The organism is Alcanivorax sp. S6407 (assembly GCF_023016115.1).
Lineage (GTDB): Bacteria > Pseudomonadota > Gammaproteobacteria > Pseudomonadales > Alcanivoracaceae > Alcanivorax.
Genome location: NZ_JALKBH010000002.1, coordinates 1 through 230,686, shown reverse-complemented (window position 1 = coordinate 230,686; position 230,686 = coordinate 1). Strand labels below are relative to the sequence as shown.

Genomic DNA, 230,686 nt, shown 5'->3' with positions numbered 1-230,686 from the left:
AAGCGGCGGGTCTGACCCCGGAATCCGGCTGCCGTATGGGCATTTGCTACAGCTGCACCTGTAAGAAGACCGCCGGCAAGGTGCGTGATCTGCGCACCGGCGAGATCAGCAGCGGCGATGAAGAAGACATTCAACTTTGCGTTAGCGTGCCGGTGGGCACGGTGACCCTCGATATTTAAAGGAAAGGAGTCAGCATCATGAGTATTTACAGCACCCTGACCCCCGAACAATTCGACGCCATCGGCCAGGAACTGGATGCAATCCGTAACCGCGAGATTGCCGATCTGGGCGAGAAGGACGAGAAGTACATCCGTAACCTGATCAAACGCCAGCGTCAGCTGGAAGTGGCCGGCCGTGGCCTGTTGTTTGCCGGCTTCCTGCCGCCGGCCTGGCTGGCTGGTGTGGCTTGTCTGTCAGCCGCCAAGATCCTGGACAACATGGAGATCGGCCACAACGTCATGCATGGCCAGTACGACTGGATGGGTGACAAGGAAATCAATTCCCGCAAGTTTGACTGGGATAACACCTGTACCAATACCGCGTGGAAGCATACTCACAACTTTGAGCATCACACCTTTACCAACGTGCTCGACAAGGACCACGACATTGGTTACGGCATCCTGCGCATGTCGGAGGATCAGGAGTGGGAGCCGCGCTTCATTCTGAACCCGATCCTGGCGGTGATTCTTTCCACTTTCTTCCAGCACTTCGTGGCCGTACAGAGCCTCAAGCTGGAGGATTACCTGATCTACAAGACCAAGACCAAGGAAGAGCTGAAGGCTGAGTTCAAGCCCACCTGGAAAAAGATGCGCAAGCAGCTGGTGAAAGATTACCTGCTGTTCCCGGCGCTGGCGGGTCCGTTCTTCCCGTTCGTGTTTGCCGGTAACGTGGCCGCCAACCTGGCGCGTAACCTGTGGTCTTCCCAGGTGATCTTCAATGGTCACTTCCCGGAAGAGGTGGAGCAGTTCCCCGAATCCGTTCTGGAAGATGAGAGCCGCGGCCACTGGTATGTGCGCCAGATGCTGGGTTCTGCCAACTTCGAAGGTGGCCGTCTGATGCATATCATGAGCGGTAATCTGAGCTTCCAGATTGAGCATCACCTGTTCCCGGATATTCCGGCGCACCGTTACGCCGCACTTTCGCCGGAAGTGAAAGCGATCTGCGAGAAGTACGGTCTGCCCTATAACACCGGCTCTTTCATGAAGCAGTCGCTGAGTGTCTGGAAGCGTATTTTCAAGATGGCCCTGCCTGGCAAAGCCAAGCCCAGCGACAAGGGACTGCGTGGCAAAGTGGTCGCTTTGATGGGTGAATCTCAGTCAGATTCACGTAAAGCCGCGTGACCCGATAGTCAGTGCCCTGAGCACCCGGTAGAGGCCGGTTAGCTGGTTCCGGCCCTGCCATCCTTATGCTACTCTCAGTCGATCTGAGAGTAGCTTTTTTTATGGGGAACAGGCGAACGCATGGCAGAAATGACGGATTCCGGTGTGCTGTTGCGCATGGCTTACAGGGCCATGGTAAACGCCGGTATTGATGCCGATGCCGTTTTGGCAGAAGTCGGTCTGGACAAATCCATTCTTCAGGTGCCGGATCTGCGCACCCCCCATGATGCCCAGGAGTGGTTCTGGCAGGCACTGGAAAAAGTGTCCGGCGATGAGCACATCGGTCTGCATCTGGGTGAGCACATTCCTGTCTATAAAGGCCAGGTGCTGGAGTACCTGTTCCTTTCCAGCCCGACCTTCGGTGAAGGTATCAAGCGGGCACTGGATTATCAGCGTTTGTTGTCAGATGCCGCCCAGGGTGAACTGTTCGAAGAAGGCGAGCGGGTGTTCCTCAAGCAGATGATCTGGAGCAAGCGCCTCAGCCATCTCAACGAATGCATGATGATGGGTATCATCAAGTTCTTTCGCTTTGTCACTGATGGTGCCTTCGAGCCGCTGGAAATTCATTTCGGCCACTCTCCCCATGCGGATCTGAACGAATATCAACGCCTGTTCGACTGCAGCGTGAAATTTGATATGCCCAGCGTGGGCATGTATTTCGACGCCAGCGTCATGAGCCTGCCTTCTGCGCATCACGAACCGGAGCTGCTGCAATTGCATGAGCAGCTGGCCAGCGAGCAGGTAGCGCGGCTGGAAAAACAGGATCTGGTGGCTCAGGTGAATCGTCTGATCGGCGAGCTGCTGGAATCCGGCCATGCCAATCTGGAAGAAGTGGCCGAACGACTGGGCATCAAGGCGCGCCAGTTGCGTACCCGTCTTGCCGACGCCGGCACCAACTTCAACCAGCTGGTGGCAGATTACCGTTGTCGCCTGGCCAAGCGCCTGCTGGCAGGCACCGACGAGTCCATCGACGAAATCGTTTATCTCACCGGGTTCTCTGAGCCGTCTACTTTCTACCGCGCATTCAAACGCTGGGTGGGCATGACCCCGATTGAGTACCGCAAGCTGAAGGCAGAAGAGGACGCTGCAGCCGGTTGACTCTGTTCCGGCTCGATAATTGCTAACGAAGAAAATCATAAGGGCGCGTTCAGCGCCTTTTTGCTGTCTGGAAGCAGACAGCATCACTGTCTGCCAATGGAGATTCGCTTGAAAGAGTTGATGCGAAAAATCTGCTATCCGATTCTCGCTTTGTTCGAGGGTGAGGATGATACGGTCTATGCTTACCGCCAGTCCTACCGCAAGATTCTTGCCGGGGTGGCCACCCTGTTCCTGATTCTGGCTGCCGGATCGCTGGCCATGACCCTGTCTTCAGGGTTGATGGGGGGATTGATCCCGGTGGTGTTCTTCGGCGGTGCCGGGCTGGTGTGCGTGATCGTTGCCTGGCTGGGCAGTGATCAGGCGGTGGCAAGGATCTGGAAGAATCGTTGAGCTACGAGCTACGCTCGATTTGATGATAAAACCCGGAAAAGCTCCCGGGGCATCGAGATTTCTGCGAAGCCGCTGTAGGAGCTTGCCTGCAAGCGATCCGAGCCTGAGCGAGGCATGGATACCAGAGACGCTGTTAGCACTTCAGGAACTTGATGTGCGAATCTGCGCTTGCTGTGGCTCCCACCTGCATGACTCGAGCCTGCTGATATGTCATCGCACTATGACATGTGCGTGTCCTCGCCGGACGGGCCCAAAGGGGGAACTGGCTCCCCCTCTGGACTCCCCGCCACCCCGACTCCGTTCGACCTGCTCCGCAGGCACACTCCGGTACTCAGGATCTGGCGGACGCAAAAAGGACTCGCTCCGCTCAGACAGGTTTTTTGCTCTACGCCGCCAGATCCTTCCGTTCCTCGACTCACTCTAACGGGGAAGATGCCGTGCTGATGGCATTGGCGTTCTTTTTCTCGCGCAAAGGTTTGAGATAGCTGTAGGAGCCTGCCTGCAGGCGATCCGAGCCCAAGCGAGGTAAGGATTGCAGAAACGCGTTTCGAATGGTTGGCTGTTCAACTCACACGGCGATTAGGCATTTCCGGGTTAGGCATGCTTGCAAAGAACAATCTCTCTTCGGTCGCCTCGCTGCACTCGGTTCGTCCCCTGGAAGGGACTCCTACAGCACGGATCTGACGTGGTTGCAGAAGAGGGTGGGCTGGCGATGCTAGCAAAGCGCCACTGCGGTTTTGCGTGTTGCGAGAAGCGTGCAGCCGCCGCGGATCAGCCACAAAAAAAGCCCCGCATTGCGGGGCTTTTTCGTATTGGCGGTGAGGGAGGGATTCGAACCCTCGATACGTTTCCGTATACACACTTTCCAGGCGTGCTCCTTCGGCCACTCGGACACCTCACCTTAAACTGTTTTCACTGCCGGGCAGTGATGGAGCAGGGCCTGTGGGCCGAATGCCTTGCTCACTATTGAGGGCGCGTAGAGTACCGGAGGGTGGGGGTGCTGGCAAGTGTTGTCGGGCCGGTTGTTCAGGGTTTGAGCAAATTAGCGCCTGGCCAGGTAGGCAGCAGTGAATTCACAGACCGTTTTGCCGTCATCGCCACATCCCACGGCGGTGATACGCAGGGAGGCCTTGCCACGTGCCTCCAGCCGTTGTTCGAATCGCTGGCGTTGTTCGGTGGTTACGGTAATACGCAGATCGCTGTCCAGTGGCAGGGTGTACTTGAGCTGGGTTTCCACCGCCACCACATCCGCCGGGAGGTCGCACTGATGAGCCAGCAGGGTGGTCAGGCTCCAGCCGGCCAGTGTCAGCAGGGCAGATTGACTGCCGGCAAAGAAGGTGCCCTTGTCATTATGATTGGGCCCCAGAGGGGCGCAGAGCACCAGGCGGTCGCCATCAAATTCCTCAAAGCGGAAATGCAGATGGCGGGTCAGGGGAATGGCATCACGAACCTGTTCGGCCAGGGTGTCCAGAGAGATCATGGCAGCTCACGGATAAAGTCAGCGGGGGATTCGTCTGGCAGGCTTTTCAGGCTGCTGGCCGGGGTGCCCAGGTACAGGTAGGCAATGACCTGATCCTTGGGCGCAAAGCCCAGCTTCTTCTTGGCCATATCCGAGTTGGCCATGGCACCGGTGCGCCACATGGCACCAATGCCCAGTTCATAGGCGGCCAGCATCATGTTCTGTACCGACGCACCCACTGCCAGCATCTGCTCCCAGGCGGGGATCTTGTGGTTTTCGGTGATCTCGGCCACGGCAACGATGATGGTGGGGGCACGCAGGGCCTTGTTGCGGGCAATCTCCCGGGTCCGTTTGTCGGCCTGGGGCTGCTCTTCCAGTAATTGGGCTTCCATGATGTCGCCAAGACGCTCTCGCTGATCACCGCTCAGCACAATAAAGCGCCAGGGGCGCAGCAGGCCATGATCCGGCGCGCGGATGGCGGCACGCAGCAGCATGTCCAGCTGGCTGTCGCTGGGGCCGGGTTCCTGCAGCCGGGGGCTGGAAACGCGGGTAGTGAGGGCGGTGATGGTGTCCATTCATGGCTCCTGTAACGAGGCGGCAATGGTAGCCTGAAACGCAAATCAGTCCCACCCAGCGCATTCAGAGGCAAAATTGATCACGCTGGTCAGGCCAGCCTTTTTTCTTAGATGGGAACGCGCTAAGCTTCGCAAAAACTCCGTGAAGCGGTTCACATGACCTCCACGCCTAAAAAGAAAGCTCGCCGTCCACAGATCGGACCCATGGAGCGGGCACGCCGTCAGGCCAACTACATTCGTCTGCTTGCCTTTCTGGTAGCGGTGATGATGTTGGTGGTGGGGCTCAAGCTGGGGCTTTATCCCGAGTTGTATCTGCTTGGGATAGCCGGTCTGCTGACGTACCCGTTGATGGCGCAGGGAATCCTTTTTGTTGGCCACCGGCGAGATGTGCCCGAGAAATTCGTCCATCAGGCCCTGATGCAAGTGGATGCGTTCATCATCGGCATGACCTGTGCGTTACTCCACTTCGCGCTGGTACCCTCTTTGGTGCTGTTGATCATCGTCCATGCCAATGCCGTGGCCAGCGGGGGGCTAAAGCCCTGGTTGCTGAACCTGCTGATGACCGCCATTGGTGCGGTTACATTGGGCATGATGCTGGGCTTTCCGTTCATTTCTCCCGAGCAACCGATACCGGCCGTCATGACGGTGGTTTCCCTGCTCGGTCTGGGGGTCTATGTGGGGGCCTCCTCGGCGTTTGCCCACTATCAGGCCCGTTACCTCAAGCAGGCCCAGGAACTGGTGCGGCGTCAGCAGCAGCAGGCGGTGGAATTGTCACGCAAGCTGGCCAAGTACCTGCCGCCGCAGATCTGGGGCTCTATGTTTTCCGGCAAGCGCGATGCCAAACTGGAAACCCGCCGAAAGCGCCTCACGGTGTTCTTTTCCGACATCAAGGGCTTTAGTGCGATCTCCGAGGAGCTGCCGCTGGAAACCCTGACCAGCATGCTCAATTCCTACCTCAGTGAAATGACCCGCATTGCCCTTCGTCATGGTGGCACCATCGACAAATTCATCGGCGATGCGGTGATGGTGTTCTTCGGTGACCCCAACAGCGAGGGGGCCATTGAGGATGCCTACCGCTGTGTCATGATGGGAATCGAGATGCAGGAGCAGATGAAGTTGCTGCGTCAGCGCTGGAAGCGAGAGGGCATCGACCACAAGCTGGAGATCCGTATCGGTATCAACACCGGCTATGTGACGGTGGGCAATTTCGGCACCGACTCTCGTATGGATTACACCATTCTGGGTACCGATGTGAATCTGGCCAGCCGACTGGAATCTGCCTGTCGTCCAGGCGGGGTGCTGATTTCGGAAGCCACCCAGGAGCTGGTCAAGGATCGTATCCAGTGCCGCAACATGGGCGACATTCAGGTAAAAGGCTTTAATCGTCCCATTCCGGTGTTCGAGGCCATGGGGGCGAAGAAAGATGCTGGTGCAAAGAACCGCTATGTTTCTGCCCAGACTGCGGGTTTCGGTATCCACCTGGATGTGGAACGGATCCGTAATTTCGACAAGAACACCATCCTCAAGACCTTGGCCCGTTCTGCCACGGAACTGAAAAAGGAAATTGCCGTGGCGGTGAACTACGAAGCCGAAGGCTTCAGCCTGCATGTGGACAGCAAGGCCATCAAAAAGCGCGAACGCGACCGCATCATCGACATGATGGGGCGTGCGGCGAAGCGGGTGCAGACGCAGGTGCGGGTTTGAAGGAGCTACAAGTTTCAAGCTGCAAGCTACAACGCGAGGAAATGCCTACCTTAACGAGAGATGCTGTTGCTCCGCGCTGAGAGTTATTCAGAGGCTCTTTAATGAAAAAGCCACGCCCATGGGCGTGGCTTTTTTGATTTTAGCTTGCGGCTTGCCGCTTTTTTAATTCAACGGATAACTTGTCCAGCCGTCGGTCCAGTTCTGCGCGCTGCCCGGGCGGATGGCGCCGAGGTAGTCTGCGGCTTCGTCCCAGAACTCCCCCTGGGGGATCGGGCTTGCACCGTTGCGGGCCGGGGAGCGGGCGCTGGGCGCGAAGTCCGGGTGTGACAGGCTGTAGGCATCGCGGGTGAGTAGCGGGTCTGTCCCGAACTGCGCGCTGATGGCGCTGCTCTGGAAGTAGCGTCTCTCGTCGAAGCCTCCATCATCATCGCTGTCCAGGTTTTCTGCATCGAAGAAAGTCAGGCCGCGGCTGCCCACTTTATGCACCATCATGCTGTTGAAAGTCAGTTGGCCATTGGTGATCCTTTCCACGGTCTCGCTGCCTTTGATATCAATGGTCTCACCGGAGAAGCCATCAATGATCACGTTATGGAAATGCCCGCCGGTGCCGACCTTCAGGGTCATGGCTCGGTGGTATTTTTCATGGCTGCGGGGGCTGATCAGGGTCAGGTTGTAGAGCGTCGGTTCTGATATGGGAGTGGCGTCCGGGTTGGCTTTCAGGTTGTCACCTTCAAACGCGTTATCGCCCAGGTTGGGGTGTTGCTGCGCCACCAGGAACTGAACATTGCCGCGCCAGCCCATATCCCAGTCCAGTGAGTCATCGCCGGCCCCGGTAATCACGATATGTTTCAGGTTGACGGTGCCACCAAACACTTCAATGCCATCATCCAGTGCGCGGTGAACCTGTACGTTGCGAACGATGGTATTGCTGCCACAGCCACCCAGGGTCAAGCCGTTAAGTTCATTATTGGCGTAGACCTCGAAGCCGGCATATTCAATACGGGTGTATTCCATTACTCCACAGGAGGATTCCGCATCGCGGCCGCCAAACTGGCCGCGGGTATCGCCGTGGGGAATGCCTTCAATTTGTGCGTTCGCCACATTTACCGGGGCACTGCCAAGCAGAACAACACCACCCCAGTCACCGGGAGTGCGGGTGCCTGGCGCCTGATTGCTGGTGAAGACAATAGGCGCATTTTGCTGGCCGCGGGCAAAAAGGGTGGCATCGCGGGTGATGACCAGTGCCGATCCTGGCCTGCCCTCAATGCGGGTGCCGGGCTCGATGGTCAGGCTGCTGTTGCCCTCCACATAGACGATACCATCGAGAATCCAGGTGGTATTGGCCGTCCAGGTGTGAGCGCCGGTCAGTGATCCCTGCACCACATGACGGCCAGCAAGCGCCTCATGAAGTGGTCTGTAGGCAAAGAAGCCAATCACGCCGAGCATCACCGCGGCCAGTGCCAACCAGGTGTAGGTGCCCCTGTGCTTGTGGCTCTTGCGCTGCGAAGTAACGTTCTGGTTCAGGGTTTCCGCGATGTCCGGATTGGTCAGCGGTGGGGTGGGCTTGCCAGCGCCGGGTTTCTTGTTGAGCAATACGCCGTCGCGGTTGGCCTGTTGCAGTTTCTGGCCCAGCGCCCGGATCTTGCGATTGTCACTCTGTGTGGCGCGCTTGATGATTTCTGCCCGGTAAACCGGGTCGTTGAGTAGCGTATTGAAATGAACAAAGCGCAGGCTGCTGTCATTTTCCTGATCAAAATTCTGTTTGAGTTGCCATAGCAACTCAACCAGTTGTGCACGCGGTGACGAAACTGCATCCACCATAAACCCCCCAATGGATTCGGCGAAAATTCGAAAAAACAAGAATGGGCGGGAGTATGAAAAAAAAGGATGACAGGAAGGTGACAAGTGGCACGCAACACGCAACACGCAACACGCAACACGCAACACGCAACACGCAACACGCAACACGCAACACGCAACACGCAACACGCAACACGCAACACGCAACACGCAACACGCAACACGCAATTGGATTAGGAAAACCCAAAAAGTTCCCGAGCTCCTGCATTTCTACGAAGCTGCTGTAGGAACGTAGCGCAGCGGAGTAACGCACGCAGTGCGGCCCCTAAGGGGTGAGCGAAGCGAATACGCAACTTGAGGTGCGAACCGAGCGACAGCGAGGAACTGAGATGCAGCTGGCACCTGTCTTCGTTGGAACCCGTAGGAGCCTGACTGCAGGCGATCCGAGCCTCGGAGAGGTGATTCGGTCACGCCGGCAACGACCTTGATGAAAGGTGCCGTTTGCTGCCAGGCAACGGCGGAGATCGCCTTCGGCGATTTCCGCCCTACACTTTATTCTGAGGCACGAAGATTACTGCCCCAGAATAAAGTCCGCGCCTTTTTCCGCAATCATCACTGTCGGGGCATTGGTGTTACCACCAACCAGTGTCGGCATGATGGACGCATCGATAACCCGAAGGCCTTCCAGACCGTGCACTCGCAGCTGGCTGTCCACCACGGCCATGTCGTCGTTGCCCATTTTGCAGGTGCCAACCGGGTGGTAAATGTTGTCGCATTTGCGGCGCAGGAAGTCGCGCAGCTCGTCGTCACTTTGCACGTCTTTACCCGGGAAAATTTCTTCGCCGCGCCATTGCGCGAGCGCATCCTGGCCCATGATGCGGCGCACTTCCTTGAGGCCGCGCAGCATGCCTTCCATGTCGTCAGGATGTTCCAGAAAGCGCGGATCAATCAGGGCCGGAGAGCGGGGATTGGCGTCGCGCAGGGTAATGTTGCCGCGGCTCTTGGGGCGCAGGATGCAGACGTGCCCGGAATATCCATGGCCCATGCTGAAGCCCAGGTTCAGGCCGTGGTTATCGAGACGGGCAGCAGTCAGGTGTAGCTGCAGATCGGGAATCGGCTCTTCCGGACGGGATTTGATAAAACCACCGGCCTCGGCCACGTTGGAAGTAAGTTGCCCGCTGCGACGGTAGAAGAAATCAAACACGCCTTTCAGGCCGGTAACCAGCAGGGATAGCGGATCCAGACTGAGAGTGTCACGTTGCAGACTCTTGTGTACCACCAACACATCCGGGTGATCCTGCAGGTTTTCACCCACGCCAGGCAGATCATGCACCAGCGGAATATTGTGTTCGGCCAGCTCGGCAGCCGGGCCCACGCCTGACAGTTTGAGTACCTGGGGGGAGTTGATGGAGCCGCCGGAAAGAATCACTTCACGGCTGGCTTTCAGGGTTCGGATCTGACCGTTATGTTCTACTTCCACGCCCACAGCGCGCTTGCCTTCAAACAACACACGGTTGGCCAGACAGCTGGTGAGAATGGTCAGGTTGGGACGGTCCATGACCGGATGAAGGTAGGCGCGGGAAACACCACAGCGCTCGCCATCTTTCTGGTTGACCTTGTACAGGCCGACACCTTCCTGAACATCGTTGTTGAAATCATCGGTTTGCGGGTGGCCTGCTTCCACGCCAGCCTTGATGAAGGCGTTGCTCACCGGGTGCGAGTAGCGCAGGTTGGCGATATTCAGCTTGCCACCGGTGCCGTGGAATTCGTTTTCCCCGTCTTCATAGTGCTCGGAGCGCTTGAACACCGGCAGAACCTCGTCATAACTCCACCCTTCATTGCCGAGCTCTGCCCAGTGATCGTAATCCCACTTGTGGCCGCGGGTGTAGCACATGGCATTGACCGCAGAAGAGCCACCCAGGGTCTTGCCCCGGGGGATATAGATCTGGCGGTTGTTGAGCGCTTTTTGCGGTACGGTGTAGTAACGCCAGTTGCGGGCGTTGGAGCGCATCATCAGGATGATGCCGGCAGGAATGCGGATAAACAGGCTGTTGTCCGCAGGCCCGGCTTCCAGCAGGCAGACCCGGTTATCCGGGTTTTCTGAAAGACGATTTGCCAGCACGCAGCCGGCAGATCCGGCACCGACGATGATGTAATCAAACTCCATGGGTTGTCCTCAACAAATATGAAAGGCGGAAAGCACAGGCTGGAAAGGTGTTGCCTGTTCCGCGTAAACAGTATGTCTATTTTAGGAAAAAAGCCGATGAAAACGAGGCTTGTGAGCGACCCGCTGGTCGAATGTTTACTGATCACTGTCGGGATGTCGTTGGCCTTCTGGCCGGTATCCGCGGTTTCACAGGTCCCCGAGGGTTGGCAGTCGGTGCGATTTGCAGGAGAAACGCAGTACCAATTCGACGCTGAGGCAGATTGCTGGCAGGCACACGCGTCGGGTAGTGCGTCTGGCTTGGTGTTAGAAGAAGAGGTGAATCTGGCGGCTTCTCCCTGGCTGCATTGGCAGTGGAAGGCGCCAGCGATGACTGACTGGCCGGCCGTGGATGAAAAGCGCAAAGAGGGTGATGACTTTCAGGCCCGGGTCTATGTGATCCGCAAAGGCTGGCTACCGTGGCAGACCCGGGCCATCAATTATGTCTGGTCCCGCCAATATCCCGCGGGCAGCCACTGGCCCAATCCGTTTGCAGGCCAGGCTCACATGGTGGTGGTGCAAGGCCCGGGGCCGGCACCGGGATGGCAAAGCTTTTCCCGGAATGTGCGTGAGGATTTTCGACGCTTCCACCAACTGGAGGTGGCGTCGGTGGATGCAGTGGCGATCATGACGGATGGAGATAACACCGGATCCAGTGTGTCTGCCTGCTACCGTTTACCTGCATTCCGCCCCCGGCCATAACTACCGGGTTGCGAGCACAGCGCTGCGCTGGTTATTATTTGAGCGTCTGTGGTTAGGCTGTCGAGGCAGGTTAACCACAGATTCCACAGCAAAGGCATGGCGATAGTGTTGTTTGGTTCGCAACGACCAGGCTCTCCCTTCCCAGACACCGTCTGCCGGCTTCCCTGTCTCCGCTTCTCCGTTTTTTCCGGTTCCGGCTGTCGCCGAACCGTCATCACTGCATGCTTACTATCGCTATCGACCCCATTTCTTCCAAATCTGTCTCGTTCGAAAAACAATGGCACTGGAGAGCTTGCCCATGAGTGAACGCATCCTGAGGCTGGACAAGGGGGGCACCCCGATTGAATGGCTGGACTGGCAGATGGCCGCCACACTGTATGCAAGGGGGCTGGTCACCTGGACGCTGGGTGAGGTGATTTATCGGCCCCGGGGGGGGATATGCCGGCATACCGGTGAGCGTTCCTCTCTGGAGTTGCATTCCATCATCGCCTGCGACGGGGTGATTCATGGTCACCGACGACAGGCCCCGCCACTGACCAACCGCGCGCTGTTTCGCCGCGACCAGCAACTCTGCCTTTATTGCGGTAAGCCGTTCCCGGAACGGGCCCTCACCCGTGACCACATTGTGCCCACCTCCCGTGGAGGGAGAGATATCTGGTCCAATGTGGTGTCGGCCTGCCGGCGCTGTAACCAGCGCAAGGGGAGTCGGCGGCTGGAGGCAATCGAGATGGAATTGTTGGCGCTGCCCTACGTGCCCAACATGGCGGAATATCTGGCTTTGATTAACAGTCACCGCATCCGCGGAGACCAGATGGATTTTCTGCGGCCCCAGTTTGGCAAGGAAAGTCGTCTTGCTCATGCTTTAGTATGAATTAGCCGATGATGTAACCTTATTTTTCATTTTGTTAGACAAATGTATGTCCCCCCTAAGGGATATTTCCTGTATAAAACGCGCACACGTCACAGGGATAATGTGAAGGGGCGCACGTTTGTACCGGTTGATGATACTTTTGGGCCTGACCTTTTTTGCTCTCTCCAGCAGGGGGGCGACAGCGCCTGATTCCGCTGCAGCTTTCTATTACGGGGATGCCATTCCCTGGGCAGAGCTGTCTTTGTACGACTACCCGGTGGTGGAACCCGGGCAGGCAGACAGCGTCCCCGCTGATTTTCGCGATCAATCCTTCTATGCCTATGTCAGCCTGGGTGAAGTGCTCGCCTCACGTGCCTACTTCTCCGCTATTCAGCCCGAGTGGCGATTGGGCAAAAACCCCAATTGGGGTTCCTTTATTCTCGACCAGTCTTCTCCGCAACTTCGTGCACTCTTCCTCGATGAGGTTTTCACCCCCCTCTGGGAGCAGGGCTATCGCGGTTTTTTCCTGGATACCCTGGACAGCTACCAGCTGGCGGTGACGGATGAGCCTGGCAGGCAGGCACAGCGTGCCGGGCTGGCGGCGCTGATCAATGCGGTGGGTGAGCGCTTTCCTGATGCCCGATTCATCTTCAACCGCGGCTTTGAACTGATGCCACTGATTACGGCGCAGGTTGACGCCATTGCCGCCGAATCCCTGTACCAGGGCTGGCAACCGGACAAGCAGACTTATCAGGCGATCCCCGAACCAGATCGTGCCTGGTTACTGGAAGCTTTCCGTCAAAGTCGGGAAACCTATGGGGTCGACAGCATCGCCATCGATTATGCGCCGCCTGCCGGCCGGGAGCAGGCGCGTAGTTTGGCTAAAAGTATTGCCGCACATGGCATCATCCCCTGGGTTACCAATCCGGCTATCGACAGCATGGGCGTGGGCATACGGGAAGTGGTGCCGCGCAAGGTACTGGTGATCCACGGAGGCAATGAAGAGCGTACCTGGGAATTGTCGGATGTGGTGCGCTACGGCTTGATGCCATTACAGTTTCAGGGGTTGGTGCCGGAAATTCTCGGTGTCGATGACCCTATGCCGTCCGGGGCGTTGCAGGGGCGGTACGCGGGCATCATGACCTGGCTGGAAACAGATGGCATCGCTTCTCCTGCCTTTGAGGACTGGCTGGTATCCCAGCGTGAAGCTGGAGTACCCATTGCCATGGTGGGGTATCCGGCGGTGGATCCACTGGGCCCCAATGGGGGGATCTTCGGCTTTCAGGGCCGCAACAACCCGCGCCAATTGCCCAGGGCGGTTACACAGCACCCTGATATGGGGTTTGAAGCGCCTTTGCCGGCCTTCATGCCAGTGGGGGAGCCGCTCTACAACACCCAGGTGACGACCCCCTGGCTGGAGCTGGTTTCCGGCACCCAGCACTACATGCCGGTGGCGATGACAGAGTGGGGGGGGTATGCCTTCAACCCCTATGTGATTCGTTCCACCCTGCCCACGGTTGAGGGCAAGGGTCTGGAGCGGTGGATGCTCAACCCGCTCACTTTTCTGCATGATGCCCTGCAATTGCCGGAGATGCCGATTCCTGATGTGACCACGGAAAACGGCAAGCGGTTGTTGTTCGCTCACATTGACGGGGATGGCTTCCCGAGTCTGGCCGAAGTGGAAGGCTATCAGGGGCAGCCGGATGCGCTGGTGTTGCTGGAAGAGGTACTGAAGAAATTCAAGGTGCCCACCACGGTGTCTATCATCGAGGCAGAGGTTTCGCCGCAGGGCCTGTATCCGAAAATGGCGCCGCGACTGGAGCACATTGCCCGGCAGATTTTCTCCCTGGCCCATGTGGAAGCAGCCACCCATACCTACTCGCACCCGTTCTTCTGGTACGACGCCGAAGAGTATCCCACCGAGCTGAATGGACCGGAGGGGCAGCTGCGCCTGCCTGTGCCGAATTACAGCATGACCTCGGAACGGGAAGTGGTCGGTTCAACCCGTTATATCGACGACAATCTTCTTCCGCCGGGCAAGAAAACCCGCATGGTGCTGTGGAGCGGAGATACCATTCCCAGCCCGGAAGCCCTGAAGCTGGCGCGTGAAAATGGCCTGCTTAACATGAATGGCAGTGACACCGTGATCACGAGAAGCTCGCCGACCTGGACTCTGATCAGAGGCATCGGGTTACCCAAGGGTGAGGAGTATCAGGTGTATGCGCCGAACCAGAATGAAAATATTTATACCAATGAGTGGAGTGGGCCTTTCTACGGTTTCAACCGGGTAATCGAGACCTTCGAATTGACCGAGACACCTCACCGGTTCAAACCGGTGGACGTCTACTACCACACCTACATCGCCAGCAAGAACGCCTCCCTGCAATCGTTGCTGGATGTCTATCGTTGGGTAGGAAAACAGGATCTGCATCCGGTTTTTGCGTCGGAATATGTACGCAAGGTGCTCGACTTCAACGACATGGTGATTGCCCGTGAAGGCGATCGCTGGCTGGTCCGTGGCGGCGGAGAGCTGCGCACCGTGCGCCTGCCGACGGCGCTGCCGCTGCCGGACATGACCAGCAGTGAAGGTGTGGCGGGTTACCACGAGGACAAGCCCGGTCGTTATCTTCATCTGGTCGGTGAGCAAGCCAGCTGGCAAGGCACTGCTTCGCCACAGGGCCCGTATCTGCAGCAGGCAAATGCCCGCCTGACAGCCTTTCAGAAACAGCCCGACGGGTTCCGTTTTTCCCTGCTCGGCTACGATGCTCTGTCATTCACCCTGGCCAACGTCAGCGGCTGCCAGCTGAAGCACAACGGCAGAGTGCTTTCCCCCACCCGTCGCAGTGGCGGCATCTATCACTACAGGAGTGCGCAGCATGGGCTCGAAGAGCTACGGCTTGAATGTTCGCACTGACCGCCTGAGTGTCGCCCGGTTGCCCGAACTTGCCATTTTGTTGACGGTGATTCTGGTGACCTTCTGGCTGGTGTTTCCGCGCAATCTTTCCGACATCCTGCGCAATTCCCATCTGGATGCGGTGAGCCTCAGCTACATGAAGGCATGGCTGCAAGCCAAACCAGATGACTATGAGCTGCGCTTGTTGCTGGCCAGGGAATTGATCGAACTGGGGGAATATGAGCAGGCTTCTTACCAGCTGGAGCTGATTCCGCGTGGCGAGCAATTTGGCTTCGAAACGGAAATTGCCTGGTTGACCTTGCGCCGTGACTTTATTCAGCTCATGGCGATCGAGCCGCCACAACGCCCGGGAACGGCTCTGTATCCACGGACCCGCGAAGGGCTGCAGGGGCTGGATATTAATGGTCTGAGTGCTGAAAGGGCGGATCAGGCTGCCGAAATGGCCATGGCCATGGGGCTGGTGGATCAGGCGGTACGTCTCTACCGCCAGTTGGCCGTCAATGGCCATGGCGCAGAGAAGCTGCACGCGCTTTCTGCCCGTCTGTTGCTGGGAGAGGGCCGCTACCTGGAAGCGGCGCAAGCTCACCTGGAGGCCATGGATGCCAGTGATGACTATGCGACCCGGCGCACGGCATTTCTCTCTGCACTGGAAGTGCTGCAAGCCGGAGAAAGGTATGAGGATGCGGTTCGTGTGATGCGCGAGCGTGACCAGGCCTTTTTGCAGGACAAGGATGTGTTGTACCGGTTAATGAATCTGTCGCTGGCCTGCGCCGATGTGTCCCAGGCACAACACTATGCCGTGTTGTTGCTCCGTCTTCCGGAGGACAACAATTGATGAAGTGGCGTGGAGTATTGTTTGCTGCCTTGCTGTTGAGTGGCCAGAGCCACGCGCAACAGCAGCCTGAGCCCTATGTGGAGTCGTACTATAACGACAGCTATCAGGTCTTTGTCGGCGCGGGCAACCTTGCCCGTGCCCGGCAGGTCATCGATAACGCCCTGTACTGGCGGCCGGGTGATGTGCGCTGGTGGGAACGGTTGGCCCAGGTAGCACGTTGGCAGGGAGATGCCCAGACGTCCCTGAAAGCCTGGCGCAAGGTGGCCGAACTGTCGGATTCCCGCCAGGCCTGGAATGAGGTCATGGCGTTGGCGCCGGCTGTCTACGATAACCGCTTGATGCTGGAGGCGTACCAGAAAACCCTCCGTGACAACCCGCGGGATGCGGCCTTGATTGAAAAAATTGCCCGGGAATATGAATTGCTGGGTCAGCCGGACGAAGGTGTGGCGTTTTTCCGGGACTGGAACCGTCGTTACCCAAGCCGACCAGCCCTCAGGCAGATGATGTTGCTTTCCCTGAATCAGGGGGCAGATCAGCAGGCGGCACAATACGCCCGAAACTACATGGATCGGTATGGCCCGCAGCACGACATGGCGCTGCATGCTTCACGGATACAATGGCTGCATGGTGATCGTGATGCCGCGCTGGATAACCTGTCAAAGGATGCGCAAGGGTTGGACTATTCCCCGCTGATCACCCGTCAGCTGGCAGTCATGGCCGCCGAGCAAGGGCGCTGGGATCTGGCCCAGGAAAACTATGAAAAGCTCATTGCCCATGACGATGACACCATTCCTGATCTCTACACCTATATCAATCTGATCCGTTACCGGGACCGGGATGAAATGGTGGCGTTGATGTCCCGGGCCTGGCGAAAGCTGGAGGATCCTGCTCTTGCGGTGGGGGTGCTGTATGCCCTGCAAGATCGAGGCGACAACATCGGCGTGCAGGTCTTTCTTGATCAGCTGAGTGGTGAGCAGCGGCAAACCCTGGAGCAATATCCGCCTTTCATGCAGTTCCAGGCCGCTTTCCAGCAACGTAACAACCGTCATAACGAAGCGCGCCGTTCGCTGCGTCAGGCACTTGTTCTGGCGCCGGATGATCGTGAATCGCGAATCAGCTGGCTGTGGCTGCATGTGGCAGCAGGCAACAAGGACATTCTGCGTCGCAGTCTGCGTGCCTGGGAAGATGAGGCTCGTCGCAGCAGTAGCTACTGGGAGGCCTATGCGGCGTCCTATTTGCTGCTGGGGGATACCGAGGCGGCGCTGCGTTACCAGAAAGCCATTTTGCAGCGCTCCCCCCGGGACTGGACCCGACAGTGGCAGTATGCACAGACCTTGATGGCAGCCGGGCGTACTGATGAGGCCTGGCCGGTATTGCGGCACCTGTGGGAAAACCAGCCGGAGCGAGTAGAGAAGGACCAGGCCAGCGAATACATCTACATGATCCAGGCGCTCAGCCAGTACTTCGAGAATGGCGATGCCTCATTGAATCGGGCCAACGCCGTTGCCAACGCTTCAGGCCAGCTGGACGACGCAGAAAAGGCTGAATGGCTGGCGCAATGGTCACAGCTGCAAACCAGCCAGGAGCTTGCGCTCGGTTGGTACCTGCGCAAGCTGCAGGCGAATGGTGAACTTCAGGGCGGAACGGCATTGGCGTATGCGTCCCTGGAATACGACATGGACGGTGTGGCACGCGCCCGTGATCGTTATGGTTTGAGTCTCTCCAGACAGGAAAAACTGGATGTGGAGTTGCAGCTCGATGAACCCGCCATGGCGGCTGCCACCTATGCCCTGTTGCAGCATCAGGCCCCCGAGTTGGCCGGCCGTTACAACGAGCAGGAGGAGCTGCTTTTACCGCTTTCGCGTTCCTCACAGCTGGATGCCGGAGTACAACGCATTGGCGCGCTGGATATCGAGGAATGGTTGTTCACCCAGTACCAGCCAGCAGGGCGCTTCAGCCAGTTCGCCGTGCAAGTGAATCAGCGGCGTTTCAGCAGCAATGATGAGACGCTGCTGATTATTGATGAAGAGGAAACCCGAATCGGTGCGTTCTGGAATTATCGCAGGGCCCGTTACCAGCACGAATTCTATGTGGGCCAGCGAACCCTGCTGGAAAACGAAGAAAGCATGGCTGCACTGGAGATGACGGCAGCGGTGCTCAGGGACTGGTCGTTGGGATTGCAGTATCAGTGGAGGATGCCGTCAGATGAATCGTCTCTGCTGATTCTGGGCGCATCCCGCACCGGGCATAAGCTAGCACTGGACTGGAACCCGACCCGCACCTGGCAGAATCGGGTGGATCTGGCGGATTACCAGTATCACGACCTCAATGATGAGGTGCTGGGTGACGGGCGCATAGTCAATATCGAGAGCAGCTGGCGCCCCTGGTTATCACGTTTCTCTCCGGGCATTCGCGTTATCCATACCCGCGCTGACTTTACCGAAGAGCGCCTCAGCATGGGCGATGTCAGACAGTTTATTCCTGTTGGGGAATCCGCCGCCGCCATTCCCCAGGATTACGACCAGACAGAGGTGATGTTGTTGCTGGGCTCGGCGGATATTCACATTCGTCCGCACCGGCTTCAGGCCTGGGCGGAGATTGGTTACAGCGAGAACAGCCTGTTTGAGGATGGCGTCAACGGGCGGCTGGGTATCGAAGGCCCATTGATCGGCCGTGATGCCTGGAAGTTGTTGCTGGAGCGGCAATTGAATACCGGTGGTAGTGATGAAGATAGCTACCGGGCGGCACTGGAATATCGAATTTACTATTAGGGAGCAATGTCATGAGAGTTCTCATCGCAGTGATGCTGATGATCGCAGTTGCGGGATGCACCCATGTCCGCAGCAGCAAGGGCGTCAATCTGTCAGGGGAGGGGACCTGGCTGGTTCTGCCGTTGGTTAATCGTACCGCGACTCCGCAAGCGGGCTTGCGGGCCTCGGCCATCGTCGAAGCAGTGCTGTATCGCCGTGGCGTGGCGCAGGTAGAAGTCTATCCGGAAACCGATAGCGCCGGCGTACTGTTTGAAGCCTCTTCCAGTGCCAGCCGCAACAAGATGGCACAGTGGGTCGCTACCCAGAATGCCCGTTACGTGGTGAGCGGGGTGGTGCATGAGTGGCGTTACAAGACTGGCGTGGATGGTGAGCCTGCCGTTGGCGTGATGCTGGAAATCCGTGAACTGCCTTCCGGTAAGGTCGTCTACAGCGGTACCGCCTCCCGAGCCGGTTGGGCGCGTGATTCGCTCAGTGAGATCGGTCAGAAAGTCATCGACAAACTCATCAAGCCGGTAGTGGACTGATGCTGGAACGGGTCGCCAACGGCAAACTGACGCAGTGGCTGTCCCCGTCCGTAAGGGTGGGCTGGTCCATGCTGGAGACAGTACTGCTGACGGCCGCAACTGTGGGCATCGGGCTGTGGTTACGCCCGGACGATCCCATGACGCTGACTGCCGAGTTCCACTGGATCATGCTGGTGCCATTGGTGATTGCCATGCGCTACGGCGGTCTGGTGGGCGTATGGGCCATGCTGTGTCTGATCGGTAGCTGGTTCCTGCTCAATACCTTTGGTGTGTATGGGCAGCAGCCGTTTCCGGAAGGCGCCATGCTGGGAGGCCTGATCTTCACTCTGGTCGCCGGGGAGTTTTCCGATCTCTGGCGGGTGCGGATGATGCGTGCCGACAGTGCTGCCAGTTATTCCCTCGAGCGGCTGCAAAACCTGACTCAGCGTTTTGTTCTGCTGCGTCTGTCCCATGACCGGCTGGAAGAAAATCTGCTGACCAAGCCCTATACGGTGCGTGATGCCCTGTTTCGGCTACGCACCCTGGCGCTGGAAGAAAGTAACGATGCCACCCTGCCTGGTGGGGACGATCTGCTTGGTATCCTGGCTGAATATTGCCAGTTGCAGCGGGCGGCGCTGTATCCCTGCCATGATGGCGTCATTAGTGATACCCCTGCGGCACTGCTGGGGGAGAACAAGCCTCTGGAAAAGAACAACGAGCTGCTGGCCCATGCCCTGGAGAATCAGTTGCTGGCCCATGTCCAGCAAGAGGGTGAAGAGAATTACCATGGTGCCTACATCGTTGCTGCACCGGTCTCCAACAGCGCCGGCAAGGTGATCGGCATGCTGGCAGTGGAACGCATGCCGTTCCTGTCGGTGAATTACGAAAACTTGCAGCTGCTGTCGGTACTGCTGAATTTCTATGCCGATGTGGTTTATGCCGGCAAGGATACCAGAGCGTTACTGGAGCAGTGGCCGGAACTCCCATTCCAGATGGCGCGGGAACTGGTAGCTCTGGGTCGTCTTCGTGAAGAAGGCAAGGTGGAAACGTCGCTGACCCTGTTTGTGGCAGACGACAGCGAACAGGCTGGCTTGATTCTGGATGCTCTGGCGCGGGGATTGCGCAGCCTGGATCTGGCCTGGTGGATATCGGATCGTACCCTGCTGATCATGATGCCCATGACCGGGGTGTCCGGCCTCGAAGGCTTTGTGTTGCGCACCGAGCAGTGGCTGCAGGATGAATTTGCTTTTATCAGCCTGCGCCAGGCCGGTGTTCAGTTCTTCTATCGTCACATGGATACCCGGCCCACCAATATCCAGCTTGTCGAGCTACTGGAGGCAGGCGGTGTCTAATTTCAAACTGCTCTTCATGGCTATCAGCTCGGAAATGGCTTCGCTGATGCTGTTACTGAGCGAAGACACCTCTGCCGGGCACTTCATCGCCTATCTGCTTGCCCATGGGCTGGCGTCGGCACTCATGTCCATAGTGGCGTGGCGTTTTCTGCCGCTGCGTTTCCGTACTCCGAAAATCCTGTCTTTGATGCTGATTTTCGGGTTTGCCTTTTTTATTCCCGCCATCGGGCTGTTCACTATTCTGGGTGGTGTGGTGGTGGGCGTCTGGTTGCCTGCCATCTTTCGTGAACGCCCCTTCCTGCTGGTGGACGCGCCATATTACACGCCGGTACAGGCTGCCACCGGCAGCACTTTCAGGCAGATTGATATTCAGAGCCTGTTGTCCAGTGATGACTCTCCGGATGCGCTGCGGATGCAGGGCATGCTGGTATTGAAGGACATGCCTGCCCGTGTCACCAGCAAGTTCCTGCGCGAATCTCTGGGCGATCGTTATGAAGACGTTCGTCTTTTGTCCTATGGCATCCTCGATCAGAAGGAAAAAGCCATCACCCGCGATATTGACCGCCTTTTGCAGTTGCTTGAGCGGGCAAAAAAGTCACGGCGTTACGGTCTCGCCCGTCGTCTTGCAGAGCTTTATTGGGAGCTGAATTATCAGGATCTGGTACGGGGTGATATCCGCACGCTTACCCTGGAGAAGGCCGCCTATTATGCCGATATGGCATTGATGGAATCACCGCAGGATGCGGGTTTGTGGGTGCTGCGAGGTCGTATCCAGCTGGCTCAGGGAAGTATCGGTGAAGCCCAGCAGTCGCTGGTGTTTTCCCGTCGTCTCGGACTGTCACCGAATCAGGTCAATCCGTGGCTGGCAGAGATTGCCATGGTGCGACGCCAGTTTCCGCTGGTGCGCCGCCTGATGAGTGAAATTTCCGATAACAGCCAGTTCACTCATCTCAATAAATCCGTTGAATACTGGAGAGGTAATGGGCTTTCCCACCGCTGACAAAGCTGACATCTGCCTGTTGCTCGAAGGCACCTTTCCGTTTGTCAGCGGCGGGGTGTCCAGTTGGGTCAACCAGATGATTCGGGGTTTTCCCGAATACACGTTTGCCTGCTGTTTCATCGGCAGCCGGCCGGAAGATTATGGCTCCATGAAATATGAGCTGCCGGACAATGTGGTGCATCTGGAAACCCACTATCTGCATAATCTGCAACGGGGCGCAGAAAAGCGGCCCATGAAGGGGGATGCCTGCGCCTATGAAAAGGTGGGCCAGTTTCATGAGCTGGTAAAAAGCGGCAAGCATCCGGAGCAGAAAGTGGCCATGCTCGAGGAAATTGTCAGCGAACTGGGTGATGGCAAGAAACTCTCGGAAGATTCCTTCATGCGTAGCCGTGCCAGCTGGGATTACATTTCCCGCTGCTATCGGGAACAGAGTCGCGATCCTTCTTTCGTGGATTACTTCTGGACCGTACGCATCATGCATTCCCCCATTTGGGCGTTGAATGACATTGCCGACAACCTGATTCCCGCCAAGGTCTATCACACCATTTCCACCGGTTATGCCGGTTTTCTTGGCGCCTTGCTCAAGCATCGCACCGGCAGGCCTCTGTTGCTGTCCGAGCACGGCATCTATACCAAGGAAAGAAAGATCGATCTGTTCCAGAGTGAGTGGATCAGGGATAACCGCGGGCTGGTGGAAAAGAACAACGCGGAGATGGCCTACTTTCGCGAGAAGTGGGTGAACTTTTTCACCGAGCTGGGCAAGCAGTGTTATCTGGCGTCCGATCAGATTGTGGCGCTTTATGAACGCAACCGTGAGCGACAGGTACTCGATGGGGCTCCTGCGGTAAGAACCTGCAATATCCCCAATGGCATTGATTTGCCCCGGCTGGAAAAAGTCCGTGAAGCGCGAGGCGATGAAGTGCCGAAGGTGGCCTGCCTGATTGGTCGGGTAGTACCGATCAAGGATGTGAAAACCTTCCTGCGCGCCATGCGTACCGTGGTCAATGATATCCCGGATGCCCAGGGCTGGATTGCCGGGCCAGAAGATGAAGATAGCGAATACGCGCAGGAATGCCGCGGTCTGGTGGCCAGTCTCGGGCTGGAAAAGAACGTCAAATTTCTGGGTTTCCAGAAGATTGATACCTTGCTGCCGAGGGTCGGTGTGCTGGTGCTCAGCTCCATCAGTGAAGCCTTGCCGCTGGTCATCCTGGAGGGCTTTGCCGCCGGTGTGCCCACGGTCTCCACTGATGTGGGGTCGTGTCGGCAGTTGATCGAGGGGCTGGGGCCTGAAGATGAAGCGCTGGGCAAGGCCGGAGAGATCGTCGGAATTGCGGATCCGGAGGGTCTGGGCAAGGCGGTTACCCGTCTGTTGACTGACAAGCCGGCATGGGTTGCCGCCCAGCAATCCGGCATCCGCCGGGTGGAGGCGCTGTACACCCAGGAATTGATGTTCTCCCGCTACCGCAAGTTGTACCGTCGTCTGATGGCCCGCAGTGGCGCGGTGGAGCAGGCCGCCCAGACACAGCAGGGAGGGCGTCGCTAATGGCAGGCATTGGCTTCGAACTACGCAAGCTGCTGCGCAAGGATACCCTGCTGGGTCTGATCCGTGCCTATACCTACGCCGGTGTGATCAGCTCCGGCCCCTGGGTGCTGTCGATTATTGGCATCCTGATTATCGGTATCTTCAGCCTGGGCACGGTGATTCCGGATGTGGCGGTGGCCCAGTTTCAGGTGTCCGTCACCTACCTGATTGCCACCAGCCTGGTGCTTACCGGCGGGCTGCAGCTGGCGTTCACGCGCTTCTGTGCGGACCGGGCATTTGAGAAACATGAAGAACTGATCCTGCCCAATTTCGGGGGCGTGACCCTGTTGCTGACCGCGGTGGCTGGTCTGTTGGGCCTGGCTGTGGTGATGTTCATGTTCCCGGCCGAAAGTATTCTGTTCCGGGCTTTGCTGGTGGCCTGCTTTGTGGTGTTGTGCAATATCTGGATCGCCACCATCTTTCTGTCAGGGATGAAGCAGTACAAGGCGATTCTGTGGCTGTATGGGCTGGGCTATTCCATTACCGTGCTTGCCGCCTATTGGCTGCGCTTCCTGAATCTGGAAGGGCTGTTGCTGGGTTTCCTGCTGGGGCAGGTGTCCCTGCTGACGGGCATGCTGGTCATGATCGTGCGCGGCTATCCGTCTACGCGGATCGTGTCCTTCGAATTGTTCAGCAGTAAATACCTGTTTGTGTCCCTGTTGTTTGTCGGTTTCTTCTACAACGCCGGAGTATGGGCGGACAAGGTCATGTTCTGGTACTTCTCCGGTACCGGCAGCGAAGTGATCGGTCCATTGCGCTCCTCGTTGATTTACGACATTCCCGTGTTTCTTTCCTATCTGTCACTGATTCCCGGCATGGCCGTATTTCTGGTGAGAATGGAAACGGACTTCGTGGAGTACTACAACAATTTCTATGGTGCCGTGCGTGGCGGGGGCTCTCTGTCCTATATCGAAGACATGCGCAACCAGATGGTGTTTGTGATCCGTCAGGGGATCTTCCAGATCCTCAAGATCCAGGCCATCGCCGCGCTGGTGATCATGGCCACCGGCGCCCAGATCTTTGCGGCTCTGGGAATTTCCGAACTCTACCTTCCCTTGCTGAAAGTGCAGCTGGTGGCGGCCACCCTGCAGGTGGTGTTCCTCGCTATCATCAACGTGTTCTGCTACCTGGATCAGCGGCGCATGCTGGTGTTGCTCTCAGGCCTGTTCCTGGTGCTCAACATCATCTTCACCGCCATCAGCCTGGATCTCGGCCCGCAATTCTTCGGCTATGGCTACATGGCTGCGCTGGCGGTGTGTGTGCTGGTGGGGCTGTGGCTGGTGAACCGCAAGATGAACGAACTGGAATACATCACGTTCATGTTGCAGTGACGCAACACGCAACACGCAACATGCAACACGCACCCAAGGCATGGTGTCCGTTGCTGAGGCTTTCGTTGTCCATTTGTGGGAGCGTGCTTGCAAGCGATTTGAGCTACGAGCGACGAGCTACGAGCTACGAGGAAAATCAAATGCCACCCCTGGATTGTACTCTGGTTTGTTTTTGATCTTCCTTGCAGTTCCCAGCTCGTAGCCCCAATCGCGGTGGAACCACCGCTCCCACAAAAGCCGGGGGAGCCCCATTGTGGGAGCTCTCTGTGCTCGTCAGGGTATGCTTGCAAGCGAATAGCCACCCCTTTCGTCTGCAAGCAGACTCCCACAACAAAACAGCTCCTGGACGACACCCCGGGTCTGGCTTTTGATCTTCCTTGTAGCTTGCAGCTCGCAGCACCAATCGCGGTGGAACCACCGCTCCTACAAAATAAGGGGGCTGCCAGGTTCCGGCCCACAGCATGCCCCTACCGGATGGTTCTTGCGTGGTGCATGTTGAGTGTTGCGTGAAGTAGCCACAGAGCGGCCAACGAGCGGCCCAAAAAAAACGGCGCCCAGTGGGCGCCGATAATAGTTTGGCTCGGGAGAGCTACACGGAGCGAACTCCGCAGTCGATGGATGGGACCTCATCGACCAAGTCATTATGTGGACAGGTGTTCGCATTCGCATTCGCCTTACAGACTTTTTGGCTGGCTCCTTAGGTCAATATTTGCACGACGTGCATTCAGGATTGGCCCGGCATCAGTCCACAGGGCCGCAAGCGCGATTGCCACAGCTTAACATGCTCTTTAAGTGACTGTTTTAGCTGGGATTCCAGGCCGTCAGGCCCGAAGTAATGAGCGTGCCAGCTCTTGAATGCCTCTGTTGCGGTTGGCTGAGCGGCCATCACCGCCAGGCTGTCCGCCAGTTTGCTACGTTGCCGCTGAGCCTCCGCCAGTGCCTTCTGTACCTTTGGTCCCCAGATATTGTCGAGCACATTGCGTAGTCGCTTTGCGCGAGTGCTGGCGCGGTTGCGGGGGCAGAGCACAGCAGGATCAACCGCAGCCAGCATCCGGTTTCCCCGTTCCAGGCTTTCCACTGCCTGTGCCTGGCGGCGTAAAAGCTGCCCCGCTGCCTGACTTCGAATCAGTTGCTCCAGGTGCAACTCCAGATCTACAGGCTGTTTCATTTTCCGGTTCTGTCCGTCAAACAAGGATGAGACCAGCATCTCCAGACCGGAAAGGGCACCCTGGCTGTCTCCGGCGGTAGCCGAGGGCGACAGGCTGAGAAAATGGCGCAGCTCCGGACCGGCGGCCAGTGCATTCCATCGTAGTCTGGGCAGGGTGGCCTGCTTGTTCTCGATAACCTGCTTTAGCACGCTGACCAGCTCGGGGTTATCCAGTGCACCGCTGGCCAGGCAGGTCTGCGCCTGTTCAATGAAGCGTTGTTCGTACTGCAGACGAAGGGACGCTGCCTGCAGTTTGCCCAACGCACTGTTGCGTTGACTGACCAGAGCCATCAGGTCGCAATGACGCAGCTCGATATAGTCGAGCAGATCAATGCGGTGCTCTGGTAACGAATGGCCAAGATCACGGTCGGAAGGATAGAGACGCAGTGGCAAGGGAGCTGGATCTGGTACCGGCAGGTCGGTGATACGAGACAACCGTTTCAGATAATCCTGCCAGCGGGCCGCATGAGGATCCGCGCCCAGTGACTGCCAGAGTAACAGCGCTGCCACTGTGCAGATCAGAAAAACCAGGCTCCACCAGACCCGTGGTTTCATGGCGATACCTCACGTTGCGCGACACTGGTTGGCCAGAGGCGCTTGGCTGGGGAAAGCCTTTCAGGGTACACGGAATTGCAGTACCGATGTGCTATGTTTGTCCGATTCATAGAACAAGGAAAGTCACTGATGCCAATGTCGTTCGCTACGGTTTTTCGCCTCCTGCTGATCACTCTCAGCCTGATGCTGGCGGCCTGTGATGACAAGCCGGATACAGATTCGCAGGCAGCCCATGACCAGCAAACAACAGAGTCGGTCACGACAACGTTAACGCAGCTGGACAACCGTTGGCAGCAGCATCTGGCATCCTCTCCCGCTGGCACCATCAGTGCCATGGCACCGATCACGGTGCGCTTCAGTCACCCCGTGTTTGAGCAACACAAGGTGGGCCAGCCGGTGTCAGGGGTGGTCAGTCTGAAGCCGGAGATCCCTCACCAGGCCGTGGCCGTTGCCGACGATCGTCTGGAAATACGGGCTGATAGCCCACTGAACGCAGGGCAGGCGTTGACTCTCAGCCTGTTTGCCCAGGGGCTGACCGGTGTGGATGACCAGATCCCGCCTGCCGTTTTCGAGCTTCAGGTCATGCGCCAGCAACTCAGTTTGACCGTTGAATCCCTGCTGCCAGCGGATGACGGCAACACCATGACGCTGTCTGGCAATCTGCAGACCCGTGATCTGGCCGGGCCGGAACAGGTCGAGCAGGCGCTCCGGGCCATGGGGCCCGGTGAACCGACCCTGAACTGGCAGCATGACGGTGCCGGCCTGCAGCACGGCTTCACTGTGACGGGCATCGCCCGGGGAGATAGCGAAGGCAAGCTCACGCTGGCCTGGAACGGCGCCCCGCTGGGGGTAGAAAACCAGGGTGAGCGCCATTATGCGGTCCCGGCCCGCGCTACCTTTGCGATCACCAATGTGCGCGCGGTGAATTACCCCGAGCCCCACCTGGAAGTGAATTTCTCCGAACCGCTGCAGGGTACCCAGAACCTCATGGGACTGGTGACCCTGGATCGTAATCTGAAACCGCGTACCGAAGTGGATGGCAGCCGGCTGCGCATCTATCCGGACGACAACAGCGAGGAAACGGTACGGCTGGTGATTGAGGGTGGCGTGCGCTCCGCCAAAGGCGTGCGGCTGAACAAGAAACTGGAACAGAGCATCACCCTGATGATGTCCCGGCCCGGAGTGCGCTTCGTGGGCGAGGGCACCATCCTGCCGGATGGCGATACCCTGAGCGTACCTTTCGAGGCGGCCGCCGCCGGTTCCGTCAAGGTTCAGGCCTTCCGGGTGTTTGATGACAACATGGGCATCTACCTGCAGGGCAGTGATCTGGACAAGGGCTACCAGGACAACCGCACTGGCCGTTATCTGTGGCAGAAGACTCTGGACCTGCCCGCCACGGGGGATGGCTGGCAACGCTACCATCTGGATCTTACCGAGCTGATGGCGCAACAACCCAACGGTCTGGTCATGCTGACCCTGACCCTGGATGGCGATGACATTCTTTACGATTGCCCCGCTGGTGCCCTGACCCGCAAGACCACGCTACCGGAAAACTATGAGGGCCCGGGGCAGGACTCCCCGGACGATCAGGTCAGCCGCTACTATGACGACGCCGGTTATCTGAGCTGGTACGAGCAGGATAATCCCTGCTCGGACAGCTATTACCGCTACAACGATCTGGCCTCCAGCACCCGTGCCTTTCTGGCGTCCAACATCGGCCTGATTGCCAAGCAGGGCGAGAATGATCGCCTACATGTGGTCGCTACCCAGCTGAACGACAATACGCCGGCGGCCGAGGTGGCCGTGAAAGTCTATAACTACCAGCAACAGCAGATCGGCATGGGCCTCACCGATGCCGAAGGCATGGTGCAGCTGAAACTGGACGGCACCCCGTTCTATCTCAAGGCCAGCAAGGATCGTGACACCGGCTTTCTCAAACTGGCTCGCAACCGGGCGCTGCCCACCAACCAGTTCAATACCGGTGGGGTGCGAGTGCGCGACGGCCTGAAGGGATTCTTCTATGGCGAACGGGATGTCTGGCGTCCCGGCGACGACATCTATCTGACGTTTATTCTGGAAGACGAAAACGACCAGATCCCGGAGGATCACCCGCTGACCCTGGACTGGTTCGACCCCCGCGGTAACAGGATTAACAGCTATACCCTGGAGGCCCCGCTCAACGGCTTCTATGCCTTCACGCTGAGTACGGAAGAGGATGCGCCCACCGGTAACTGGCGGGCCGTGGCCCGGCTGGGCCAGCGTTACTTTGATACCCCGGTGCGGGTGGAAGCGATCAAGCCCAACCGGCTGAAGATCGAGCTGACCCTGCCCGACAAGATCGCCGCCAACCAGGCCGAGCCGGTGGGGCTGTTCACCCAGTGGCTCAACGGCGCCACTGCCTCCACCCTCAAGGCCGATGTGAAAGTGCGCAGCCGGGCGGTGACTACCCGCTTCGACGGCCTGGACGCCTATGGCTTTGATGATGCCACCCGTGCCCTCGGCAGCGAGCCTTTTACCGCCTTCGAGGCCAGCGTGAACAGCGAGGGCAGGGCGGAGTTCCCGCTGACAGTGCCGGCCGAGCAGCCCCCGGGGATGATGCGCGCCACCCTTACAACCCGGGTGTTCGAAAACAGTGGTGACTACAGCACCCAGATTCGCAGTGTGCCGGTGTACCCCTATAACAACTGGGTCGGCATGCGCATTCCGCAAGGCAGTGGCTGGGGCGGCGCCCTGGCGCGCAATGAGCAGCATGGTATCGATCTGATCAGCGTGGACCGTGAGGGCCAACCCCAGGCCGGGCGTCCACTGATGCTGACGGTATATGAAATCGATTGGCGCTGGTGGTGGGACAGGGCCGGTGATGATCTCACCCATTTCATCAGTGATCCGCATACCAAGGTGATTCGCGAAGCGCAGCTCACCACCGATGCCCAGGGGCGCGGTCAATGGACCCTGAACGGGGAAGATTATGAGTGGGGGCGGCATCTGATTCGGGTCTGTGATCAGCAGAGCGAACACTGTGCCTCGCAAACCGTTTATCTGGGCTGGAGCTGGGATCAGGCATCCGGCAGTCAGGATGCGGCGACCCGTCTGAGCCTCGGCGCAGACCAGGACCGCTATCAGGTGGGTGACATCGCGCGCATCGAGCTGCCCGCTATCGTGGAAGGGCGCTTGCTGGTGAGCCTGGAAAACGGATCCGAAGTGCTACAGCAATACTGGCAGCCGGCCACCGGCGAAGCCCAGACCCTGGAGATTCCCGTCAGCGCCGATATGGCGCCCAACGTCTATGTACACGTGGCCCTGCTGCAACCCCATCAACGTAATAACGACCGGCCCATCCGTCTCTATGGCGTGGTGCCGCTGCTGGTGGAGGACCCGGCCACCCGGCTGGAGCCGGAAATCGATGCCCCGGCGAAGGTGAAGCCCGAGGAAACGTTTACCGTGGCGATACGTGAGAAACAGGGCAAGGCCATGGCCTACACCTTGGCGCTGGTGGACGAAGGCCTGCTCGGCCTGACCAATTTCCAGACCCCGAATCCTCACGATGCGTTCTATCAGCGCGAAGCGCTGGGCGTACTCACCTGGGATCTGTTCGATCTGGTAGCAGGCGCCTACGGCGCCGAGCTGGATCAGCTATTGGCGCTGGGGGGTTCTGACAGCGGCGATGATGGCCGTGACAAGCAACGCCGCCGGTTCCCGCCGGTGGTGGCGTTCCTCGGTCCATTCAGCCTTGAGGCCGGTGCTGCTGCCAGCCATGAAATTACCCTGCCGCCTTATATGGGACAGGTTCGGGCCATGGTGGTGGCGGGCGACAGTGGCGCCTATGGCAAGGCGGATACTGATATCACCGTGACCCAGCCGCTGACTCTGCTGAGCAGCTTGCCGCGGGTGCTTGGTCCGGGTGAAAGCGTGTCTCTGCCGGTCACCGTGTTCGTCACGGAAGACAGCATTAACAAGGTCGATTTGTCAGTGGAGGTGGACGACGCGCTATTCAGCGTGGACCAGGACACCACCAGCCTGACCTTCACCGGTCCCTCGGACCAGATTGCCATGCTGCGCCTCACGGCCAAACAGCAGACCGGGATCGGTGACATCACCGTGACCGCGAGGGCTGGCAAGCATAACGCCAGCGAGACGGTGCATCTGCCGGTGCGGGCCCCCAATCCGCCCACCACCCGAGATACCTTCAAGATGCTGCAGAAAGGCGAACTGTGGGCACTGGAAACCAACCCCCATGGCCTTCCAGGTACCAACAGCGCGTCGCTGGCGGTGAGCACCCTGCCGGCCATGGGGCTGGAGCGCCGTTTGCAGTATCTGCTGCGCTATCCCCATGGCTGTATCGAGCAGACCACCTCGGCGGCATTGCCGCAGTTGTATCTGTCCCAGCTGATGAATTTGAGTGAGCAACAGAAGCAGGATATCCAGACCCATATCGATGCGGCCATCACCCGACTGCAGCGCTTCCAGTTGTCCAGCGGTGGTTTCAGCTACTGGCCGGGACTGGCCGATGCCAATGACTGGGGTACCACCTATGCGGGTCACTTCCTGCTGGAAGCGCGGCGGCTGGGTTATGCGGTGCCGGCCTCGGTGCTGGATAACTGGGAAGCCTGGCAGATTCGACGCAGCCAGACCCTGGGCGAGCGCCCCTGGCAATGGAATGCGGAAGCCTACCGCCAGTACACCCTGGCGCTGGCAGGCAAGCCCCAGGTGGGCGCCATGAACCGCTTGCGTGAACGTCTGCAGATGGCGCAAAAGGATTACCGCGGCAGCAGCAGTTATCACAGTGGTCGCTGGTTGCTGGCCGCCGCCTATCAGCAGATGGGCCTGTCCGATGTGGCAGCCGAACTCACCACCCTGAGCAGCGACAATGTGCAGCAGGATGGCGCCAGCTACACCTATGGTTCAGCGCTTCGTGATCAGGCAATTCGACTGACCGTGAGCCAGGCCCAGGGTCGTGACCAGCAAGCCTGGGCGCTGGCCAAAGACATTGCCGAACAGCTGTCTGCGGATCACTGGTACAGCACCCAGACCACCGCCTGGTCACTGATGGCCATGGCCCGATATGCAGGCAGCCAGAGTGATGACAAGTCCTACGCCTATGCGGTGAAAGAAGGTGAGGGCGGTTGGCAGGATATCGCCGCCACCTCGCCGGTGACCCGTCAGCCGCTGGCCAGCGGTAAGCAGGCTCTCACCGTGCGCAACGACAGCGAGCGCAAACTGTTTGTCACGCTAAGCCAGACCGGCACACCCGCGCCGGGCAACGAGCAGGCCCTCAGTGAAGGGCTGTCGCTCAGCGTGCGCTTCCTGTCTGACGGCGCGCCGATCAACCCGGCCAGCCTCAAGCAGGGGCAGGATTTCACCGCCCTGGTCACGGTGCAGAATCTCACTGGCCGCACCCTGGAAGATGTGGCGCTGACCCAGATCCTGCCCTCCGGCTGGCAACTCACCAGCAGCCGATTGGATGGCAGTGCAGACAACAGTGAAGGTGTTACCTGGCAGGACCTGCGTGATGACCGGGTCATGCATTATTTCGATCTCAAGCCCGGTGCCAAAAACAGCCTGACCCTGCAGGTAGAGCTTAACGCCTCCTTTGCGGGCCGGTACTATCTGCCCGCCTGGAGCGTGGAAGCCATGTACGATGGCCGCTATCAGGCGCGTAGCAAAGGCCAATGGGTCGAGGTGAAAAGATAAGGACGCTGAATGCCTGATGCCGGATGCCGGACGAGAATCCAGCCCGTCCGGCGTCCGGCGTCGTGCAATCCTGTCATCCAGTCTCGCAACCCTTAATCACGAATTGAATCAAGGAAAAAGCAGCCATGATGAAATGGCGGTTGATCCTGTCCAGCACCGCTCTCGCGGTGGTGTTGTGCATGTGGTACTACACCTTCGTCTGGCAACAAGGCCAGCCACCGGAAGGTGGCGTGAAAGTAGTACAACAACGCAGCAGCGACGGGGTCGACTGGTACATTACCCTCCATGACACCGGGCAGACCCATTGGCAGGCCAACGGCAGCAACTTCGAGCTGACAATCGACAAGCTGGGCAATGATGGTTTTGCGGTGGACCTTGAATACCAGAGCGGCCAAGTGCGACGTCACGTTCAGCAGAAACTGCGACTGGAACCCGGCCTTAGCCTGATCGCCGCCTTCGGTGAAGATCAATACAGCGAAACGCCCAACCGGGTGCTGCTGGATCGGGTGGTGGGGGGAGAATAGTCACGAGCTACGAGCTACGAGCTACGAGCTACAAGCTACAAGCTACAAGCTACAAGCTACACCGATTGGATTAAGAAAGGCCGACAAGTTCCCGGGTTATCGGCATTTCTACGAAGCCGCTGTGGGAACGTAGCGAAGCGGAGTAACGCACGAAGTGAGGCCCGAAGGGTGAGCGAAGCGAATAACGAGCCTGCTCGCGATCCGAGCCTAAGCGAGGTAAGGATTCCAGAGGCTCTGTTCGAACTGCAGGAGCTCGAGGTGCGAACCTGCGGTGAAAGTGGCACTTGCCTGGAAGGCGAATGCTCGCCTGCAGTTTCATCGGACCGATAAAGGTGTTTGTCCTCGCCGCGACGTACCCTGACGAGCATAAAGGCCCAAAGGGGTGTAACGCGACACCCCTCTGGCATTCCGGCCATTCCCCGGTATGGGAATGGCGCTCCAGCGGGCAAAACATGTTTTGCAAACCCCGCTTACGCCCCCCTTGCCCCGACTCCGTTCGACTCGCTCCGCGGGCACACTCCGGTACTCACGATCTGGCGGACGCAAAAAAGACTCGCTCCGCTCAGACAGGTTTTTTGCTCTGCGCCGCCAGATCCTTCCGTTCCTCGATTCACTCTAACGGGGACGATGCCGCGCTGATGGCATTGGCATTCTTTTCTCGCGCAAACGTTCGAGATAGCTGTAGGAGCGGTCGTTCGACCGCGATCCGAGCCTCGGTGAGGTAGGGACTCCAGAGCCTCTTTTTGAGCCGTAGGAGCTTGCCTGCAAGCGATCCGAGCCTAAGCGAGGTAAGGAGTTTCGAGTTGCGAGAAGCGAGTTCAGAAAGTCATAACCCTGAATATCTTGCCTGGTTGTTTTTGATTTTCGAAACTCGCTTCTGGAATCCCTGCCTCGTCGAGGCTCGGATCGCGAGCAGGCTCGCAAGCTCCCACAGCAGGCTCGTGCGAGTCTTGTCGGATGCAAAAAGGCCCGCCCGGTAACCCGGGCGGGCCTTTTTGCATCAGGCGTCTGGCGCCTTTGTTGCTTACTTGTCAGAGCTTTAGAAAGAAATGCGAATCCCGGCACCCACCGCATCCAGCTTGGCATCGTTGTCAAAACGCAGGTATTCCGCGTAGACATACAGCTTGTCCATAATATCCACGGTGGCGCCGAGGCCGCCGAATGGATCAGAGGAGGAGTCGTCATCACTGAACGAGCCGTTCTTGATGTCCACATCGGTGCTGGCAAGACCAGCCTTGCCATAGAGGCCAACCGGGCCCAGTTCAAAACTGAGCAGCCCGGCCACTGTCAGTGCGCCGCCTTCAATGGTGGTGTTGTCGTCGGCTTCCAGCTCGCCGAAGTCATAATAGCCCACCTCGGCACCAATCAGTTCGATAGGACGCCAGCCAAGGAACAGGGCACCGGTGGTGCTGCTGTCGTCAAAATTCACGTTCTCGATGTTTTCGTCCACTGAGACATCATAGAGACCGGCGCCGATGTAGAACTCCGCGCTGGCCAGGGGGGCGAGGGCCAGCAGGCCGGCGCCAAGCAGAAGCGAGTAGCGTTGTTTCATTATTGTCTCTCCCTGAGTGATGATCCTGTACAGTAATACCCGATATGACGTTCCGGCGTAAGAGGAAAAGAATGGCAGTGAGACCGGGTTTGTATCTTCAACAGCAATGGCTCGAAGGGATGATCTTTGACCTCGATGGCACTCTGGTGGATTCCCGGCTGGATTTTTCCGCTATCCGCTCGGAGCTGGACTGCCCTGAAGGTATCGGGGTGCTGGAATTTATTGCCACGCTGCCGGTGCAGGAGCAGCCTGACGCCCACGCGGTGGTGCTTAGGCACGAACGGGCCGGGGCCGAACGGGCAGAGTGGATGCCGGGGGCACAGGCTTGTCTTCAGCGCTTGCGGGCAGCGGGTATCCCGGTGGCGATCCTGACCCGTAACGCCAGTGATATTGCAAAGCTGACACTCTCACGGCTGGGGGCAACGGTGGATTGTTTACTGGCTCGTGAAGATGCGCCACCCAAACCGGCGCCAGATGGATTGCTGCATATTGCCAGGCACTGGCAGCTGCCTGTTAAGCAACTGGCCTATGTGGGGGATTTCCGTTTCGACCTGGAAGCCGCGCACAATGCCGGCATGGCTGCGGTTTACTACGATCCGCAGGGCTCAGCCGAACACAGCCCGTTGGCTGACATCATCATTAACCATTTTGATGAGTTGCTGCCGGGGGACCGCTGAGGAGAGGCCTTAGCGCGGCCGGCGCAGCATGCCCCAGTGCATCACCGCACCACCGGGAAGATAGCCATGGTGAGCAATTTCAAAACCGAAGCGCAGATAGAGCGACACGTTTTCCGGATTGTGGGTATCCAGATACGCGGGTATGCCCTCACGATCAAGCTTTTCCAGGGTGGGTTTCAGAATCGCTGAGCCCAGCCCTTTTCCCTGCTTGTCCGGCTCCACCCCGAACGTACTCAGATAATAATGCGGTTCATTGATGATGGTGTTCTGCATGGCATGCATGTCTTCCAGTGCATTGAGCTGGCGCTGAATCGCCATTGGCCCCTGAACAAACAGCGCGGGAATCACGCCGAGTCGCAGTAAATCCATCTTCGAATGCTCAATGGCATCGGAAGGAAGCCACAGGGCGGCGCCATCCGTGCTGTTTCCATTACAGATAATGTCGCCGTTCAGTGCCGTATGCCGGAGCAAGAAGCGGAAAGAATGGAAGCACTGTTGTGGACGCCTGGCGTGGTTCGGGAAGAAATGGACAAAAAGCGGGTCGTCGTGAAATGCGCGACTCAGCATTCTGGCAAGCGTATCGGTCTGTGCATGGAACTGTGTAGTCATTAGTGAACTGATCCCGTTCTTTATGTGTAAACGACTCACACGCTGGCGGATATGCTGGTCTGCGGCAATTTGTATGCGCTGTCTTGCAATCCTATAGGGCTTAGTTGTCCTCTGCGACTAGTAGTCATGGATGTATACCTAAAACGGTAAAATTCAGGATGAATACATGGTGTATATGGCGAGTTTTGATGAGGAAATGAGTACGAAAACTATGGTATAAACGTCATGCCTTTAAGGAAAAGGCCAGGTTTTAATTTACGTAACAAAGAAAGGGATGAATATTATGTGGGGGAAATTTCTCTCCGGCGCTTTCGTAGCCGGGTCTCTTGCTCTGTCTGGGTGCGGCGGCGACAGTTCCGATAGCGTTCCACCTCAGAAGGCATCAGCAGATGCTTATTTTGTCGACAATGCAGTAACCGGACTGCGCTACCAGTGCAACAGTGGTAATTTCAAACTGACCGGCGAACAGGGGCTGCTGACCTGTAAAGTGGGGCAGACGGTTAGTTTCTATATTGGCGACATTCTTCTTGGCCAGACCAAAATGGCGGCAGGGGCGGGTTTTATCACTCCGCTGACACTGGCAACGATTGCCGATGTCATTGATGAAAACAAGATGGCCAACATTGCCCGTTTTCTGATTAGTCTCGATATGGACGGAAATCTGGACAACGGGATTCAGATCGATCCTGCAGTTCATATCGATACCGGCCTGATGCTTGATTTCAGCCAGGTTCCTGCAAGTTTTGCAACAGCGGCTGGACCGGTTCTCACGGCGTTGAGCCAGGCAGTGGACGGCTCCTTTGTTCTGGTGTCTGAAGGTGAGGCATTGGAGCATCTGGTAGTTGGCCTCTATGTGGCCAATGCCGGCTACTACGAAGGCTCAGTTAACCGCGGAGACGGAGGGCGTTCCAAGCTGGCATTCCTGGTTACCCGTGAGGGCGCGGCCTATGGTGTCAACCGCACGGTAGAGGGTATGTATGCGGCCTCAGCCTTCGATGAAGAGTCAAGTCAATTTGATGAATTCGGTTCCGGCGAATACTTCAAGGTAGATGGAAACACAGGGGCAACTTACTTCCTGGATGCTCAGGCTGGTGGCGGCAAAGTTACCGGTTCTGGCATGGAACCGTTCCCGACGTTTACGGCTAGCCGCAAGGTGGCCTTCGACCCACTCGCGCAGTTTGAACTTGTTGAAGATCTGGATCAGCTGGTTCCATTCGCGATTGATCTCACCGGCAACGAAGATTATTTCATCATCGATTATGATCCAGAAGGCTTGATGGTTGGTACCTTGTACTCCGCTTGGGGGGCCACGCCGCCATCGAACAATCCTGAGAATGAAGCTGTACCCTACGGCATTGTTGTAGCCGATATGGTGAGCGGGCAGGATGGTGTGATGCGCCTGATGGCGTTGTCTACCAACGGCTATGTGGTGGATATGAGCATTGATTTTAATGGCGAAGAGCCTGTTTTGAATGCCAAATGGAAGCATGTGTTTGAAAATCGAAATGGCGTAACTTCCACCTATGTTGCCAATTTCGAGTTCGGCGATGGTCCAGAGCCTGGTCCTGAGCCTGTGCCTCTTATGGCTACTGAAAAAACAAAAACGGTAGAGCCGGGACCGGGACGTCGAGGGTCAGGTTCGTCAGGAATGTTCAGATAAATGTCTGCACCATAAAAAAGGGCGCCTTTTTGGCGCCTTTTTTGTGCATCTAAACCCTGTGCTGTGAATAAGGCTTGGGTACCTTTGCGGTGAGGAGGCTGGCAAGAAGTGCCCGATGACTCTAAGGCCATGTGTCGGCAGATTACGTTCTACAGCACAATCCGGTTCCTGCCTGTCGCTTTTGCCTGGTACAGCTTTTCATCCGCGTTGCGCGTCATGGCATCCAGGGTGTCACCGTCGGCGCCCAGCTGGGCAATGCCGCCACTGACCGTCAGAGTGACGGGAGAACCATCCAGATCGACCGCAGCGCGGGCCAGCTTGTGACGGATCTTTTCGGCCACCAGCAGGGCCTGTTCTGCATCCGTATCCGGTAACAGCAAACAGAATTCCTCGCCGCCCATGCGTGCCACCAGATCGGTCTGGCGCACGGTGGCACGCATCAGGTTGGCAAAATATTGTAGCGCCTTGTCGCCGGCGGCGTGCCCCAGGGTGTCATTAATGCGTTTGAAGAAATCCAGATCCAGCAGTACCAGTGTCAGCGGGCTGGACTGGCGCTGATGGCGCAGCCGTTCAAGATCGAAACGGCTTTGCAGGTGGGCCCGATTGGGTAGCTGCGTGAGCGGATCGGAGTGGGCCTGGTGCGTGAGCCGCTGCTCGGATTGCTCCCGGGTAATTTCATAGACATGGGAAAAGGCCACCAGACACAGGGTCAGTACGGAAATATTGGCCAGCACGGCAGGCCGCATCATGGTCGGATCATCACCAAAGCGATGAAAGAAGATGGCAGCGGCAATGCCTATATAGAGCAGCGTCAGCCCCAGGCCTTTCACCCGTCCAAGCAGCAAGTGCGCAACCATGGGGATCAGAAAGATCCAGATGAACACATTGGCGGTGGATTGCGGCGAGTTCATCGCCACCATCATGATGGTGAAAAAGGGAAACAGATACGCCATGGCCCAGAATTCCAGCCGCTGGGTATCACGAACTACGAACAGCAGGATCATGGAGTAGGTCGCCATGATCAATTCAGCAATGGCAACCACGGAATTGTTCTGGCGGAAATTGATCCAGGCGAACAGCAGGCCGCTGAAAAAGGTAATGATAAGCAGGGCGTTCAAAAGGGCTTTGCGATAGGGGCGGGCCAGGTGCTGCTGGTAACCGGGGGGGCTGAACATTGTGATGACGGTTCCTGAATGCGATGTGATATCCCTGCGCCATTACTGCGCAATTTTTATGCTATCAGAGGCGGTGGGATTGGGACAGGGGAAGTCGCGAATACAGGAAGGTCGGGTAGGGTGAGGCTGCCAGAGTGGCAGCCTCTCAAGAGGGTTATCCGTTTCGAGATGGCTGGATGTTGCGGCGGGCGAGCAGAAGCAGGGCGAATAGCCAGATCCCGAGGCTGCCTCCACCTCCGCTGCTGACAGAGGCCGTGGCTGCACTGCCGTCCCCACTTGCGCTGCCAGCCCTTAGCCTGTGCATGTGGGTACCGTTGCTGTCTACCCCCACGGTGACTATTCCGGCAGAGGACACGCTCGCATGCTGGCCAAAATCTCCCCCCCTTTGTGGCTTTCCCGCCAGCAGCTGGAAGGTCTCCAGGTCCTCGCTGGCCAGGAATAGCGCCACACTCGAGCCGAACGAGTCCCCGATTCTGACTGAAAGCGACAGGAAATAGATGCCGTCCTGTTGACCAGCCAGGACCGGGTACCACTCAAAAATCTGATCTTCAAACGCTTCGGGTAACACCGACAGGGGAGCCCAGTTAACGCCGCCATCGTTGCTCACATAAGGGCCGTCCTTGACCAGCATGAGAATCCGTTCTCCTTCGGCAAAGAGCGCAAGGTTGTAGCCAGGTTGGCTCCCCGGGAGCAACTCGGTCCACGCCTGGCCGTCTTCGGAGCGGTAGAGATGAGTGGTAGGGGCAGGGCCATCCACGGTCTCCTCGCGCAGCAAGTACACGGCGTTTCCAGCGGTCTGCAACTGAAAGACATTGGCGCTGCTGCCTTCCGGCATGGCCAGCACCGGACTCCAGTTACCTTCGGCGACTTCGCTGCTGACCTGGCCATCACTGGCGGCGATCTGGGTGCCGTCAGGTAGTACCGCATAATGCTGTACGAAGGTGAGCCCGGTATCGGTGCCGGCACTCCAGGCCAGGGCATCGGCGGAGGTGTAGAGATTGCCGCCCAGGCTGGCGACATAGTCACCGGTGACCGGGTTCTCGTGCAGGTTGAGGCCGCCATCGCCGGTATCGATCACCTCGGACAGTTGCCATGCCTGGCCATCGGTGCTGACCTGGGCCTGTAGTCCGTTTTCAGTGAAGCCCAGTCCGACAAGGCGATCATTGCGGATGACGGGGGCCGAGCTCAGGAGATCAGGCTCTGCCGTGGTGAGCGTGCCGTCAGCAGTACGTAGATAGAAATGTCCGTCATCGTCATTGTAGAAAGCCAGTCCATCGTTGAAGGCATTTGGGCCTGCAGTAATGTCACCAAATTCAGGGCCGGCGCCACTGAGGTTGAGAGGCTCCCAGTAAAAGGGCGCCGTGCTGCCTGCCGTATTGACCTGATGGGCGGCAAAGCGCGTTAGCCCCGGGTTTTCGTCGCTGCCAGAGACAATGGTGAAGACCAGTGCGGAATCGTTTTGTCCGGCGAATTGCCAGGTGATTTCACCCTGGTCTCCAGGTTGATAATCGCGGTCGGGTTCGTCGTGGCAGTACCAGCTATATCCATCCCTTGGAAAGATGTCTTCCATATACGTGCTTCGACCGGCGTTCTGCCCCGGTGTGCTGGTAAACGACTCCGAAGAAAGGGTGCCTTTGACAGACGCCCCGGTGGGACCGCCCCATGCTGTGGGCGCATTGATGCAGGCATAGGCCACGCCGTCCACTGGGCCTTCGGTGTTGATGAAGCTGCGGCTGATGCTCAACGTACTGCCTGCAGAGTTGGTGATATTGAGTTCTGGTATATCCGATTTGCAGCCAAGCAGTGCAAGCGAGGTTGCACTGGCCAGGATGGCGCAGCGACGAAACATGGAATCCCCCCAAGGTATTCGCAAGTCAGGTAAGGTGTTTTGGCTGTTATACCGTTTTGAGTGCCGGGATTTATCCCGCAAAAGTACCAACTTCAGGCAGGAGATCTGTGATTGCCGGCCAAGCCCGATAAGATGGGTCTGAAACGGGGAAGGGGGGAGCCATGAAAAAGCTGATACGCGGACGCTTGTTGTCCGGGCACAACGCCGTGCCTGATCCAGAGGGGATCAGCGAGGTGGAGCGCCAGATATCACTGGAATCCATAGGCCAGTTAATGACGTTGGCCAAGGGCACCACTTTTCCCAAATTTGCGGTGGTCTTTCTGGCGGCAGCGGCCCATGTAGACCGGGCGCCGCTGTGGTTACTGATCGTCGGTGCCATGGTCATGCTGGTGGGGATCCTCTATCAGGAAACCCTGGCGCGGCGATTTCTGGCGGCGGACGTGGGTACCGGCGAGATTCTCGGCTGGGAACGTCGGTTGGTGTATAGCTGGCTTTATATGGGCCTGTGCTGGGGCATCGTCATTGCCGGCCTCTATCAGCGAGACGCGCCGGTGCAGCAAATTTTTCTGGTTACCATCGCGCTGGCGCTGGGCACCGGCAATATCATTCCCGCCCATTACTGTCTGCCACTGTTTCATGTGTACGCCGCACCCATCTTTATCAGTCTGGGCGGCAGTTTCATCTACCAGGCCGTCAGTCTGGATACGCCACTCTATGGGGTGCTGGCGGTGGTGATGGTGTGGGTCTACCTGGCAGGCACCGGCTTCGCCCGGATCCTCAATGATTCATTGCGGGATCAGATTCGCATGCGTCTGGAAAGCCATACCCTTTCCGAGGAGCTTGCCGACAAGCAGCGTGAATCCGAGCAGGCGACCTTGGCCATGTCTCGCTTTCTGGCGGCGGCCAGTCACGACTTACGCCAGCCGCTGCATGCCTTGTCCCTGTTTATCGACGTGCTTCGGGATGCCCGCAGTGATGAAGAAAGAGCCAAGCTGTTTCCCCGGGTGCAGCTGTCCCTGGAAGCCCTGCGAAAGTTATTTGATGCCCTTCTGGATGTGTCGCGGCTGGACGCCAACATCATCAAGCCGGATTACAGTCACTTCAATCTTCAGGAAACGCTGCAAGGTATCGCCGAAGAATTTCGCGATGAAGCAGAGAAAAAATCGCTCAGGCTTCGAGTCTGGGCGCCGCCGGTGATCGTGGTCAGCGACAGGCTGCTATTGGAACGCATTCTCCGTAACCTGATTGGCAATGCGGTGCGCTATACCGAGCAGGGTGGGGTGCTGGTGGGCTGCCGGATTCGCCACGAAAGCGTCAGGGTGCAGGTCTGGGACAGCGGTGTCGGCATTGCCGATGAGAGTATCGATGACATCTTCCGTGAGTTCCATCAGCTACATAATCCGCATCGTGATCGCAGCCAGGGGCTCGGCCTTGGGCTGGCACTGGTGCGCAGGCTGTGCGCCCTGATGCAACTTCCCCTGCAGGTGCGATCGGTGCCCGGTCGCGGTTCGCTGTTCGAGGTCAGTGTGCCCCGGGGCAACAGTGCGCTGGTGGAATCCAGTCTGGGTCGGCCAGCCAGCAATCACTGGGACTTGAAGGGCCGTCATGTGGTGGTGATCGATGATGAGGTGGAGATTCTCGATGCCATGCAGACGTTGCTGGAGAAGTGGGGTTGCATCATCACCGTGGCGGACAGTCTGACGGATGCCATCAGCGCCCTGGACGCGACTGATACTCCCCCGGAACTGATTCTGTCGGATCTGAGATTGCGGGATGGGGAAAGTGGTGTGGATGTCATCGATGCCCTGCGTGAACGCTATGGCGAACACCTCAATGGCATTTTGATTACCGGTGACACCGAGCCGGGCTTGCTCGACCGGGTAGCGGCGACCGGCTATGAAGTGATGCAGAAACCGGTCAGACCGGCGCAGTTGCGCACTACCATGCACAACGCATTACCGCGGGTTTGATCAGGCGCGATCAGGGCTCCAGCAATCCCTTGTGCATGGCGTTCTGGACACAGATGGTCCGGTTGTTGGCTGCCAGCAGCACAAACAGGGCGCTGACATGGGATTTCACCGTGTGCTCGGTAAGAAACAGGGTGTTGGCAATCTGCTTGTTGGAAAAACCTTGTGCCATCAGTTTGAGCACGTCGTACTGACGCCGGGTGATGCCACTTTCCTTCAGGGCCATATTGTGGGTGGCCGCATCCGGTGGCCGGCGAGTGCTCAGGCGATCAATCTGTTGTTCCACATGGGGCGGCAAGTAGATGTCACCCTCCAGTACCTGGGCCAACGCCTCCTGCATTTGCTGGCTGCTGTAGCTTTTCGGGATAAACCCCAGGGCGCCCAGATCCAGTGCCGCCTTGATCTTGCCCAGATCCTCCTCCCCGGAGACCACCACCACCGGCAGCCGAATGCGCCGGCTGTTCATGCTTTGCAGCAGTGCAAGACCGTCCATACCGGGCATGCACAGATCGATCAGGGCGAGATCCAGTTCGCCGGCATCCTCCAGGGCATCCAGCGCGGCTTCCACGCTATTCGCCTCGCGAACCTTGGTGTCCGCTTCCAGCCTTTCCAGGATATGGCGAATACCGTCCAGAAAAAGCTGATGATCATCTACCACAAGAATATGCATGCCCACCTCGTCCCCGCTTGCTGCAGATGATTAGATCATAAATTGAATAGGGCTGTTTCATACTAACGAGGGAGAAGGCAGGTATGGATTCCAGAACCTCTGTTTGAGCCGTAGGAGCTTGCCTGCAAGCGATCCGAGCCTTAGCGAGGTAAGGATCCCGGAAGCGAGTTTCGAGTCACGAGTTTCGAAAATCAGAAAACAAAAATCAGGTAACCGGTTTGAGGTTTTGCCTTTCGAAACTCGCTTCTCGAAACTCGAACCTATACCTGACCGAAGCTCGTAGCCCCGCTACTAACCCTTCCCTGCCAATCGCGTGCAGGCATACCCTGACGAGCACAGAGCGCTCCCACATTGGGGGAGGGCACCCCTGGTTCTGTGGGAGCGGTGGTTCCACCGCGATTAGTAGCTTCAAGCTGCAAGCGACAAGCTACAAGGAAGATCAAAAGCCAAATCCGTGGTGTCGTCCAGGGGGCGCCTATTTGTGGGAGTCTGCTTGCAGACGAAAGGGGGCGCAATTCGCTTGCAGGCAAGCTTCCTGCTGCGTGAAGCGTGCTGCGCCTCCCTGAACTATTGGCGCAGCCACACCTTTGCGGCCGTGGTGGACAGTGCTAGCGTCAGGCATCGTGAATTTTTGCTGGAGAGAGGCATGTCCCAGGAAGCTCGTACCGTGATGGTGACCGGTGCATCCGGTTATATCGCTGGCTGGATTATCAAGTATCTGCTGGAAGAAGGGCACACAGTCCATGGCACCGTTCGTGACCCGAACAAAACCGCCAGTGTGGCCCACCTGCACAAGCTGGCCGAGCAGGCTCCGGGAACCCTGAAGCTGTTCAAGGCCGATCTGCTGGATGCGGACAGCTTTGATGCCCCAATGCAGGGCTGTGACATCCTCATGCATACTGCCTCGCCCTTTGTGCTGGACGGCTTTACCGATGCCAACGAAGCGCTGGTGCGCCCGGCAGTGGAAGGCACCCGCAATGTGCTCAATGCCGCCAATCGCTGTGAGACTCTCAAGCGAGTGGTGCTGACCAGCAGTGTCGCGTCCGTGTATGGCGATGGCACTGACATGAAGGGTAAAAGCGCGTTCACCGAAGCTGACTGGAACACCACCAGCAGCGTGGACCATAACCCCTACCAGTTTTCCAAGGTGGCTGCCGAGCGGGAAGCCTGGAAGATTCATGATGCCCAGTCTTCCTGGGACATGGTCACCATCAACCCCGGTATGGTGTACGGCCCCTCGCTGACCAATGCCAGCAGCTCCGCCAGCATCGGCACCCTGCTGGACATGGGCCGAGGCAAGCTCAAGACCGGTGTGCCGGATCTGGTCTACGGTGCCGTGGATGTGCGCGATGTGGCCCGTGCCCACCTGCTGGCGGCCTTCAAGCCGGAAGCATCCGGGCGTTATATCCTGGTCAGCGAATCGGTCTCCATGCTGGATATTGCCGCTTTGCTGAGAGCGCAGTTCGGCAGCCAGTACCCGTTCCCGAAGATGAAAGTGCCCAAGCCGGTAGTCTGGCTGTTCGGCCCCATGATGGGCCCGGTCACCCGCAAGTTCATCAGCCGTAACATCGGTTACCCGGTGCGCTTTGATAACAGCCGCAGCAAGGCACTGGGCATCGAGTACCGCACCGTCGGTGAGACGCTCAAGGATCACTTCGAGCAGGTGCTGGAGGATGGCTTGGTGCGGCGCAGAACGGCCTGACAGGAACGGCTGCAAGCTACAAGCTACAAGCTACAAGGAAAGGCAAAGGCAAAGGCAAAGGCAAAAGCAAAGGCAAAAGCAGCTTCGAGCTTTTAGCTGTGAGCTGCGAGGAAGATCAAAAGCCAAACGGGTGTTGCAGGTGAAGGGTTGGTTCTCTGTAGGAGTCCATGCTTGCATGACGATCCAGCGCAGGCGCAAGCCTGATGGCTACAGGCAGACGGATTCGCTTCGCTCCCTTCCGGGTCGGCCTCCGGCCTGATCGCCTTGCGAGCAAGGCTCCTACGGTTTTGGCGATGGGAGTCTGCCTGCAGAAGAAGGGATTTCGTTTGCAGGCATATCCTGACGAGCACAGAGAGCTCCCACATATAGCCTGAGTCGGAGCGTTCCATGCCCAAAGTGGCCCGATGGCCCCTTGTGACGCCAATATTTAATCTGGTACGTTCGTGCACAAATAATCAGGCGAGGGAGCTGCAATGGATTATCGGGTGGGGTGGGCAAAACAGGAAATTGATATCGAGCCCTGTGGCTATGCCATGCACGGTTTCGGACAGCCGGGCCACCGTGCCACGGCGGTTCGCAATCCTCTCTTTGCTCGCAGTTTTGTCATCACTGATGAGGCACAAGACGAGTCGGGGTCCTTGCTTTACTGCTGTCTTGATCTGGGCTACATCACCCATGCCATGCGACAGGGTGTGGTGGCAGGGCTCCGCGAGCAGCTTGGCGAAGATCTCGACGAAAGCCGCCTGGTCTTGACCTGCACTCACACCCATTCCGGCCCCGGTGGCTGTGCCCATGAAGGGCTTTACAACCTGGTGACCCCGGGCTTTGTTCCGGCGCACCTTGAGGCGGTGGTGGAGGCCGCCTTGTCGTCGCTACTGGCGGCGCTACAATCGCGCCAGCCCACCCTCATCGAGTATCGCCAAAAGCCCGTTCCGGATCCCGTGCCGGTGGCCTGGAACCGCTCTCTGAAAGCCTACAACCGAAACCCGGATGTAGCGCCAAAAACACCTGACAAGACTCACCTGGCGCTGGACCGCACCATGCACCTGATCAGTTTTCATCGTGCGGGCAAGGTGGAGGCGCTGCTCTCCCTGTTCGGGGTGCATGCCACCTGCCTGGGCAGCCAACTGTCCAGTCATGATGGTGACAACAAGGGCTACGCGGCATTGCATGCGGAGTCCAGCCTGAAAGCGCTGGGCGCAGAGAATCCGGTGGCGATTTTTGCCCAGGGCACCGCGGGGGATGTGTCACCCCACTACCATGGCCCGGGGGATCGCAAGCGTCGGCGTAAACTTCGTGGCGAAGCCGAATATGCCTATGCCCGACAGAACGGCCAGCAACAGAGCGAGCATGCCTTTGCCATGCTCGACGAAACCGGCCAGCCCGTCACTGGCGAGCTGGATGGGGTGCTGACCTATGCAGACATGAGTGATCAGACCGTCGCTGCCGAATTTGCAGGAGGTCGGCAAGACGCCAGAACCAGTTCCCCCTGTCATGGGGTCGGTTTTTTCCTCGGCACCCCCATCGATGGTCCGGGCATGCCGGCACCACTGGGCTTCGCGGCAAGACAGCTGGCGCGGTCAGAGCGACGCAAGAAGCTCAAACCGGAAGCTGCGCAACACAGCGAGTATCGCAAGCTGTATGACAGCCAGGGGCCAAAAGACATACTGCTCAATGCGGGGCGCAAGACCGTATTGGGTTACACCCTGGGCCAGATTCCCCTGCCGGATCTGGCCGATCCTCTGGTCGCAGAGCTGAAGCGTCAGGCGAAGCTTGGGGCGCTAACGCAAAGCCCGATGGTGCCAACGGTTCTTCCCCTGCAGATCCTTCGTCTCGGCAACCTGCGCCTGGTCTGTGCGCCCGGGGAGTTCACCACGGTGGCCGGGCGGCGGCTGGTCAGTACGGTGGCGAAGTCGTTGTCCCTGAACGACGGGGAAACCTGCCTGATCAATACCTACTGCAACGATTACATGGGGTATGTGACCACTTACGAGGAGTATCAGGAGCAAGCCTATGAAGGCGGTCATACGGTGTATGGCCAGTGGACTCTGGGGGCGTTCCAGACCTGCTTTGTCTCGCTGGCCGAGGCATTGAAGGCACCCCGGGCGTTGCGCCGCTATGACACCCATACCATGCCGGTCACAGTGCCTGACAGTGAGCTGGCCCTGCGCAGCGGTTTGCCTCCACGGTCCTGAGAGACTGTGGGGAGGGCAGCAGCGCCGGATTTGATACAGGCACACAACGCTTTAGAATTCGTCATCAGTGCCAGTGACGCAGGGGGGCTTACAGATGTCACAGGAGGCTGGCGGCTTATCCATTGAAACAGTGAACAACCAAACCGACGTCAAAGACCTGGTGATGTCCATCATGCAGGGCGAGCAGGATTATGAACGTCTGCTGAACTGGCTGGAGCCCGCCACCCGTGCACAGAAGGGGCTGAGCGCGGATACGGCGTTAACGCTTGCGCTGCTGCTGGAAGACGTCGAGCAGCAGGCCGAGCTGAACGATCAACTGCGTGCTCTGGTGCAGGACGATGGTGCGCCGGCGATGGTGTTGTCCGAAACCGGGGTCATTCTGGCTCGCAATCCGGCCGCTGCCAGCCTGTTTGCGGTGACGGAGGGGGAAAGCGTACTGGGCATGGGCGTCAGGCGCGCCGAATTCGATGCCTTTCAGCAGCGCATTGTGAAACACGAAGGGCCGTCCCTGCTGCGCACCTTTCCCGATGTAAACCAGAGCATGCCGGTGATGTTTATCGGCTTCTATCAGGCCCAGCACCAGATCTTCCTGTTGCGGGCCATTGAGTGCCAGTGGTCCGAGTCCATCGATCACGCTCTCGAAGACATCTTTCAACTCACTGAAGCCGAACGCGCCATTCTCGCCTGCCTTGCCCAGGGGATGACCAGCGAGCAGATCAGCCAGCAGCGCAACAGCACCGTTGGCACCGTGCGTCAGCAGATCAAGACGGTACTGAACAAGCTGGGCGCGACCAGCCAGGTGCAGGCGGCAGCGTTGGCATCGGCCCTTGCCAGCCAGCCACAAACTTCCGCAGTAGAGCATGCACAACCCGCGCATCTTTCCTCGAATCCGCTGAATCTGGGGGAATCGGTCAGGGAGACCCGGCGCATTGGCTGGCGTCGCTTTGGCAAGCCCGGCGGCAGACCGGTGCTGTGCTTTCACGGCGCCTATTTCGGCGCGGGAGAGTTTGAGCAGGAACGGGACTGGGCGCGTCGTGAAGGTCTGGATGTACTGATCGTGGAGCGGCCCGGTTACGGTCGAACGCAACCACCGGGCAAGAAGGACGAACTGCTGCAAACACAGATCCAGGATTGCTTGGCCATCCTGGACCACCTTGGCTGGAACAAGGTCTCGTTGCTCAGCCACGACTTTGGGTTCGTGCCTGCGCTGGCCTTTGCTGACAAACGCCCGCAACAGGTCCAGGGCCTCTTTGCCGTGTCGCCGCCGGTCCCCTATGACAATCAGGACACGCTGGATCCTGTTCCCCGTAATCAGCGCATGTTTATCTGGTCTGCCCGGCATGCCTTCTGGATGATTCGCCTGTTGTTGCGGCTGGGGCAGGTGAAAGCACGCAAGTACGGTCCGGAAAAATGGATGGAGATGGTGTTCGAGGGCGCCCCCCACGAGCTGCCGTTTTTTGATACGGCCTCCGGCAAGAAGGTGTCTGTTGCCTCTTACGCGTTCAACCTCAACCAGCATTCAAAAGGGCATGAGCTGGATATGCTGCACACCGTAGCAACCGACTGGACCCCGTTGTTGCGCAGGATCAGCGTGCCGGTGCAGGCCGTTGCCGGTAGCTGCAACAGCACCTTTCCGCTGGCGCAGACGCAGCGGCTCACTGAGATGAATCCGGCATTAAGGCTGGATACCATCGAAGGGGCCGGGCTGACTCTGTGCCTGACTCACATTGATGACTACTTCGGGAAATGGATGTCGATGATGGAGGGAGAGGGTTGAAAAGGTGAACGGCGACCAGTGATAGATGAAAGCTGAGGCCCGGGCGCGGTGCTCACCACGCCGGGCCTGAGGCATCAGAACTGATAAACCAGGCCCAGTTCAAAGGCATCAATGGCGTCGGATTCCACCTCGAAAGGCACATCAATGAAGTACTCGAAGGTATCCGATTCGAACTCACGGTATTCCAGTCGGATGGCAAGATTGTCGTTCACAAAATACTGCCCCCCAAGACCCCAGCCAGTGTAATTGCCACTGTCAGTCTCCGTGGCACTCATGCCATTAATGGTGTTGGTGACTTCAAAGTCCATGTCGCCTTCCAGATACGCGAGGCGGGCAAACACCAGCAGGTTGTCACTGATCAGATAACCCGGCAGTACACTCAGGCCCAGCGTGCCATCGGTCTCTGTGGAAATTTCACCGTTCAGAAACGTGGCGGAGGATTCCCCGAGACCGTTCCGCCAGTCCAGTTCAGCGCCCAGGTAAAACTGGTTGATCGTCGTGCCGTAGCCGGCGAGCAGGGCAAAACTGGTCTGTGAGTCCGAGTCCAGGTCTTGCTTGATTGGAGTGCCAGGGATGCTCAAGGTGTGATCCGCGTTGACCGAACCCAGCGCGGCACCGGCATAGATCCCGGTGAAGTTATCGGCGTGGGCCAGAGGGGCGGCAAGCGTGGAGGCAAGAAGCGCGCAAAGTGTCGTTTTCTGCATTTCAATTCCCGTGTTGTTGCAGTGAAAAATGCTCAAGGAGCAGTAAGTTCGGTCGGGAATCATGCCTTCGGGGTAAGCCGGGGAGCATCTACCATCTGGTATATGCGCAGGGAAAAAACGCGGTTTTGACAGGGGGGAGGGCCAGAGCCCCGCCATTGCAGGCGAGGCTCATTGCATCACTTGGGCAGTGTCAGGGTTCCGTGGTGGGCTTCACCCACATAGAACGCCGGCTTGGTGCCCGGAAATGCCCAGAACGGGGTCATCTCCGAAGACGGGAACATGTTGGGGAAACGCGGATCGCGCTGTGAGGGCCCGGCAATGGTTTTTTCCTGCACCATGGAAATGTACTGGTCCACGGAATTCTCCAGGGTGTTGCCGTTGATGATCACTTCTGTGCCGAGGGTCTTCGCATACTCGGCCACGCCGCTGGCGGTGGACAGCTCCGGCGCATAGGCATCCACACTCACGCCATTCTCGCTGGTTACCCAAATGCCTTCATCGGTGTGAACCACAATAGAGTGATTGCCCTCAGTATGCCCGGGGGTATGCACCAGTGCTACGCCATCGCCCAGCATGATGGAACCATCAAACTTGATCACCTTGTCCTCGGGGATACCGGCGATGCCATTGGGGCAGTACCAGTCCGCCTGGTAGGGATTCAGGTCCAGGGTGGATTCCCATTCGCGCCAGTGCACCAGCAGCTTGGCATTGGGGAACACTGCCGGCTCCATGTTGGTACCGAGCCAGCGGCGTACATCCTGGGTGTGCAGGTGATCGTAGGTGATGTAATCGATGTCTTCCGGCTTGAGGCCAATAGCGGCGATGATCTCGGGCACCGTGCTCTGGCGCTTTACGATCAGGTTGGAAAGCACCTCCGGGTTCTTGTCCTGCAGACGACGGAAAAAAGGCGTTTCGCCACCGCGTTCATGATCGGACGGCGAGACCAGCATGGTCTTGGTGCCTTCCGGAGTGTCGAACTGCACCACGAACAAACGGTTCTGGATATGAAGGTATTCCACCCACTTCTCCCGGGAAAAGGCATTACGCAGACCGTAACGGGACGGGTAGGGGACACGCACCAGATCGAAGGAGCGGAAGTAGCGCGCCTTGGGACCGGCCAGCATGGCCTTGCGGAAATCGCCAGCGGCGGCGCGGGTATCTTCCACACGGGCCTGTTGGCCGTGGGCATCGCGGGAACCGTCGAAATCAGTGATCTGTTTGAAGGTGGACATTGTTGTTCTCCCTGGTGCGTCAAAACCTGTCTGTTGGCAATCGCGGTTAATCTGCCGCTGCCGTTTCATCATGCTGGTAGGTGAGTGCCGGATGCCAGTTACCGTTTGTTCAGGAAAGCGACCTCGGCGTGGGTGGCTCCTATCGCCAAAACTGCAGGAGCCTTGCTCGCAAGGCGATCAGGCCGAAGGCCGACCCGAAAAGGGAGCGATGCGAATCTGCCTGCCTGTATGGCGGTGAACAGCAGGCTTCGCCTGCGCTGGATCGTCATGCAAGCATGGACTCCTACAACAACCAAACCTGGACTACACACCGGTTTGGCCTTTGACGTTCCTTAGTATGGCGATCGCCCAGCCGACTCGCTTGACAGCCACTGCCAGCAAATTTAACACTTTACGCCAAGTCCCTTGTTCAGCTGATGGCCCATGCCGGTTTCCCTGTCACCACCACAAGCTGCTCCCCGCCGCCGCATACCGGCCAGCTTCGTGTTGGCGTTGTACGAGTATCTGGATCAACAGGGCGTCGACAGCGAGGGTCTGTTGCCATTGCCCCGGCCACGGGCGGACAGCCCTCTCAATGCGGATATCCCCATTGGCGACTGGCGTGAGTTGCTGGACTGTGCGGCAACCCATTTACAGGACCCGCTGCTCGGTCTGCACCTGGGCCAGACCCTGGGTCCACGCCATATCGGTGTACTGGGCTATGTAGTCATGGCATCGCAGAATCTGGGGGAGGCGTTGAATCGCCTGCATCGTTACCAGCGCCTGATCTATGACGTGACACCACTGGAAGTGCGCAGCAGCGGCATCAGTATTGAGCTGGTCTGGGATGCGGACCATGGCCGGCCCGGCCCGCTGGTGGATGAAACCGCGATTACCGTACTGGTGCATATCTGCCGACGATTGAGTGGCGTGAACCTCTCCCCGCTACAGGTCTCGTTTATCAATCCATGGCCGGATGACACGAGTGAGTACGAGCGTTATTTCGGCTGCCCGGTGCAATTCGATCAGCCGGAAACCATCATCAGCATGGACATGGGTCTTTTGCTGCAGCCACTGGATACGGCCGATCCGGCCATGCTCGCCATGCTGGAAGAGCAGGCCGACGCCTTGCTGGCGCAGCTGCCCAGTGCGTCGCCGCTGGTGGACGAGGTGCGCCGCCGTATCAGCCGTCTGTTACCAGAACACAATCCCGACATTGCCACGGTCTCGAAAAACATGGGCGTGTCGGTGCGTACCTTGCAGCGACAACTCTCCGAGGCCGGCACCAGTTTTCTCAAGGAGCTGGGCGCCGTGCGCCGGGAAATCGCCGAGCGTTATCTGCGCGAAACGCGCCTCGGGCTGGTCGACATCGCCTTGCTGGTCGGTTATTCCGAACACAGCGCCTTTACCCGAAGCTTTATCCGCTGGACTGGAATGACGCCACTGGAGTACCGGAACCAGAACAGCTGACAACACATACCACAGGGAAGTGAATCCACATGATCATGCGACTGGGTTTGATTGCCGGATCGATACTGGCGGCGGTATTGGCCGCCACGCTGCCAGACGATCCCGTAACCGGTGCCGGCCTGGCCTTGCTGGTGCTGATCGGCCTGCTGTGGCTCACCGAAGCATTGCCGCTTACCTTCACTGCCCTGATGGTGCCGGTGCTGGGTGTGGCGCTGGGATTATCCAACATCAACGCGGCCCTGGCCGGTTTCGCCCACCCGGTGGTGGCGCTGTTTCTGGGCGGATTTGCCCTGGCCGCGGCACTGGGTGAGCACGGCATCGACCGCTGGCTGGCCCAGAAACTGTTGCTGCTGGCGGGGGGCAGGGCCCTGCCGGCGGCATTGCTGTTGTCGCTGACTACCGCCTTGCTGTCCATGTGGATCAGCAACACCGCTACCACCGCCATGTTGTTGCCCATTGCGCTGGGCATGTCGGCTCCGCTGGCGCAGGAGCATCCCCGCTACCGTGTGTTCCTGCTGCTGGCGCTGGCCTGGTCGGCCAACATTGGCGGCATGGCCACGCTGGTGGGCAGCCCCCCCAATGCCATTGCCGCCGCCGCCCTGGACTGGACCTTCAACGAATGGCTGGCTGCCGGACTGCCGGTGTTTCTGGTCATGTTCCCCTTGGCCCTGCTGATTCTCTATGCGGTGTGCCGGCCGGAAACCAATCTGCCACGGGTAGATGTGCATGACCGGGTGCAATTTCCCGACAGCCTGGGGGCCAGAATGACCCTGGCGATCTTCCTGTTCACCGTGGCCCTGTGGGTGTTCGGTGCGCCACTGGCGGATCTCCTCTCCATCGAGAAAGGGTTCGATACCTGGGTGGCGGTACTGGCCATCGTGCTGCTGGGGATCACCGGCTGCGTGAGCTGGAAGGAAGTGGAGCAGCATGCCAACTGGGGCGTGCTGTTACTGTTCGGTGGTGGCATTACCCTGTCCACCCTGCTGCAGAGTTCCGGTGCCAGTGGATGGCTGGCTGATGGCATTAGTGGCCTGTTGCCGGAGGGGCAGACCTGGCTGGTCTACCTGATCCTTGGCACCTTCGTGATCTTTCTCACCGAAATGGCCAGCAACACCGCCAGTGCCGCCTTGCTGGTGCCGCTGCTGATGCCGGTAGGCGCCGCGGTGGGCGCGGACCCCATAGCCGTGGCCCTGTTGGTGGCCTTCGGTGCCAGCTGTGCCTTCATGCTGCCGGTGGCCACCCCGCCCAACGCCATGGTTTACGGCAGCGGTTTTGTGCCGCAGAAAACCATGATCCGCGCCGGGGTGGTGTTGAATCTAATCGCCGCCGTAGTGCTGGCGGTGCTGGTGCCCTGGCTGCAGTAATTCGCTGTAGAGTTGATACCGGTCAGGGAATGACGCTGGCATAGTGTTAGGGTCAGAGTGTGAAATCCAGGGAGGGTTTGTGAGCGCTTTTTTCCGTTATCTTGCCTTGCTGATGCTGCTGCCGTCGCTGGCCTTGGCCCGGGATGCGGATGCATTGATGCGCCATATTGATGGTCTCTGGCGAGGTAAAACCTCCCAGGCCACCATGACCATGACGGTGACCACCCGTCGTTATGAACGCGCCATGACCATGCAGGCCTGGTCCCGCGGCAAACACTATTCCCTGATCGTTATCGAGCAACCGGTGAAGGACAAGGGCGTGGCCACCCTCAAGGTGGAGCAGAACATTTGGAATTACCTGCCCAAGATCAATCGTGTCACCAAGGTACCTTCGAGCATGATGGCCGGCTCCTGGATGGGCAGCCATTTCACCAACGATGATCTGGTCAAGGAAAGCACCTTCGAAGACGATTACGACTCGCAGATCACCTTTGAAGGCGAGCGGGACGGGCAGGCCATCATCGAGATTACCTCCATTCCGAAACCTGATGCGGCAGTGGTGTGGGGCAAGGTGGTGATGACCATCGATCAACAGGTGCTGGCACCGTACCGCGCCTGGTATTACGACGAGGAAGGCACCCTGATTCGCACCCTGGTGTTTGACCAGTGGCAGCAGCAGGAAGACCGCACCATCCCCATGCGCCTCAGCCTGACCCCGCAAGACAAACCCGGTGAGTCCACCGTGATTACCTACCATGACATCGTCTTCGACATCCCGCTGGACACTGATTTCTTCTCCCTGAAAACCCTCAAGCGCGGCCGGATCACACCATGAGCCCGTCGTCAGTTCAGGATCTGTCCGGTTCGCGCCTGCGGATCTTCCTGTTCATGGCCTGGCGTAACCTGTGGCGCTATCCAGTGCGCTCCCTGCTCACCGTCTGCGCCCTGTCTGGCGGGCTGGCCATGGTGATCTTCAATGCCTCCCTGATGACCGGGATGACCCGGCAAATGGTGGTGTACGCCACGGAAGTGTCCACCGGCCACATTCAGGTGCACCGTCAGGCTTTTGCAGATGATCAGGATCTCTACGCAACCCTGCCCTGGCCCTGGCTGGAAGCCATCGAAGCGGATTTTCCCCAGTTGCATGTGGCGCCGCGGCTGTATGCCGCCGGGCTGGCCAGCACCACCGAGACGTCTACCGGTGTGATGATCCGTGCTGTGGATGCGGAGCGCGAGCGTGCAGTGACGCGGATGCTGGGGCAGGTTCGTCAGGGCGAGGTAGCGCTGGGCGTCATCGACGAGACCGAACAGGGCATTGCCCGCTATGGGGTGGCGGTGGGGGCGCAACTGGCCAGGAACATGCGCCTGGCCCCGGGCGATGAACTGGTGCTGGTCACCCAGGCCGCCGACGGCAGTATCGGTAATGCGCTCTTTGTAGTGACCGCGGTGCTCAACCCCATGGAGCTGAATTTTGATCGCATGGGCGTGGTCATGTCGCTTGAGGCCTACCGGCAACTCATGTTTCTGGAAGAGGGCTTCCACGAGCTGGCCATCCTGCTGGACGATCTGGACCAGCTGGAGGCCATCCAGATGGCACTGCAGGACAAGCTGGCGCTGCTGGAACAGCAGACACCGCTGGATGAATGGGGCGGGCCGGTACAGGTGCGTAACTGGAAAGAGCTCAACCCGGCGGTGTCGGAAATGCTGGCAGTGAGCAACAGCATGACCCTGATCATCGGCCTGATCATTGTCGCGTTGGCGTCGCTGGGCATGCTCAATACCATGCTGATGGCGGTCCATGAGCGCACCCGCGAGTTCGGTATCCTCATGGCCATTGGCATGAAAAAACACTGGCTGCTGGTGATGGTGCTGCTGGAAGCGCTATGCCTGTCGTTGTTGTCCGCCGTCATCGGTGCCTTGCTGGGCAGCTGGCTGGGCCTGCGCATGGAAGACACCGGCATCGATTTCAGCGACATGATGCCGGATGGCTATGACTGGGGCGGGATCATCTTCGAACCGGTGATGAAGGGCTGGCTGGAACCGTCCCATGTGCTCTACGCCAGTCTGATGATGATCGTGGTGGCCCTGCTGGCCTCGTTGATTCCCTCCTGGCGCAGCATTCGCCTGAAACCGGTGGAGGCCATGCGATGAGTGCTACGCCACGTCACGGGCACCTGCATCCGGCGCTGCTGATGCGCCTCACCTGGCGCAACCTCTGGCGCCATCCCAAACGCACTCTGATCACCCTGAGTTCCATCGGCATCGGCTTCGTGCTGGCGGTGTTCTTTATCGGCATCAACGATGGCTCGCACAACTCCATGATCCGCAATGCTATCAAGCTGGGTGAGGGCTATATCACCGTGCAGCCCGTGGGCTACCTGCAGGCCCCGGCCAACGACAAGTATCTGGCCGAGGGTGGCCGTTTGCGTGAGCAACTGCTGGCGCTGGAATTGCCCGGCCAGGTGGATGCCCGCATCGCCCTGCGGGTGCTGGTCAGTTCCCCCTACAACTCTGTGGGCGCGGGGCTGGAAGGCATGGCCGCCACCGATCAACGTGCGCAAATGCTCAAACCGTTCCTGATGGAAGGCGACTGGCTGGCGGCGGATGACGAGCGCGGCGTTATCATCGGCGAAGGCATGGCCCGCAAGCTCAAGGTGAAAGTGGGCGGCAAGATCGTGGTCATGGCCGGCAAGCGGGGCGGGGATTCCGAAGCCCAGCTGGGACGGGTGCGGGCCATCTTTGATTCCAGCATGGATGAGCTGGACAACTATCTGGTGATCAGCAACCTGGCACTGGCCCGTCATTTCCTGGTGGCCGAAGGCGCCGATCCTGCCAGTGAACCGCTGACCCGGCTGGCGGTGTCGCTCAACGATCCGGACAGCCTGAGTGAGTGGACCTCTCGCATCGACAGCAAACTGGGCAGCGCTTCCATCGCAGTGCTGGACTGGCAGCAGATGATGCCGCAACTGGTGCAGTTTGTGGTGCTCGACAGTGCCGGCGCCTATGTCTTTCTGGCAGTGATTCTGGTGCTGATCGTGTTCGGCATCGTCAATACCGTGCTGATGAGTGTTCTGGAGCGGACCCGGGAATTCGGCTTGCTACGGGCGCTGGGCCTGAGCCGCCTGCATCTGTTGCTGATGGTCTTCATGGAGGCCACCCTGCTCAGCGTGCTGGCCGTGGGCATCGGCTGGACGCTGGGCGGTCTGGTGCACCTGTGGTTCTCCCATCACGGCCTGGATCTCACCAGCATGCTCGGTGACAGCACCGCCGTGGCCGGCACCTTCATGGATCCGGTAGTGCGCACGGAGCTGTCTCAGGCGCGGGTACTGCAACTCACCCTGATCGTCTTCCTGACTACCCTGACCACGGGGATCTATCCGGCCATCAAGGCGGCAAGAGTGACTCCGGTGGCGGCATTGAGAACCTGACCATGGCAACGTTCAGCAGAAAAGGATGCACACCATGACGCTGGTACGACTGGAACATATCAGCAAGACCTTTCGCCAGGGCGATATCGAAGTGCATGCCCTTACCGACATCAATCTGCAGGTGGAAGAGGGGGAGTTCGCCGCGCTGGTCGGCCCATCCGGTTCTGGCAAGACCACCTTGCTGAACATCATTGGCGGGCTCGACAGCCCTACGGATGGCCGCGTGCATCTCAACGGTACCGATGTCACCGCCCTGAACGAATCCCAGCTGTCGGACTTCCGGTTGTTTCAGCTTGGCTTTGTGTTTCAGGCCTACAATCTGGTGCCGGTGCTCAGCGCGCTGGAAAACGTGGAGCTGATCATGGTGCTGCAGGGCAGGCCGGAATCGGAGCGGCGCGAGCGCGCCCGGCATTATCTGGATCTGGTGGGGCTGGGCAAGGTCATGGAGCGCAGGCCCTCGGCGCTCAGCGGTGGCCAGCAACAACGGGTTGCCGTGGCTCGCGCCCTGGCCAGCGGGCCGCGGCTGGTACTGGCCGATGAGCCCACCGCCAACCTGGATTCCGACAACGCCACCGCCTTGCTGGATATCATGCACAAGCTGTCCCACGAGGAAAAAACCACCTTCCTGTTTTCCACCCACGATCCCCGGGTCATGGAACGGGCCGAGCGCATCATTCAGCTCCGCGATGGCAAAATCGAGCACGACAAGGTCATCGCGGATGTGCAAGCGCAGTAACCGCGCACGGCGTACCCTGCTGACCAGCCTGCTGCTGGTCACGGTGCCTTGGGTACAGGCATCCCCGTTCAGTGCCCGGCTATCCCTTACCGGCACCACCGCCTACGCCCAGCCCGGGGATCTGGGTTATGTGGATGAAGATCAGCGTAGCCTCAGTGCCGATCAGCAAACCGCACGATTGATGGCCGATCCGGTGACCCGCTTCGGCGATTTTTCCGCCCACCTGCGGCTGGTGCGCCTGCACCGGGACAACTTCCCGCTCACCGAGCCCGGCGTCAGCCAGTTTCGCTGGCGGGACCTGTCCAGTGATTGGCTCAACGAAACGACGGGTAATCAACAGACCCGGGCAGGGCACGAAATCGATCGTCTGTCCTGGCGTTACATGACCGACCTGTTCGCCGTCACCGCCGGTCGGCAGCCCATCGACTGGGGCACTGGGCGCCTGTGGCAACCACACAATGTGTTCGGTGCCTTCGCCCCCACGGATCTGGATACCGAATTCAAACCCGGGGTGGATGCGTTGCTGGTGGAAACCTGGCCGTCGGACTTTTCCTCGCTGGCCTTCGCCGCCGTTGCCGCCCCCCAGCACAGCGACCAACGTGACAGCGGGGCAGGGTATTATCGAGGCCAGATCGGCGAGCAATCGGAACTGTTGTTGCTGGCCGCCACGGTAGATCGAGACCAGATCCTCGGGGCCGGTTGGGAAAGTGCCTGGGGCGGCATGGGCTGGCGGGTGGAAAGCGCCGTCTATGAGCTGGAGGCCAGTGATGAGACTCCGGTGTTCGCCATCGCAGGGCTCGACTACCGCTTTGCCAGTGACTGGGTCGTGGTGGCCGAATGGTACTACCAGTCCGCGGGTGCCAGCCGGGAAAGCGAACTCCCGGTGTTCCTGGCCGACCCGGCCATCCCGTTCACCCTGAAGCAACAGCAGGCCCGCAACGTGCTCGGCCTGGCCGTGGAAAAAGAACTCACCCCGCTATGGCGCGGCAGCTATCTGCTGCTCACCAGCGCCCTGGAAGATGAAGACAGCGATGTGCACGCCTCCTTCCTGCATCAGCTCAATCTGCATTACTCCGTCAGTAATGAATCCGAGCTGTTGCTGTCGCTGGCCACCGGTGGCGGCAAAGGCCTCAACAGCACCGGCCTGCCCAGCTCCGAATTCGGCCCCATACCCGCCAGCCTGACCCTGCGCTGGCAAGTGTATTTCTGATCGAAAATACGGTGGCAACCCTTCACGTGCAGCCACGCTCATGCCCTGTGGGAGCGATGCCGGAGGCTAATGCGCGGGCCGTACCCTTGTAGGAGCCTTGCTCGCAAGGCGATGCGGTTATCAGGCTTGCGCCTGCGCTGGATCGTCATGCAAGCATGGACTCCTACAAACCAAGGCTGCCATTCCCTGTGTGGGAGCTCTCTGTTCTCGTCAGGGTATGCCTGCGAGCGAATTCCCACCTCTTCGTCTGCAGGCAGACTCCCAGAGGAGCGAGAGCGGAGGGTAATGCGCGGGCCGTGCCCTTGTAGGAGCCTTGCTCGCAAGGCGATCCGTCCAAAGGGCGGTCCCAAAGGGGGGAGGCTGAACAGGAGACACCCGCACCCCGGAGCAAAGCTCCGGAAGCGGGTGGAGAGAACACGGGGGGATGTGAATCAGGCGCAGTAGCGGCCGTACTGGCTCAGGGCCTTGCTGCTGTGCGGGTCAACCAGGTCGACCCACACTTGCATGGAGTCCTGGTTGCGGGTGTTTTGCAGATTACTGAAATCGCCGGGAGTGAAATTGCCCTTCAGGGTATCGCCGGCTTGCGGGCTGAGGCCATCCAGTTGTTTAACCAGCACCATCCCGGAGCTGGAATTGAGCAGTAGGTATTCACAGCTCTGGCTGAGAATCACCGTGGCCTGTTGGTCGGCAGCCTGGGCCTGGCCTGTAAGGAGCAGGGCGCCAGCCATTGCGGCACCGCACAAATGCAATTTAAGTGCTGACATGAACAATCCTTCCCTTTTTGTTATTGGCTAACAGTCGTCCTGTTATTCACCTTACTGCGCAACCCGAAATCGTCCTGTTGTCGTATCGCAGTAAAGCTGTAACGTCTGTGTAGTCTTTTATTGCGTTCCTTCAGTGAAACCGAGCTTGGCACAAATAGTGGCACTGCAATATCAACGTTTCGTGCCCATTTTGCATACTGATTTCGTCTGATGCGGGGGGGGCGGGTAGGGGATAAATCACTGCATTGCCAGGGCAGTTCACGTAATCTGCGGGGCGGTACTGAGGCATACAAAGCCCAGAGGAGGCGGGGTGAAACAGGCACGATGGATCGGGATCACGACAGGCCTGCTGCTGGGCGGCCCGGCAATGGCTGCGGTGGCAACCGAAACCGACGAGTTCATGGCGAGCATTGAAAAGGGCGCGGACGCCCAGCCCATTACCCGTGGCAACCTGGTGGTGGTGCCGATTCCCATGTCCAACCCTACCCTGGGCTCCGGCCTGCAGCTGGCGGCGCTTTACCTGCACCCGGTAAGCGAGGACCACGTGGGCCCCAACCCCACCAGTGGTGTCGGTGGCATGTACACCAGCTCCGACAGCTGGGTGGCCGGGGTCTTCCACCAGAACTACCTGTTTGATGATCGCCTGCGCATCATGGCCGCCGCAGGTGCCGGCTCCCTCAACCTGGAGTACTTCGGGTTTGGCGGGGAGGGCCTGTTTGCAGACAACCCGCTGGACTACTCCCTGGACATGTCGCTGGGCATGGTGCGCACCCAATTCCGTCTGCCGGGAACTGATCACTGGTTCGCCGGGCCGGCCGTGGTGTATTCCCGCGGCGATGTGGAAATGGAGCTGAGCCAGATACTGCCCTTCCTGCCGGGGCTGGAAAAGGACATCGCCATGGGCGCCGGTGGTGTAGTGCTCACCTACGACAGCCGTGACAGCAACTATTACCCCACCAGTGGCGTCATGTTCACTGCCTCCTGGTACGACTACGGCGACACCTTCGGCAGTGATTTCGACTACGGCAAGAGCAATATCAACTACAGCTATTACGCTTCCCTCACGGACAAGGTAGTGCTGGCCGCGAATGCCGCCTGGGAACACACCACCGGCGGCGCCCCGTTCTTCGCCCGCTCCGCCATGCAGGTGCGCGGCTACAACCATGGCCGCTATATGGATGACGTGGCCCTCACCACCCGCCTGGAAGGGCGCTACAAGTTCCGCCCGCGCTGGGCCCTGAAAGCCTTCTACGATACCGGCTGGATCAGCGATGACCGGGAACAGATCCTGGATGGCGAAAACGCCTGGAGCGTCGGCACCGGCATCCACTGGCAAACTACTGCCGAAAAGCCCCTGCATCTGGGCGTGGATGTGGCCTTTACGGATGAAGGCGACAGCGTATTCTTTATCCAGCTTGGGGAGCGATTTTAGCCAATCAAAATATCGCGTGGTGCTATTCGTCGCTCGAAATCCGCAGTTAGGCAAATCCTTTCTTTTCTTTCAATGGGTTAGCATGTAAGAGTGGATTAGGTGCTCACGGATACCGTTGGTCATATTAGATTTAGTGGCGATGAAAAAATGAACTATGGTAAGAGAGCTTTTGTCGCCGGCGGTGCGCGAGTTTACCGAATTGCAGAAGGGCATTTAGTTCAGTCGATGCATGGCCCTCTGCCACCTGTAATCAGCCTGATGCCAAGCCCGGCACAGTAAATCATTATGAAAATTTCTATCGCAATGGCGTCATATAATGGTGAAAAGTACATCAGGGAACAGCTTGAGAGTTTTTTGACGCAAACACGGCTACCCGATGAGCTGATTATTACTGACGATTGTTCGAATGATATAACGGAAGAGATCGTGAATGAGTTTTCTTCCAGGGCGCCATTCAAGGTTGTCTTTCACAAAAACAAAAAAAACCATGGTTATTGTGGAAATTTCAATGAGGCTCTTATTCGAACAACGGGAGACATTGTTTTCTTAAGTGACCAGGATGACGTGTGGTTCCCGGAAAAAATAGAAAGAATGGTTTCGCTGGCCGAAAAAAACCCGGATAAGCTGTTGTTGATGAACGATGCCGTATTGACAGATGCCCATCTAAACCCGCTTGAGGTCACGAGGCTTGATCAATTCAGATCAGGAGGTATGAATTTAGATGACTTTGTTATGGGTTGTTGTTGCTTGATAAAGCGGGAGTTTTTGGAGTTGGCACTTCCTATACCGGAAGAATACCATTCTCACGATCATTGGCTGGTAAAACTGGCTGATGGAATGTCTTCAAAAATGGTCGTAGATACGGCTCTTCAATACTACAGGCGCCATGAGAATAATGTTTCAAAATTGGTTATTGGCAACGCCCCAATCATCGAAAAAATAGATTTTAGAGAACTCTTGATATGGCGCTTCCTCGATCCGCTAAGGAAGCGTAGTGAGAGGCTTAGTCTTGAGCAGAAAAAAGCTTTTCTTCTCGGCGTGAACAGAATCGTCTCATTAACATCCTCCCAGAATCGCGATCTAGAGTTGTTCTTGCAATATAAAACTGATGAGGTGCGCAATTTGGAGGAGCGTGTTGCAATTCGCGAGCAGAAGCTTGTTCAAAGGCTGCGGGCTGTATTTAAATTCTGGGTTAATGGAAAGTATGCTGCTCATTCGGGGATTAAGTCTGTAATCAGGGATGTATGGGGTTAGTATGTTTTTAAGGGTATTGCATATCTGGGCATGGATTTTGTTCAGAAAGTTGTCAGATGTGGCATTGGTAAAAAAGCAGCCTCCGAGAGTCTTGTTTGCTGTGCTGAAATTGAAGAATGTGGTGTTGATGAAATCTTGACCAGAATGTGACTTTATTGCAGTGGAGCGGGTGCGTGCGTGCAATGAAATCCACAATAAAAATGGAAGTGGACCCTTGAATATGATTCCGGTAACCAAGCCCTATTTTCCAGACAGAGAAAAGCTGAATAAGTATCTTGACGGGATATATGAGCGCGAATGGCTGACCAACAAAGGACAATTGGTCCAAAAGTTGACATTGCGACTGGAAGAATACCTTGGAGTCGAGAACCTGCTTTTGGTGGCGAATGGAACTCTGGCCTTGCAGATTGCCTATCGTGCCTTAGGTATTTCTGGCCATGAGGGTAGTGGCCAACAGGAAGCAATTACCACGCCGTTTACCTTTGTCGCAACAGCGAGTTCATTAAAATGGGATGGTGTCGATCCTGTATTTTCTGACATCGATCCTGACACCTGGTGCATCGATCCGGAAAAAATTGAAAGATTCATAACACCAAAAACAAAAGCAATTGTGCCCGTCCATGTTTTTGGAAACGGCTGTGATGTGGATGCTATTGGCCGTGTTGCAGAAAATAATAACCTGAAGGTGATCTATGATGCTTCTCACGCCTTCGGAGTGAAATACGAGGGCGAAAGCATACTTAAATATGGTGATGCCGCCACACTCAGCTTCCATGCTACCAAGCTATTCCACACGGGTGAGGGTGGGGCAATCGTATTCAAGCGAAAAGAAGACCTTGAACGCGCGAAGAAGATGATTAATTTCGGTATAACAGGGCCGGAAACAATTGAAGCGCTTGGCATCAATGCAAAGATGAATGAGCTCCAGGCCGCAATGGGGTTGTGTGTATTAGACGAAATGGAAGAGAACCTGAAGGCTCGTGCGAAAATTTGGTATCAGTACGAAAGCAAATTAGGTTCGGCTGTGCAGCTTCAGAAAATAAAAGACAAACTGGTATACAACTATGCCTATTTCCCAGTGGTGTTGGAAACAGAGGAGAAGGTTGTAAGTTTGTCTGAAAAACTTAGAGAGAATGGGGTGTTGGTAAGACGGTATTTCTACCCATCACTTGAATTGGTCGATTTCTTCGGTGGAAGGGCAAGCTGTCCTGTAGCAAACAACATAGCCAGCAGGGTGGTTTGCCTGCCAATTTATTCGCAACTGGGACCTGGCGAGCAGAAACGAATTATTGATCTTATAAAATGTGAGCTTCAATAATGAAGTTGGCGGTCATGCAGCCCTACCTTTTTCCCTATATTGGCTATTTTCAGCTCATTTGTGCTTCTGACCTTTTTCTGATTTATGATGATGTTGCCTATATAAAGCAAGGGTACATAAATAGAAATAACATACTGTCAGCCAGTGGGGTGACAAGATTTACGGTGCCAGTGCCAGGGGGGTCCTCGAACAAGTTGATATCTGATCTTGCGTTCTCTGATAATGTTGTGAAGGTGATAAGAACAGTAGAGCAGAGCTATTCCAAGGCCCCCTATTTTGACGATGTTTTTCCAATAATTCGTGGTGTAATGGAATTTGAGGATCGATCAATAGCTTCAGTATGTAAAAAGAGCTATGAAGAAATATTTTCTTATCTTGGTTTAGACAAAGAATTCAGAAAGACAAGCGATTTAGAGTATGAGCGAACTTCTCAGCCTGTTGGTCGGCTTCTTTCGTTATGCCACAAATTTGGCGCTGACTGTTATATCAACGCATCAGGTGGGCGAAAGCTATATTCCAAGCGTGAGTTTGCCAACAAAGGGGTGGATTTAAAATTCATTGACTCAATGGCTGTTGAATACACCCAGTGCCACCATGGTTTTATTCCTAATCTTTCAATGATTGATGTTCTGATGAGCTGCTCAAAAGAAGAAGTATTGGAGCTCCTTGGGCGTTATAGTTTGTCGTAATCACCAAAATGAATGCGGATTATTGTCAATAATTAATTGGTAGTAACATGGATGAGCAAGCAAGGCGGACTAAACAGTTTTCGCGAGTCTCTAGTCTGGAGAATCTGCTAACCGAATTGAATGGCAACCTGGTTGAGGCTAATCAGCGCTACTTGGTTGATAATACCGAGAAATTCTCAAAAATATTCGTGGTCGGACCGCTCCGTTCTGGTACTACTTTGTTCACTCAATGGCTCGCCCAAACGGGTCTGGTCGCCTATCCAACGAATATGCTTTCCCGTTTTTATGGTGCGCCGCTAGTAGGTGCAAGGATACAACAATTATTGACCGATCCCCTTTATAACTTCCGTGACGAAATTCTGGATTTTAATTCTGGCATCAGTTTTAGTTCGGAAAATGGAAAAACCAAGGGGGCTCTGGCGCCAAATGAGTTCTGGTATTTCTGGCGCCGATTCTTGCCTTTCGGAGATCTTGATTACCTGCCTAGCACAGAGTTGCAAGAGAAAGGCAATTTGCCTGGATTGAGAGATGAGTTAAACGCATTGGCAAATATTTTTGGAAAGCCATTTGCCATGAAAGCAATGATCATGAATCAGAATATCCCTGATCTGGCTAAACAGTTCGACAAGGCCTTGTTTATAAGGATTCGCCGTGATCCCGTTTTTAATATCCAGTCCGCATTAGAAGCAAGAAAACGCCAATATGGTGACATCAACACCTGGTATTCCTTCAAGATTAAAGAGTACCCTAAACTGAAAGACCTGAGTCCTCTGGAATCCGTGGCTGGGCAGATCGCAGCCATTGATCATGCCGTAGATTCTGGAGTCTCTGGGTTGCCGAGTCACAAAAAGCTGACCATTCAGTACGAGGATTTCTGCAATAATCCGGAATCATATTTCCAGGATATTCTGAAAAAGCTTCCGGAGTCCGATTTTGGTTTGAATGGTGACCTTTGTTATCAAGGTGAGATCTCATTCTCTAACAACAATATATGGAGAATCAGTGAGTATTCAGAACAGGAAGCTCGCGAAGCGCATTTGAGGATTAAATCGGATTTGGTTGGCGACTATAGTTGATGTGGCACCATGGATTCAGTTTTTAATAGTGTTTTCGGGGGCTAAGCATTGTTCGGTCTCTATAGTGTCATACCTGGTGCGGTTAGGTAGAGGTTTGTGTCCTTTGTAAAAGCGGCAAGGTTCCAAAAAGATAATGAAAAAGCTAATACTGCATATGGGTAATTCGAAATAAGGTTGAGGGCTGTCCATGGTTTCGAGGCGTGTTAAAGCTTGCATCACCCAAATTAAGCGGGGGCGTGCCTGATATGGGAGATGTTGACATGTCTCTAATTGCAGCAGGTCTGTATTTTGATCCTCAGGAATTTTCACCAGGTCAATCTGTTCCGGTTCCTGAGGAGGCAAGAAAGCAAGAATATGTGATGCGGAGCTGGAATGGCGACCACACAACACCATTGGTTTCCATAATATGTCATTGTTATAACCACGAAGGTTTTATACGGAATGCTCTTGATGGGATCTTGATGCAAGAGACGGATTTCCCTTTTGAAATTATCGTCCATGATGATGCGTCAACGGATCGGTCAGTAGAAATCATCAAGGAATATCAGCGCAATTTTCCTGATATTGTTAAGCCCATATTTCAGCAGGTTAACCAATTTTCTCAAGGTAAGCGCCCATTAAGGTTTTCTTTGCCTGCAGCGAAAGGCGATTTCATTGCATTGTGTGAGGGAGATGATTACTGGATTTCATCCAAAAAACTCCAGCTGCAGGCTGATTTGCTTCGTGAGCGGCCGGATGTCGTAATCTGTTTTCATAATGCAATTCGTGTGAGTGAGAATGGGGAGTTTAGGAGCATGATGAACCCCTGTGCCAAATCAGAGCTCTCTCAGGCGGAATTGTCTTTGGCTCCATTTGTGCCAACGCTAACACGAATGTTCAGGAATTATGGTTGCCCTTGGGCTGATTCGCCCAATGCTCCCATTGCCAATGATATTTGTTTAACAGCCTTTCTGAGCCAGTATGGCGGTGCGGTTTATGTCAGTAGTGGGTTGTATTCCGTTTATCGCCATCACGAGGGTGGAGTATGGTCTCAGAAGGATAGATACACACAGGCACGAATGTCTATTGATTCCAGACTTTTTATCGCCGCCGGGCTTGACGGAAATCTACCGGTTTCTGATGAGGTTGCAGGGGAGCACGTGAAACTCTCTTTGCCGCCTCTAATGGATTTGCTGGGGTGGCGCGAGATTGTAAGATCCGTTTCATCGTATCTTTGGTTAAGGCTTTGGCGATCTGTTAAATCAAAGTTGACCTTGAAATGAGCGTTGTGGGTATGTGGAACGAATAATGAATTCCTCTTTTAGTATCTCGATAATTATGCCTGCATATAATGTCGAGAAGTATATTGCTGAAGCAATTGAGTCTGTGCTTTCACAGTCTGTATTGCCAGATGAATTGATTGTTGTTAATGATGGGAGTACGGATGCGACCAGAGAAATAGTGGCACAGTATGAATCCAGCCCTGTCGTAAAGGTGATAGACAAGAAGAATCAAGGTTTAGGTCCGGCCCGCAACACCGGGGTTGAGGCGGCCACATCGGAGTATGTGTATTTTTTTGATTCCGACGACATATTGGCAATTGATTTTGTCAAGACGATGGCGCGGGTCGCCAACGCAGAGTCAATGCCCGACATTATTATGTTTTCCGGAGAAAGCTTTTATGATGGTCTTTCTCGGTCAGAGTTCTTGCCTCCACAATATAATCGAGGTGTGACCGGCTGTTTCAAATCCGGCGTTGATTTGTATCGTGAGCTTTTGGCATCGGGTGGGGCGGTATCAAGCGCCTGCCTTTATGTCTCTCGCCGGATGTTATGGGGAGAAAACCGATTAAAATTCAAACCGGTTTTGCATGAAGACGAAGAAATGATTTTTCCTTTGATGGCGGCTTGCAGTGCGTCATGTTGCCTGGATGAGGTGCTCTTTTATCGGCGGGTGAGAGCTGGATCGATAATGAGCTCAGAGCAAACCATTCGCAATGCCGAGGGGGTTCTCTGTGCACTACAATCAATGTTTGAAATTAAGAACGATAATCCCGGTTTGATTAGTGACTGTTATGAAATATGGCTCCTTAGGGTGCGTGTGCTGATTGTTTCAGTGTTCAGGCGCTCACTGGCGGCAAAAGCCATTTTTCCTGACCGGGTTGTTGTTGGTGCGCTGCTCCGATATGGGGACTTTGCCACGTTTTATCGCGTTATAGATCTATATGTGTTTTTTTTGAGGCAAAAGCTGTTCGGATCACGGTAATCAGAAGGAACTGTTTCGGAATACGTTTCAAGCCTTTGCTCGCTGCGGCCTAAAAAGACGCTGTATCTTCCGTCATCAAGTTCAGGCCTGGCAGAGTGGAGTTAAACGGTTGGGTGTTGAAGTCGTCCCTTGCCAACCATTGACTCATGAGCTGTAACAGGCAGAAACCCTGAAGATGGGGGCCTGCTAAGTGCCCAATCGCTCAACAATTCAACGGCTTATCCCTCACCCGTGGATGACATTGGGCATTATTGAATTTGTTTCAGGCATTTCCGGTAAACCGTTCGCATTCCCGTAAACAAACTGTAAAATGCGGCTTCTTGTCATATAGATGACAAAACTTTGCCGCCATAATGCGCCCCTTGAACCGCAACAGCAGGATAGGATGTCCTTTGTGAGAGTACCCCGTCGCGCAAGCCACTGGATCGTCAGCCTTTTGGCCGTCGTTCTGTCCAGCGCGCATGCTGCCACCCCCTGGGTACCCACCGGCGATCTCAACGCCCGACATCATATCGAAACCCTGCAAACCCAGGGCTGCCTGAACGGGCTGACCCTGACCTGGCCCATGAGCTGGGCCGCAGTCATGAAAGCGGAGCGGCGCGCCCAGAGCCAGCTGGACGATCCACAGGCGCAAGCTTGCCGCAGCAGCAGCCACTATCAATATCTCAAGGCTGCCCATGATGCTGCCCGCAGCAGCCGGGCTGGCGCTACTCTGACCCTGGGCGGGGCCAACCAGGAGCCAATCTACACCGCCTTCGACACCCAACCTGAAGACACCTTCTCCGGCCAGCTGGGCCTGTATGCCACAGGCCAGCACTGGTCCGGCCGTCTGGCCGTGGCCTATGCCGATGGCGAGCGTGATGATCAGCATCTTCGTTTTGATGATTCCTATATCGCAGGGATCATGGGAAACTGGCAGCTGGGCGTGGGCGCCATCGATCGCTGGTGGGGCCCCGGCTGGCAAAGTTCGTTGGCGCTGTCCAATAACGCCCGCCCGGTGCCCGGCGTCTGGCTCTCCCGCCATCTGCTCACTGCCCCGGAAAGCCCCTGGCTGCGCTGGATCGGCCCCTGGGATCTGCAGCTGATCGCAGGCCAGCTGGAGCACGACCGCACCACCCCGGATGCCCGCCTGCTCGGCGCCCGTTTCGTGTTCAAACCCCTGGATTCCTTGCAGATCGGCCTGTCCCGCCTGGCCCAATGGGGCGGAGAAGGGCGTCCGCAGGATCTGGGCGCCTTCTGGGATGCGGTCATCGGCAAGGACAACGGCGAAAGTACCGGTTTCGATGAAGACAACGACCCCAGCAACCAGATTGCCGGGGTGGATTTCCGCCTGTCCCTGTCGCCGGGGGATGTCCCGCTGGGCATCTATGGCCAGTTCATGGGTGAAGACGAAGCGGGTGGCCTGCCGACCAAGATTTCATCCCTGGCCGGGCTGGATCTGGTCACCGGCATTGGCAAGGGCTCCCAGCGCTGGTTCCTGGAAGCCACCGAAACCGTGGCCGGTAGCTGGATCAGTGAGCGCCGTTACAACACCATGTATGAGCACTCCACCTACCAGAGCGGCTTCCGCTACCACGGCCGTAACATGGCCACCACCTGGGAAGGCGATGCCCGCGCCGTTACCGGAGGCATACAACAATATTTTCGTAATAATGTTACCGTCGCCCTGTCCCTCAGCCGGGCCACACTCAATCAGAATGGCGTGATTCGTGCAGTCACCCCCGTGGATGGCTACCCGATCCTGCAATCGGTCACCGAGCAGGACGTGGCGCTGGCTGAATTATGCATTGGCCACCCCCTGCTGGGTGGTACCTTCCACTGGCTCCTTTCCGCCAGTGATGAGCCCATCGTCACCCCGTTTGAAGAGCGCGAACGGTGGACCGCCGGGGCACAATGGACCCGGGAAATAGGGTGGTAGATACAGAATAATGAAGGCAGTAATGAACGCATCGGTTAAATATATTCTGGTATTGGCACTGGCCCTGATGGCCGGCTGCACCATCGTGCCCGGCGCCTACCATTCTCCGACACCCGGCTGGTTCCTGGATGAAGATGAAATCTCCGAAGGCGAGCCCCTGCCGGATGTGGTGGAAGTGCATGCCATTGGTACGGCTATCCTGAAAAAGCAGGACATCCACCCGGTTGATCGCGGTGTGCCCGCAGAAATCGATCTGTCCGATGAAGAATATGATTACCAGGTGGGCCCCGGTGATGTCTTGCAGATTACCGTCTGGGATCACCCGGAACTGACCATTCCCGCTGGCTCCCTGCGCAGCTCCGCCGAATCCGGTAACTGGGTGCATAACGACGGCACCATTTTTTACCCCTACGTGGGCATCGTGAATGTGGAAGGCCAGAAGGTCACCGAGATTCGCGACATGATCACCCAGCGCCTGTCCCGCTATATTGAAGACCCGCAGGTAGATGTCTCCGTGGCGGCCTTCCGCAACAAGAAAATCTACGTCACCGGCGAAGTGGATGAGCCCGGCCTGTTCCCGGTCACCAATGTGCCCACCCGCCTGATTGATGCCATCGGCGAAGCCGGTGGCCTGACGCCAGCAGCAGACTGGAGCAGCGTGGTGCTGACCCGCAACGGCAAGGACTACCGCCTTTCATTGCGTGACATCTACCAGTACGGCAACACCAGCCAGAACGTACTGCTGCAACCAAACGACGTGATCAACGTGAACCCGGTGACCGATGCCAAGGTGTTTGTATTGGGTGAAGTGGGGGAGGCGGCGAGCCTGCAGATGGGCCGCAATGGCCTGACCCTGGCGGAAGCGCTGGCGGAAAACGGCAGCTTCAATCAGCAGGAATCCGATGCCTCCGGGGTATTCGTATTTCGCAAGGCGCCAGCCGATGCTGAGCACGGTATCGACATCTACCAGCTCAATGCCAAGGACGCCGCGGCGCTGGTACTGGCGGACAGTTTTCGTCTGCAGGAGCGGGACATCGTTTACGTCACAGCAGCGCCGCTAGTGAAGTGGAACCGGGTGCTCCGCTTGCTGGTGCCTTCGATGACAACCCTGCTTCTCGGGGTAAGAACCGAAGAGATCCTCAGCGAATAATGGGGATATTCCAACGAGTCATGGTGGTGTGCGACGGCAATATCTGCCGCAGCCCGACGGTCGCGGCTATGTTGAATGAGCTGAAGCCTGGCCTGACCATCGCCTCCGCAGGCCTGGTTGGCCTGGAAGGGCAGGACATGGAACCCACGGCACGGGCCGTGGCAGAGCAGAACGGCCTGGCGTGCGGCGAGCACATCGCCCGCAAGCTCACCAGCGAAATGTGCCGCGACAGCGACCTGATCCTGGTGATGGAGGGCCGCCAGAAAGACCGGCTCAGCCAGAAATTCCCGGAAGCCAGCGGCAAAACGTTCCTGCTGAGTCACTGGAACGGCAAACACGACATCCCGGACCCGTATAAAAGAGGCCGCGATGCGTTCGAAAGAATCTACCCAATGATGCAGGCCGCAGCAAAAGCTTGGTCAGAAAAGCTTTAGGAGCGGTCGCCCGGTATGCCCACCGGGCGCGACAGCGAAATGAAAGAAAAGCGAAAAGCGCGGTGGAACCACCGCTCCTACATAAACAGGAAAGCGGACACCCTGTAGGAGCCTTGCTCGCAAGGCGATCCGTCCGAAGGACGGCCCCGAAGGGGGGGAGCGGAGCGAATAACCCATGCTCGCATGGTGAACCGGGCGGTACCCCGCCTTTGACTTCCCTTGCAGCTTGAGGCTTGTAGCTCGCAGCTCAAAGCTCGTAGCTTAATAACGGATATCGATTGAATGGCAGACAACAGCACCATGACAAACCGGCACCAGAACAACGCCACGGACGGTGATATCGACTTCGGCTATCTGTTCGGCATCCTGCTGGACAACAAATGGCTGATCATCCTCACCGCACTGCTGGCGCTGGCGCTGGGCACGCTGTACGGCATGTTTGCCACGCCAATCTACAAGGGCGACACCCTGCTGCAGATCGAAAAGAAAAGCAGCGGCGTACCGGGCCTGTCGGAACTGAACCAGATCTTCGATCAGGAAGCCTCCGCCGCCGCGGAAATCGAGATCCTGCGTTCCCGCATGGTACTCAGCGACGTCATCGAACAACTGAAGATGAACATCGTCGTGGCCCCGGATCGCCCCCGTTATATCGGTCGCTTCATGGCCCCGGATCCGGCCCCGGCGTTTGTACCCAAACCGCTGTTCGCCGGCTACCGTGACAGCGAAACCTTCGTCACCGTCAGCAGCTTTACCGTCCCCGAGCGCCTGCAAGGCAGGGCCTTTACCCTGCTGGAACAAAACGGCAACCCGGCTCTCTACCTGGGGGAGGATCTTGTCGCCACGGCGCCCGCCGGTGAAACGCTGCAAAGCGAAGACGGCAGCATCCAGCTGGAAATCAACGAATGGCAATTCGGCAATGAGCCCCTGACCCTGATCAAGCTCACCGACGTAGCCGCCATCAATGGCCTGCGCGGCGCCATCGCTATCCGTGAAGTGGGCAAGACTGGCATGCTCAGCCTCACCATGACCGGCCCCAGCAAGGCACGCATCAAAACCACCCTGGATGCCATCAGTGAAGCCTACCTGCTGCAGAACGTGAAACGCCGCTCCGCCGAAGCCGAGAACAGCCTGGAATTCCTCGACAAGCAGCTACCCAAGGTGAAAGACAAGCTCACCGAGTTCGAAGAAAAGCTCAACGCCTATCGTCTGCAAAGCGAATCCGTGGACCTGAGCATGGAAACCCAATCCGTGCTGGAGCGCAGCGTCGCCATCGAAGCCAAAATCAACGAGCTGAAGGCGAAAGAAGGGGAGATTGCTACCCGCTTTACCCGCGAGCACCCGACCTACCAGAGCCTGCTGCGCCAGAAGGCGTCCCTGATAGAACAGAAAAAATCACTGGATAGCCAGATCAAGGAACTGCCGGAAACCCAGCAGGAAATCCTCCGGCTCATGCGCGATGTGGAAGTCACCCAGCAGATTTATGTGGGGCTGCTCAACAAGGTCCAGGAACTACGTATTCTCAAGGCCGGTACGGTGGGCAGCGTGCGCATCATCGACAAGGCGCTGGTCCAGCCGGCCCCCATCAAGCCGAAAAAAGCTATCATCGCACTGATTGCCGCGTTCCTTGGCGCAGCGGGTTCAGCAGCCATTGTGCTGCTGCAGGCGTTGCTCAAAAAGGGCATTGAATCCCCGGAGCGGCTGGAAGAGCAGGGCGTATCGGTATACGCCACCATTCCCCTGTCCGAAAAGCAGGTAAAAGCCAATCGGGTAACGGACCTCAAGCAACGCCGGAGCCGCAAGCTCAAGGAAGCTGCAACACCCATCCCGTTGCTGGCACAGGACGACCCCACCGACCTGGCCATCGAAGCCCTGCGCAGCCTGCGTACCAGCCTGCACTTCGCCATGATGGATGCCGAGAACAAGATCCTGATGATCACTGGCCCCAGCCCGGAAGTGGGCAAGTCATTCGTCTCCGCCAACCTGGGGGCCGTGCTGGCACAAACTGGCCAGCGCGTATTGGTTATTGATGCGGACATGCGCAAGGGCCACCTGCACCGTTACTTTCAGTCAGACAACAAGACCGGGCTTTCAGCGTATCTTTCCGGTCAAAGCAGCAAGGAAGACATCATCCAGTCATCCAGTATCGATAATCTGGACTTTATCGCTCGCGGCAAGGCGCCACCGAACCCCTCTGAGCTGCTGATGCACGAGCGTTTCAAAACCCTGATGAACTCGCTCAGCGAAGATTACGACCTGATCCTGGTGGATACCCCGCCAGTACTGGCGGTCACCGATGCCGCCATCGTCGGTCAACTGGCCGGCAGCAGTCTGCTGGTCACCCGCTTCGGGGTGAACTCGGTAAAAGAAGTGGATGCCGCGCTCACCCGCTTCGCCCAGAACAAGGTGGAAATCAAAGGTGCCATCCTCAACTGCATGGAACGCCGCGCCACCAACGAATACGGCTACTACGCCTATGAATACGGCAAAACCAGCGATTGAGGCAAAGCAGCTTTGAGCTGCAAGCCTCAAGCTACAAGCTACAAGCTACAAGGAAAGACAAAACCGTAGGAGCCCTCAGTGCTCGTCAGGGTATGCCCGCAGGCGAAGGTTTTTTGTAGGAGCGTTGGTTCCACCGCGAAGCGACAGAAAGCCGCGGAGCAACCACCGCGCCGGGAAAAATGATCAAACAGCCGCCATCCCCCATTTGAGGGAGGCGCATATGCAAAACCGAAACTACAATGCGCCCCGAGATGGCCACGAATTTATGTAGGAGCGGTGGTTCCACCTCGAAATGACAGAAAACCAGGAAATCGCAGTGGAACCACCGCTCCTGCAAGAACAGGAAAGCGTACACCCTGTAGGAGCCTTGCTCGCAAGGCGATGAGGCCGCTGGCCGGGGCAAAAGGCCGCAACGAACAACCGAACACAAACCGGCACACCGCCGGGCAGAGAGACGAAATGGAACAACAAGACATCAAACTCGCCGTCATCGGCCTGGGCTACGTGGGATTACCGCTGGCGGTAGAATTCGGCAAACACCGCCCGGTGGTCGGCTTCGACATCAACCAGCCGCGCATCGACGCCCTGAACAACGGCCACGATGACACCCTGGAAGTGGACGACACCGAGCTGGCCAGCGCCACCCAGCTGACCTTCAGCGCCGATCCAGCCGCCCTGAACGACTGCAACGTCTACATCGTCACCGTGCCCACCCCCATCGATGAGCACAAACGCCCGGACCTCACCCCGCTGATCAAGGCCTCCGAAACCATCGGCAAGACCTTGAAGCAGGGCGACATCGTCATCTACGAATCCACCGTCTACCCCGGCGCCACTGAAGAAGACTGCGTGCCGGTACTGGAGCAGGTCTCCGGCCTCACCTTTAACCAGGACTTCTTCGCCGGCTACAGCCCCGAGCGCATCAACCCGGGCGACAAGGAACACCGCGTCACCACCATCACCAAGGTGACCTCCGGCTCCACCCCGGACATCGCCGAAACCGTAGACAGCCTCTACCGCTCCATCATCACCGCCGGCACCCACAAGGCCTCCAGCATCCGCGTGGCCGAAGCCGCCAAGGTGATCGAAAACACCCAGCGTGACCTGAACATCGCCCTGATCAACGAGTTGTCCATGATCTTCAGCCGCATGGGCATCGACACCGAAGAAGTGCTGCAGGCTGCCGGCACCAAATGGAACTTCCTGCCGTTCCGCCCCGGCCTGGTCGGCGGCCACTGCATCGGCGTGGACCCGTACTACCTCACCCACAAGGCACAGGCCATCGGCTACCACCCGGAAATCATCCTCTCCGGCCGCCGCATCAACGACGGCATGGGCCGCCACGTGGCCAGCGAACTGGTCAAGGCCATGCTCGCCCGCAGCATCCAGGTCAACGGTGCCCGCGTACTGGTCATGGGCCTCACCTTCAAGGAAAACTGCCCGGACCTGCGCAACACCCGGGTAGTGGACGTCATCAAGGAACTGCAGGACTACAACATCCAGGTCGACGTACACGACCCCTGGATCAACCCGGCAGAATCCGAACACGAATACGGCATCACCCCTGTGGCACAACCAGAGCAGGGCGCCTACGACGCCATCCTGCTCGCCGTCGGCCACAAGCAATTCAAAGCCATGGGCACAAAAGCCATCCGCGCCCACGGCAAACCGGAACACATCCTCTACGACCTGAAATACACCCTCCCGAAGGAGGAGGTAGACCTGAGGCTATAACTGTAGGAGCGGTCGTTCGACCGCGAAAAGGGCTGCTGCCGCAACACATCGCGGTGGAACCACCGCTCCTACAACAGGCAAGCAGCAGAGCCCCTGTAGGAGCACCACTTGAGGTGCGAACCGCCGAAGGCGGGGCCCGAAGGGCCAGGGCGAAGCCCGCTTTCGATTTTCCTTGCAGCTCAAGGCTCGTAGCTCGCAGCTAGAAGCTCGCAGCTTGTAAACGAACAAACAAACGGAACCCCCATGACAACCCGCTACGAACAAGTTAAAGAACACCTCAAAGCCACCCCCAAAACCTGGCTCATCACCGGCGTAGCAGGCTTCATCGGCTCCAACCTGCTGGAAACCCTCCTGCAACTGGACCAAACCGTCATCGGCCTGGACAACTTCGCCACCGGCCACCAGCACAACCTGGAAGAAGTCCAGCAAACCGTCACCGCCGACCAATGGGCTCGCTTCACCTTCATCGAGGGTGACATCCGCAACCTGGAAGACTGCAAAAAAGCCGTCACCGGCGCCGACTACGTCCTCCACCAGGCGGCCCTGGGTTCCGTGCCCCGGTCCATCAATGACCCCATCACCACCAATCAGGCCAATATCGATGGGTTCCTGAACATGCTGGTGGCATCCAAAGACGAAGGGGTGCAAAGCTTCACCTACGCCGCTTCCAGCTCCACCTACGGCGACCACCCGGGCCTGCCCAAGATCGAAGACCGCATCGGCAAGCCCCTGTCACCCTATGCCGTCACCAAGTACGTCAACGAACTCTACGCTGACGTATTTGCCCGCACCTACGATTTCAACACCATCGGCCTGCGCTACTTCAACGTGTTCGGCAAACGCCAGGATCCCAACGGCGCCTACGCCGCCGTGATCCCCAAATGGACCGCCGCCATGATTAAAGGCGACGAGGTCTTCATCAATGGCGATGGCGAAACCAGCCGCGACTTCTGCTTCATCGAAAACGTGGTGCAGATCAACCTCCTGGCCGCCACCGCCCAGGCGGACGCCAAAAACCAGGTCTACAACGTGGCCCTGGGCGACAGAACCACACTCAACACCCTGTTCGATGCCCTGAAAACTGCCCTGAGCGAATGTGGCGTCAGCTACGACCAATCGCCCAGCTACCGCGACTTCCGCGCTGGCGACGTGCGCCACTCCCAGGCCGACATCAGCAAGGCAAAGGAACTGCTTGGCTATGAACCCGCCTTTCGCATCTACGATGGCATTGGCAAGGCCATGCCTTGGTATGTGCAGGCGCTGAAAAATAAGTAATTAATAACAGTTGTCAGTTTGGCCTGTTCAAACTGAATCGAGAGAAACCAAGCCGTTAATAATTATTTGGCTTTGAAAATTGAATCAGGATTTTGTGGCATGCCCGAATTAAAATACCGAGCGGATATTGATGGTCTGCGTGCGCTGGCAGTCTTGCCCGTTATGATTTTTCATGCTGGAGCGGACTGGTTGCCAGGCGGGTTTGTTGGTGTTGATATTTTTTTTGTTATTAGCGGGTATCTGATTTCGAAGATTATAATAAATGAAGTGGATCGGGGTGGGTTTTCATTTTCTCGGTTTTATGAAAGGCGAATAAGAAGGATTGTTCCTGCATTATTGGTTGTTCTTTTTGTGACAGTCATATTGTTTCAGGCTATCAGTCTTCCAGATCAGGCGGTCAATACTTCAAAGTCTGCTATTGCTGCGTTGCTTTCAGTTTCAAACTTTTATTTTTGGGGGCAGTCAGGCTACTTTTCACCAACGGCCGAGTTTATGCCGTTATTGCATACGTGGTCACTGGGTGTTGAGGAACAGTTTTACCTGTTTTTTCCGGTTTTCCTGATTCTTGTGAAGCGGGTAAATATCTCTTTGCCGGCCATTTTGAGTATTGGTTTGATTCTTGCCTTTGGTCTTGGGGTTTGGCTGTCGCTTAACAAGCCTTCTGTCGCTTATTATCTTCTTCCAGCAAGGGGCTGGGAGTTGGCGATTGGCGCAGTTTTAGCGACAGGAAGCGTGCCGAGGGTACAGAAAGGTGTTTTGAAAGAACTGCTTCCTGCTTTGGGTGTACTTCTGATTTGTCTGTCTTTTTTTTACATTGATAGTGGAATGGTCTTTCCCGGATGGGTGGCGCTTCTTCCCTGTCTTGGTGCGGCATTGGTTATACATGGTGATGGAACATCGCTAGTGGCGTCCAGGCTTCTATCATCCCGCTTTATGGTTTTTGTTGGTCTTCTGTCCTATTCGTTATACCTCTGGCACTGGCCTATACTCACAGCTTTGCGGGTCGTTACGGCAAGTGTTCATCTTGAACTTGAGTTAGCAGTTTTGGGGTTGCTCCTCTCATTTTTGATCGGATGGGCGTCTTGGAGATATGTAGAGAGCCCTTTCAGGAGAAAAGATGGTGGAAAAATGAAATCGAGAGTAAAGGGGCTTCTAATTGTCTCCGCAGGACTGGTCTCTATTTCATTTGTTTCCATTTTTTATCAGGGATTTCCGGAACGATTGAATGATTCTGCCCGTAAAGCGTTGGCTGCAGCAGAAGATGTTGATCCATTCCGTGCTAAATGTTCGGGCTTGAAAAAAGTGGGTGAGTGTCGTTTTGGTGATCCAGATTTGCCTGTGACGTATGCGGTAATAGGCGACAGTCATGCAGCGGCGATCCGTCCAGCTATTGAGGCGTCCGGCCTTATGGATGGTCGTGCGGGTACATTGTTCTGGAGTGGAGGGTGCCCTTTACTGGATGGAGCCAGAAGATTTGATGGGCATAGGAGCGATGAGTGTGCCGAGTTCAAAGATAAAGTCTGGGATACGCTTGAAAGAGAAAAAAGCATCGATACGGTTTTTTTAGGCGGGCGCTGGCCAGCATTGTTAACGGGAACGTTGCCTGAGAGCGGCGGCTCTAACCAGGTGTATTTACAAGATGATTATAGTGTCTCTATTTCTGATGATGAGAATTTCAAGGTTTTCGCGCGCTCTTTAAAACGGACTCTGGAACGGTTGTCGCATAACCGAATTGATGTGGTCATTATTGGCTCAGTGCCTGAGCCTGGTTTTCATGTTCCTCATGTGTCTGCGCTAGCTCGTTATTTAGGGCTTGATTATCCGGGTGGGATTTATCGCGATGAGGTCAGTCAACGTGCGGGAATGGCTGATCGTTTCATTTCTGGGCTACTACCTAGCAGTGTTTCTTTTATATCAGTATGGCAAGGTTTTTGTGATGACGTGATTTGCGATATCGAGAGGGAAGGGGTGCCAATTTATTATGATGATGATCACTTGTCTAACTCGGCAGCAGTTAAGGTGGTCGCGCCATTAATCAAGGAAAATCGGATAAGCTTCAATACTAATTAGATCCATTTTGGAGTGGATGTATTTTTTCTTGAAAACTGAAGTGTTTTTGAATGAGAAAGAGCATGAAAATCCTGGTCACCGGCGGCGCCGGCTTTATCGGCTCTGCCGTTATCCGCCACATCATCGATAACACAGACGACAGAGTCGTTAATGTGGACAAGCTCACCTACGCCGGCAACCTGGAGAGCCTGGCTAGCGTGAGTGATAACGAACGCTACGCCTTCGAACAGGTAGATATCTGTGATCGCGCAGCCCTGGATGCGGTATTACAGCGGCACCAGCCCGATGCCATCATGCATCTGGCGGCAGAGAGCCACGTAGATCGCTCCATCGACGGCCCGGCGGCCTTCATGGAAACCAACATCATCGGCACTTACACCCTGCTTGAAGCGGCACGCCAATACTGGAACACCCTGGACGAAACCGCCCGGCAGGCCTTCCGCTTCCACCATATCTCCACCGATGAAGTCTACGGCGATCTGGAAGGCCCGGAAGACCTGTTCACGGAAACCACCCCCTACGCCCCCAGCTCGCCGTACTCGGCCAGCAAGGCCAGCTCCGATCATCTGGTCCGCGCCTGGTTGCGCACCTATGGCTTCCCGACGCTGATCACCAACTGCTCCAACAACTACGGCCCGTACCACTTCCCGGAAAAGCTCATCCCGCTGATGATCCTCAACGCCCTGGAAGGCAAACCGCTACCGGTGTACGGCCAAGGCACCCAGGTGCGCGACTGGCTCTACGTGGAAGACCATGCCCGTGCGCTCTACAAAGTGGCAACCGAAGGCAAAGTGGGGGAGACCTACAACATCGGCGGCCACAACGAAAAACAGAACATCGAAGTGGTCTATACCCTCTGTGACCTGCTGGAAGAGCTGGTACCCAACAAGCCCGACGGCCTGAATCAGTACCACGACCTGATCACCCACGTTCAGGACCGCCCCGGCCACGACCTGCGCTACGCCATCGACGCCAGCAAGATCGAACGAGAGCTGGGCTGGACCCCGCAGGAAACCTTCGAAACCGGCATCCGCAAGACCGTCCAGTGGTATCTGGACAACAGCGAATGGTGCCAGCGGGTGCAGGACGGCAGTTACCGGCGCGAACGCCTCGGCACACAAACCGAATCAAAGGCAGGTTGAGCACAGTGGCAAGGACGCAGGCAGAGAACACACAAACAGGTACCATCCTGCTGCTCGGCAAGAGCGGTGAGGTGGGCTGGGAACTCGAGCGTGTAATGCCTCGACAGGTTTCCCATTTCTACAATCAACTCGCCTGTGAAGACTATCCTGTGCCCGCCACTAGGCCAAATTACTCTCGTCCAGGGCGTCGTGCACAGGAAAGCTCATTGAATCTGCAATTACCGGACTGGAAGCAGGGCGTGGAACGCATGCTTCAGAAAACCAGCAAGGAACCCTCATGACCACTCGCAAAGGCATCATCCTGGCCGGAGGCTCCGGCACACGCCTGTATCCACTCACCATTGGCGTGTCTAAGCAGCTGTTGCCCATCTTTGACAAGCCGATGATCTATTACCCGCTGTCGGTGCTGATGCTGGCGGGCATTCGTGAAGTGCTGATCATCACCACCCCGGAAGATCTGGCCGGTTTCCAGCGCCTGCTGGGTGATGGCAGCCAGTTCGGCATTGAGCTGACCTACGCCATCCAGCCCAGCCCGGATGGTCTGGCCCAGGCCTTCATCATTGGCGAAGAGTTTATCGGCGATGATCCCGTCTGCCTGGTACTGGGCGACAACATCTATCACGGCCCGGGCCTGTCCCAGATGCTGCAGGCAGCCAATGAACAGAAAAGCGGGGCCACGGTCTTCGGCTACCACGTCTCCGACCCGGAGCGATTCGGCGTGGTGGAATTCGACGACAGCAAGCGGGCTATCTCTATCGAAGAGAAACCTGCCAAACCCAAATCCAACTACGCGGTGACAGGCCTGTACTTCTTCGACAACGATGTGGTGGAGATCGCCAAGCAGGTAAAGCCTTCGGACCGTGGCGAACTGGAAATCACTACTGTAATCCAGGATTACCTGGATCGCGGCGACCTGAATGTGGAACTGCTAGGCCGTGGCTACGCCTGGCTGGACACCGGCACCTTCGACTCCCTGCACGAGGCTGCGGGTTACATCGAAACCTTGGAGAAGCGCCAGGGCCTGAAAGTGGCCTGCCTGGAAGAAATCGCCTGGCGCATGGGCTTCATCAGTAAAGAGCAACTTCAAGAACAGGGAGAATTGCTCAAGAAAAATAGCTACGGTGCCTACCTCCTGAAGCTGCTGGAGCAAGAATAAATGGCAGTCCTTGAAATCGACATGCAGGGCGTCGAGCTTCCAGGATCGACAAAGCATGCGCAGGCTTTTTTATTTGAAAAGCTTCAAAAGTACGAGCGGGAAGGTGCAACGGTATGAGTCTGGTGAAATGGGTGGACTTTCAGTCGCTGGGAGATGAACGCGGCAGCCTGGTTGCCGTGGAAATCGGCATGGAAAAAGCCGTACCGTTTGATATCAAGCGCGTGTATTACATCTACCATACCGAGCAGGGCGTAAGCCGTGGCTATCACGCCCATAAAAACCTCAAGCAGGTTGCCATCTGTGTGGCGGGTAAATGCCGCATGGTGCTGGATGACGGCCAAACGCGCGAAGATGTCTGGCTGGATTCACCCACCCGAGGGTTGGTGATTGAAGACATGATCTGGCGGGAAATGCATGACTTCAGTGAGGATTGCGTTCTGTTGGTGTTGGCCAGTGAGCACTACGACGAATCAGATTACATCCGCGATTACGACGAATTCCTGAAAGGGGTATCTCTGTGAGTGTTATTCACCCTTTGGCGGACGTGACGGACTGCGAAGTTGGTGCTGGAACCCGAATCTGGCAATACGCCGTCATTCTTGAAGGCGCGAAAATCGGAAATGACTGCAATGTGTGCGCACACACTCTGGTAGAGGGCGATGTCATTATCGGGGACAGAGTCACCGTCAAGTCCGGTGTGTTCCTGTGGGATGGGACCCGGATTGGCGATGATGTCTTTATCGGCCCCAACGCGACCTTTACCAATGACCCAATGCCCCGCTCCAGACAATACCCGGAGAAATTCGACGGGATCATCGTTGAATCAGGCGCCAGTATCGGCGCGAATGCCACGATATTGCCAGGCATCGTGATCGGTCAGCGTGCCATGGTGGGGGCCGGTGCGGTGGTAACCCGCGATGTGCCCGCCAATGCAGTCGTGGTAGGCAATCCGGCAAAAGTCATCAGGTATATAGAAGAATGATTCCATTTCTCGATCTAAAAGCCATCAATCAGCAGTACCGTGATGAACTGGTTGAAGCGGGCACCCGTGTGATTGATTCCGGCTGGTATATCCAGGGCCAGGAAGTCGAGGCCTTTGAAAGGGAATTTGCCGACTATTGTGGCACGCAGCATTGCATTGGCGTGGCCAACGGTCTGGATGCACTGACGTTGACCCTGCGGGCCTGGAAAGAGCAAGGCAGGTTGAAGGAGGGCGATGAAGTCATCGTCCCAGCCAACACCTACATTGCCAGTGTGCTGGCCATCACTGAAAACCGACTTAAACCAATCTTGGTTGAGCCGGATGAGGCCACGTTCAACCTGTGCCCGGAAAAGACCGCAGCCGCCATTACCCCAGACACCAAAGCCATTCTGGCCGTTCATCTTTACGGGCAGATAGCCCCCATGAAGGAAATCATGGCGCTAGCGAAAGCTCACAACCTGTTGGTATTGGAAGATGCCGCCCAGGCACATGGTGCCTCCATTGAGGGCAAGAAGGCCGGCAGCTGGGGCGATGCAGCAGGATTCAGTTTTTACCCGGGCAAGAATCTGGGCGCACTGGGGGATGGCGGTGCTGTCACCACGGATGATGCCGACTTGGCAAAGACCATTCGGGCGCTGGGTAACTACGGCAGTCACAAGAAATACGAAAACCGCTATCAGGGCGTAAACAGCCGCCTTGATGAGATCCAGGCGGCCATGCTCAGGGTGAAGCTGCGCCATCTGGACGAAGAAATTGAACACCGGAGAAAGGTGGCGGAGCACTATCTTGCCAATATTGATAATCCCGTCATCCAGCTCCCTGCAGCAGGTGAACGGGAAAGCCATGTATGGCACTTGTTTGTGGTACGCACAGACAAGCGGGATGAGCTCCAGCAGCATTTGAGTGAAAACCATGTGCAAACATTGATCCATTACCCGCTTCCGCCGCACAAACAGCAGGCTTATGTCGAATGGACGACACTCAATTATCCCATAACTGAATCTATTCATGGCTCTGTGTTGAGTTTGCCAATAGGACCGACGCTTTCATTTGCGGACATGAAGATCGTAGCGGGTTCATGCTCGGCATGGTCCGATAACTAATTGGAGTCATGACTTTGATTCGTAAATTGATAAGTGGGTATTCCGAAGAGCTGGTTCGAGGCGTTACAGGGGTTGCCGGGCTGAGGGTGCTCGGTGTTCTTATTGGGTATGTGTTCGTAATTATTGTTTCTCGGAATTTTGGAGCAACCGCTCTTGGGGAGTACCAGCTTACGGTTCAGGTAGTAGCAACGTGCACTCTTTTTTCAACACTGGGTTTTAATCAGCTAACTTTGAAATACGGTTCGCGTTACGGAGAATCAGGGAAGGTTCCAAAGCCATTCAAAAAGGCGCTGCTTAAGTGGGTTGGTGTTGCTATATCAGCCTCGTTGGTCACTTCGTTTCTGCTGGCAATTTTCTCAGAAGGTGTGGCAATTTATTTTTTTAGTGGGGAAGAAGCAAAAAAATATATTCTGCTCGCAGCAGTTGTTGTCCCTTTTCAGCTTTTCAATAGTCTCGCCTGTGAGCTTTTTCGAAGTCTTAAATTGATAGCGTTTAGTGAGTATTTGAGAAGCATTCATGTTAGATGTGCCAATCTGGTTATAGTGGCTGCCTTCGTTTTATATTCGGAAAGACCGGGAAGTGATATTGTTGTATTTTCTTTTATGGTGGCAACCATAAGTGCGTTTGTCTTGGCTGTATTGATTTTTTGGAAGAAAATACAGAACGGTAATGATCAGGCTCCTGATGCTACTGCTGATAATGAAATAAATGAATTAACGCTCAAAAAAAGTCTTGGTCAGTCTTGGCCTATGTATCAGTCTTTGCTATTGATGTTCGCCTCGACGCAAGCGCTTGTTTACATATTAGCATATTTTGAGAGCCCAGCTGAGGTGGCCAAATACAATGTTTCTCTACAAGTTGCGAATCTGGCAAATTTCATTTTTGCGTCGGTAGTAACTGTGGCAGCGCCTATGTATTCTCGTGATTATTCGGCCGGACATGACAAGCTTAAGCAGACAATTAGAGAAAGTTCACGAATCATCTTTTGGGCAAGTGGAACGGCGTCGCTTGGAATAGGGTTGTTGAGTTATCCCATACTCCTCGTATTTGGTGATGTTTTTGCACAGGCATGGAATGTCCTTGTTATATTGGCGGCGGCTAATTTTATAAACGCATTTACCGGAGCTTCCGGAAACCTTTTGGACATGACTGGCGGCCACAAATGGCGAAAGAATATTCTTTTTGTGAATGCAGCGTTAACTTTACTTGTCGCATTCTATGCTATTCATGCTTTTGGTGCTGCCGGTGCAGCTATTGCGTATTTTTTTAACATGTGCTTCGGGAACATTGTTGGCGTTTATGTTGTGTATAAGCGACTAGGTATTAATATGATGTATTTCCCATGGCAAAAGGTTTCGGGTTCGTGATGAATAAGAAAGAAGATTTGAAGTCAACGAAGACTCCTGATTTTTTGATTGTTGGTGCTGCCAAGTCAGGCACATCATCCTTGCATGCTTATTTAAGCAAGCATCCGGATATTTATATGCCGGAAAAACAGAAGGAGCTTTATTTCTGGCATGCAAAAACAAATCCAAACAGATCTATAGTAGAGCATCGCGGGGTGGCGCGTGTTCCGGTAATACTTGAAGATTATTTAAGTTACTTTTCTGACGCTGAAGATGGGCAGATAACTGGAGAGGCATGCCCTTCCTATTTGTATTACTGCGATCATGTTCTCGATAATCTTAAAAGTCATCATGCTGATTGGAAAAATATTAAAATAGTGATCATTTTACGTGAGCCTGTGAGCAGGATTCTTTCTCAATATCGCTTTGTTTGTAAGCATCGCCTTGATCCTGACCACCTTGATTTTTGCGCATCACTTGAGGCTGAAAAATCTAGGCTTAATGATAATAAGGTTTTGCCTGATTTGTTTTATGTTGATGTATCAATGTATGTTAAGCAGGTGGACTTTTATATTAATAATTTTAATAATGTTTATGTGTGCCTTTATGATGACCTTAAAGAAAATCCCCGTAAGTTAATAGCTGATCTTTGTGGATTTGTTGGAGTGGATGCTGAAAAACTACCAATTTCTGACTTCGAAATTGTTAATGGCTCGTCGGGCGCAAAGCGTTTGAAGTATCCGGCGATTGATTTTTTGGTTCAAAAAAAAATCAAGCCTATGCTTCAGTTTTTGCCTGATAAAGTAAAGAAAATTCTCCGGATGAATTTTGAAAAAATAGTATCAGAGCCCGTCAACATTTCCTCGAATTCTGTTCTTGAGCTTAAAACTAAGTTTCAAAGTGAAGTTTCAGACCTTGAGAATCTTATCAAAAGAGATTTGTCAGAATGGAAATTTGACAAGACAGATTGATGTGATTTTTTTAGTTTGTGGAGATTTTGTCTGTGGGAAATGGAGAGGATCTGGTTACTTTTGCTGTGTTTGCATATAACCAGGAAAAATATATTCGTGCGGCTGTCGAAGGTGCTTTTTCTCAAGATTATGGGAATCTTGAAATTATATTGTCTGATGACTTCTCCTCTGATCTCACATTTGAGATTATGAAGGAAATGGCAGCCAATTATAATGGAAGTCACAAAGTAATCTTGCGCCAAAGTTCAGAAAATCTTGGGCTGGGACTGCATGTTAAAGAAGTTTCAGATCTGGCGCAGGGCGAGTTTATTGTCGTGGCTGCCGGCGATGATGTCTCGTTGCCTCATCGCACTAGAGCTATTATTGATGTAATGAAAAAAGACGGCACAAAGTTTGCTGCAAGCAATTACAATAGAATAGATGAAAGCGGTGCAGTTTTAGATTATAACCTGAAGAATGATTATTCTGATAATAATCTGTGGGCATTGATTGACTCGGATTCTTCATGTTTCGCCAATGGGGCTGCAGCTGCATACGATATTAACTTTTTCCGTGGGGCTCTGAATTCTGCAATAAAAACAATAAAATCTGGATGGCTTTTTAATGAGGATATTTTGTTTGCGGCATACGCTGCAGCTATAGATGAAAAGCCTTCAGAATACACTGGCTCTTCATTGTTAAACTACAGAGTTGTTTCTTCCTCTCTATCGAATTTTGCATCGCGCGATAACTCTTATAGAGAAGAAATTAGGAATTTGAAGCGTGAGATTTTTCGATTTTCAACAAGGCTTGCAGTTCTTGACGCGATAATAGAGTTGTCGGATAGCTATCCGAGCTTTGCTTCTAAGCTCAATATGAGTGTTATATCAACACAAAGAAGGCTGTGTGAAATTGAGTTGGCAGCCAGTAGTGATAGATTTGTAGATCGATTTAAAAATATTTTTTATGCAGGTAATCTGGATGAATTAAGAATATGTTTGGCAAGAGTTTTTGGCCTTAAAGTGCTAGCGGCTCTCAGGTTTTTGTCAAAAAAAATAAAGCAAATTTAACGGTGATAAATTCATGAATTTTACAGCTTCTAGTGAGCCTGTTATTTCTGTAGTTATTCCCTGCTTTAATTCGGAAAAGTGGCTTGCTGAAGCGATAAATTCAGTTTTGAGTCAATCAGATGACAGAGTAGAACTTGTTATCGTTAATGACGGTTCAACAGATGGAACTCAAGGTGTTGCGGAAAGTTTTGGTGACAAAATTGTTCTGATTAACCAAGCTAACTCGGGGGTGAGTGCGGCCAGAAGAAATGGTGTGCGTCGAGCCTCAGGGAAGTATATCAAGTTCCTCGATTCTGATGACCTGCTCCCAGATGGTGCTCTTGCTGTTCTGCTGGAAGCCGCAGACCGTTTTCAAGGTGAGGCAATAATTGGGAATGCAGTGGCCATCTCGTCAGAGGGCCTTCCGCTTGTCGGGAATATGTATGGGCTAGCGTATCAGCCATCTGATGGCGACTTTATTAAAAAGGAGTTTCTTCTTACTCAGGCAACGCAGGTTGGTTTGTGGCTTTTACCTAAATATCTAATAGATGATGATCGTTTTTATGATCCCAATATAAGTTTAGGTGAGGAGTATTTATTTTGTATGCAAATTGTCAGGGCCGAGCTTCCGATAAGATATTGTAATCAACTGGTCTGTAAAATTCGTGTACACAGTGATGGTTCGAGGCTTTCCTCTACAAGGGATGAATCTAAACACCTTTTGCAGGTGGATTTGATTTCTAGAGTGGTGGATTTTATCAGTAATGAGATTGATGACTATTCAGAGGAGGCGTTAGAAAATATCGCACGCCTTTGCTGGTCGAGAGGGCGGCACTGTCTAAGGATTGGCTGTCCAAATGCGGCAGTTTCATATTTTGATCTTGGTAAAAAAATTAATCCTGGCCTGCAACCCGTAGGTGGCTTCTTTTATAAAGTGGCGTGCAAGACTTGGGGGCCGGTTTTTACAGAGAATGCCTTTGAGAATATAAAAGAAATTACGAGAAAGGGGTGTAAGAAATAGTGAGTAGAATTGCGGTGCTTATCCCTGATTTTCGTGCAGGCGGAGCTGAGCGTGTTAATTTGCTGCTGCTCCATGAGTTTGTCAATCAGGGGTTTGATGTAGATCTTCTGCTCTTGAACAAACGGGGTGTGTTACTGAGCGAGGTCCCCGAGCAAGTCAGGGTTATTGATCTTCAGGCGGGGCGAATTAGAAAGGCATTCTTGCCACTGGTTAATTACTTGAGAGTGAATCGGCCGGATGTTCTGCTAGCCTCCATGTGGCCATTATCCAGTTTGGCTGTGTTTGCTGGAAAATTCTCACACTTTCGTGGCCGTTTGGTGGTGGTAGAGCATTCCGCCCTTTCTCAATCTCCGCAAAACTATGGACTGGCTGGTTTTTCGCTTCGAAAGAGTATGCGTTGGATCAATTCACATGCCGATTGTGTTGTCGGTGTCTCAGCCGGTGTAATTGAGGATCTCAAATTGCTAGGGTTGCCCTCATGTAACACTCGCGTCATTCATAATCCGATTTCTATAAGTGAGGAAACTGTAGTCCCAGCCTCGTGGAAAGATCATCCCTGGATGAAAAGTGGTGGTTCACATCGCCTACTGGCTGTGGGGTCACTTAAGCTGGCCAAAGATTATCCTGCGTTACTCCATTCAATGAAGAAGCTTGTCCATTCTGGATCTGACGTATCTTTGCTTATACTTGGAAGTGGTGCATTGCAGCCACAGCTGGAAGAGCTGTGCCAAGTTCTTGGGATCGAAAATCATGTTCATTTCGGCGGTTTCGTTTCAGACCCTGCGCCTTTTTACCGACGAGCCGATTTGTTTGTTCTTTCTTCAGCGTGGGAAGGTTTCGGAAATGTTATTGTTGAAGCTCTGGCTGTGGGTACGCCTGTGGTCTCAACAGACTGTAAATCAGGCCCTGCCGAAATTCTTGAAAACGGCAAATATGGCAAGCTTGTGCCGGTTGGTGACCCTGCTGCTTTGGCCAACGCCATAGAAGAGTCATTATCTGAACCTTTTGATCCCGAAAAGCTCAAGGCGAGAGCCAAGGATTTTTCTCCTGACGTTATTGCGAAGAAGTACCTTGATTTATTTGACCACTGAATTCGTTTATTTTTCGGGGTTCGACAATGCTAACGTTCAAAGATAATTTTGCAATCGGAATCAAGAATTGCCAATTTCAGGTTGACGTTCCTGGAATCCTTTACCGTGGATTGTGGCCTGGAGGAAACCCTTTCATTAAAGGTTTTCACACCCGGCGATGTATTTTTATACACATCCCCAAGGCTGCCGGAAGCAGTGTCGGCAGGGCTCTCTTTGGAGAATCTGTGGGGCATAGACCCATCCGCCGTCATATGGCTTATTCTCAAGAATTGGTTGATCAGTACTATAAGTTCACTTTTGTCAGGAACCCCTGGGATAGGCTTTATTCTGGCTATAACTATTTTCATCATTGTATTGGCATGACACAACACAGGGACCACCGTTGGGCTACTCAGATGTTGGCTCGGTTCTCTGGATTTGAGGAATTTGTTAATGCGCTTTCTAATCCTGTCTTTGCCAAGACTATAAAGCGATATGATCACTTTAGGGACCAAAGAGATTGGGTGTGTGATCCGTCGTCAGGAAAAATGATGATGGATTTCGTGGGTAGGTTTGAGAATTTGGAGCATGACTATAATGTCGTTTGTGATCGTTTGGGGGTCACTCAAAATCTTCCTCATTATCGGAGAGGTAGTGGCAATGATTACCGAACTCACTACTCGGATAAAATGATTGATATTGTTAGCAGGGTTTACGGGCAGATGTTTATGAATTTTCATACAAGTTTGACTAATAATGACCAAATCGATTTTTGTTACAAATAACGGTCTTCTGGATCATATTGGTGTTGCTCAAGTTGCGCCTTATTTGAATGGGCTTGCGTGCAAAGGGCACCAGTTGAAAGTTGTCTCCGTAGAGCAGGAACCTGATTCCTTAGAATCATTTAATAATGAGGTTTCTGCGCTATTCCCTTCATTCGGAATTCAGCATTTTCCTGTTTTTTTGTCTGGCGGTATCTCTCGGGTTCTTACACGATTCATCAATCCATGGCGAATAAAAAGAAAGCTAACGCGTTTAGTGTTAAGTGAACAGCCTGAGGTTATTCACTGTCGTAGCTACATGCCACTAAAGACTGTTCTTGATGTTACCAGGACACTAGGTATTCCCTTTGTTTTTGATATGCGCGGTTTCTGGATCGATCAAAGAGTCGAAGGGGGGCAGTGGAAATCTGGAAGCCTGTTTTGGAAAATGGTTGAGGTCTATTTTAGGCGTATTGAGAGAGAGGCAATATCTCGTGCGTCTGTAATTGTAACGCTCACAAATGACGCCAGGGAAGTAATCCTTAAACATCCATCATATTCTGGTGCGAAAGTTGTCACTATCCCGTGTTCCGTTGACCAGGAAGCATTCAGGTTCGATGAGGGGAAAAGAGTTGAAGCCAGGAAGAAAATTGGCGTTAACAAGAAGGATTTTGTTCTTACCTTCCTCGGTGGTGGCAGTTCACTATATCGAAAAGATGTGGCATTTAGACTCTTTCAAAAGTTAAAGTCACGTGGTGTCTCGCCAAAGTTGCTTTTTATCGGTACCCATGATCCTGAATTATTGATCGAGGAAGCGTTACAGGTTTCTGTAGATCTGGAACTGGATGATCTAATCTGCCTCAAAGTGCCTCACGCTGAAGTGCCGGATTTGTTGTGTGCTTCTGATGTTGGGCTTTCTTTGATTATTCAGTCCTTCTCAAGCAAGGGGGTTTCAGCAACCAAAGTTGGAGAATATCTTTCTTGTGGATTGCCTGTGATTGCTAACGAGGGTGTAGGCGATATCAAGTCAATTATTACTGGCCGAGAGAATGGATTCGTTTTGTCTGACTTTTCAGATGAAAGTATTGATGAGTGTGCTTCTCTCATGGCGCAAGGAGGGTTCTGGGATCGCTCCTTGGTCCGTGAGAGCGCCAGAAAATACTTTAACCTTGATGAAGCTATATCGAAGTATGATGAAATCTATAACGATTTTGCTTCTTCTGAGAGGGCTTGATGGCGAATAAAATTCTGGCTGTAGATGTTTGTGGGACGTTGTTTGATGAAAACACCACTTCAGGCTTTGTTGTTCATTTTCATAAAGAAAACCATAGCCGGCGTATAGCTTATATTCTTAAAATCCTGAGTGGTCGGCGACGCGTTATTCCCTTTGTTATTGCTAAAATCGGAAGATTTGTTGGTGTTGATTTCCACAAAAAACTGTTCGTTTTAACCTTGAAGGGGGCGACTGCTGAGTCTCTACAGCGGGCCGCTGCCTCGTATTGCCTGTCTCTCAACGATAAAAGCATTTCCAGGACCAATGAAGTCATTGAGAGCATGAGGTCTTCAGGTTGGTCTCCTGTTTTGGCCTCAAATAGTCTTGATGTTGTTATCGATGCTATAGCAACAATGATGCAATTGCCGTCAGTATCATCAAAGCTTGAATTTAAGGGCGGCGTGTGTACAGGAAGATTGGAAAATGATATTGCGGGAAAGAAACGTAGCAGCCTTGAAGCATTTCTTGGTGTGAATTTAGACGAGATTGATTTTTCTGTTATTACAGACAATGAATCCGACTCCGATTTAATTCGGTCGGCTAAACCCGTTTATCTTGTTGCCAAGGGGCGACAAAAGCAATGGATGTCACAGTATAATGCTGAAATTATCTATTACTGATAGTAATAAATATATTTTGTGGGTGCCGTATTTATATACATTTTACTCAAGGACCAATTCCGTTCGGGATTTCGTCGTAAATGCAGCGACTTCCTGGGTTCCTGCATTCATATTGATCTTGGTTCTCTCTGGGCTTTCGTTTCTCGATTCTATCGTTTTTTTTATTTCTGGCTATGTGCTTTTTTTGTGTGTGTATGAAATTGGTTATGTGGCAAATGACTCTTATGGTTTGATTCATGATGAAACGCCAAGAGACAGGTTGGGGGTTTCGCCAACGAAGGGCTTCTTATCGGGATTCGTTATTGTCAGGTTGTTCGTGTTTTTGCTGCTGAGTTTGAAACTGAATATTCTTCATGATTATGTTTTTGTTACTGCTTATTCAGCTTTGATTTTATTATTGGTGGCTCATAACACGCTCAGGCGTGTCGAAATCAAGTTTTTTACATTTTTTCAGTTGTCACTGTTTCGCTATTCTCTACCGGTTGTTCCTGCTCTCGTTGTTGAGTCTGAATTGCCAAGTGTGGAATTGGTGTTTCTACTGGCTGCGGCTACTTTCACTTTACCACGGTTTATCACTTATCTTGATGCCAAGGGACGCCTTGACCTCCCTGAGCGTAAATTGCAGGGTTTTTTGATGAAGGCCTATTGTGCTGTCACCCCGATTGTAATTTACCTTGCAGTCCTGCATCAGAGTCTTGCACCTGTTCTCGTTTTGATTTGGCTGCTATTCGTTCAGTTTGTTTACAGGCTGGCTGCTCCCAAGTGGTAACCCCTGAGTATTGCGCATGATTCCTTATTGGTTTTTGTTTTTCTTGCCAGCTTTAGGACTCGTTTTATCAAATGGTGATTCTGCCAGGAGGCAGAGGCATCTATTTGCTTTTTTATGGCTTGTTTTTTCATTGGTTATCGGGCTTCGATATCAAGTTGGTGGTGACTGGTTTTCCTATATCAAGCATCTCAATGTCAGAACCGAAATGGATTTCCTGGATGTTCTCGCTGGAAGTGACCCTGGTTATTACCTCATCAACTGGTTTGTTGCTCAATTCGGCGGCGGGATTTATTGGATTAATACGATTTGCGGGATGATACTAATGGCGGGTGTTGTCCGCTTTGCAAGGCAGACCCCATTACCCTTTTTGGCACTATTGGTCGCTGTCCCGTATATGATTATTGTCGTGGGGATGGGATACACGCGACAGTCTGCGGCTTTGGGGTTGCTTCTCCTTGGGCTTGTCTCCCTGGGCAATCACAATATGCGTGGTTTCATGTTCTGGATCATACTGGGGTCGGCTTTTCATAAATCGGCGGTTTTAATGTTACCCGTTGCCGCCCTTGCCTCCACATCCAATCGGCTCTGGAGCCTCTTTTGGGGGGGCGTGATTTCACTAGTGGCTGCCTACTTTTTTGTTTTTGATTCGGCAGATAGGCTTTGGGCTAACTACGTTGAGGCTGAATATCACTCTCAGGGTGGCCTGATTCGGGTCATCATGAACGCCGTGCCTGCAGCCTTATTTTTCTTGTTGTCTCGGCGTATGCACTTGTCTGAGGCAGAGCAAAAACTCTGGTTCTGGATGTCTGTGCTTTCACTAGCGTGTATTCCTTTAGTTGGGCTGTCTTCTACCGCAACGGATCGTGTGGCACTTTATCTGATCCCTATACAGATGTTCGTGTTTTCACACCTGCCTTTTATTGTGAAAGAGCCTCGATGGCGTGCTGCTATTGCGCTAGCAGTGGTTTGCTATTACGCATTAGTGCAGTTTGTCTGGCTCGTTTTTGCCACCCATTCCCACTTCTGGGTTCCTTACCAAGTGTTTTTGCTTCTTTGACTTTGGCGCTTTTTGATGCAATCCGTTTTTCTCACATCCAACACCTCCTGGTATCTCTATAACTTCCGCAAAAGCACCATTCGGGCCATCCAGGCACAAGGCTATTCAGTGGTGTGTCTGTCCCCACTGGACGACTTTAGTCTGCGGTTGGAGACTGAGTTGGGGGTGAAGCACATTGCTCTTCCCATGGTGGGCAAGAGTACCGGGGTGGTTCAGGAGCTGAAGAGCCTGCTGTTTATCTGGCGAACCTTCCGCCGCTATCGGCCCGTGTTTGTTTTCAACTTCACCATCAAGCTGAATCTTTATGGCGGGCTGGCGTGCATCCTGTTACGGCTGCCCTTTGCCAATAATATCTCCGGGCTGGGTACGGCCTTTATTCATGACTCCTGGCTTTTCCGTCGGGTGCGGCAGGTGTATAGCTGGGTGAATCGGCATGCAAGACATCTGTTCTTCCAGAATGAGGAAGATCTGGCGGTGTTTCGGGACACCGGCTTGCTGGGGGCTACGCCATTGACGTTGTTGCCGGGGTCAGGTGTGGATCTTGAGCATTTTGGTGTGCAGCCCTTGCCGGAGGGTGATCAGGTTACCTTTGTGATGATTGCTCGGCTATTGGGTGATAAGGGCGTGCGGGAATATGCCGGTGCATGCCGTTTGCTCAAGGCGCAGGGGCTGCCGGTGCGTTGTCTGTTGGTGGGGCCGCTGGGAGTGAGTAACCACAGTGCCATTACTGAAGAGGAAGTGGTGGCCTGGCAGGGCGCAGGCTTTCTGGAGTATAGAGGTGCCACTGATGATGTGCGGCCTGTGCTGTCGGAGTCTCATGTGCTGGTGCTGCCATCTTACCGGGAAGGGATGCCTAGAACGGTGCTGGAAGCTGCTGCAATGGGCCGGCCTGCCATTGTGACGGATGTGCCGGGTTGCCGGCAGGCGGTTGTGGCTGGCGAGACGGGCTGGTTTTGCCAGGTGCGTGATGAGCAGTCTCTGGCTGAGCAGATGATTGCGGTAATCGGTATGGGGGCTGGACAGCTTCAAGCAGTTGGAGAAGCTGCACGGAAACGAATGGAATGCACCTTTAGTGAGAAGGTTGTTGTCGGCGCTTATATCAGCTGCCTGAATGGAATTAATGGGAAGGATTAACAGTAATAATGGCGATTGCATACCGCCCTGAAATAGACGGGCTCCGTTTTCTTGCTGTGGCGTTGGTTATTCTCCACCACCTTGGTATACCGGGTTTCAACGGAGGATTTGTCGGCGTTGACGTTTTTTTCGTCATCTCCGGTTATCTCATTACCTCCATTCTAGTAAAGGAAGTGAGCTCATCAGCCTTTTCTTTTGGCGGCTTTTACCGGCGTAGAGTGATCAGGCTGGCACCTGCTTACTTTCTAGTGCTGCTTGCTTCTGGAGTCTTGGCGTGCTTTACACTGCTCCCGGCGGAGCTAGTTCAGTTTGCCAAAAGCACGATTTATTCTACCTTCTTCGCGGCGAACTTCTTCATGTGGGACGCCGTGGGCGGGTATTTTGGATCCGGAGCTGATACCACTCCGCTGCTGCATTTGTGGTCTCTGGCGGTAGAGGAGCAGTTTTATCTTTTCTGGCCTGTTGGCTTTCTGGTTCTGGTGCGTCTGTTTCCATCCAGATTGTCGATATCGGCTGTTATCGTACTTATGTTGATTGCCACCGTTATGGTCTCTCAATATGGTGCCTTGAATTATCCCGCTGCAGCCTATTATCTGATGCCAACGCGAGCCTTTGAGTTGTTGATCGGCGCGGCACTTGTGTTTCTCCCCTCGTTCACTCTTGGGGGTTATTCTCGTTATGTACGGATGGTGCTTTCGGCCATGGGGTTGGGGTTGATCGCTTATTCTTCTATCTTCTTTGACAAGAGTATCTGGTTTCCAGGTCTGAATGCACTGATTCCCTGCATCGGCACGGCGTTGATCATTTTATTTGCCAGAGAAGGTCTTCCGATTGTTGGTCCCCTTCTGACAAACCGTTTTTCGGTCGCTATTGGCAAGATTTCTTATCCTGCATATCTATGGCACTGGCCGATCATCGCTTTCCTGAATATCCATCTCATTGAAATAACTCCTTCGATTGCGATGGCTGTTATCTCCGCCGCTTTGGTTTTGTCCTGGCTGACGTATCAGTTTCTTGAGTTGCCTGCCCGGCATTTCCGTTCGCGCTCCAGTTCTTGTGTAATTATGGCCGGGTTTGTCTTGCCTGCGGCTGTTTTCACGTTGATTGCATATGTGATTATCGCAAAAGGGGGGCTGCCGGTGCGGTTCTCTGAGGATCTGAATAGAAGGGCTGCTGCTGTGATGAGTCATGCGGATGCGGAGCGTGGACGCTGCAATGAAGGGCCTGTTTCAGCGCCCTTGCCCGAATATGACTGTGTTCTGGGTGTGAGAAAGAGTGATGTTGACATATTGCTTGTTGGTGATTCACATGCCAATCACTTCAGCGGAATGATTGACGTGCTGGCCCGAGAAGCCGGGCTAAGGGGGTACGACGTTACCCAAAGCAACTCAGTCTTTCTTATGAACACTGACAGGTATTACAAGCAAGGTAATGAGCTGGTTCACCATGCCAGCTTCCGAAAGCGTAATGACTATATAGCAACAGAGTTGCTTCCTCGTGGTTATCATTATGTTGTGCTGGGGGCGAGTTATGCGGGGCATATTAATGGGGGGCTGTTTACGCTAGGCGAGGATGAGCGTGGGATGGCAGATGACTCTCTATTTCATGATTCGCTGCGTGAAACGATCAAGGCTGTCGTTAGTTATGGTTCTGTCCCTGTCTTGATTAAAGGTAACCCTACTTTCGAAAGCGATATATCACGCTGCACGTTGAATAATCATCGTTTTGGTCTGGATGCGGACTGTAATCTCGTCCGGTCGGAGTTCGATTCCAGGTTTTCCGCCTGGAATAAAATGGTAGATAGCCTTGAGGCGGAATTTGACACCTTGATGGTTATTGACCCTTCCCGTGTCATTTGTGATGACGACTATTGCTACTCTGAGATTGATGGTTTGCCCTTGTACAAGGATGGTAACCACCTGAATTACATGGGGTCCGAGTTTGTTGGCGAACAGTATCTCAAGCATTTTGGTAATCCATTCCGTAATGAAATGGCGGCCCCTGATTAATTGCTGCTCTGGCGGCGGGCAGGGTTTGGCCGTGATTGAAACTTGATAACGGAACAGCCATGTACATCCTCTCCAAATTTGCCATTGCCTTGATTTCTCCGCTAGGAGCTTCGCTATTTCTTGGTGTGTTGGCTCTTTTGCTGGCGTTGGGGCGTCGGGCGCGGCTTTCTGTTTTCTGTGGTGTGTTGGCGGTGGTCTGGCTGGGTGCGTGGTCGTTGCCTGTGGCCAGCGATTGGCTGCGTGGCACGCTTGAGGGTCAATTCCCTCCGGTGGCAATTGCTTCAGTGCCTAGTGTTGATGCCATTGTCGTACTGGGGGGCGGGGTGACGCCGCCTTCTGTTGGTGCTGTGGTGCCCAATCTTGAGGCGGGCGCTGATCGAGTCTGGTTTGGGGCCCAGCTGTTTCATGCCGGTAAGGCGCCGTTGGTGGTGCTGAGTGGCGGGAGTGATCCGGATTACAGCGCCTTTTCCGAGGCGGAATCCATGGCACGGGTGATGGTGGCGCTGGGGGTGGGACGGGATGCTTTGCTGCTGGAGGATGACAGCCGGAATACCTCGCAGAATGCGGCTTATACTGCGGCGTTGCTGGAGGAGCGGGGGATTGAGCGGATTGTGCTGGTGACGTCGGCTTTGCATATGCCCAGGGCATTGGCGCAGTTTGAGGATGCGGGGCTGAGCGTGTTTGCGGCGGCGACGGATCATGAGGTGATGGCGCGGCCGGGGTGGCAGGGGTGGTTACCGAGTACGCGGGCGCTGGATGGGAGTGCGCGGGCGATGAAGGAGTGGGTTGGGGTTTGGGTTGGAAGGTGAAGAGCAGCTTCAAGCTACAAGCTACAAGCTACAAGGCAAGTCAAAGTCAAAAGATCGCCTGCGGGCAGGTTATGCGCTGCGCTTACCCCTTCGGGGCCGTCCTGCGGACGTTCCTTCGCTACGCTCGGTCCTACGGATGTTCCTTTGCTGCGCTCGGTCCTACGGGGCGTCCTTTGGATGGATCGCCTTGCGAGCAAGGCTCCTACAGGGGGTGTGGGGGTAGGTGGATGGGGTGAGTTTGTTTATCCCCAATTTGGGGGATTCGGGGTGGGGGTGGGTGGTATACAATTTGCTTTGTAATTTTTTGGTCATTGAGTAGTGGTTCACTGACTTGGTGCGTATAATCGCATCCGGTTCTGAATCATCGTCAGGACTTTTGTGCGGGAGGGGAGGGATGCCCCTTGGTTCCCGTTTTTGTTGCCAACAACCTGGTCTTGGGTGAAGTTCATGGAAGCGGCTGGCACATCTTTTCTTTCCGGGGTTTTTGCCCTGATTTCCCTGCGGATGCTGATGCCCTTTGCGGTGAAGTTCCGTCTGCTCGACAAGCCGAATCAACGTAAAGCTCACAAGGGTGCGGTGCCGCTGATTGGTGGGCTGAGTGCCTTTGTGGGGGTATGCCTGGGCTTTATGCTGGTGATGCCGCTCAATACTGGCTATGTGATTTTCCTGCTGTGTGCTTCGGTGCTGGTGGTGCTCGGCGCTATTGATGATGCCCGGGACATTTCTGCCAAGTTCCGTTTGTTTGCCCAGGTGGTGCTGGGTGCCTTGCTGGTGTACGGCTCTGGCGATTCGCTGGAATCCTTTGGGGATCTGGTGGGCCTGGGCGTGATCGAGCTGGGTGTGCTGGGGCCGTTGGTGTCTATTGCTGCGGTGATTGGTGCCACCAATGCCTTCAACATGATTGATGGTATTGATGGGCTGGCGGGGAGTTTGTCGCTGATTGCCTTGCTGTCGCTGGCGTTGCTGTTTTCGTTTTCTCCCGGGCATGAGGCCGGGTTGGCCTTGGCGGCGGGGCTGTCGTGCGCGTTGCTGCCTTATATGATGGCGAATCTGCGGATTCCGCCTTTCAAGCGTCGTATCTTCATGGGTGATGCCGGTTCCATGTTTATCGGCTTTGCCATTGTCTGGTTGATGATTCAGGGCGCGCCGCTGGAAGGTGCTGCGTTCCGGCCGGTGACGGCGTTGTGGATTATTGCTATTCCGCTGATCGACATGGTGGCGATCATGGTGCGCCGGGCCCGCAAGGGGCAGTCGGTGATGCGCCCGGATCGGGAGCATCTGCATCATATCTTCATGCGCGCCGGGTTCTCCGACCGTGAGGCGCTGGTGTTCATTACTGCTGTGGCGATGGCCTTTGCCGGTTTCGGGTTGCTGGGTGAGTTCCTGCAGATCCCGGAGTGGGTGATGTTTGTGGCGTTTGCGGTGGTGTTTGCGTTGTATGACTATGCGTTGAGCAATGTGTGGCGGTTGTTGGCGGTGTTTCGGCGTTCGCGGGCGGTTAAGAGCAGTTCAAAGTTGAAAGTTGAAAGTTGAAAGGGAAGGCAAGGTTAAAGGCAGCTACAAGCCTCAAGCTGCAAGCTGCAAGGAAGGGCAAAATCTAAAGATCGCCTGCAGGCAGGCCTACGGACGGTCTTCGCGGCGGAACCACTGCCCAAGCCCCCCCCGCTGCGGGTTCATTGTGGGAGCGTGCTTGCACGCGAATATCCAAAACCTTCGTCTGCAAGCAGACTCCCACAAAAAGCCAAACCTTTGCCTGAACCCCGGCTCTGGCTTTTGATTTCCCTCACAGCTCGAAGCTCATAGCTTAAAGCTGCCTTTTCCTTTCCTTGTAACTCCCATCGCGGTGGGACCACCGCTCCCACGAGAATACACCCAATCATGCCTGTGATTGACCCTGACGATCACAGAGCGCTCCTGCGGCGGTGGTGCGGATGGAAACGACTGCTACATTTGGGGGATGGGCGAGGGGGGGTAAAGGGCCTAAGCTGTCCACATTGAGGGTGCGCCAGGGATTGGCGTGTTGCTTGTTGCGTGATGCATGAAGCGAGTTTTAGACATGGATTGTCGTGTTCGGCCTCAGGATGAGGTGTTTCCGGATGTAGTGCACCATGGTGCGGTGCAGGGGGTGACGGGGTCTGCCCATGAGTGGGTGGTGAGTGACTCGGCATCTGTGCTGATTGACTGTGGGTTGTTTCAGGGCCGTGATACCGGCCCGGCTGGCGCGTCCGCGTCGGATCTTTCTATTGATTTCGATATCTCCCGTATTCAGGCGGTGGTGCTGACCCATGTGCATATTGATCATGTGGGGCGGCTGCCGTGGTTGTTTGCGGCCGGCTACGACGGGCCGGTGTATTGCAGTGAGCCGTCGGCCCGGTTGTTGCCGATTGTGCTGGAAGATGCCTTCAAGCTGGGGATCAGTCGCCAGCCTGCGCAGGTGGAGGCGTTCCTGAAGCTGCTGGATGAGCGGCTGGTGGCAGTGCCCTATGAGGACTGGGTGGCGTTACCTCTGGAGAGGGGCGCGGGGGGAGAGAAGGCCTTTATCCAGCTGTTGCCGGCGGGGCACATTCTGGGCTCGGCCTCGGTGTCTTGCCGGGATTCGCAGGGGCATGTGACGGTGTTTTCCGGGGATCTGGGGGCCAGGCTGGCGCCGATTCTGCGATCGGCGCAATCGCCGTACCGGGCGGATTGCCTGGTGATCGAGAGCACCTACGGGGATCGCATGCATGAGGGCCGGGCAGCCCGTTCGGCGCGGCTGGAGCGGGCACTGCTGCGGGCTATGGAAGATAAGGGCACGCTGTTGATCCCGGCGTTCAGTATTGGCCGCACCCAGGAGCTGCTGTATGAGCTGGAAGGACTGATTCATCGCCATCGCTCCGCTGCCATGAACGAACACCTCGACTGGGATGAATTGCCCATTGTGCTGGATTCGCCGCTGGCCAGCCGGTTTACCCGGGTGTACCGGGAACTGGATGCGTTCTGGGATGAGGAAGCCCGGGAGCGCCTGGATGAAGGGCGCAGGCCGCTGGGGTTCGAGCAGTTGCTGACCGTGGATGATCACGATGCCCATATGCGCATGGTGCGGCATCTGGCGGACAGTGCCCGGCCGGCGGTGGTGATTGCCGCCAGTGGCATGTGTGCCGGTGGCCGCATCATGAACTATCTCAAGGCCATGCTGGGGGATGCCCGCCATAACCTGCTGTTTGTGGGGTATCAGGCCTGGGGCACGCCGGGGCGGGCGATTCAGCAGCAGGGCCAGGGCGGGGAGGTGGAGCTGGATGGCGAGCGTTATTCGATTTCGGTGCCGGTGACCTCCATCAGTGGCTACTCCGCTCACGGGGATCAGCAGGATTTGCTGGATTTTGTGGCGGGGATGCAGGATCAGCCGCAGGAGGTGCGGGTGGTGCATGGGGATGCGGAAGCCAAGGCGGGATTGCAGGCAGCGTTGGAGGCGCAATATGGGCGGTGGGGATTGCCGGTGAAGGTGTGGTGTCCTTGAAGAGCAGATATTAGCTGTGAGCTATGAGCTACCAGCTGCGAGGAAAGTCAGGGGCAGAGCTGCAAGCTTCAAGCTGCAAGGTAAATCAAAGGCGAAGGCGCGACGCGCTTTTCTTGGTGGGACCACTGCTGCGGGGAAGGGCTCGCTTGCGCTCATCGTCATGCGAGCATGGACTCCTACGGGGGGGAGGCTGAGCTTTTGTAGGAGCCTTGCTCGCAAGGCGATCCGTCCGCAGGACGGCCCGTTATCGGAGAAGGAAAGGGCCTGATGCGTAAAGGGCCGCTGGGCGGCTGCGGGTTAGGCGCTTGGCATGTACAATCCGCCTTTGCTTTACGATTTTCCGCTGAAAGAGCCCTTTGAGTACCAGTGAGCCGTTGTTGATGAGCGATTTTATCCCCCTGCGTTGTGTCGATTCCCGGAAAACGGAGGGGGCCGTTCCTGTCGCTATCATCTCGCTGCAGGACGCAGCGGATCGTCGCTCATTGCTCTGCCAGGAAGGGTTGCCCAAGCCTTGGGTGGAGCACTACTGGGAAGCGACAGACCTGCGTAACCCGCCTGCCGATTATGTGTTGGAGGGCGTGGATACGGAGGCGTTTCAGGAAACCTACCACCGTCAACCTCTCACCGGTGAAGTCGGGTGTTCGAAATCTCACTATGCGGTGATTCAGCAGTTTGTTAACGGTTCCAGCGCGGATTATCTGTTGGTGTTGGAGGATGACATTCAACCCACATCGGAGCACTTTCTGGCACAACTGGAAGGCATCGTGAGGTTGTTGCGGCAGGCGAAGAATACGGATTTTGCCTGCCATCTTGGGCCAAAGCCTGTACACAGCGATACCTCGCTGTGCCGGCGGGTCAGGTCTAATATCCCCGGGGTGAAACTGAATCTGTATGTGGACAAGGAGCAGGGTGTCTGGCTGTCGCACGCCTACCTTATCGGTCGAGGTGCAGCGGAACGCTATCTGGCTGTTCAATCTCCTCTGCGCTATCTCTGCGATGACTGGCGTAGACTGAGAGAGGCGCTGGATATCAACCTCCTTTTTGTGGATTCCCCTGTCTTCGTCCAGTCGGAGGCGCTGGAATCCCATATTTCCGCTGACAATCAGTTCAGGGCCATGAAAACGGCCAAGCCCACTTCTTTCGCAGAGCGCATGGTGATCCGGCGTGGTCGATTCAATCTGTGGCTCAAGAAATGGGGTGTGATCTTTATCAAACATCTTTGGGGCTACCGTCTCAGGTAGATGCCCCCAGCATCGCCCCCTGTCACGGGATGGCGTAGAGTGTCTTTAGCGTCATTCATGGTTGCGGCCCTTGACCGATTCGGTGCCGCGCTTAACGGTGGATTGGCGCAAATGATAACGATGGAATTGCTTTAATGCTGAGCCAACTGAAAGAGTTATACCGACTGCTCAATCCTGAGCAACGCAAGAAGCTGCAACGCCTGCAGATCCTGGTGGTCATGATGTCATTTGCCGAGATCGCCGGGGTGGCGTCTATCGGACCTTTCATGGCTCTGGTGGGGGATATGAGCCTGATCGAGGGTGACGGGATCATTGGCGATGTGTATCGCTACACGGGCCTTGCCGAGCCCCGGACCTTCCTGCTGTTAATCGGGGCTTGCGTCATCGCCGTGCTGGCCACCGCGGCCTGTATTTCCACTTTTACGGTATGGCGCCTCTCCATGTATGGCGCCCGTGTGGGCAGCGAGCTTAGTAGCCGCTTGTTTCGTCATTACATGCATCAGCCCTGGTTATTCCATGCCGGCGGCAGCAGTAGCCAGCTGGTGAACAAGATTGCTCACGAAACGCAAAGAGTGACCAACGCCATCATCAATCCTCTCATGCAGATGAATGCCAAGCTGGTGATGGCCGCGTTGATGGCGACAGTGATTTTCTTCTATAACCCCCTGGTTGCCATTGGTGGTTTGCTGATCTTCGCCAGCGCCTATCTTCTTCTTTACCAATTGGTGAAACGCCGCCTGATTCGTAATGGCAAGAAGATCAGTGCTACCCAAAGGCAGCGTTTCATGCTGATGGGCGAGGGGTTTGGTGGCATCAAGGATTCCCTGTTACTCGGGCGTCAGGAGCTATTTATCCAGCGTTTCGAGCATGCCAGCCATCAATTGGCTGATGCCAATGGTGGGAACCAGGCGCTAACCCTTATGCCCCGCTATGCCATGGAGCTGGTAGCGTTTTCCAGCGTAATCATCCTGGTGCTGTATCTGCTGTTTTCTCATGACGGGAATTTCGCCAGTGTGCTGCCGGTACTGTCGGTGTATGCGCTGGCGGGTTTCAAGTTACTCCCCGCCTTTCAGCAAGTTTATAACGGTGTATCCCTGATTCGCGGCGGCCTCACTGCGTTTGAATCCCTGCGGGATGATTTGCGCGCCAGCGCACTGGCTGGAGGGGCGAGTGCCGAGATAACCCGTGAGCGGTTGGTTCCCCGCGAGGTTATTGCGCTTGACGACATTTCCTTTTGTTACCCCGGCAAAGAGGCTCCTGCACTGGATGGACTGAGTATGCAGATCCCCGTCAATAAGGTGATTGGGCTGGTGGGGGCATCTGGTTCCGGGAAATCCACGGTGATTGATATCTTGTTGGGGCTGATATCCCCCCAGCAGGGACGTGTGTTGATCGATGGTCAACGTTTGACCGAAGACAACCGCCGCGCCTGGCAAAACGGGTTGGGTTTTGTTCCCCAGTCGATCTTTCTTTCGGATAACAGTATTCGTGAGAACATTGCTTTTGGCTTGCCCGAGAGCCTGATTGACGAGGACAAGGTTCGCAGGGCTGCGTCCATGGCGCATCTGGATGAATTGCTGGCAGAGTTGCCAGAGGGGCTGGATACCCGGGTAGGCGAGCGCGGTGTGCAACTTTCCGGTGGGCAGCGGCAGCGTATCGGAATTGCCAGGGCGCTATATCACGATGCTGATGTGCTGGTGCTGGATGAGGCGACCAGTGCGCTGGATGGGATTACCGAGAAAATGATCATGGATGCGGTGCATGATTTCTCGGGCAAGAAGACCATCATCATGATTGCGCACCGGCTGAGTACGGTGAAGCAGTGTGACACCATTTACCTGATGGATCAGGGCAGGGTGATTGATCAGGGATCCTATCAGGAGCTGTCAGAGAACAACGCAACCTTCAGGCGCATGGCGGAGCATTCCTGACGGCGCAGTGATTTGCCATGGGTAAAGGCTCGCTTGCGCTTATCGTCATGCGAGCATGGACTCCTGTGGGAATGAGGCAGAGCCGGTGTAGGAGCCTTGCTCGCAAGGCAATGGGGGAGTCAGAAGCCGCAAGCTTCAAGCTGCAAGGATAATCAAAGGCCAAACCTTGGGCCATCTAAGGGGGAGGGGGGCTTATTGTGGCGTCTGCTTGCAGACGAAGGATTGGCTATTCGCTTGCAAGCATACCCTGACGAGCACAGAGAGCTTCAACAATGAACCCGCGGCCTGGAGGCTTAGCTGTTTTGTGGGAGCAGTGGTTCCATCGCGATGGGGGCTGGCTCTTTCCTTATTCCTATTTTGAATCAAAAATCACTTTTTATATCCATTTTTCGCTGTAAAATGCGCCTTTTATGATCAATTGTGCTGCGCCGGAAGGATTCGCTGAGTGAGCCTGGATATCCTGATTACCCTGCTGATTGTGGCCTCGGTGCTGGGGGCGCTGGCGACTAATCGCGTGCCTGCGGACCTGACCATGATGGCGGCGCTGGTACTGGTGCTGGTGGCGGGGATCATCACCCCGGGTGAGGCGCTGGCGGGGTTTGCCAACCCGGGCCTGATGACGATTGCGGCCTTGTATGTGGTGGCGGCGGCCTTGCGGGATACGGGCGCCATTTACTGGGTGGCGCACCGACTGCTTGGCCAGCCCAAAACCGTGCTCTCCAGCCAGATGCGACTGATCGCTCCGGCCTCCCTGCTCAGTGCCTTCCTGAATAACACCACCGTGGTGGCGATGATGATTCCGGCGGTGCAGGAGTGGGCCCAACGGTTGAAGCTGTCGGCATCCAAGCTGCTTCTGCCGCTCAGCTATGCGGCCATTCTCGGTGGCACCTGTACGTTGATCGGCACCAGCACCAACCTGGTGGTGGATGGCCTGGTACAGGAACGGGGGCTGCCGGCCTTTGGCATCTTTGATGTGGCCTGGGTGGGTATTCCGGTGTTGCTGGGCGGTGGCCTGTTCATGTTGCTGGTGAGCCGCTATCTGCTGCCCGAGCGCGAGGGCATGGTGGAGCAGTGGGAGCATGCCCGCGAGTATCATGTGGAAATGATTGTCGCCAGCGGCAGTAATCTGGCGGGCCGCACCATTCAGGATGCCGGGCTGCGGAATCTGACCTATGGCTACCTGACCGAAATCCAGCGCGGTGAAAAACTGTTCACCGCGGTGGGCCCGGAGATGACCCTCCAGGAGGGAGATCTGCTGGCGTTTGTGGGTGTGCCGGAGTGTGCCCGTGAGCTGCAGCGTATCAATGGGCTACAGTCCGCCCATGGTGCAGTACACAAGCTGGGCTTGAACAACCATCAGCGTCACCTGGTCGAGGTGGTACTGAGCCCGGAATTTCCGGGGATCGGCAAGAGCGTCAAGGAAACCGGTTTCCGTACCCGTTACCAGGCGGCGATTCTGAGTATCAGCCGCAATGGCCAGCGTATGGCCGGCAAGGTGGGTGAGCTGGTGCTGCGGGTGGGCGATACCCTGCTGCTGGAAACCAGTGAACAGTTCGTGGAGCAGTATCGCTACCGGCGGGATTTCATGCTGGTGAGCCCGTTGAAGGATTCCACGCCGCCGGATTTCCGCCGTGCGCCCATTGCCGTGGGGATTCTCGTGGCCATGGTACTGGCCAATGTGGTCGGGCTGGCTTCCACTCTGGAGGCTGCCATGGTGGCCGCTGGCCTGATGCTGGCGTTTCGCTGTGTGACGGTGAACCGTTCACGTATGAATGTGAGTGTGAATTTACCGGTGCTGGTGGTGATCGGCGCCTCCTTCGCCCTTGGCAAGGCCATGGAAACCAGCGGCGCCGCTGCCTGGATTGTGCAGGAAGCCTTTCCGGACAATGGCCTGTCACCGTTCATGGCGCTGGTAATCATCTACCTGCTGACCGCGGCATTCACCGAAATGATCACCAACAACGCCGCTGCCGTGCTGGTGTTCCCCATTGCCATTGGTGTGGCGGAGCAGCTGGGCGTGAGCCCGATGCCTTTTATCGTTGCCGTGATGTTCGCTGCATCCGCGAGCTTCATGACCCCCCTGGGCTACCAGACCAACCTGATGGTCATGGGCCCCGGCGGCTATACCTTCCGGGATTATGTGCGGATAGGGTTGCCGATGAGTTTGGTGGTGGGGGTGATTAGTCTTGTGGTGATTCCGATGGTGTGGGGGTTTTAAAAAGCAGTAACGAGGTTCGAGTTTCGAGTTTCGAAAGGCAAAATATTAATACGGGACAAGGATGTCCTCGGTAAAAAGGAGCAAAGCAAGGATGCGATTTGAAGAAATGGAAGTATGGTGCCGTTCTGTGGCGTTAAGCGTGGAAATGTTTCGGCACTTCAAGGAATGCCGGGACTATGGATTCAAGGATCAGATTACCCGGTCCGCTTTGTCGGTGCCCAGCAACATTGCTGAGGGCTTCGAGAGGGTTTCCCTCAAGGACAGGGGACGGTTCTGGAGCTATGCAAAAGGCTCGGTTGGAGAGCTCCGAACCCAGGTACATATAGGAAGCGAAATCGACTACATCGATGACACGGTAGCCGGTAAATGGCTTTCAGAAACCGACCAACTTTCCAGAATGCTTGGTGCTTTGATTCATGGCATCAGGCGGGAATTGAATGAGTGTTGAAGTTGCTTTTCGTAACTCGCAACTCGCAACTCGTAACTCGCAACTTTGAACTAAGGAATTACGCATGTCTGACAAGTCTCCGTACCAGGAAAAAGCCAACGAATCCAAAGCCCACGTCGTGTGGCATGAAACCAATATTTCCAAGGCTGACCGGGCCAAGGTTAAGGGGCAGGCGCCGAAGTGTCTGTGGTTGACCGGGCTTTCCGGGGCGGGCAAGTCTACGATTGCCAATGCTCTGGAAGTGGCGCTGACGGAGCAGGGCAAGCACACCTATTTGCTGGATGGCGACAATGTGCGCCATGGTCTGAACAAAAACCTGGGCATGAGCGATGAAGATCGCACGGAGAATATTCGCCGGGTTTCCGAGGTGGCGAAGCTGATGGTGGATGCCGGCTTGATCGTGGTTACTGCCTTTATCAGTCCTTTCCGTGCAGACCGGGATGCGGCTCGCGCCTTGTTTGACGATGGCGAGTTCCTTGAGGTTTTTGTTCATGCTCCTCTGGAAGAGTGTGAGAAGCGTGACCCCAAAGGGCTTTACAAGAAAGCCCGGGCAGGTGAAATCAAGGAATTTACCGGCATCGATAGTCCTTATGAGGCGCCGGAGAAGGCTGAAATTACCATCAATACCGCAGAAAACGATATTGAAGGTTGTGTGCGCCAGATTATTGAGCAGCTGGGGCTGTAAGTTGCCTCTGGCCCGGCAGGGGAGGGGCTGGTGCCCTTCTCCCTTGCCGCGGCATGGCCTGCCTTGTGATGGGGCTGGCCCGATGTTTTCTATCCGCGATACGCTTCAATACCCGCTTTCATTGTCACCTCCCTGAATATAATTCAGTCTCCATTTCTTCCATTCTCCTCTCTTTCTGGGACAGGTTTGTTTGTCTCTGTTACAGGCGATAACCACTTCCTTGCCAAACCGGGTAAACGTTGGCTCAATCAATCGGTTGTTAGAGGAGGCTTGCGTGGAAAATGCGATGGATGCCCTCAAGGAAAAGCTAAGTGTCATCCTTGATGTCATCAAAGATCCTGATGATGTGGTCTATCTGGATTACCCGGTTTATTACAATGTTGGTGATATGCTCATTTATGCGGGGGCCTTGCTGCTGCTCAAGGAGCATGGCGTGAAGCTTCGTCTGCAGCGGTCGGTCAGCGATTTCTCCCTTGAGGAACTCCGCGACACGGTGGGCCCGAATACCACGATTCTGTGTCAGGGCGGGGGAAACTTTGGCGATCTGTACCACTCCCATCAAGCGTTGCGTGAGAGTCTGATAAGCGCCTTTCCCGATAATAGAATTGTCATTCTTCCGCAATCTGTGCATTTCGAGAGTGATGAAAATCTGAACAAATGCATTGCCCTGTTTCGATCGCATGATGATGTGTTTTTATTTGCCCGTGATGAACGCAGCTATCAGCAATTCAAGGCAATGTCAGACAATGTATTTATGGCCCCGGACACCGCTCACTATTTGTACCGGCTTCTTGGCGGGGTAGCGCAAGCTGACAGGCAGGGTGTGCTGCATTTCAGTCGTACCGACAAGGAGAAGGTTGCAGCAGCGTATCCTTTTGAGATCGGCGAGGATGATACGGTTGTTGACTGGCAGGATGTGGTGACCACCAGGGATAACAGGTTGCTTGCCTGGGAGCGTCGTTTGCTGAGACTGGGGGTTAAAACGAATAGTCGCCATATCAGGAATCTGGCGGCGTATTTGTGGCAGTGGCACGTCTTTCAAGTGGTGAAGCGCAGCGCCCGCTTCTTTTCCCGCTATGAAACGGTCATTTCCTCCCGGATGCATGGCCATATTCTGGCCTGCCTGCTGGACCAGGAGAATATGGTGGTTGATAACAGCTATGGCAAGAACAGCGGCTACTACCATGCCTGGACGAAAGATGTGGATTGTGCGCGACTTGCAGATGACGCGCCGAATGCAAACCAGTAATGATCAAGTAGGATGATGCTGTTTAATTAAGCCCGGAATCTGTGTGGGAGCGTGCTTGCACGCGAATGAAGCACCCAAAAGTATAGGCTTCGCGTGCAAGCACGCTCCCACAAAAATCAAAATCACGGCTTAAGCGAACACCATCGTCATCATTTGAGTTGCGCCTGATTACAGGTAGGACAAGGGAGATTCGATGAAGGTCGTGATTGCCGGTACCGGTTACGTGGGGCTTTCCAATGCGGTGTTGCTGGCTCAGCACAATACGGTGGTGGCGCTGGATATTGATGCCGCCAAGGTGGAGAAGATCCAGAAAGGCGTGTCGCCGATCGAAGACAAGTTGATCCAGGAATACCTGGATAACAAGGGGCTGGATCTCACGGCCACGACGGATAAGGAGGAAGCCCTCAAGGGGGCCGATTTTGTCGTGGTGGCAACCCCCACTGACTATGATCCGGTCAACAACTATTTCAACACAAAGAGCGTTGAGGCGGTGATCAGTGATGTCTCAGCCTTGTGTCCTGCGGCGACTGTAATTATCAAATCAACTGTGCCGGTAGGATTCACCGATTCGTTGTGTGGTCGCTTCTCTGCTCTGAAAATCCTGTTTTCTCCAGAGTTCTTGCGTGAGGGGCGGGCGCTTGAGGACAATCTCTACCCTTCCCGGATCATCGTGGGTGGACATGACGATGCCGCGAAGACTTTCGCCGGGATGTTGGCGGAGGGGGCGATCAGGAAAGACGTGCCGGTACTTTTCACGGATTCCACGGAAGCCGAGGCGATCAAGCTGTTTGCCAATACCTACCTGGCCATGCGGGTGGCGTACTTCAATGAGCTGGATAGCTATGCCGCGGCTCATGGGCTGGATACGCGCCAGATTATTGATGGTGTTTGTCTTGATCCACGGATTGGTGACCACTACAACAATCCTTCCTTTGGCTATGGTGGCTATTGTCTGCCCAAGGACACCAAGCAACTGCTGGCCAATTACCAGAATGTGCCTAACAACATGATTCAGGCGATTGTGGATGCCAACCGCACGCGCAAGGACTTTGTGGCTGATGATATTCTGCGCCGCAGCCCGGCCCGGGTGGGTATTTATCGTCTGGTGATGAAGGCGGGCTCCGATAACTTCAGGGCCTCTTCCATTCAGGGGGTGATGAAGCGCCTCAAGGCCAAGGGTGTTGAGGTGGTGGTGTATGAGCCTGCGTTGCCGGATGAGACTTTCTTCAATTCCAGGGTCATTCGTGATTTCAGTGAGTTTGTCTCCACCTGCGACGTGATTGTCTCTAACCGGATGGTAGAGGAGCTGAAGCCCTTTGCCGAGAAGGTGTATACCCGGGATTTGTTCGGTAGTGACTGATGTCGGACGGCGATGATGCGTGCTGACGGCAAGCGTCTGTTGCTGCTGTTGGTGGCTGTTGCGTTTGTGGGCGGGGCGCTGCTTCCCGGTAAGCAACGGGATACGGTCGGCACGTGGCTTGCATTGGGTAGTCTTGATGTCTCCATTCATGTGTTCTTTTGTGCCCTGGTGACGTTGCTGGTGGGGCTCAATGGCGTTCGCGCCGCCCTCGCGGTGATGGGCACGTTGCTGCTGGGGGCAGGGATTGAATTTGCTCAGTTGTGGATTCCCGGTCGGTCTGCATCCCTGGATGATCTGGTCGGGAATGCCGCAGGAGTGTTGATCGGTTTGCTGTTACTCTGGGCGATAAAGCGATTCTGGATAAGAGGGAAAAATGGTTAAGAAGGCGGTGCTTCCGGTGGCAGGTTTTGGTTCTCGTATGTTGCCGGCCTCCAAGTCGATTCCAAAAGAGATGCTTCCTATTGTTGATCGCCCGGCCATTGAGTATGTGGTGAAGGAAGCGGTGCGGGCGGGGATCAAGGAAATTGTCCTGGTGACCCATTCCGCCAAGACCGCCATTGAGGATTATTTCGATACCCAGTTTGAACTGGAGCAACAACTGGCGGACAAGGGTAAGGACGCCCTGTTGGCCGAAGTGCGCGATATCTTGCCGGCAGACGTGAGTGTGATTGCGGTGCGACAGCACCGGGCGCTTGGGCTCGGTCATGCGGTGGCCTGCGCGGCGCCGGTGGTGGGCAATGAGCCGTTTGCGGTGCTGTTGCCGGATGTGCTGGTGGATTGCGACGGGCTGCAGGAAGACCTGGGCGAGATGGTGGAGAAATACCACGCCAGCGGGGCGGCCCAGATCATGGTAGAGGAAGTGCCTGCGGAGCGTGTGGATCAGTATGGCATTGTCGCTTTGAAGGGCGAGGTGCCGGCAGCCGGTGAATCCGCCCCCATGACCGCGGTGGTGGAGAAGCCTGCCGTTGCGGATGCGCCGTCGCGGTTGTCGGTGGTGGGGCGCTATGTGCTGCCTGGCGAGATCATGGCTATTCTGGCGGACACCCCGCCTGGGGCAGGCAATGAGATCCAGCTCACCGACGCCATTGCCACCCTGATGGAGGATGCGCCGGTGGAAGCCTATGCCATGCGTGGGCAGACCTTCGATTGTGGTAACAAGGCGGGTTATCTACAGGCTATTTTCCATTTCGCCGCCCGCCACCCGGAGCTGGGTGAGCAGGTGCGGGAGATGATGGCGGCGGAGCTTGGAAAAGCAGTTGAAAGTTGAAAGTTCAAAGTTGAAAGGGAAGTCAAAGTCCTCGGCTTCGCCTTTGTCTCAAAAGGGCATTGGTTTTGTAGGAGTCCATGCTCGAATGACGATTGAGGTCGTTTTCAAAGTAGAGCGTTGAGCGTTCCGGTTTTGTGGGAGCTTGCTTGCAAGCGAAAGGGGCGATGCTTTTCTGTTATATGTACTCCCAATAGATTGATGGTTCCAGGCTGAAGTCTGGTTTTGATTTCTCTGACAGCTCAAGGCTAATAGCTCACAGCTGAGGTTTTATGCAGATTACGGTTTACGGCGATACCTTGTGTGCCCAGGTGACGGCGACGGCCATGGCACAGACCGGGCACCGGGTGTGTTGGGTGGTGCAGGAGGCGCGTTCCCGGGAGAAGCTTGAGGAAGGTCGCCCCTTGTTCCGTGAGCAGGGGCTGGATCGGGTGTTTGCCGAGCAGCTGGAATCGGGGCGGTTGGTTGCCTGTTTTCGCGGCGATGCTCTACCTGCGCCGGCTGAGGCGGTGTTTCTGGCCCTCTCCCCGGGGGATGAAGACTGGAGCCTGGAGATCATCCAGCAGATCGCCGGGAATGCGGAATGTCAGCTGGTGATCAACCAGACCGTGGGCCCGGTGGGGGCGGCGGAGCGTCTGCGTGACCAGTTGCGTGAGGCGGGCAGTGGTGCTGCCCTGGTGGCGCTGCCGGACCTGATTCAGGAGGGTAATGCCTTCCAGACCTTTACCCGCCCGGAAAGCATCCTGCTGGGCTGTGAGCAGGGGGAAGGCGAGGCCCAGGTGCGGGAGCTGCTGCGTCCCTTTAACCGCCGCAAGGACGTGATTCAGGTGATGACGCTGCGGGAGGCGGAGTTCGCCAAGCTGGCTATCAGCGGCATTCTGGCCACGCGCATCAGTTTCATGAATGACATGGCCAATCTTTCCGAGTCTCTTGGTGTCGATATTGATGCGGTCAGGGTGGCCATGGGTGCGGATTCCCGCATTGGTGAGTCCTACCTCTATCCCGGCTGTGGTTTTGGTGGTGCGGGCCTGGACAGGAACGTGCTGGCGTTGGTGGATGCGCTTAGTGAGCGCTCTGCAGAACCCGGTTTGCTGGCCCAGGTGCTGCAGACCAATGAGCGCCAGAAAGAAGTGCTGTTCCGCAAGTTCTGGCAGTACTTCGAAGGCAATGTCACCGGCAAGCGGGTGGCGATCTGGGGCGCGGCGTTCAAGCCGGGTACCCGCCGGGTGGATAACGCGCCGGCACTTAAGCTTATTGAAGCGCTCTGGGCCCAAGGGGTCGAGGTGGCAGTGCATGATCCCAAGGCGCTACCGGCGTTACAGGCCTGGGCCGAGGGGCGAGGCGAGCTGCAGCTTTGTGATGATCCTTACGAGGCAGTGGCCGGTTCCGATGCGTTGATGCTGGTGACCGAGTGGAAGCTCTACTGGGGGCCGGACTGGCGGCGCCTGCGGGCAGCCATGCGCCAGCCGTTGATTCTGGATGGCAGAAACATCTATGACCCGGACTTTGTCAGAGGGCAGGGGCTGGTGTATAGAGGGATAGGGCGAGTCTAATTTATGGTTCCGGAACAGGACGTTCTTACTATCAGTACGATCTGGTCACAGCTGGCACGGCGTGCCGCACAGGACAAATCCTTGCATCTGGCGGATCTGTTTGCGTCGGACAAGGACCGCTTTGAGCGTTTCAGCCTGTCAGGGGCGGGGTTGCTGGCAGATTTCAGCAAGCAGCGGCTGACGGATGAAAGCCGGGATCTGTTGGTGAAACTGGCCGATGAACGCCAGCTGAAACACTGGGTGGATGCCTTGTTTGGTGGCGCCGAGGTGAATTGTACGGAAGGTCGATCTGCCAAGCACTGGTGCTTGCGCGAGCCCGCCGACAAGGCGCCGCTGGTCCATGAGCAGCTTTCCCGCATGGAAAGTATGGTCAACCGGATCCTTCAGGGGCATTGGCGCGGTGTGCAGGGCGATGCCATCACTGATGTGGTTAACGTGGGGGTAGGGGGCTCTGATCTTGGCCCGCTAATGGCTGCATTCGCGTTGCAATCCAGCCAACCTCCGCAGGGGCAATCCCGGCCCCGCCTGCATTTCGCATCGTCCATGGATGGCAGCCAGGTTTCCCAGGTGTTGCAGGAGCTGAATCCACGCACCACGCTGTTTCTGGTGTCTTCCAAGTCGTTTACCACCGTGGACACTCTGCATAATGCCAATACGGCCCGGCAGTGGCTGGCTCGTGGGTTGGGGCTGGATTATGACGATGCGTCTCTGCTTCGCTGCCACTTTATCGGCATCTCCGCCAATGCGGAGCGAATGTCGGAGTGGGGCATCGTGCCGACCAATCAGTTGCTGTTCTGGGAATGGGTTGGCGGCCGTTATTCCCTGTGGTCGGCTATCGGTATGCCGATCGCGTTGACGGTGGGTATGGATGGTTTCCGTGAGATGCTGGCGGGTGCCCATGAGATGGATCAGCACTGCCGAACGCAGCCCTGGAGAGACAATATTCCGGTGATGCTGGCCCTGGTGGATGTGTGGAATATCAATTTCCTGGATATCCGCGCCCGGGCGGTATTGCCCTACGATGGGCGTCTCAAGCACTTGCCTGCTTACCTGGAGCAGTTGGAGATGGAATCCAACGGCAAGAGCGTGTCCCGCTCTGGCGAGCCGGTGGAGTATGACACCTGCCCCGTGATCTGGGGGGAGGTGGGGCCCAATGCCCAGCATGCGTTCTTTCAGCTACTGCACCAGGGCACTCAGGCGATTGCCTGTGAGTTCCTGATGACGGCTCGCCGCTATACCGAGGACGAGCATTCCGAATCGGTGTGTGAACTGGAGTGCCAGCATGCGCTTTCCAATGCCAACTGTCTGGCGCAGTCACGGCTTCTGGCCCTGGGCGAACGGGCGCTGGATCCTTCGCTGGCGTTGCCGGCCTACAAGCGGTACCACGGTAACCAGCCCAGTACCACGCTGGTGCTGGACGAGCTCTCTCCCCGGGTGTTGGGCACTCTGCTGGCCATGTATGAACACAAGGTGTTCGTGCAGGCAGTGATCTGGGGGATCAACCCCTTTGATCAGTGGGGAGTAGAGATGGGCAAGGTGATTGCCACGGATATGCTGGCGGTGCTGGCCGATCCTGAGTCTGCCACCGGTCTTGATGCCTCTTCCATGGCGCTGGCCCGATATGTTGCCAACAAGCAACGTTCCAGCTGATCTCTGCGGGCTGGAGATACCGTCCCAGTAACGCTCTGTGTCCCTGTAGGCGTTCGTTCGACCTCGATGCCGGTGTTTCTGAATCCTGCGATTTCACCTGTTTTGGCGTATGATTGCCTGCCAGGAGGCCTTGGGACAGGGCCCTCAGCCTGGCTGGTGACAACCACAATTGCATCGCAGAGATTGCCTTTCAGGTTTAGCCTCAAAGGCAGCTTCCTTACCGGTGATCAAATACGGTTTTCAGAAGTAAACTGTTATAACGTCGATTATGTCAGTGACGAGACGCATCATTCGACCAGTGAATAGGGCGTTTGGGTGTTATAAGTGATAAAAAAAATCCTTCAACTGGTATTTGGAACCGGGCTAGGTCAATTGATTCAGCTGTCGGCACTGCCGGTACTTGCTCTGCATTATTCGCCGAACGACTTTGGTTTCTATTTCCTGGTGGTATCGGTCTCAACGTTGGCGGCGGTGGTCGCTACTTTGCAGTTACAACATGCGATTACGGTGTGCACCGAAGATACGCAGGTCAGGGATATTCTTTCTGCGCTTAAAGTGAATCTACTACTATCCGGGGCACTATCGGGCTTGCTGCTGGTTTATGGGCTGATATCTTCTGACTGGTTACCCTTCGCATGCATGTTGGCTTCTTTGTTGGTGGGGGTGTCCGCTGTTGTCAGAAGCATTCTTGTGTGGCGGGGACACTTCAAGGGAATTAGCCGGGGGCTGGTGATCAGGGCGGTTTCAATCGTGGCGGTTCAGTTTGCGATGGCATTTGTGTGGGAGCAGGGGCTGGTAGCAGGACTGTTGGCTGGGGAGCTGATGGCCATTATTTTTTTCCTGGTTGTGCTCAATGAACCATCGATGTTTTCAGGCAGAATTCATTTCCGGGACTTTATGCCGCTTTTGCGCAAGTACTCGCACTTTTCCCTGATGGGTACTGCTCAGGAATTGATGTCCCTGGCTGCTCTCAATTTACCAATCATCCTGATTCCGATTTATTGGGGGGCATATTTTGCAGGTCAATTCGGGATGGCCCAGCGCTTTGTCATGCCGCCAGCGGCGGTCGTGCTTGGCGCGATTGTTTCTTATATTCAATATGCATACGGTAAACGAGAGCGTTGGGCGCTTTTTGATAGCAGGTTTGTTAACCCTTTAGTGCTGATGCCTGTGTTCGCAGCTTTTGCGGTGATGCTTTTCGGTTCTCTATACGTTATCGAGCCATATGTTCAGATAAATGACTGGGGAGACAGTGTCTGGACAGCAAAATATATCTGTCTTTGGGCGGTTGTTCTGGTGGGGTCGTCACCATACCGTGCTGCATGCCGTATTTACGGTATGCAATACATTCAGTTTGCCGTGGATATGGTGATTGTTTTGTTGATTCTGGGACTGTTTTTCGTGGGTAATGACTCTTTTTCATACAGGGATATGGCAAGGGGGCTGGCAGGCATCGGGGTGATGCAGAATGTTGCGCTGGCAAGTCTGGTATGGCTGAAATTCAAGCTGTCCTCAAGACAGGAGGCAATATAGCAGTGAATCTCATGTGTGCGTTAAATCCGTCTTTTGATCTTTTCTCCTGTTTCAATTCAGGAGATAGCCAAGAGTGATCATCTACACAGGTGCATTTCGGTTGCCTGACCATGATGCCGCAGCCAAGCGGGTTCGGCAGGTGGCCAAGGGAATTGTCAGTGGTGGTGAGACGGTATCGTTCATCTCATGGGGAGGAGACACGGGCGGCGTTATCGATGGCTGTCAATATCGCTCCTCTGCTGATATTGACAGAAACGACAATAACGTTGTTTTTCGAGCTATGAATTTTGTTTTTATGGGCTGGCGGGCACTTTCACTGATTATAAGGGAGCGGAAATCTCTTAATGAGGGCGTCGTTATTGCCTACAACCCGTCAGCATTCTTTGCTCTTTCGTTGCTGCTTCTTTCTCGTATCTTCCGTTTTCATGCTGTTATCGATTCCACGGAGTGGTATCAGTCTTCTCATTTGCCTGGTGGGCGGTTTGGGCTGGCGGCATTTGAAAATATGTTGAGAATGCGGGTTGTTTATCCGCTTTATAAAAACGTTATTGTCATTAGCCGCTATCTGGAGCGGTATTTCAGGGAAAGAGGCGCTAATGTCATCAGGGTTCCTGCAATGGTTGAATCAATTTCTGGCCCTTACAAAAAGCAGGAAGACGCGATTCGTCTTGTTTATGCAGGTAATATGGGGCAGAAGGACTCCGTGGAAGATGTTGCAAAAGCGGTTCAGCATGCTGTGACCCGGTACTCTATCCCCATTCAATTTGATATCTATGGGCCGTCCCCGGAAGAGGTCAGGAAGAAACTCGGGGAGGCTGCCGATTTTGTTAGTTGTAAAGGCCGAGTTCCAGCAGAAGTGGTTCAGAACGCCTACAAGACAGCAGATTTTTCTGTACTGTTCCGGGATCAGGAACGGTATGCGCTGGCGGGATTTCCCACAAAAGCATCGGAAAGCTGGGCTGCCGGTGTGCCTCTTCTCACCAATGCTGTGGGAGATATCGCTGAATACTGTAATTCGCAAACCGCATTCGTCGTAAAGCGCGATGCCGACCTGACGGAACATCTGATGGATTTCTTCGAGAATCTGGCCCCGGAGACCCTTGACTCAATGAAAGAGGCCTCGGCGAGAATGGCCCGCGAGAACTTTTTGTGGGAGTGCGGAGCAAAGGGGTTGGTCGATTTCATCAAATGTGTAAAGGCGGCTAAATGAAGATTCTCTTTAACTGCTTGGTAAATGTGAAAGGTGGCGCCATTCAGAATGCTGCCAATTTCGTTGCACATGCACTGAATGACTCCAGCAATCAGTTCCAATTCCTTATTTCTCCTCAGGTAATGGCGGTTCTTGACGGGTGGGGAGTGAGTGATCCTGCCATTCATGTTTTGGATCATCCTCTCAAGTCAAAATCTGTCAGGGTATCCATCGCCGCCATTGAGCGAGAGTTTTGCCCGGATGTGGTTTACTCCATGGCCGGGCCCACCTACTTTCGATTTTCATCTCCTCATGTCCTGGGTATTAGTGATGGCTTTATTACTCATGCGACGAGGGATATCTTTTTCAAGGGGCGATCACTAACAGATGGTGCTGTCTTTTATCTGAAGACACTTTTGAAGCGGCTATATTCACGCTTTGAAGGTGATTATTTCATTTTTCAGACTGACTCTGCACGGAAGGGTTACTGTTCAAGCCTTTGTGTGCCGGCTAAAAAGTCCGCTGTTGTTGCCAATGCTATCGGGAAATCCTTTCTTGCCGGTTTTCAGGGAAAGGGCTCGGTTATATCTTCAGACGTTGTCAGAATATTGTGCCCGGCGGCGGATTATCCACACAAAAACCTTGATCTGCTATTTCCTGTCTGCGATCTGCTTTCAGAAGGGGGCGCTGGGGGGGGGGATGTCCAGGTTCGGTTTGTTGTGACCGTGGATAAGCGATCGGGCCTGGCCAGACGCATAGAACAAACGGATTTCTCCTCCATGAGTGCTGATATCGTGAATATCGGGCCTTACAGCTATGACTCCGCTCCCGAAATTTACCGAGAGTCGGAGATTGTCTTCATGCCTACTCTGCTGGAAACTTTTTCCACTTCCTACCTTGAGGCCCTTGCAGCCAAAAAAGTGCTTCTATGCAGTGACCGGGATTTTGCCCGGGATGTTTGCGAAGATGCCGCATATTACTTTGACCCAAACTCGCCAGAAGATGCTGTGAATGTGATTCATGGTGTTCTTGAGGGTAGGTATGCTTTTGATGAAAGCAAGGCGGAGCGGGTGATCAATAAATATGGCGACTTTTCAATTCGTTATTTCAACCTATTAGATACGATTCGGGGTTTTCTGGGTAAGGGCGATTAAGCCGCATTATCGCCCGTGGTGCTACACCCGCTGATTGGCAATGACTATGCAGAGGGGGGGCGGTCTTGATGTCTGCGGGTATCGGCTGACGTTCTCGCTGCCTCTGACTCCTTCTTGTGACACACCTGCGATTCCCCCGGTTTTCACGTATGATTGCCTCCTTGAGTGATTGGCAGACGATCAGGATGAGTCCCCAATGAGTAACCCCATTCCCGCTTCCATTTTCCGGGCCTATGACATTCGCGGCATCTATGGCGAGACCCTGACGGATGAGTGGGCGTACCAGATCGGCCGCAGTATCGGTTCCGAGGTGCTGGCTCAGGGGCAGAAGGCTATTGCTGTGGCCCGTGATGGCCGGCTTTCCGGGCCAGCGCTGGTGAAGGCTCTGAGTGACGGCATCCGTGCGACCGGCTGTGATGTCGTGGATGTGGGAATGGTCCCCACCCCCGCACTGTATTTCGCCACCTACCACCTGGATGGGCTTAATTCCGGGGTGATGTTGACCGGGAGCCATAATCCAGGCAACTACAATGGCTTCAAGATCGTGATTGATGGCACCACATTGTCCGGTGATCGCATTCAATCGCTGCATCAACGGATTGTTGAAGATGATCTGGTGTCTGCTGCTGCTGGCAATTATCAGGAAACCGAGGTGCTGACGGCGTACCAGGAAGCCTTTCTTGCTGCTCACTCCCTGGCTCGACCCATGAAGGTAGTGGTGGACTGCGGTAACGGCATTACCGGGGTTCAGGCTCCTGATGCCCTGGCTGCGCTGGGCTGTGAGGTGGTGCCACTGTTCACCGAGGTAGACGGTACCTTCCCCAATCATCATCCGGATCCGGGTGATCTGAAGAACCTTAAAGACCTGATTGCCAAAGTGAAGCAAGAGAAAGCCGACCTGGGGTTGGCCTTTGATGGCGACGGTGACCGGGTTGGGGTGATTACCCCGGCAGGTGAAGTCGTTTACCCGGATATCCTGCTGATGGCGCTGGCCGAGGATATGGTGAGCCGCAATCCGGGCGCCAAAGTGATCTTCGATGTGAAGTGCACCGGTACATTGTTCGAAGTGATCCGCCAGGCCGGCGGTGAGCCGGAGATGTGGCAGACCGGCCACTCCCTGATCAAGGCGCGTATGAAAGAAACCGGGGCCTTGCTGGCGGGGGAGATGAGCGGCCATATCTTCTTTGCCGAAGACTGGTATGGGTTTGATGATGCGCTGGTAGCAGCGGCCCGGATTCTTGGCATTATCAGCCGCTCTGATGGCGATGCGGATGCCCTTTTCGATGGCTACCCGTCCCTTTGCACCACCCCGGAAATCAATATTGATGTTACCGAGGAAAACAAGTTTGCCATCGTCGACTACCTGCAGAATCAGGCAGATTTTGGCGAGGGCGAGCGCCGCGTGATTGATGGTATCCGGATGGACTATGCCGACGGCTGGGGTCTTTGCCGAGCGTCAAATACCTCTCCCAAACTTGTTTTGCGGTTTGAGGCTGAGAATGAGGCGTCGCTAGACAGGATTCGCCGATTGTTTGAGAAAAATGTCGATGAGGCCATGGCTGCCTCGTAGCGCTATGTCGATCAGGTTTGCCTCTGGTGTTGGAGTGCCCTGATGCGCAGGAAAGTGGCGAAGGGAAAACGGTAAGGGCAAGAATAAATACGAAGTGGAAGGGTGCATGGCATTACCATTGCTCGCTATTGTTGTTCCAACGTTCAATCGCTCTGAAAACCTTGAGCGGTTGCTCAAGGCTTTTTCAGCTTCGGGAGTCGTTGAGGAGGCCGCCTTTGTGGTAATTGATGATGCCAGCCGGAGGTCAGTTAAAAGCGAGCTGGCACGGCTTTCTCGCCTTTATCCCTTTGCCCAATTCGAGTTTTTTGATCGCAATCAGGGGGCGCCGAATGCGCGCAATCGAGGGGCAGAGTGTATTGATTCCGAGTGGTTGTGGTTCATTGATGACGATGACGTGGTCGAACCCTCTGTGTTCAAGGATGTCGTTGGCTTCATCCGGCAAGACGGTGTAAGGGATATCGTGTTTCTGGAGGCGAGAAATATCAGTCAGGAATCAGTGTCGGTCGCCTCAATGCAAGGTGACAATCTCCATGATTATCTGGCGCGTTATGGGCAGACAGTCAATACCTCCTGTACGTTGATGAGGCGCAAGCTGTTCGACCGGATTGGAGGATGGGATCCGCAACTGGTTGCAGGGCAGGATACGGATCTTTTTTTGCGTGCGTCAGAATTCTCCGATGCATCAATTGGCAAGGGCATATTCATTGACATTGTTCATGATGCCAATGATCGGATTACCCGTAATGCCAAACGGCAAATGATTGGCAAGATTCAGTTTTTGCGGAAGAACTGGTCACGATTGCATTGGGTTAGGCGCATGCGATATGTCGCTACCTTTGTGCTTTGTGTTCCGTATATCAAAAAATTGCTGTAAAGACGCCTTGTTAGGGCGTTATGTGCGAGAAATCGAGAGAACGTATGGATATTAATCAAGCTGTTGTGCTGGTCACCGGTGGTACGGGTTCCTTTGGCAAGACCATGGTTAACAAGCTACTGGCCGGAGGTTGCAAGGAAATTCGTATCCTGAGCCGCGATGAAGCCAAGCAGGAAGAAATGCGGATTGCTTACGGCCGCCAGGAATTGAAATTCTATATAGGTGATGTGCGTGATCGTGCCGCTGTGGACAAGGCCATGCGAGGTGTAAACCTCGTGTTCCATGCAGCTGCGCTCAAGCAGGTACCCTCCTGTGAGTTTTTCCCGATGGAAGCAGTTAAGACCAACATCATTGGCAGCCAGAATGTCATCGACAGTGCGGTGGCGGCCGGGGTGAAAAGCCTGGTTTGTCTCAGCACCGACAAGGCGGTGATGCCGGTGAACGCCATGGGCATGTCCAAGGCAATGATGGAAAAGGTGGCGCAGGCCTCCAGCCGTCAGCTGGGTGAGGACGAAACGGTCATCTCCTGTGTGCGTTATGGCAATGTGATGTGTTCGCGGGGGTCTGTGATTCCCCTGTTTATCAAGCAGATCAAGGAAGGCCAGCCGCTGACCATTACCGAGCCGACCATGACCCGCTTCATGTTGTCTCTCCAGGACGCGATCGAGCTGGTCAACTTTGCTTTCGAGAATGCCTGTCAGGGCGATATCTTCATTCGCAAGGCGCCTGCCTGCACCGTGCATCAGCTTGCCAAAGCCTTGTTGGAGATCTTCGATGCTGACAATGAGATCAAGGTGATTGGCTGGCGCCATGGGGAAAAGCTTTACGAGACCCTGGCCAGTGCTGAGGAGTTGCTGCGTTCCGAGGACATGGGGGATTACTTCCGGGTCAGTTATGACAGCCGGGACCTGAATTATGCCAAGTTCTTCACCGAAGGTGATGTGAGTGAGGCCGCTACAGAAGATTACCATTCCCATAATACCCATCAGCTTTCGGCAGACGAACTGAAGGCCTTGCTGTTGTCCCTGCCTGAAGTTCAGGCCGCGTTGAACGACTAAGAGGTTGGTTATGAAAACGGTGATTACCGGTGCTGCAGGTCTTCTGGGTTGGCATCTTCGTTGCCATCTCAGCACTCTGGATGGCTGGAAAGACGGTGTGGTGGCGCTGGATCGTGAGGGGTTCAATGACGATGCTACCCTGAAACAGGCTCTGCAAGGTGCTGACGTGGTGGTGCATTGCGCTGGTATCAATCGTGCCGAAGAGAAAGAGCAGGAAGAAGGCAATATCGCCCTGGCTCAACGCTTGACTGATGCTCTGGCCGAGACCGGGGGCAGCCCTCATCTGGTGTACTCCAACAGCACCCACAAGACGGCGGGTAATGCCTACGGTCGTGGCAAGGCTGGTGCTGATGCGATCTTCCGCGCCTGGTCTGAAGGGTGTTCTGCGCGCTACACCGAGCTGGTGTTGCCTCATGTATTCGGTGAATGTGGCCGGCCTTTCTATAACTCAGCAGTATTTACCTTCTGTCACCAGATCGCGAACGGAGAGCCGTTGAGCATCAATGGCAGTGGCAAGCTGGAATTGATCCACACTCAGGATATCTGTGCTCGCATTGTGGATGCGGTTGGCAGAGGCGAAACCGGTGAGCTCCGCCTCAAGGGGCGGCACATTCCGGTCGCGGAAGTAGCTGGCAAGCTGATCGCCATGCACGACAGCTATACCAGTAATGTGATTCCCGACCTGCGTGATCGCTTCGAGCTTCAGCTGTTCAACACGCTGCGTTCTTTCATGTACCCGGACTTTTACCCCAGCGAGCTGACGCTGCATACGGATGATCGGGGTTCGCTGTTCGAGGCTGTGAAGACGGATAACGGCGGGCAGGCGTTCCTGTCTACCACCAAGCCGGGCATCACCCGCGGTAACCACTTCCATTTTGAGAAGGTGGAGCGCTTCCTGGTGATTCGCGGGGAGGCGGTGATTCGTCTGCGCCGTCTGTTTGATGACGAGGTGAAGGAATTCCGGGTATCCGGTGACAAGCCGGTGTATATCGACATGCCCGCTCTGCATACCCACAGCATTACCAATGTGGGCGAGGATGAGCTGATGACGCTGTTCTGGAGCCACGAGATTTTTGATCCGGAAGCACCGGATACCTATTTTCTGCCGGTATTGCAGGACCAGGAGAACTGATTAATGAAAGTGATGACGGTGCTGGGTACCCGCCCCGAGATTATTCGTCTGTCTCGAGTGATGGCAGCGCTGGACCAGGTGGTGGACCACAAGCTGGTGCACACTGGCCAGAATTACGATTACGAACTCAATGATGTGTTCTTTGAGGAACTGGGGGTGCGCAAGCCTGACCACTTTCTCAATGTGGACACCTCTACGCTGGGGCGTAGCCTGGGTGAAATCCTGATCAAGACCGAAGAGGTGTTGTTGCAGGAGAAGCCGGATGCGGTGCTGGTACTTGGCGATACCAACAGTGCCATTGCCACGGTGATGGCCAAGCGCATGAAGATTCCCACTTATCATATGGAAGCGGGCAATCGCAGCTTTGATGCTAATGTGCCGGAGGAGATCAACCGCAAGATGGTCGATCACCTGGCGGATTTCAATCTGGTTTACACGGAGCATGCCCGCCGTCATTTGCTGAGTGAAGGCCTGTCTCACCGTTACATCTACCTGACCGGTTCTCCCATGCGCGAAGTGCTGGAGCACTGTCTGCCGGACATCGAGAAGTCCGACGTGCTGGAGCGCCTTGGTCTTGAGGCCGGCAAGTTCTTCATTGTCAGCGTTCACCGCGAGGAGAACGTGGACAGCAAGGAGAATCTCAAGCAGGTGGTGGAAGCGTTGCAGTCCCTGCACGACACCTTTGGTTATCCGGTGGTAGTGTCCACTCACCCGCGTACCCGTAACCGGCTGGAAAAGCTCGGTCTTGCCGATGCCAGTGGTGATATCCGTTTCCTCAAGCCGTTCGGTTTCTTTGACTACAACCGGCTGCAGATGACCGCGTTCTGTGCGGTGAGTGACAGCGGCACCATCAGTGAAGAGTCATCGGTGCTGGATTTCCCGGCAGTAACCTTGCGTCGTTCCATTGAGCGCCCTGAAGCGCTGGATACCGGTGCTATCGCGCTGACCGGGCTGGACAAGGACAGCCTGGTGGAAGGGGTGCGGATTGCCACGGCCAGCCGCGAGGTGTTTTCCGGCACCGAGCGCGAAATTCCGGAAGCCTACAAGGTGCGCAATACCTCTGAGCGGGTGGTGCGACTGATTACCGGCACGGCTCGTCTGGCCAATCACTGGCGCAATATGGACGAATTCAGTCGCTATGACTGGTAAGGCGTCTTGATGGGTAAGGGCAGGGCGGATATCGCCATTATCAACCGTAGTTTCTGGCCGATTTATCCCGTAATCGGTGAGGCGCTATTGCGCTTTGCGGAAGGCGCGGCGGACCAACACCGGGTCTGTGTGATCATGCAGGATCACGCCGATATCCGCTCGCAGCTGAGTGAGCACCAGCGTGGCAAGGGAGTGGAATTCTTCCCCGGCAAGGCCTGGTCCACGTCGGGCAGCAGTATTCTGGCCCGTATTCTGGACGCGGTGTTTTTCATGCTGTGGGTGGCGTTCTGTTTGCTGAAGACCCGGCCAAGGGAAGTCTACGTTTCCACTGATCCGCCGGTGCTGGTGCCCATTATCGTCATGCTCTATGCGCGGTTGTTCGGCGCCTCCTATACCTATCATCTCCAGGATATCCATCCCGAGGCCACCAATGTGGTGATCCCGGTCAATCGTCTGCTGTTTCGCTTTCTGCGCTGTATGGATAGCGCAGTGATGCGCCGCGCAGGGCAGTTGCTGACGCTCACCGAAGAAATGAAGACGGAGATCCTGTCCCGGTCCAGGACGCGGGCGCCGATTCATCTTTTGAGCAACCCGGCGGTGTCTTTTGACGGTGTGCAGGAGCGCGAGGAGAAGATCCCGGGATTCTCTTTCTGTGGTAACGCCGGGCGGCTTCAACGCATCCCGCTGGTGGTCGAGGCGATCGACGCGTACCTGAAGGATGGCGGCCAGTTGTCGTTTGCGTTTGCCGGCGGTGGGGTGTTCAGTGCGGACATCGAACAGCTGGCGGCGCGTTTCCCGGAGCGGGTGACCTACCATGGGCAGGTGTCGGCCTCGGCCGCGGCCCAGTTGAATGTGGATTACCAGTGGGCCTTGCTGCCGATTGAAGATGAGGTGACCCGCTTTGCCTTCCCCAGCAAGACCTCATCCTATGTGTTTTCCGGTGCTCTGATTCTGGCGGTGTGTGGCAAGGCCACCAGTGTGGCCCAATGGGTGGCGGCGAACCGTCTCGGCTGTGTGGTTGAGCCGGAGGTGTCTGCATTGGCCGACTTTTTCCGCCTGGTGGAGCGTGGTGAGGTGGATCAGGCCGGGTTTGATCTGCAACGTGAGGATTTGAAGGCGGCACTGGGTTTCGATGTGTTTGTGGCGCATCTGAACAGGTTGGTGCTGGGCAGGGTGACGTCATGAGCCTGCGAGTGGCGATTACCGGAGCCAATGGGTTCCTTGGCCAGGCGCTGGCCAGCCGTTTGCAGACCGCAGGATGCTCGGTGACCGGGATTGTGCGGCGGCAGTTTGCAGCCCCTTATCCGCTGTGCGTGGTCTCCGGGCTGGATGATGAGCAGCTGGCGCCGCTGCTGGCTGAGTGTGATGTGGTGGTGCATACCGCTGCCCGGGCCCATGTGATGGCCGATGAAGCGGTGGATCCGCTGGCGGCTTATCGGGCCGTGAATGTGGAAGGCTCCCTGTCGATCGCTCGCCGTGCGGCCGAGCAGGGCGTGAAACGGTTTGTGTTCATCAGTTCCATCAAGGTGAATGGTGAATCGACACAACCCGGAGCCCCCTTTACCGCAGAGACTGCACCTGCACCGGAAGATGCCTATGGGATTTCCAAGCATGAGGCGGAACAGGCGCTGACGGCCCTTGCCGCCGAGACCGGCATGGAAGTAGTGATTATTCGCCCGCCGCTGGTGTACGGTCCGGGTGTGAAAGGCAACTTCGTCGGCATGATCAAGGTGGTGCTGAAGGGGCTGCCGTTGCCGTTGGCCTGGGTGAACAACCGTCGCTCCCTGGTGGGGCTGGCGAATCTGGTGGATCTGATCCGGGTATGTCTGGATCATCCCGCGGCTGCGGGACAGGTGTTTCTGGTCAGCGATGGGGACGATCTCTCCACCGCAGAGCTGTTGCGGCGGGTAGGGGCTGCGCTTGGCAAGCCTGCCCGGTTGTTGCCTGTTCCCCCCGCGCTGCTTCGCCTGGGGGCAACCCTGCTGGGCAAACAGGCGGTGGCTGACCGCTTGCTGGGGTCGTTACAGGTAGATATGAGCGCTACACAGCATACGCTGGGATGGGCGCCGCCCCATACTGTTGATGAGGGCCTGCAGGGTTGCTGCGGGCCATACCAAAAAGGGAATTAGTGTGTTGATCCGATTGCTGGATTTTGTCTTTGCTCTGGCCGGGCTGGTGTTCGGGTTCCCGGTATTTCTGGTGTTGCTGGTGCTGGGCTATTTCGATACCGGCTCGCCGTTGTTCCGTCAGGAGCGGGTAGGGCGCCACCAGAAGCCCTTTATTCTGGTGAAGTTCCGTACCATGCGCCCGGATACGGCCTCGGTGGCTTCTCATTTGGCGGATGCGTCCGCGATTACCCCTCTCGGGCATTTCATGCGCAAGACCAAGCTGGATGAGCTGCCCCAGCTGTGGAATGTGCTGAAGGGCGAAATGAGCCTGGTGGGCCCGCGCCCCGGGCTGTTCAACCAGGAAGAGCTGACCGCCGAGCGCAGCCGTCTGGACGTCTACGCTGCGCGCCCGGGCATCACCGGGCTGGCGCAGGTGAGCAATATCGATATGTCCACGCCGGCGCTGTTGGCAGAGACTGACCGCAAGATGCTGGATAGCCTGACGGTGGTGGACTACTTCAAGTACATTGTCATGACGGTGACCGGATCTGGCAGTGGCGATGCGGCCAAGAAGCCATAACATATTGTTAAGACAGGGGTTGTTGCTCGCGCGGACAATTGGATATCCGGCGAATTCGCTTATAATCCCTACAGGCTGATGCCGGGTTCTGGAGTGAGCGCGGTTGCCGGCTTTGGAATTGACAGAAACATGGGACGCTGATGTCGAGAAAGCTGCTTTATCCCTCTGCCCACAGGCTGGTCACCCTCTCTCGTTTTGCCAAGCGTTGCATCATGATTGGGGCGGATACGCTGGCCATGCCAGCGCTGATCTGGGCGGCTTATGCCTTGCGGTATGGCGACTGGGTTCCGCCCATCAAGGATCCCTGGATGCTGGTGGCGGCTCCCGCGTTTGCGGTTCCTCTCCTGTTCTTCTTCGGCTTCTATAAATCCGTGGTCCGCTATCTGGGCTCAGAGGTGGCCTGGGCAGTGCTGTACGCCATTGGCGCCAGTATGCTCGGCCTGGCTGCACTGTCGTTCCTGTTGCAGGCCATCGAGATTCCCCGATCGGTGTTTGTGATCTGGGGCACGCTGGCGGTGCTTTATCTGGCGGGCAGCCGTTTTCTGATTCGTCGTTTCCTGTTGAATGTGCTGGGTAGTGCCTATGTTCGGCAGCCTGTGGCGGTCTTCGGGGCGGGTGACGCCGGCGCCCAGCTGGTGACCGGACTGCGCTCCAGTGCGGAGTTTTTCCCCGCACTGGTGGTGGACGATTCGCCCAGTAAACGTGGCACGCTGATCGCGGGGGTGCCGGTGGTGGATCGGGCCGGCCTTGAGAAAGCGGTTCGACGCGAGCGTGTGTCGGCGGTACTGTTGGCGGTGCCTTCCATCCGGCGTGCGGACAAGATGGAAATTGTGCGCTGGCTGGAAACCCTCAACGTTCGTGTGCAGACCGTTCCCTCCTTTAATGACATGGCCAGCGGCCGCGCCAAGCTTGAAGAGCTGAGAGATGTGGCCATCGAAGACCTGCTGGGCCGCGACCAGGTGCCGCCACAGCAGGATTTGCTGCATCGTTGTATCAGCCACAAGCAGGTGCTGGTGACCGGTGCGGGTGGTTCCATTGGCAGCGAGCTGTGTCGGCAGATACTGAACCTGTCGCCCACTAAACTGGTGCTGTTCGAGCAGAGTGAATTCAGCCTTTATGCGATCGAGCGGGAGCTGAAAGAAGCTGCCACGGCGGCAGGGCTGGATGTGGAAGTGATCGCTGAACTCGGTACGGTAGTGAATCGTGAGCACGTTGAGCGGCTGTGTCGCCATCATGGCATTGATACGGTGTATCACGCTGCTGCCTACAAGCATGTGCCCATCGTGGAAGAGAACCCCGTGGCGGGTGTCCGGAACAATATTCTGGGCACGTTGGCGGCGGCTCAGGGGGCTGAGGCCGCAGGCGTACAGCACTTTATCCTGGTTTCTACCGACAAGGCAGTACGCCCCACCAATATCATGGGCGCCACCAAACGCTTTGCCGAGCTGGTCCTGCAGGGCATGGCAGAAAAGAGTGAGAAGACCATTTTTGCCATGGTGCGATTCGGTAATGTGCTGGGCTCTTCCGGCTCCGTTGTCCCGCTGTTCCGCGAGCAGATCAGCAAGGGTGGGCCGGTGACGGTCACACATCCTGATGTGATCCGTTATTTCATGACTATCCCCGAGGCGTCCCAGCTGGTGATTCAGGCCGGTGCCATGGCAAAGGGCGGTGAGGTATTCGTGCTGGATATGGGCGAGCCGGTAAGGATCCTGGATCTGGCTACTACCATGATCCATCTGATGGGCCTGACGGTGCGGGACGAGGAAAATCCTGATGGGGACATCGCGATTACCTTCACAGGGTTGCGTCCTGGCGAGAAGCTTTATGAGGAACTGCTGATCGGGGAGTGCAGTGTCAAGACGGAACACGAGATGATCATGCAGGCTTCCGAGGAGTATCTCGGCTGGGAGGCGCTGCAGGACGCCCTGGCTAACTTCAGGCAAGCGCTTGAAGCATGGGATGGCGAGCGGATTCAGATGTTGTTGTGCCAGTATGTGGAAGGTTTTCAACCTGGAAGCAGTGGAGAAAAGTCCCTGGAAAGCCTGCAGACACGTGCATTACCAAGTGTTTCGGGGCGTTGATAATGTGTTTGGGTACCCCTGATTTCTTTTCACACATTCATTCCTGAAAGGGGAGCGCGCGGGTTTTGGAAAGTATTCTTGTTACCGGCGGTGCCGGTTATATCGGTTCTCATACATCTCTTCTGCTACTTGAAGCGGGCTATCAGGTGGTGGTGCTGGATAATTTCAGCAACAGCAGTCTTGAGTCCCTGCGTCGTGTGGAACGGTTAACTGGTAAGACGGTCACCGTGATCGAGGGAGATATCCGCGATGAAAAGCTCCTCGACCAGCTGTTCACCGATCACGCGATCACTGCGGTCATCCATTTTGCTGGCTTGAAGGCTGTGGGTGAGTCTGTGTCTGAACCCATGCGCTATTACGACTGTAATGTGGCGGGAAGTCTGCGTTTGCTGGAGGCAATGGACAGGGCAGGGGTGAAAACCCTGGTCTTCAGTTCCTCTGCCACGGTTTATGGTGATCCAGCCTCGGTCCCAATTCGCGAAGACTTCCCCTTGTCTGCGACAAACCCTTATGGGGCAACAAAATTACATATCGAGGATATGCTGCGAGACCTCTATCGCTCTGATGACAGCTGGAAATTGGCGATCCTTCGTTACTTCAATCCGGTGGGGGCCCATGAAAGTGGTGAGATAGGGGAAGACCCCAGTGGTATTCCGAATAATCTGATGCCGTATATTGCCCAGGTAGCCGTTGGCAAGCGGGACATGCTGAGCGTTTTTGGTGGAGACTACCCGACCCCGGACGGGACAGGGGTGAGAGATTATATCCATGTAATGGACCTTGCCTCTGGGCACCTGGCTGCGTTGGAGCGGCTGGCCGAACGGGGCGGGCTGTTGACCACCAATCTTGGAACCGGGCAAGGCTACAGCGTACTTGAGATGGTTGATGCTTTCTCAAAAGCCTCTGGTCATGAGGTGGCTTACCAGATTGTTGAGCGTCGACCCGGTGATGTGGCGAGTTGCTATTCGGATACATCACATGCAGAAGCGGTTCTGGGCTGGAAGGCTCAACGGGGTATCGATCAGATGTGCGAAGATCATTGGCGCTGGCAGGAAAAAAATCCTGGGGGCTATGATGCGTAACTCTCCCGCTCTGCTTACTTAGCCGGCTAGTTGCCCCTTATTTGTCACGTTCATCAGAAGAGCGTTACACCCTGACGGGGAAAGTGGCGGTTTTATTTCCGTCAGAATGTTTTGCCGAGGTATGAATGATCACCGTTAACCTCACGACCACGCTGCAGCGGCTCGAAGTTTGCAGAATTTCTCTCGCATCCATATTGATGCAAACGCGAATGCCTGACCGCATTAATCTCTGGGTTTCTGCCGCCCCCTATCTCCTTGATAAGGGGATTTCTGATGGGGAGCAGTTGCAAACGCTAATCGAGTCTATTCCAGTCAAGGATCGTGACCGGATAGCCGTGAGGTGGGTGGACAATACAGGGCCTTACCGAAAGCTTATCCCCGCGCTTCGGGAAGCATCAGAAGATGATGTTGTCATCACTGCTGATGACGATATCTTTTACGGCAGGAGCTGGATTGAAAAAATGCTTGATGCGTCTGAGCGTTTTCCGAACGAGGTCATTGCCCCCAGAGTAAGACAAGTGAAACGTAACGCCTGGGGTGGCGCAATTTCATATCTGTACTGGCCTATTGTCAGAAAGCCTGTCTGTATGGAGAGTGACTTTGCGGTGACTTTTGGCGGTGGTGCGGTGCTTTCCCGTTCTTTTTTCCGTGAAGCTGATATTCACAATGATGATTATCTGAGTGTGGCTCCAACGTCAGATGACCTCTGGTTCTCCAGATTGCTGCAGCTCAAAGGTGCCAGGGTAAGGGTGTTGCCGTCCCTGCTGGATGACATTTTCATGGTCGAGATCGAGGGCGGCTTGAAAATGGATAATCTCGCCCGCGGATACTCATTGTTTCATCGGGTGGTAATCAGGATTCGCAACAAGGTCGCCGGCTATTTCGGCATACCTGTGTGCGGCAATGATCACGCTTTGCGTGCCATCGACACGTATTTCAAATCGGCAGATTAACTTCCCGGGGCTGCTCTGATCCTTGTGGTGGTCGCTACTGACGCTCCATCTTGCCTGTCACCATCAGAGTGATGGTGATCCAGATATTCAGAGCCCACAAGGCTGCGATTACCCAAAGCGCCGTCCACTTTTGGCTGCGGGAGATGTTCCCGCTGTTGATGGCGTAAAGCGCTCCTCTGATCGGGGGGGAAAGTGTTTTGAGTAGATACTTTCCTCTTTGTTGGGCGGGGCCCACCAGCACTTGCCCACCTCTGACCCTTTTCATCTTTGTTGTGATCTCTTTCCAGCTGTTTCTGGCTGGGTGGTTGACGTTCGCTTCAGGGAGATAGACAAGAGTGGTGCCTGCGGCTTTGGCGCGCAGACAGAACTCACTATCCCCACCGGAGAAGCGCTGGTCATCGAATGTGCCGATTTGCTCGAAAACGCTTCGGGGAATTGAAAGGTTGGCGGTTACAGCCCAGCCATCCTTGATGTAGCGCGCCTGGGGAAGGCCAAGTGCCGTGTCGTACACTTCGATAGCATTAGGCTTGCCCGGCTTGAATCGTTTAACCGTCACTCCGCCTGCGATTAATGTCGGTGTAGATTGGGCTTGATAGGTTGTCCAGATTTTCTCTAGCCAGGTGGCTTCGGGCTGGCAGTCGGCATCGGTGAAAACCAGCAGTTCTCCTTTGGCCTGCGTCAGGGCCTTGTTTCTTGCTGCGTATGAGCCCGGGGTGGGGCATTCGAGCAGGGTAACGAAATCTGGAAGGCTGTCCTGACTGGGGACGATGTCCGAACTATTATCGACGATAAAACACTCCCACTGGTCTTTGGGCAGCGTCTGCTCATCCAGTGCCTTGAAAAGGCCCTCTGTTAGTTCCCAGTGCTGATATATCGGGATGATCACAGAGATGGGTGGTGTGCTTTTGCTCATATAAAGATTTGTCCGGCAGCCGTCTGACAAAGGTGAGTGGCAGGTCGGGTGGTAGAAGTGAGGGGCAAGTTTAGCAGGGGTAATGTGTGCGAGAAACGGGGGCAGGTTGGTGGGGGCAAGTGATTGTGCCGTTTCGTGATGCCCTTTACTTCGCTGAGGCTCGTGATCGCCATGCGAGCATGGCTCCTACAGGGGAGGGGTTTGATTAACCTTGGTCGGCAGGGGGGGGATTATTGGGCAAAGAAAAAGGGCTTACCCGATGGATAAGCCCCTTTCTTGTTTGGCTCCGCCTGCTGGGCTCGAACCAGGTGAATTCAACTGAATTCACCAATGATTAACTGTTGGCCGCAGGACAACCAATCATTGGGGCAAAGAAAAAGGGCTTACCCGATGGGTAAGCCCTTTCCTTATTTGGCTCCGCCTGCTGGGCTCGAACTAGGTGAATTCAACTGAATTCACCAATGATTAACTGTTGGCCGCAGGACAACCAATCATTGGGCAAAGAAAAAGGCCAGTACCTTACGATACTGGCCTTTCCTGTTTGGCTCCGCCTGCTGGGCTCGAACCAGCGACCCAATGATTAACAGTCATTTGCTCTACCAACTGAGCTAAGGCGGAATGTCTTGAGGCGCGTATACTAGTGACGCACCCGGGGGTCGTCAATACCCCCGTGGTGCGTTTGCCGATTATTTAGCCAGAGCTTGCTCAATTCGGCGGATTGCTTCCTTCAAGGTGTCCATGCCAACGGCAAAAGACAGGCGCATGCAGCCCGGTGCACCGAAGGCAGAACCCGGCACCAGCGCTACTTCGGCGGTTTCCAGCAGCAGGGCGGCCAGGTCGGTGTCGGTTTCGACGCCGTCCATGTTGGCGATGGCTTCGGAGAAGTCCGGGAACGCATAGAAGGTGCCGTCACCCTGGGCGCATTTCACGCCGGGCAGGGCATCCAGGGCCGCGGTCAGGTAGTCGTGACGCTCCTTGAAGTGCTTGACCATCTCGTCGACACAGCCCTGGTCACCGTTCAGGGCCGCTTCGGCGGCTGCCTGGCTGATGGAGGCCGGGTTGGAGGTGGACTGGGACTGCACTTTCTTCATGGCAGCGATCAGCTTCTGCGGGCCTGCGGCATAGCCGATACGCCAGCCGGTCATGGAGTAGGCCTTGGAGACACCATTCATCACCACGGTGCGGTCATACAGCTCCGGGGTAGCGTTGAGGATGTTCACGAACGGCTTGCCGGTCCACAGAATGTGCTCGTACATGTCGTCGGTGGCGACGATGATGTTCGGGTGCTTCTTCAGCACTTCACCCAGAGCGGCCAGCTCTTCGATGGAGTAGGCCATGCCGGACGGGTTGGACGGGCTGTTGATCACGAACAGGCGGGTTTTCGGCGTGATGGCCGCTTCCAGCTGCTCGGGGGTGATCTTGAAGCGGCTGTTCACGTCAGTTTCGAGGATCACAGGGACGCCGCCGGCAACCAGTACCATGTCCGGGTAGCTCACCCAGTAGGGCGCCGGAATGATGGCTTCGTCGCCGTCGTTCAGCAGGGCCAGGGCCATGTTGAAGAAGGACTGCTTGCCACCGCTGGACACCAGGATCTGACCTGCTTCGTAGTCCAGACCGTTATCGCGCTTGTACTTGTCGATAATGGCTTTTTTCAGACCAGGAGTGCCGTCGACCGGGGTGTATTTGGTCTTGCCGGCGTTAATTGCTTCGATGGCGGCTTGCTTGATGTGATCCGGGGTATCGAAATCCGGCTCACCTGCGCCCAGCCCAATAATGTCTTTGCCCTGTGCACGGAGCTCACCGGCTTTGGCGGTGATGGCAAGGGTGGGAGACGGCTTGATGCGTTGTACGCGGTCGGAAAGGCTGATATCGGACATGCACTCCTCGTTCGTCTTAAAGAGTCGTATAGGCTGCGCTTTTGGCGCAGAAAGGGGCGTGCATTTTACCGGACTTGGCCGGGAATGTCCCGTATTTCCTGTGGGGAGGGTGGGGGTATCGCGGTCGAACGACCGCTCCCACAGAGGGGTGGGGGAGGTGCGATGTTTTGTGGGAGCGGTGGTTCCACCGCGATTTTTTGGGTTGTTATAACCAGGCGGCATACCAGAATGGGTAATCCCCGACAGCTGTCCCACAGTTTGACTTAGCGAAGTCCGGAACCCGTCAGGCAGGCAAGCCGCCGCATTTTGACGCTAGCAGATGCCTGTCTCGTGGGAGCCTGCTTGCAGGCGAATGTTGGTGCGGCAAGGGCTATTCGCTTGCAAGCAAGCTCCCACAAGAGAAAGCGCCTCCGCTTCCTCAGAACCTTCAGGAAACTGTGGGACAGCAGTGGGTAATCCCCGACTTTTGGGACCAGTCCAGCCCTGAGCGGGTTGGCTACAATGTAGCGGGCTGCTGATATGTCATCGCACTCTGACAGGTGCGTGTCCTCGCCGGACGGGCCCAAAGGGGGAACTGGCTCCCCCTCTGGACTCCCCGCCACCCCGACTCCGTTCGGCCTGCTCCGCAGGCACACTCCGGTACTTACACAGATTGAGAAGGGGATCTGGCGGACGCAAAAAAGACTCGCTCCGCTCAGACAGGTTTTTTGCTCTACGCCGCCAGATCCTTCCGTTCCTCGACTCACTCGAACGGGGAGGATGCCGTGCTGATGGCATTGGTGTGTTATCAGAAGCGTGGTCAGGCAGCTGTAGGAGCGAGCCTGCTCGCGATCCGAGCCTCGGCGAGGTAAGGGGCCCAGAGGTGCTTGAAGAGCGCCAGTTATTCGCTACGTTCACCCCTTCGGGGCCGCCTTGCAGGCGTTCCTTCGCTTCGCTCGGTGAGGCGCAAACCCGAACCTTTGCGAGGTAAAAGAAAGTTACGGGTGCCGAGAAGCGAGTTTCGAACCCCTAAAATCTGTCGCTGGCGGTGTTTGCCTTTCGCAACTCGTGACTCGAAACTCGATTCTGCGCCCTTGCCCGCTAACTTGAACCCTCTCCCTGCGGTCGCCGCGCTGCGCGCGGTTCGTCCCTCGAGTGGGACTCCTACAGTGGGATTTGGGCCGGTGCAGGAGCTGCTGTAGGAGCGCCCATCCACAAGCCGCTGTATGAGCCTGCCTGCAGGCGATCCGAGCCCAAGCGAGGTAAGGGCAATTCACGCCGTTGCCATTCCAGCTCTGCTACAATACGTGCCGATTTTGAATCGTTCGATTTTGCTGCCTGCCCGACCGGGTGGGCGGATATCAGGGTGTGTCCATGTCTGAAAGCCTGTTCAAGCTCCATTCCGATTACCAGCCGGCGGGTGACCAGCCCACGGCCATTGCCCAGCTGATTGAGGGTATCAATGATGGCCTGGGGCATCAGACTCTGCTGGGGGTAACCGGTTCGGGCAAGACCTTCACCATGGCCAACGTGATCCAGCAGACCGGGCGGCCCACCATCATCATGGCGCCTAACAAGACGCTGGCGGCGCAGTTGTACGGGGAGTTCAAGGAATTCTTCCCGGAGAATGCGGTGGAGTACTTCGTTTCCTACTACGACTACTACCAGCCGGAAGCCTATGTGCCGAGCTCGGACACCTTCATCGAGAAGGATGCCTCGGTGAACGAGCAGATTGAGCAGATGCGACTGTCGGCCACCAAGGCGATTCTGGAACGCCCGGACACCATTATCGTGGCCACGGTATCGGCGATTTATGGTCTCGGTGACCCGGCCAGCTATCACGCCATGGTGCTGCATCTGGTGCGGGGCGACAGCATTGATCAACGGGATTTGCTGCGCCGTCTGGCGGAATTGCAGTACACCCGCAACGAAATGGATTTCCGCCGTGCCACCTACCGGGTGCGCGGGGATGTGATCGATATCTTCCCGGCGGAAGAGGAAAAGGAAGCGGTACGCATCGAGCTGTTCGATGACGAGGTGGAGTCCATCAGCATCTTCGATCCGCTCACCGGTGAGGTGATCAAGCGGGTCAGCCGCATCACCATCTACCCCAAGAGCCACTATGTGACCCCCCGTGAGGTGGTGCTGAAAGCCATCGACATGATCAAGGAAGAGCTGGACGAGCGCCTCAAGGAGCTGAAGGAGCAGAACAAGCTGGTGGAAGCCCAGCGGCTGGAGCAGCGCACCCGGTTCGATATCGAGATGTTGCAGGAGCTGGGTTACTGCAACGGGGTGGAAAACTATTCCCGGCTGTTTTCCGGTCGCGCCCCCGGTGAGGCACCGCCGACCCTGTTCGATTACCTGCCGGAAAATGCGCTGCTGATTGCGGACGAGTCCCACGTGACCATTCCCCAGCTGGGCGCCATGTACAAGGGGGACCGCTCGCGCAAGGAAACCCTGGTGAACTTCGGTTTCCGCTTGCCCTCCGCCATGGATAACCGCCCGCTCAAGTTCGAGGAGTGGGAACGGCTGGCGCCGCAGATGGTGTTCGTGTCGGCCACCCCCGGCCCCTATGAAGAGAAATACGCGGGCCAGGTGGTAGAGCAGGTGGTGCGACCTACCGGGCTGGTGGATCCGCAGATCGAAATTCGCCCGGCCGGCACCCAGGTGGATGACCTGCTGGGCGAGGCCAAGGAGGCCATCGAGAAGGGTGAACGTGTACTGGTAACCACGCTCACCAAGCGTATGGCTGAGGATCTGACTGAATACCTGGGCGAGCACGGCATTGCGGTGCGCTATCTGCACTCGGACATCGATACCGTGGAAAGGGTGGAGATCATTCGCGACCTGCGCCTGGGCAAGTTTGACGTGCTGGTGGGGATCAACCTGTTGCGCGAAGGCCTGGATATGCCGGAAGTGGCGGTGGTGGCGATCCTGGATGCGGACAAGGAGGGCTTCCTGCGGTCTGACCGTTCCCTGATCCAGACCATCGGCCGGGCCGCCCGTAACGTGAATGGCCGGGCCATTCTCTATGCGGACAAGATGACCGGCTCAATGGAGCGGGCCATTGAGGAAACCAACCGCCGCCGCGAGAAGCAGGAAGCCTTTAACAAGGAGCACGGCATCACCCCGCAGGCCCTCAACAAGAAGATCCGCGACATCATGGATGATAGCGGCGGCAGCCAGTTCGACCGCAAGGCGGGCAAGGGCAAGCACAAGAAGGTGGCCGAGGAAGCCTCACCCTACGAATCCATGTCCCCGGCCCAGCTGGCCAAGGAAATCGAGAAGCTGGAAGCGAAGATGATGGAACACGCCAAGAATCTGGAGTTCGAGGACGCGGCGGCGACGAGGGACAAGATTCATCAGCTGCGTGAGTTGGGGTTTATGCGGTAGAGAGCAGTTAACAGTGAATAGTTAACAGTGAACAGTGCGCGTTAAGCGTTTGGGGTTCCTGGAACGTAAGAGGCCGCACCCATGGTTTGGGCGCGGCCTCTTTGCTTGAAGATGGAATAGATGCGGCCCGCGCCGCTGTTAACTGTCTGGAGGTGGTTTTGTAAGTCAGGGGGTATGATCGCCCCACGGTCCATGCCTTGCTGCGCAAGGTTCGCACCTCGAGCGGTGCTCCTACTGGGGCTGAGGCTTGGTGTGTAGGAGTCTCGCTTGAGAGACGAACCGCGTGACGCGCGGAAATTTCTTTTCCTCGCCAAGGCTCCCATTCGCACCTCACCGAGCAAAGCGAATAACGGGTGCTTATATCGGAAGTCTGCAAACGTAAGAGGCCGCACCCATGGTTTGGGCGCGGCCTCTTTGCTTGAAGATGAAGCAAGCGCGGCTCGCGCCGCTGTTAACTGTTCACTGTTCCTTGTTCACTGTCACTGAGTTGCTCCACCCAGATCAGCGTCCCCGCAATCACCGCCACCGGCATGATGAACAGGTTCACCAGCGGGATCATGGTCAGGGCCATGACGATGGCGCCGAAGGTGAGTACCAGCCAGCGTTTCTTCTGCAGGCGTTGCAGCATGACTTCGAAGGGTACCTGGCGGTTGTCCGCGCCGAAATCGATGTATTGCATGCCCAGCAGCCAGCCGGACCAGAGGAACCAGATGGCGGAGGCGAAGACGTTGATCACCGGGATGAAGTAGATAACCCCCACCACGAACAGCACCAGCAGGGCGCGCCACAGCCAGTACCAGGTTTTGCGCAGTTCCCGCTTGAACGTGCGCACGATCATGGCGGGGATGGATTCCTCCGGCATGGGGTGGCCGGTGACCTGGAAATCCACCTTCTCCGCCAGGAAACCCATGAAGGGAGCGGCGATCAGCTGCACGCCGATAGAGAAGATGCTGGCGAACAGGGCGAGCAGCAGAATCCAGACCAGGATGATGGCGGCGTCGAGCACGAATTCCAGGGCGCCATTAAGGAAGCTCCAGAAGCCGGAGAAGGCCCAGTCTGCCGTGGAGGCGGCTATCCAGCCGCTGATCCAGCTGCCGCTCGCCCAGTACAGGCCCCCGAACACCACGATGTTGAAGATCAACGGGATGATGACGTAGGGGCGCAGTTCCTTGCTGCGGGCCAGGGTCAGGCTGCGTTTCAGGTAGCTGATGGCATCGGCGATCTGGGACACATTCAATCCTTGTAAAAAGAGACGCTTCACGCGGCACGCATCATGCAACACGCAGGGAAGCGAAGACGGGTTGGGGTGAATGGTACCTGTCGGGCCCCGCGCTGCACAGGGTGGGGAAAAAGCGGCAAGCTTCAAGCTTCAAGCAGCAAGGAAAATTGCAAGACAGGGAAGGGCGCTGTAGGTGTGGTTGTTTGGCAGCGATGCAGGCGCCGGTGTCGTAGCCGCTGTAGGAGCTCTCTGTGCTCGTCAGGGTATGCCTGCAAGCGATCCGAGCCTTGGCGAGGGAAAGGGACGCTATGAGTCACGAGGAGCAAGTTTCGAACCCCCAAAACCCTCTACTGGCGGTGTTTGCCTTTCGCAACTCGCCACTCGTAACTCGCTTCTGCGCCTTCGCGGTGGCCCCCCCGCTCCCACAAAACCGGGGCGGGAGCCGGAAATCATCAAATCCGGTAAAACTGCCACGGGTTTTTGGCATGTTGCGTGCTGCGTGAAGCCTGTAGCGGCTTTATCGGTATCTCGCCTGATGAATTCGCGGGCGGTTGTCGCTAGACTTACTCCTTTTAATGCCTGCGCTCTAACCGTGGGCGGCGAAAGTCATTGATTTCGCCCAATTTTTGGCCAGATGGCCCGAGTTTAAGCAAACACTATGCGACTGAAATCGATAAAACTGGCCGGGTTCAAATCCTTTGTGGACCCTACCACCACCAATTTCCCGGAGAACCTCACCGCGGTGGTGGGGCCCAACGGGTGTGGGAAGTCCAACATCATTGATGCGGTTCGCTGGGTAATGGGCGAATCCTCCGCCAAGCATCTTCGCGGTGAGTCCATGGCGGACGTGATCTTCAACGGCTCCAATGCCCGCAAACCGGTGGCCCAGGCCTCCATCGAGCTGGTATTCGATAACTCCGATGCCACCGTCACCGGCGAATACGGCAAGTTCAACGAGATTTCCGTCAAGCGTCAGGTGACCCGGGACGGCCAGTCCAACTATTTCCTCAACGGCACCAAGTGCCGCCGCAAGGACATCGCCGACATCTTCCTGGGTACCGGTCTGGGCCCGCGCAGCTACGCGATCATCGAGCAGGGGATGATTTCCCGCCTGATCGAGGCCAAGCCGGAAGAGCTGCGGGTCTACATTGAGGAAGCCGCGGGGATTTCCAAGTACAAGGCCCGTCGCCGCGAGACCGAGAACCGCATCCGCCGTACCCGGGAAAACCTGGAGCGCCTTACAGACATCCGTGACGAACTGGGGCGTCAGCTGGAGCGTCTGAGCCGTCAGGCCAGTGCCGCCGAGAAGTACAAACAGCTGAAGGAAGAAGAGCGTCTCAAAGGCGCCCAGCTCAAGGCACTGCGCTGGAAAGGCCTGGATAATCAGGTGAAGCAGCTGGACTTCGTGATCGGCGAGCTGGATGTGTCCATGGAGGCGAAGATCGCCGAGCAGCGTCATGTGGACGCGGAAGTGGAGCGTCTGCGCGAGAAGCACCATGAAGTGCAGGAGCGCTTCAATGAGGTGCAGCAGCACTTCTATGCACTGGGTGCCGAGGTGGCGCGCCTGGAGCAGAACATCCAGAACCAACGTGAGCGCAAGCAGCAGCTGTACGAGGAGCTGGACCAGATCAACGCCAGCTTCCGTGAATCCGACGAACACCTGAAGATGGACACCGAGAAGGTGGCCGAGCTGGATGCCATTCTGGCCGAGCGTGAGCCGGAACTGGAGATGATCAGCGAACAGCAGGAAGCCTCCAATGAGGCGCTGGCGCTGGCAGAAGAAGCCATGCAGGCGTGGCAGCAGGAGTGGGAAGAGTTCAACGGCAAGTCTGGCGAGTCCCGCCGGCAGGCTGAGGTGGAACAGTCCCGCATCCAGCATCTGGAGAAATCCCAGGAGCGCCTGAACGATCGCATTGAGCGTCTCAAGAAAGAGCAGGAATCTCTGGATGCCGGTCCGTTGGCCCAGGAAATGCGTCAGCTGGAAGAGCAGGTGGAGCAGTTCCGCGCCCAGGGCGAGGAAAGTGAGCTGCGCAGCGAATCCCTGCAGGAAGAAATCAATCAGATGCGTCGTGAAAACGGCGATCGTGGCCGCCAGCTGGAAGAGGCCCGTGAGAAGCTGCAGACCCTGAAGGGCCGTCGCACCTCACTGGAAGCCCTGCAGAAAGCGGCCATGGGCGATGATGGCGCGGTCAGCGACTGGCTCAACCGTCACGAGCTGGATGACGAGCCGCGTCTGGCGGATCAGGTACAGGTGGCTGAGGGCTGGGAAAAGGCCCTGGAAGCGGTGCTGGGCGACGCCCTGCAGGCGGTGGCCATCAGCGGCCTGGATCAGGTCAGCGACTGGCTGGGTGATCTCAGCCATGGCCGGCTGGCGCTGATTGGTCCTGCGTCCGTGAAAGGCGAGGGCAGTGTCACTGATCTGTTGCGCGACAAGGTTGACGGGCAAGTACCGGAAGGCCTGCTGGCCGGCGTCTACGTGGCAGACAACCTGGATGCGGCGCTGACCCTGCGTGGCCAGTTGGCGGCCCATGAGTCCGTGGTCACCCGGGACGGCATCTGGCTGGGGCCGGACTGGCTGAAGGTGGCGAAAGAGGAAGACCAGGAAGCCGGTATCCTCGAGCGTCGTCGCGAGCTTGAAAGCCTGGAAGACGAGATCGATACCCTGCAGGTCACTGTCGATGAGCTCAAGGAGCAGCTGGAAAGCACCCGTGAGCAGATCGGTGAGCTGGAGGAAGAGCGCGAAGAAGTGCAGCGTCAGGCGGCCCGTCTGAACCGGGACCTGGGTGAGATCAATGCCCAGGTCAGTGCCCGTCAGGTGCGTCTGGAGCAGATCACCATGCGCCGCGAGCGGCTGGGTCGGGAAATGGAAGAGACCCAGGAGCAGCTCGAGCAGGAACAGGAACAGATGAAGGAGGCCCGTGCGGTGCTGGCGGAAGCGCTGGACCTCATGGAAGCCGACAGCGGCCAGCGTGAGGGGCTGCTGTCTCGCCGTGACGAGCTGCGTCTGCGGCTGGACGAATCCCGCCAGAAGGCCCGTCACGATCGTGACCAGTCACACCAGATTGCCATGGAAGTGCAGGGCGCCAAGACCCAGGCGGACTCCTTGCGTCAGAACCTGTCTCGTCTGGAAGCCCAGGTACAGGCCATGGCCGAGCGCAAGGCGCTGCTGGAAGAGCAGACCCGCGAAGGTGATGAGCCCGGTGCCGAGCTGCAGATGCAGCTGGAAGAAAAGCTGGAAGTGCGCCTGGAAGCGGAGCACAAGCTCACCGAGGCTCGCCGGGAGCTGGAAGCGGTGGATCACGAGATGCGTAATCTCGAGGGCCAGCGCGGCCAGTTCGAACGCCAGGCCCAGGAAATCCGCAGCACCATGGATCAGAAGCGAATGCACTGGCAGGACCTGAGCACCCGCCGCCAGACCGTGGCGGAGCAACTGTCCGAGCAGAACTTTGACCTCAAGACCATTCTCGACAACCTCCCTGAAGAGGCCAACGAGAAGGAGTGGGGCGAGGAAATGGATCTGATCGGCCAGCGAATTTCCCGCCTTGGCCAGATCAACCTGGCGGCCATCGACGAATACGAGCAGCAGTCGGAACGCAAAACCTATCTGGACAGTCAGAACGATGATCTGGAAGACGCGCTCAAGACCCTGGAAAATGCCATCCGCAAGATCGACCGGGAAACCCGGGCGCGCTTCAAGGAATACTTCGACCGCATCAACCGTGGTCTGCAGGAGCTGTTCCCGAAGGTGTTCGGCGGTGGCCACGCTTACCTGGAGCTCACCGGCGAGGACTTGCTGGATACCGGGGTGGCGATCATGGCGCGGCCTCCGGGCAAGCGCAACAGCACCATCCACCTGCTGTCCGGTGGGGAAAAGGCGCTGACGGCGCTGTCGCTGGTGTTCAGTATCTTCCAGCTCAACCCGGCACCGTTCTGTCTGCTGGATGAGGTGGACGCACCGCTGGATGACGCCAACGTGGGCCGCTTCTGTAACCTGGTTTCAGAAATGTCTGCAAAAGTGCAGTTTATCTACATCACACATAACAAGATTGCGATGGAGATGGCTGCTACCCTGATGGGGGTGACCATGCATGAGCCTGGGGTATCCCGTCTGGTGGCGGTGGATGTGGAAGAAGCGGCCGAAATGGCGGCGATGTAATAGACCAATTTCATGCGCAAATGATGGGGTGTCGATGACCCTGTCGTCGCAAGCAAGGAAGAAGAGGCAATGGGCCTGAATCTGGAAACTCTGATTGGTATTCTGGTAATCCTGATTCTGCTGATTCTGGCAGATGGGTTGCGCCGCATGTTCCGTGAACGCCAGGGGCAGCTGCGGATGCGCATCGATCCCCGCTTCCGGGATGCGCCAGAGGAAGAGGACGAAGAGGATTACAACCCGGAGGTGATTGGCACTTCCCGGGTGGTCCGTCGTGGTGAGCAGCCAGTGTATGCTGACGACCCGGAACCTGCCGAACCGGATGTGTTGCCCCCTACCATGATGGAGCCGGACGAAGCGGTTAGCGAAGCCCGTTCTGCAGAGCAGCAAAGCCTGTTTTCCGGGGACGAGCCTGAAGCAGAGCCTGAACCAGTTCTGGCCCATGTGGAGCCCGAACCTGTCCCGATGCCAGAGCCTGAACCGGAACCTGAGCCCGCACCGCGAGTCGAGCAACCGGCTGCCCGCCAGCCGGAACGCCCCCGTGAGCCCCAGCCTGTGCTGGAAGTGATCGTGGTGCATCTGATCGCCCGTCGCGGTGAGCCCTTTGCCGGCAACGAGCTACTGCGTATGTTGCTGGAATCCGGCCTGCGCTACGGCCAGATGAACATCTTCCACCGCCATGTGAAAGTGGATGGCAAGGATCAGCTGCAGTTCTCCATGGCCAACGCCGTGGAGCCGGGCACCTTCGATCTGGATACCATGGAAGACAAGACCTTTGCCGGCGTGACCTTCTTCATGAAGCTGCCGGGACCGACAGATGCCATCGGTTCCCTGGACAAGATGCTGTCCATCTGCAAGCGCCTGGCGAGCGAACTCAACGGCGAACTGAAAGACGAACAGCACAGCGTGCTGACCCCGCAGACCATGGAACACCTGCGTCAGCGGGTACAGGAATTCGAACGCCGCCAGCGGGTACCGAGTGCGTAACAAGCCGCAGCATGCATCACGCAGCACGCAACACGCGTAAAAGCAAAATCGTAGGGCGGAAATTGCTGAAGGCAATCTCCGCCGTTTTTTTGGCGGAGATCGGCTCGCGCCGGTTTCCGCCCTACGGGCGAAGCCTCGGGTTTTCGCTGTTAACTATTCACTATTAACTGTTCACTGCCCTCAAACGTGACTCATAACAACGACCTCTCCCAAAAAGCCCAATCCCTCCGCGACCAGCTCAACGACTGGTCTTACCGCTACTATGTTCTTGATGATCCTGCGGTTCCCGATGCGGAATACGACCGCCTTTATCGGGAGCTGAAGGCACTGGAGGAGGCCAACCCCGAGCTGGTGACGGCGGATTCGCCGACCCAGCGGGTGGGGGATGTGCCGCTGGATGCCTTTGATCAGGTGCAGCACGAAGTGCCCATGCTCAGCCTCGACAATGTGTTCGAGGATGATGAACTGCGTGCCTTTGATCAGCGCGTTCGCGAGCGTCTTGATGTGGATGGGGATATCGAATACGTGGCCGAGCCCAAGCTCGATGGCCTGGCTATTTCCCTGTTGTATGAAAACGGTGAGCTGGTGCGAGCCGCTACCCGCGGCGATGGCCAGACCGGTGAGAATATCACCACCAATGCGCGCACCATCCGGTCGGTGCCGCTGACTCTGAGAGGCGATACTATCCCGGCCAGGCTGGAAGTGCGCGGCGAAGTGGTCATGCCCCATGTCGGGTTTGCCAAACTGAATGAGCGCCAGGAAGCGGCGGGGCAGAAGGTCTTCGCCAACCCGCGTAATGCCGCGGCGGGCAGCCTGCGTCAACTGGATTCCCGGATCACCGCTGAGCGTCCACTGGAGTTCTATGCCTACTCCATGGCGCAACTGGAGGGCGTGGACGAACCGGCGACGCATTCGGGCATGCTGGACATGCTGCGTGACTGGGGCCTGCGGGTGAATCCGGAGGTTCGGGTCTGCAGGGGCGTGGATGAGCTGCTGACGTTCTATCACAGCATTCTCGACAAGCGTGATGGGCTGGACTACGACATCGATGGCGTTGTCTACAAGGTGGACCGTTTTGACTGGCAGCGCGATCTCGGTTTTGTCAGCCGTGCCCCGCGCTGGGCCACTGCCCACAAGTTCCCGGCCCAGGAAGAGCTCACCGTACTGAATGGTGTGGACTGGCAGGTGGGGCGTACCGGTGCGCTGACGCCAGTGGCTCGCCTCGAACCCGTGTCCGTGGGCGGGGTCACCGTCAGCAATGCCACCCTGCACAACATCGATGAAATCCAGCGTCTTGATATTCGCGTAGGCGATACCGTGGTGGTATACCGGGCCGGGGATGTGATCCCCAAGGTGGTGCGTGCGATCCCGGAACGACGTCCTGCCAATACCGAGACGATTTCCCTGCCGTCCCACTGTCCGGTGTGTGGCAGCGACATTCTCCGTGGTGACGGGGAAGTGGTGGCCCGCTGCACCGGTGGTCTGATCTGTGGCGCCCAGCAGCGCGAAGCGATCAAGCATTTTGCTTCCCGGCGGGCTATGGATATTGATGGCCTGGGCGACAAGCTGGTGGATGCGCTGGTGGATCAGGAACTGATTGCCACCATCGCCGACCTCTACCGTTTGAAAGCGGAGCAAGTGGCGGGCCTGGAGCGCATGGGCGAGAAGTCGGCGGATAACCTGATCGCGGCCCTGGAAGCCTCAAAGAAGGTCTCCCTTGGCCGGTTCCTGTTTGCGTTGGGCATCCTGCAGATTGGTGAAGAGACGGCCAAGAACCTGGCGGATTGTTTCGGGGATCTGGAAACGATTCGTCGTGCACCGCCGATGCTGTTGCTGGCGGTGCCGGACGTGGGTATGGAAGTGGCCAAGGCCATCGGCGCTTTCTTTGCCGAGGCGGATAACGAAGCGGTGATCGATGGTTTGCTGACGGAAGGTGTATCGCCCCAGTCCAGCGGTGAACCGTCCGCGGCCTTTACCGGTACCCTGACCCTGTCGCACCTGCTCAAATCCGCCAAGCGTCTGGGTATGGATCTGGAAGGCATCGGCGACAAGTCGCTGGAGACCCTGGCAAGCCATTACAAGACGGTGGCCGAGCTGGTGGCCGGTGCTGCGGAAGGTGCCGGTGCAGAACCCAAGGGGGTGCGTTCCGGTGTCATGTTGCAGCTGCGCAAGGCACTGGCAGAAAACGATTGGCAGGCACGACTGGAACAGGCGGAAGCCATGGCGGCAGAACTGCAGGCCCGGGCGCCGGAACAGGCCGAGAGCAAGCCCCTGGAAGGCCAGACCTGGGTGCTCACCGGTACCCTGGAACAGTTCACCCGGGATCAGGCCAAGAAGGGCCTGCAACAACTGGGTGCCAAGGTGGCGGGCTCGGTGTCGAAGAATACGTCGATGGTGGCGGCGGGGGCCTCTGCGGGTTCCAAGCTGGCCAAGGCGGAGTCTCTCGGGGTTGAGGTCTGCGATGAGGCGGCGCTACTGTCATTGTTTGAAGAGCACGGGATTGATCCGGGAGCCTTATGAAAATTCATCTGACGTTGTTGTTGCTGGTAGGGATACTGGGTGGTTGTGCCAGTACCCCCACCAATACCGACAATGTCTGCTCGGTGTTTGATCAGCGTGGCGGCTGGTTCAACAACTGGTACAAGTACGCAAAAAACACCGAGAAGGAATACGGGGTGCCGGTGCCGGTACTGATGGCCACCATCTACAAGGAATCCGGTTTCAACGCCAAGGCGAAACCGCCAAGAACCAAACTGCTTGGCTTCATTCCCTGGAAACGCCCCTCCAGTGCCTACGGTTACGCCCAGGCACTGGACTCTACCTGGGACGGCTACAAGAACGCCACCGGCCGCCGCGGCGCGGACCGCGATGACTTCAAGGATGCCGTGCAGTTTGTGGGCTGGTATCACTACCAGAGCTACAAGAAAAACGGTGTTCCCCGCAACGATACCTACAACCTCTATCTCAATTACTACGCCGGCCACGGCGGCTATGCCCGCGGCACCTGGAAGAACAACAAGTGGATGAAAGGCGCCGCCCAGCGCACCGCGCAGATGGCTAACCAGTACCAGCAGCAAATGCGGGGCTGCGGCAGGGGCTAGCGGTTAGCTACAAGCTACAAGCTACAAGCTACAAGCTACAAGCTACGCTTGATTGGATGGAAAACCCTGGAAAAGTTCACGGGTTTCTGCATTTCTACGAAGCCGCTGTAGGAGCTTGCCTGCAAGCGATCCGAGCCCAAGCGAGGTAAGAATTCCAGAGACGCCGTTCGAACTTCAGGAAATTGAGGTGCGAATCTGCTGTTAGGGTGGTCTCCCCTAGATGGCTCCCCTTCTGGTATTCCGGCCATTCCCAGGTATGGGAATGGCGCTCCAGCGGGCAAAACATGTTTTGCAAACCCCCGCTTCCGCCCCCTTACCCCGACTCCGTTCGACCCGCTCCGCGGGCACACTCCGGTACTCACCCTGTGACGGACGCAAAAAAGACTCGCTCCGCTCAGACAGGTTTTTTGCTCTACGCCGTCACAGGGCTCCGTTCCTCGACTCACTCTAACGGGGAAGAGGCCGTGCTGGTGTCATTGGTTCATTTTCATGGCTGAGCGCCTGAAGCGAGCAGGGATATGCATGTCCTCATCCTCAATTAGCCGTTGCTGCAGGGGCTAACGGTTAGCTACCAGCTACGCTCGATTCGCCCCTTGGAAGCGAGCGCCGAATCCCAAAACCCTTTGGTCCGTAAGGTTTGGCCTTTCGCAACTCGAAACTCGAGACTCGCTTCTGCGTCTATGACCAGACCCCTCCCTTCGGTCGCCTCGCTTCGCTCGGATCGTCATGCAAGCATGGACTCCTACATGGCAGAGGGCTGGAGGTTCGTGGGGTGTGGAGATGGCGTGCGGCGGATTTTGCCAAACAAACCGGTGAATCGTGGCGCCAAACTTGCTAGGTTAGGCAAAACCTTTATCGCGTTGCGCCTTGCAACCTGAAACTAGCTCCTGCAGTAGGGTGTTGTTTGGATAACGAATCCATCGTTTACGGCTGTATCAAGCATTTGCCTTTTGGCTCCATTCAGGAGCGCAAGGCCAGCTGTTTCCAGAATCGCAAAGCCATTCGCCAGTTGCCCCAGGCGGATGAGTGGCCGTTTTTGTGCCGGGAAATGTTTTCCGTGCCCGGGGATGACCTCATGGGGGGGACTTTCCAGACCCAGGTTATCCATTTTGGTATGTCCTACCGTGCGGTGGAGTACGAATGGGAGCACTGGATCGCCAAGTTCGAATCCCTGCTCAAGAATATGTACTGGGTCAACGCGGTGGTGCACCTGGAGACCGAACTTTCAGGCTTCCACACCTTCGTTTGGGACAGCGCCGATGTCTGCCACGAACCTTCCGATATGCCGTTGAGGGTGAGATGTGAGTGGGCAAGGGAAGGGGCGATTTCTTGAGTTAACAGTTAACAGCGAATAGTTAACAGCGTCGCGAAAAGCGACTTTAGGTTCTTAAACGTATGAGGCCGCGCCCAAACTTTGGGCGCGGCCTCATACGTTTAAAGATGCACGGCGTTGCTCGCGCAACTGTTCACTATTCACTGTTAACTGTTCACAGCCTCTTCCGCCTGCTCCTTGCCCATCACCGACACGCTCTCCGTGACCTCATCAAACACCACAAAGGCGTCGCCTTGTTTCAGTTGCTGGCGGACCTGCTCCACCTTGGTGCTGGTGGCGATTTCGTGGTCGCCGTAGTCGGTGCCGTCGCGGGTGACGAATTCCTCGATGAGGTTGTCGAGGGTGTCGGCGGGGATGTCTTTCCAGGGGACGATGAGAGGCATAGAGATCAGTTAATAGTGAATAGTGAATAGTTAATAGCGAAAAGCGCCAGCCGGCGGAGGTGTTGTAGCCTTTACCGGGTTCAGGAGCGAGTAGCGAGTAACGAGTTTCGAAAGGCAAAATCAAAACAAGAACCCGCGATGGTGTTCGGCTTTGATTTTCGCTACTCGAAACTCGTACCTCGTCACTGCTTTTAGATGATCAACAACTGCACCCCGGCCGCCAGAATCACGATCCAGCTGGACAGGACGCCTAGCTGGCGGGGGCGGTTGGCGCTGGGTTTCGGGAACAGCATGCCGTAGCCGTAGAGGGCGCGGCCGGCAACCAGGGTGATGCCGTAGAAGTGCAGGGCACCGTCGCTGGCGCCGTTGAGTTCCAGCAGGGCCATGAGGATCAGGGCCAGGGGCACGTACTCTACCGTGTTGCCGTGGGCGCGGATGGCGCGGTTGACGTCTTTGTGGCCGCCATCCCCAAGGGAGACTTGTTTGCCCAGACGGAAGCGCACCACATTGGCGGCCAGGGCGATGACAAGGAAGGCGCTCAACGCGGCGTAGATAGCGGTAATCGGCAAGCTGACAAGGTTCATGGTTTCCACTCGGGTTGTTTTCGTCGTTTGCGGACAATAAACCGTTCCGGGGCCAGGGCGTCAACCAGTTGTTGGTCTGCGGGTAACGGTGTGGTGCAGATCAAGTCAGCGATCAGCTCGGCGCATAGTGGGGTGCCGGTGATGCCGCGGCTGCCATGGGCGATGTTCAAATACAGGCCAGTGGCAGGGCGGTGTGGGTTGTCATTGGCTACGGGGAGGGGGCCGCACAGGGGCAGGAAGTCGATGCTCTGACAACGGAAGGCTACACGCCGGTCGGCAATCTCGATGTCATCTCCGCCCAGTTCCTGCCAACGTTCCGGTAGATAATGTTTCAGCTGTGCCAGGTTCTCGGCATCGTCGGCTTCGCTGGCGGTCGGGTCGGCATTATGCAAATTGAAGGTGGCGCCAACACAGTGCAGGCCATTTACTGCTGGGGTCAGGTAACCGCCGTGGCAGCGGGCCTGCTGCCACTGGGCAGAGGCCTCGGTGGCGCGGCAATAGCTGACCTGGCCACGAATGTGTTTGAGCGGCAGCCATTGCAGGTCGGGCAGGTTCGCGGTGGCGCCAGCGGTGCAGAGGACGATAGCGTCTGCCTGGTGCTGGCTGCCGTCGGTGAAGGTGGCAGTGGCAGGGGAGCCTTCCTGGATGGCGCTCACGGCTGACGTGAGCAGGGTGATGTCGGGATGCTCAAGCAGATAGCGGCACCAGGCGGCGGGGCTCAGATAGCCGCCGCCCACCAGTTCGGCGGCGTTTTCTCCGGCCGTGCGCAGTAGCTCTTCTGGCCAGGCGCCGCTCTCCATGGCCTGACTCAGTTTGTCTTGCTGTTTGTCGTCCACGAAGTGCTGAATCACGCCGTTGAGCGCCCCATTCTCCGGTATCGCGGGGAAACCGTGCCGCTGCAGCCAGCGCAGGGCGTGACCGTAACTTTGCTGGTAGAAACGGTTCTGCGGCGTCAGGTGGGCACTGGGGGTGCTATAGACCACCCCGGCCAGATTGCCGGAGGCCTTGCTGGCAATGCCGGCAGGATCGCTGACGGTGACCTGGCAACCGTGCTCCGCCAGTGCTCTGGCGGTGGTGGCACCGGCCAGCCCGGCACCGACCACCAGGACGTTGGGCATGCGCTGCTGTCTGGCGGGGCTGTGTTCCCCGACCCTGCCGGTGAGCATGTGGCGCTTGTGGCCAAAGCCCTTGCGCTTTTCCATGGTGAAGCCGGCTTCCTGCAGGCCGCGTCTGACAAACCCCGCGGCCGTGAAGGTGGCGAGGGTGGTACCGGGGCGGCTCAGCCGGGCCAATTCCGCGAACAAGGCCGGTTGCCACATGTCCGGGTTGCAGGCAGGAGCAAAGCCGTCCAGAAACCAGGCATCCACCGGATGGTTGAACATTGGCCAGAGCTGTTCCGCCTCACCATAGAGCAGGGTAAGCGTGATGGATGGGTGCAACTGCAGCCGGTGCAGGCCCGGGGTCGGTGCCGGGTATTCGGCCAGTAATGTCAGGGCAAGGTCGCCGAGTTCCGGCCAGTGGGTTAGGGCAGTCTGCAGATCTTCCTTGCGCAAGGGGTGTTTTTCTACCGAGACCAGATGCAGTCGTGCCCCGGAGGGAGCCATAGCCAGAAATTGTTGTGCGGCGAGCAGACAATTGAGCCCGGTCCCAAAACCGGTTTCGCCGATGACAAAATACTGCCCGGGTTGCAGCGCCGCGAAGCGTTCCGCCAGCCGGTTGCCGTCAAGAAATACGTAACGACTCTCCGCCATGCCATCCTGCCGCGAGAAGTAGGGGTCATCATAGTCCGAGGCAACGGGGGTGCTGTCCTGCCATTCGATGTTGGCGGGCTGAATGGGGGCGAAAGTGGTGAGAGACATGGTAATTAGCAACAAGCCTCAAGCTACAAGCTGCAACGCGGTTCCGGGGCGTCGTATGTGAAATGCCTGACCCGCGACGAAAAGTGAGGCGCAGTTTCTGGCGTAAAAGCGAAATATACAGGCCAAAGACTTTGGCTGCGAGGGACAAGCTACAAGCCTCAAGCTGCAACGCGGTTTCGGGGACGTCGTATCAGGGATGCCTGAGCCGCGACGAAAGGTGGGGCCTGTCCAGTTCAAGGAATGAAATTACAGGTCGGGGGCTTTGGCTGCGAGCTACAAGCTACGCTTGATTGGATAGCCCCCCCCTGGAAAGTTCCCGAGCCCCACATACTTGGCAGCACGGAACGATGAGGTGGTTCGTTTGGCTCGTGCTTCGCCTCGTGTTGCAGCTTGAAGCTTGTGGCTTGTCGTTATTCCTGCGCCGCCCTGAATTCCGCCAGGCTGCGCTTGGCGTGCTGCATTAGCCAGCGGGAGCTTTGCTGGTAGCTGGCGTTGCTGATACGGATAAAGGCGCCGTCTACCAGGGTGATCAGCAGGGATTGGTTCTGGATGGGGCGGTTGGGTTCGATCCAGCGCATTTGAGCCTGAGCGGCGGGCTGGCCTTCCAGATCCAGCAGGGTTTCACTGAGAATGGAGAGAGCATTGGCCGGGTTGCTGAGGGCTCTTTGCACTCGACGTTGTCTCGCTTCACTGTAGTAGCTGGCGACTGCGCGGTGAGGATCCATGTTGTCCCAGCCGGTGGGCAGGCGGGTGAGAACCAGTTGCAGGCTTTCCTGATGCTCTTCACCTACATAGCGGAAGGTGCGGGCGCTGGTGGAGCTGATTTCACCGTCCAGTTTGAGTCCGGCGAGGGTCTCGGGAATGTGGAATCGGGACAGATCCGTTTGATTGTCCGGCAATGGCTCGGCAATGCTATGGGCCGTATCCTGATCAGCAGACAGCGACGGCAGCTTTCTGGCCTGCAGCATTTCGCCGCTCTGGTCTTTTTGTCGGGCACTTTGGCAGCCTGATAGGGATAAAACGGCTGTAATAAGCAATAAATAGCAAACTTTTACAGTTTTGGGGCGTCTACTGGTGCAAGGTATTGTTGTCATCAGTGCAGTGTCGTGGTGTCGCAACGATTATCCAGTGGCAAAGTGAATTGTAGCCCTTTCAGGGACTGGCCGATGGAAAGACCATCACATAATGGATTGCATACGGGAACCGCGATGGCCATGTTGTTTGCCATCGTCACGGTGCCGTTTCTGATTGCCATGGTGCTGATTATTCAGTACCGCATGCAGATTCTTGACGCCAATGCGACCATGCGCAAGGACCTGGCGCTTTTCGATAGCGGTCTGTCGGCTATGCAGCCCTTGCAGGACATGCGCGATTTTGCCCCGGTGGCGATTCACACTCAGGACCCTGAAATCCTGTCCCGCTATGAGCTCAGCCGCGCGCGTACCGCCAGCCGCCTGCATGCTTTTCTGGAGCAAATCCGGGAACGCGATTTGCCCGCCATGAATGACCAGGCCGGGCTGATCAGTGAAAGCTGGGCTGGTTTGACCGTCAAGACAGGGATTCCCATTGAGGATGTGTCCGGGCCATTTGACAACGTCAATCAGGTAGCGGATCGGGTGGCGAATACCCTGTCTACCATCCTCTATATTTCTGATATGTCCATTGGGCCTGGACTGCAGCCCAATGAGGTGCTGTCGTTGCCGATCAGTTCCTTTCGCCAATGCGAGGAAAATATCGGTCTGATCCGGGCGCTGGCGCTGTATGTAAGCCTGCGTGGCGGTTATCTGGGCGATAACGATGCGCGCCGCCTGGAGAGTGCCTGGCAACAGTTGCAGCGTGAGCTGACCATCATTGATGGTGAGATCAAGGCACTGGCTGCCCGTACCGGGGCAGTACAGCTTCAGCAACAATGGCGGCTGGTACGTCGGGAGTTGCAGACTTTCCTCGACTGGACAGAAAACGATCTGATCCTGTCACCGCAGATTACCCTGACCTGGGAGCAGGCCTACGATCGAAGCCGCCATGCCATGCAGTCTCTGGACGGTATGTCGGACATGCTGGTGGAGTTGGCCAACAACCTGCTGACGGCGTCCCGCCAGGACCGTATCAATGAATCGGTACTGCTGCTTGCGGGTGTGGTGCTGCTCTATCTGCTGGTGCTGGGGCTGGGCATGATGGTCTACCGCAATAATTCCCGGGCTATCAGTGCTCGGGCGGAAAGTCAGGCCAAGGATCTGTTTCTGGCACGAATGAGCCACGAGATCCGTACGCCACTGAATGGCGTAATCGGGCTGGCGGAGCTGTTAAGGGAAACCGATCCATCTCCCCGGCAGCGGGAATACATCACGCTGATTGACAGTGCCGGCCGTACGCTCAGTGCCTTGATCAATGACGTGCTGGATTTCGCCAAGATCGAGGCCGGCAAGCTGGAACTGGTGTATGAACCCTTCGATCTGCCCGGACTGTTGCTGGAGTGCGCACAGATGTTCCAGCTTTCGGCCAGTGACAATCAGGCGTTGGTGCTGCTGGATGTGGATACCAATACCCCGTCGTCTGTGGTGGGAGACGAAGTGCGGTTGCGTCAGGTGCTCATCAATCTGCTTGGCAATGCGGTCAAGTTCACCCGGGGTGGCAGGGTGGTGCTGTCTCTGAGCTGCCGTTATTCGCCGGGGGAGGACCCGCTGCTCACGTTTGCCGTGACGGATACCGGTATCGGTCTGAGCCAGGAAGAGCAGTCGCGGTTGTTCCAGCATTTCTCCCAGGCGTCCCCGGACACCTCCCGGCGTTTTGGTGGCACAGGGCTGGGCCTGTCCATCAGTCATGAGCTGGTGGGGTTGATGGGTGGTGATATCCATGTGGACAGTGCCCCGGGGCGGGGCGCCCGGTTCAGCTTCAGTGTCCAGATGCACGTGGATGAGGCAGCCATTCCCATGGCGGAGATGAGTGCACCGGCCTCCATGCTCTGGGATGTGCAGGATAATCTGGCCGGCTGGATTGCCGAAGATACCCGGTTCCGCAATGTGTATTGCCTGCAGCACCTTCCTGATATGGATTCGGTGCCAGCAGAGTATCGCCACCACCTTTTGATCAACGGCCTGCCAGATGAGGAGGCCTTGAGGACGGTATTGGCATGGCTGCAGGCCAATAGCCCTGATACCACGGTGATTCTGATGATGGGTATGCGTACCGGGGTACCGGACTGGTTGCCCGCACAGGTGCGTTTGTTGCGCCGCTCTGTGTTGACTCTCCATGAGCTGTTGCACTTGTTTAGTGGCGGTATCCCGGTGGGCGGAACGCCAACCCGCCATGAAGTGGTGAACTCCATTGAGCAGCTGAATGTGCTGGTCGCGGAGGACAACCCCATTAACCAGCTGGTGACCCGCGGCTATCTGGAGAAACTGGGGGTGGAGCAGGTGGTGATGACCAACAATGGCAAGCAGGCGCTGGACGTGTTCCACGACAGCGAAGTACCGTTTGATCTGGTACTGATGGATCTGGATATGCCGGTGATGAACGGGTTTACCAGTGCTGCGGCCATGCGCGAAGTGGAAGAGGAGGAGGGGCGCCAGCCTTGCCTGATTCTGGCGTTGAGCGCCCATGCGGTGGACGAGCAGGCCGGCGCGATCCGTCGAGCCGGCATGGACGGCCAGATCATCAAGCCGTTGTCTCTGGCAGCCATGTCCCGTGTGCTGTCAGATTATCTGGGGATCAGGGCATAAGATATTCGAGATAATCCTGCACGGAAGCCGGCAGGAAAGGGCTACTGAAGATCAATGCCGCCAGACCCAGCAACATCCCGCCATCCGCAGCCCAGGCAAGACTGCCCCGCAATAGATGTACAGCGAGCCCCATACTGGCCAGCAGTGCACCGGAATAGACACAACCAAGACTGACCAGTTGCAGTGACCAGCGAATATCCAGTGTGGCGATCAGCATGCCAACCAGGGTCAAGGTGACTGCCAGCAGGGTCAACGGGCTGAACCGCCGTGTGCGTTTTGCTGGCATGTGGCTGAGAAATGGGCTGTTCATGGTGGTAACGGACATGGTGAGCGTTTCCTTTTATCCAGCATCCATGCCGGGTGGGTGATCATTTCTGAGAAACCTGTTTACTCGCATCGAATCAGCAAGTTGCGTGCCGATTTCATTCAATTGGGGACAGTAGGGGTGTTTTCTCCCTTAAGTACCCGTTTTTCCTAGGGAAGCTACGCTTCTGGTATGGCAAAGATATGAATGTGGCCCGAATTTCGCATTGTCTTATGTCATAAAAGATCAATCTTTTTGCATCAGAATGGTTACGTTGAGTAATTATTTGTTCGTATAATCGGCTCCCGTAACCGATATTTTGGCTAACCAGACAGCAGAGGGAAGCGTCATGCGGATTCTTGCAGGTGCAGTGTTACTGGCTTGTGCGTCCATGTCTCAGGCTCAAGTGGATCAGTCCGTGGCAGGGCAGTTGTGCCTGGCGGCAACGGAAGACAGCGCTTTCGGGGTGCTGGTTGATGGTTTTATCGAGCGTGATGAGCTGGATGTTTCCGGTGGTGAAGAGTTGCTCTCGCTTCAATGTGGCCAGGGACAGACTGTCTTCTCCCGGATGGTATTGAACCGTCAGGCAGAGAACCTGGAGTATGCCGTGATCGATATGGGACTGAGCCTGTCATCCTCTCATGTGCAGCTGAATGGCAAGTCTTTGACCCTGTCGGATGCAATGAAATCACTCGCCGATGAGAGCGATGCCGAGACCCGCGAGTTCGTGGACAGCTACTTGCAGGATCTCGCCGACGAGGACTTCAACCCGAATCTGCTGCTGACGCTGAAGTAAGCGCCCAGCCCAAACTGAAACGCCCGGCTATGACCGGGCGTTTTGCGTTCAAGGGCAGGAACGAGTTCCGAGTCACGAGTTTCGAAAATCAAAAGATCACAATCTGGTACCCTCCCTTCGGTCGCCTCGCTACGCTCGGTTCGTCCCTCAAGCGGGACTCCTACAGCACGGATCTGACGTTGTTGCTGGCGGTTAGCTGTAGGAGCCTGCCTGCAGGCGATCCGAGCCCTGGCGAGGAAAAAGAGGGTTGCGAGCTACGAGAAGCGAGTTTCGAACCCCAAAACCCTTTGGCCCGAGCGGTGTGGCCTTTCGCACTTCTAAACTCGTAACTCGCTTCCGCGCCCTTGCCTCGCTGCGCTCGTTTCTCTCCCGCGCCTCCCACCGCTATAATCACGGCCGCAATCGGCTAACCGGGAACCTCATGTCGGATCAGCAGGACAACATCTACGCCACTGCGCACCAGCAGGTGGAACGCTTTTCGTTTGATGAGACGGTGGTGCGGGTCTTTCCGGACATGATCCGTCGGTCAGTGCCCGGCTACCCTTCCATCATCGATATGATCGGGGTGCTGGCGGCCCGCTATGCCCAGCCGGATACCTGTCTTTATGATCTGGGCTGTTCCCTTGGGGCGGCGGCCACGGCCATGGCGGCGTTGACCGGTGACCAGGGCAACCCGGTGATTGCGGTGGATAATTCTCCGGCCATGATTGATCAGGCGGCGTGCTTGCTGGAACATGCCGGCCTCAGCGAACGGGTGTCGCTGGTGGAAGGGGATGTGGCAGAGATGGCGTTTGAACCTTGCTCCATGGCGGTGCTGAATTTTACTCTGCAGTTTATCGCTCCTGAGCGCCGTGATGCCTTTGTCGAACGTCTCGCGGCGGCCACGGTGCCCGGCGGCATTCTGGTGTTGTCCGAGAAGATCCGCTTTGAGGATGAAGCGGAGAATACCCTGCAGACCGAGCTGCACCATGCCTTTAAACGCAACAATGGCTACTCGGATCTGGAGATCAGCCAGAAGCGCACTGCATTGGAAAACGTACTGATTCCCGAGACGCTTCTGGACCATGAGGCGCGCCTGCGCCGGGCCGGTTATCGCCATATCCATGTGTGGTTCCGCTGCTTCAATTTCATGTCATTGCTGGCGGTGCGCTGATTGGCGTGACCTGCCGACACTATTCAAAAAGATCAGGCCAATGAATCTGGAAACCTATCTGCAGGACAGCGGTGCTGCCCTGGCCGACACCTTTGCCGAGGCGCCCCTGGAGCAATTGATCGGGCTGACCCGGGAGCGGCTGCTGGAGCGTCCCCACGGTGATTTGCCGCGCTGGATGGCAGCATTGGAGGCGCTGCCGGCTGGCCCGGCGGACTGTGATCTGGGAGTGGATGCCCTGCGCATTGGTCAGTCAGGAGAGCATGACAAGGGAGCGGTGAAGGCGGCGCTGGAAGGGCTGATTCCCTGGCGCAAGGGGCCGTTTGATTTCTTTGGGGTGCCGGTGGAAACCGAGTGGCGCTCTGACTGGAAGTGGCAGCGAGTGGCGCCGCACCTGTCGCCGCTGGACGGCCGCCGGGTACTGGATGTGGGCTGTGGCAGTGGTTACCACTGCTGGCGCATGGCGGCCGAAGGGGCGAAACAGGTGGTGGGGATTGATCCGACGATCCTGTTTCTGGTGCAGTATCTGGCGGTGAAGCGTTTCGCTCCCGAGGTGCCCGTGTGGTTCCTGCCGGTGCGCATGGAAGAAATGCCGGCGGATCAGCAGAACTTCGATACGGTGTTGTCCATGGGGGTGCTGTACCACCGGCGATCACCACTGGACCATATTCTGGAATTGAAAGGGGCTTTGGCGAGCGGCGGCGAGCTGGTGCTGGAGACCCTGGTGGTCGAAGGCGATGCTCAGACGGTGCTGATGCCGGAAGACCGTTATGCGGCCATGCGTAATGTGTTCTTTCTGCCTTCGGAGGCCATGCTGGAACTCTGGCTGCAGCGTTGTGGCTTTGTGGATATTCGCTGTGTGGATGAGTCCACCACCACGATAGAAGAGCAACACGCTACTGACTGGATGCGTTTTCAGTCGCTGCCGGATTTCCTTGATCCGAATGATCCTGCCAGGACCCGGGAGGGCTATCCCGCGCCCCGGCGGGCGGTGTTAGTGGCCCGAAAGCCCTGAGCCAATGCCAGTAGAAAGATCCAGCAGGTGGTCCACCAGCTTCATTCGTTCGCTTTCCGGCAGCTCTGACAGGGCAGGCTTGAGGGCATCCAGCAATTCGTTATCACCTTTGCGGCGAGCCTGGGATAACAGGTTGGCCGTCAATGTCTCCGTCGGTTCCAGGGGGACGTTGAGCGCTTCCCGTGCCTGATCGGAGAGCAGCAGCTGGGCATCATCGCCACTTTCCACACTCCCCAAACTCCCCACACTCTCCAATATGGCCAGGGTCGCGTCGATCAGGGGGTATGGATCGGCGCTTTCCAGTTGTTCGCAGCCATGCAGGGCGATACGCAGTGATACCTCCACCTGGAACTCATCCAACTGAAACTCTTCGCTGGCAAAGCGCGACAACAGGCGTTTGGCCAGTTGGTGGCCGCCGCGGACATCGGTGGCGGGTAGGACTACCAACATGACGTGATTGTCAGCATTGGTTATCAGCAGATCTTCACAGCGCTTGTACTGCTGCAAGTGCTCGGCAAGCAGGCTGACCAGCGTTTCCATGCGCGCCTCTCCAATGTCGGCACGCAGCTTGTCCAGTTCGGCCACGTCCAGAGCCAGCAGGCTGACAGGGTGCTGATGGCGGTGGCATAGCGACAGGGCTTGCTGAATGGCAAGCTGGTTGTGACTTTCTATGCGGTTTTGAAGGGGCTCGGAAGTCATTGGCACATAGATCCAGACAGGTAAGATACTGTTCCTTCGATTATATGGCATCCTGCCATCAACTATCCTATTCGTTTCCCTGTGCACTGACAGTCGGTGCATACTTTATTTAACAACAATGCTGGAGTTTGTAACGCTGGACAGCCACATGCTGTGGGTGGACTGTCAGTGACGAATACCGGTTTTCAGAGGGGTGTCATGAGTATCATCGCGATTGTAGCCAGTGCGGTTCTGAGTTCCCTGTTTACCCTGTTGGTGGTGGGCATCTGGGGGCATTTCTATTTTCAGCCACGTCTGCGCAATACCCTGCAGCGTGAGCTGGATGAGCAGGTGGAGTCTGCCGCACAGGTCATTTCCGAACGGGTGGAAGAGGGCGTGCGACGCGGTCTGGTGGATGGGGTGCGCAACCTGCCTTCCCGTGAGGTCCTGGAAGGTGCCAGCCGCAGTCTGGCCCGTTCTGGAGCCGAATTGGTCAGTGAGCGTCTGGGGCAGATTTTCGGTGGTCCGCGCAAGAAAGACTAGGGCGCCAGCAGGAGCGAGTTGAACGTTGAAAGGGAAAAAGCAGCTTCGAGCTATGAGCTATGAGTAAAGTCAAAAGCCAAAGCGGGGCTGCTGAGTTGGGGGGGGCGGATATTTTTGTGGGAGTGTGCTTGCAGGCGAAGGGGAGGCTATTCGCTTGCAAGCATACCCTGACGAGCACAGAGAGCTCCCACATTGGGGATAGCATTCCCTGGTTGTCTGCCTTTCACGTCCGACTTCGGACGTCAGACCTGCCAGTTTTCCCACGCTTGCGCGATGAATTTAATTTCTGGCCGGTAGCAGCCGGGCGACCAGGCAGGCAATACCCAGGCTGAGCATGGCTAGGGACAGCACATCTTCCTGCAGAGCGTGCCAGGTGACGCCCCACAGATCGGCAGCCTTGAGTACCGAAAGCAGCACCAGCAGGGTGCCGGTGAGGGTGAAGAACAGATCCATCTTGCGGTTGCGGCGCAGTTCGCCGCGCATCTGCTGAAGCTCTTCCAGAATGTCTTCCTGCAGTAATTGCTGATGGGCCACCTGTTCAGCCAGCTGGCCCATCTGTTCTGGCAGGGTGGCCAGCTTTTCCAGCCACACCGGGTCTTCACGGCGCAGAACTGCCAGCAGTTCCTTGAGGCGGACATGGTCATCCAGCCAGTTGCGTATCAGGGGCCAGAGGCTGAATTGCTCGATCAGGGCGGTGAGCTGGCGGATCTCTTCTTCGTGACCGGAGACGCGCAGTTCTTCCTGGTCTTCCAGTGGGGTATTGGAAAACAGCCAGTGCAGCATGCCACCCAGAGGACCACGAATACGCACGTCCACATTGCCTTCGTATTCCGGCAACAGTTCGATGCCATCCTCGTAGATCAGCACATACAGCACCCACATGGGACGTTCAGCGCGAATGCGCACTACGGTGCCATGCAGGTCGGCGAGATGCTGCTGTCCCGAGGGCGTAGCGGTAAGCGCCTGATTGAGTGCACTTTCCAGTCCACCAAGCACAATCAATTGTGGAAAGCTACCGGTTTGGGGCATGGGTACTGACGGTTCCTGTTCTAAATGAGACCGCTTTGTTTAGTTCGGTCTTCTTAATGTTGCCAAAAATTACGTTATCTTGCTTATATTTGGAAACCCGGCTCCCTATACTATGCATTTTCATAACAAGACAACATTGGCTTATTTGACCGGGATGGGTGAACACGCAATCTGTTTACATTCTGTCGCCACTGTTACTCTGCGGCAGCCCTTGGAGGGGAGTAGTTTATAAATGCTGGAATCATTGCTAGCGTACCCGGACTTCTGGAAGTACGTCAGTATTCCTTTTATTGCCGGTGCCGTCGGCTGGACCACCAACTGGATGGCGGTTCAGATGACTTTCTATCCCCTTGAGTTTCTGGGGATCAGACCGTTTTTTGGCTGGCAGGGGATTATCCCGTCGAAAGTCGAGAAGATGGCAGGGATTGTTGTCGACAAGGCTCTTTCCAAACTCGGTAGTCTGGATGAATTTTTTCGTGAGATGGAGCCGGAGAAGATCGCCGCGCACCTGACCCGGACTATCCAGGGCCGCATTGAAGAGTACACCGATGAAGTCATGACTGAGCGCAATGCGGTGCTGTGGGAGAATCTCCCGCTGCTGGTTCGCAAGCGTGTCTATAGTCGTGCCCGTCGTGCCATTCCGTCCGTGATGGACAGCGTGGTAGATGACATCAGCCGCAACCTGGATAGCCTGGTGGACATGAAACACATGGTCACCACGCAGATGGCGGAAGACAAACAGCTGATGGTGCAGATGTTCCGTGAAGTAGGGGATCCGGAGTTCCGCTTCGTGACCAATTCCGGGCTGTACTTCGGTTTCCTGTTCGGTCTGATCCAGGTGCCGGTGTTTATCCTGATGCCGGAAAACTGGGTGTTGCCGTTCTTTGGCTTCATTGTCGGGGTCGCTACCAACTGGCTGGCCCTGAATCTGATCTTCCGTCCCCTCAACCCGGTGAAAGTGGGGCCGTTCCGGGTTCAGGGACTGTTCCTCAAACGTCAGAAGGATGTGGCCGAAACCTTTGCACGCCTTTCCACCGAGGAAGTGATCACCCTGCGCAATATCATGTATCAGGTGGTCAACGGGCCTCGTGGTGATCGCACCAAGGCGTTGATCAAGCGTCATCTCAAGCCGTTGCTCAATGGCGGAGTGGTGCGCACGGCTGCCCAGCTGACGGTTGGCCCGGAAGGCTATGCGGACCTCAAGAAAGCGGTGGAAGAGAAAGCCGTGGATCTGGCGGTGGAGCCTTTCGAGGATCAGGGTTTCAACCGCGAACGCGGCGCTCTCGTCGAGAAGATCATGTCCGACCGGATGCAGGCACTGAGCTCGGAAGAGTTCCAGGATCTGTTGCGTCCTGCCTTCCAGGAAGATGAGTGGATCCTGATTGTAGTCGGTGGTTTCCTGGGCGCCATGGCTGGCCTGTTCCAGCTGGTGGTCATGTTCGGGGCCGCTTGATGGAAACGCTGCAGATCGACATTGCCACCCTCGGGTGGCTGTTGTTCGCAGCGGCGGCGGGGTCATCTATCCTGACTCTCATCATGGTCGCCATACTCGGGCATTTCGTTGTGGCTCCCCGGGTAGAGCGAAAGATTGATGTTCGCCTCGAGGAGGGGGCACAGCGCCTCGAGGAGAATATCCGCAAGCGATTGGTGGATCTGTTGACCGGGCGTTCGAAGGAAGTGATTCGTGATCGCGCCCGGGATCTGGCGCGGGGCATGGGCCTGATTGGTGGTGCCCGGCGACCGCCTGCGGATGACCGGGATGATGATCCGGGTCACTAAACTGGTGAGAAATTGATCACATAAACATTTCGTGCCAGATTGTTGGACAACTCTTCTGCTATCATATTCCCCCTTTCCTATAATTCCTTCCACGCGTTGATGATGTTGTGTGTTGTTCCCGCTGCATTCGCTCGTGGAATTGCCTTCGGGAGTTTGGACTATGTCCGATGAAAATCAGAACGACAAAGACGGGCGTGTGGGCCCACTGAAAGCACTGACGGGTGCTTCCAGAGACATTCGCAAGTACACCCATCAGATCTGGCTTGCCGGTCTGGGCGCTTTCGCTCGCGCTGAAGAAGAGGGTAGTGGCTTCTTTGATGCTCTTGTGGAAGCGGGCCGTGAGGTGGAAAAACAAACCAAGGACAAGACTGAGTCCAGGGTTGAAGAGATTAAGGAACGGGTTCGCCACCATACCGGCGAGACCATGGAAAAAATGGAACGGGCCTTCGATGATCGGCTAAACAAGGCATTGTCCCGTCTGGGCTTGCCGAACAAGCGCGAAGTCGAAGAGCTTGAAAAACGGGTGCTGGAGCTGACTCAGGCTCTGGACAGCGCGGAAGAAAAGGCGCCCCCGGCGAAAAAGTCGCGCAAGAAAAGCGACTGATCCAACCAGTGTTGTAGCGCACACCGCTAACCCCTTAGTGGTGTCTTTTGACGGGTACCCGCCTTGGGTACCCGTTTTTTTTGGCTGCTCTTCGGCTGCATCACGCTTCACGCAACATGTTGTCCAGCCTGCTGTGGGAACGTAGCGCAGCGGAGTAACGCACGCAGTGCGGGCCGAAGGGTGAGCGGAGCGAATAACCTGCCTGCAGGCGATCCGAGCCCAAGCGAGGTAATCAGTTTCGAGTTACGAGAAGCGAGTTTCGTAAGGCCAAACCCCAAAACTCGCACAAGACCGACGCTCTTTGATTTTCGAAACTCGTCACTCGCTTCTGGAATCCTTACCTCGCCAAGGCTCGGATCGCTTGCAGGCAAGCTCCCACAGCATGTTTTAGCGAGTGTTTTGCCGATGCAAAAAGGCGTCAGGCACTCAACCGTCGCAAATCACCAATGAAGGCTTCGCCTCCCTTTGCTAGTATCCCTGAGCATTGATTGCCGCCGTGTTGGCTTTGGAGAGAAAGTGTCTGATTGCGTATTGTTTTCCGAAATTCCCACCGCCTGTGGTCGCGTTATTGCCCGGGCTACCCTGAACGCTCCCAAGGCGCTGAATGCGTTGGGGCTGGACATGATCCAGGCGCTGGCTGCAAAGCTGGATGAGTGGGAGCAGCGGGAAGATATTGTTGCCCTGTGGCTGGATGGCGCAGGCGGCAAGGCTTTCTGTGCCGGCGGCGACATCGTGCAGATGCACAAGTCCATGGTGAAGCATGCGGGGGAAGGGCGTAATCCCTTCACCGAGCAGTATTTTGCCGAGGAATATGCGCTGGATTACCGCCTGCACCGCTCGGAGATCCCTGTGGTGGTGTTTGGCGACGGTATCGTCATGGGCGGTGGTATGGGGTTGTTGCAGGGGGCAGACTTCCGTCTGGTGACTGCACGCTCGCGCATGGCCATGCCGGAGATCACCATTGGCTTGTTCCCGGATGTGGGCGGTAGCTGGTTCCTCAATCGTCTGCCCGGCAAGACCGGCCTGTTCCTGGGGCTCACCGGTGTACATATCAACGGCCGTGAGGCCGTGGAGGTTGGTTTGGCGGACCGTATGGTAAACGGCGATGCGGATTCTCTGCTGGCCAGTCTGGCTGAGCAGCACTATAGCGCTGAAGCCCGTGACAACAAGGCAGTGCTGTACCGGTTGTTCAAGCAGCAGGCGGCGGACATGGCGGAAATTCAACGTCCGCTGGTGGATCACCTGCCTTTGATCAATTCGCTGTGTGATGGAGAGGATCTCCAGACCGTCGTTGCGCAGCTATTGTCTGCAAAGGATCGTGACAGCTGGCTGGATCGGGCTCTGGGTACACTGGAAAAAGGCTGCCCGCAGACGGCTCATCTGGTATGGGAGCAGTTGTCGCGTTCTACCTATCTGTCGTTGGCCGAGGTATTTCGCATGGAATGGAATCTTGCTGTGCAGTGCTCGCTTCATGGCGATTTCCGGGAAGGGGTCCGTGCATTGTTGATCGACAAGGACGGCAAACCCGCTTTTCGGCATCGCAGCATTGCTGATGTCCCGCGTGACTTCATTGATGGCTATTTTGAGTCTCCGGCTCCGGTCCACCCACTGGCTTTATTGGGTCAGAAGTGAGGAACCGCTAGCCGCTTAAAAGGCGTCGTAATGGCGCCTTTTTTTATGGATGGTGGATGCTCGCCAGGGTTTTTTTCCGGTTGTTTGATTTCGATTTCGATTCAGTGTTTATTTTCTTCATACCTATGGCTGAATTTCCCCTTTTGCGCTTGTTTTGTCCCGACCACTCATGAAAAATCCCCCACGGGATTTGTGGGATTAAAAATACAATCGAGGGGAAATTATGTCTGGGGGATTCAAGACCACAGCGATGTTTGTGGCTGCTGCTGTGTTGCTGTCTGCCTGTGGTGGTGACGACAGTGATGATTCGGTTGCTTTGCCACTGACGCTGGATCAGAAAGTGGCAGCGGTGACCAAGGCGAGCGACATTACTGGTGATCCGACCACCGGCCGTGTACTGCCTTCCATTTCCGAGCCGAAAGCCCAGCTGGGCATGCAGCTGTTTTTTACCAAGGCGCTGGGCGGAGATCTGGATTCTGCCTGTGTGTCCTGTCACCACCCGTTGCTGGGCGGAGGAGACAATCTTTCCTTGTCGATTGGTGTAGAAGCCGTACTGCCTGATCTGCTCGGGCCCGGTCGCGAGCACCGTTCGGATGGTCACGAATTTGATGGTGGCCCGACCGTTCCACGGAACGCACCTTCCACCTTCAATATCGTCTTCTATGACCAGGTCCTGTTCCACGATGGTCGGGTTGAAAGTCTGGACAAGGCCAACTTCAACGGCGCAGGCGATGCGATCCGTACGCCGGATTCTGCATTTGGTGTCGCAGATGCCAACGCTGGCGCGAACCTTTCTGCTGCCCAGGCCCGCTTCCCGGTTACCTCGCCTGAAGAGATGCGTGGTCATTCCTTTGAGGCCGGTAACAGTAACGCTTCGCTGAGAATTGCGCTGGAAGACCGTCTCAAAGGCGAGGACATGGAGATGGCGCTGGCCGGTATGAACGATTGGCTGGCTGCCTTCCAGGCAGGCCTGGAGGCGCCGATGGGTACCGCAGAGCAGTTGATCACCTATGACAATATCGCTGATGCGTTGGCCGCCTACCAGAATTCACAGGTGCTGGTTGAGAACCCCTGGAAGGCCTATCTGGCGGGTGACAAGTCAGCTATCAGCAAAGATGCCAAGCGCGGTGCCTTGCTGTTCTATACTCCGGTAGAGAAGGGTGGTGCAGGTTGTGGCGGTTGCCACAGCGGTGATTTCTTTACTGATGAGCAGTTCCATGTGGTGGGTATGCCCCAGGTTGGACGAGGCAAGGGGGATGGTGTCGCTGTGCCTCATGACAATGACTACGGCCGTTTCCGTGAGACGAATGAAGACGATGACAAGTTCGCCTTCCGTACCCCGCACTTGCTGAATGTGGCCAAAACCGGCCCGTGGGGGCATGCCGGTGCTTACACGTCACTGGAAGCGGTTGTGCGTCATCACCTGAATCCGCAACAGGCGTTTGATAACTACGATCTGAACCAGTTGGCGCCGTTTGTACAAACCGACAACATCGTAGCGAACACCCAGCAGGCGCTGGACCAGTTGGAAGCGCTCCGTCTGGCAGGTAAATCGAGCCTGGTAAATGCAGAGCTAAGCGATGAGCAGGTAGACCAGTTGCTGGCTTTCCTGCATGCGCTGACCGATCCCTGTCTGGATGATCGCGATTGCATGGCCAAATGGATTCCGGGTGATGATGTGCCGGATCCGGATGGTCTGCGAGTGCATGCTCTCGGTACGCTGTGATCGGGAACGAATGATAAAAAAGGCGCCATGAGGGCGCCTTTTTTATGCCGCTTCGCGGCTACAACACGCTTCACGCAACATGCGGCACGCAAAGATCAAAAGCGGATTCGCCACAGAGGCACAGAGTTCACTGAGGGCGAATATTGCTGTAGAAGCCTGCCTGCAGGCGATCCGAGCCTAAGCGAGGTAATGAGTTTCGAGTTACGAGTAGCAAGTTTCGAAAGGCAAAACCTCAAACCTCTTGCTAGGTTGTTATTTTGTGATTTTCGAAACTCGGTACTCGAAACTCGCTTCTGGAATCCTTGCCTCGCTTAAACTCGGATCGCTTGCAGGCAAGCTCCCACAGCAGGCTCAAGCGAGTCTTTTCCTATGCAAAAAGGCCCGCCCGGTAACCCGGGCGGGCCTTTTTGCATCAGGCATCAGGCATCAATTCAATCCTTCCAGGGCAGGGTGTAGGGAAGTTCTCCGAGCTTGCTGTCCAGGGGGGTGTCGTCCTTGTACAGCACGCCGTCGCTATCACGGCGCAGTACCACCAGCGCTGCTCCGCCATTGGCTGTGTTGGTGCTGATGACCACTTCGCCTGCTGCCTTGCCGTCGGCATCACGCAGCACTTCACCAGGTTGCAGCGCGATGTCGGCGGTGAAATTGATGCGTTGCATGCGCTGCTTGAGTTTGCCTTTGAAGTGCATCCGGGCCACCACTTCCTGGCCGGTGTAGCAGCCTTTCTTGAAGTTGACCCCGGCAGTTACGTCGTAGTTGAGGACCTGGGGCAGGAACAGGTCTTCTGCTCCCGGGTAGACCATGCCTTCACCGGCATCGATATCGGCCAGCACGGCGCCGTTGGCAGCGACGGGCTGCCGATCAGCGGCGAGAGCAGCCCAGGTGGATTCGACCTGATTCGCATCGATAATCAGCAGGGCGTGCTGCGTGTTGGGGTAGCGCAGCCACAAGCCTTGTTCGGTACGCAGTGTCTGGCCCGGTGCAGGCAGATGCTCCGGCAGGTTGCCGGCGAGCAGCAGCAGGGCCTGGTCATCGGCCTGCTGGAATTCCACCTTGGCGCGCAGCCGGTATTTCAGCAGCGCCTTGATCAGCGCCTCGCCTTGTCCGGCCGGAGTGAGCAGCAGGTAATCGTTGCCATCACGAAGCACGCGGACGCTGACTAGCCCACGGCCTTTCAGGCTCAGGTGCATGCCGGTCAAATGCGCTCCCTGATCCACTTCCCGCAGGTCACAGGAGAGCTGGCCTTGCAAGTAATGGCCGGCCTCATCGCCATGGGCTCGAACTATCGTCATGTGCAGCGCCGGGGCCAGATAGGGCGCATCAGCGACCGGAGGCAGGGATTGCTTGGCGAGAAAATCAGACCAGCTCATGGGACTCCTGTGGGAACCTGTATGGATGAGGTGTCGAGAATTCAGCGGGCATGATAGATAATGCGCGCGCAGTCTGAAAGTCATCAGCCACCCGCAGGATCTGGATCTCATGAGCAACGAAGAGCTGAAACGTAAATACCGCTGGCAGTGCCGGCGTGGCGCCTCCGAGGTTGAGGTGGTGCTGTATGCCTATCTGGATGATCATTTTGATGTAGACAGCGCGGATAATCAGGCCCGTTTCGAGGCGTTGCTGGCATGCCAGGACGCAGACATGTTCGAGTGGTTCACCTACCGTAGCGAGCCGCAAGATGAAGCAATGCGCGAGTACGTGAAGCATGTCCTCAAGTTGGTCGCCCACGGCAAGCGTTAAGCTGGGAGGCTCCCGCTATCCCGGATTATGGCGCTGGGTGGTTGGTGTAAGTCTACTGCCAGTGGTCTGGCTGGTGAGCTGGCCCTGGTGGGCCAGGGCCATGCTGCTGGCCGTGATCGTGCTGTCGTTATGCCGCTGGCGCGTACCGCTAATCAATGAGCTGCATTTGCGTGATGGGGTGCTGACTGTGGTTGCCCGTCAGGTGCAGACTCTCGAGAAGCCTGGCCGGGTGCTGCGTCTGGGCCCCTGGCTGGCACTGCAGACACCCAAGGGATGGCTGCACTTGTTCGAAGATCAGGCCAGCCGTGAAGATCTTCAGCCCATTTACCAGTGGCTTTGGGTGAATCGGGTGAGATGATAGCTACGAGCTACGAGCTACGAGCTACGAGCTACGAGCTACGAGCTACGAGCTACAAGCTACAAGCTACAAGCTACAAGCTACAAGCTACAAGCTACAAGCTACAAGCTACAAGCTACAAGCTACAAGCTACAAGCTAGAGTCATTGGATTAAGAAAGGTCAAAAAGTTCCCGGAATTTCCCTGAAGCTGCTGTGGGAACGTAGCGAAGCGGAGTAACGCACGCAGTGCGGCCCGAAGGGTGAGCGAAGCGAGTAACTTGCTTGCAAGCGATTCGAGCCCGAGCGAGGTAAGGATTCCAGAAGCACCTCTTGAAAATCAAAAGTCAAACCCGTTCCATGGATCGGGTTTTGCCTTTCGAAACTCACTTCTTCGCTCCTCGCTGTCGCTCGGATCGCTTGCAGTCAAGCTCCCACGGAGGAAGCTTCTAAAAGCTACCGGGTACCAGCACAGTGTCTACCGGGTTTTCCACGCTATTCGGGTAATCGCGCATGAAATGCAGCCCGCGACTTTCCTTGCGTTGCATGGCAGAGCGAATGATCAGTTCGGCGATCACTACCAGGTTGCGCAGTTCCAGCAAGTCATTGCTGATGTGGTAGTTGCTGTAATACTCGGTGATTTCATTTTTCAGCAATTCTGCACGATGCAGTGCCCGCTGTAGTCGTTTGTCCGTCCGCACAATACCCACGTAATCCCACATGAAGCGTCGTAGTTCATCCCAGTTGTGGCTGATTACCACGTCCTCGTCAGAGTCTGTGACCTGGGATTCGTCCCATTCGGCATCTTCGCGGGGTTGCGGGAGATCGCTCAGATTGGCGCTGATATGGTCGGCGCTGGCCTTGCCGTAGACAAAGCACTCCAGCAGCGAGTTGCTGGCCATGCGATTGGCGCCGTGCAGGCCGGTGAAGCTGGTCTCGCCGATGGCGTACAGGCCGGGAAGGTCGGTCTGGCCGTGCTCGTCGATGATCACGCCGCCACAGGTGTAGTGTGCAGCAGGTACCACCGGCATGGGGTCGCGGGTGATATCGATGCCCAGCTGCAGGCACTTGGCGTACACGGTGGGGAAATGCTCAATGATGAAATCCGCCGGTTTGTGGCTGATGTCCAGATACAGGCAATCCGCACCCAGGCGTTTCATTTCATGGTCGATGGCTCGGGCGACCACATCCCGGGGGGCGAGTTCACCACGTTCGTCGAAGCGGTGCATGAAGCGGCTGCCGTCCGGCAGTAACAGATGGCCGCCTTCTCCGCGAATGGCCTCGGTGACGAGAAAACTCTTGGCCTTGGGGTGATACAGGCAGGTGGGATGGAACTGCATGAATTCCATGTTGGCTACCCGACAGCCTGCACGCCAGGCCATGGCAATGCCGTCACCGGTGGCCACATCCGGGTTGGAGGTATACAGGTACACCTTGGAGGCCCCGCCGGTGGCCAGAATCACCGAACGGGCCAGTACTACATCGGTTTCACCGGTTCTGATGTTGTGGATATAGGCACCGCAACAGCGCTTCTGGCCATCATGCTCCTGCAGGATCAGATCCACCGCCACGCGGTGTTCAAACAGGGTGACGTTGTCGCGTTGTTTGACCTGACCGATCAGGGTGCTGGAAATGGCCTTGCCGGTGGCGTCGGCTGCGTGAATGATGCGGCGATGACTGTGACCGCCTTCCCGGGTCAGGTGGTAGGGAAGGGTGGAACCATCGTCGCCGGCATCCAGGCGGGTGAAATCCACCCCCAGATCAATCAGCCAGCGAATCGCATCGGGACCATTCTCCACCGTAAAGCGCACCGCATCGTCATGGCACAGGCCAGCACCAGCCACATGGGTATCGGCCACGTGGCTTTCCAGGGAATCCTGCTGGTCAAGCACCGCTGCGACGCCGCCCTGGGCGTAGTAGGTGCTGGCGCTGGTCAGTTCTCCCTTGGAGAGCAGGGCAACCTGACACTCATCGGGCAGCCGCAGTGCCGCCGTGAGTCCGGCGGCGCCGGAGCCAATGATGAGTACATCGTGTCGGTAGGTAGCCATGGGGTGTCCTGTGTGAATGGCCTGAAAACGGCGCCAGTATAGCGGTGAACCGGGTGACGACTAAATGACGAAATGGTGGCTGACGCGATTATCTGCCTGTGAGTGCGGAACTCTCTTCTCTACCCAGGGTCAGAAACCCCAACAATTGTGCAGGCAATGTGAAAAGCTTGCTAAATCAACGGCCTCCAACGTCTGAAAAGTGGCCGTCCAGATAACACCTGCTACAATGGCGTGTTTAAAGGGTCGGGGAACCGGCCGTCCACAGACTCACGCATTTCGCGAAGGATCCGGGGGATCGGTGTCAGACGAACAGTTGGTGAAGAAGGCCAAATCCGGCGACCAGCGCGCCTTTGAGGTGTTGGTGCGCAAGTATCAGCAGCGGATCTTCGCGCTGATCAGTCGCTACGTACGCGACCCGGACGAAGTACAGGATGTGGCCCAGGAAGCCTTTATCAAAGCCTGGCGTGCGTTGCCCCGTTTTCGTGGGGATAGCGCCTTTTACACCTGGCTTTATCGCATCGCGGTGAATACCGCCAAGAACCATTTGGTGGCGGCCGGTCGGCGGCCACCCCGTTCGGACCTGGATGCCGCCGAGGCGGAACAGTATGCCGGGGCAGAAATGCTGCATGAAATTGGAACCCCGGAGTCCATGGTGTTGTCAGAAGAACTGGAGGCAGTGATTCACTCGGCTATCGAGGAGCTGCCCCAGGAACTGAAAACTGCTGTGACCCTGCGTGAATTCGAGGGGCTCAGCTATGAAGACATTGCGGAAGTGATGGACTGTCCGGTGGGCACGGTGCGTTCGCGCATCTTCCGGGCAAGGGAAGCGATTGATACGGCTGTTCGCCCGCTACTGGGCACACAGCGAGGCGATAAAGGGTGAGTCTATGAACAGGGATTTGGAAACATTGTCTGCCTTCCTCGACGGGGAAACCAGTGAGCTGGAAACCCGCCGGGTGATGCGTGATGTGGACGATGCAGAACTGGATACGCTGTCTCGCTGGCAGCTGGCCCGGGATGTGATGCACGGACACGCTTCCACGGCCGTGCCGAAAGATTTCAATGCCGGTTTGTCTGCTGCTCTGGCCGCCGAAGGTGCGCAGGGCAGACGTCCAGCCTGGTTGGGCGGAATGGCGCGTCTTGCGGTGGCGGCGTCGGTGGCAGCAGCCACAGTGGTTGGCTGGCAGACCTGGGAGGGCAACCTTTCCGGTGCCGGTGAGGCGGCTCCCGCGCTGGCGGCAGCACAGGACACTCGTCTGACTCGCCCCTTTGCCGAGGCGTCCCTGGTATCCCAGTCGTTTGCGGCAACCCCGGCGGCGATGACCGCCCAGGTATCGGCTTCACCGCGGGTCAACGAGATGTTGTTGCGCCACAGTGACTTTGCCGCGCGTAACAGTGGTCAGGGGATGATGCCTCTGGCACGCCTGGTAAGTATGGATGCGCGTAGTGGAGCCAAGTAACGGATGAAGTTGCCTGTTCTCGCCCTTTCCCTGACCCTTCTTGCCCCGGTGTCAGCGCTGGCGGAAGTCCCGCCAGCGCATGCCCAGCTTCAGGCCATGTCCCAGGCCAATCTTTCTCTTGAATACAGTGGTCGCTTCCTCTACCAGTTCGGGGCGGAGGTGAGCACCATGGAAGTGAGCCATGCGATTTTCGATGGCAAGCAATATCAACGACTTACCCACCTTGATGGTCGCCTCGTGGAAGTGCTTCGCCGTGGCGATGAGGTCATCTGTGTTCATTCGGATCGCAGCCTGACCCGGCTGCAGAAGGATCAGGGGGGGCCGATGGCTTTGGCCCAGCGGCTGGCAGAGGATGTGCCTGACCAGTACAACATTCTGGTGGATGGCGACGGTCGTGTGGCTGGACGCACTGCAACCCGATTAAGGGTGGCGCCGCTGGATACTCACCGCTATGGCTATCGTCTGTGGCTGGATCACGACTCTCACCTGTTGCTCAAGTCTGAAGTCGTGGATGGCAGTGGTGTTGCCCTGGAAAGAGTGGAATTTGTCAGCCTCGATCTGTCTCCTGGCCTGACCGTGGCGGATTTTGATCTGCCTGATGCTGTTCGTGAGAGCGAATTGCAACCGGTGTCCCGTGATCAGGTGCCCAATAGCATGCAGGTGGACACCGACTGGTTGCCCGCCGGTTTCGAGGCCGCTGATCCGGACTGGCGCAGTGGCGATGGCAAGCGTCTGCCAGTGGCCGCCCAAGGCTACTCGGATGGACTGGCTGCGTTCACGGTGTTCGTGGAAACCGTTGGGCAGGGCGATATTGAGGAAGGTGTCAGTCGGGTAGGGCCCACAGTGGCGGTCAGTCGCCTGCTGAAAGCGCCTGCTGGCAGCTACCTTATTACGCTGGTGGGGGAGGTTCCCCAGTCTACCGCTGAGCGTGTCATTCAGGGGGTCAGTGTCAGGGACGCCGGGCACTGATGCTCCATGAGCAGGGGGTTGTGGTTGCGGTGACAGCAGACTCTGTCTGGGTTGAGACCGTGCGTGCTTCAACCTGCGGTGCCTGCAAGGCAAAGTCGGCTTGTGGTCACCACATGATCAATCAGCAACAATCCGGGCAGCGTGCCCGCCTGCGTGTACCGGTGACTGCTGCAGCCGATTATCAGGTGGGTGACACCGTCACCCTGGCCCTGCCGGAAGGTGCCCTGATGCGCGGCGCGCTGTGGGTCTATGGTCTGCCCCTGTTATTACTCTTCCTCGGCGCGCTGGTTGGAGCATCGCTTCCCATTACTGCTTTTGATGCCTCTGCCGTGTTCGGCATGGGCGGCTTGTTGGCGGGCTTCGTGATTAATCGTGTCTTGAGCCGTCGAACTGGCCATAATCAGGCTTATCAACCTGCCTTGGTGCCATCAGGGGATGATGGCTGTCAGGTGATTCAGGTCCAACCCGCAAAAAAATAAAGGAGATCTCCATGGCAAGATTGCAACCCGTTGCTGCGTTCTGGCTGATGGTGGTAATCGGTTTGATGGCGGGCTGCTCCGATTCCTCCTCTTCACCGGAGCCTGCTGAGCCGCTGGTGACAGGTCTTCCTGACTTTACCCTTCTGGTGGAGAAGGAAGGCCCTGCTGTGGTGAACATCAGCACGGTGACCCATCAGGACCAGGAGGATCTGCAGGGGCAGATGGAGCAAATCCCGGAATTTTTCCGCCGTTTCTTCGAGCAGTTTGGTGGTGACGGCGCCCCGTCCATGCCGCAGGAGCGGGAAGCCCGTTCGCTGGGCTCCGGTTTCCTGATTTCCTCTGATGGTTATGTCCTTACCAACAATCATGTGGTGGCAGAAGCCGATGAAATCATGGTGCGATTGCAGGACCGCCGGGAGCTCAAGGCTGAGCTGATCGGGGCTGACGAGCAGAGCGACATCGCTTTGCTGAAAGTGGAAGCTGAGAATCTGCCGGTGGCGGATATCGGTTCCTCAGCCAGCCTCAAGGTGGGCGAGTGGGTGTTGGCCATCGGCGCGCCGTTTGGTTTCGATAGCAGCGTTACTGCCGGGATTGTCAGCGCCAAGGGGCGAAGTCTGCCCAGCGACAGCTATGTGCCTTTCATCCAGACCGATGTGGCTATCAATCCCGGTAACAGTGGTGGTCCGCTGTTCAATCTTCGTGGTGAAGTGGTCGGCATCAATTCCCAGATTTTCAGTCGCTCCGGTGGTTACATGGGGGTGAGTTTTGCCATCCCTATCGACATGGCCATGGATGTGGTCTCCCAGATCAAGGAGCACGGCAAGGTCAGCCGTGGTTGGCTGGGGGTTCTGATTCAGGAGGTGGATCGTGATCTGGCAGAGTCCTTCGGGCTCGATCAGCCTCGCGGTGCGCTGGTCTCCCAGGTGCTGAAAGGATCGCCGGCGGAAGAGGCCGGAGTGCAGCCGGGAGATATCATTACCCGTTTCAATGATGAGCCGATCTACCGGTCTTCAGAGTTGCCCCGCTGGGTGGGGCTGGTCAAACCGGGTGAGGACGCCGAGCTGACTGTGGTCCGTGATGGCGACAAGCAGACGTTGACCGTGACCATTGGTTTGCTGCCGGATGATCCAGCCCTTGCCATGCGTGGCGGCGTAGCCCCCGGGGAGGGTGCTGATGCGCTGGGTGTGCAGGTTCGTGCTGCTTCCGAAGCCGAGCTGGCGCGCCTGGACATCAAGGCAGGGGTGGTGATTACCGAAGTGAAGGACGGACCGGCCCGTCAGGCCGGGCTGGCAGCCGGTGACGTGCTGGTGACCCTGAACAATGTCCCCATGACGAGCCCGGAAACCTTTGCCGAAGCGGTGGCGGATCTGCCGGAATCCGGCACGGTGGCGGCGCTTGTCAACCGCGATGGTAACCCGCGATTCCTGGCGCTCAAGCTGAAATAGGGCGCGAGGGGGCATTATTTCACGGTGCGGTGCGGCTGCGCCGTGCAACTGCCCCCCGTTATCCGCTAGAATCGCGGCCCTTGTGTGCCGTTTTCTGATTTTTCGGTGCTACCGGTGGTCCGGTGGTACGCGGCCCCTTTATTGCGGGCCGCAGCGGCAGCCACTGATTGTTTACAGGCCCTATGACTGACATTTCGAATATTCGCAACTTCTCCATCATCGCTCATATCGATCATGGCAAATCCACTCTGGCGGACCGGTTTATCCAGGTCTGTGGTGGCCTCTCCGAGCGGGAGCTCAAGGAGCAGGTGCTGGATTCCATGGAGCTGGAGCGGGAGCGAGGCATTACCATCAAGGCGCAGAGCGTCACGCTCTACTACAAGGCCCGTGATGGTGAAACCTACCAGCTGAATTTCATTGATACACCCGGACACGTGGACTTCTCCTACGAGGTGTCCCGTTCCCTGTCAGCCTGTGAGGGGGCTCTGCTCGTGGTGGACGCGGCCCAGGGCGTGGAAGCCCAGTCCGTGGCCAACTGCTATACCGCTATCGAGCAGGATCTTGAGGTGCTGCCGGTACTGAACAAGATCGATCTCCCCCAGGCCGAGCCGGATATGGTGATCAACGAGATCGAAGAGATCATCGGTCTGGACGCCCATGATGCCTGCCGGGTGTCTGCCAAGACCGGGGTGGGGATTGATGATCTGCTGGAGCAGCTGGTGGAGCGCATCCCTTCTCCCGAAGGCAATCGCGAATCCGAGCTGCAGGCACTGATCATTGATTCCTGGTTCGATAATTATCTTGGCGTGATTTCCCTGGTGCGGGTAAAGCATGGGGTGCTCAAGAAGGGCGACAAGATTCTGGTGAAATCCACCGGGCAGACCCATGTGGTCGACCAGCTTGGCATCTTTACTCCCAAGCGTACCGAAACCAAACAGCTGGAAGCCGGCGAAGTGGGCTGGGTGAGTGGCAGCATCAAGGATATTCACGGTGCGCCGGTGGGCGATACCCTGACGCTTTCCAAGACCCCTGATGTGCCTGCGCTGCCGGGCTTCAAGAAGGTCAAGCCACAGGTCTATGCGGGTATGTTCCCGGTCAGTGCGGATGATTACGAAGACTTCCGCGATGCACTGGCCAAGCTGACCCTGAACGATGCATCCCTGTTCTACGAGCCGGAAACCTCCGATGCCCTGGGCTTCGGTTTCCGGGTGGGTTTCCTGGGCATGCTGCACATGGAGATCATCCAGGAACGCCTTGAGCGGGAATACGATCTGGATCTGATCACTACGGCGCCCACTGTGGTGTATGAGCTGTTGCTGTCCGATGGCGAAACCCTCTACGTGGATAACCCTTCCAAACTGCCTGAGGGCAACAAGATTGAGGAGTTCCGTGAGCCCATCGCCCGCGTGAATATCCTGGTGCCCCAGGAGTATGTGGGCAATGTGATTACCCTGTGCGTGGAACGTCGCGGTACCCAGATCAATATGCAGTATCTGGGCAAGCAGGTAGCGCTGACATACGACATTCCCATGGCGGAAGTGGTGCTGGATTTCTTTGATCGCATCAAGTCCGTGAGTCGTGGCTTTGCCTCCATGGATTATGCCTTCGAGCGTTTCGAGGCCACCAAGCTGGTGCGGGTAGATGTGCTGATCAATGGCGACAAGGTCGATGCTCTTGCCATGATCTGCCATATGGATCAGTCCGCATACCGAGGCCGCGCCCTGTGCGAGAAGATGAAAGAACTGGTGCCGCGGCAGATGTTCGATGTGGCCATTCAGGCCGCCATTGGCAGCAAGATTATCGCCCGCCAGACCGTGAAAGCACTGCGCAAGAACGTGACCGCGAAATGTTATGGCGGTGACGTTTCCCGTAAGAAGAAACTGCTCCAGAAGCAGAAAGAAGGTAAAAAACGGATGAAGCAGGTGGGTAACGTGGAAATTCCCCAGGAAGCCTTCCTTGCTGTGCTCAAGGTGGATGATTGATGGATATTGATATTGGCTTCTGGCTTTCCCTGGCGCTGCTTGTCACGGTGGTGGTGTGGTGTCTGGACCGGGCCCTGAAGCTGAAGCAGAAGGGCGGCCCGCTGGGCAGTGCGGTGGAAACCTCCAACTCGCTGATCTCGGTGTTTTTTGTGGTGCTGGTGATTCGTTCGTTCATCGTCGAGCCCTTCACTATTCCTTCTGGCTCCATGTTGCCCACCCTGCAGGTCAATGACTTCATTCTGGTCAACAAGTTTGCTTATGGCCTGCGCCTGCCGGTGACCAACACCAAGATCATCGAAACCGGCCAGCCGGAGCGGGGCGACGTGATGGTGTTCAAGTTCCCCGAGAACCGCAATCAGAACTTCATCAAGCGGGTAGTGGGTCTGCCGGGAGACGAGATCAAGTTCCGCGACAATCGCCTGTTCATCAATGGTGAGCTGGTATCACGCAACGTGGTCCGTGAAGTGGATAATGGCCGTTACTGGCAATCCGAGTATATTGAAACCCTGGGCGAGGTGGATCACTTCATCTGGCAGGAAGGCAAGATCAATCCGTTTACCGGCAAGAAAGTCTCTAACATGAATGTGGAAGGGGAATGGACGGTACCGGAGAATGCCTTCTTTGTGATGGGGGATAACCGCGACAACAGTAATGACAGCCGGGTTTGGGGTATAGTCCCTGATGAGCTGGTGATGGGGGAAGCCTTCCTGATCTGGATGCATTGGAAGCCGATCTTCTCTGTACCCAGCTTTTCCCGAAATGGCGCCATAGACAAGGTGGAGGCGAACTAAAATGATGACAATGCCCTCTCGGCAACGTGGACTTTCCCTGATCAGCTGGATGGTGGTTCTGATTGTGGTGGTGATCCTGGGGACGGCCGCATTCCGAATGGTTCCGGCGTACATGGAATACAACACGGTGGCGACGACATTAAGAACGACGCTTCAGGATAATAAGGCTGCCATGATGTCTCCTAATGAGATCAGAGCTGCTATCGCCAAGCGGTTTCTGGTGAATCAGGTCAAGGTGATCACGCCTGATGATGTTGTAATTGTGAAAGAAGGGCCCGTCGTTAAGGCGTCGATTGATTACGAAGTCCGCGAGCCCATGTTCTATAACGTCAGTATCATCATGACGTTCAAGGAAGAGTTCAGTAAAGACGTGCGCCAGTGACCCAGAACCTGGACCGCCTGATGCCCCGGCTGGGGTATCAGTTCAATGATGAAGCCTTGCTGGCACTGGCGTTGACCCATCGCAGTGTCAGCCGCCACCGTAACTACGAGCGTCTCGAGTTTCTCGGTGATGCCCAGCTCGGGCAGATTATTTCTGTGGCCCTGTTTGAACAGTTTCCTGATGCCGCAGAAGGGCAACTGACCCGCATGCGCGCCTCCCTGGTGCGCGGCCAGACCCTTGCCCAGGTGGGCCGGGAGCTGGGCCTCGGCGAACATCTTCTGCTTGGTGGAGGTGAACTGAAAAGTGGTGGCTACCGCCGCGACTCCATTCTGGCGGATGCCCTGGAGGCGATCATTGGTGCCATGCTGCTGGATGGCGGGGAAGATGCCTGCCGTCAGGTGGTGTTGTCCTGGTTCGCCGAGCGGCTGGAAGCCATTACGCCCCAGAGTGCCCAGAAAGATGCCAAGACCCGTCTGCAGGAATGGCTGCAGGCGCGTAAATTCGAACTGCCTGTGTATCAGGTCACCAACGTCGAGGGGCTGGCTCCCAAGCAGACCTTTGATGTGACCTGCGAGCTGGAGCAGATGCAGCAAACCTTTATTGCCCAGGGCGGCAGTCGTCGCAAGGCAGAACAGCAGGCGGCGGCCCAGGCGCTGGGCTGGCTGGAGCAGCAGTATGACTGATCACGCCGATACCACCACGCGTTGTGGCATGGTTTCCATTGTTGGCCGGCCCAATGTAGGCAAGTCGACGCTGATGAATCACCTGATCGGGCAGAAGGTCAGCATTACCTCACGCAAGCCGCAGACCACCCGACATCGTATCCACGGGATTCATACCAGGGACAATTTCCAGATCGTGTTTGCCGATACTCCGGGGATCCATACCGGGCAGGAGCGGGCCTTGAATCGCGCCATGAACGATGCCGCGGTGTCCACGCTCAGCGGTGTGGATGTGGTGTGCATGATGGTGGACGGGCTGAAATGGACGCCCGGTGACGAGCATGTGCTGTCTCTGTTGCCGAAAACGCCGGATGTGCCGGTGCTGCTGATTATCAACAAGGTGGATAACCTGGACGACAAGGCCGAGTTGTTGCCGTACATCGAAAGTCTCAGTGAGCGTTACCCGTTTGATGCGGTCATCCCGGTGTCCGCCCTGAAGGAACAGAACCTGGAGCAACTGGAAAAAGCCTTGGTTGAGCGCTTGCCGGAAGGGGATTTCTGGTACGACGAGGATCAGCTCACTGATCGTAGTTTGCGATTCATGGCCGCCGAGATCATCCGTGAAAAGGTAGTGCGCCAGCTCGGTCAGGAAGTACCGCATCAAGTCAGCGTGGAAGTGGAACTGTGGGAGGATGGCCCGCGAGTCACCGAGATTTCTGCCGCCATTCTGGTGGAGCGTCGTGGCCAGAAGAAGATTCTCATCGGTGACAAGGGCGAGCGTATCAAGCAGATCGGTACCCAGGCCCGGGAAGATATTGAACGCCTGATCGATCGGCGGGTGATGCTCAACCTGTGGGTAAAGATCAAGGCGGGCTGGTCCGATGATGCCCGTGCCCTGCGTTCCCTCGGCTACGATGAGCCGCACTGAGCAGGACCTGCAGCCGGCTTGGTTGCTGCACCGCCGGCCATTCCGTAATACCAGCCTGATTGTCGAGCTGTTCCTGCCTAATCTGGGACGTGTCGGCGCGGTGGTCAGGGGTGGCCGCAAGGATCCCTCCCTGTCCCCTTTCCGCCCATTGCTGGTGGAACTGAAAGCGTCAGGAGAGATGTATTCCCTGCGTGGCTGCGAACCCCGTGCACCGACCCTTTATCTACAGGGTAAGGCGCTCTACTGCGGTTTTTACGTCAATGAATTGCTGACCCGGTTACTGCATCGGGACGATCCGCACCCGGATCTCTGGCCGCTGTATGAGCAAACGCTGGCTGCGCTTGTGGAGGGCGATATGCTGGATGTGGTGCTGCGTCAGTTCGAGATCGGTCTATTGGAAGATATGGGCTACGGCATCGATCTGGGCCATGACATCCAGGGCGCACCGGTGCGCTCTGACTGCTACTATCAACTGGACCCTGAGCAGGGCTTGCGGGCGGCCGCTCAGGGCTACCGGGGTTCGGACCTGCTGGCCATGCTCAACGGCGACTGGCAAGCAGATACCCGCCGAACCGCTCGTCAACTCTGCCGTGCACTGCTTGCCCCGCATCTGGGCGACAAACCCCTGAAGAGCCGCGAGCTGTTCCGGGAAAAGTAGGGACAAGCTTCAAGCTACAAGGCGCGGTCCGGTTCAGCGAGACTTGTAAAGTGAGTAAACGCGAAATGGGGTCTGAAACGGTTTTCGTTTTTTTGCAGCGATGAATCGCGGCTACTGTCACTCTTTGAATAATGTTTGCCTTGGCCGCGTTGCAGCTTGAAGCTTGCGGCTCGAAAGTATCAAAACAGATTTGGAGTAAGGTGCATATCATGTCCAGAGTCCTTCTCGGCGTTAATATCGATCACGTTGCCACCCTGCGTCAGGCCCGCGGCACTCGCTATCCTGAACCAGTACAGGCGGCGCTGGTGGCGGAGCAGGCGGGGGCGGACGGGATTACCGTGCATCTGCGTGAGGACCGCCGGCATATCAATGATCGGGATGTGGAGCTGCTGGCGCAGACGCTGCAGACGCGCATGAATCTGGAAATGGCGGCCACCGAAGAGATGGTTGCCATCGCCACGCGGATCAAGCCGCCGCATTGCTGTCTGGTGCCTGAAAAGCGTGAGGAACTGACCACCGAGGGTGGCCTTGATGTGGTCGGCAATCAGGAATGGATTGCGCAGTGCTGTCGAACCTTGGGCGATGCCGGGATTGATGTGTCTCTGTTCATCGATGCCGACCCTGCGCAGATCCGGGCGGCCAGCGAATGCGGCGCACCGACCATTGAAATCCATACCGGACACTATGCGGATGCGGAGACCCCGGCACAGCAGCAGAAAGAACTGCAGCGTATCCGTGAAGCCACAGCCTTTGCTCTGGAACTTGGCCTGGTGGTGAATGCCGGCCATGGCCTGCACTACCACAACACCCTGCCCATCGCCGAGATCCCCGGCATGAACGAGCTCAACATCGGCCACGGCATCATCGCCCGTGCAGTCATCAGCGGCCTCCATCAGGCGGTGAAAGACATGCGGGATTTGATGGACACGATTTAAGCAACACGCAACACGCAACACGCAACAACGCGAAGATGGCTTGCGAAGTCGGAAACGAATGAGGCCGCGCCCAAAGTACGGGCGCGGCCTCTTACGTTCATAGATGTAAAGAGTCAGCCCGCGTTGTTGCGTGCTGCGTGGTGCATGCAGCGTTTATTCACATTGGCAATACTTCAAAAGTCCCAATGTACTGGAGTCGGCGGTTGTCAGCTTTCTTGTGGTTGGCCTTGTTGTCGCTGGTGCCCACTTCAAGGAAGTAACGGCCGGCGGCGGGCCAGGTGATTTCCACCATGCCTTTCTTGTCACTGGTGACACTCCAGTCCTGCTGACTGTCCCGGTAGCGGGTGCCGCCGGGAACCAGCTCTACAGTCAGATCCCGTGCCGGTTTGCCATCTACCAGCAGGCGCCATTTTGCGGTTTCGCCGGCGTAGAGGTCATTGGGGTGGGTGAGGAACTCGATCTCAAGGCCCTTGCCGGTGGGCTTGAGGGCGGTGCTATTCGGAGCGCCCTGGGTCACCACGGTCTCCAGTCGATTGAAGGACTCTGTCAGTGTTACCTTGCTGGCGTTTTCCGGCAGCTCTTTCAGCATTTTCTCCGCGTCGTTGCCGCGAGCGCGCTTGCGTTCACCGTCCACCTCGTACATCAGGAAGAATCCGGGCTGGGCAACCGCGATGCGGTAGCTGCCTTCCTGCTCCAGCTGCACGTCAAAGACACTGCGGGTATGCATGCGGGTGGCGTTGTCGACGTTAACTTCGTTGCTGTCTGGACCGGTAACGGCCACGGCGTCGACTGGATAGGCGCGCTCAAAACCGAAGATCTCGTTGGAAATGCTGGCATCCACGGTAATCCACTGTGGCTCGGATACGGCGGTGTGGCTGGGCAGCAGCCACAGTTTGTGGGCCTGGGCGGGCAGCGTTGCGGCCAGCAGGGTGGCAAGGCCAAGGGATTTCAACAGGGAAGGCATGACGGACTCCTTTCAGTGTGTGATTTATCAGGCAATCAGGGGGTGATCGTCAGGGTGATGGTGCCGAGTTCGTTATCGCCGCCGGCTTGCTGCGTCTGTGGCTGTTTGGCTGGCCACTGGAAGGGCAGACGCAACACTTCGCGACCGCCCACTTCCCTGGCCGCTTCCACAACCAGTTCATAATCCCCGGCAGGCAGGTTTTGCAGCGCCTCCAATTCTGCGAAATCAATGCTGTGGTTGCCTGGCGGACGGCTGGCTCCGGTAAGGCCGTCATAGGGTTTGGACTGGCTTCGGCCGGTGCGACGCCACCACTGGCGAATATCCTTGAGCCACTTTTCCTGATCGTCGTACCACAATCCCAGTGGGACGATGGTCGAGCGGTCCGGGCTTTCCACCCAGAAGGCCACATAGGGGGCGTGATATTCCGCCACCCGAAGACGTGGAACCTCGATTTCCACACTGAAGCTGCCAGCCAGGGAATGACCGGCAAGAAAGGCAAGCAAGATTGTCAGAAGTACACGCATGGCATTTCCTTTGATGTCCTTTAATGCATGAAAAACAGGATCAGTAGCCAGGGTAGTACCAGGCCGGCAAGGGTGACCGGCCAGGTGGCCGGGCGGCGCTTGGCGTGGAGCATCATCAGCCCGAGCCCGGTCAGGGCGAACAGCAGGCTGGCTACGGCAAAGATGTCGATAAACCACGACCATGCCACCCCGGTATGGCGGCCCTTGTGCAAGTCGTTGAAAAAGGCGATCCAGCCACGGTCGGTAACTTCCGCCATGGCTTCCCCGCTGACCGGATTGATTGTCAGCCAGGCATCGCCGCCCGGGCGTGGCAGGGCAAGATAAGCTTCATCAGGGGCCCATTCGGCCTCTTTGCCTGCTGTCGCCAGTCCCCATTTCGCTGCCAGCCATTGCTGCACGGGCATGGGCAACTCGCCGGACTGCCGCTCTGCCAACAGCGGCAACAGATCAACCGGCAATTGGCCTTCCAGAACCTCTATGCCCGGTTCGGAGGTAATGTCGTTTGCATGGTTCAGGGTGATGCCGGTAATACTGAACAGCAGCAGACTGATAAGACAGATGGCCGAGGTGACCCAGTGCCACTGGTGTAACTGCTTTAACCAGAAGGCTTTGCGTTTCTTGTTCACTGCCATGGGCCCATGTGTCGGTTGAGCGAAGCCACGGATAATAATGAGAACCGTTCCTATTTGATAGATTCATCAGCGTAAAGAATGTAAGGCCTGTCATGTGTCCACGGGGCGTAGCTATAGATTGCGCAAACAATAACCATTATCATTCGTCAATGAATGCGATTCCCTGTTTTGCTCCCCGCTTGCTGGTCATTGAAGATGACGCCGTGCTTGGTCGTCACCTCGAAGAGTTCCTCACTGACAGGCAGTACAGCGTCACCCTCTGCAATGAAGGACCACGTGGCCTGGCAGAGGCCGGGTCAGGTGCCTACCAGATGGTTTTGCTGGATATTCTCCTGCCGGGGCTGAATGGCCTGGAGCTGCTTGCAGAGTTGCGAAAGGTCAGCCCGGTGCCGGTGATCGTGGTCTCTGCCCTGGGGGATGAGCAGGCCCGTATTCAGGGCTTGATCAGTGGGGCGGATGATTATCTACCCAAGCCTTTCAGTATGGCGGAGCTCGGGGTACGCATCGAGGCTGTGTTGCGGCGGGTGAACCTTGAGCGGCAGGCAACCATCGAACCGCGAGCGGCGAACCCGGAGCCCGGGGTTCAGTCGGGGGCGCTTGCGCTGAGCGATCATGAAGAAAGTGCTGCCTTTCATGGGCAGGATATGGGGCTCACCAGCACCGAATATCGCTTGCTCAAGATCCTGGTCGAACATGGGGATCAGGTGCTCAGCAAACCCTTCCTGTACCAGACAGTGCTTTACCGTGGCTGTGGTCGCCACGACCGTAGCCTGGACCTCCATGTCAGTCATTTGCGCCGAAAACTGCGCGCGGCAGGCGTACCGGATTCCCCGCTGAGAACGGTGTGGGGACAGGGTTATACCCTTGAAAGCCGGTACTTCCTGTGAGTGCGGGGCTGCTACGACGCTATTCCATGCTGTGGCGTCTGGCGCTGCTGTTGGTGGTGGCGATCTTTCTGACCATGGTGCTGGGAAACTGGCTCACCGGTACGTTACGCAATCGCGCCCAGGATCTTGGCCCCGAGGCTAAAACCGTGTTGCGCGGCTATGCAGCCGAGGCAGAACAGGCCTGGACACAGGGAGGCGAGCAGGGGGTTGCGATCTGGCTGACGACCATGGCCGGCCGGGAACAGGGCGAGATCATGGTGGTGGATGCCCGGGATCAGTCACTCAGCGGCACCCTGCTGACGGAGAGACAGCGTGCCGGGCTGCGATTCCAGCGCAGCCTGAATGGCAAAATGAGCTTTCGCTATGGCAGACGTATGCCTTATCTCGGTATCCCTTTTCCCGGGGATCCTTCCGCAGGTCGCCTGATCATTCAGCTTCCGCCACGCTTTCGGCCCGGCACCTATTGGCCAGTGCTGAACCGTTTCTTGCTGGTCGGTATCCCTGTGTGTGCTGCCCTGGTGATCGGGGCGCTATTGTTCTGGCGGACCCGGGTCCCTTTGCTGCAGCTGCGCCGCCAGGTACTGGCATTCAAGGAGAACCCGGCTGCCCGTATCGATGGGCGGTTACGCCAGCGAGATGATGAATTCGGGGAGTTGGCTCGCAGCTTTAACCGTATGGCGGACAAGGTCTCGGCGATGCTGGTCACCCAGAGGCAACTGCTGAATGACATGTCCCACGAATTGCGTACCCCGTTGAGCCGGCTGGCGGTGGCGCTGGAAAGTGATCTGGATGAGGCGGCTCTTCGGCGCCGTGTGGCCAGCGAGCTGATATCCATGCAGCAACTGGTAGACGACAGCCTGGCACTGGGCTGGCAGGAGACCCAGGCTGGCGATGAGTGTGAGGACGGGATATCCCTGGCTGCGCTATGGGAGATAGTGACCGAGAATGCCAGCTTCGAAAGTGGTTGGTCCCTGCAGCGCTTTCCCTGTGAATTAGCACAAGACGCCCAGCTGAAGGGAAATCTGAACGCGCTGGCTCGGGTATTCGAAAACCTGGTCCGTAACGCGGTACGCCATTCTCCGGCGCAGGGGACTATTACCCTGACGGGGGAGCGGGTCGGCGACATGTGGCATCTTGCCGTGACAGATCAGGGGCCTGGCGTGCCGGAGGATCAGCTTGAAACGATCTTTTCACCCTTTGTACGACTGGACAGTGCCCGTGCCAAGGGAGGGTTCGGGTTGGGGTTGAGTATCGCGATCCGCACCATAGAAGGTCTGGGGGGGGAAATGTGGGCCGAGAATGCTCATCCCGGCCTGAGGGTGCAGATACGAGTACCGGCAGCCTGAATCCGGTTTGATACAGACTGCCAGGCTTTGCTTGGCAGTGGCCTACAGCATGGCCTGCAGCTTTGCCCGGAAATCCGCGTCATTGCGCGCCAGCATGGCAATCTGATTGTAGGTTTTCACCTCCAGACCGCTGTTCTGAACGGCTGTCGCCAGGGCCTGACGGGCCTCCTGCTGGATGGCGGCGGCTTCAGTGGGGTTGTCTTTCTTTGCCTGCAGTTTGCGGGAGTAGCTCTGCTGGATCTGTCCCATCTGTTTCTGGGAGTCGACGAAGGCCTGCAATTGCTGTTCGGAAAAATCCGTCGCATCCGGCAGTGATGCCTGGGAAGCGGGCGCGGAGGCCTTCGGCGGGGTGGATGCCTGCTCGGCCATGGCGGGGCTGGCAAGCAGGAATGAGGCAGCGAGCAGTGTGCTGGTCAGCATCGATTTTTTCATGAGGTGTCTCCTTTGGCGCCCTCCTGGGCGTGAGAGGTATCCGCGCAGATTTCGCGGTGCCTTTCACGTCCGACAGGAGCGAGCCTTGAAGTTCCTGACGGTGTGCTGAAATTCCTGCGCTGTGACGAGTGTCACAGGTAAGGAGGCTGCTTGCCGCTGCTACTGTGTCCGGATCGCAGCAGGGCACTTTCCGGCTCAGGTACACTTTCCGGCATAGGTAAATGGGGCGTTTTCCCCTAGAATCCTCCCCACTCAATTCACATTCGGAGCAGCAGCACTATGGGGCGCGCCTTTCAGAACCGTAAAGAATCCATGGCCAAGACCTCGGACATGAAGGCCAAGGTGTACAGCCGCTATGGCCGTGAGATCTATGTCTGTGCCAAATCCGGGGGGACTGACCCGGCGGCCAACCTGGCCTTGCGCAGCATGATCGAGCGGGCGAAAAAGGATCAGGTTCCTTCCCATGTGATCGAGAAGGCGCTGGACAAGGCCAGTGGCGCAGGCGGCGAAGACTTCGCTCCGGCTCGTTATGAAGGCTATGGCCCGGGCGGTTCCATGGCCATCATTGAGTGTCTCACCGATAACCCCAACCGTACCTTTGGTGATGTGCGGGTGGCGTTTACCAAGACCAAGTGCAAGATCGGCACCCAGGGCACTGTGGCTCACATGTTTGATCACGCTGCCATCTTTCGGTTTGCCGGTGAGGACGAAGACACCGTACTGGAAGCCCTGATGGAAGCCGATGTGGATGTGACGGACGTGGAAAGTGAGGAGGGCATGATCACGGTCTTCACCCCCAACACCGAATTCGCCAAGGCCCGCCAGGCACTAACGGACGCGTTCGAAGGCATCGACTTCGAAGTGGAAGAGATCCAGTTCATCCCCCATGCCTACACTACCGTGGAAGGGGATGATCGCGAGCTGTTCGACAAGTTCCTCGCCATGCTTAACGATCTCGACGACGTACAGAACGTCTATCACAACGTGGAATTGGACTGAGCAAGCCAGGGAGCGGCGCCTGCCGCTCCCTTTCCAGGATTTCCAGGGAAGGAATCAGGATGACCATTGAATATCGGGTGGGTGCCCCCGTCAGCACCGATCAATTTATCGAACTACTGCGGGAGTCCACGCTTGGGGAAAGGCGTCCGGTGGATGACCGGGACTGCATGGCCGGGATGATCGCCAATTCCAATCTGGTGGTGAGTGCCTGGGATGGCGAGACCCTGGTGGGGATTTCCCGTTGTGTCACCGACTTCCATTTCGCCTGTTATCTCTCGGATCTGGCGGTACACCGGGGCTACCAGAAATGCGGTATTGGCCGGCAGCTGCAATCCCTGACCCAGCAGCAGCTGGGCCCCCACTGCAAGCTAATCCTGCTTGCCGCGCCAGCCGCCAACCAGTATTACGCGCCTCTCGGGTATGAGCATAACGAACGGTGCTGGGTGCTGGATCGAGCAACCTCAATAAGCTAATCCGCAAGATCGGCCAGCAGGGCGGCAAGGAATCGCGCCGCCTGTCCGCCGTTCAAGGCGCGGTGATCGAAGGTGAGGCTGATGGGGAGCTGCACGTCTTCGAATAATTCTCCGTCCTTGATGCCCGGTTGGGTAAAGCGTTTGCCGGCACCGATGATGGCGACCTGAGGTGGAACCACCACAGGCGTGGCGAAGCGCCCGCCAAGAGTGCCGAAGTTGCTCAGCGAGAGGGTGGCGCCCTGCAGTTCCTTTGCCGGAATCTTGCGTTGTTCCACATCCTTGCGCAGGTGATTCAGCCCGTCACGCAGATCATCGGGTTCCCGGTTGGCCACATCCCGCAGCACAGGTACAAAGAGCCCGTCCGGTGTGTCCACGGCGATGCCCAGATCCACTTTCTCCACGATGCGCATACTCAGGCGGTCGCCGTCGAACCAGGCATTGACGGCGGGCTCGACCCGGCAGCCGGCGACGATGGCGCGAATCAGGCGCAGGGTGATATCGGTATCGGCGGGCCAGTGGCTGACGCTGACCTGATCGAACAGGCTCACCGGCACCACCTGTTGCCCGGCGCTGGCCATGGCCTTGGCCATGCTTCGTGCTACGCCCTTGAGTGGAGTGCTGTCTCCGTGGCTCTGCTTGAGACTGGCCTGTTGCTGGACATCTTCAATGGTGATGGTGCCTCCCGGTCCGCTGCCTCGCAGTTGCTCAAGCTTCACACCGAGGTGCGAGGCAAGTGAACGTATCGCCGGAGTGGTCTGCACAGCGGGCGTGCCGCCGACGGCACCGACCACAAAGTGATCCGGATTATCCGTGTCTTCCTGGCTTTGCAGCTTGCCCACCACACTCTGGCTGCCGCTGCCTTCCTCGCCCTCAAAGGCCAGTAGTGGTTCGCCGGTATGGATCAGGTCGCCGTTGTGGACAAACAGCGTCGCCACCGTGCCATCCCTGGGGGCCGGGATATCGACGATAGCCTTGGCGGTTTCCACGCTCAGAAGCAGATCATCGACCTTCACGGTGTCGCCTTCCTTGACGAGCCACTCAACCACTTCCGCTTCCTGCAAACCTTCGCCCAGATCGGGCAGGGTGAAATAGGGCATGGTATTGCTCCTTGCAGTTGCGCCTGATGCCAGAGGCTTGACGCATGATGCCTTTGCGCGTTTGGCTTCGGGCGTCCGGCGTCAGGCGTATTTCATCACTCGCTTCGCCGCCGCCACGATGCGCTCCACGCTGGGCATGTATTGCTGCTCCATGGCGAAGTAGGGCATGGGGGTGTCGTAGCCGGTGACCCTTTCGATGGGAGCGCGCAGGTGCATCAGGGCGTCGCTGGCCAGGGTGGCGGCGATTTCGGCGCCGAAGCCTCCAGTGAACGGTGCCTCGTGGACGATCACCACGCGCCCGGTCTTGCTGGCAGTGGCAATCAGCGTATCCCGGTCCAGCGGGTTGAGGGTGGCCACATCGATCACATCCGCCTTGATGCCTTCCTCTGCCAGTTGATCCGCTGCCGCCAGGGTTTCGTGGACCATGGCGCCCCAGCTGATCAGGCTGACGTCCTCACCGGCACGCAGGGTAAAGCAGCGATCCAGCGGCAGCGGTTCTTCGTTGGTATCCACGGGCAGCCGCTGCAACCGGTAGAGGCGTTTGGGTTCCAGGAACAGTACCGGGTCGGGGCAGGCGATGGCGGCCCGCAGCAAGCCATAGGCCCGGGCCGGTGAGGAGGGCACCACCACTCTCAGGCCAGGCACATGAGCAAATAGCGCTTCCGTGCTTTCGCTGTGATGCTCCGGGGCGTGGATGCCGCCACCGAAGGGAGCGCGAATCACCAGCGGGCAACTGAGCCGGCCGCGGGTGCGGTTGCGCAGGCGCGCGGCGTGGCTGATCAGCTGTTCAAGGGCGGCGTAGATGAAGCCCATGAACTGGATCTCGGCCACGGGTTTCAGGCCCTGGCTGGCCATGCCGACACTCATACCGGCGATCAGGTTTTCTGCCAGCGGGGTATCCATGACCCGGCGCAGGCCGAAGTGATCCTTGAGGCCTTCGGTGGCCCGGAACACCCCGCCGTTGGTGGCAATGTCTTCACCCAGCAGGACAACGTTCCCGTCTTCTTCCATGGCCTGGAAGAGGGCCCGGTTGATGGCTTCCACCAGATTCAGGGGCACCGCATTTTGCGGGTGTTGTTGTGCGTTATGCATGGTGACCTCCGGCACTTTCTGTCAGTGCTGCGCGCTGTTTCTCCAGACTGACAGGCAGGTTGGCATAGAGATAATCGAACATGTCGGTGGGAGACTGCGGCGGCTGGTCGAGATAGGTCTTTACCGCCTTGTCCACCTCCTGCTGACAGTGGGCCTGCCAGTCCTTCTCCTGCTCCGCATCCCAATGACCCGCGTCCACCAGTGCCTGGCGTAGTCGTGCCACCGGTTCCCTTTGCCAGGCGGCATGCAGGTCGCTGGCCTTGCGATAGCGGCTGGCATCATCGGCGGTGGTGTGATCGCTGAGCCGGTAGCTCACCGCTTCCACCAGCGTCGCTCCCTTGCCATGGCGGGCCTTGTCGAGGGCGTAATCCAGCACGTCCAGCATGGCGGGCAGGTCGTTGCCGTCCACGCGGATGCCCTCAATACCGGCCGCTTCCGCCTTGTGGGCAAGGGTCTTGCTGGCGGTTTGCAACTGGCCGGGGACCGAGATGGCCCATTGATTGTTATTGACCATCAACACCAATGGCAGCTGCCAGACGCCAGCCACGTTGAGGCTTTCATAGAAGTCTCCCCGGGAAGTGGCGCCATCCCCGCAGGTGGCCAGCACGGCGGCGGGCTCGTGGCGCAGCTTGGCCTTGGTGGCGATGCCGGCGGCCTGGGTGAGCTGGCTGGCAATGGGCACACAGTTGGGCAGATCCCGCGCGGCCGCTGTGTCCGCCGGGAAGGCATTGCCGCGTTCGTCGCCACCCCAGTACTGCAGGATCTGGTATAGGGGAACGCCTCGCAGGTGCTGGGTGGCGTGGTCGCGGTAGTAGGGTACGAAATAATCGCTGTCCTGCAGGGCAAGGCCGGCACCCACCGTGATGGCTTCGGCGCCCAGGCAGGAGGCATAGGTCCCCAGTTGGCCAGTGCGTTGGAGGTTGACGGCCTTCTTGTCGAAGCAGCGAATCGTGGCCATGGCCTGGTAGGCCTGGATCAGGCGCGGCCAGTCGGCATGACCGCCCTCCAGTGCAGGCAGACGTCGGTGGAGTGCGTAGGGCGTTGAGCTGAACATGGCATCCTCCTCACGCTGCCCGTTCCCGGGCGTCATGCAGGCGTTGTTCTGCCATGCGGTCTGCCATGATGGCCGGGGATACCCGCAGCCGTTCCGCATCGTTGAGCAGATGACGCAGCGTGCGGCCGATGCCTTTCACCTTGCGGCGTACGGTCTCGTTGCCGAGCTGCTGATGATGCAGGGTCAGGGCGATCAGGCCGCCGGCATTATTGACGTAGTCCGGGGTGTAGAGAATATGCCGGTCCTGCAAATGGTGGGCATCTTCCAGGCTGGCCAGCTGGTTGTTGGCGGCGCCGACAATCAGGCGGGTATCCAGCCGGGGAATACTGTCCGCATTGAGGATCCCGCCAAGGGCACAGGGCATGAAGACATCGCAGGGCACCTGCATGATCCGCTCCGGGGGGACAAAGGTGGCCTTGAGCCGTTCGGCCAGGGCCATGCCACGGGCTTCGTCCAGATCGCTGACAGTGAGGCGAGCGCCGGCCCAGGCTAGCATCATGGCCAGCCGCCGGCCCACATGGCCGAGACCCTGAATGGCCACATGCAGTCCCTTGAGATCCTGGCGGTGCAACTGCCGTTCGCTGGCTACCTGCAGGGCGGTGTAGACGCCCAGGGCAGTGAAGGGCGAGGGGTCCATACCATCTGCGCTGCTGCCGCGGACATGGCGGGTCTGTCTGGCCACCTGATCCAGGTCGCTCATCTCGGTGCCAGCATCCATGGCGGTGATGTAGCGGCCGCCGAGAGATTCCACGGCGCGGCCAAAGGACCGGAACAGGGCGGCTCTGTCATAGGGCTTGTCGGGTTCCATGATGACGGCCTTGCCGCCACCCAGCGGGAGACCGGCCATGGCAGCCTTGAGGCTCATGCCACGGGCAAGTCGACAGGCGTCGATTTCTGCAGTGGCTTCATCGGGGTAGGGGAGAAAGCGACAACCACCAAGGGCAGGGCCCAGGCGGGTGGAATGGATTGCGATCAGGGCACGCAGACCGGTTACCGGATCCCGGAACTGATGGAGTTCGGCAACGTCGGTCTGTTCGAGGGTAACGAACATGACAACGCTCCTTTCCCGTGGGCCGGATAAGCCGTCTGGGAAGTGGGTTTTGGTCCGGATAGGACCTTATGTTTTAACCTTAGCGCCGAGATGAGGGCGATGCCTGTATCGATCCGTTATTTCAGACAAACGGCATGATTCCGGGAAGGAATAACCTGACCAGCTGGACGCTGGATGTCTGACGCTGGACGAAAAACAGCAACCTTCGGAGTCTTGACCGGGATCAAGCAGCGCCGGGCCGGAGAGGGGCAAGATGGATTCACATTCACGACGCCGGAGGGGCGGAAGATGGAACAGACAATGTCATCCAGTCAGGATCGTTTTCTGGGCTATGTGGTGCGTAACAGGCGTACCGGTGAATTTCGAAGCTTTGGCGCGAGGCCTGCGCCGGTATCGGTACCGCCCTACGTGGCCACACCGGTGTGGGCTCATCGTTACGACAGCATTGCGGAAGCACGTGAAGCGGCAATGGGCTCAGAGGGCGAAGTGGTGATGCTGTGTGATCGACACGGCCAGTATGCGGTGGCTGCCGTGGCGCACTAGCGATGCCCATGCAGGAGGCCTGTTGCGGACGAGCATCAGGCCTCGGGCTGTTTGCTAGGGAACCTCTGAATAACTCCTTGCGTACTCAGTCTTTCAGGCTGGTTCGCAATCTAGGCGCGCTTTTGAAGGTGTATGTCGATCCATCAAAAAAGCGCAACAACGAGTGCGGGCCAGCCTGGAAGACCCGGGAGCACTCTAAAGAGTATAAAGGCGCGGCCTGAAGCGCACATCTGCTGCGCCTTGCCTCTCGGAAAGGGAACCACCCTGACCATCGAGACAAGACACAACAGCTGCACGCTTCAGGCCACGCTGAGCATGCAAGGAGTTATTCAGAGGTTCCCTAGTCAGAGACTCGCACCAGCATGCCAAACATGGGGTGGTCGAAGTAATAGACGTCACTGCCGGTGAGGCGGCGGCCTTCGCTGATATCCACGTAGAAGCGCTCACCGTTGCTTTCGGTGTTCAGCCAGAGGCGCGGGGACACATGGACGAAGCGGGATTCGCTGAAGTGCAGGGTGCCTTCCAGCTCTGGCACGTTGCCATCGTCGGTGATGATGGTTCGACCTCCGCGAATATAGACCGGGGTGGTGTCGGATTTGTTGCCGATGGTCTGGCGCCAGCCGGCATGGTACAGCTCGCGGTACTCACCGGTACTGGCCATGCGTTCCATCATGAACTGGAGGGAGGTTTCTTCCTCGGAGATGGGCTGCCAGGCGCCACGGCGCAGATCGCTGGCGTTGACGTAGTCGCTTTGCTCGGGGGCACCGATGGTGACCGACTGGCTGGCATAGCGAGGCTGTAGCTGGGTATTCCAGATTTCATCGGAAACGGGGGTGTTACGGGCAAACACCAGTACTTCTACCTTGTACCAGCCGGCGGCCAGAGCGGAATTGGCCAAGGTGGCCAGGATCATCAGCAATACTGCGCGACGCATGAAAAACTCCTTTTACCGCCCGACGATCAGGCGTTGATACCGATGCAGACTATACCACTCTGGCCGGCCAATTCACGGGGAAAGCTGCCGGGGTGGGGAAATTTGTGACGGGGTTGAGCTACAAGCTTCAAGCTGCAAGCTACAAGGCGCGGTTTGGGGTTGCCGGGTTTTGACGGACTATGCCCGCGACCAGGCAAGGGTGCGCGGGGAAGGCCTTCTAATTCTAACTGAGAAACCTTATTCGTGTTGCAGCTTGTAGCTTGTAGCTTGCATCTCGCATCTCGTCCCTCAGTCCTTCTTGATACTCTGCGCCGACAGCCGTTTCAGCAGCGAATCTACCGCTGCGATACGCTCTTCCGCCGTTTCGCTGCCCTCTACAAATCTCAGCATATTGGCGCCTTCCAGCTTGAAGCGGTTGGGGCCGGACTGGACCAGTTTGACGATGGTGAGCGGGTCCACCGGCGTGCGTTCGCCGAATTCCACCTTGCCGCCGGTGGCGTGGGCGTCCAGGCGGATGATGCCGAGTCGGTCCGCTTGCTGGCGCAGTTCGGTGACCGCGAACAGGTTTTTCACCGGTTCCGGCAGCAGCCCGAAGCGGTCGATCATTTCCACCTGCAGTTCCTTGAGTCCATCGCGGGTCTTGCAGCCGGCGATGCGCTTGTAAAGGGTCAGGCGGCCGAACACATCCGGCAGGTAGTCTTCGGGGATCAGGGCCGGGATACGCAGGTTCAGTTCCGGGCCGCCGCTGAGGGGTTTTTCCACATCGGGCTGTTCGCCGCGCTTGAGCGCTTCCACGGCCTGCTCCAGCATTTCCATGTACAGGCTGAAGCCGATGGTTTCGATGTTGCCGTGCTGCTCTTCGCCCAGCAGTTCGCCGGCGCCACGGATCTCCAGATCCTGGCTGGCGAGCATGAAACCGGCACCCAGATCGGTGGCCTGCTCGATGGCTTCCAGGCGCTTGAGGGCATCCTTGGTCATCACCTTGGGGCTGGGGGTGATCAGGTAGGCATAGGCCTGGTGATGGCTGCGGCCGACACGGCCACGCAGCTGATGCAGCTGGGCCAGGCCGAGCTTGTCGGCGCGGTCGATGATGATGGTGTTGGCGCTGGGCACGTCGATACCGGTTTCCACGATGGTGGTACACACCAGTACGTTGAAGCGGCGGTGGTAGAAGTCGCTCATCACCGCTTCCAGTTCCCGCTCGCGCATCTGGCCATGGGCGATACCGACGCGGGCATCGGGCACCAGCTTGCGGATGTCTTCCGCGGTCTTCTCCATGGTGTCGATGTCGTTGTGCAGGTAGTACACCTGGCCACCACGCAGCAGCTCCCGGAGCAGGGCTTCCTTGATGGCAGTGTCATTGTGCTGCTGCACAAAGGTCTTCACCGACAGGCGTTTCTGTGGCGGGGTGGCGATGATGGAAATGTCGCGCATGCCGCTCATGGCCATGTTCAGGGTTCGCGGGATCGGGGTGGCAGTGAGGGTGAGGATGTCGCACTCGGCACGCATCTGCTTGAGGCGCTCCTTGTGGCGCACCCCGAAGCGGTGTTCCTCGTCCACGATGATCAGACCCAGATTGTCGAAGGCCACGGTTTCCTGCAGCAGCTGGTGGGTGCCGACGAGAATGTCCACCTTGCCTTCCTGCAGACGCTTGAGCACCTGGGTCTTTTCCTTGGCGCTGCGGAAACGGGACAGTACTTCGATATTCACCGGCCAGTCGGCGAAGCGGTCGGTGAAGGATTCATAGTGCTGTTGGGCGAGCAGGGTGGTGGGCACCAGCACTGCTACCTGGGTCTGGTTTTCCACCGCCACGAAGGCGGCGCGCATGGCCACTTCGGTCTTGCCGAAGCCCACGTCGCCACACACCAGCCGGTCCATGGGGCGACTGGACTGCATGTCGGCGACCACCGAGGCAATGGCGGCCTGCTGGTCCGGGGTTTCCTCGAACGGGAACCCGGCGCTGAAGCGCTCGTAGTCGCTCATGTCCACATCGAACTGGCGACCTTCGCGGGCTTCCCGGCGGGCATAGGTGTTGAGCAGTTCGGCGGCCACGTCGTGAATTTTTTCTGCGGCTTTCTGGCGCGCCTTGCTCCACTGTTCAGTGCCCAGCTTGTTGAGCGGGGCGGTATCACCACCGCCATAACGGCTGATCAGATGCAGGGAGGACACCGGCACGTAAAGCTTGTCGCCGCCGGCGTACTCCAGCAACAGGAACTCATGTTGCTGGCGGTCTACTTCCATATGGGTCAGGCCCAGATAGCGGCCCACCCCGTGCTCAAGATGGACAACCGGGGATCCCACGGTCAGTTCGCCAAGAGAGCGGAAGGCCTGCTCGGCGGCGCCGTCATCACTGCTGGATTTGCGGCGTCGCCGTTGCAGCACCCGCTCGCCGTAAAGGTCGTTTTCAGTGACTACCAGCAGCTGGTGGTCCGGCGCATAAAAGCCGGCATCCAGTTCCCCGCGGGTCAGGCTCCAGCGCGCTGGATCAGCGATGAAATCCGGCCAGTTTTCCTTCATCACCGGCTGGATATGAATCTTCTGCATCAGTTCAAGCAGTGCTTCTCTGCGCCCGGCGGTTTCCGCACAGATCAGGATGCGGGTATCCGGGTGGGCATCGGAGAAGGTATGCAGCAGGGCCAGGGGATTGCTGGCGCGTACGTCCGCGGTGAGTGGCGGCATCGACGCCACATCAAACTGTAGGGCTGTGTCGCTGTCATTCTGGCGCGCGCGAGGGTGCTGCTTGAGGGCTGCGCCCAGCTCTTCCGGGCGCAGGTACAGCTGCCAGGGCGCCAGAATGGGACGATGGATATCGTGGCGGCGGGATTCGTAGCGCTGTTCCACGTCATCCCAGAAATGCTCGATGGCGGGCTGACAATCGGCCAGCTCGATCAGGCGCACATCCTCTGGCAGGTAATCGAACAGGGTGGCCATGTGCTCAAAGAACAGCGGCAGGTAGTACTCGAGACCGGGGGCCGCGAGGCCGTCGGTAACATCCTGATAGAGCGGCACGTGGCGGGTGTCGACGTCAAAGGTGTCGCGGAAGTTGCTGCGGAAGCGGGCAATCCCTTCGGCGCTGAGCGGGAATTCGGCGGCGGGAAGCAGGGTGATGTCTTCTACCTTGCCGGTGGAGCGCTGACTTTCTGCCTCGAACAGACGCAGGGACTCGATCTCGTCATCGAACAGCTCAATGCGGAATGGCTGCGGTGCGCCCATGGGATAGATATCCATGATGGCGCCACGCACGGCAAATTCGCCGTGTTCATAAACATTGTCACGCTGACGATAGCCGCAGGCCACCAGCCGTTCCCGGGTGGCCTCCATGTCGAAGACATCACCTACCTTGAGCAGGAAGCTGTTGCCGGTGATGTGCAGTGGCGGTGCCAGACGCTGCATCAGGGTGTTGACCGGCACCACCAGAATGCCCTTGTGAGTGGTGGGTAGCTGGTGCAGTACCCGGATTCGGTCGCTGACGATGTCCTGATGGGGGCTGAAATGATCGTAGGGCAGGGTTTCCCAGTCCGGGAACAGCATGACGGAGGTGCCACTGCCGGTGAGGTAGAAGCTCAGCGAGTCGGCGATCTGCTGGGCGCGGCCGGTATTGGGGGCCAGCACCACAAAGAGGTGGTCTTCACTGCGGGCCAGTTCGGCCAGTACTGCGGCCATGCTGCCGGCGTCGAGGCCGGACCAGTCCTTGAAGTGTTCACGTCCACTGGGGAAGAGATTGCTGTCGGGGAGTAACTTCATTCAGCCCGGTTCCTGCCGTCTACGGTCATTAGCGTGTGCTTGAGGCGGCGTATTGTAGCGGTGTGGGCGTCAAGGGGCCATGGAGACGGGGAGCGACAAGCTGCAAGCTGCAAGCTACAACACGGGGATGTGCCGGGGATTGGATCAAAAGGTGGTGCTCCGCGCTGGAACGGGGTGTAGACGTCGCGGCCATCGTTGCGGCGCGGCTCAGGCCTTTGAGGTGTGGCATCGGGTCAGTGGTCGTGTTGCAGCTTGTAGCTTGTGGCTTGCCGCTCCCCGGGTCACAAACGACTCATTGAAGGCCTGTTCTGACATTCGTCCCGGCATGACTGAACAAAGACTTGGCTTTGGCGTTACCATGTCCCTTTGCTTTGCGCTGAGGGTGAATTATGAAGGCACCAGTTCGGGAGCTTCTGGATTTGTTTGACCTGGAGCAACTGGAAGACAACCTGTTCCGGGGGCAGACCCAGGCCAACGGCCAACGAAGTGTTTTTGGTGGCCTGGTGGCCGGTCAGGCGTTGCTGGCGGCGTCGAAGACGGTGTCGGAGGAGCGCCCGGTGCACTCACTGCATGCCTATTTCCTGCGTCCCGGTGATTTCAATGTTCCCATCGTCTATGACGTGGAGCGCATCCGTGACGGCAAGAGCTTTACCACTCGCCGGGTCAAGGCGATCCAGCATGGACGCCCGATCTTTTCTCTCGCCGCCTCCTATCAGGTGGTAGAAGAGGGCGCTTCTCACCAGGCCACCATGCCGGAGGTGCCGGATCCGGAAACCCTGGATACCGACCGTGCCATTCGCATGAAGCTGGTGGAACGTTTGCCTGAGCAGTATCGCAAGGACTTCCTGACCGAGCGGCCGGTGGAGTTTCGTCCGGTGACGCCACTGGATCCGATTTCCCCGGAGCCCAAGGCGCCAGTTCGGGAAGTGTGGTTCAAGGTCATTGATAGGGTAGATGCCAGCCCGGTACTGCATCGGGCCTTGCTGGCCTATTGCTCGGATTTTGGCTTGATGGGCACGGCCATGCTGCCCCACGGCATGAACTTCTGGCAGGCCAACACCCAGTGCGCCAGCATCGACCATGCCATGTGGTTCCATAACGACTTCCGTATTGATGAGTGGCTGCTGTATCGCAGTGACAGTCCGTTTGCCGGGGGCTCCAGGGGAATGAATTTCGGTTCCATCTACCGTCAGGATGGCACTCTTGTTGCCTCTGTTGCCCAGGAAGGGCTGATTCGTCAGCACCGCTCTGACAGCCCGGCCTGATGAAGCGGCTGCCTGCTCTGCTGGAGGAGGTCAGTGCCTGCCGGTTGTGCGAAGCGCATCTTCCGCAGGGACCCCGGCCGGTGGTGCGGGCGGGAGAGGGGGCCCGACTATTGATTGTAGGTCAGGCTCCCGGCACCCGTGTCCATGAGACCGGCATCCCCTGGAATGACCCCTCCGGCGACCGGTTGCGCGACTGGCTGCAGCTGGACCGCGGTGCGTTTTACGATGAAAACCGCATTGCCATCATCCCCATGGGATTCTGCTATCCGGGCAGGGGCAAGGGGGGTGACCTGCCTCCGCGGCCGGAATGTGCCCCCCAGTGGCACGCCCCGTTGCTGGCGGAGCTGCCGAATCTCCAGTTGACGTTACTGGTTGGCCAGTATGCCCAGCGCTATTACCTTCCAGAGCCTGGAAAGACTCTCACCGATAACGTGCGGGAATACCACAAGGCTCTGAATCACGGCTTCTTCCCCTTGCCGCACCCCAGTCCCCGCAATCGTCTGTGGTTGCGCCTACTTCCCTGGTTCGAGGAAGAAGTGGTGCCGGCGTTGCGGGAGCAGGTGGCGAAGGTGCTGTCTGTGTAAATGGGGTAGAAGCGAGTCACGAGTCACGAGTTGCGAAAACCAGGCATCGCGGGTCAGCAGGTTTTTGCCTTTCGAAACTCGCTTCTCTTAACTCGTAACTCGGAATTTCAACCCGCAGAGCAGTGCCAGGCAGCAAGAGTGCTTGAATCTGGAGGGCTTGCTACCTTTGCGGGTGGATAAACACGCCGTTTGGCGGTATCATCCGCGCCCCAAACTCCACCGCTGGTGACCAGCGAGACCGGGCCCTGCAGAGCCACTCAACGGTTTCCGTCACCTGAACCCAAACTGAGAGGGGCATCTCCGTGAGCAAACTGGAAGACCATTTCGGCCGCTGGAAAAACCGCGAAGAAATTGCAGAGAGCATGATTCCGGTCATCGGTCGCCTGCAGCGCGAAAAGAACGTGACCACTACCGTTTACAGCCGCGCTCTGGTCAACAAGTCTGTTATCCAGATCCTGAAAGCACACCGTTTCGTCAAGCAGGTTGAAGATACCGAGCTGTCCGTGGTGGACACTTTCCCGATCATGCAGGAAGTGGCCAAGCTGGACCTGGGCCCTTGCCGCATTGATGTGGGTAAGCTGGCGGTGGAGTACAAGAAAGACACCCGCGGTCTTTCTGTCGAAGATTACGTGCGTGCCGAGCTGGCAGAAGCCACCAGCAACAAGGCCTCCATGCCTGAGCCCACCGATGTGGTGCTGTACGGTTTCGGCCGTATCGGTCGTATCCTGGCTCGCCTGCTGATCGAGAAAGTCGGTTCCGGCAATGGTCTGCGCCTGAAGGCTATCGTGGTACGTGAGTCCGGCAAGGGTGACCTGCAGAAACGCGCCAGCCTGCTGCGTCGTGATTCTGTGCACGGTCCGTTCGCCGGTACCATCGCCGTTGATGAAGAAGAAAATGCCATCATCGCCAACGGCAACTTCATCAAGGTGATCTACGCCAACGACCCGAACACCATCGATTACACCCAGTACGGTATCAACAATGCCGTGGTGATCGATAACACCGGCAAGTGGCGTGATGTGGAAGGTCTGTCCCAGCACCTGAACCGTCCTGGTGTGTCCCGTGTGATGCTGACTGCGCCGGGCAAAGGTGATATGAAAAACATTGTTCACGGTGTGAACAACAACATCATCGAGGACAGCGACAAGATCATCTCCGCTGCCAGCTGTACCACCAACGCCATCGTGCCCCCGCTGAAGGCGCTGGAAGACAAGTTCGGTATCGAGTTCGGTCATGTAGAGACCGTGCACTCCTACACCAATGACCAGAACCTGCTGGATAACTTCCACAAGGGTCCCCGTCGTGGTCGTGCTGCCCCCCTGAACATGGTGCTCACCGAGACCGGTGCTGCCACCGCTGCCGCCAAGGCGCTGCCGTCTCTGGCTGGCAAGCTGACCGGTAACTCCATTCGCGTTCCCACCCCGAACGTGTCCATGGCGATCCTGAACCTGACGCTGGAGAAGGAAACCACCCTGGAAGAGCTGAATGAATACCTGCGCTGGGTAAGTCTGCACTCTCCGCTGCAGCGCCAGGTGGATTTCGTCAGCAGCCCGGATGCGGTTTCCACTGACTTTGTCGGATCTCGTCACGCTTCCGTGATTGATGCCGAGGCTACCATTGTCAACGGGCGCCATTGTGTACTGTACGTCTGGTACGACAACGAGTTCGGTTACAGCTGTCAGGTGCTGCGTATCCTTCAGCAGATCTCCGGGGTGGAATTCCCGCAGTATCCGAAGGATTGATCCTGATCAATGAGAAAAGGCCCGCGTTATGCGGGCTTTTTTTCGGCTGCCGCAAGGCGCCAAAAAAGTGCGCTATGGGTGCGCCATGGTGGGGCGGTACGACAAAAGTCGGTCGCCAAGCCTCTGGCGGACAGGCGGTCGCGTCTTTATAATGTGCGCCGCCAGCTATGGCTGGCTCCCAAGTGCAAATTCCGGATTTTGCGTGAATCCCCGGCAATTACCCGTTTTCGGGGTGATTTTCGGAGATTTGCCTCGACTTCAGCAACACGCAACGTGGGCGAGTAACTATGATTAAAGTCAGGAAGGGCCTGGATCTGCCCATCACTGGTGCACCGCGCCAGGAAATTGAGGAAGGTCATCAGGTTCGTTCTGTTGCCGTGCTCGGCGGTGACTATGTGGGTATGAAGCCCACCATGGAAGTCCGCGAAGGCGATGTGGTCAAAAAGGGCCAGGTCATCTTCACTGACAAGAAAACCGAGGGTGTGAAATACACCGCTCCTGCGGCTGGCAAGGTGCTGGCAGTGAATCGCGGCCACAAGCGCGTACTCCAATCCGTGGTGATTGAAGTGGCCGACCAGGAAGATGAAGTCACCTTTACCTCTTACAGCGCCGATCAACTGTCCGGCCTTGACCGTGCTGCCGTTCAGCAGCAGCTGGTGGATTCCGGTGAGTGGACGCTGCTGCGGACTCGTCCCTTCGGCAAGGTGCCGGCTCCTGAATCTGCGCCGAACTCCATTTTCGTTTCCATTCTCGATACCAACCCGCTGGCCATGGAGCCAGCTGTGGTCATCAAGGAAAACGAGCAGGCATTTCGTGCCGGCCTCACCGTACTGAGTCGTCTCACCGACGGGCCGGTATGGGTGTGCCGCGGTCCCCAGACAGATCTGCCCAGTTTCGCTGGCGGTCAGGTGCGCGAAGAAACCTTCGCCGGTAAGCACCCGGCTGGCAACGTGGGCACCCAGATCCATTTCCTGGACCCGGTCAGCATGAACAAGACCGTATGGAGCGTCGGTTATCAGGACGTGATCGCCATCGGCAACCTGTTCACCAACGGCAAGATTTCCAGCGAGCGAGTGGTGGCCCTGTGTGGTCCCCAGGCCAAGACCCCGCGTCTCCTGCGTACCCGAGTGGGTGCCAGTGTGGAAGATTTTACCCTGGGTGAGCTGAAGAGCGGTGACAACCGTCTGGTGTCCGGTTCTGCACTGAACGGCCACAACGCTCGCGGCCCGCTGGCGTGGTTGAATCGTACCGCCAATCAGCTGACCGCACTGCGTGAAGGTCATGAGCGCGACCTGCTGGGTTACATCTCCCCGGGTATCAACCGCTTCTCGCTGATGAATATCTACCTTTCCAAGTTGATGCCCGGCAAGCGTTTCAACTTCACCACCACCACCAATGGTTCCGAGCGTGCCATGGTGCCGGTGGGCGCCTACGAAGAAGTGATGCCGCTGGATATTCTGCCTACCCAGCTGCTGCGTGCCCTGATTGTCGGGGATACTGACAGCGCTACCGCGCTGGGCGCTCTTGAGCTGCTGGAAGAAGACCTGGCCCTGTGCACCTTCGTGTGCCCGGGCAAGTATGAATACGGTCCGATCCTGCGCGACAACCTCACTACCATTGAAGCGGAGGGCTGAGCATGGGCTTGAGAAACTATCTGGACAAGAACATCGCTCCCCATTTCCACGAGGGTGGCAAGTTCGAGAAGTACTACACCTTCTACGAAATGTTCGACACTATGCTGTACAGCCCGGATTCGGTAACCCGAACCGGTGCCCACGTGCGTGATGGTCTCGACCTGAAGCGCATCATGATGACGGTTTGGTTCTGTACCTTCCCGGCCATCCTGTTCGGTCTGTGGAACACCGGTTACCAGGCCAACATGCAGATTGCCGAGCTGGGCGCGAGCCCGATTGCCGGCTGGCGCAGCGATCTGGTCATGGCCTTGACTGGCTTTGATCCCAACAGCCTGCTGGCCAACATGCTGCACGGCGCGGTTTACTACATTCCCATTCTGATCACTGTCTACCTGGGCGGTTTCATCTGGGAAGGGCTGTTCGCCTGGAAGCGTGGCCATGAAGTGAACGAAGGTTTCTTCGTCACCGGCATCCTGTTCACCCTGATTCTGCCCCCGGCGATCCCGCTGTGGCAGGTATTCCTGGGTATTTCCTTTGGTGTGGTGATCGGCAAGGAAGTGTTCGGTGGTACCGGCAAGAACTTCCTCAACCCGGCTCTGGTGGGTCGCGCGTTCCTGTACTTCGCCTACCCGGCACAGATGTCCGGTGATGCGGTCTGGACTGCGGTGGACAACTTCTCCGGTGCAACTTCCCTGTCCCTGGCTGCGTCCGGCAGCCTGAACTATGCCGCTGACCTGACAGCCAATGCCCTCAATGAAGGTGCGGCTGCGGCTACTGCCAGCCTGACCTGGATGAACACCTTCCTGGGCAACATTCAGGGCAGCATCGGTGAAACCTCCACCCTGGCCATCCTGATTGGTGGTGCCGCACTGCTGATGACCAAGATCGCTTCATGGCGCATCGTGCTGGGCGTGTTCCTGGGCATGGTCGGCATGTCTGCCATCTTCAATGCTACCGGTTCCGACAGCAACGCCATGTTCGCCATGCCGTGGTACTGGCACCTGAGCGTGGGTGGTTTTGCCTTCGGTATGATCTTCATGGCCACCGACCCGGTGTCGGCTTCCATGACCAACACCGGCAAATATATTTTTGGTGCCTTGATTGGTGTGATGACGGTCCTGATCCGGGTGATCAACCCGGCCTTCCCGGAAGGCATCATGCTGGCAATCCTGTTCGGTAACCTGTGTGCGCCGCTGATTGACTACTTTGTCACTCAGGCAAACATTCGTCGTCGTCTGCGTCGTACCGGGGGAGTAGCGTAATGGCTGGAAAGAACGAAAGCGTCAGCAAGACTCTGCTGGTTGCCTTCCTGGTGTGTGTGGTCTGTGGTGTGGTGGTTGCCACCGCTGCAGTCAGCCTGCGCCCGGTACAGAACGAGAACAAGCTGATCGACAAGCGCATGAATATCCTGCAGGCCGCAGGCATGTATCAGGCCGGTGTGGATGTGAACGAACAGTTTGCGACCATCGAGCGCAAGTTTGTTGATATCGATAGCGGCGAATACGTCGAGATGCCGGAATCCTATGACCAGCGTAAAGCGGCCAAGGATCCCAAGCAGTCCGAGCGCCTCAGTGGTGACGAGGATAAAGCCTCCATCAAGAGCCAGGCCAAAGTGGCAGAAGTGTACCTGGCCCAGGATGAAAACGGCGAACTGAGCCGTATCATCCTGCCGGTTCACGGCTATGGTCTGTGGTCTACCCTGTACGGTTTCCTGGCGCTGGAGCCGGATGCCAATACCGTCGCGGGTCTGGGCTTCTACGAGCACGCTGAGACTCCTGGTCTGGGCGGTGAAGTGGACAACCCCAAGTGGAAGGCCCTGTGGCACGGCAAGAAACTGTTCGGCGAGCAGGGTGAGGTGGAAATCCAGGTCGTCAAAGGCACCGTGGATTCCAGCACCCCGAATGCAGAGCACAAGGTCGATGGCCTGGCCGGCGCGACCCTGACCAGCAACGGGGTGAATAACCTGCTGCGCTTCTGGGTGGGCGAAAACGGGTTTGGTCCTTACCTCGAGCGCATGCAGCAAGCGAGCAATGTCACTGAAGAAAGCAGTGAAGCGGCTTCAGTCAGTGAGACTGTGGAATCCAGCGAGCAGCCGGAAGGAGACGCGTAATGGCGGAGAAAACCAAGGACATCCTGTTAGGTCCGATTTTCGACAATAACCCCATCGCGCTGCAGATCCTGGGTATCTGTTCCGCGCTGGCGGTGACCAGTAACCTGAGTACTACGGTTACCATGTGTATCGCGCTGACCGCGGTAACAGCGTTCTCGAACCTGTTCGTGAGTGCCATCCGCAACAGCATTCCGTCCAGCATCCGCATCATCGTGCAGATGACCATCATTGCCTCGCTGGTAATCGTGGTGGACCAGTTCCTGAAAGCCTATGCCTACAGCATTTCCAAGCAGCTGTCGGTATTCGTAGGGCTGATTATCACCAACTGTATCGTGATGGGTCGTGCGGAAGCCTTCGCCATGAAGAACCCGCCGATCCCGTCTTTCCTGGATGGTATTGGTAACGGTCTGGGTTACTCCGTGATCCTGCTGGGTCTGGGCTTCACCCGTGAACTGCTGGGTGCTGGCAGCCTGTTTGGTCACCAGATCCTGCCCAAGGTGTCTGATGGCGGCTGGTACCTCACCAACGGCATGATGCTGCTGCCGCCGAGCGCCTTCTTCCTGATCGGTCTGTTCATCTGGGCTATCCGTGCGTGGAAGCCGGCTCAGGTAGAAGCAGATGATTTCAAGATGAAGCCCAACACCCGTGTCAGCGACGCGTTTTAACGGAGACGAGGAATGTTTGAACATTATCTAAGCCTGTTCGTCCGCGCCGTCTTTGTTGAAAACATGGCGTTGGCCTTCTTCCTGGGTATGTGTACCTTCATCGCGGTATCCAAGAAGATCTCCACTGCAATCGGCCTCGGTGTGGCGGTAGTCGTGGTGTTGACCATTACCGTGCCGGTCAACAACCTGCTGCTTACTTACCTTCTGAATGAAGGTGCGCTGTCCTGGACCGGTATTCCCGAGCTGGCCAAGCTGGACCTGCGTTTCCTGGGCCTGCTGAGCTATATCGGTGTTATCGCCGCGCTGGTACAGATCCTGGAAATGGCCCTGGACAAGTATGTGCCGAGCCTCTACAACGCGCTGGGTATCTTCCTGCCGCTGATCACCGTGAACTGCGCCATCATGGGTGCGTCCCTGTTCATGGTGGAGCGTGACTACAACTTCGGTGAATCGGTTGTGTATGGCCTGGGTGCTGGTACTGGCTGGGCGCTGGCGATCACGCTGCTGGCGGGTATCCGTGAAAAGCTCAAGTACAGCGATGTACCGGACGGTCTGAAAGGGCTGGGCATCACCTTCATTACGGTAGGTCTGATGTCTCTGGGCTTTATGTCATTTTCCGGCGTGCAGCTGTAAGGGGAGAGTGGAATCATGAGTATCGAGATTATTCTCAGTGTGGTCATGTTCACCGCCATCGTGCTTGCGCTGGTTGGTGTGATTCTGACTGCACGTTCCCGCCTGGTTAGCACCGGCGATGTACACATCGATATCAACGGCGATGCCGATAAAGGCATTGATGCCCCTGCCGGGGGCAAGCTGCTGGGCACCCTGGCTGACCAGGGTATCTTCCTGTCTTCTGCCTGTGGTGGTGGTGGTACCTGTGCGCAGTGTCGCTGTCAGGTGCTGGACGGTGGCGGTGACATCCTGCCCACCGAAGAAGGCCACTTCACCAAGGGTGAAATCCGTGATGGCTGGCGCCTGAGCTGCCAGGTCAACGTGAAGCAGGACATGAAGGTCAAGGTGCCGGAAGAGTTCTTTGGCGTGAAGAAGTGGGAGTGCGAGGTTGTTTCCAATGACAACGTGGCCACCTTCATCAAGGAACTGACCCTGAAATTGCCGGAAGGCGAGAATGTGGACTTCCGTGCTGGTGGTTATGTGCAGCTGGAAGCGCCGCCGTTTGATATCAACTTCTCTGACTTTGAAATCGGCGAGGAGTACCGTGGTGATTGGGAGCGTTTCAACTTCTTCGATCTGAAAACGAAGAATACCGAGACCGTGATCCGCGCCTACTCCATGGCCAACTACCCGGAAGAGAAGGGTATCCTCAAGTTCAACATCCGGATCGCCACTCCGCCTCCGGGTTCCAAGGATATCCCGCCGGGCATCATGAGCTCCTTCGTGTTCAACCTGAAGCCGGGTGACAAGATCACTGTGTTCGGGCCCTTCGGTGAGTTCTTCGCCAAGGACACTGATGCCGAGATGGTGTTCATCGGTGGTGGTGCCGGCATGGCGCCCATGCGCAGCCACATCTTCGATCAGCTCAAGCGCCTCAACTCTGATCGCAAGATGAGCTTCTGGTACGGTGCCCGTAGTGTTCGTGAGTGTTTCTACACCGAAGAATACGATCAGCTGGCAGAAGAAAACGATAACTTCCAGTGGCATCTGGCCTTGTCCGATCCACAGCCGGAAGATAACTGGACTGGCCTCACCGGCTTCATCCACAACGTGCTGTTCGAGCAGTACCTCAAGGACCACCCGGCCCCTGAAGACTGTGAGTTCTACATGTGTGGACCGCCGATGATGAACGCCTCGGTCATCAAGATGCTTGAAGACCTGGGTGTCGAGCCGGAAAACATCCTGCTGGATGATTTCGGCGGCTGATCCCGAACGCCGGCCCTCGGGCCGGCGTTTTTGTATGAGCTACAAGCTGCAAGCTTCAAGCTACAACGTGTGCCAGGGCCTGGTGTTCCGCAAGGTTTGATCTCACGTCCACCAGGAAGCGCGGGCACTGACTCGCAAAACCGGATATCTCATCCCGTGTTGCAGCTTGAAGCTTGTAGCTTGATTCTCCCACATACCGGTACCAAACCATGACCCGCATCCTATCCCTGCTGGTGCTTTCCCTGACCCTGATGTTGTGCGCCTGTGATGACAGCAAGAATCGCTTGTCTGTTCTCAGCGGTCCGACCATGGGAACAACCTGGAGCGTCAAGTACACCGGCGAGCCTGAGGAGGGCGTGGAAGCGCTCAAGGTAGATATCGAGGCGGCGCTGGAACAGGTGAATGCGGAGATGAGCACCTATCGTCAGGATTCGGTGCTGAGCGGGTTTAATCAGGCTGAGGCCGGTACCGTGGTCACTCTGCCGGAAGACATGACCCGGGTGATGAAAGCCGCCTTTTCCCTATCCGAGATGACAGGCGGAGCCTATGACGTGACGGTGGGGCCGTTGGTCAACCTGTGGGGATTTGGTCCGGATCCTGATCGCTTTGAGCCGCCGCAAAGCGAAGCGATTGAAGTGGCCAGAAGCCGGGTAGGCTGGCAGTCCCTGCTGCTCAATGGCCGGGATCTGCTGCAGCCTGGCGACCGTTATGTTGATCTGTCATCCATCGCCAAGGGCTTTGCCGTGGACAAGGTGGCGGAACTGCTTGACCAGCAGGGTTTGAGCAGCTGGCTGGTGGAAGTGGGAGGCGAATTGCGGGCCCGTGGCACCAAGCCCTACGGCAAGCCCTGGCGTATCGCTGTGGAGCGCCCGATCCCCGGTGTACGGGAGGTTGAGCAGGTAGTCGCCCTCAAGGACATGGCCGTGGCCACCAGTGGGGATTACCGGAATTTCTTCGAATCTGATGGTAAACTGTACTCACACACCATCGATCCCCGTACTGGCTACCCGGTGCAGCACAAGCTGGCGTCGGTATCGGTACTCCATGAGAGTGCCATGATGGCAGACGGGCTTGCCACGGCCATGACGGTGCTGGGCCCGAAAGAGGGCATGGCGTTTGCCAAATCCCATGAACTGGCAGTGTTCTTCATTGTCAGAACTGATAACGGCGTGAAAGAACTGTCGACCCCCGCCTTCGACGCAATCGTAGAGGACAAGTGACATGTTGATGACCATTATCATTGCTGTGGTGTTTATGGGCCTGCTGTTCGCCGGCATGGCTATCGGTGTGATCATGTCCAACAAACCGCTGCAGGGTTCCTGCGGCGGTCTGGCCAACCTGGGTCTGAAAGAGGGCTGTGAGATCTGTGGCGGCGATCGCGGCAAATGCGAAGAGAACAGCAAGAAAGTCGACAGCGAAAAAGCCGCGGCTCTCGGTAAGGATGTGATGAAAATGTAAGCCGAGGCCTTCCGGTATTACAGATAAAAGCCCGCCTCGCGCGGGCTTTTTTGTGCGCATTTGACTGACACAGGAGTGACGAGTTTCGAGGAGCGAGTTACGAAAGGCAAAACCCTCGAAGGCTCTCAGGATGTCGGTTTTGCTCTTCGAAACTCGAAACTCGAAACTCGAAACTCGAAACTCGAAACTCGCTGGACAGGACTACAGGGTTGGTGGAGCTCCTGGCGTCTCTGAATGGTGTTACGTCCCCAATACCACCGCCGTACGCAGTTTGGCCTGGCCGTATTTGCGCATCTGTTCGAATTTCTCCCGGGAAATGGGGACATGCTGACAGTCCAGGGGGGCCTGGTCTTCGCCGGGGTCCGGGTCGTGGATGTAGAAACATTCCTCATCGCTGCCGCTGATGGCCACCCAGTGGGGCGCCTTGCGGCCATCCAGTCGCCAGGTGCTAATCAGCACCAGCACAATCTTTCCGTCGCTAACAGCCTGATCCAGATCGACGGCGGTGAAATCCTCATAATTCACCGCAATGCCGTCCTCGCGGCAGGTTTCAACGAAATACTGGTGCAGGGTGGTGATCACCGATTTCTTGTCCGGGTCCCGCACGGAATCCACGAACAGCGGACCTGTCTGGTTACACCAGACCGAGGCATCAAGCCCTCGTCGGTGCGCGGCGATAGCCAGTCCCATGGGATGGCAGCCACCATGACCCGCAGTCATGAAGATGGTGGTGGCTTCGCGCCACAGCAACAGCTCTTCGGTGGTGTCAGGAGTCTGTCCCTTCAGGGCGGCGAGAGCCATGAGCAGGCAGGCTGGACCGCAGGTGAAGGGGGTGCTTTGTTGTACCCAGGGCAGGTGCAGGCGAGCATCGTTGGCGGGTCGATAGTGCAGGCGTTTCTGGTAGCGCAGGGCGTCCTGGTGATCCTCGTAATAATCCGGGGCCAGACCGAACAGCTTGTAGCCGCGTTTTTCATACAGGGCGATTGCGCCGGGATTGTCCTTGCGGACTTCCAGTCGTAAATACAGCCGTCGTTCCTCATGGGCATAGGCTTCTGCTGCTTCCATCAGCCTTTCGCCCAGCTTCAGACCCCGCTGTGCGGGATCCACGGCAATGGAATACAGTCGTGCCAGGCGTGTGCCGGGTTGCAGTAGCACCAGTGCATAACCGGCGACTTCCTGTTTCGGGCTGACGGCCACGATGAGGCCTTCATGCTGGCGCTTGATCCATTTCTTGAAACTGCGACGGGACAGCCGGTCGGAATCGAAGCAACGTTGTTCCAGCGCGCTAAGCGCATCCAGATCGGCGGGCAGAGCAGGGCGGAGGGAGACGGAGCACATGGTCCTTGTTCCTGATAGGTAGCTCAGCATAAGGCAGCTGCAGCACGGGGAGCCAGAAGATTTTGCGTCGTGAAGTAGCGAGTAACGAGAAGCGAGTATCGAAGAGCAAAACCAATACCTCGATGGCCCCACCGTTTTTTTGCCTTTCGAAACTCGCTTCTCGCAACTCGTACACTGGTGCACGGGATGGCATCCGCGTTCGCTTCCAGGCAAAGAGCGTTACGGTGTGGCAGGGAAGTCATCCCCGCGGCATACTGAAGCCATCAACAAGGAGGGACGCAATGCCGCAACAGGATCCGGTTAGGGGGCTGGTGCTCTCTGGGGGTGGGGCCCGCGGGGCCTATCAGGTAGGTGTGCTGTCGGCCATTGCCGAGCTGCTGGACCGTGGTACGCCGAATCCCTTCCCGATTATCTGTGGCACCTCCGCCGGTGCCATCAATGCGGCTGCACTGGCGGCCAATGCGGGCAACTATCGTGGTGCGGTGCGAGGCCTGGAACGGGTCTGGTCCAACCTGACCGCTGAGCAGGTCTACCGTACCGATCTCTATGCCTGCCTGAAGGGAATTGTGCGCTGGCTGTTCTCCGGTTTTACCACTGGCCGCACCCCGGATCGAAGTGCCCTGCTGGATAACCTTCCTTTGCAACGCTTGCTGACACTGGTGATCAATTTTCAGCGCATTCAGCAGAATCTGGATCAGGGCCATCTACGGGCAATTTCCATCACCGCTTCCAACTATGCCACAGGTGAATCCGAGAGTTTCTTTCAGGGGGCGCCGGATCTGGCTGACTGGGTGCGGGCCCGCCGCAAGGGCAAACGCTCCCGCATTGGTGTCGAGCATCTGTTGGCCTCAGCAGCCATTCCGATCCTTTTTCCTGCCGGCAAGGTGGATGGGGGCTATTACGGTGACGGCGCCTTGCGCCAGCTGGCGCCATTGAGCCCCGCCGTTCACCTGGGGGCATCCCGGCTGCTGGTGATCGGGGTGTCCGGCAATGCGTCAGCAGGGCGCAAGCGGGTGTTAAGCGGTTACCCGTCCATGGCGCAGGTGCTGGGCCACGTTCTCAACAGTGTGTTCGTGGATACCCTGGAAGGGGATGTGGAGCGACTGGAGCGTATCAATCACACCCTGTCTGCGCTGGGAGAGCGTCAGCGACGCAAACATGGCGTGACCCTCAGGGAAGTGGATGTGCTGAAGATTTATCCGTCACGGCCCATCGATGAAATTGCCGCTGAACATCTCAAGGAGTTGCCAGGAACATTGCGCTTTTTCCTGCGCGGTTCCGGAGCCACCCGTTCGCCGGGGGCCAGTGCCATGAGTTATCTGCTGTTTGAACCGGGCTTCACCCGTGCCCTGATCGAGATGGGTTACAAGGATGCCATGGCCCGTAAGGAGGAGATTGAAGCCTTCTTCAGCAACGAGCCACTGCTGGAGAAAACCGCGCTGGAAGATCAGGCGGAAGCTGCTGCCCCATAGCGATGCTTGCGCTGAAAGTGACTGACAAAGCTGGTGGGATAATCGGTAATGATGCTGTCCACCTTCAGTCGCGTCAGACGATCCGCTTCGGTGAGATCATTCACCGTCCATACCGATACTTTCAGGCCGCGCTTGCTGGCACGTCGCATCATTGCTGGCGTGACCAGTGAATAGTGGGCGATCAGCCAGCTGCACCCCAGCCCCTGGGCGCGCCGGGTGGGCTGAAGATATCGATACTGGCAGACAAATCCCCGTTCAATGTCCGGTGCCATGGTGCCCATCATGCGCAGGAAGCCGGTATGGCTGGACGTGACCACCACCCGTGATTGCAACCGCTGGTCGTGAATCATGTGGGTCAGATGATGGGCCAGCTGATGCAGAACGATGCGATCAGCGCCTTTCACTTCAAACTGGAATCGCATGTTCGGGCCGCACAGATCTACCACTTCCTGCAGGGAAGGAATGCCGGTAGGGCTGTGCCAACCCGGGGTATTGCGTCGGGCATCCATGACCCCGAGCTGGGCGCGGGTGTACTGGCGGGCACTGCCTTTCATGCCGGTGGTGCGGGTAATATCGCTGTCGTGAAGCACGATTAGCTGCCCGTCGGACGACAGCCGCACATCCAGTTCCATCTCTGTCACGCCTGCTTCCACAGCCACCTGAAAGCTGGCGAGGGTGTTCTCCGGGGCCTCCCCGCGAGCGCCACGGTGGCCCACCAGGGCCGGCGCAAGGGCGGTGGATGAAGCTGCTGACATTGGCTGGGTCATGGCGATATTCATACTGGTTATTCTTGGCGAGAAAGATGACAGTGCTGTGACCCGCAGGCAAGAGGTCTGGTGTCATTTTTATGACTTGTTGCCATCGTAACCTGCCTGTCATCCATGGGGAGGCTACCCCTATGCCGGCATTCAGGAACAGGAGATAGCATTGTCTGTCCTCACGCGTTATCTGCAGTTTTTTTTGCTGAGCTGGCGACCCGGATATCAGGGCAGGGTGTCCGGCCTGTCCTGGCAGCGTCTGGTTATCATGCTGTTGTTCTGGCCCCTGTTCCTTGTGGTGCAGCTCATTAATGGCGCTGGCCTGCTGCTTGATTATGTTCTGTTCCCGGATTTTCGCCGGGTAAGCATCCGTGAACCGCTGTTTGTGGTGGGCGTACCGCGTAGTGGCACGACCTTTCTCCATCGCCTGCTGGCGCTGGATGACCGCTTTACCACCACGGCGCTATGGGAGCTGTTATTTGCTCCCTCCATCAGCCAGCGTTATTTCTGGACTGCCATTGCCGGGCTGGACCGGGCGCTGGGGAGGCCGCTGGGACGGTTGTTGCATTGGGCGGAACGGCGGTTGTTGGGTGGTCTGGATGGTGTCCACAAGACCGGCCTGCTGGATCCGGAAGAAGACTATCTGGGGCTGATTCCGGTGTGGGGCTGTTTCCTCATGGTGCTGGTGGTGCCGGTGCCGGCCCTGTGGCGCCTGACCTTTCTGGATCGTGATGGTAGCGCCGCAGAAAAGACGCGTCTGATGAGGGCCTATCGGCGCTTTGTGCAGCGGCACCTGTATTTCCATGGCCAGCACAAACAGCTGCTGTCCAAGAATCCTTCTTTCACTCCATGGATCGAGACGCTCTCCGACGCCTTTCCCGATGCGCGTTTTATCGGTTGCCTGCGTAACCCCAGTCAGTCGGTGCCTTCCCAGATCAATTCCATTCTGATTGGCGCAAAGTTGTTTGATGGCCGGGACACCACCGCCTACTGGCGTCAGGGGTTTCTCGAGATGCTCGATTATTACTACCGGCACCTGTTGGATGCCCTGGCGGCCATGGATTCGCACCAGCAGGCTATCTCTGTGATGGAAACCCTGGCCTGTGAGCCTGCCAGGACGGTGTTGGGGTTTTATCAGGCGTTTGGCTGGCAAGCGGGACAGGCATTTCAGGAGCGCCTTGCCGAGCAGGACCGCAGGGCTCGTTCCTATCAGAGTGGTCACACTTATTCTCTGGAAAATCTGGGTGTGGACGCCGATACCCTGAATGCGGTCTTCGGCTGGGTGTACGACCGCTACCCGTTTCCCCGTCCCCAAAGACCGCCGGACTCCTCTCGTCGGGCGCGCGCCTGACTTACCGTTACATCTTGTCGCAAATTCCGTCAGGGCTGCTTTACCAGTGTCACATTTTCGAAATGGGCCGCGGTAATACTCGCGCCCATGGATACCAAAACGCTTCGTGTACTGTTTGTGGTGGATGCGATCAAGGGCCGGAATGGCGTTGGCGCCTATTTCCAGGATCTGGTGTCGCATCTGGAAGGTCAGGTAGAACGGGTCGAACTGGTGCAGCCTTGCCTGCAGGAACCGCATCCCTGTCAGGGGGCGTCCATGCCGATCCCTGGTGACCCGACCCAGCGACTTTTTTTTCCCAGGGTAAGGGAACTCAGCGCCCTGGTGTGGGAGATGAAGCCCCACGTCATCGTGATTCCCGGGCCGGGGATCTTTTCCATGATCGGATACTGGATCGCGAAAAAGTGGGGCATCCCGGTGTGTGTCACTTTCCAGACGGACTATAACCGTCTGGTCGAACTCTACTGGGGCAAGCGACTGGCGCGGCTCGCCGGTGGCTTTCTCAACTGGGTCAACCGTACCCTGTTCCAGGGGAGCGAAACCGCGGCCACCATCTGCGAATCCATGATCGCCCAGGCGCGTGCAGCCGGCGCACGCAACCCGCAGCTGGTGGGTACGCCCCTAGCCCGTGAATTCGTGCAGACCCCGATCCAGCCGTTGGCCGAACAGGTATCACGAGTGTGTTACGTGGGGCGCCTGGCGGCAGAAAAGAATATCGAGTCGTTTCTGGTCCTGGCCGCAAGTCGCCCAGACCTGCAGTTTGAGGTGGCCGGTGATGGCCCCTTGCGGGGCAAGGTGGAAGAGGCCTGTCAGCGTTGTGACAACCTGACTTTGCTGGGCTGGTGCAGCCGCGAACAGGTGGTGGAACTTATCGACCGTAGTCAGGTGCTGGTGTTGCCCTCGTCGGTGGAGGCATTCGGTACGGTGGCGCTGGAAGCGATGGCACGCCAGCGTCTGGTGATTACTACCCCTGCCTGCGGGATTAACGAATGGCCGGCGTTGGCCCGCGGTTTGTGGATCATGGAGGAAGGCGAGGAGCTGACCTCAACGCTGCAGCGACTCAGCGCCTTGACAGTGCTGGAGCGCCGCAATAAGGCCAGCGATGCCCGCGAAGCGGCCCGAGCCATGAATCATGATGCCATTGCTCACTGGGGCGGAGTGCTGGCTCACTGCGCGGCCATGAAGACCAAACCTTCCAGCTTGCCATCGCCCACATTGGCACTGTTGCGACGGTTGAGCAGTCACCATGTCTGATTGTCATGATGACAAAAATAGTGTCGTCAGGTTGAGGGCGTTGGTCAGCATTCATGACGTAATGCCGGAAACTCGCACGCAGGTCTCGGACATGCTGGCGCGGCTGGCGTTGCCAGCGGATCGGGTCACGCTTTTAGTGGTGCCGGGCAGGCAGTGGTCAAATGCAGATCTGGCCTGGCTGCGTGACTTGCAGACACAGGGGCACCCCCTGGCGGGGCATGGCTGGTCACATTGCTGTCAGCCGCCGGTTACGCTCTACCACAAGCTTCATAGCGCGCTGCTTTCCCGGCAGGTGGCGGAACATCTCTCCTTCGGAGGCGAAGGCATTGTCCAGCTGGTGCAGGATTGCCACCACTGGTTTGCGCAACATGGGCTGCAGGTATCGTCACTGTATGTGCCGCCGGCCTGGGCGTTGGGCAGCCTTGATGCCTCCTGTTATGCGCGTTTGCCGTTCCGTTATGTGGAAACCCTGTCCGGGGTGCTGGATACGCAGACTGGGAAATGGACGCGCATGCCGCTGGTGGGTTTTGAAGCCGATAGCCGATTCCGGGCGATATTTCTTGGCTGGTTCAACCAGTGGAATCTGGCCCGTGCACGACGTCAGAGCCGACCCGTCCGTATTGGTCTGCACCCGTTTGATTTTTCCTTGCGGCTATCTGCACAGATCCTCAACCTGATTAGACAGGTTGACCGATTCGAGACCTATACGCCGGTCTCCTTATCCGATGACGGTGCTGCCATATCGACACCTTCGCAGGCAGGCAATGCGGGCTCGCTGGACTGAGTCAGGTTCAGGCTCGTGACGGAATGCATAAAGATGTTTACTGCCGCAGATAAGCGGGCGGTTTGCCGGAACAAGTGGTCGATGATGTCATTTTGCGATACATGAGAGCATTCAATCCCGGCGCAGGACGCGCTACTTTTGACTAATCAGTCATCAAGAGTCAAAACAACAATACGGAACAAGGGAATATGAAACGTCACGTCGGGATTACCCTGCTGACCATCGCCGGGTTTGTTGTGTCTGGCCAGGTATTGGCAGAAAAGGATTATGAAGACTACAGCCGCAGTGAGCTTCGTGCCATGGCGGAAGAAAGCCGCAAGTCAGTAGAGGAGACAGACGGCTGGCAGACCGAAAAAGTCGCGGTTGACCAGAATCTGGTGGCGGGGGAGTGGCAGCGAGTGCCTTTCCAGACCCGTTATTTTGACTACACTCCGGAACAGCTGAAGGAAAAGTGGGATGTGCTGACCCGTGCGATCAGCGTGCCTTATCCTTCCGCGGAATACCTGCAGAAACGATTTGAACGGTTCCCGATCTTCAAGGAAGAACTGGGGCCGGACTTTGATGGCAATTATGAAGTCTTGTCTCAGCAGATTCTGCACACCTGGCGTCTGTTCTTCCGTGGCGATTTCCGTGCCGCCAAGGACTACGGGGTGCAGCTGGGCGCCTACGGCAAGCTGCCGGCTTATTTGGCTCAGGCAATTCAGGCGCTTTATCTTACCGAGAGTCGGGATACCAAACTGGAGATGCTGAACGACGTGGCAAACCAGATCGCTGACTATGTAGAAGAAATCCAGGACATGAAAGACGAGCCGGAATTCCGGGACGACTACATGGTGCTGCGAATCGGTTATGCCTTTGCCATTGGCCGCCTGGCGGAAGAAGCCACGCCCATGGAAGCCTTGATGAATAACTACCTGTTCAAGGTCAGCCGGGCCCTGGATGATGCAGTGGAAATCGATCCGGGTCACCCCGTCGCACTGGCTATGCAGGCGGCAAAGGATGCCAACATCATCCGGGTGGTGGGCAAGCTGCTGGGGCGTCTTACCTTTGGTGCACGACTGAGCCGGGTAGAAGACGGCTTCGAAGCGTCATTCGCCCAGGTGGATGATCTGGCTATCGTTCACTATGAGTACGCCAATTCCCTGATTTATGTGAACCGTAACCGGGATATCTATCGCGCGTTCGACCAGTTCAACACCGCTATTGGTATCCATCCCAAGTCAGCTATGGAAGCACTGGATTCCATGTATGCGGCCAAGCGTTTCAAGGAAATTCAGGATTACTATCTTAACTACAAGCAGAGCTTCCGTTCTTTTGAGCGTGAGCGCCGCGAGTACATGGTAACCACTGATGAAAATCTCTATAACGTGCTCAAGCCTGCCTTCCTGGTCAGCGAGTATGTGAAGCGCAAGGAAGAGGGCTACGAGTTCAGCATGGTGGATTGAATAGAGACGCTTCACGCAACACGCACCATGCAACACGCGTTAAAAAGCCCACCTGGGTAACCGGGTGGGCTTTTTTGTGCTGTGAGCGACAAGCTCTATGCGATCGAAAACCCCGGAAAAGCACCCGGGTTTTCGGCCTTTCTACGAAGCAGCTGTAGGAGCGAGCCTGCTCGCGATCCGAGCCTAAGCGAGGTAAGGATCCCAGAAACGTCCATGGTGCCGTAGGAGCGGTCGTTCGACCGCGATCCGAGCCTTGGCGAGGTAAAGGATTCCAGAAACTCGTAGCTCAACGCTCAGAGCTCGCCCTCAATCCCGGTAGCGTTTGTTCAGATCCCCATACGCATCAACCCGACGGTCACGCAGATAAGGCCAGATGCGGCGCACGGATTCACTGCGTTGCATGTCCACATCAGCCATCAATACCTGTTCACTGTCGCTGTCCGCCCGGGCCAGGAATTCACCCTGGGGGCCGCAGATAAAACTGTTCCCCCAGAACTGGATACCGCTTTCATCGACGGGACTCTGCTCAAAACCGGTGCGGTTGGCCACCAGTACCGGCAGGCCGTTGGCCACGCCGTGGGCGCGCTGAATGGTGATCCAGGCGTCCAGTTGGCGCTGCTGCTCGCCTTGCTCATCCTCGAGGTCCCAGCCGATGGCGGTGGGGTAGAGCAGCAGGTCGGCTCCGGCCAGTGCCATCAGGCGTGCGGCTTCTGGATACCACTGATCCCAGCATACCAGCAGGCCAAGTTTACCCACGCTGGTGTGGATAGGGCTGAAACCGCTGCGGCCGTCGTTGAAGTCGGCATCGCCCGGGGTGAAATAAAATTTCTCATAAAAACCCGGATCGTCAGGAATATGCATCTTGCGGTAAATGCCGGCCAGGCTGCCGTCCTTTTCCAGCACCACGGCGGTGTTGTGGTAGAGGCCAGTGGCCCGTTTCTCAAACAGGCTGCCAACGATAACGATACCTAGCTCTTTCGCCAGGGCGCCGAGTCTGTCCGTGCTGGGGCCAGGAATGCTTTCTGCCAGATCAAATACGCGCGTGTCTTCGGTCTGACAGAAATACAGACTGCGATGCAGCTCCTGCAGCATCACCAGTTCCGCCCCCTGGCTGGCGGCCTGGCGAACCAGTGACAGGGAGTGATCCAGGTTGGCGTCAAGGTCAGCACTGTTGTTCTGCTGGATAACCGCAACTCGCATGGCTGTCTTCCTGAAAGATGGTGGAGAAAGGGTGCTTAAAGGGCGCCCTGGGGCAACTGCATGGTGACACAATGCAGGCTGCCGTGTTGTTCGATCAATACCCGACAATTGATCGGGGTCACTGTCCGGCCGCCGGCCACTGCACGCAGGGCATCAATGGCGGCCTGATCCGTTTCGCAGCCATACACCGGCAGCAGAATTTTCTCGTTGGTGATAAGAAAGTTCGCATAGGTGGCGGGCAGGCGTTCGCCTTCGCGGCTGTACTGGGCCTCAGGCAGGGGCAGGGGCACCAGTGTCAGATGGTGCGTGTGCGCCAGTGACTGCAGTTCCTGTTCCATGCGTTGCAGTGACGGGAAATGACTGTCATTGCTGTCCTGGCATTGCACGTAGGCAATAGTGCGGGCATCCACAAAGCGGGCCAGGGTATCCACATGGGCGTCGGTGTCATCCCCTTCCAGCTCGCCGTGATCCAGCCACCAGATGTCCTTCACCCCCAGCTGTTCCTTGAGCAGGATGGTGAGTTCTTCCTCGGACAGAGAGGGATTGCGATTGGGATTGCGCAAGCAGTGACGGGTGGTCAGCAGGTTGCCCTGACCATCGGTATCCACGGCCCCCCCCTCCAGTACCAGGTCCTGGCGGTGAAGAGCAGGTAACCACTCAAGGCGCCGATTAAGGGTATTGTCCTTGTCGGCGTCGAACTTGCCGCCCCAGCCGGTGAAGGTGTAATCCAGCAGCTCGATGGCATCATCGTGCTCGATGGCCAGCGGACCAAAATCCCGAGCCCAGGTATCGTTGTAATCGGCAATGACGAGCCGAAGGCGCTCTGCGGACAGTCCACGCTGCGCCACCAGGCGCTGAATGCGGTTGTGCAGGGTGTCGTTGCGGCAGACCAGCAGCACATGCTCATGATCGAGCAGGGCGGCAAGCAGATCCAGATAGCATTTTTCGGCTTCGGCGAGATGATCCGCCCAATCGGTATCGGGGTCTGGCCAGGCGAGCAGCACCCCCCACTGGGGGTGCCATTCAGGAAGAAATCGGCGCATGCAAGAAAGGTTCCGTCAGGGGGCTACATGCGCGCGAGTGTGCTACTGACTGGCGCCCCAGTCAATATAGAAACCCCCGTCGCCTTCGCCATCGTCAGCAGCGTCTTCGGCGGCATCCGATGCCTCTTCGGCAGCTTCTTCAGCTTCACTGGCTGCGTCTTCCGCTGCGGCTTTGGCCTTTGCTGCGCTGGCTTCTGCCTTGTCAGCAGCGGCTTCTTCGGCAGAGGCTTTGGCTGCTTCTTCTTTCGCCTGGGCGATAGCAGCATCGGCCTCGGCCTTGGCGGCGGCTTCTTCCGGGGTTTCTTCGCCGGCAATGATGATGCGGCCGGTGATGGGATCAAAACGGAATTCCGAATCCGAGGCCGGTGTAGATTCCGGCTCTGCAGGTACGGTCGGTGCCGGGGCTTTTTGTTCTGCTACCGGTTCAGGCTCAGGCTCAGGTTCTGGCATGGGTTCCGGTTCTGGCTCCGGAGCAGGGGCTGGGGAAGGTTCGGGGGCCGGTGCCTGTTCTGGCTCCGATGCTGGTTCCGGGGTGCTTGCGGTCTCGCCAGCTGCAGTGTCGGCCGGGGAGGTCTCTGCGGCCGGTTCGGCAGCATCGGTGGCCGGCTCGCTGGCCTCGGTAGCTGCACTCTCACCAGCGGGCATGAAGCGGCCGCTGACCGGATCGAATGTCATTTCCCCACTGGCGGCGGGGGCGGCTTCAGGCTCGCTCGGTGCTTCTGTTACAGGAGCGCTCGGCGCGGCAGCCTGATCAATTTCTTCAATGGGAGGCAGGGCATCGGTACCGGATACCACGTCTGGTGCCTGCTGCACGGGGCGGTCCTTGACGGTGTGCAGGGTAATGCCATTCTCGAAATACACGGTGAAGCCGTCATAGTTCCAGCGTGTGATGGCGGGGGTGCCTACCGGCCCCTTGGTAGACATGGGAGCACCAAACTTGCTGCGCACCTGGGATTCGGACTGGCCCCGTTGGGGGACCTCTGCCGACAGGGCAGCAGCGGGCATCACCAGCGCTGCACAAGCCAGCAGCGGCATTATTCTCGTTTTCATTCTTTCCCCCGGCGATAGGTATTTTCTTTCGATATTAGAAAGTTAGGCTCACTTATTCAACCATTTTGCCAGCAGGGCGGCGCAGACCCTGTTCACAAAGACGAATGCGGCCGGAATTCGCAGCCGTAACGGGCTGCCAGGGCGTAGTATTTGTGCCGGGATTCGGGTTAAATGCGCTCCATGTTCAGACCTCTCTCCGTATATATCGGCCTGCGCTATACCGGCGCTCGAGCCCGAAACAGTTTTATCTCGGTGATCACGCTGATCTCCGCCCTTGGCCTGATGCTGGGGGTGGCGGTACTGATTACCGTGTTGTCCGTCATGAATGGTTTTGACCGGGAATTGCAGACCCGCATCCTTGGTATGGTGACCCATCTTTCCGTGCATGGCCGTGAACCGGTACAAGACTGGCATGCTCTGGCCGAGCGCCTGGATCACCACAAGGAAATAGAGGCGGTGTCCCCGTTCGTGCAACTGGAGGGCATGCTCACTCATCGTGGCGAGGTGGCTGGCGCCCTGATTCATGGCATTGAGCCCCAGGCCGAGCGAAAGGTTTCCATTGTTGGTGACTTCATGGATCAGGGGGAGCTGGAATCCCTGCAGCCGGGGGAGTTCGGTATGGTCATCGGCTATGGCCTGGCGCGCAGACTGGGACTGAATATGGGCGACAAGGTGACCCTGGTATTGCCGGAAGCCACTATTTCGCCGGCCGGGGTAATGCCACGATTCAAACGCTTTACCATCACCGGGATTTTCCGGGTGCGTGCGGAAGTGGATTCCCTTTACGCCTATGTGAACGTAGCCGACGCGGCCAAACTGGCCCGCCAGTCGGGCAGCGTTCAGGGGCTGCGCTTGAAACTCACCGATTTGTTTGCGGCGCCCACGGTGGGCTGGCGACTGCAGCGTGAGCTGGGTCCTGGCTATTACACCAGCGACTGGACCCGCTCCCACGGTAATCTGTTCCAGGCCATCAAGATGGAAAAGACCATGATGACGCTGCTGCTCAGCTTTATCGTGGCGGTGGCGGCGTTCAATATCATTTCCAGCCAGGTGATGTTGGTGACAGAAAAGCGCGGCAATATCGCCGTGTTGCGTACCCTGGGGGCTTCCCCCGGGGCGATCATGCGCATTTTCATGGTACAGGGCACCCTGATCGGGGTAGTAGGCACCTTGCTGGGTACCTTGCTGGGCGTGTTGCTGGCCACTAACGTGAGCAACCTGGCGGAGTGGATCGAGCGAACCTTCAACACCCGTCTGTTTGATGCCTATTTCGTCAATTATCTTCCTTCAGAGCTGCAGTGGGGGGATGTGACCACCATCGTTTCCATCGCCTTGTTCATCAGCTTTGCGGCCACCCTCTATCCATCCTGGCGAGCCAGCCGGGTTCAGCCTGCGGAGGCTCTGCGCTATGAGTAATGCTGTTGCGCCTGTGCTACAGGCAAGCCAACTGGTGAAGTGTTATGAGGAAGGCCCCAGCGAGCTGGAAGTGCTGCGCGGGGTGGATCTGACCGTAGAGAAGGGCGATATCCTGGCCATCATAGGGGCGTCAGGATCGGGCAAGTCCACCTTGCTGAATTTGCTGGGTGGGCTCGATAGTGCCACCCGGGGCAGCGTGAGCATCGCCGGCAACGATTTGAGTACCCTCAACGACCGGGGTACCGGACGTTTGCGTAATCGCTACCTGGGCTTCGTTTACCAGTTTCATCATCTGCTGCCGGAATTCACCGCGCTGGAAAATGTGGCCATGCCACTGCTGATACGCGGTGATCGACCTGCGGACTGCCAGGCGAGAGCGGCGGCCATGCTGGAAAAGGTGGGCCTGGCTCACCGGCTGTCACACAAGCCTTCCGCATTGAGTGGCGGCGAGCGTCAACGGGTGGCGATTGCCCGGGCGCTGGTGACAGAGCCGGCGCTGGTGATGGCGGATGAACCTACCGGGAATCTGGATGAGCGCACCGCCGAGCAGGTACAGGCGCTGATGCTGGATCTGAACGAGTCTCTGGATACCGCGTTCATGATTGTCACCCATGACCGCGAGTTTGCCGCCCGTTGCCCGCAACAGTATGAGTTGCACGATGGCCTGCTGAGCCGTCTTTAGAGAGCTCGGCAAGACCGGTTATCCCGGCACCAAAATTCAAGAGACTCTTTACCGCAGCCCACACAGAAAAGAATTTTCTTATCCTCTGTAGGCTCTGTGAGCTATGTGGTAAATCAGCTTTTGATCCTTGCGTGGTGCATGTTGCGTGAAGCGTGTTGCAGCCGCGAAGCGGGCCCTGTCTCAGCGTTCAGGACTGTCGTCTTTCTGTTGCTCTTCCTGCATTTTCTCCTGCGCCTTCTCTGCCTTCTCCGCCTTGCGAGCTTCCCGGCGCTGGATGCGCTCGCGATTGCGGGCGCGCAGGTTCCAGCTGCGAATCACAGCCAGTCGCCAGGCCACCTTTACGGTGATGTAGGCGGCGCCGCCAAACACCACCGCACTCAATACCGATCCCATCCACAGCGGTACCAGTTGCTCCACAAACCAGGCCACGGTAATGGCATCACCACTGTGGGGGGGCATGCCCAGAAGCCAGGCGCCAATACGATAATTGAAGTAGAAGATCGGTACATAGGTGACCGGGTTGGAAATCCACACCAGTACGATGGAGAGCGGCAGGTTGCAGTGAAAACGCACTGCCAGCAGAGCCGCGAGCCCCATTTGTAGAGGGATGGGCAGCAGACCGGCAAAGATACCAATAAAGGCAGCACCCGCCAGAGACCGGCGGTTGATGTGCCAGAGGTTGGGATCAGAGAGTACCTCACCCAGAAAACTCAACGACTTGTGCTCGCGCAGTCGTTCCGGTTTGGGCAGGTATTTACGAAAAATCCTTCTAGGCATGTATTCGCATCTGCTGGCCATCACTGTCGGGTGAGGGCGTTCCGGTTTGTGGGTCCAGACTGTCAGGGTTTGCCTGTACAGGCTATCAGACCTTGGTTGTGTTGCCGTGATGATGCCGCGGCGTTGTAGCGAATGGCTGGCAGCAGGTCGAGACAAAGTCGTACCCGGCTAATGCCTGCGGCTGGCTATTATGCCCACTCGAAGTGAAAAGGCATACACCTGCGGCGGGATTCGTTTCCGGGAGTGGCAATGCAACCTTGGAAAATGGCACTGGCCATTGTGGCCGGGAGTGGGACGGGAGGCCTCTGGCCAGTGCTGTTGTGTCTGATCGTGGCAATGTTGGTGGGACGTGGCCGTGCCGGTCCCTGGTTGTTGTTGCCGCTGGCGTGCTTCTATGGCGTGTGGCAATTCCAGACGGGCCTGCAGCAGCGCCTTTCGCCAGATCTTGAGGGGAAGACACTGACTTTTGTCGGGCAGGTGGTGACGCTGCCGGAAAACCGCCAGCGCTATCGATTCGGCCGCTGGCAGCAGGAACAGCATTTCACTTTTCATACTGAGCCCCATCCGCTCTGGCCGGGTCGCCATCGTATTCGGGTCAGCAGCTATGATTTTCCCTCAAGATTCTACGCCGGTGATCGCCTGCAATTGCAATTGAAACTGAAAACCGGCCGGGGCCTGTACAACGTCACAGGACTGGACCTGGCCCGCCATGATCTGGCTGCGACAGTGGCGGCCCGCGCTACCCTCAAGGGAGGTAAACGAATCGATTCCGGCGGCGGGCTGCTGGCCTGGCGGGAGCAGCTGGCGCAGGAACTATCCGACAGTGTGGCGAACTCACCGTCAGCGCGGGCTGTGCTGCCTGCTCTGGTGGTAGGTGATCGCGCTGGGCTGGATGGTGATTTGCTGGCGGGATTCCAGGCCACCGGGGCGGCTCATTTGCTGGCGATTTCCGGCCTGCATGTGGCGATCATTGCCGGAGCAGTGTGGTGGTTGGGGCGTTTCCTGCTGGCGCCACTGTGTCACGCGATGTTGCCGCTGTCGCGCCGGCTTACCCAGCAACAACTGGGCTGGCTGCCTGCGTTGGCTTCGGCAGTGGGTTATAGCGCCCTGGCCGGCTTCAGCCTGCCCACCCAGCGAGCCCTGATCATGCTGTTGGTGGTGGCGCTGGCCGTCATGCTGCGGCGTCAGTTCAGTCTCTGGGCCAGCCTGGGTTGGGCCCTGCTGATCGTGCTATTGATGAATCCGCTGGCGGCCCTGTCGGAAAGCCTGTGGTTGTCGTTCTCCGCGGTGGCGGTGATTGCGTTGCTGATGACAGGCCACGGTGGCCGGCGGTTGATGTTGTTATTGCCGGTAATCATGACGGTGCTGTCAGCCGCCTTGTTTGCACAGTGGTCGCTGGTATCGCCGCTGGCCAATCTGTTGCTGATCCCGCTGTACTCCCTGCTGGTCATTCCGCTCACGCTGCTGGGCACAGTGACCGGGCTGGATTTCCTGCTGGAAGGAGCGGGGGCGGGGGTCGAGCTGTCTGTATTGGGCATGGAGTGGCTGTCCGGATTGGCGCGGCCGTTCTCGGCTGGACTGCCATTGCCAACCTTGTCCAGTGCCCTGTGTCTGATGGCGGGTCTGTTTCTGCTGCTTTTACCGGCGTTGCCGTTTCCCCGTCGGCTGCTGCCATTGTGGTTGTTGCCCTGGTTGACTCAGTCATTACCGCCACTGGCGCAGGGCCAGTGGGAGCTTACCGCCTTTGATGTGGGGCAGGGGTTGGCGCTGGTTGTGCGTACCCGGGAGCATGTCTTGGTGTATGACACCGGTGCTTCGTGGCCCGGCGGCAGCATGGCGAAATCCATCATCCTGCCCTGGTTATCCCGTTACCGGCTGTCAGCGGATCGGATGGTGATCAGTCATGGTGATAATGATCATGCCGGAGGTAACCGGGACTTTGCCGCGCAGATTTCCCGCTTGAGTGGTGAGCCCGATCGTGTGCCGGGAAGTGAGCCCTGCGTTGACGGTGATGAGTGGCAGTGGGACGGTGTGACTTTTTCTGTGTTGTGGCCCCCAGACACCGGTCAGCAGGGTAATGACGCCAGCTGCGTGTTGCTGGTGGAGGGTAATGGCTGGCGTGCCTTGTTGCCCGGGGATATCGGTCGGGATGTGGAATACCGGATGCTGGGTCGCTGGCCAGCAGCCGATCTTCTGATACTGGCCCATCATGGCAGTAAGTCCAGTACTTCGGCAGCGCTGTTACGTGAGGTAGAGCCAGGTTGGGCATTGGCCAGTGCCGGCTATCGTCATTATTTTGGTCATCCTCACGCCGAGGTGCTGGACCGTCTGTCGGCGTCGGGAGTCACAGTTCTGCGTACCGACCGGGACGGCATGATTGTGTTTCGCGGGGACCACCACGATAATGACCCGCTTATAACAAAATGGCGTCAGCATGTTATGCGGCCCTGGCAGCAACCGGCCGGCTGGCGTTTCTGGTAACCCGACTGTGTCCGTGTGGACAACGTAGTAATCAAGGGGAGAGACAAGGTGCAGGATCTTTTGCAGTCCGGGGGCTGGATGATGCTCCCGATCCTGATCTGTTCAGTGGTGGCGCTGGCCATCGTGGTTGAGCGTTTCTGGACGTTGCGTCCGAGCAAGCTGGCACCGGCCGATACGGTCCCGCAGGTGCAAACCCTGCTCAAGCGTGGTCTGTTGAATGAGGCCAATCTGATCAAGTTGCGTGACAGCTCTCCGCTGGGCCGTATTCTGGCTACCGGACTGTCCAATGCCAAACATGGCCGCGACATCATGAAGGAAAGCATCCAGGAATCCGCCACCGGGGTGATTCATGAACTGGAAAAATTCCTCAGTACCCTGGGTTCCATCGCTGCCATCACGCCGCTGCTCGGTTTGCTGGGTACCGTGGTCGGTATGATTGATGTATTCGCCGCCATCATGATTCATGGCACCGGTGATGCGGCCCAGCTGGCTGGGGGTATTTCCCAGGCATTGCTGACCACGGCTGCAGGCCTGGTGGTGGCTATTCCTGCGATCTTTTTTCATCGCTTCTTCGTGCGTCGGGTGGAAGAAATTACCGTGGAGCTGGAGCAGAGTGCGGTGCACGTGGTGGATCTGGTACACGGTGACCGTGAAGCGGAACCGGGAGAGAAGGCGTGAAGTTCCCCCGTCCCAGTCAGGAAGAGATCAGCGTCAATCTGACGCCACTGATTGATGTGGTGTTTTTGCTGCTGATCTTCTTCATGGTATCGACCACCTTCGATGACAAGACACAGCTGTCCATCACCTTGCCGGAGGCGGACGGCGCTGCGTTGGCACAGTCTCCGGAGCAGGTGACTGTGACTGTGACCTCCACCGGCGATTACCTGGTCAACGGGGAAAAACTGGCGGCGTCTGACAGCAAGGCCCTGCGCACTGCCTTGATGGCCCTGGGCCAGGACAAGGCAGACATGCCATTGCAAATCTATGCGGATGCCAATGTGGCCTACCAGTCTGTGGTCCGTGTCTATGATGTGGCGGGGCAGCTGGGTTTTGTTAAGCTGTCGCTCACCACCCGCGAATCCCCCAACGAGGCACAATGAGTCAAGCTCCCGAGGTCGTGTGGCCAACCTATAAACGGTTGCTGTCCTACGTTCGCCCCTATTGGTTAATGTTGTTGATCAGTGTGTTTGGTTACGCGCTTTACGCGGCGACCCAGGCCGGTGGTGCCCAGCTTGCCGGTTATCTGGGTGATACCATCGTCAATCCCACGGATTTCCGTGTCATGGTGGTGGCGATTGCGCCACTGGTGCTGGTGATCTTCCAGGGTCTGGGCCAGTTCATGGGCAGCTACAGCATGAACTGGGTGGCCCAGCAGCTGGTTTATGTACTGCGAAATGATGTGTTCGGGCATGTGCTCAAGCTGCCGCAGTCGGAATACCACCGCAACGCGTCCGGCCGCATCATGTCCAAGATCATTTTTGATGCCCAGCAAGTCACTAGTGCCGGTACCGATGCGATTATCGTTATCGTGCGTGAAGGGTTGACCGTGATCGGCCTGTTTTCTTTCCTGATCTGGCAGAACTGGAAGCTGACCCTGATTCTGGTGGCGGTGGCGCCACTGGTGGCCATGGTGGTAAATATCACCAGCAAGCGTTTCCGCAAGATTAGCCGCCGGATCCAGTCTTCCATGTCTGATATCACCCATTTTCTGGGTGAAGCCATTGAAGGCAGTGGTGAGGTGAAGATCTTTGGTGGCCAGGAGCAGGAAGCGGACCGCTTCCACGCGGTGAGCCGCAGTTTCGCCAAACAGAATGTGAAGCTCAATGCCAGCAAGATTGCCAGCACCGTGATCGTGCAGTTGTTTGTGGCCACCGGAATTGGTGCGATTACCTATCTGTATATCACCCTGATGGGAGAGAACCTGACCGTCGGCGGTTTCCTTTCCTATATTGCTGCTGCCGGCATGATCCAGAAGCCGCTCAAGCAGCTCACTGACGTCAATGTCAAAGTACAGAAGGGCGTTACCGGGGCGTCAAGTCTGTTCGAGGTGCTGGACACCCCGGCAGAAGTGGACACCGGTAGTTATCGTCCAGCACATCGTGTTGACGGCAATATTGCCTTTGAAGGCGTGACCTTCGGTTACGAGCCCGAGTCGCCGGTACTGCGAAACCTGACATTCTCCATCAAGGCGGGAGAAACGGTGGCACTGGTGGGACGTTCCGGGGCGGGCAAGAGCACCATCAGTGCCATGCTGCCACGATTTTTCGATCCCGATCATGGCCAGATCCTGCTGGATGGTGTGCCCCTCACAGAGTACAACCTGAGTGAGCTGCGTCATCAGATAGCCATGGTCAGCCAGCGCGTGGTGCTGTTCAACGATACCGTGCGCAACAATATCGCCTATGGCGAGTTGCGCGGTGCGGATGATGCGGCCATCGAGAAGGCGGCCCGTGATGCTCATGCCTGGAACTTTATCGAGCAGCTGGAACATGGGCTGGATACCCGTCTGGGCCAGGATGGGGTGCAACTGTCCGGCGGCCAGCGTCAGCGGATCGCCATTGCACGGGCCCTGCTCAAGGATTCCCCTTTGCTGATTCTCGACGAGGCCACCAGTGCTCTGGATACCGAGTCAGAACATCATATCCAACAGGCCCTGGAGCGGGTGATGGCCGGGCGTACCACCCTGGTGATTGCCCATCGTCTGTCCACTATCGAAAAGGCCGACCGCATCATCGTGCTGGATCAGGGCCAGTTGATGGAGCAGGGCTCCCATGAAGAATTGCTGGCGCGTAATGGTATCTACACCCAGCTTTACCGGATGGATTTTGCCGAAGACTGATTCGGGCAAACAGATGAACTGTCAGGAACGAACCACGCCATGAGCAAGGTTAGCGACTGGGTACAGAAGGGCTGGTACAAGGGGAGTGTCTGGCTGAAGCCATTGCGGCCCCTCTCCATGCTGGTGTCCTATGAGGCGCGTCGCCGTCTGGAGCAATTTCAGAAGCATCGTCAGCAACCTCCTGTACCGGTGTTGGTGGTAGGTAATATTACCGTGGGTGGCACCGGCAAGACGCCACTGGTGATCGCCCTGGTGCAGGCCGCCCAACAGCGTGGCCTCAAGGTCGCGGTTGTGTCACGGGGCTATGGCGGCCGGGTGGAGCAGTATCCGATCACGGTTAGTGCAGACAGCATTGCGCTGGATGTGGGTGATGAGCCGGTGCTGATTGCCCGCCGGACAGGTGCGCCAGTGATTCTCGATCCGGATCGTCGCAATGCCATGGACGTGGCGATCAACAGCGTTAATCCTGACCTGATCATCAGCGATGATGGTCTGCAACACTATGGCCTGCCGCGCAGCGCCGAGGTGGTGGTGATCGATGGCCAACGAGGCCTGGGCAACGGGCGTTGCCTGCCGGAAGGGCCGCTGCGGGAGCCGCCGTCACGACTCAAGGAAGTGGATTTCGTTATCAGTACCGGTGGCGGCTGGAGCGGAGCGCATCCGATGATCATGCGGCCCGGTGAGGTCGAGAATCTCGCCACTGGTGAGACGCTGGATGTCCGGGCGTTCCTGCGCGACTATCCCCATGTCCATGCCGTAGCCGGGATCGGTAATCCGCGCCGCTATTTCAATTTGTTAAACATCATCGGCCTGAACGCCCAGCCTCATATCTTTCCTGATCATCATGCCTACCAACCGGCGGATCTGGCATTTTCCGATGGCTTGCCGGTACTGATGACCGAGAAGGATGCAGTCAAATGCGCGGCCTTTGCTGAACCGAACTGGTGGTTCCTGCCCGTGGAAGCAGAATTGCCGGACGGGCTGCTGGACCAGATGCTGGATCGGGCGCTTGGGGTGGATGGGAAGGAGAGTTGAAAGTTTAAAGTTCAAAGTTGAAAAGCGCGGGAAAGGACGATGACTCCGGATGTGCCTTGCCCGCGCACTGGCCAGCGCGAAAAAACCATGCTCTCAGACTAACTCGGGACTATCTTCGCGTTTCAACTTTGAACTTTAAACTTTCAACTCGCTCCTGATTGTCATTACTGCATGTTGCGTGATGCGTGCAGCATGAAGCGTTTCATTTAACGAGGTTTTCATGAGTTTTTATGTGGTGGTGCCGGCGCGTTATGCGTCGACCCGGCTTCCAGGTAAACCGCTGGCTGATCTTGCCGGCAAGCCAATGGTGGCCAGGGTGGCAGAGCGCTGTCAGAGCAGTGAGGCGGCCAGTGTCTATGTGGCCACCGATGATCAGCGGATTGAGACTGCCCTCGACGGGCTGGTGCCAGTGGTCATGACTCGCGAAGACCACCCCTCCGGTACGGACCGGTTGCAGGAGGTGGCGGTCAAACTGGGACTGGCGGACGACGACATTATCGTCAATGTGCAGGGCGATGAGCCGCTGATTCCGGCCGCGGTGATCAATCAGGTGGCCGCCAATCTGGCCGCTAACCCGGATTGCCAGATGGCGACCCTGTGTGAGCCCATCGAACACAGTGATGACCTGTTCAATCCCAATGTGGTGAAGGCGGTCTTCGATGCCAATGGCAAGGCTCTGTACTTTTCCCGTGCGCCGATTCCCTGGCACCGTGATGCCTTTGCCGAAGGCGGCCGTGATATCTCCGGGGGCCAATGGTGGCGCCATATTGGTATCTACGCCTACCGGGTGGCGTTCCTGCATCGTTATGTGACCTGGGAGCCCGCCAGCCTGGAGAAGCTGGAATCCCTGGAGCAGCTGCGCGCCATGGCCAATGGTGAATCCATACACATCGCGCCCTCCTGCGAGGCGGTGCCCGGCGGTATCGACACCCCGGAAGATCTGCAGCGGGTTCAGGCCCTGCTGGCCGCGCAGGAAAAGGAGTGATGACGTGACGGTATCAGTTCTGTTTGTCTGCCTTGGCAATATCTGCCGCTCGCCCACTGCAGAAGTGGTGTTTCGTGACCGTGTTCGGGCTGCCGGGCTGGAAGAACATATTCTTATCGATAGTGCCGGTACCGGCGACTGGCATATCGGCCGTGCTCCTGATCCGCGCACCCAGGATGCGGCTGCCACCCGTGGCTATGACATGAGCAGCCTGCGGGCACGCCAGGTCTCCGCCGCCGACTTCGAGCAGTTTGATGTGGTGTTGGCCATGGATGATGCCAATTTGGTGGACTTGCAGGCCATGCAGCCGAGTGATTCCGCTGTCACACTCAAGCGATTTCTGGACTATGCCCCGCACACCTCTATCCGTGAAGTGCCGGATCCCTATTACGGCGGTGAGGATGGCTTTGCCCAGGTATTGAATCTGGTGGAAGAGGGAGCGGAAGGCCTGCTTGAGGCCTTGCGGGAGCGCTTGTGAGTCCATTGCTGGAGCACAATGCTGACCTTTCCGGCCTTAATACCCTGGGGTTGCCAGCGCGGGCGACCTGTCTGGTGCGTCCGCAAACCCTGGATGAGCTGGAGCAGGTGCTGGCGGAGCGGGACCCGCAAGCGCCCGTTCATGTGATCGGCGAGGGCAGTAATCTGGTTATCCAGGACGATCTACCCGGGCTGACGATTGCCCTGGCTCTTGATGGCATGATCAAGGTTCGGGAAGACCAGGAGCATGTCTGGGTAGCGGCGGGCGCCGGCGTGCACTGGGATGATCTGGTGGCCTGGACGGTGGAGCAGGGCTGGCAAGGACTGGAAAACCTGTCCCTGATTCCCGGCACTGCCGGTGCCGCTCCTTACCAGAATATCGGTGCCTACGGAGTGGAGCTTGCTCAGGTGCTGGAGCAGGTGACGGTGATGGAAATCGCTACCGGCAAGGTTAGCCATTATTCGGCGCAAGAATGTGATTTCGCCTACCGGGACAGTCGTTTCAAGGGCCGCGACAAGGGCCGTTTCATCATCACCGGCATTGAGCTCAAATTGAACCGGCAAGCCCGCTGCAACATCAGTTATGGCCCGCTTAAGCAGCATTTTAATGACCTGCCCGCTGATGCGGTGACCGCTGCTGCAGTACGCGAGCAGGTCATCGCCATCCGCCAGAGCAAACTCCCGGATCCGGCCGTGCTGGCCAATGCCGGCAGTTTCTTCAAGAACCCGGTGGTGTCTGCAGAGAAGGCCCAGAGCCTGACGGCGGCATTTCCGCAGCTTGTTGCCTATCCCCAAGCTGAAGGCGTGAAGCTGGCGGCAGGCTGGTTGATTCAGGCGGCGGGGTGGAAGGGTAAAAGGCTGGGGCCGGTCGGCATGCATAGCGAGCAGGCGCTGGTGCTGGTCAATCACGGCGGCGCCACCTCTATTGATGTGCTGGCGTTGGCTGCTGCCGTCAAGCAGGACGTCTGGCAACGCTTTGGTGTGCAGCTGGAGCAGGAGCCGGTTGTGCTACCCTGAACAGAGCGGGGCCAACGGTTTGTCCCAAGGAGAGGCGTGCCATGAGTGAGCGTGATCGAGTCTTTCAGGTGTCCAGCAACCGTGGCTCGGGCCGTCACCGGGTACGCTATGTGGAAGGGTCTGCACCCGAAGTCGGCGAGTGCCGCCTTTGTGTTGGCAGCCTGGCGGATCACCCCGAGATCCTCTTTACCCGATTACCTCATGATCGCGATCCCCGGCCGTTGCTGATGCAGCATCCAGGCTATCCTTTCCATCGCACCTGAAACTCGAGATTCGCTTCTGGAATCCTTGCCAGGCCGAGGAAATGCGTTTCGAGTTACGAGAAGCGAGTTTCGAAAGGCAAAACCTTAAACCCCGTGCCTGGTTGTCGTTTTTTGATCTTCGAAACTCGGTACTCGAAACTCGCATCTGGAATCCTTACCTCGCTTTGGCTCGGATCGCCTGCAGGCAGGCTCCTTGTATCTCTCCACGAGTGCTGATTAGCTACCAGCACTCACGGGTCGGGCTGAAGCCTGGCAGGCTCCTGAGGACATAGATCCTGTGCTGTAGATCTGGCTCCG

The 230,686-nt window shown here is 57.0% G+C and carries 192 protein-coding genes and 2 tRNA genes (1 of these 194 cut by a window edge); 151 read left to right on the top strand and 43 right to left on the bottom strand.

What is annotated here, in order from left to right; all coding sequences use genetic code 11:
- The 4 genes from MWU49_RS04255 to MWU49_RS04240 form a co-directional block, all read left to right on the top strand.
- Window positions 1-179, top strand: the 3' portion of a protein-coding gene (locus tag MWU49_RS04255) for a ferredoxin reductase (RefSeq protein ID WP_246968575.1). 946 nt of this gene lie to the left of the window's left edge; only the last 179 of its 1,125 coding nucleotides appear in the window; its start codon lies beyond the left edge, outside the window; its stop codon occupies window positions 177-179.
- Window positions 180-197: 18 nt separating this feature from the next.
- Entirely contained in the window at window positions 198-1,340 is a 1,143-nt protein-coding gene (locus MWU49_RS04250; RefSeq protein ID WP_246968574.1) for an acyl-CoA desaturase, read from the top strand.
- A gap of 120 nt (window positions 1,341-1,460) precedes the next feature.
- On the top strand, window positions 1,461-2,477 hold the full coding sequence (locus MWU49_RS04245; protein ID WP_246968572.1) for an AraC family transcriptional regulator: 1,017 nt from the start codon (window positions 1,461-1,463) through the stop codon (window positions 2,475-2,477).
- Window positions 2,478-2,585: 108 nt separating this feature from the next.
- Window positions 2,586-2,867 (top strand): hypothetical protein, encoded by a 282-nt coding sequence (locus tag MWU49_RS04240; RefSeq protein WP_246968570.1) that lies wholly within the window; start codon window positions 2,586-2,588, stop codon window positions 2,865-2,867.
- 813 nt (window positions 2,868-3,680) lie between these two features.
- Here the strand turns inward: MWU49_RS04240 and MWU49_RS04235 are convergent.
- From MWU49_RS04235 to MWU49_RS04225, 3 genes are all read right to left on the bottom strand, one after another.
- Window positions 3,681-3,768 (bottom strand) — tRNA-Ser (locus MWU49_RS04235).
- A 141-nt stretch (window positions 3,769-3,909) separates the two neighbouring features.
- Window positions 3,910-4,347: a YiiD C-terminal domain-containing protein gene (locus MWU49_RS04230; RefSeq protein ID WP_246968568.1), complete on the bottom strand. Its 438-nt coding sequence runs from the start codon at window positions 4,345-4,347 to the stop codon at window positions 3,910-3,912.
- On the bottom strand, window positions 4,344-4,901 hold the full coding sequence (locus MWU49_RS04225; protein ID WP_246968566.1) for a nitroreductase: 558 nt from the start codon (window positions 4,899-4,901) through the stop codon (window positions 4,344-4,346). Before MWU49_RS04225 ends, MWU49_RS04230 begins: the two co-directional genes overlap by 4 nt.
- A 204-nt stretch (window positions 4,902-5,105) precedes the next feature.
- On the opposite strand from MWU49_RS04225, the gene MWU49_RS04220 reads away from it, so the two are divergent.
- Window positions 5,106-6,605, top strand: a complete 1,500-nt coding sequence (locus MWU49_RS04220; protein WP_246968564.1) for an adenylate/guanylate cyclase domain-containing protein — start codon at window positions 5,106-5,108, stop codon at window positions 6,603-6,605.
- A 162-nt stretch (window positions 6,606-6,767) separates the two neighbouring features.
- Here MWU49_RS04220 and MWU49_RS04215 read toward each other — a convergent pair whose 3' ends face one another.
- Complete coding sequence (locus MWU49_RS04215) at window positions 6,768-8,426, bottom strand: hypothetical protein (RefSeq protein ID WP_246968561.1); 1,659 nt, start codon at window positions 8,424-8,426, stop codon at window positions 6,768-6,770.
- A gap of 550 nt (window positions 8,427-8,976) precedes the next feature.
- Window positions 8,977-10,572 (bottom strand): choline dehydrogenase, encoded by a 1,596-nt coding sequence (locus tag MWU49_RS04210; protein ID WP_246968558.1) that lies wholly within the window; start codon window positions 10,570-10,572, stop codon window positions 8,977-8,979.
- An 18-nt stretch (window positions 10,573-10,590) separates the two neighbouring features.
- Between MWU49_RS04210 and MWU49_RS04205 the strand changes: the two genes are divergently transcribed.
- The 10 genes from MWU49_RS04205 (at window position 10,591) to pelG (ending at window position 24,448) form a co-directional block, all read left to right on the top strand.
- Window positions 10,591-11,310: a DUF3047 domain-containing protein gene (locus MWU49_RS04205; protein WP_348646689.1), complete on the top strand. Its 720-nt coding sequence runs from the start codon at window positions 10,591-10,593 to the stop codon at window positions 11,308-11,310.
- 298 nt (window positions 11,311-11,608) lie between these two features.
- Window positions 11,609-12,181: an HNH endonuclease gene (locus tag MWU49_RS04200; protein ID WP_246968555.1), complete on the top strand. Its 573-nt coding sequence runs from the start codon at window positions 11,609-11,611 to the stop codon at window positions 12,179-12,181.
- A gap of 118 nt (window positions 12,182-12,299) precedes the next feature.
- Window positions 12,300-15,074, top strand: coding sequence for an endo alpha-1,4 polygalactosaminidase (locus tag MWU49_RS04195; protein WP_246968552.1), 2,775 nt, complete (start codon window positions 12,300-12,302; stop codon window positions 15,072-15,074).
- Complete coding sequence (locus MWU49_RS04190; RefSeq protein WP_246968550.1) at window positions 15,058-15,909, top strand: tetratricopeptide repeat protein; 852 nt, start codon at window positions 15,058-15,060, stop codon at window positions 15,907-15,909. The genes MWU49_RS04195 and MWU49_RS04190 overlap by 17 nt, the downstream gene beginning before the upstream one ends.
- Window positions 15,909-18,680 carry a tetratricopeptide repeat protein gene (locus MWU49_RS04185; RefSeq protein WP_246968548.1) on the top strand — a complete coding sequence of 924 codons (2,772 nt, stop codon included), beginning with the start codon at window positions 15,909-15,911 and terminating at the stop codon, window positions 18,678-18,680. Before MWU49_RS04190 ends, MWU49_RS04185 begins: the two co-directional genes overlap by 1 nt.
- Before the next feature lie 11 nt (window positions 18,681-18,691).
- Window positions 18,692-19,204 carry a hypothetical protein gene (locus tag MWU49_RS04180; protein WP_246968546.1) on the top strand — a complete coding sequence of 171 codons (513 nt, stop codon included), beginning with the start codon at window positions 18,692-18,694 and terminating at the stop codon, window positions 19,202-19,204.
- Window positions 19,204-20,535: a PelD GGDEF domain-containing protein gene (locus MWU49_RS04175; RefSeq protein ID WP_246968545.1), complete on the top strand. Its 1,332-nt coding sequence runs from the start codon at window positions 19,204-19,206 to the stop codon at window positions 20,533-20,535. The genes MWU49_RS04180 and MWU49_RS04175 overlap by 1 nt, the downstream gene beginning before the upstream one ends.
- Window positions 20,528-21,535 carry a hypothetical protein gene (locus MWU49_RS04170; RefSeq protein WP_246968544.1) on the top strand — a complete coding sequence of 336 codons (1,008 nt, stop codon included), beginning with the start codon at window positions 20,528-20,530 and terminating at the stop codon, window positions 21,533-21,535. Before MWU49_RS04175 ends, MWU49_RS04170 begins: the two co-directional genes overlap by 8 nt.
- The gene (pelF, locus tag MWU49_RS04165) at window positions 21,516-23,078 is read left to right on the top strand and encodes a GT4 family glycosyltransferase PelF (protein WP_246968543.1); all 1,563 of its coding nucleotides are present in this window, start codon (window positions 21,516-21,518) and stop codon (window positions 23,076-23,078) included. Before MWU49_RS04170 ends, pelF begins: the two co-directional genes overlap by 20 nt.
- Window positions 23,078-24,448 (top strand): exopolysaccharide Pel transporter PelG, encoded by a 1,371-nt coding sequence (gene pelG / locus MWU49_RS04160; protein ID WP_246968541.1) that lies wholly within the window; start codon window positions 23,078-23,080, stop codon window positions 24,446-24,448. The genes pelF and pelG overlap by 1 nt, the downstream gene beginning before the upstream one ends.
- A 724-nt stretch (window positions 24,449-25,172) precedes the next feature.
- Here the strand turns inward: pelG and MWU49_RS04155 are convergent.
- Entirely contained in the window at window positions 25,173-26,210 is a 1,038-nt protein-coding gene (locus MWU49_RS04155; RefSeq protein WP_246968539.1) for a DUF3080 family protein, read from the bottom strand.
- 129 nt (window positions 26,211-26,339) lie between these two features.
- Between MWU49_RS04155 and MWU49_RS04150 the strand changes: the two genes are divergently transcribed.
- Window positions 26,340-31,901 carry an MG2 domain-containing protein gene (locus MWU49_RS04150; RefSeq protein ID WP_246968537.1) on the top strand — a complete coding sequence of 1,854 codons (5,562 nt, stop codon included), beginning with the start codon at window positions 26,340-26,342 and terminating at the stop codon, window positions 31,899-31,901.
- Window positions 31,902-32,026: 125 nt separating this feature from the next.
- Window positions 32,027-32,425 carry a hypothetical protein gene (locus MWU49_RS04145; RefSeq protein ID WP_246968534.1) on the top strand — a complete coding sequence of 133 codons (399 nt, stop codon included), beginning with the start codon at window positions 32,027-32,029 and terminating at the stop codon, window positions 32,423-32,425.
- A 1,039-nt stretch (window positions 32,426-33,464) separates the two neighbouring features.
- Here the strand turns inward: MWU49_RS04145 and MWU49_RS04140 are convergent.
- Window positions 33,465-33,977 carry an outer membrane beta-barrel protein gene (locus MWU49_RS04140; protein WP_246968532.1) on the bottom strand — a complete coding sequence of 171 codons (513 nt, stop codon included), beginning with the start codon at window positions 33,975-33,977 and terminating at the stop codon, window positions 33,465-33,467.
- Window positions 33,978-34,048: 71 nt separating this feature from the next.
- Here MWU49_RS04140 and MWU49_RS04135 point away from each other — a divergent pair, with 71 nt between their 5' ends.
- The gene (locus MWU49_RS04135) at window positions 34,049-34,654 is read left to right on the top strand and encodes an HAD family hydrolase (protein ID WP_246968529.1); all 606 of its coding nucleotides are present in this window, start codon (window positions 34,049-34,051) and stop codon (window positions 34,652-34,654) included.
- Between the two features lie 9 nt (window positions 34,655-34,663).
- Here the strand turns inward: MWU49_RS04135 and MWU49_RS04130 are convergent, their stop codons facing one another.
- Entirely contained in the window at window positions 34,664-35,263 is a 600-nt protein-coding gene (locus tag MWU49_RS04130) for a GNAT family N-acetyltransferase (RefSeq protein WP_246968526.1), read from the bottom strand.
- A 274-nt stretch (window positions 35,264-35,537) separates the two neighbouring features.
- Here MWU49_RS04130 and MWU49_RS04125 point away from each other — a divergent pair, with 274 nt between their 5' ends.
- A complete protein-coding gene (locus MWU49_RS04125) occupies window positions 35,538-36,923 on the top strand; it encodes a hypothetical protein (RefSeq protein WP_246968523.1) in 1,386 nt (461 codons plus the stop codon).
- A gap of 149 nt (window positions 36,924-37,072) precedes the next feature.
- On the opposite strand, the gene MWU49_RS04120 is transcribed toward MWU49_RS04125, so the two are convergent.
- Together MWU49_RS04120 and MWU49_RS04115 are read right to left on the bottom strand one after the other, a co-directional pair.
- Window positions 37,073-38,098, bottom strand: a complete 1,026-nt coding sequence (locus MWU49_RS04120) for a GGDEF domain-containing protein (RefSeq protein ID WP_246968520.1) — start codon at window positions 38,096-38,098, stop codon at window positions 37,073-37,075.
- Between the two features lie 154 nt (window positions 38,099-38,252).
- Window positions 38,253-39,947: a hypothetical protein gene (locus MWU49_RS04115; RefSeq protein WP_246968518.1), complete on the bottom strand. Its 1,695-nt coding sequence runs from the start codon at window positions 39,945-39,947 to the stop codon at window positions 38,253-38,255.
- Window positions 39,948-40,108: 161 nt separating this feature from the next.
- Between MWU49_RS04115 and MWU49_RS04110 the strand changes: the two genes are divergently transcribed.
- Window positions 40,109-41,917 (top strand): hybrid sensor histidine kinase/response regulator, encoded by a 1,809-nt coding sequence (locus MWU49_RS04110; RefSeq protein ID WP_246968515.1) that lies wholly within the window; start codon window positions 40,109-40,111, stop codon window positions 41,915-41,917.
- Between the two features lie 10 nt (window positions 41,918-41,927).
- Here the strand turns inward: MWU49_RS04110 and MWU49_RS04105 are convergent, their stop codons facing one another.
- Window positions 41,928-42,584 (bottom strand): response regulator transcription factor, encoded by a 657-nt coding sequence (locus MWU49_RS04105; protein ID WP_246968512.1) that lies wholly within the window; start codon window positions 42,582-42,584, stop codon window positions 41,928-41,930.
- Between the two features lie 646 nt (window positions 42,585-43,230).
- Between MWU49_RS04105 and MWU49_RS04100 the strand changes: the two genes are divergently transcribed.
- From MWU49_RS04100 to MWU49_RS04090, 3 genes are all read left to right on the top strand, one after another.
- Window positions 43,231-44,286 (top strand): aldehyde reductase, encoded by a 1,056-nt coding sequence (locus MWU49_RS04100; protein WP_246968509.1) that lies wholly within the window; start codon window positions 43,231-43,233, stop codon window positions 44,284-44,286.
- A gap of 473 nt (window positions 44,287-44,759) precedes the next feature.
- Window positions 44,760-46,481: a neutral/alkaline non-lysosomal ceramidase N-terminal domain-containing protein gene (locus tag MWU49_RS04095; RefSeq protein ID WP_246968506.1), complete on the top strand. Its 1,722-nt coding sequence runs from the start codon at window positions 44,760-44,762 to the stop codon at window positions 46,479-46,481.
- Between the two features lie 130 nt (window positions 46,482-46,611).
- Entirely contained in the window at window positions 46,612-48,258 is a 1,647-nt protein-coding gene (locus MWU49_RS04090; RefSeq protein ID WP_246968503.1) for an alpha/beta fold hydrolase, read from the top strand.
- 74 nt (window positions 48,259-48,332) lie between these two features.
- Here MWU49_RS04090 and MWU49_RS04085 read toward each other — a convergent pair whose 3' ends face one another.
- Together MWU49_RS04085 and MWU49_RS04080 are read right to left on the bottom strand one after the other, a co-directional pair.
- Entirely contained in the window at window positions 48,333-48,962 is a 630-nt protein-coding gene (locus tag MWU49_RS04085) for a porin family protein (RefSeq protein ID WP_246968500.1), read from the bottom strand.
- Between the two features lie 176 nt (window positions 48,963-49,138).
- Window positions 49,139-50,194: a hypothetical protein gene (locus MWU49_RS04080; RefSeq protein WP_246968496.1), complete on the bottom strand. Its 1,056-nt coding sequence runs from the start codon at window positions 50,192-50,194 to the stop codon at window positions 49,139-49,141.
- Window positions 50,195-50,617: 423 nt separating this feature from the next.
- Between MWU49_RS04080 and MWU49_RS04075 the strand changes: the two genes are divergently transcribed.
- From MWU49_RS04075 to MWU49_RS04045, 7 genes are all read left to right on the top strand, one after another.
- Complete coding sequence (locus MWU49_RS04075; protein ID WP_246968493.1) at window positions 50,618-51,643, top strand: AraC family transcriptional regulator; 1,026 nt, start codon at window positions 50,618-50,620, stop codon at window positions 51,641-51,643.
- A 29-nt stretch (window positions 51,644-51,672) separates the two neighbouring features.
- Window positions 51,673-53,007 (top strand): DASS family sodium-coupled anion symporter, encoded by a 1,335-nt coding sequence (locus tag MWU49_RS04070; protein ID WP_246968491.1) that lies wholly within the window; start codon window positions 51,673-51,675, stop codon window positions 53,005-53,007.
- 79 nt (window positions 53,008-53,086) lie between these two features.
- The gene (locus MWU49_RS04065) at window positions 53,087-53,842 is read left to right on the top strand and encodes an outer membrane lipoprotein-sorting protein (protein ID WP_246968488.1); all 756 of its coding nucleotides are present in this window, start codon (window positions 53,087-53,089) and stop codon (window positions 53,840-53,842) included.
- A complete protein-coding gene (locus MWU49_RS04060) occupies window positions 53,839-55,158 on the top strand; it encodes an FtsX-like permease family protein (RefSeq protein WP_246968485.1) in 1,320 nt (439 codons plus the stop codon). Before MWU49_RS04065 ends, MWU49_RS04060 begins: the two co-directional genes overlap by 4 nt.
- Window positions 55,155-56,435 (top strand): FtsX-like permease family protein, encoded by a 1,281-nt coding sequence (locus MWU49_RS04055; protein WP_246968482.1) that lies wholly within the window; start codon window positions 55,155-55,157, stop codon window positions 56,433-56,435. The genes MWU49_RS04060 and MWU49_RS04055 overlap by 4 nt, the downstream gene beginning before the upstream one ends.
- Window positions 56,436-56,469: 34 nt before the next feature.
- On the top strand, window positions 56,470-57,171 hold the full coding sequence (locus MWU49_RS04050) for an ABC transporter ATP-binding protein (protein ID WP_246968479.1): 702 nt from the start codon (window positions 56,470-56,472) through the stop codon (window positions 57,169-57,171).
- Window positions 57,155-58,381 (top strand): hypothetical protein, encoded by a 1,227-nt coding sequence (locus MWU49_RS04045; RefSeq protein ID WP_246968476.1) that lies wholly within the window; start codon window positions 57,155-57,157, stop codon window positions 58,379-58,381. The genes MWU49_RS04050 and MWU49_RS04045 overlap by 17 nt, the downstream gene beginning before the upstream one ends.
- Before the next feature lie 431 nt (window positions 58,382-58,812).
- Here the strand turns inward: MWU49_RS04045 and MWU49_RS04040 are convergent, their stop codons facing one another.
- Entirely contained in the window at window positions 58,813-59,145 is a 333-nt protein-coding gene (locus MWU49_RS04040) for a hypothetical protein (protein ID WP_246968472.1), read from the bottom strand.
- 310 nt (window positions 59,146-59,455) lie between these two features.
- Between MWU49_RS04040 and MWU49_RS17845 the strand changes: the two genes are divergently transcribed.
- The 59 genes from MWU49_RS17845 (at window position 59,456) to MWU49_RS03745 (ending at window position 130,047) form a co-directional block, all read left to right on the top strand.
- Complete coding sequence (locus MWU49_RS17845; protein ID WP_246968469.1) at window positions 59,456-60,577, top strand: BamA/TamA family outer membrane protein; 1,122 nt, start codon at window positions 59,456-59,458, stop codon at window positions 60,575-60,577.
- Window positions 60,578-60,862: 285 nt separating this feature from the next.
- Entirely contained in the window at window positions 60,863-61,831 is a 969-nt protein-coding gene (locus MWU49_RS04030; protein WP_246968466.1) for a glycosyltransferase family 2 protein, read from the top strand.
- A 220-nt stretch (window positions 61,832-62,051) separates the two neighbouring features.
- Window positions 62,052-63,149 carry a DegT/DnrJ/EryC1/StrS family aminotransferase gene (locus tag MWU49_RS04025; protein WP_246970707.1) on the top strand — a complete coding sequence of 366 codons (1,098 nt, stop codon included), beginning with the start codon at window positions 62,052-62,054 and terminating at the stop codon, window positions 63,147-63,149.
- Window positions 63,149-63,838: a WbqC family protein gene (locus MWU49_RS04020; RefSeq protein WP_246968464.1), complete on the top strand. Its 690-nt coding sequence runs from the start codon at window positions 63,149-63,151 to the stop codon at window positions 63,836-63,838. The genes MWU49_RS04025 and MWU49_RS04020 overlap by 1 nt, the downstream gene beginning before the upstream one ends.
- Before the next feature lie 47 nt (window positions 63,839-63,885).
- Window positions 63,886-64,914 carry a sulfotransferase gene (locus MWU49_RS04015; RefSeq protein WP_246968461.1) on the top strand — a complete coding sequence of 343 codons (1,029 nt, stop codon included), beginning with the start codon at window positions 63,886-63,888 and terminating at the stop codon, window positions 64,912-64,914.
- 260 nt (window positions 64,915-65,174) lie between these two features.
- Window positions 65,175-66,176: a glycosyltransferase gene (locus MWU49_RS04010; RefSeq protein ID WP_246968459.1), complete on the top strand. Its 1,002-nt coding sequence runs from the start codon at window positions 65,175-65,177 to the stop codon at window positions 66,174-66,176.
- A 25-nt stretch (window positions 66,177-66,201) separates the two neighbouring features.
- Entirely contained in the window at window positions 66,202-67,158 is a 957-nt protein-coding gene (locus MWU49_RS04005; protein WP_246968457.1) for a glycosyltransferase family A protein, read from the top strand.
- A gap of 385 nt (window positions 67,159-67,543) precedes the next feature.
- A complete protein-coding gene (locus MWU49_RS04000; RefSeq protein WP_246968455.1) occupies window positions 67,544-69,076 on the top strand; it encodes a capsule assembly Wzi family protein in 1,533 nt (510 codons plus the stop codon).
- A 22-nt stretch (window positions 69,077-69,098) separates the two neighbouring features.
- The gene (locus MWU49_RS03995; protein WP_246968453.1) at window positions 69,099-70,226 is read left to right on the top strand and encodes a polysaccharide export protein; all 1,128 of its coding nucleotides are present in this window, start codon (window positions 69,099-69,101) and stop codon (window positions 70,224-70,226) included.
- Between the two features lie 20 nt (window positions 70,227-70,246).
- Window positions 70,247-70,660, top strand: a complete 414-nt coding sequence (locus MWU49_RS03990; protein ID WP_246968451.1) for a low molecular weight protein-tyrosine-phosphatase — start codon at window positions 70,247-70,249, stop codon at window positions 70,658-70,660.
- Window positions 70,661-70,942: 282 nt separating this feature from the next.
- Entirely contained in the window at window positions 70,943-73,159 is a 2,217-nt protein-coding gene (locus MWU49_RS03985; protein ID WP_246968449.1) for a polysaccharide biosynthesis tyrosine autokinase, read from the top strand.
- Between the two features lie 459 nt (window positions 73,160-73,618).
- The gene (gene tviB, locus MWU49_RS03980) at window positions 73,619-74,893 is read left to right on the top strand and encodes a Vi polysaccharide biosynthesis UDP-N-acetylglucosamine C-6 dehydrogenase TviB (RefSeq protein ID WP_246968446.1); all 1,275 of its coding nucleotides are present in this window, start codon (window positions 73,619-73,621) and stop codon (window positions 74,891-74,893) included.
- Window positions 74,894-75,136: 243 nt separating this feature from the next.
- Window positions 75,137-76,168, top strand: a complete 1,032-nt coding sequence (locus tag MWU49_RS03975) for an NAD-dependent epimerase/dehydratase family protein (RefSeq protein ID WP_246968444.1) — start codon at window positions 75,137-75,139, stop codon at window positions 76,166-76,168.
- Between the two features lie 99 nt (window positions 76,169-76,267).
- Window positions 76,268-78,238 (top strand): acyltransferase family protein, encoded by a 1,971-nt coding sequence (locus MWU49_RS03970; RefSeq protein ID WP_246968441.1) that lies wholly within the window; start codon window positions 76,268-76,270, stop codon window positions 78,236-78,238.
- 62 nt (window positions 78,239-78,300) lie between these two features.
- Entirely contained in the window at window positions 78,301-79,380 is a 1,080-nt protein-coding gene (gene rffG, locus MWU49_RS03965; RefSeq protein ID WP_246968438.1) for a dTDP-glucose 4,6-dehydratase, read from the top strand.
- 277 nt (window positions 79,381-79,657) lie between these two features.
- Window positions 79,658-80,536: a glucose-1-phosphate thymidylyltransferase RfbA gene (rfbA, locus tag MWU49_RS03960; protein ID WP_246968435.1), complete on the top strand. Its 879-nt coding sequence runs from the start codon at window positions 79,658-79,660 to the stop codon at window positions 80,534-80,536.
- Between the two features lie 113 nt (window positions 80,537-80,649).
- Window positions 80,650-81,057, top strand: a complete 408-nt coding sequence (locus MWU49_RS03955) for an FdtA/QdtA family cupin domain-containing protein (RefSeq protein WP_246968432.1) — start codon at window positions 80,650-80,652, stop codon at window positions 81,055-81,057.
- Complete coding sequence (locus MWU49_RS17755) at window positions 81,054-81,518, top strand: acyltransferase (RefSeq protein WP_348646688.1); 465 nt, start codon at window positions 81,054-81,056, stop codon at window positions 81,516-81,518. The genes MWU49_RS03955 and MWU49_RS17755 overlap by 4 nt, the downstream gene beginning before the upstream one ends.
- Window positions 81,515-82,621: a DegT/DnrJ/EryC1/StrS family aminotransferase gene (locus tag MWU49_RS03945; RefSeq protein ID WP_246968430.1), complete on the top strand. Its 1,107-nt coding sequence runs from the start codon at window positions 81,515-81,517 to the stop codon at window positions 82,619-82,621. Before MWU49_RS17755 ends, MWU49_RS03945 begins: the two co-directional genes overlap by 4 nt.
- Window positions 82,622-82,629: 8 nt before the next feature.
- On the top strand, window positions 82,630-83,988 hold the full coding sequence (locus MWU49_RS03940) for an oligosaccharide flippase family protein (protein ID WP_246968428.1): 1,359 nt from the start codon (window positions 82,630-82,632) through the stop codon (window positions 83,986-83,988).
- Complete coding sequence (locus MWU49_RS03935; protein WP_246970705.1) at window positions 83,988-84,938, top strand: sulfotransferase domain-containing protein; 951 nt, start codon at window positions 83,988-83,990, stop codon at window positions 84,936-84,938. Before MWU49_RS03940 ends, MWU49_RS03935 begins: the two co-directional genes overlap by 1 nt.
- Window positions 84,939-84,970: 32 nt before the next feature.
- The gene (locus MWU49_RS03930) at window positions 84,971-85,987 is read left to right on the top strand and encodes a glycosyltransferase family 2 protein (RefSeq protein ID WP_246968426.1); all 1,017 of its coding nucleotides are present in this window, start codon (window positions 84,971-84,973) and stop codon (window positions 85,985-85,987) included.
- Window positions 85,988-86,000: 13 nt separating this feature from the next.
- Window positions 86,001-86,987: a glycosyltransferase family 2 protein gene (locus MWU49_RS03925; RefSeq protein ID WP_246968424.1), complete on the top strand. Its 987-nt coding sequence runs from the start codon at window positions 86,001-86,003 to the stop codon at window positions 86,985-86,987.
- Entirely contained in the window at window positions 86,987-88,078 is a 1,092-nt protein-coding gene (locus tag MWU49_RS17840) for a glycosyltransferase (RefSeq protein ID WP_246968422.1), read from the top strand. Before MWU49_RS03925 ends, MWU49_RS17840 begins: the two co-directional genes overlap by 1 nt.
- 26 nt (window positions 88,079-88,104) lie before the next feature.
- The gene (locus MWU49_RS03915; protein WP_246968419.1) at window positions 88,105-88,842 is read left to right on the top strand and encodes a sulfotransferase family 2 domain-containing protein; all 738 of its coding nucleotides are present in this window, start codon (window positions 88,105-88,107) and stop codon (window positions 88,840-88,842) included.
- Window positions 88,814-90,052, top strand: coding sequence for a glycosyltransferase (locus MWU49_RS03910; RefSeq protein ID WP_246968417.1), 1,239 nt, complete (start codon window positions 88,814-88,816; stop codon window positions 90,050-90,052). The genes MWU49_RS03915 and MWU49_RS03910 overlap by 29 nt, the downstream gene beginning before the upstream one ends.
- Complete coding sequence (locus MWU49_RS03905) at window positions 90,052-90,711, top strand: haloacid dehalogenase-like hydrolase (protein WP_246968415.1); 660 nt, start codon at window positions 90,052-90,054, stop codon at window positions 90,709-90,711. The genes MWU49_RS03910 and MWU49_RS03905 overlap by 1 nt, the downstream gene beginning before the upstream one ends.
- Window positions 90,689-91,480 (top strand): hypothetical protein, encoded by a 792-nt coding sequence (locus MWU49_RS03900; protein WP_246968413.1) that lies wholly within the window; start codon window positions 90,689-90,691, stop codon window positions 91,478-91,480. The genes MWU49_RS03905 and MWU49_RS03900 overlap by 23 nt, the downstream gene beginning before the upstream one ends.
- 16 nt (window positions 91,481-91,496) lie before the next feature.
- Window positions 91,497-92,537, top strand: coding sequence for an EpsG family protein (locus MWU49_RS03895; protein ID WP_246968411.1), 1,041 nt, complete (start codon window positions 91,497-91,499; stop codon window positions 92,535-92,537).
- 15 nt (window positions 92,538-92,552) lie between these two features.
- Window positions 92,553-93,671: a glycosyltransferase family 4 protein gene (locus MWU49_RS03890; protein ID WP_246968409.1), complete on the top strand. Its 1,119-nt coding sequence runs from the start codon at window positions 92,553-92,555 to the stop codon at window positions 93,669-93,671.
- Window positions 93,672-93,679: 8 nt separating this feature from the next.
- A complete protein-coding gene (locus tag MWU49_RS03885; protein ID WP_246968407.1) occupies window positions 93,680-95,680 on the top strand; it encodes an acyltransferase family protein in 2,001 nt (666 codons plus the stop codon).
- Between the two features lie 59 nt (window positions 95,681-95,739).
- Complete coding sequence (locus MWU49_RS03880; protein ID WP_246968405.1) at window positions 95,740-96,489, top strand: YdcF family protein; 750 nt, start codon at window positions 95,740-95,742, stop codon at window positions 96,487-96,489.
- 447 nt (window positions 96,490-96,936) lie between these two features.
- A complete protein-coding gene (wecA, locus tag MWU49_RS03875) occupies window positions 96,937-98,022 on the top strand; it encodes a UDP-N-acetylglucosamine--undecaprenyl-phosphate N-acetylglucosaminephosphotransferase (protein ID WP_246968402.1) in 1,086 nt (361 codons plus the stop codon).
- A gap of 523 nt (window positions 98,023-98,545) precedes the next feature.
- A complete protein-coding gene (locus tag MWU49_RS03870) occupies window positions 98,546-99,985 on the top strand; it encodes an MBL fold metallo-hydrolase (protein WP_246968399.1) in 1,440 nt (479 codons plus the stop codon).
- 380 nt (window positions 99,986-100,365) lie between these two features.
- Window positions 100,366-101,226 (top strand): glycosyltransferase family 25 protein, encoded by an 861-nt coding sequence (locus MWU49_RS03865; RefSeq protein WP_246968397.1) that lies wholly within the window; start codon window positions 100,366-100,368, stop codon window positions 101,224-101,226.
- Between the two features lie 134 nt (window positions 101,227-101,360).
- Window positions 101,361-103,157 (top strand): ABC transporter ATP-binding protein, encoded by a 1,797-nt coding sequence (locus MWU49_RS03860; protein WP_246968395.1) that lies wholly within the window; start codon window positions 101,361-101,363, stop codon window positions 103,155-103,157.
- 445 nt (window positions 103,158-103,602) lie between these two features.
- Window positions 103,603-105,375 (top strand): SLC13 family permease, encoded by a 1,773-nt coding sequence (locus tag MWU49_RS03855; protein WP_246968393.1) that lies wholly within the window; start codon window positions 103,603-103,605, stop codon window positions 105,373-105,375.
- 91 nt (window positions 105,376-105,466) lie between these two features.
- Window positions 105,467-105,823, top strand: coding sequence for a four helix bundle protein (locus MWU49_RS03850; protein ID WP_246968391.1), 357 nt, complete (start codon window positions 105,467-105,469; stop codon window positions 105,821-105,823).
- 64 nt (window positions 105,824-105,887) lie between these two features.
- Window positions 105,888-106,508 carry an adenylyl-sulfate kinase gene (cysC, locus tag MWU49_RS03845; protein WP_246968389.1) on the top strand — a complete coding sequence of 207 codons (621 nt, stop codon included), beginning with the start codon at window positions 105,888-105,890 and terminating at the stop codon, window positions 106,506-106,508.
- A 274-nt stretch (window positions 106,509-106,782) separates the two neighbouring features.
- Window positions 106,783-107,757, top strand: coding sequence for a polysaccharide pyruvyl transferase family protein (locus MWU49_RS03840; protein ID WP_246968386.1), 975 nt, complete (start codon window positions 106,783-106,785; stop codon window positions 107,755-107,757).
- A gap of 193 nt (window positions 107,758-107,950) precedes the next feature.
- On the top strand, window positions 107,951-109,117 hold the full coding sequence (locus MWU49_RS03835; RefSeq protein ID WP_246968383.1) for a nucleotide sugar dehydrogenase: 1,167 nt from the start codon (window positions 107,951-107,953) through the stop codon (window positions 109,115-109,117).
- A gap of 12 nt (window positions 109,118-109,129) precedes the next feature.
- Window positions 109,130-109,498, top strand: a complete 369-nt coding sequence (locus MWU49_RS03830; RefSeq protein WP_246968380.1) for a VanZ family protein — start codon at window positions 109,130-109,132, stop codon at window positions 109,496-109,498.
- Window positions 109,491-110,384 carry a UTP--glucose-1-phosphate uridylyltransferase GalU gene (gene galU / locus MWU49_RS03825; protein ID WP_246968377.1) on the top strand — a complete coding sequence of 298 codons (894 nt, stop codon included), beginning with the start codon at window positions 109,491-109,493 and terminating at the stop codon, window positions 110,382-110,384. Before MWU49_RS03830 ends, galU begins: the two co-directional genes overlap by 8 nt.
- Window positions 110,385-110,653: 269 nt before the next feature.
- Window positions 110,654-111,934, top strand: coding sequence for a nucleotide sugar dehydrogenase (locus tag MWU49_RS03820; RefSeq protein ID WP_246968375.1), 1,281 nt, complete (start codon window positions 110,654-110,656; stop codon window positions 111,932-111,934).
- 3 nt (window positions 111,935-111,937) lie between these two features.
- On the top strand, window positions 111,938-113,584 hold the full coding sequence (gene pgi / locus MWU49_RS03815; RefSeq protein ID WP_281502071.1) for a glucose-6-phosphate isomerase: 1,647 nt from the start codon (window positions 111,938-111,940) through the stop codon (window positions 113,582-113,584).
- 324 nt (window positions 113,585-113,908) lie between these two features.
- Window positions 113,909-115,117 carry a hypothetical protein gene (locus tag MWU49_RS03810; RefSeq protein ID WP_246968369.1) on the top strand — a complete coding sequence of 403 codons (1,209 nt, stop codon included), beginning with the start codon at window positions 113,909-113,911 and terminating at the stop codon, window positions 115,115-115,117.
- Between the two features lie 73 nt (window positions 115,118-115,190).
- The gene (locus MWU49_RS17835) at window positions 115,191-116,327 is read left to right on the top strand and encodes a glycosyltransferase (RefSeq protein ID WP_246968366.1); all 1,137 of its coding nucleotides are present in this window, start codon (window positions 115,191-115,193) and stop codon (window positions 116,325-116,327) included.
- The gene (locus MWU49_RS03800; RefSeq protein ID WP_246968364.1) at window positions 116,324-117,460 is read left to right on the top strand and encodes a glycosyltransferase; all 1,137 of its coding nucleotides are present in this window, start codon (window positions 116,324-116,326) and stop codon (window positions 117,458-117,460) included. The genes MWU49_RS17835 and MWU49_RS03800 overlap by 4 nt, the downstream gene beginning before the upstream one ends.
- Before the next feature lie 196 nt (window positions 117,461-117,656).
- Window positions 117,657-119,030: a phosphomannomutase/phosphoglucomutase gene (locus MWU49_RS03795; protein ID WP_246968361.1), complete on the top strand. Its 1,374-nt coding sequence runs from the start codon at window positions 117,657-117,659 to the stop codon at window positions 119,028-119,030.
- Between the two features lie 106 nt (window positions 119,031-119,136).
- The gene (locus tag MWU49_RS03790) at window positions 119,137-119,904 is read left to right on the top strand and encodes a glycosyltransferase family A protein (RefSeq protein ID WP_246968359.1); all 768 of its coding nucleotides are present in this window, start codon (window positions 119,137-119,139) and stop codon (window positions 119,902-119,904) included.
- 44 nt (window positions 119,905-119,948) lie between these two features.
- A complete protein-coding gene (locus MWU49_RS03785) occupies window positions 119,949-120,962 on the top strand; it encodes an SDR family NAD(P)-dependent oxidoreductase (RefSeq protein WP_246968355.1) in 1,014 nt (337 codons plus the stop codon).
- 10 nt (window positions 120,963-120,972) lie between these two features.
- Window positions 120,973-122,094 (top strand): NAD-dependent epimerase/dehydratase family protein, encoded by a 1,122-nt coding sequence (locus MWU49_RS03780; protein ID WP_246968352.1) that lies wholly within the window; start codon window positions 120,973-120,975, stop codon window positions 122,092-122,094.
- Between the two features lie 3 nt (window positions 122,095-122,097).
- Window positions 122,098-123,243, top strand: a complete 1,146-nt coding sequence (wecB, locus tag MWU49_RS03775; protein WP_246968350.1) for a UDP-N-acetylglucosamine 2-epimerase (non-hydrolyzing) — start codon at window positions 122,098-122,100, stop codon at window positions 123,241-123,243.
- A 9-nt stretch (window positions 123,244-123,252) separates the two neighbouring features.
- Window positions 123,253-124,428, top strand: coding sequence for a glycosyltransferase (locus MWU49_RS03770; protein WP_246968348.1), 1,176 nt, complete (start codon window positions 123,253-123,255; stop codon window positions 124,426-124,428).
- A complete protein-coding gene (locus MWU49_RS03765) occupies window positions 124,425-125,372 on the top strand; it encodes an SDR family oxidoreductase (RefSeq protein WP_246968346.1) in 948 nt (315 codons plus the stop codon). The genes MWU49_RS03770 and MWU49_RS03765 overlap by 4 nt, the downstream gene beginning before the upstream one ends.
- 1 nt (window position 125,373) lies before the next feature.
- Window positions 125,374-125,931, top strand: a complete 558-nt coding sequence (locus MWU49_RS03760; protein WP_348646687.1) for a sugar transferase — start codon at window positions 125,374-125,376, stop codon at window positions 125,929-125,931.
- Window positions 125,932-126,071: 140 nt separating this feature from the next.
- A complete protein-coding gene (locus MWU49_RS03755) occupies window positions 126,072-128,012 on the top strand; it encodes a nucleoside-diphosphate sugar epimerase/dehydratase (RefSeq protein ID WP_246968344.1) in 1,941 nt (646 codons plus the stop codon).
- A gap of 65 nt (window positions 128,013-128,077) precedes the next feature.
- On the top strand, window positions 128,078-129,094 hold the full coding sequence (galE, locus tag MWU49_RS03750; RefSeq protein WP_246968342.1) for a UDP-glucose 4-epimerase GalE: 1,017 nt from the start codon (window positions 128,078-128,080) through the stop codon (window positions 129,092-129,094).
- 125 nt (window positions 129,095-129,219) lie between these two features.
- Window positions 129,220-130,047, top strand: a complete 828-nt coding sequence (locus tag MWU49_RS03745; RefSeq protein WP_246968340.1) for a glycosyltransferase — start codon at window positions 129,220-129,222, stop codon at window positions 130,045-130,047.
- A gap of 34 nt (window positions 130,048-130,081) precedes the next feature.
- Here the strand turns inward: MWU49_RS03745 and MWU49_RS03740 are convergent, their stop codons facing one another.
- The 3 genes from MWU49_RS03740 to MWU49_RS03730 form a co-directional block, all read right to left on the bottom strand.
- Window positions 130,082-130,960, bottom strand: a complete 879-nt coding sequence (locus MWU49_RS03740; RefSeq protein WP_246968338.1) for a glycosyltransferase — start codon at window positions 130,958-130,960, stop codon at window positions 130,082-130,084.
- Window positions 130,961-131,502: 542 nt separating this feature from the next.
- A tRNA-Asn gene (locus MWU49_RS03735) sits at window positions 131,503-131,578 on the bottom strand.
- Between the two features lie 68 nt (window positions 131,579-131,646).
- Window positions 131,647-132,837: a pyridoxal phosphate-dependent aminotransferase gene (locus tag MWU49_RS03730; RefSeq protein ID WP_246968335.1), complete on the bottom strand. Its 1,191-nt coding sequence runs from the start codon at window positions 132,835-132,837 to the stop codon at window positions 131,647-131,649.
- A 1,353-nt stretch (window positions 132,838-134,190) separates the two neighbouring features.
- Here MWU49_RS03730 and uvrB point away from each other — a divergent pair.
- Window positions 134,191-136,209: an excinuclease ABC subunit UvrB gene (gene uvrB / locus MWU49_RS03725; RefSeq protein WP_246968332.1), complete on the top strand. Its 2,019-nt coding sequence runs from the start codon at window positions 134,191-134,193 to the stop codon at window positions 136,207-136,209.
- 451 nt (window positions 136,210-136,660) lie between these two features.
- Here the strand turns inward: uvrB and cysZ are convergent, their stop codons facing one another.
- Window positions 136,661-137,440: a sulfate transporter CysZ gene (gene cysZ, locus MWU49_RS03720; protein ID WP_246968329.1), complete on the bottom strand. Its 780-nt coding sequence runs from the start codon at window positions 137,438-137,440 to the stop codon at window positions 136,661-136,663.
- Between the two features lie 646 nt (window positions 137,441-138,086).
- On the opposite strand from cysZ, the gene smc reads away from it, so the two are divergent.
- The 5 genes from smc (at window position 138,087) to MWU49_RS03695 (ending at window position 147,002) form a co-directional block, all read left to right on the top strand.
- Entirely contained in the window at window positions 138,087-141,584 is a 3,498-nt protein-coding gene (gene smc / locus MWU49_RS03715; protein ID WP_246968326.1) for a chromosome segregation protein SMC, read from the top strand.
- A 69-nt stretch (window positions 141,585-141,653) separates the two neighbouring features.
- Complete coding sequence (gene zipA, locus MWU49_RS03710) at window positions 141,654-142,568, top strand: cell division protein ZipA (RefSeq protein WP_246968323.1); 915 nt, start codon at window positions 141,654-141,656, stop codon at window positions 142,566-142,568.
- Between the two features lie 186 nt (window positions 142,569-142,754).
- Entirely contained in the window at window positions 142,755-145,088 is a 2,334-nt protein-coding gene (ligA, locus tag MWU49_RS03705) for an NAD-dependent DNA ligase LigA (protein WP_246968320.1), read from the top strand.
- Window positions 145,085-145,669, top strand: coding sequence for a transglycosylase SLT domain-containing protein (locus tag MWU49_RS03700; protein ID WP_246968317.1), 585 nt, complete (start codon window positions 145,085-145,087; stop codon window positions 145,667-145,669). Before ligA ends, MWU49_RS03700 begins: the two co-directional genes overlap by 4 nt.
- A 904-nt stretch (window positions 145,670-146,573) precedes the next feature.
- Window positions 146,574-147,002: a hypothetical protein gene (locus tag MWU49_RS03695; protein ID WP_246968314.1), complete on the top strand. Its 429-nt coding sequence runs from the start codon at window positions 146,574-146,576 to the stop codon at window positions 147,000-147,002.
- Window positions 147,003-147,148: 146 nt separating this feature from the next.
- Here the strand turns inward: MWU49_RS03695 and MWU49_RS03690 are convergent, their stop codons facing one another.
- The 4 genes from MWU49_RS03690 to MWU49_RS03675 all read right to left on the bottom strand — a co-directional run bounded on the left by MWU49_RS03690 (window position 147,149) and on the right by MWU49_RS03675 (window position 150,796).
- The gene (locus MWU49_RS03690) at window positions 147,149-147,385 is read right to left on the bottom strand and encodes a YheU family protein (protein ID WP_246968311.1); all 237 of its coding nucleotides are present in this window, start codon (window positions 147,383-147,385) and stop codon (window positions 147,149-147,151) included.
- 191 nt (window positions 147,386-147,576) lie between these two features.
- A complete protein-coding gene (locus MWU49_RS03685) occupies window positions 147,577-147,969 on the bottom strand; it encodes an MAPEG family protein (RefSeq protein ID WP_246968308.1) in 393 nt (130 codons plus the stop codon).
- Window positions 147,966-149,828, bottom strand: a complete 1,863-nt coding sequence (mnmC, locus tag MWU49_RS03680; RefSeq protein WP_246968305.1) for a bifunctional tRNA (5-methylaminomethyl-2-thiouridine)(34)-methyltransferase MnmD/FAD-dependent 5-carboxymethylaminomethyl-2-thiouridine(34) oxidoreductase MnmC — start codon at window positions 149,826-149,828, stop codon at window positions 147,966-147,968. The genes MWU49_RS03685 and mnmC overlap by 4 nt, the downstream gene beginning before the upstream one ends.
- 410 nt (window positions 149,829-150,238) lie before the next feature.
- Complete coding sequence (locus tag MWU49_RS03675) at window positions 150,239-150,796, bottom strand: hypothetical protein (RefSeq protein WP_246968302.1); 558 nt, start codon at window positions 150,794-150,796, stop codon at window positions 150,239-150,241.
- A 240-nt stretch (window positions 150,797-151,036) separates the two neighbouring features.
- Here MWU49_RS03675 and MWU49_RS03670 point away from each other — a divergent pair, with 240 nt between their 5' ends.
- Entirely contained in the window at window positions 151,037-153,547 is a 2,511-nt protein-coding gene (locus tag MWU49_RS03670) for an ATP-binding protein (protein WP_246968299.1), read from the top strand.
- Here MWU49_RS03670 and MWU49_RS03665 read toward each other — a convergent pair.
- Window positions 153,537-153,872, bottom strand: coding sequence for a hypothetical protein (locus MWU49_RS03665; protein ID WP_246968296.1), 336 nt, complete (start codon window positions 153,870-153,872; stop codon window positions 153,537-153,539). The genes MWU49_RS03670 and MWU49_RS03665 overlap by 11 nt on opposite strands.
- A gap of 328 nt (window positions 153,873-154,200) precedes the next feature.
- Here MWU49_RS03665 and MWU49_RS03660 point away from each other — a divergent pair, with 328 nt between their 5' ends.
- From MWU49_RS03660 to cmoB, 3 genes are all read left to right on the top strand, one after another.
- Window positions 154,201-154,647: a hypothetical protein gene (locus MWU49_RS03660; RefSeq protein WP_246968293.1), complete on the top strand. Its 447-nt coding sequence runs from the start codon at window positions 154,201-154,203 to the stop codon at window positions 154,645-154,647.
- Between the two features lie 421 nt (window positions 154,648-155,068).
- Window positions 155,069-155,800: a carboxy-S-adenosyl-L-methionine synthase CmoA gene (gene cmoA / locus MWU49_RS03655; RefSeq protein WP_246968289.1), complete on the top strand. Its 732-nt coding sequence runs from the start codon at window positions 155,069-155,071 to the stop codon at window positions 155,798-155,800.
- 40 nt (window positions 155,801-155,840) lie between these two features.
- Complete coding sequence (gene cmoB / locus MWU49_RS03650; protein ID WP_246968287.1) at window positions 155,841-156,812, top strand: tRNA 5-methoxyuridine(34)/uridine 5-oxyacetic acid(34) synthase CmoB; 972 nt, start codon at window positions 155,841-155,843, stop codon at window positions 156,810-156,812.
- Here the strand turns inward: cmoB and MWU49_RS03645 are convergent.
- A complete protein-coding gene (locus tag MWU49_RS03645; RefSeq protein ID WP_246968284.1) occupies window positions 156,792-157,511 on the bottom strand; it encodes a diguanylate cyclase in 720 nt (239 codons plus the stop codon). The two genes, cmoB and MWU49_RS03645, sit on opposite strands and share 21 nt — an antisense overlap.
- 198 nt (window positions 157,512-157,709) lie before the next feature.
- On the opposite strand from MWU49_RS03645, the gene MWU49_RS03640 reads away from it, so the two are divergent.
- Window positions 157,710-158,033, top strand: coding sequence for a hypothetical protein (locus MWU49_RS03640; protein WP_246968281.1), 324 nt, complete (start codon window positions 157,710-157,712; stop codon window positions 158,031-158,033).
- Between the two features lie 279 nt (window positions 158,034-158,312).
- Here the strand turns inward: MWU49_RS03640 and MWU49_RS03635 are convergent, their stop codons facing one another.
- Entirely contained in the window at window positions 158,313-159,062 is a 750-nt protein-coding gene (locus MWU49_RS03635) for an SCP2 sterol-binding domain-containing protein (protein ID WP_246968279.1), read from the bottom strand.
- A 232-nt stretch (window positions 159,063-159,294) separates the two neighbouring features.
- On the opposite strand from MWU49_RS03635, the gene MWU49_RS03630 reads away from it, so the two are divergent.
- The 5 genes from MWU49_RS03630 (at window position 159,295) to MWU49_RS03610 (ending at window position 164,803) form a co-directional block, all read left to right on the top strand.
- Window positions 159,295-160,515: a hypothetical protein gene (locus MWU49_RS03630; protein WP_246968277.1), complete on the top strand. Its 1,221-nt coding sequence runs from the start codon at window positions 159,295-159,297 to the stop codon at window positions 160,513-160,515.
- Entirely contained in the window at window positions 160,515-160,841 is a 327-nt protein-coding gene (locus MWU49_RS03625) for a hypothetical protein (RefSeq protein WP_246968275.1), read from the top strand. Before MWU49_RS03630 ends, MWU49_RS03625 begins: the two co-directional genes overlap by 1 nt.
- Window positions 160,842-161,001: 160 nt before the next feature.
- Window positions 161,002-161,445 (top strand): phasin family protein, encoded by a 444-nt coding sequence (locus MWU49_RS03620; protein WP_246968273.1) that lies wholly within the window; start codon window positions 161,002-161,004, stop codon window positions 161,443-161,445.
- A 516-nt stretch (window positions 161,446-161,961) separates the two neighbouring features.
- Window positions 161,962-163,077 carry an enoyl-CoA hydratase/isomerase family protein gene (locus tag MWU49_RS03615; RefSeq protein WP_246968271.1) on the top strand — a complete coding sequence of 372 codons (1,116 nt, stop codon included), beginning with the start codon at window positions 161,962-161,964 and terminating at the stop codon, window positions 163,075-163,077.
- A 223-nt stretch (window positions 163,078-163,300) separates the two neighbouring features.
- Window positions 163,301-164,803 carry a cytochrome c peroxidase gene (locus MWU49_RS03610; protein ID WP_246968269.1) on the top strand — a complete coding sequence of 501 codons (1,503 nt, stop codon included), beginning with the start codon at window positions 163,301-163,303 and terminating at the stop codon, window positions 164,801-164,803.
- Between the two features lie 431 nt (window positions 164,804-165,234).
- Here MWU49_RS03610 and MWU49_RS03605 read toward each other — a convergent pair whose 3' ends face one another.
- Window positions 165,235-166,173, bottom strand: coding sequence for a folate-binding protein (locus MWU49_RS03605; protein ID WP_246968266.1), 939 nt, complete (start codon window positions 166,171-166,173; stop codon window positions 165,235-165,237).
- A gap of 109 nt (window positions 166,174-166,282) precedes the next feature.
- Here MWU49_RS03605 and MWU49_RS03600 point away from each other — a divergent pair, with 109 nt between their 5' ends.
- Window positions 166,283-166,543: a succinate dehydrogenase assembly factor 2 gene (locus tag MWU49_RS03600; RefSeq protein WP_246968263.1), complete on the top strand. Its 261-nt coding sequence runs from the start codon at window positions 166,283-166,285 to the stop codon at window positions 166,541-166,543.
- Window positions 166,544-166,580: 37 nt separating this feature from the next.
- Window positions 166,581-166,901: a hypothetical protein gene (locus MWU49_RS03595; protein WP_246968260.1), complete on the top strand. Its 321-nt coding sequence runs from the start codon at window positions 166,581-166,583 to the stop codon at window positions 166,899-166,901.
- A 426-nt stretch (window positions 166,902-167,327) separates the two neighbouring features.
- Here the strand turns inward: MWU49_RS03595 and nadB are convergent, their stop codons facing one another.
- Window positions 167,328-168,926 carry an L-aspartate oxidase gene (gene nadB, locus MWU49_RS03590; protein WP_246968257.1) on the bottom strand — a complete coding sequence of 533 codons (1,599 nt, stop codon included), beginning with the start codon at window positions 168,924-168,926 and terminating at the stop codon, window positions 167,328-167,330.
- 298 nt (window positions 168,927-169,224) lie between these two features.
- Here nadB and rpoE point away from each other — a divergent pair, with 298 nt between their 5' ends.
- The 12 genes from rpoE (at window position 169,225) to pdxJ (ending at window position 179,617) form a co-directional block, all read left to right on the top strand.
- Complete coding sequence (rpoE, locus tag MWU49_RS03585; RefSeq protein WP_246968253.1) at window positions 169,225-169,809, top strand: RNA polymerase sigma factor RpoE; 585 nt, start codon at window positions 169,225-169,227, stop codon at window positions 169,807-169,809.
- Between the two features lie 4 nt (window positions 169,810-169,813).
- A complete protein-coding gene (locus tag MWU49_RS03580) occupies window positions 169,814-170,386 on the top strand; it encodes a sigma-E factor negative regulatory protein (protein ID WP_246968250.1) in 573 nt (190 codons plus the stop codon).
- Between the two features lie 3 nt (window positions 170,387-170,389).
- Window positions 170,390-171,355 carry a MucB/RseB C-terminal domain-containing protein gene (locus tag MWU49_RS03575; RefSeq protein WP_246968246.1) on the top strand — a complete coding sequence of 322 codons (966 nt, stop codon included), beginning with the start codon at window positions 170,390-170,392 and terminating at the stop codon, window positions 171,353-171,355.
- Window positions 171,355-171,834, top strand: a complete 480-nt coding sequence (locus tag MWU49_RS03570) for a SoxR reducing system RseC family protein (protein WP_281502070.1) — start codon at window positions 171,355-171,357, stop codon at window positions 171,832-171,834. Before MWU49_RS03575 ends, MWU49_RS03570 begins: the two co-directional genes overlap by 1 nt.
- 11 nt (window positions 171,835-171,845) lie before the next feature.
- Window positions 171,846-173,279 (top strand): DegQ family serine endoprotease, encoded by a 1,434-nt coding sequence (locus tag MWU49_RS03565; RefSeq protein WP_246968240.1) that lies wholly within the window; start codon window positions 171,846-171,848, stop codon window positions 173,277-173,279.
- A 182-nt stretch (window positions 173,280-173,461) separates the two neighbouring features.
- Window positions 173,462-175,261 (top strand): translation elongation factor 4, encoded by a 1,800-nt coding sequence (gene lepA / locus MWU49_RS03560; protein ID WP_246968236.1) that lies wholly within the window; start codon window positions 173,462-173,464, stop codon window positions 175,259-175,261.
- Entirely contained in the window at window positions 175,261-176,052 is a 792-nt protein-coding gene (gene lepB, locus MWU49_RS03555; protein WP_246968233.1) for a signal peptidase I, read from the top strand. The genes lepA and lepB overlap by 1 nt, the downstream gene beginning before the upstream one ends.
- Before the next feature lies 1 nt (window position 176,053).
- Window positions 176,054-176,434, top strand: a complete 381-nt coding sequence (locus tag MWU49_RS03550) for a DUF4845 domain-containing protein (RefSeq protein ID WP_246968230.1) — start codon at window positions 176,054-176,056, stop codon at window positions 176,432-176,434.
- On the top strand, window positions 176,431-177,117 hold the full coding sequence (gene rnc, locus MWU49_RS03545) for a ribonuclease III (protein WP_246968228.1): 687 nt from the start codon (window positions 176,431-176,433) through the stop codon (window positions 177,115-177,117). The genes MWU49_RS03550 and rnc overlap by 4 nt, the downstream gene beginning before the upstream one ends.
- Entirely contained in the window at window positions 177,110-178,024 is a 915-nt protein-coding gene (gene era / locus MWU49_RS03540) for a GTPase Era (RefSeq protein WP_246968225.1), read from the top strand. Before rnc ends, era begins: the two co-directional genes overlap by 8 nt.
- On the top strand, window positions 178,011-178,682 hold the full coding sequence (recO, locus tag MWU49_RS03535; RefSeq protein WP_246968221.1) for a DNA repair protein RecO: 672 nt from the start codon (window positions 178,011-178,013) through the stop codon (window positions 178,680-178,682). The genes era and recO overlap by 14 nt, the downstream gene beginning before the upstream one ends.
- Window positions 178,683-178,891: 209 nt before the next feature.
- On the top strand, window positions 178,892-179,617 hold the full coding sequence (pdxJ, locus tag MWU49_RS03530) for a pyridoxine 5'-phosphate synthase (RefSeq protein WP_246968217.1): 726 nt from the start codon (window positions 178,892-178,894) through the stop codon (window positions 179,615-179,617).
- Between the two features lie 157 nt (window positions 179,618-179,774).
- On the opposite strand, the gene MWU49_RS03525 is transcribed toward pdxJ, so the two are convergent.
- The 3 genes from MWU49_RS03525 to MWU49_RS03515 are packed head-to-tail and all read right to left on the bottom strand — an operon-like array spanning window position 179,775 to window position 181,737.
- Complete coding sequence (locus tag MWU49_RS03525) at window positions 179,775-180,581, bottom strand: DUF4198 domain-containing protein (RefSeq protein ID WP_246968214.1); 807 nt, start codon at window positions 180,579-180,581, stop codon at window positions 179,775-179,777.
- A gap of 35 nt (window positions 180,582-180,616) precedes the next feature.
- Entirely contained in the window at window positions 180,617-181,105 is a 489-nt protein-coding gene (locus MWU49_RS03520; RefSeq protein WP_246968211.1) for a DUF2271 domain-containing protein, read from the bottom strand.
- A gap of 20 nt (window positions 181,106-181,125) precedes the next feature.
- Window positions 181,126-181,737 (bottom strand): PepSY-associated TM helix domain-containing protein, encoded by a 612-nt coding sequence (locus tag MWU49_RS03515; RefSeq protein WP_246968208.1) that lies wholly within the window; start codon window positions 181,735-181,737, stop codon window positions 181,126-181,128.
- Between the two features lie 149 nt (window positions 181,738-181,886).
- On the opposite strand from MWU49_RS03515, the gene MWU49_RS03510 reads away from it, so the two are divergent.
- Window positions 181,887-182,624 carry a response regulator transcription factor gene (locus tag MWU49_RS03510; RefSeq protein ID WP_246968205.1) on the top strand — a complete coding sequence of 246 codons (738 nt, stop codon included), beginning with the start codon at window positions 181,887-181,889 and terminating at the stop codon, window positions 182,622-182,624.
- Window positions 182,621-183,970: a sensor histidine kinase gene (locus tag MWU49_RS03505; RefSeq protein ID WP_246968202.1), complete on the top strand. Its 1,350-nt coding sequence runs from the start codon at window positions 182,621-182,623 to the stop codon at window positions 183,968-183,970. Before MWU49_RS03510 ends, MWU49_RS03505 begins: the two co-directional genes overlap by 4 nt.
- A gap of 42 nt (window positions 183,971-184,012) precedes the next feature.
- Here the strand turns inward: MWU49_RS03505 and MWU49_RS03500 are convergent, their stop codons facing one another.
- Window positions 184,013-184,402 (bottom strand): DUF4168 domain-containing protein, encoded by a 390-nt coding sequence (locus MWU49_RS03500; protein WP_246968199.1) that lies wholly within the window; start codon window positions 184,400-184,402, stop codon window positions 184,013-184,015.
- Window positions 184,403-184,681: 279 nt separating this feature from the next.
- On the opposite strand from MWU49_RS03500, the gene MWU49_RS03495 reads away from it, so the two are divergent.
- A complete protein-coding gene (locus tag MWU49_RS03495; RefSeq protein ID WP_246968196.1) occupies window positions 184,682-185,401 on the top strand; it encodes a YebC/PmpR family DNA-binding transcriptional regulator in 720 nt (239 codons plus the stop codon).
- A gap of 59 nt (window positions 185,402-185,460) precedes the next feature.
- Window positions 185,461-185,874: a GNAT family N-acetyltransferase gene (locus MWU49_RS03490; protein ID WP_246968193.1), complete on the top strand. Its 414-nt coding sequence runs from the start codon at window positions 185,461-185,463 to the stop codon at window positions 185,872-185,874.
- Here the strand turns inward: MWU49_RS03490 and MWU49_RS03485 are convergent.
- The 4 genes from MWU49_RS03485 to MWU49_RS03470 form a co-directional block, all read right to left on the bottom strand.
- Window positions 185,871-186,971 carry a dihydrolipoamide acetyltransferase family protein gene (locus tag MWU49_RS03485; protein WP_246968190.1) on the bottom strand — a complete coding sequence of 367 codons (1,101 nt, stop codon included), beginning with the start codon at window positions 186,969-186,971 and terminating at the stop codon, window positions 185,871-185,873. The genes MWU49_RS03490 and MWU49_RS03485 overlap by 4 nt on opposite strands.
- An 81-nt stretch (window positions 186,972-187,052) precedes the next feature.
- Window positions 187,053-188,063, bottom strand: a complete 1,011-nt coding sequence (locus MWU49_RS03480) for an alpha-ketoacid dehydrogenase subunit beta (protein WP_246968187.1) — start codon at window positions 188,061-188,063, stop codon at window positions 187,053-187,055.
- A complete protein-coding gene (gene pdhA / locus MWU49_RS03475; protein ID WP_246968184.1) occupies window positions 188,056-189,117 on the bottom strand; it encodes a pyruvate dehydrogenase (acetyl-transferring) E1 component subunit alpha in 1,062 nt (353 codons plus the stop codon). The genes MWU49_RS03480 and pdhA overlap by 8 nt, the downstream gene beginning before the upstream one ends.
- 10 nt (window positions 189,118-189,127) lie before the next feature.
- Entirely contained in the window at window positions 189,128-190,168 is a 1,041-nt protein-coding gene (locus MWU49_RS03470) for a Glu/Leu/Phe/Val dehydrogenase dimerization domain-containing protein (RefSeq protein WP_246968180.1), read from the bottom strand.
- Window positions 190,169-190,456: 288 nt separating this feature from the next.
- Between MWU49_RS03470 and MWU49_RS03465 the strand changes: the two genes are divergently transcribed.
- Window positions 190,457-190,711: a hypothetical protein gene (locus tag MWU49_RS03465; RefSeq protein ID WP_246968176.1), complete on the top strand. Its 255-nt coding sequence runs from the start codon at window positions 190,457-190,459 to the stop codon at window positions 190,709-190,711.
- 340 nt (window positions 190,712-191,051) lie between these two features.
- Here MWU49_RS03465 and MWU49_RS03460 read toward each other — a convergent pair whose 3' ends face one another.
- Together MWU49_RS03460 and mfd are read right to left on the bottom strand one after the other, a co-directional pair.
- Entirely contained in the window at window positions 191,052-191,645 is a 594-nt protein-coding gene (locus MWU49_RS03460) for a CsiV family protein (protein ID WP_246968173.1), read from the bottom strand.
- A 288-nt stretch (window positions 191,646-191,933) separates the two neighbouring features.
- Window positions 191,934-195,389, bottom strand: a complete 3,456-nt coding sequence (gene mfd / locus MWU49_RS03455) for a transcription-repair coupling factor (protein ID WP_246968170.1) — start codon at window positions 195,387-195,389, stop codon at window positions 191,934-191,936.
- Window positions 195,390-195,778: 389 nt separating this feature from the next.
- Here mfd and tesB point away from each other — a divergent pair, with 389 nt between their 5' ends.
- The 11 genes from tesB to nqrM all read left to right on the top strand — a co-directional run bounded on the left by tesB (window position 195,779) and on the right by nqrM (window position 206,725).
- The gene (gene tesB, locus MWU49_RS03450) at window positions 195,779-196,654 is read left to right on the top strand and encodes an acyl-CoA thioesterase II (RefSeq protein WP_246968167.1); all 876 of its coding nucleotides are present in this window, start codon (window positions 195,779-195,781) and stop codon (window positions 196,652-196,654) included.
- Window positions 196,654-197,238 (top strand): uracil-DNA glycosylase family protein, encoded by a 585-nt coding sequence (locus tag MWU49_RS03445; protein WP_246968165.1) that lies wholly within the window; start codon window positions 196,654-196,656, stop codon window positions 197,236-197,238. The genes tesB and MWU49_RS03445 overlap by 1 nt, the downstream gene beginning before the upstream one ends.
- Before the next feature lie 302 nt (window positions 197,239-197,540).
- Window positions 197,541-198,980: a glyceraldehyde-3-phosphate dehydrogenase gene (locus MWU49_RS03440; protein ID WP_246968162.1), complete on the top strand. Its 1,440-nt coding sequence runs from the start codon at window positions 197,541-197,543 to the stop codon at window positions 198,978-198,980.
- 287 nt (window positions 198,981-199,267) lie between these two features.
- Window positions 199,268-200,614 (top strand): Na(+)-translocating NADH-quinone reductase subunit A, encoded by a 1,347-nt coding sequence (locus MWU49_RS03435; RefSeq protein ID WP_246968159.1) that lies wholly within the window; start codon window positions 199,268-199,270, stop codon window positions 200,612-200,614.
- Window positions 200,615-200,616: 2 nt separating this feature from the next.
- Complete coding sequence (locus tag MWU49_RS03430) at window positions 200,617-201,876, top strand: NADH:ubiquinone reductase (Na(+)-transporting) subunit B (protein ID WP_246968156.1); 1,260 nt, start codon at window positions 200,617-200,619, stop codon at window positions 201,874-201,876.
- On the top strand, window positions 201,876-202,724 hold the full coding sequence (locus MWU49_RS03425) for a Na(+)-translocating NADH-quinone reductase subunit C (RefSeq protein WP_246968153.1): 849 nt from the start codon (window positions 201,876-201,878) through the stop codon (window positions 202,722-202,724). The genes MWU49_RS03430 and MWU49_RS03425 overlap by 1 nt, the downstream gene beginning before the upstream one ends.
- Window positions 202,724-203,389: an NADH:ubiquinone reductase (Na(+)-transporting) subunit D gene (locus tag MWU49_RS03420; protein ID WP_246968150.1), complete on the top strand. Its 666-nt coding sequence runs from the start codon at window positions 202,724-202,726 to the stop codon at window positions 203,387-203,389. The genes MWU49_RS03425 and MWU49_RS03420 overlap by 1 nt, the downstream gene beginning before the upstream one ends.
- Before the next feature lie 12 nt (window positions 203,390-203,401).
- Entirely contained in the window at window positions 203,402-204,022 is a 621-nt protein-coding gene (gene nqrE, locus MWU49_RS03415; protein WP_153501577.1) for an NADH:ubiquinone reductase (Na(+)-transporting) subunit E, read from the top strand.
- Window positions 204,023-204,037: 15 nt separating this feature from the next.
- On the top strand, window positions 204,038-205,267 hold the full coding sequence (gene nqrF, locus MWU49_RS03410) for an NADH:ubiquinone reductase (Na(+)-transporting) subunit F (RefSeq protein ID WP_246968148.1): 1,230 nt from the start codon (window positions 204,038-204,040) through the stop codon (window positions 205,265-205,267).
- A gap of 209 nt (window positions 205,268-205,476) precedes the next feature.
- Entirely contained in the window at window positions 205,477-206,487 is a 1,011-nt protein-coding gene (locus MWU49_RS03405) for an FAD:protein FMN transferase (protein WP_246968146.1), read from the top strand.
- Between the two features lies 1 nt (window position 206,488).
- The gene (gene nqrM / locus MWU49_RS03400) at window positions 206,489-206,725 is read left to right on the top strand and encodes a (Na+)-NQR maturation NqrM (protein ID WP_246968144.1); all 237 of its coding nucleotides are present in this window, start codon (window positions 206,489-206,491) and stop codon (window positions 206,723-206,725) included.
- Window positions 206,726-206,965: 240 nt separating this feature from the next.
- Here nqrM and MWU49_RS03395 read toward each other — a convergent pair whose 3' ends face one another.
- Entirely contained in the window at window positions 206,966-208,063 is a 1,098-nt protein-coding gene (locus tag MWU49_RS03395) for a GNAT family N-acetyltransferase/peptidase C39 family protein (protein WP_246968142.1), read from the bottom strand.
- A 281-nt stretch (window positions 208,064-208,344) separates the two neighbouring features.
- Here MWU49_RS03395 and MWU49_RS03390 point away from each other — a divergent pair, with 281 nt between their 5' ends.
- Complete coding sequence (locus tag MWU49_RS03390) at window positions 208,345-209,535, top strand: patatin-like phospholipase family protein (protein ID WP_246968140.1); 1,191 nt, start codon at window positions 208,345-208,347, stop codon at window positions 209,533-209,535.
- On the opposite strand, the gene MWU49_RS03385 is transcribed toward MWU49_RS03390, so the two are convergent.
- Window positions 209,511-210,314 carry a glycerophosphodiester phosphodiesterase gene (locus MWU49_RS03385; RefSeq protein ID WP_246968138.1) on the bottom strand — a complete coding sequence of 268 codons (804 nt, stop codon included), beginning with the start codon at window positions 210,312-210,314 and terminating at the stop codon, window positions 209,511-209,513. The genes MWU49_RS03390 and MWU49_RS03385 overlap by 25 nt on opposite strands.
- A 148-nt stretch (window positions 210,315-210,462) precedes the next feature.
- Between MWU49_RS03385 and MWU49_RS03380 the strand changes: the two genes are divergently transcribed.
- The 4 genes from MWU49_RS03380 (at window position 210,463) to MWU49_RS03365 (ending at window position 215,124) form a co-directional block, all read left to right on the top strand.
- Entirely contained in the window at window positions 210,463-211,644 is a 1,182-nt protein-coding gene (locus MWU49_RS03380; protein ID WP_246968136.1) for a sulfotransferase, read from the top strand.
- Window positions 211,645-211,731: 87 nt separating this feature from the next.
- Window positions 211,732-212,895 carry a glycosyltransferase gene (locus MWU49_RS03375; RefSeq protein WP_246968134.1) on the top strand — a complete coding sequence of 388 codons (1,164 nt, stop codon included), beginning with the start codon at window positions 211,732-211,734 and terminating at the stop codon, window positions 212,893-212,895.
- The gene (locus MWU49_RS03370; RefSeq protein ID WP_246968132.1) at window positions 212,888-213,679 is read left to right on the top strand and encodes a polysaccharide deacetylase family protein; all 792 of its coding nucleotides are present in this window, start codon (window positions 212,888-212,890) and stop codon (window positions 213,677-213,679) included. Before MWU49_RS03375 ends, MWU49_RS03370 begins: the two co-directional genes overlap by 8 nt.
- 188 nt (window positions 213,680-213,867) lie before the next feature.
- Window positions 213,868-215,124 (top strand): hypothetical protein, encoded by a 1,257-nt coding sequence (locus MWU49_RS03365; RefSeq protein WP_246968130.1) that lies wholly within the window; start codon window positions 213,868-213,870, stop codon window positions 215,122-215,124.
- A gap of 306 nt (window positions 215,125-215,430) precedes the next feature.
- Here the strand turns inward: MWU49_RS03365 and MWU49_RS03360 are convergent, their stop codons facing one another.
- The 3 genes from MWU49_RS03360 to MWU49_RS03350 are packed head-to-tail and all read right to left on the bottom strand — an operon-like array spanning window position 215,431 to window position 218,417.
- Window positions 215,431-216,324, bottom strand: a complete 894-nt coding sequence (locus tag MWU49_RS03360; RefSeq protein ID WP_246968128.1) for a carbon-nitrogen hydrolase — start codon at window positions 216,322-216,324, stop codon at window positions 215,431-215,433.
- A gap of 35 nt (window positions 216,325-216,359) precedes the next feature.
- Window positions 216,360-217,367, bottom strand: coding sequence for an agmatine deiminase family protein (locus MWU49_RS03355; RefSeq protein ID WP_246968126.1), 1,008 nt, complete (start codon window positions 217,365-217,367; stop codon window positions 216,360-216,362).
- 42 nt (window positions 217,368-217,409) lie between these two features.
- Window positions 217,410-218,417 carry a hypothetical protein gene (locus MWU49_RS03350; RefSeq protein WP_246968125.1) on the bottom strand — a complete coding sequence of 336 codons (1,008 nt, stop codon included), beginning with the start codon at window positions 218,415-218,417 and terminating at the stop codon, window positions 217,410-217,412.
- A gap of 180 nt (window positions 218,418-218,597) precedes the next feature.
- Here MWU49_RS03350 and MWU49_RS03345 point away from each other — a divergent pair, with 180 nt between their 5' ends.
- Together MWU49_RS03345 and lolD are read left to right on the top strand one after the other, a co-directional pair.
- Window positions 218,598-219,833, top strand: a complete 1,236-nt coding sequence (locus MWU49_RS03345) for a lipoprotein-releasing ABC transporter permease subunit (protein ID WP_246968123.1) — start codon at window positions 218,598-218,600, stop codon at window positions 219,831-219,833.
- Window positions 219,826-220,515, top strand: coding sequence for a lipoprotein-releasing ABC transporter ATP-binding protein LolD (lolD, locus tag MWU49_RS03340; RefSeq protein ID WP_246968121.1), 690 nt, complete (start codon window positions 219,826-219,828; stop codon window positions 220,513-220,515). The genes MWU49_RS03345 and lolD overlap by 8 nt, the downstream gene beginning before the upstream one ends.
- Before the next feature lie 180 nt (window positions 220,516-220,695).
- Here the strand turns inward: lolD and MWU49_RS03335 are convergent, their stop codons facing one another.
- Complete coding sequence (locus MWU49_RS03335; protein ID WP_246968119.1) at window positions 220,696-221,292, bottom strand: DUF2062 domain-containing protein; 597 nt, start codon at window positions 221,290-221,292, stop codon at window positions 220,696-220,698.
- 249 nt (window positions 221,293-221,541) lie between these two features.
- On the opposite strand from MWU49_RS03335, the gene MWU49_RS03330 reads away from it, so the two are divergent.
- From MWU49_RS03330 to MWU49_RS03290, 9 genes are all read left to right on the top strand, one after another.
- Complete coding sequence (locus MWU49_RS03330) at window positions 221,542-223,773, top strand: DNA internalization-related competence protein ComEC/Rec2 (RefSeq protein WP_246968117.1); 2,232 nt, start codon at window positions 221,542-221,544, stop codon at window positions 223,771-223,773.
- 48 nt (window positions 223,774-223,821) lie between these two features.
- Window positions 223,822-224,451 carry a MotA/TolQ/ExbB proton channel family protein gene (locus MWU49_RS03325; protein WP_246970701.1) on the top strand — a complete coding sequence of 210 codons (630 nt, stop codon included), beginning with the start codon at window positions 223,822-223,824 and terminating at the stop codon, window positions 224,449-224,451.
- The gene (locus MWU49_RS03320; protein ID WP_246968115.1) at window positions 224,448-224,873 is read left to right on the top strand and encodes a biopolymer transporter ExbD; all 426 of its coding nucleotides are present in this window, start codon (window positions 224,448-224,450) and stop codon (window positions 224,871-224,873) included. Before MWU49_RS03325 ends, MWU49_RS03320 begins: the two co-directional genes overlap by 4 nt.
- Entirely contained in the window at window positions 224,870-226,612 is a 1,743-nt protein-coding gene (gene msbA, locus MWU49_RS03315; protein ID WP_246968113.1) for a lipid A export permease/ATP-binding protein MsbA, read from the top strand. The genes MWU49_RS03320 and msbA overlap by 4 nt, the downstream gene beginning before the upstream one ends.
- A 39-nt stretch (window positions 226,613-226,651) precedes the next feature.
- A complete protein-coding gene (lpxK, locus tag MWU49_RS03310; protein WP_246968111.1) occupies window positions 226,652-227,647 on the top strand; it encodes a tetraacyldisaccharide 4'-kinase in 996 nt (331 codons plus the stop codon).
- 220 nt (window positions 227,648-227,867) lie between these two features.
- Entirely contained in the window at window positions 227,868-228,632 is a 765-nt protein-coding gene (kdsB, locus tag MWU49_RS03305) for a 3-deoxy-manno-octulosonate cytidylyltransferase (RefSeq protein ID WP_246968109.1), read from the top strand.
- 4 nt (window positions 228,633-228,636) lie between these two features.
- A complete protein-coding gene (locus MWU49_RS03300; protein ID WP_246968106.1) occupies window positions 228,637-229,110 on the top strand; it encodes a low molecular weight protein-tyrosine-phosphatase in 474 nt (157 codons plus the stop codon).
- Complete coding sequence (gene murB, locus MWU49_RS03295; protein ID WP_246968103.1) at window positions 229,107-230,126, top strand: UDP-N-acetylmuramate dehydrogenase; 1,020 nt, start codon at window positions 229,107-229,109, stop codon at window positions 230,124-230,126. Before MWU49_RS03300 ends, murB begins: the two co-directional genes overlap by 4 nt.
- Window positions 230,127-230,167: 41 nt before the next feature.
- Window positions 230,168-230,389, top strand: coding sequence for a hypothetical protein (locus MWU49_RS03290; protein WP_246968099.1), 222 nt, complete (start codon window positions 230,168-230,170; stop codon window positions 230,387-230,389).
- The last annotated feature ends 297 nt before the right edge of the window (window positions 230,390-230,686 follow it).

Coding starts and splice junctions, on each gene's coding strand:
- MWU49_RS04250 (WP_246968574.1), top strand. CDS start 198: ATGAGTATTTACAGCACCCTGACCCCCGAACAATTCGACGCCATCGGC.
- MWU49_RS04245 (WP_246968572.1), top strand. CDS start 1,461: ATGGCAGAAATGACGGATTCCGGTGTGCTGTTGCGCATGGCTTACAGG.
- MWU49_RS04230 (WP_246968568.1), bottom strand. CDS start 4,347: ATGATCTCTCTGGACACCCTGGCCGAACAGGTTCGTGATGCCATTCCC.
- MWU49_RS04225 (WP_246968566.1), bottom strand. CDS start 4,901: ATGGACACCATCACCGCCCTCACTACCCGCGTTTCCAGCCCCCGGCTG.
- MWU49_RS04220 (WP_246968564.1), top strand. CDS start 5,106: ATGGAGCGGGCACGCCGTCAGGCCAACTACATTCGTCTGCTTGCCTTT.
- MWU49_RS04215 (WP_246968561.1), bottom strand. CDS start 8,426: ATGGTGGATGCAGTTTCGTCACCGCGTGCACAACTGGTTGAGTTGCTA.
- MWU49_RS04210 (WP_246968558.1), bottom strand. CDS start 10,572: ATGGAGTTTGATTACATCATCGTCGGTGCCGGATCTGCCGGCTGCGTG.
- MWU49_RS04205 (WP_348646689.1), top strand. CDS start 10,591: ATGAAAGGCGGAAAGCACAGGCTGGAAAGGTGTTGCCTGTTCCGCGTA.
- MWU49_RS04200 (WP_246968555.1), top strand. CDS start 11,609: ATGAGTGAACGCATCCTGAGGCTGGACAAGGGGGGCACCCCGATTGAA.
- MWU49_RS04185 (WP_246968548.1), top strand. CDS start 15,909: ATGAAGTGGCGTGGAGTATTGTTTGCTGCCTTGCTGTTGAGTGGCCAG.
- MWU49_RS04180 (WP_246968546.1), top strand. CDS start 18,692: ATGAGAGTTCTCATCGCAGTGATGCTGATGATCGCAGTTGCGGGATGC.
- MWU49_RS04175 (WP_246968545.1), top strand. CDS start 19,204: ATGCTGGAACGGGTCGCCAACGGCAAACTGACGCAGTGGCTGTCCCCG.
- pelF (WP_246968543.1), top strand. CDS start 21,516: ATGGGCTTTCCCACCGCTGACAAAGCTGACATCTGCCTGTTGCTCGAA.
- pelG (WP_246968541.1), top strand. CDS start 23,078: ATGGCAGGCATTGGCTTCGAACTACGCAAGCTGCTGCGCAAGGATACC.
- MWU49_RS04155 (WP_246968539.1), bottom strand. CDS start 26,210: ATGAAACCACGGGTCTGGTGGAGCCTGGTTTTTCTGATCTGCACAGTG.
- MWU49_RS04150 (WP_246968537.1), top strand. CDS start 26,340: ATGCCAATGTCGTTCGCTACGGTTTTTCGCCTCCTGCTGATCACTCTC.
- MWU49_RS04145 (WP_246968534.1), top strand. CDS start 32,027: ATGATGAAATGGCGGTTGATCCTGTCCAGCACCGCTCTCGCGGTGGTG.
- MWU49_RS04140 (WP_246968532.1), bottom strand. CDS start 33,977: ATGAAACAACGCTACTCGCTTCTGCTTGGCGCCGGCCTGCTGGCCCTC.
- MWU49_RS04135 (WP_246968529.1), top strand. CDS start 34,049: ATGGCAGTGAGACCGGGTTTGTATCTTCAACAGCAATGGCTCGAAGGG.
- MWU49_RS04130 (WP_246968526.1), bottom strand. CDS start 35,263: ATGACTACACAGTTCCATGCACAGACCGATACGCTTGCCAGAATGCTG.
- MWU49_RS04125 (WP_246968523.1), top strand. CDS start 35,538: ATGAATATTATGTGGGGGAAATTTCTCTCCGGCGCTTTCGTAGCCGGG.
- MWU49_RS04120 (WP_246968520.1), bottom strand. CDS start 38,098: ATGTTCAGCCCCCCCGGTTACCAGCAGCACCTGGCCCGCCCCTATCGC.
- MWU49_RS04115 (WP_246968518.1), bottom strand. CDS start 39,947: ATGTTTCGTCGCTGCGCCATCCTGGCCAGTGCAACCTCGCTTGCACTG.
- MWU49_RS04110 (WP_246968515.1), top strand. CDS start 40,109: ATGAAAAAGCTGATACGCGGACGCTTGTTGTCCGGGCACAACGCCGTG.
- MWU49_RS04105 (WP_246968512.1), bottom strand. CDS start 42,584: ATGCATATTCTTGTGGTAGATGATCATCAGCTTTTTCTGGACGGTATT.
- MWU49_RS04100 (WP_246968509.1), top strand. CDS start 43,231: ATGTCCCAGGAAGCTCGTACCGTGATGGTGACCGGTGCATCCGGTTAT.
- MWU49_RS04095 (WP_246968506.1), top strand. CDS start 44,760: ATGGATTATCGGGTGGGGTGGGCAAAACAGGAAATTGATATCGAGCCC.
- MWU49_RS04085 (WP_246968500.1), bottom strand. CDS start 48,962: ATGCAGAAAACGACACTTTGCGCGCTTCTTGCCTCCACGCTTGCCGCC.
- MWU49_RS04080 (WP_246968496.1), bottom strand. CDS start 50,194: ATGTCCACCTTCAAACAGATCACTGATTTCGACGGTTCCCGCGATGCC.
- MWU49_RS04075 (WP_246968493.1), top strand. CDS start 50,618: ATGCCGGTTTCCCTGTCACCACCACAAGCTGCTCCCCGCCGCCGCATA.
- MWU49_RS04070 (WP_246968491.1), top strand. CDS start 51,673: ATGATCATGCGACTGGGTTTGATTGCCGGATCGATACTGGCGGCGGTA.
- MWU49_RS04060 (WP_246968485.1), top strand. CDS start 53,839: ATGAGCCCGTCGTCAGTTCAGGATCTGTCCGGTTCGCGCCTGCGGATC.
- MWU49_RS04055 (WP_246968482.1), top strand. CDS start 55,155: ATGAGTGCTACGCCACGTCACGGGCACCTGCATCCGGCGCTGCTGATG.
- MWU49_RS04050 (WP_246968479.1), top strand. CDS start 56,470: ATGACGCTGGTACGACTGGAACATATCAGCAAGACCTTTCGCCAGGGC.
- MWU49_RS04045 (WP_246968476.1), top strand. CDS start 57,155: ATGTGCAAGCGCAGTAACCGCGCACGGCGTACCCTGCTGACCAGCCTG.
- MWU49_RS04040 (WP_246968472.1), bottom strand. CDS start 59,145: ATGTCAGCACTTAAATTGCATTTGTGCGGTGCCGCAATGGCTGGCGCC.
- MWU49_RS04030 (WP_246968466.1), top strand. CDS start 60,863: ATGAAAATTTCTATCGCAATGGCGTCATATAATGGTGAAAAGTACATC.
- MWU49_RS04025 (WP_246970707.1), top strand. CDS start 62,052: ATGATTCCGGTAACCAAGCCCTATTTTCCAGACAGAGAAAAGCTGAAT.
- MWU49_RS04020 (WP_246968464.1), top strand. CDS start 63,149: ATGAAGTTGGCGGTCATGCAGCCCTACCTTTTTCCCTATATTGGCTAT.
- MWU49_RS04015 (WP_246968461.1), top strand. CDS start 63,886: ATGGATGAGCAAGCAAGGCGGACTAAACAGTTTTCGCGAGTCTCTAGT.
- MWU49_RS04010 (WP_246968459.1), top strand. CDS start 65,175: ATGTCTCTAATTGCAGCAGGTCTGTATTTTGATCCTCAGGAATTTTCA.
- MWU49_RS04005 (WP_246968457.1), top strand. CDS start 66,202: ATGAATTCCTCTTTTAGTATCTCGATAATTATGCCTGCATATAATGTC.
- MWU49_RS04000 (WP_246968455.1), top strand. CDS start 67,544: ATGTCCTTTGTGAGAGTACCCCGTCGCGCAAGCCACTGGATCGTCAGC.
- MWU49_RS03995 (WP_246968453.1), top strand. CDS start 69,099: ATGAACGCATCGGTTAAATATATTCTGGTATTGGCACTGGCCCTGATG.
- MWU49_RS03990 (WP_246968451.1), top strand. CDS start 70,247: ATGGTGGTGTGCGACGGCAATATCTGCCGCAGCCCGACGGTCGCGGCT.
- MWU49_RS03985 (WP_246968449.1), top strand. CDS start 70,943: ATGGCAGACAACAGCACCATGACAAACCGGCACCAGAACAACGCCACG.
- tviB (WP_246968446.1), top strand. CDS start 73,619: ATGGAACAACAAGACATCAAACTCGCCGTCATCGGCCTGGGCTACGTG.
- MWU49_RS03975 (WP_246968444.1), top strand. CDS start 75,137: ATGACAACCCGCTACGAACAAGTTAAAGAACACCTCAAAGCCACCCCC.
- MWU49_RS03970 (WP_246968441.1), top strand. CDS start 76,268: ATGCCCGAATTAAAATACCGAGCGGATATTGATGGTCTGCGTGCGCTG.
- rffG (WP_246968438.1), top strand. CDS start 78,301: ATGAAAATCCTGGTCACCGGCGGCGCCGGCTTTATCGGCTCTGCCGTT.
- rfbA (WP_246968435.1), top strand. CDS start 79,658: ATGACCACTCGCAAAGGCATCATCCTGGCCGGAGGCTCCGGCACACGC.
- MWU49_RS03955 (WP_246968432.1), top strand. CDS start 80,650: ATGAGTCTGGTGAAATGGGTGGACTTTCAGTCGCTGGGAGATGAACGC.
- MWU49_RS03945 (WP_246968430.1), top strand. CDS start 81,515: ATGATTCCATTTCTCGATCTAAAAGCCATCAATCAGCAGTACCGTGAT.
- MWU49_RS03940 (WP_246968428.1), top strand. CDS start 82,630: ATGACTTTGATTCGTAAATTGATAAGTGGGTATTCCGAAGAGCTGGTT.
- MWU49_RS03935 (WP_246970705.1), top strand. CDS start 83,988: ATGAATAAGAAAGAAGATTTGAAGTCAACGAAGACTCCTGATTTTTTG.
- MWU49_RS03925 (WP_246968424.1), top strand. CDS start 86,001: ATGAATTTTACAGCTTCTAGTGAGCCTGTTATTTCTGTAGTTATTCCC.
- MWU49_RS03915 (WP_246968419.1), top strand. CDS start 88,105: ATGCTAACGTTCAAAGATAATTTTGCAATCGGAATCAAGAATTGCCAA.
- MWU49_RS03910 (WP_246968417.1), top strand. CDS start 88,814: ATGACCAAATCGATTTTTGTTACAAATAACGGTCTTCTGGATCATATT.
- MWU49_RS03905 (WP_246968415.1), top strand. CDS start 90,052: ATGGCGAATAAAATTCTGGCTGTAGATGTTTGTGGGACGTTGTTTGAT.
- MWU49_RS03900 (WP_246968413.1), top strand. CDS start 90,689: ATGCTGAAATTATCTATTACTGATAGTAATAAATATATTTTGTGGGTG.
- MWU49_RS03895 (WP_246968411.1), top strand. CDS start 91,497: ATGATTCCTTATTGGTTTTTGTTTTTCTTGCCAGCTTTAGGACTCGTT.
- MWU49_RS03890 (WP_246968409.1), top strand. CDS start 92,553: ATGCAATCCGTTTTTCTCACATCCAACACCTCCTGGTATCTCTATAAC.
- MWU49_RS03885 (WP_246968407.1), top strand. CDS start 93,680: ATGGCGATTGCATACCGCCCTGAAATAGACGGGCTCCGTTTTCTTGCT.
- MWU49_RS03880 (WP_246968405.1), top strand. CDS start 95,740: ATGTACATCCTCTCCAAATTTGCCATTGCCTTGATTTCTCCGCTAGGA.
- wecA (WP_246968402.1), top strand. CDS start 96,937: ATGGAAGCGGCTGGCACATCTTTTCTTTCCGGGGTTTTTGCCCTGATT.
- MWU49_RS03870 (WP_246968399.1), top strand. CDS start 98,546: ATGGATTGTCGTGTTCGGCCTCAGGATGAGGTGTTTCCGGATGTAGTG.
- MWU49_RS03865 (WP_246968397.1), top strand. CDS start 100,366: ATGAGCGATTTTATCCCCCTGCGTTGTGTCGATTCCCGGAAAACGGAG.
- MWU49_RS03860 (WP_246968395.1), top strand. CDS start 101,361: ATGCTGAGCCAACTGAAAGAGTTATACCGACTGCTCAATCCTGAGCAA.
- MWU49_RS03850 (WP_246968391.1), top strand. CDS start 105,467: ATGCGATTTGAAGAAATGGAAGTATGGTGCCGTTCTGTGGCGTTAAGC.
- cysC (WP_246968389.1), top strand. CDS start 105,888: ATGTCTGACAAGTCTCCGTACCAGGAAAAAGCCAACGAATCCAAAGCC.
- MWU49_RS03835 (WP_246968383.1), top strand. CDS start 107,951: ATGAAGGTCGTGATTGCCGGTACCGGTTACGTGGGGCTTTCCAATGCG.
- MWU49_RS03830 (WP_246968380.1), top strand. CDS start 109,130: ATGATGCGTGCTGACGGCAAGCGTCTGTTGCTGCTGTTGGTGGCTGTT.
- galU (WP_246968377.1), top strand. CDS start 109,491: ATGGTTAAGAAGGCGGTGCTTCCGGTGGCAGGTTTTGGTTCTCGTATG.
- MWU49_RS03820 (WP_246968375.1), top strand. CDS start 110,654: ATGCAGATTACGGTTTACGGCGATACCTTGTGTGCCCAGGTGACGGCG.
- pgi (WP_281502071.1), top strand. CDS start 111,938: ATGGTTCCGGAACAGGACGTTCTTACTATCAGTACGATCTGGTCACAG.
- MWU49_RS03800 (WP_246968364.1), top strand. CDS start 116,324: ATGAAGATTCTCTTTAACTGCTTGGTAAATGTGAAAGGTGGCGCCATT.
- MWU49_RS03795 (WP_246968361.1), top strand. CDS start 117,657: ATGAGTAACCCCATTCCCGCTTCCATTTTCCGGGCCTATGACATTCGC.
- MWU49_RS03790 (WP_246968359.1), top strand. CDS start 119,137: ATGGCATTACCATTGCTCGCTATTGTTGTTCCAACGTTCAATCGCTCT.
- MWU49_RS03785 (WP_246968355.1), top strand. CDS start 119,949: ATGGATATTAATCAAGCTGTTGTGCTGGTCACCGGTGGTACGGGTTCC.
- MWU49_RS03780 (WP_246968352.1), top strand. CDS start 120,973: ATGAAAACGGTGATTACCGGTGCTGCAGGTCTTCTGGGTTGGCATCTT.
- wecB (WP_246968350.1), top strand. CDS start 122,098: ATGAAAGTGATGACGGTGCTGGGTACCCGCCCCGAGATTATTCGTCTG.
- MWU49_RS03770 (WP_246968348.1), top strand. CDS start 123,253: ATGGGTAAGGGCAGGGCGGATATCGCCATTATCAACCGTAGTTTCTGG.
- MWU49_RS03765 (WP_246968346.1), top strand. CDS start 124,425: ATGAGCCTGCGAGTGGCGATTACCGGAGCCAATGGGTTCCTTGGCCAG.
- MWU49_RS03755 (WP_246968344.1), top strand. CDS start 126,072: ATGTCGAGAAAGCTGCTTTATCCCTCTGCCCACAGGCTGGTCACCCTC.
- MWU49_RS03745 (WP_246968340.1), top strand. CDS start 129,220: ATGATCACCGTTAACCTCACGACCACGCTGCAGCGGCTCGAAGTTTGC.
- MWU49_RS03740 (WP_246968338.1), bottom strand. CDS start 130,960: ATGAGCAAAAGCACACCACCCATCTCTGTGATCATCCCGATATATCAG.
- MWU49_RS03730 (WP_246968335.1), bottom strand. CDS start 132,837: ATGTCCGATATCAGCCTTTCCGACCGCGTACAACGCATCAAGCCGTCT.
- uvrB (WP_246968332.1), top strand. CDS start 134,191: ATGTCTGAAAGCCTGTTCAAGCTCCATTCCGATTACCAGCCGGCGGGT.
- smc (WP_246968326.1), top strand. CDS start 138,087: ATGCGACTGAAATCGATAAAACTGGCCGGGTTCAAATCCTTTGTGGAC.
- zipA (WP_246968323.1), top strand. CDS start 141,654: ATGGGCCTGAATCTGGAAACTCTGATTGGTATTCTGGTAATCCTGATT.
- MWU49_RS03700 (WP_246968317.1), top strand. CDS start 145,085: ATGAAAATTCATCTGACGTTGTTGTTGCTGGTAGGGATACTGGGTGGT.
- MWU49_RS03690 (WP_246968311.1), bottom strand. CDS start 147,385: ATGCCTCTCATCGTCCCCTGGAAAGACATCCCCGCCGACACCCTCGAC.
- MWU49_RS03685 (WP_246968308.1), bottom strand. CDS start 147,969: ATGAACCTTGTCAGCTTGCCGATTACCGCTATCTACGCCGCGTTGAGC.
- mnmC (WP_246968305.1), bottom strand. CDS start 149,828: ATGTCTCTCACCACTTTCGCCCCCATTCAGCCCGCCAACATCGAATGG.
- MWU49_RS03675 (WP_246968302.1), bottom strand. CDS start 150,796: ATGCTGCAGGCCAGAAAGCTGCCGTCGCTGTCTGCTGATCAGGATACG.
- MWU49_RS03670 (WP_246968299.1), top strand. CDS start 151,037: ATGGCCATGTTGTTTGCCATCGTCACGGTGCCGTTTCTGATTGCCATG.
- MWU49_RS03665 (WP_246968296.1), bottom strand. CDS start 153,872: ATGTCCGTTACCACCATGAACAGCCCATTTCTCAGCCACATGCCAGCA.
- MWU49_RS03660 (WP_246968293.1), top strand. CDS start 154,201: ATGCGGATTCTTGCAGGTGCAGTGTTACTGGCTTGTGCGTCCATGTCT.
- cmoA (WP_246968289.1), top strand. CDS start 155,069: ATGTCGGATCAGCAGGACAACATCTACGCCACTGCGCACCAGCAGGTG.
- cmoB (WP_246968287.1), top strand. CDS start 155,841: ATGAATCTGGAAACCTATCTGCAGGACAGCGGTGCTGCCCTGGCCGAC.
- MWU49_RS03645 (WP_246968284.1), bottom strand. CDS start 157,511: ATGACTTCCGAGCCCCTTCAAAACCGCATAGAAAGTCACAACCAGCTT.
- MWU49_RS03640 (WP_246968281.1), top strand. CDS start 157,710: ATGAGTATCATCGCGATTGTAGCCAGTGCGGTTCTGAGTTCCCTGTTT.
- MWU49_RS03635 (WP_246968279.1), bottom strand. CDS start 159,062: ATGCCCCAAACCGGTAGCTTTCCACAATTGATTGTGCTTGGTGGACTG.
- MWU49_RS03630 (WP_246968277.1), top strand. CDS start 159,295: ATGCTGGAATCATTGCTAGCGTACCCGGACTTCTGGAAGTACGTCAGT.
- MWU49_RS03625 (WP_246968275.1), top strand. CDS start 160,515: ATGGAAACGCTGCAGATCGACATTGCCACCCTCGGGTGGCTGTTGTTC.
- MWU49_RS03620 (WP_246968273.1), top strand. CDS start 161,002: ATGTCCGATGAAAATCAGAACGACAAAGACGGGCGTGTGGGCCCACTG.
- MWU49_RS03610 (WP_246968269.1), top strand. CDS start 163,301: ATGTCTGGGGGATTCAAGACCACAGCGATGTTTGTGGCTGCTGCTGTG.
- MWU49_RS03605 (WP_246968266.1), bottom strand. CDS start 166,173: ATGAGCTGGTCTGATTTTCTCGCCAAGCAATCCCTGCCTCCGGTCGCT.
- MWU49_RS03600 (WP_246968263.1), top strand. CDS start 166,283: ATGAGCAACGAAGAGCTGAAACGTAAATACCGCTGGCAGTGCCGGCGT.
- nadB (WP_246968257.1), bottom strand. CDS start 168,926: ATGGCTACCTACCGACACGATGTACTCATCATTGGCTCCGGCGCCGCC.
- MWU49_RS03580 (WP_246968250.1), top strand. CDS start 169,814: ATGAACAGGGATTTGGAAACATTGTCTGCCTTCCTCGACGGGGAAACC.
- MWU49_RS03575 (WP_246968246.1), top strand. CDS start 170,390: ATGAAGTTGCCTGTTCTCGCCCTTTCCCTGACCCTTCTTGCCCCGGTG.
- MWU49_RS03570 (WP_281502070.1), top strand. CDS start 171,355: ATGCTCCATGAGCAGGGGGTTGTGGTTGCGGTGACAGCAGACTCTGTC.
- MWU49_RS03565 (WP_246968240.1), top strand. CDS start 171,846: ATGGCAAGATTGCAACCCGTTGCTGCGTTCTGGCTGATGGTGGTAATC.
- lepA (WP_246968236.1), top strand. CDS start 173,462: ATGACTGACATTTCGAATATTCGCAACTTCTCCATCATCGCTCATATC.
- lepB (WP_246968233.1), top strand. CDS start 175,261: ATGGATATTGATATTGGCTTCTGGCTTTCCCTGGCGCTGCTTGTCACG.
- MWU49_RS03550 (WP_246968230.1), top strand. CDS start 176,054: ATGATGACAATGCCCTCTCGGCAACGTGGACTTTCCCTGATCAGCTGG.
- era (WP_246968225.1), top strand. CDS start 177,110: ATGACTGATCACGCCGATACCACCACGCGTTGTGGCATGGTTTCCATT.
- recO (WP_246968221.1), top strand. CDS start 178,011: ATGAGCCGCACTGAGCAGGACCTGCAGCCGGCTTGGTTGCTGCACCGC.
- pdxJ (WP_246968217.1), top strand. CDS start 178,892: ATGTCCAGAGTCCTTCTCGGCGTTAATATCGATCACGTTGCCACCCTG.
- MWU49_RS03525 (WP_246968214.1), bottom strand. CDS start 180,581: ATGCCTTCCCTGTTGAAATCCCTTGGCCTTGCCACCCTGCTGGCCGCA.
- MWU49_RS03520 (WP_246968211.1), bottom strand. CDS start 181,105: ATGCGTGTACTTCTGACAATCTTGCTTGCCTTTCTTGCCGGTCATTCC.
- MWU49_RS03515 (WP_246968208.1), bottom strand. CDS start 181,737: ATGGCAGTGAACAAGAAACGCAAAGCCTTCTGGTTAAAGCAGTTACAC.
- MWU49_RS03510 (WP_246968205.1), top strand. CDS start 181,887: ATGAATGCGATTCCCTGTTTTGCTCCCCGCTTGCTGGTCATTGAAGAT.
- MWU49_RS03500 (WP_246968199.1), bottom strand. CDS start 184,402: ATGAAAAAATCGATGCTGACCAGCACACTGCTCGCTGCCTCATTCCTG.
- MWU49_RS03495 (WP_246968196.1), top strand. CDS start 184,682: ATGGGGCGCGCCTTTCAGAACCGTAAAGAATCCATGGCCAAGACCTCG.
- MWU49_RS03490 (WP_246968193.1), top strand. CDS start 185,461: ATGACCATTGAATATCGGGTGGGTGCCCCCGTCAGCACCGATCAATTT.
- MWU49_RS03485 (WP_246968190.1), bottom strand. CDS start 186,971: ATGCCCTATTTCACCCTGCCCGATCTGGGCGAAGGTTTGCAGGAAGCG.
- MWU49_RS03480 (WP_246968187.1), bottom strand. CDS start 188,063: ATGCATAACGCACAACAACACCCGCAAAATGCGGTGCCCCTGAATCTG.
- pdhA (WP_246968184.1), bottom strand. CDS start 189,117: ATGTTCAGCTCAACGCCCTACGCACTCCACCGACGTCTGCCTGCACTG.
- MWU49_RS03470 (WP_246968180.1), bottom strand. CDS start 190,168: ATGTTCGTTACCCTCGAACAGACCGACGTTGCCGAACTCCATCAGTTC.
- MWU49_RS03465 (WP_246968176.1), top strand. CDS start 190,457: ATGGAACAGACAATGTCATCCAGTCAGGATCGTTTTCTGGGCTATGTG.
- MWU49_RS03460 (WP_246968173.1), bottom strand. CDS start 191,645: ATGCGTCGCGCAGTATTGCTGATGATCCTGGCCACCTTGGCCAATTCC.
- mfd (WP_246968170.1), bottom strand. CDS start 195,389: ATGAAGTTACTCCCCGACAGCAATCTCTTCCCCAGTGGACGTGAACAC.
- tesB (WP_246968167.1), top strand. CDS start 195,779: ATGAAGGCACCAGTTCGGGAGCTTCTGGATTTGTTTGACCTGGAGCAA.
- MWU49_RS03445 (WP_246968165.1), top strand. CDS start 196,654: ATGAAGCGGCTGCCTGCTCTGCTGGAGGAGGTCAGTGCCTGCCGGTTG.
- MWU49_RS03435 (WP_246968159.1), top strand. CDS start 199,268: ATGATTAAAGTCAGGAAGGGCCTGGATCTGCCCATCACTGGTGCACCG.
- MWU49_RS03430 (WP_246968156.1), top strand. CDS start 200,617: ATGGGCTTGAGAAACTATCTGGACAAGAACATCGCTCCCCATTTCCAC.
- MWU49_RS03425 (WP_246968153.1), top strand. CDS start 201,876: ATGGCTGGAAAGAACGAAAGCGTCAGCAAGACTCTGCTGGTTGCCTTC.
- MWU49_RS03420 (WP_246968150.1), top strand. CDS start 202,724: ATGGCGGAGAAAACCAAGGACATCCTGTTAGGTCCGATTTTCGACAAT.
- nqrE (WP_153501577.1), top strand. CDS start 203,402: ATGTTTGAACATTATCTAAGCCTGTTCGTCCGCGCCGTCTTTGTTGAA.
- nqrF (WP_246968148.1), top strand. CDS start 204,038: ATGAGTATCGAGATTATTCTCAGTGTGGTCATGTTCACCGCCATCGTG.
- MWU49_RS03405 (WP_246968146.1), top strand. CDS start 205,477: ATGACCCGCATCCTATCCCTGCTGGTGCTTTCCCTGACCCTGATGTTG.
- nqrM (WP_246968144.1), top strand. CDS start 206,489: ATGTTGATGACCATTATCATTGCTGTGGTGTTTATGGGCCTGCTGTTC.
- MWU49_RS03395 (WP_246968142.1), bottom strand. CDS start 208,063: ATGTGCTCCGTCTCCCTCCGCCCTGCTCTGCCCGCCGATCTGGATGCG.
- MWU49_RS03390 (WP_246968140.1), top strand. CDS start 208,345: ATGCCGCAACAGGATCCGGTTAGGGGGCTGGTGCTCTCTGGGGGTGGG.
- MWU49_RS03385 (WP_246968138.1), bottom strand. CDS start 210,314: ATGAATATCGCCATGACCCAGCCAATGTCAGCAGCTTCATCCACCGCC.
- MWU49_RS03375 (WP_246968134.1), top strand. CDS start 211,732: ATGGATACCAAAACGCTTCGTGTACTGTTTGTGGTGGATGCGATCAAG.
- MWU49_RS03370 (WP_246968132.1), top strand. CDS start 212,888: ATGTCTGATTGTCATGATGACAAAAATAGTGTCGTCAGGTTGAGGGCG.
- MWU49_RS03365 (WP_246968130.1), top strand. CDS start 213,868: ATGAAACGTCACGTCGGGATTACCCTGCTGACCATCGCCGGGTTTGTT.
- MWU49_RS03360 (WP_246968128.1), bottom strand. CDS start 216,324: ATGCGAGTTGCGGTTATCCAGCAGAACAACAGTGCTGACCTTGACGCC.
- MWU49_RS03355 (WP_246968126.1), bottom strand. CDS start 217,367: ATGCGCCGATTTCTTCCTGAATGGCACCCCCAGTGGGGGGTGCTGCTC.
- MWU49_RS03350 (WP_246968125.1), bottom strand. CDS start 218,417: ATGAAAACGAGAATAATGCCGCTGCTGGCTTGTGCAGCGCTGGTGATG.
- MWU49_RS03345 (WP_246968123.1), top strand. CDS start 218,598: ATGTTCAGACCTCTCTCCGTATATATCGGCCTGCGCTATACCGGCGCT.
- lolD (WP_246968121.1), top strand. CDS start 219,826: ATGAGTAATGCTGTTGCGCCTGTGCTACAGGCAAGCCAACTGGTGAAG.
- MWU49_RS03335 (WP_246968119.1), bottom strand. CDS start 221,292: ATGCCTAGAAGGATTTTTCGTAAATACCTGCCCAAACCGGAACGACTG.
- MWU49_RS03330 (WP_246968117.1), top strand. CDS start 221,542: ATGCAACCTTGGAAAATGGCACTGGCCATTGTGGCCGGGAGTGGGACG.
- msbA (WP_246968113.1), top strand. CDS start 224,870: ATGAGTCAAGCTCCCGAGGTCGTGTGGCCAACCTATAAACGGTTGCTG.
- lpxK (WP_246968111.1), top strand. CDS start 226,652: ATGAGCAAGGTTAGCGACTGGGTACAGAAGGGCTGGTACAAGGGGAGT.
- kdsB (WP_246968109.1), top strand. CDS start 227,868: ATGAGTTTTTATGTGGTGGTGCCGGCGCGTTATGCGTCGACCCGGCTT.
- MWU49_RS03290 (WP_246968099.1), top strand. CDS start 230,168: ATGAGTGAGCGTGATCGAGTCTTTCAGGTGTCCAGCAACCGTGGCTCG.